The sequence below is a fragment of the Amycolatopsis anabasis genome (genome assembly GCF_009765355.1).
GTDB lineage: Bacteria > Actinomycetota > Actinomycetes > Mycobacteriales > Pseudonocardiaceae > Amycolatopsis > Amycolatopsis anabasis.
Genome location: NZ_VTHK01000003.1, coordinates 1 through 224,938 on the forward strand (window position 1 = coordinate 1; position 224,938 = coordinate 224,938).

Annotated in this window: 219 protein-coding genes and 5 pseudogenes (1 of these 224 cut by a window edge); 82 read left to right on the forward strand and 142 right to left on the reverse strand. The window is 70.7% G+C overall.

The genetic code is table 11. The features are described from left to right. Positions 1-78: 78 nt before the first annotated feature. Positions 79-1,371, reverse strand: a complete 1,293-nt coding sequence (locus FXO23_RS04065) for a thymidine phosphorylase (RefSeq protein ID WP_425484836.1) — start codon at positions 1,369-1,371, stop codon at positions 79-81. Between the two features lie 17 nt (positions 1,372-1,388). On the opposite strand from FXO23_RS04065, the gene FXO23_RS04070 reads away from it, so the two are divergent. Continuing rightward, the gene (locus FXO23_RS04070) at positions 1,389-2,507 is read left to right on the forward strand and encodes an acyl-CoA dehydrogenase family protein (protein WP_179956677.1); all 1,119 of its coding nucleotides are present in this window, start codon (positions 1,389-1,391) and stop codon (positions 2,505-2,507) included. Here FXO23_RS04070 and FXO23_RS04075 read toward each other — a convergent pair. The 7 genes from FXO23_RS04075 to FXO23_RS04105 form a co-directional block, all read right to left on the reverse strand. Continuing rightward, complete coding sequence (locus FXO23_RS04075; protein ID WP_158880927.1) at positions 2,504-2,893, reverse strand: cytidine deaminase; 390 nt, start codon at positions 2,891-2,893, stop codon at positions 2,504-2,506. The two genes, FXO23_RS04070 and FXO23_RS04075, sit on opposite strands and share 4 nt — an antisense overlap. Further along, positions 2,893-4,152 carry an ABC transporter permease gene (locus FXO23_RS04080; RefSeq protein ID WP_158881565.1) on the reverse strand — a complete coding sequence of 420 codons (1,260 nt, stop codon included), beginning with the start codon at positions 4,150-4,152 and terminating at the stop codon, positions 2,893-2,895. Before FXO23_RS04080 ends, FXO23_RS04075 begins: the two co-directional genes overlap by 1 nt. 11 nt (positions 4,153-4,163) lie before the next feature. Beyond that, complete coding sequence (locus FXO23_RS04085; protein ID WP_158880929.1) at positions 4,164-5,267, reverse strand: ABC transporter permease; 1,104 nt, start codon at positions 5,265-5,267, stop codon at positions 4,164-4,166. Further along, positions 5,264-6,820 (reverse strand): ABC transporter ATP-binding protein, encoded by a 1,557-nt coding sequence (locus FXO23_RS04090; RefSeq protein WP_158880931.1) that lies wholly within the window; start codon positions 6,818-6,820, stop codon positions 5,264-5,266. Before FXO23_RS04090 ends, FXO23_RS04085 begins: the two co-directional genes overlap by 4 nt. A 72-nt stretch (positions 6,821-6,892) precedes the next feature. Then, positions 6,893-7,999 carry a BMP family lipoprotein gene (locus FXO23_RS04095; RefSeq protein WP_158881567.1) on the reverse strand — a complete coding sequence of 369 codons (1,107 nt, stop codon included), beginning with the start codon at positions 7,997-7,999 and terminating at the stop codon, positions 6,893-6,895. A 248-nt stretch (positions 8,000-8,247) separates the two neighbouring features. Then, the gene (locus tag FXO23_RS04100) at positions 8,248-10,131 is read right to left on the reverse strand and encodes a glycoside hydrolase family 97 protein (RefSeq protein ID WP_158880933.1); all 1,884 of its coding nucleotides are present in this window, start codon (positions 10,129-10,131) and stop codon (positions 8,248-8,250) included. A 95-nt stretch (positions 10,132-10,226) separates the two neighbouring features. Continuing rightward, positions 10,227-11,012 carry a hypothetical protein gene (locus FXO23_RS04105; RefSeq protein WP_158880935.1) on the reverse strand — a complete coding sequence of 262 codons (786 nt, stop codon included), beginning with the start codon at positions 11,010-11,012 and terminating at the stop codon, positions 10,227-10,229. A gap of 778 nt (positions 11,013-11,790) precedes the next feature. On the opposite strand from FXO23_RS04105, the gene sdhC reads away from it, so the two are divergent. From sdhC to FXO23_RS04125, 4 genes are all read left to right on the forward strand, one after another. Continuing rightward, positions 11,791-12,231 (forward strand): succinate dehydrogenase, cytochrome b556 subunit, encoded by a 441-nt coding sequence (gene sdhC, locus FXO23_RS04110; protein ID WP_158880937.1) that lies wholly within the window; start codon positions 11,791-11,793, stop codon positions 12,229-12,231. Between the two features lie 9 nt (positions 12,232-12,240). Further along, positions 12,241-12,660, forward strand: a complete 420-nt coding sequence (locus FXO23_RS04115) for a succinate dehydrogenase hydrophobic membrane anchor subunit (RefSeq protein ID WP_158880939.1) — start codon at positions 12,241-12,243, stop codon at positions 12,658-12,660. A 26-nt stretch (positions 12,661-12,686) separates the two neighbouring features. Further along, the gene (gene sdhA, locus FXO23_RS04120) at positions 12,687-14,474 is read left to right on the forward strand and encodes a succinate dehydrogenase flavoprotein subunit (protein WP_158880941.1); all 1,788 of its coding nucleotides are present in this window, start codon (positions 12,687-12,689) and stop codon (positions 14,472-14,474) included. Positions 14,475-14,643: 169 nt separating this feature from the next. Continuing rightward, positions 14,644-15,423, forward strand: a complete 780-nt coding sequence (locus tag FXO23_RS04125) for a succinate dehydrogenase iron-sulfur subunit (protein WP_158880943.1) — start codon at positions 14,644-14,646, stop codon at positions 15,421-15,423. 276 nt (positions 15,424-15,699) lie between these two features. On the opposite strand, the gene FXO23_RS04130 is transcribed toward FXO23_RS04125, so the two are convergent. Then, on the reverse strand, positions 15,700-16,392 hold the full coding sequence (locus FXO23_RS04130) for a B3/B4 domain-containing protein (RefSeq protein WP_158880945.1): 693 nt from the start codon (positions 16,390-16,392) through the stop codon (positions 15,700-15,702). A gap of 3 nt (positions 16,393-16,395) precedes the next feature. Then, positions 16,396-17,349, reverse strand: coding sequence for a DMT family transporter (locus FXO23_RS04135; protein ID WP_218951894.1), 954 nt, complete (start codon positions 17,347-17,349; stop codon positions 16,396-16,398). 67 nt (positions 17,350-17,416) lie between these two features. Here FXO23_RS04135 and pdxR point away from each other — a divergent pair, with 67 nt between their 5' ends. Beyond that, a complete protein-coding gene (gene pdxR / locus FXO23_RS04140; RefSeq protein WP_158881572.1) occupies positions 17,417-18,817 on the forward strand; it encodes a MocR-like pyridoxine biosynthesis transcription factor PdxR in 1,401 nt (466 codons plus the stop codon). Positions 18,818-18,865: 48 nt separating this feature from the next. On the opposite strand, the gene FXO23_RS04145 is transcribed toward pdxR, so the two are convergent. The 3 genes from FXO23_RS04145 to FXO23_RS04155 form a co-directional block, all read right to left on the reverse strand. Further along, entirely contained in the window at positions 18,866-19,132 is a 267-nt protein-coding gene (locus tag FXO23_RS04145; RefSeq protein ID WP_158880947.1) for a type II toxin-antitoxin system RelE family toxin, read from the reverse strand. Then, entirely contained in the window at positions 19,129-19,428 is a 300-nt protein-coding gene (locus FXO23_RS04150; RefSeq protein WP_158880949.1) for a type II toxin-antitoxin system Phd/YefM family antitoxin, read from the reverse strand. The genes FXO23_RS04145 and FXO23_RS04150 overlap by 4 nt, the downstream gene beginning before the upstream one ends. Before the next feature lie 92 nt (positions 19,429-19,520). Continuing rightward, positions 19,521-19,769 carry an SCO4848 family membrane protein gene (locus FXO23_RS04155; protein ID WP_158880951.1) on the reverse strand — a complete coding sequence of 83 codons (249 nt, stop codon included), beginning with the start codon at positions 19,767-19,769 and terminating at the stop codon, positions 19,521-19,523. Between the two features lie 42 nt (positions 19,770-19,811). On the opposite strand from FXO23_RS04155, the gene FXO23_RS04160 reads away from it, so the two are divergent. Beyond that, a complete protein-coding gene (locus FXO23_RS04160) occupies positions 19,812-21,056 on the forward strand; it encodes a D-alanyl-D-alanine carboxypeptidase family protein (protein WP_158880953.1) in 1,245 nt (414 codons plus the stop codon). On the opposite strand, the gene FXO23_RS04165 is transcribed toward FXO23_RS04160, so the two are convergent. The 4 genes from FXO23_RS04165 to FXO23_RS04180 are packed head-to-tail and all read right to left on the reverse strand — an operon-like array spanning position 21,053 to position 24,480. Continuing rightward, positions 21,053-22,327 (reverse strand): MFS transporter, encoded by a 1,275-nt coding sequence (locus tag FXO23_RS04165; RefSeq protein ID WP_158880955.1) that lies wholly within the window; start codon positions 22,325-22,327, stop codon positions 21,053-21,055. The genes FXO23_RS04160 and FXO23_RS04165 overlap by 4 nt on opposite strands. 48 nt (positions 22,328-22,375) lie before the next feature. Beyond that, positions 22,376-23,380 (reverse strand): inner membrane protein YhjD, encoded by a 1,005-nt coding sequence (yhjD, locus tag FXO23_RS04170; RefSeq protein ID WP_158880957.1) that lies wholly within the window; start codon positions 23,378-23,380, stop codon positions 22,376-22,378. Positions 23,381-23,435: 55 nt separating this feature from the next. Next, complete coding sequence (locus FXO23_RS04175; RefSeq protein WP_158880959.1) at positions 23,436-23,615, reverse strand: DUF397 domain-containing protein; 180 nt, start codon at positions 23,613-23,615, stop codon at positions 23,436-23,438. Beyond that, complete coding sequence (locus FXO23_RS04180) at positions 23,590-24,480, reverse strand: helix-turn-helix domain-containing protein (protein WP_158880961.1); 891 nt, start codon at positions 24,478-24,480, stop codon at positions 23,590-23,592. The genes FXO23_RS04175 and FXO23_RS04180 overlap by 26 nt, the downstream gene beginning before the upstream one ends. A gap of 152 nt (positions 24,481-24,632) precedes the next feature. Here FXO23_RS04180 and FXO23_RS04185 point away from each other — a divergent pair, with 152 nt between their 5' ends. Then, positions 24,633-24,821, forward strand: a complete 189-nt coding sequence (locus FXO23_RS04185) for a hypothetical protein (protein ID WP_158880963.1) — start codon at positions 24,633-24,635, stop codon at positions 24,819-24,821. Next, positions 24,793-25,002 (forward strand): hypothetical protein, encoded by a 210-nt coding sequence (locus tag FXO23_RS04190; RefSeq protein ID WP_158880965.1) that lies wholly within the window; start codon positions 24,793-24,795, stop codon positions 25,000-25,002. The genes FXO23_RS04185 and FXO23_RS04190 overlap by 29 nt, the downstream gene beginning before the upstream one ends. 1 nt (position 25,003) lies before the next feature. Here FXO23_RS04190 and trpS read toward each other — a convergent pair whose 3' ends face one another. After that, positions 25,004-26,032: a tryptophan--tRNA ligase gene (gene trpS, locus FXO23_RS04195; protein ID WP_158880967.1), complete on the reverse strand. Its 1,029-nt coding sequence runs from the start codon at positions 26,030-26,032 to the stop codon at positions 25,004-25,006. A gap of 188 nt (positions 26,033-26,220) precedes the next feature. Between trpS and FXO23_RS04200 the strand changes: the two genes are divergently transcribed. Then, on the forward strand, positions 26,221-26,964 hold the full coding sequence (locus tag FXO23_RS04200; RefSeq protein WP_158880969.1) for a S1 family peptidase: 744 nt from the start codon (positions 26,221-26,223) through the stop codon (positions 26,962-26,964). Between the two features lie 450 nt (positions 26,965-27,414). Here the strand turns inward: FXO23_RS04200 and FXO23_RS04205 are convergent, their stop codons facing one another. Then, the gene (locus tag FXO23_RS04205; RefSeq protein WP_158880971.1) at positions 27,415-27,762 is read right to left on the reverse strand and encodes a hypothetical protein; all 348 of its coding nucleotides are present in this window, start codon (positions 27,760-27,762) and stop codon (positions 27,415-27,417) included. Positions 27,763-27,937: 175 nt separating this feature from the next. Then, the gene (locus tag FXO23_RS04210; protein WP_158880973.1) at positions 27,938-28,513 is read right to left on the reverse strand and encodes a TetR/AcrR family transcriptional regulator; all 576 of its coding nucleotides are present in this window, start codon (positions 28,511-28,513) and stop codon (positions 27,938-27,940) included. 81 nt (positions 28,514-28,594) lie between these two features. On the opposite strand from FXO23_RS04210, the gene FXO23_RS04215 reads away from it, so the two are divergent. Continuing rightward, on the forward strand, positions 28,595-29,179 hold the full coding sequence (locus FXO23_RS04215; RefSeq protein WP_158880975.1) for a dihydrofolate reductase family protein: 585 nt from the start codon (positions 28,595-28,597) through the stop codon (positions 29,177-29,179). 10 nt (positions 29,180-29,189) lie between these two features. On the opposite strand, the gene FXO23_RS04220 is transcribed toward FXO23_RS04215, so the two are convergent. Then, positions 29,190-30,008 carry an exodeoxyribonuclease III gene (locus FXO23_RS04220; RefSeq protein WP_158881574.1) on the reverse strand — a complete coding sequence of 273 codons (819 nt, stop codon included), beginning with the start codon at positions 30,006-30,008 and terminating at the stop codon, positions 29,190-29,192. A gap of 53 nt (positions 30,009-30,061) precedes the next feature. Here FXO23_RS04220 and FXO23_RS04225 point away from each other — a divergent pair. Beyond that, positions 30,062-30,671, forward strand: a pseudogene (locus FXO23_RS04225) (MBL fold metallo-hydrolase). Positions 30,672-30,812: 141 nt separating this feature from the next. Here FXO23_RS04225 and FXO23_RS04230 read toward each other — a convergent pair. From FXO23_RS04230 to FXO23_RS04270, 9 genes are all read right to left on the reverse strand, one after another. After that, positions 30,813-31,142, reverse strand: coding sequence for an SH3 domain-containing protein (locus tag FXO23_RS04230; RefSeq protein WP_158880977.1), 330 nt, complete (start codon positions 31,140-31,142; stop codon positions 30,813-30,815). Between the two features lie 119 nt (positions 31,143-31,261). After that, on the reverse strand, positions 31,262-32,689 hold the full coding sequence (locus FXO23_RS04235; RefSeq protein ID WP_158880979.1) for an amino acid permease: 1,428 nt from the start codon (positions 32,687-32,689) through the stop codon (positions 31,262-31,264). Positions 32,690-32,759: 70 nt separating this feature from the next. Then, entirely contained in the window at positions 32,760-34,103 is a 1,344-nt protein-coding gene (locus FXO23_RS04240; protein ID WP_158880981.1) for an aldehyde dehydrogenase family protein, read from the reverse strand. Further along, a complete protein-coding gene (locus FXO23_RS04245) occupies positions 34,100-35,101 on the reverse strand; it encodes a proline racemase family protein (RefSeq protein ID WP_158880983.1) in 1,002 nt (333 codons plus the stop codon). The genes FXO23_RS04240 and FXO23_RS04245 overlap by 4 nt, the downstream gene beginning before the upstream one ends. 1 nt (position 35,102) lies before the next feature. Beyond that, complete coding sequence (locus tag FXO23_RS04250) at positions 35,103-36,026, reverse strand: dihydrodipicolinate synthase family protein (RefSeq protein ID WP_158880985.1); 924 nt, start codon at positions 36,024-36,026, stop codon at positions 35,103-35,105. Then, positions 36,023-37,357 carry an FAD/NAD(P)-dependent oxidoreductase gene (locus FXO23_RS04255; RefSeq protein WP_158880987.1) on the reverse strand — a complete coding sequence of 445 codons (1,335 nt, stop codon included), beginning with the start codon at positions 37,355-37,357 and terminating at the stop codon, positions 36,023-36,025. The genes FXO23_RS04250 and FXO23_RS04255 overlap by 4 nt, the downstream gene beginning before the upstream one ends. Continuing rightward, the gene (locus FXO23_RS04260; protein ID WP_158880989.1) at positions 37,354-37,611 is read right to left on the reverse strand and encodes a (2Fe-2S)-binding protein; all 258 of its coding nucleotides are present in this window, start codon (positions 37,609-37,611) and stop codon (positions 37,354-37,356) included. Before FXO23_RS04260 ends, FXO23_RS04255 begins: the two co-directional genes overlap by 4 nt. After that, a complete protein-coding gene (locus FXO23_RS04265; RefSeq protein ID WP_158881578.1) occupies positions 37,608-38,780 on the reverse strand; it encodes an NAD(P)/FAD-dependent oxidoreductase in 1,173 nt (390 codons plus the stop codon). The genes FXO23_RS04260 and FXO23_RS04265 overlap by 4 nt, the downstream gene beginning before the upstream one ends. Positions 38,781-38,843: 63 nt before the next feature. Next, positions 38,844-39,458, reverse strand: a complete 615-nt coding sequence (locus tag FXO23_RS04270; RefSeq protein ID WP_158880991.1) for a helix-turn-helix domain-containing protein — start codon at positions 39,456-39,458, stop codon at positions 38,844-38,846. 293 nt (positions 39,459-39,751) lie between these two features. Between FXO23_RS04270 and FXO23_RS04275 the strand changes: the two genes are divergently transcribed. Continuing rightward, positions 39,752-40,015 carry a hypothetical protein gene (locus FXO23_RS04275; protein ID WP_158880993.1) on the forward strand — a complete coding sequence of 88 codons (264 nt, stop codon included), beginning with the start codon at positions 39,752-39,754 and terminating at the stop codon, positions 40,013-40,015. Positions 40,016-40,062: 47 nt separating this feature from the next. On the opposite strand, the gene FXO23_RS04280 is transcribed toward FXO23_RS04275, so the two are convergent. After that, positions 40,063-41,286, reverse strand: coding sequence for an NADP-dependent isocitrate dehydrogenase (locus tag FXO23_RS04280; protein WP_158880995.1), 1,224 nt, complete (start codon positions 41,284-41,286; stop codon positions 40,063-40,065). Between the two features lie 199 nt (positions 41,287-41,485). Here FXO23_RS04280 and FXO23_RS04285 point away from each other — a divergent pair, with 199 nt between their 5' ends. The 5 genes from FXO23_RS04285 (at position 41,486) to FXO23_RS04305 (ending at position 46,120) form a co-directional block, all read left to right on the forward strand. Next, complete coding sequence (locus FXO23_RS04285) at positions 41,486-41,719, forward strand: ribbon-helix-helix protein, CopG family (RefSeq protein ID WP_158880997.1); 234 nt, start codon at positions 41,486-41,488, stop codon at positions 41,717-41,719. Beyond that, on the forward strand, positions 41,709-42,029 hold the full coding sequence (locus FXO23_RS04290) for a type II toxin-antitoxin system PemK/MazF family toxin (RefSeq protein ID WP_158880999.1): 321 nt from the start codon (positions 41,709-41,711) through the stop codon (positions 42,027-42,029). Before FXO23_RS04285 ends, FXO23_RS04290 begins: the two co-directional genes overlap by 11 nt. 73 nt (positions 42,030-42,102) lie before the next feature. After that, positions 42,103-43,530 (forward strand): pyridoxal phosphate-dependent decarboxylase family protein, encoded by a 1,428-nt coding sequence (locus FXO23_RS04295; protein ID WP_158881001.1) that lies wholly within the window; start codon positions 42,103-42,105, stop codon positions 43,528-43,530. A 33-nt stretch (positions 43,531-43,563) separates the two neighbouring features. Continuing rightward, a complete protein-coding gene (locus FXO23_RS04300; protein WP_158881003.1) occupies positions 43,564-44,001 on the forward strand; it encodes a DUF6196 family protein in 438 nt (145 codons plus the stop codon). Positions 44,002-44,101: 100 nt separating this feature from the next. Next, positions 44,102-46,120 carry a bifunctional MFS transporter/dTMP kinase gene (locus FXO23_RS04305; protein WP_158881005.1) on the forward strand — a complete coding sequence of 673 codons (2,019 nt, stop codon included), beginning with the start codon at positions 44,102-44,104 and terminating at the stop codon, positions 46,118-46,120. 7 nt (positions 46,121-46,127) lie between these two features. Here FXO23_RS04305 and FXO23_RS04310 read toward each other — a convergent pair whose 3' ends face one another. The 4 genes from FXO23_RS04310 to FXO23_RS04325 all read right to left on the reverse strand — a co-directional run bounded on the left by FXO23_RS04310 (position 46,128) and on the right by FXO23_RS04325 (position 52,178). Beyond that, on the reverse strand, positions 46,128-47,243 hold the full coding sequence (locus tag FXO23_RS04310; RefSeq protein WP_158881007.1) for a peptidoglycan-binding protein: 1,116 nt from the start codon (positions 47,241-47,243) through the stop codon (positions 46,128-46,130). A 285-nt stretch (positions 47,244-47,528) separates the two neighbouring features. Then, positions 47,529-50,468 (reverse strand): ATP-binding protein, encoded by a 2,940-nt coding sequence (locus tag FXO23_RS04315; RefSeq protein WP_158881009.1) that lies wholly within the window; start codon positions 50,466-50,468, stop codon positions 47,529-47,531. A 73-nt stretch (positions 50,469-50,541) separates the two neighbouring features. Further along, a complete protein-coding gene (locus FXO23_RS04320) occupies positions 50,542-51,729 on the reverse strand; it encodes a phospholipase D-like domain-containing protein (RefSeq protein WP_246256897.1) in 1,188 nt (395 codons plus the stop codon). A gap of 71 nt (positions 51,730-51,800) precedes the next feature. Further along, entirely contained in the window at positions 51,801-52,178 is a 378-nt protein-coding gene (locus FXO23_RS04325) for a hypothetical protein (RefSeq protein WP_158881011.1), read from the reverse strand. Positions 52,179-52,280: 102 nt separating this feature from the next. Between FXO23_RS04325 and FXO23_RS04330 the strand changes: the two genes are divergently transcribed. Together FXO23_RS04330 and FXO23_RS04335 are read left to right on the forward strand one after the other, a co-directional pair. Then, a complete protein-coding gene (locus FXO23_RS04330) occupies positions 52,281-52,898 on the forward strand; it encodes a class I SAM-dependent methyltransferase (RefSeq protein WP_246256899.1) in 618 nt (205 codons plus the stop codon). Between the two features lie 17 nt (positions 52,899-52,915). Then, positions 52,916-53,491 carry an HhH-GPD-type base excision DNA repair protein gene (locus tag FXO23_RS04335; protein ID WP_158881013.1) on the forward strand — a complete coding sequence of 192 codons (576 nt, stop codon included), beginning with the start codon at positions 52,916-52,918 and terminating at the stop codon, positions 53,489-53,491. Here FXO23_RS04335 and FXO23_RS04340 read toward each other — a convergent pair. Then, positions 53,478-54,827, reverse strand: coding sequence for a cobyrinic acid a,c-diamide synthase CobB (locus FXO23_RS04340; protein WP_158881015.1), 1,350 nt, complete (start codon positions 54,825-54,827; stop codon positions 53,478-53,480). The two genes, FXO23_RS04335 and FXO23_RS04340, sit on opposite strands and share 14 nt — an antisense overlap. Then, the gene (gene cobA, locus FXO23_RS04345) at positions 54,820-55,926 is read right to left on the reverse strand and encodes a uroporphyrinogen-III C-methyltransferase (protein ID WP_158881017.1); all 1,107 of its coding nucleotides are present in this window, start codon (positions 55,924-55,926) and stop codon (positions 54,820-54,822) included. The genes FXO23_RS04340 and cobA overlap by 8 nt, the downstream gene beginning before the upstream one ends. 142 nt (positions 55,927-56,068) lie before the next feature. On the opposite strand from cobA, the gene FXO23_RS04350 reads away from it, so the two are divergent. The 7 genes from FXO23_RS04350 to FXO23_RS04380 all read left to right on the forward strand — a co-directional run bounded on the left by FXO23_RS04350 (position 56,069) and on the right by FXO23_RS04380 (position 63,125). Beyond that, a complete protein-coding gene (locus FXO23_RS04350) occupies positions 56,069-57,292 on the forward strand; it encodes a precorrin-3B synthase (RefSeq protein WP_158881019.1) in 1,224 nt (407 codons plus the stop codon). Then, a complete protein-coding gene (locus FXO23_RS04355) occupies positions 57,289-57,915 on the forward strand; it encodes a precorrin-8X methylmutase (RefSeq protein ID WP_158881021.1) in 627 nt (208 codons plus the stop codon). Before FXO23_RS04350 ends, FXO23_RS04355 begins: the two co-directional genes overlap by 4 nt. A gap of 94 nt (positions 57,916-58,009) precedes the next feature. Continuing rightward, positions 58,010-59,524 (forward strand): precorrin-2 C(20)-methyltransferase, encoded by a 1,515-nt coding sequence (locus tag FXO23_RS04360; RefSeq protein WP_158881023.1) that lies wholly within the window; start codon positions 58,010-58,012, stop codon positions 59,522-59,524. 24 nt (positions 59,525-59,548) lie between these two features. Further along, positions 59,549-61,606 (forward strand): cobyric acid synthase, encoded by a 2,058-nt coding sequence (locus FXO23_RS04365; RefSeq protein WP_218951895.1) that lies wholly within the window; start codon positions 59,549-59,551, stop codon positions 61,604-61,606. Between the two features lie 111 nt (positions 61,607-61,717). Beyond that, positions 61,718-62,560, forward strand: coding sequence for a helix-turn-helix domain-containing protein (locus FXO23_RS04370; protein ID WP_246256901.1), 843 nt, complete (start codon positions 61,718-61,720; stop codon positions 62,558-62,560). Positions 62,561-62,579: 19 nt separating this feature from the next. Beyond that, positions 62,580-62,780: a DUF397 domain-containing protein gene (locus FXO23_RS04375; RefSeq protein ID WP_158881027.1), complete on the forward strand. Its 201-nt coding sequence runs from the start codon at positions 62,580-62,582 to the stop codon at positions 62,778-62,780. A gap of 144 nt (positions 62,781-62,924) precedes the next feature. After that, positions 62,925-63,125: a DUF397 domain-containing protein gene (locus tag FXO23_RS04380; protein ID WP_158881029.1), complete on the forward strand. Its 201-nt coding sequence runs from the start codon at positions 62,925-62,927 to the stop codon at positions 63,123-63,125. A 2-nt stretch (positions 63,126-63,127) separates the two neighbouring features. Here the strand turns inward: FXO23_RS04380 and FXO23_RS04385 are convergent, their stop codons facing one another. Next, a complete protein-coding gene (locus tag FXO23_RS04385; RefSeq protein ID WP_158881031.1) occupies positions 63,128-63,685 on the reverse strand; it encodes a cob(I)yrinic acid a,c-diamide adenosyltransferase in 558 nt (185 codons plus the stop codon). Then, complete coding sequence (locus FXO23_RS04390; RefSeq protein ID WP_343034449.1) at positions 63,682-64,467, reverse strand: helical backbone metal receptor; 786 nt, start codon at positions 64,465-64,467, stop codon at positions 63,682-63,684. Before FXO23_RS04390 ends, FXO23_RS04385 begins: the two co-directional genes overlap by 4 nt. 48 nt (positions 64,468-64,515) lie before the next feature. Here FXO23_RS04390 and cbiE point away from each other — a divergent pair, with 48 nt between their 5' ends. Genes cbiE through cobF form a run of 3 tightly spaced genes read left to right on the forward strand, consistent with a single transcriptional unit; the run spans position 64,516 to position 67,275 of the window. Further along, entirely contained in the window at positions 64,516-65,733 is a 1,218-nt protein-coding gene (gene cbiE / locus FXO23_RS04395) for a precorrin-6y C5,15-methyltransferase (decarboxylating) subunit CbiE (protein ID WP_158881033.1), read from the forward strand. Between the two features lie 12 nt (positions 65,734-65,745). Then, positions 65,746-66,489, forward strand: a complete 744-nt coding sequence (gene cobM / locus FXO23_RS04400) for a precorrin-4 C(11)-methyltransferase (protein ID WP_158881035.1) — start codon at positions 65,746-65,748, stop codon at positions 66,487-66,489. A 21-nt stretch (positions 66,490-66,510) separates the two neighbouring features. Next, positions 66,511-67,275 carry a precorrin-6A synthase (deacetylating) gene (gene cobF / locus FXO23_RS04405; RefSeq protein WP_158881037.1) on the forward strand — a complete coding sequence of 255 codons (765 nt, stop codon included), beginning with the start codon at positions 66,511-66,513 and terminating at the stop codon, positions 67,273-67,275. Positions 67,276-67,314: 39 nt separating this feature from the next. On the opposite strand, the gene FXO23_RS04410 is transcribed toward cobF, so the two are convergent. From FXO23_RS04410 to asnB, 5 genes are all read right to left on the reverse strand, one after another. Next, positions 67,315-68,499, reverse strand: a complete 1,185-nt coding sequence (locus FXO23_RS04410; protein ID WP_246256903.1) for an aminotransferase-like domain-containing protein — start codon at positions 68,497-68,499, stop codon at positions 67,315-67,317. Positions 68,500-68,608: 109 nt separating this feature from the next. Beyond that, positions 68,609-69,622 carry an rRNA adenine N-6-methyltransferase family protein gene (locus FXO23_RS04415; RefSeq protein ID WP_218951896.1) on the reverse strand — a complete coding sequence of 338 codons (1,014 nt, stop codon included), beginning with the start codon at positions 69,620-69,622 and terminating at the stop codon, positions 68,609-68,611. A gap of 126 nt (positions 69,623-69,748) precedes the next feature. Then, positions 69,749-70,009, reverse strand: a complete 261-nt coding sequence (locus FXO23_RS04420; protein ID WP_158881039.1) for a Prokaryotic metallothionein — start codon at positions 70,007-70,009, stop codon at positions 69,749-69,751. Between the two features lie 83 nt (positions 70,010-70,092). Beyond that, positions 70,093-70,737, reverse strand: coding sequence for a spermine/spermidine synthase domain-containing protein (locus FXO23_RS04425; protein ID WP_158881041.1), 645 nt, complete (start codon positions 70,735-70,737; stop codon positions 70,093-70,095). A gap of 85 nt (positions 70,738-70,822) precedes the next feature. Further along, positions 70,823-72,331: an asparagine synthase (glutamine-hydrolyzing) gene (asnB, locus tag FXO23_RS04430; protein WP_158881043.1), complete on the reverse strand. Its 1,509-nt coding sequence runs from the start codon at positions 72,329-72,331 to the stop codon at positions 70,823-70,825. A 155-nt stretch (positions 72,332-72,486) separates the two neighbouring features. Between asnB and FXO23_RS04435 the strand changes: the two genes are divergently transcribed. Then, positions 72,487-72,675 (forward strand): DUF1918 domain-containing protein, encoded by a 189-nt coding sequence (locus tag FXO23_RS04435; protein WP_158881044.1) that lies wholly within the window; start codon positions 72,487-72,489, stop codon positions 72,673-72,675. Positions 72,676-72,683: 8 nt separating this feature from the next. On the opposite strand, the gene FXO23_RS04440 is transcribed toward FXO23_RS04435, so the two are convergent. Next, positions 72,684-73,202, reverse strand: coding sequence for a TrmH family RNA methyltransferase (locus tag FXO23_RS04440; protein ID WP_158881046.1), 519 nt, complete (start codon positions 73,200-73,202; stop codon positions 72,684-72,686). A gap of 90 nt (positions 73,203-73,292) precedes the next feature. Then, a complete protein-coding gene (locus FXO23_RS04445) occupies positions 73,293-74,486 on the reverse strand; it encodes an MFS transporter (protein ID WP_158881048.1) in 1,194 nt (397 codons plus the stop codon). A gap of 81 nt (positions 74,487-74,567) precedes the next feature. Here FXO23_RS04445 and FXO23_RS04450 point away from each other — a divergent pair, with 81 nt between their 5' ends. Together FXO23_RS04450 and FXO23_RS04455 are read left to right on the forward strand one after the other, a co-directional pair. Beyond that, on the forward strand, positions 74,568-74,906 hold the full coding sequence (locus tag FXO23_RS04450; RefSeq protein WP_158881590.1) for an ArsR/SmtB family transcription factor: 339 nt from the start codon (positions 74,568-74,570) through the stop codon (positions 74,904-74,906). A 192-nt stretch (positions 74,907-75,098) separates the two neighbouring features. Beyond that, a complete protein-coding gene (locus FXO23_RS04455) occupies positions 75,099-76,277 on the forward strand; it encodes an MFS transporter (RefSeq protein ID WP_158881050.1) in 1,179 nt (392 codons plus the stop codon). A 14-nt stretch (positions 76,278-76,291) separates the two neighbouring features. Here the strand turns inward: FXO23_RS04455 and FXO23_RS04460 are convergent, their stop codons facing one another. The 4 genes from FXO23_RS04460 to FXO23_RS04475 are packed head-to-tail and all read right to left on the reverse strand — an operon-like array spanning position 76,292 to position 80,005. After that, entirely contained in the window at positions 76,292-77,890 is a 1,599-nt protein-coding gene (locus tag FXO23_RS04460) for an alpha/beta hydrolase (RefSeq protein WP_158881052.1), read from the reverse strand. A 60-nt stretch (positions 77,891-77,950) separates the two neighbouring features. Further along, positions 77,951-78,244: a DUF3017 domain-containing protein gene (locus tag FXO23_RS04465; protein WP_158881054.1), complete on the reverse strand. Its 294-nt coding sequence runs from the start codon at positions 78,242-78,244 to the stop codon at positions 77,951-77,953. 2 nt (positions 78,245-78,246) lie between these two features. Beyond that, on the reverse strand, positions 78,247-79,098 hold the full coding sequence (locus tag FXO23_RS04470; RefSeq protein ID WP_158881056.1) for a bifunctional methylenetetrahydrofolate dehydrogenase/methenyltetrahydrofolate cyclohydrolase: 852 nt from the start codon (positions 79,096-79,098) through the stop codon (positions 78,247-78,249). Between the two features lie 25 nt (positions 79,099-79,123). Continuing rightward, positions 79,124-80,005: a DMT family transporter gene (locus FXO23_RS04475; protein WP_246256950.1), complete on the reverse strand. Its 882-nt coding sequence runs from the start codon at positions 80,003-80,005 to the stop codon at positions 79,124-79,126. Between the two features lie 256 nt (positions 80,006-80,261). Here FXO23_RS04475 and FXO23_RS04480 point away from each other — a divergent pair, with 256 nt between their 5' ends. Next, positions 80,262-82,457: a TNT domain-containing protein gene (locus tag FXO23_RS04480; RefSeq protein ID WP_158881593.1), complete on the forward strand. Its 2,196-nt coding sequence runs from the start codon at positions 80,262-80,264 to the stop codon at positions 82,455-82,457. A 15-nt stretch (positions 82,458-82,472) separates the two neighbouring features. Here the strand turns inward: FXO23_RS04480 and FXO23_RS04485 are convergent, their stop codons facing one another. The 3 genes from FXO23_RS04485 to FXO23_RS04495 all read right to left on the reverse strand — a co-directional run bounded on the left by FXO23_RS04485 (position 82,473) and on the right by FXO23_RS04495 (position 85,565). Continuing rightward, a complete protein-coding gene (locus FXO23_RS04485; protein ID WP_158881059.1) occupies positions 82,473-83,066 on the reverse strand; it encodes a pentapeptide repeat-containing protein in 594 nt (197 codons plus the stop codon). A gap of 26 nt (positions 83,067-83,092) precedes the next feature. Continuing rightward, the gene (locus FXO23_RS04490) at positions 83,093-84,433 is read right to left on the reverse strand and encodes a reverse transcriptase family protein (protein ID WP_218951897.1); all 1,341 of its coding nucleotides are present in this window, start codon (positions 84,431-84,433) and stop codon (positions 83,093-83,095) included. A gap of 226 nt (positions 84,434-84,659) precedes the next feature. Further along, entirely contained in the window at positions 84,660-85,565 is a 906-nt protein-coding gene (locus FXO23_RS04495) for a LysR family transcriptional regulator (RefSeq protein ID WP_158881061.1), read from the reverse strand. Between the two features lie 72 nt (positions 85,566-85,637). On the opposite strand from FXO23_RS04495, the gene FXO23_RS04500 reads away from it, so the two are divergent. Together FXO23_RS04500 and dapA are read left to right on the forward strand one after the other, a co-directional pair. Next, positions 85,638-86,621: a DMT family transporter gene (locus FXO23_RS04500; protein WP_158881063.1), complete on the forward strand. Its 984-nt coding sequence runs from the start codon at positions 85,638-85,640 to the stop codon at positions 86,619-86,621. Beyond that, on the forward strand, positions 86,558-87,430 hold the full coding sequence (dapA, locus tag FXO23_RS04505) for a 4-hydroxy-tetrahydrodipicolinate synthase (protein ID WP_158881065.1): 873 nt from the start codon (positions 86,558-86,560) through the stop codon (positions 87,428-87,430). Before FXO23_RS04500 ends, dapA begins: the two co-directional genes overlap by 64 nt. Here dapA and FXO23_RS04510 read toward each other — a convergent pair. From FXO23_RS04510 to FXO23_RS04530, 5 genes are all read right to left on the reverse strand, one after another. Then, positions 87,402-90,746: an error-prone DNA polymerase gene (locus tag FXO23_RS04510; RefSeq protein ID WP_158881067.1), complete on the reverse strand. Its 3,345-nt coding sequence runs from the start codon at positions 90,744-90,746 to the stop codon at positions 87,402-87,404. The two genes, dapA and FXO23_RS04510, sit on opposite strands and share 29 nt — an antisense overlap. Before the next feature lie 5 nt (positions 90,747-90,751). Beyond that, positions 90,752-90,925 carry a hypothetical protein gene (locus FXO23_RS04515; protein ID WP_158881069.1) on the reverse strand — a complete coding sequence of 58 codons (174 nt, stop codon included), beginning with the start codon at positions 90,923-90,925 and terminating at the stop codon, positions 90,752-90,754. Next, positions 90,925-92,583 carry a DNA polymerase Y family protein gene (locus FXO23_RS04520; protein ID WP_179956679.1) on the reverse strand — a complete coding sequence of 553 codons (1,659 nt, stop codon included), beginning with the start codon at positions 92,581-92,583 and terminating at the stop codon, positions 90,925-90,927. The genes FXO23_RS04515 and FXO23_RS04520 overlap by 1 nt, the downstream gene beginning before the upstream one ends. Then, the gene (locus FXO23_RS04525) at positions 92,580-93,320 is read right to left on the reverse strand and encodes a hypothetical protein (RefSeq protein ID WP_179956680.1); all 741 of its coding nucleotides are present in this window, start codon (positions 93,318-93,320) and stop codon (positions 92,580-92,582) included. Before FXO23_RS04525 ends, FXO23_RS04520 begins: the two co-directional genes overlap by 4 nt. Before the next feature lie 147 nt (positions 93,321-93,467). Further along, complete coding sequence (locus FXO23_RS04530; protein ID WP_158881071.1) at positions 93,468-93,812, reverse strand: hypothetical protein; 345 nt, start codon at positions 93,810-93,812, stop codon at positions 93,468-93,470. Between the two features lie 65 nt (positions 93,813-93,877). Between FXO23_RS04530 and FXO23_RS04535 the strand changes: the two genes are divergently transcribed. Continuing rightward, on the forward strand, positions 93,878-94,330 hold the full coding sequence (locus tag FXO23_RS04535; protein WP_158881073.1) for a MarR family winged helix-turn-helix transcriptional regulator: 453 nt from the start codon (positions 93,878-93,880) through the stop codon (positions 94,328-94,330). Positions 94,331-94,429: 99 nt separating this feature from the next. After that, on the forward strand, positions 94,430-94,714 hold the full coding sequence (locus tag FXO23_RS04540; protein ID WP_158881075.1) for a putative quinol monooxygenase: 285 nt from the start codon (positions 94,430-94,432) through the stop codon (positions 94,712-94,714). A 1-nt stretch (position 94,715) separates the two neighbouring features. Here the strand turns inward: FXO23_RS04540 and FXO23_RS04545 are convergent, their stop codons facing one another. From FXO23_RS04545 to FXO23_RS04585, 9 genes are all read right to left on the reverse strand, one after another. After that, positions 94,716-95,954, reverse strand: coding sequence for an MFS transporter (locus tag FXO23_RS04545; RefSeq protein WP_158881077.1), 1,239 nt, complete (start codon positions 95,952-95,954; stop codon positions 94,716-94,718). 245 nt (positions 95,955-96,199) lie between these two features. Beyond that, complete coding sequence (gene purH / locus FXO23_RS04550; RefSeq protein ID WP_158881079.1) at positions 96,200-97,768, reverse strand: bifunctional phosphoribosylaminoimidazolecarboxamide formyltransferase/IMP cyclohydrolase; 1,569 nt, start codon at positions 97,766-97,768, stop codon at positions 96,200-96,202. Then, positions 97,765-98,382, reverse strand: coding sequence for a phosphoribosylglycinamide formyltransferase (gene purN, locus FXO23_RS04555; RefSeq protein ID WP_158881081.1), 618 nt, complete (start codon positions 98,380-98,382; stop codon positions 97,765-97,767). The genes purH and purN overlap by 4 nt, the downstream gene beginning before the upstream one ends. 66 nt (positions 98,383-98,448) lie before the next feature. Next, complete coding sequence (locus tag FXO23_RS04560) at positions 98,449-99,897, reverse strand: cell division protein PerM (RefSeq protein ID WP_179956681.1); 1,449 nt, start codon at positions 99,895-99,897, stop codon at positions 98,449-98,451. A gap of 117 nt (positions 99,898-100,014) precedes the next feature. Next, positions 100,015-100,797, reverse strand: a complete 783-nt coding sequence (locus FXO23_RS04565; protein WP_158881083.1) for a DUF5336 domain-containing protein — start codon at positions 100,795-100,797, stop codon at positions 100,015-100,017. Positions 100,798-101,006: 209 nt separating this feature from the next. Further along, positions 101,007-101,897, reverse strand: a complete 891-nt coding sequence (gene sucD, locus FXO23_RS04570) for a succinate--CoA ligase subunit alpha (RefSeq protein ID WP_158881085.1) — start codon at positions 101,895-101,897, stop codon at positions 101,007-101,009. A 3-nt stretch (positions 101,898-101,900) separates the two neighbouring features. Then, positions 101,901-103,070, reverse strand: coding sequence for an ADP-forming succinate--CoA ligase subunit beta (sucC, locus tag FXO23_RS04575; protein WP_158881087.1), 1,170 nt, complete (start codon positions 103,068-103,070; stop codon positions 101,901-101,903). Between the two features lie 120 nt (positions 103,071-103,190). After that, positions 103,191-103,556 carry a hypothetical protein gene (locus FXO23_RS04580; protein WP_158881089.1) on the reverse strand — a complete coding sequence of 122 codons (366 nt, stop codon included), beginning with the start codon at positions 103,554-103,556 and terminating at the stop codon, positions 103,191-103,193. Next, a complete protein-coding gene (locus FXO23_RS04585) occupies positions 103,553-105,307 on the reverse strand; it encodes a hypothetical protein (RefSeq protein ID WP_158881091.1) in 1,755 nt (584 codons plus the stop codon). The genes FXO23_RS04580 and FXO23_RS04585 overlap by 4 nt, the downstream gene beginning before the upstream one ends. Positions 105,308-105,742: 435 nt before the next feature. Between FXO23_RS04585 and FXO23_RS04590 the strand changes: the two genes are divergently transcribed. Further along, positions 105,743-106,516: a M23 family metallopeptidase gene (locus FXO23_RS04590; RefSeq protein WP_158881093.1), complete on the forward strand. Its 774-nt coding sequence runs from the start codon at positions 105,743-105,745 to the stop codon at positions 106,514-106,516. 43 nt (positions 106,517-106,559) lie between these two features. On the opposite strand, the gene FXO23_RS04595 is transcribed toward FXO23_RS04590, so the two are convergent. After that, complete coding sequence (locus FXO23_RS04595; protein ID WP_246256907.1) at positions 106,560-106,868, reverse strand: hypothetical protein; 309 nt, start codon at positions 106,866-106,868, stop codon at positions 106,560-106,562. Positions 106,869-106,953: 85 nt separating this feature from the next. Next, positions 106,954-109,350 (reverse strand): DNA helicase PcrA, encoded by a 2,397-nt coding sequence (gene pcrA, locus FXO23_RS04600; RefSeq protein WP_158881095.1) that lies wholly within the window; start codon positions 109,348-109,350, stop codon positions 106,954-106,956. A 109-nt stretch (positions 109,351-109,459) separates the two neighbouring features. On the opposite strand from pcrA, the gene FXO23_RS04605 reads away from it, so the two are divergent. The 7 genes from FXO23_RS04605 to FXO23_RS04635 all read left to right on the forward strand — a co-directional run bounded on the left by FXO23_RS04605 (position 109,460) and on the right by FXO23_RS04635 (position 116,126). Beyond that, positions 109,460-109,864 carry a DUF1707 SHOCT-like domain-containing protein gene (locus FXO23_RS04605; RefSeq protein WP_158881097.1) on the forward strand — a complete coding sequence of 135 codons (405 nt, stop codon included), beginning with the start codon at positions 109,460-109,462 and terminating at the stop codon, positions 109,862-109,864. Between the two features lie 165 nt (positions 109,865-110,029). After that, positions 110,030-110,332, forward strand: a complete 303-nt coding sequence (locus FXO23_RS04610) for a chorismate mutase (protein ID WP_158881099.1) — start codon at positions 110,030-110,032, stop codon at positions 110,330-110,332. Positions 110,333-110,408: 76 nt separating this feature from the next. Further along, complete coding sequence (locus tag FXO23_RS04615) at positions 110,409-110,723, forward strand: hypothetical protein (protein ID WP_158881101.1); 315 nt, start codon at positions 110,409-110,411, stop codon at positions 110,721-110,723. 273 nt (positions 110,724-110,996) lie between these two features. Beyond that, positions 110,997-112,244 (forward strand): hypothetical protein, encoded by a 1,248-nt coding sequence (locus FXO23_RS04620; protein WP_246256908.1) that lies wholly within the window; start codon positions 110,997-110,999, stop codon positions 112,242-112,244. Between the two features lie 222 nt (positions 112,245-112,466). Continuing rightward, positions 112,467-113,315: a hypothetical protein gene (locus FXO23_RS04625; protein WP_158881103.1), complete on the forward strand. Its 849-nt coding sequence runs from the start codon at positions 112,467-112,469 to the stop codon at positions 113,313-113,315. A 188-nt stretch (positions 113,316-113,503) separates the two neighbouring features. Then, complete coding sequence (locus FXO23_RS04630; protein WP_158881105.1) at positions 113,504-115,078, forward strand: serine/threonine-protein kinase; 1,575 nt, start codon at positions 113,504-113,506, stop codon at positions 115,076-115,078. Positions 115,079-115,160: 82 nt separating this feature from the next. After that, entirely contained in the window at positions 115,161-116,126 is a 966-nt protein-coding gene (locus tag FXO23_RS04635) for a serine/threonine-protein kinase (RefSeq protein ID WP_158881107.1), read from the forward strand. Here FXO23_RS04635 and FXO23_RS04640 read toward each other — a convergent pair. Further along, on the reverse strand, positions 116,113-117,030 hold the full coding sequence (locus FXO23_RS04640; protein WP_158881109.1) for a LysR family transcriptional regulator: 918 nt from the start codon (positions 117,028-117,030) through the stop codon (positions 116,113-116,115). The two genes, FXO23_RS04635 and FXO23_RS04640, sit on opposite strands and share 14 nt — an antisense overlap. Positions 117,031-117,185: 155 nt before the next feature. Here FXO23_RS04640 and FXO23_RS04645 point away from each other — a divergent pair, with 155 nt between their 5' ends. Then, complete coding sequence (locus tag FXO23_RS04645) at positions 117,186-118,100, forward strand: DMT family transporter (RefSeq protein WP_158881605.1); 915 nt, start codon at positions 117,186-117,188, stop codon at positions 118,098-118,100. Here the strand turns inward: FXO23_RS04645 and FXO23_RS04650 are convergent. The 3 genes from FXO23_RS04650 to FXO23_RS04660 form a co-directional block, all read right to left on the reverse strand. After that, the gene (locus FXO23_RS04650) at positions 118,040-118,414 is read right to left on the reverse strand and encodes a DUF4345 family protein (RefSeq protein ID WP_158881111.1); all 375 of its coding nucleotides are present in this window, start codon (positions 118,412-118,414) and stop codon (positions 118,040-118,042) included. The genes FXO23_RS04645 and FXO23_RS04650 overlap by 61 nt on opposite strands. Before the next feature lie 117 nt (positions 118,415-118,531). After that, positions 118,532-119,206: a response regulator gene (locus tag FXO23_RS04655; protein WP_158881113.1), complete on the reverse strand. Its 675-nt coding sequence runs from the start codon at positions 119,204-119,206 to the stop codon at positions 118,532-118,534. Continuing rightward, positions 119,203-120,558, reverse strand: a complete 1,356-nt coding sequence (locus tag FXO23_RS04660; protein WP_158881115.1) for a PspC domain-containing protein — start codon at positions 120,556-120,558, stop codon at positions 119,203-119,205. Before FXO23_RS04660 ends, FXO23_RS04655 begins: the two co-directional genes overlap by 4 nt. 133 nt (positions 120,559-120,691) lie before the next feature. On the opposite strand from FXO23_RS04660, the gene FXO23_RS04665 reads away from it, so the two are divergent. Then, the gene (locus tag FXO23_RS04665) at positions 120,692-122,011 is read left to right on the forward strand and encodes a PspC domain-containing protein (protein ID WP_158881117.1); all 1,320 of its coding nucleotides are present in this window, start codon (positions 120,692-120,694) and stop codon (positions 122,009-122,011) included. Then, positions 122,004-122,258, forward strand: a complete 255-nt coding sequence (locus tag FXO23_RS04670; RefSeq protein ID WP_158881119.1) for a hypothetical protein — start codon at positions 122,004-122,006, stop codon at positions 122,256-122,258. Before FXO23_RS04665 ends, FXO23_RS04670 begins: the two co-directional genes overlap by 8 nt. A 32-nt stretch (positions 122,259-122,290) precedes the next feature. Here FXO23_RS04670 and FXO23_RS04675 read toward each other — a convergent pair whose 3' ends face one another. After that, a complete protein-coding gene (locus FXO23_RS04675; RefSeq protein ID WP_158881121.1) occupies positions 122,291-122,842 on the reverse strand; it encodes an RNA polymerase sigma factor in 552 nt (183 codons plus the stop codon). A gap of 125 nt (positions 122,843-122,967) precedes the next feature. On the opposite strand from FXO23_RS04675, the gene FXO23_RS04680 reads away from it, so the two are divergent. Both FXO23_RS04680 and FXO23_RS04685 read left to right on the forward strand, forming a co-directional pair. Next, the gene (locus FXO23_RS04680) at positions 122,968-123,843 is read left to right on the forward strand and encodes a helix-turn-helix domain-containing protein (protein ID WP_158881123.1); all 876 of its coding nucleotides are present in this window, start codon (positions 122,968-122,970) and stop codon (positions 123,841-123,843) included. Beyond that, the gene (locus FXO23_RS04685; RefSeq protein ID WP_158881125.1) at positions 123,840-124,037 is read left to right on the forward strand and encodes a DUF397 domain-containing protein; all 198 of its coding nucleotides are present in this window, start codon (positions 123,840-123,842) and stop codon (positions 124,035-124,037) included. Before FXO23_RS04680 ends, FXO23_RS04685 begins: the two co-directional genes overlap by 4 nt. A gap of 12 nt (positions 124,038-124,049) precedes the next feature. Here FXO23_RS04685 and FXO23_RS04690 read toward each other — a convergent pair whose 3' ends face one another. Then, a complete protein-coding gene (locus FXO23_RS04690; protein WP_425484837.1) occupies positions 124,050-124,841 on the reverse strand; it encodes an E3 ubiquitin ligase family protein in 792 nt (263 codons plus the stop codon). 22 nt (positions 124,842-124,863) lie between these two features. Continuing rightward, positions 124,864-126,429 (reverse strand): glutamine-hydrolyzing GMP synthase, encoded by a 1,566-nt coding sequence (gene guaA / locus FXO23_RS04695; RefSeq protein WP_158881127.1) that lies wholly within the window; start codon positions 126,427-126,429, stop codon positions 124,864-124,866. Positions 126,430-126,632: 203 nt separating this feature from the next. Between guaA and FXO23_RS04700 the strand changes: the two genes are divergently transcribed. Beyond that, a complete protein-coding gene (locus tag FXO23_RS04700) occupies positions 126,633-127,667 on the forward strand; it encodes a zinc-dependent alcohol dehydrogenase family protein (protein WP_158881129.1) in 1,035 nt (344 codons plus the stop codon). Between the two features lie 31 nt (positions 127,668-127,698). Further along, positions 127,699-129,144 (forward strand): aldehyde dehydrogenase family protein, encoded by a 1,446-nt coding sequence (locus FXO23_RS04705; RefSeq protein ID WP_158881131.1) that lies wholly within the window; start codon positions 127,699-127,701, stop codon positions 129,142-129,144. Here the strand turns inward: FXO23_RS04705 and FXO23_RS04710 are convergent. After that, positions 129,141-129,755: a TetR/AcrR family transcriptional regulator C-terminal domain-containing protein gene (locus tag FXO23_RS04710; protein ID WP_158881133.1), complete on the reverse strand. Its 615-nt coding sequence runs from the start codon at positions 129,753-129,755 to the stop codon at positions 129,141-129,143. The two genes, FXO23_RS04705 and FXO23_RS04710, sit on opposite strands and share 4 nt — an antisense overlap. Before the next feature lie 81 nt (positions 129,756-129,836). On the opposite strand from FXO23_RS04710, the gene FXO23_RS04715 reads away from it, so the two are divergent. Next, complete coding sequence (locus FXO23_RS04715) at positions 129,837-130,289, forward strand: ester cyclase (protein ID WP_158881135.1); 453 nt, start codon at positions 129,837-129,839, stop codon at positions 130,287-130,289. Positions 130,290-130,295: 6 nt separating this feature from the next. On the opposite strand, the gene FXO23_RS04720 is transcribed toward FXO23_RS04715, so the two are convergent. Next, positions 130,296-131,399, reverse strand: a complete 1,104-nt coding sequence (locus tag FXO23_RS04720) for an FAD-dependent monooxygenase (RefSeq protein ID WP_158881137.1) — start codon at positions 131,397-131,399, stop codon at positions 130,296-130,298. 141 nt (positions 131,400-131,540) lie between these two features. Here FXO23_RS04720 and FXO23_RS04725 point away from each other — a divergent pair, with 141 nt between their 5' ends. Beyond that, positions 131,541-132,470 (forward strand): GntR family transcriptional regulator, encoded by a 930-nt coding sequence (locus FXO23_RS04725; RefSeq protein WP_158881139.1) that lies wholly within the window; start codon positions 131,541-131,543, stop codon positions 132,468-132,470. Here FXO23_RS04725 and FXO23_RS04730 read toward each other — a convergent pair. The 3 genes from FXO23_RS04730 to guaB all read right to left on the reverse strand — a co-directional run bounded on the left by FXO23_RS04730 (position 132,457) and on the right by guaB (position 137,055). Continuing rightward, a complete protein-coding gene (locus FXO23_RS04730) occupies positions 132,457-134,169 on the reverse strand; it encodes a GMC family oxidoreductase (RefSeq protein ID WP_158881141.1) in 1,713 nt (570 codons plus the stop codon). The two genes, FXO23_RS04725 and FXO23_RS04730, sit on opposite strands and share 14 nt — an antisense overlap. A gap of 112 nt (positions 134,170-134,281) precedes the next feature. Then, positions 134,282-135,418 carry a GuaB3 family IMP dehydrogenase-related protein gene (locus tag FXO23_RS04735; protein WP_158881609.1) on the reverse strand — a complete coding sequence of 379 codons (1,137 nt, stop codon included), beginning with the start codon at positions 135,416-135,418 and terminating at the stop codon, positions 134,282-134,284. A 131-nt stretch (positions 135,419-135,549) separates the two neighbouring features. Further along, positions 135,550-137,055, reverse strand: a complete 1,506-nt coding sequence (gene guaB / locus FXO23_RS04740; RefSeq protein ID WP_158881143.1) for an IMP dehydrogenase — start codon at positions 137,053-137,055, stop codon at positions 135,550-135,552. Positions 137,056-137,156: 101 nt separating this feature from the next. Here guaB and FXO23_RS04745 point away from each other — a divergent pair, with 101 nt between their 5' ends. Continuing rightward, positions 137,157-137,552, forward strand: a complete 396-nt coding sequence (locus tag FXO23_RS04745) for a DUF5319 domain-containing protein (protein ID WP_179956683.1) — start codon at positions 137,157-137,159, stop codon at positions 137,550-137,552. Positions 137,553-137,611: 59 nt separating this feature from the next. Here the strand turns inward: FXO23_RS04745 and FXO23_RS04750 are convergent, their stop codons facing one another. The 5 genes and pseudogenes from FXO23_RS04750 to FXO23_RS04770 form a co-directional block, all read right to left on the reverse strand. Beyond that, positions 137,612-138,544: an anti-sigma-D factor RsdA gene (locus FXO23_RS04750; RefSeq protein ID WP_425484838.1), complete on the reverse strand. Its 933-nt coding sequence runs from the start codon at positions 138,542-138,544 to the stop codon at positions 137,612-137,614. Further along, positions 138,545-139,117 carry a sigma-70 family RNA polymerase sigma factor gene (locus tag FXO23_RS04755; RefSeq protein WP_158881145.1) on the reverse strand — a complete coding sequence of 191 codons (573 nt, stop codon included), beginning with the start codon at positions 139,115-139,117 and terminating at the stop codon, positions 138,545-138,547. A gap of 378 nt (positions 139,118-139,495) precedes the next feature. Next, positions 139,496-140,094, reverse strand: a pseudogene (locus tag FXO23_RS04760) (response regulator transcription factor). A gap of 140 nt (positions 140,095-140,234) precedes the next feature. After that, positions 140,235-141,080: a hypothetical protein gene (locus FXO23_RS04765; protein WP_158881149.1), complete on the reverse strand. Its 846-nt coding sequence runs from the start codon at positions 141,078-141,080 to the stop codon at positions 140,235-140,237. Positions 141,081-141,090: 10 nt separating this feature from the next. Beyond that, complete coding sequence (locus FXO23_RS04770) at positions 141,091-142,092, reverse strand: MerR family transcriptional regulator (RefSeq protein WP_246256957.1); 1,002 nt, start codon at positions 142,090-142,092, stop codon at positions 141,091-141,093. A 286-nt stretch (positions 142,093-142,378) separates the two neighbouring features. On the opposite strand from FXO23_RS04770, the gene FXO23_RS04775 reads away from it, so the two are divergent. Continuing rightward, entirely contained in the window at positions 142,379-142,681 is a 303-nt protein-coding gene (locus FXO23_RS04775) for a WhiB family transcriptional regulator (protein ID WP_179956684.1), read from the forward strand. Between the two features lie 39 nt (positions 142,682-142,720). Here FXO23_RS04775 and FXO23_RS04780 read toward each other — a convergent pair whose 3' ends face one another. Further along, positions 142,721-143,338, reverse strand: coding sequence for a TetR/AcrR family transcriptional regulator (locus FXO23_RS04780; RefSeq protein WP_158881153.1), 618 nt, complete (start codon positions 143,336-143,338; stop codon positions 142,721-142,723). Positions 143,339-143,433: 95 nt separating this feature from the next. Between FXO23_RS04780 and FXO23_RS04785 the strand changes: the two genes are divergently transcribed. Continuing rightward, entirely contained in the window at positions 143,434-144,174 is a 741-nt protein-coding gene (locus tag FXO23_RS04785; protein WP_158881155.1) for an SDR family NAD(P)-dependent oxidoreductase, read from the forward strand. Between the two features lie 120 nt (positions 144,175-144,294). Here the strand turns inward: FXO23_RS04785 and groL are convergent, their stop codons facing one another. After that, positions 144,295-145,914 carry a chaperonin GroEL gene (gene groL, locus FXO23_RS04790; RefSeq protein WP_158881157.1) on the reverse strand — a complete coding sequence of 540 codons (1,620 nt, stop codon included), beginning with the start codon at positions 145,912-145,914 and terminating at the stop codon, positions 144,295-144,297. A 77-nt stretch (positions 145,915-145,991) separates the two neighbouring features. After that, on the reverse strand, positions 145,992-146,285 hold the full coding sequence (gene groES, locus FXO23_RS04795; protein WP_026360373.1) for a co-chaperone GroES: 294 nt from the start codon (positions 146,283-146,285) through the stop codon (positions 145,992-145,994). Between the two features lie 389 nt (positions 146,286-146,674). Here groES and FXO23_RS04800 point away from each other — a divergent pair. Both FXO23_RS04800 and FXO23_RS04805 read left to right on the forward strand, forming a co-directional pair. Further along, positions 146,675-147,421 (forward strand): annotated as a pseudogene (locus tag FXO23_RS04800) (alkaline phosphatase D family protein); the annotation flags it as partial. 195 nt (positions 147,422-147,616) lie between these two features. Further along, complete coding sequence (locus tag FXO23_RS04805) at positions 147,617-149,011, forward strand: helix-turn-helix domain-containing protein (protein WP_158881159.1); 1,395 nt, start codon at positions 147,617-147,619, stop codon at positions 149,009-149,011. A 424-nt stretch (positions 149,012-149,435) separates the two neighbouring features. On the opposite strand, the gene FXO23_RS04810 is transcribed toward FXO23_RS04805, so the two are convergent. Both FXO23_RS04810 and FXO23_RS04815 read right to left on the reverse strand, forming a co-directional pair. Next, a complete protein-coding gene (locus FXO23_RS04810) occupies positions 149,436-149,690 on the reverse strand; it encodes a hypothetical protein (protein WP_246256909.1) in 255 nt (84 codons plus the stop codon). Positions 149,691-149,979: 289 nt separating this feature from the next. Beyond that, a complete protein-coding gene (locus tag FXO23_RS04815; protein WP_158881161.1) occupies positions 149,980-150,462 on the reverse strand; it encodes an Imm1 family immunity protein in 483 nt (160 codons plus the stop codon). Between the two features lie 769 nt (positions 150,463-151,231). On the opposite strand from FXO23_RS04815, the gene FXO23_RS04820 reads away from it, so the two are divergent. From FXO23_RS04820 to FXO23_RS04835, 4 genes are all read left to right on the forward strand, one after another. After that, positions 151,232-151,567: a WhiB family transcriptional regulator gene (locus FXO23_RS04820; protein WP_158881163.1), complete on the forward strand. Its 336-nt coding sequence runs from the start codon at positions 151,232-151,234 to the stop codon at positions 151,565-151,567. Beyond that, a complete protein-coding gene (locus FXO23_RS04825; RefSeq protein ID WP_158881165.1) occupies positions 151,564-151,890 on the forward strand; it encodes a hypothetical protein in 327 nt (108 codons plus the stop codon). The genes FXO23_RS04820 and FXO23_RS04825 overlap by 4 nt, the downstream gene beginning before the upstream one ends. After that, a complete protein-coding gene (locus tag FXO23_RS04830; protein WP_246256910.1) occupies positions 151,887-152,549 on the forward strand; it encodes a hypothetical protein in 663 nt (220 codons plus the stop codon). The genes FXO23_RS04825 and FXO23_RS04830 overlap by 4 nt, the downstream gene beginning before the upstream one ends. Before the next feature lie 89 nt (positions 152,550-152,638). Then, a complete protein-coding gene (locus FXO23_RS04835; RefSeq protein WP_179956685.1) occupies positions 152,639-154,912 on the forward strand; it encodes a hypothetical protein in 2,274 nt (757 codons plus the stop codon). 514 nt (positions 154,913-155,426) lie between these two features. On the opposite strand, the gene FXO23_RS04840 is transcribed toward FXO23_RS04835, so the two are convergent. Further along, entirely contained in the window at positions 155,427-157,040 is a 1,614-nt protein-coding gene (locus FXO23_RS04840; protein ID WP_158881167.1) for a recombinase family protein, read from the reverse strand. A gap of 63 nt (positions 157,041-157,103) precedes the next feature. On the opposite strand from FXO23_RS04840, the pseudogene FXO23_RS04845 reads away from it, so the two are divergent. Both FXO23_RS04845 and FXO23_RS04850 read left to right on the forward strand, forming a co-directional pair. Next, positions 157,104-157,937 (forward strand): annotated as a pseudogene (locus FXO23_RS04845) (alkaline phosphatase D family protein); the annotation flags it as partial. 130 nt (positions 157,938-158,067) lie between these two features. Then, on the forward strand, positions 158,068-159,984 hold the full coding sequence (locus FXO23_RS04850; RefSeq protein WP_158881169.1) for an N-acetylmuramoyl-L-alanine amidase: 1,917 nt from the start codon (positions 158,068-158,070) through the stop codon (positions 159,982-159,984). On the opposite strand, the gene tsaD is transcribed toward FXO23_RS04850, so the two are convergent. From tsaD to tsaB, 3 genes and pseudogenes are all read right to left on the reverse strand, one after another. Beyond that, positions 159,981-161,027: a tRNA (adenosine(37)-N6)-threonylcarbamoyltransferase complex transferase subunit TsaD gene (tsaD, locus tag FXO23_RS04855; RefSeq protein ID WP_158881171.1), complete on the reverse strand. Its 1,047-nt coding sequence runs from the start codon at positions 161,025-161,027 to the stop codon at positions 159,981-159,983. The genes FXO23_RS04850 and tsaD overlap by 4 nt on opposite strands. An 89-nt stretch (positions 161,028-161,116) precedes the next feature. Continuing rightward, positions 161,117-161,578 (reverse strand): annotated as a pseudogene (gene rimI, locus FXO23_RS04860) (ribosomal protein S18-alanine N-acetyltransferase); the annotation flags it as partial. Next, positions 161,575-162,237, reverse strand: a complete 663-nt coding sequence (tsaB, locus tag FXO23_RS04865; RefSeq protein ID WP_158881175.1) for a tRNA (adenosine(37)-N6)-threonylcarbamoyltransferase complex dimerization subunit type 1 TsaB — start codon at positions 162,235-162,237, stop codon at positions 161,575-161,577. The pseudogene rimI and the gene tsaB, both read right to left, overlap by 4 nt. Before the next feature lie 145 nt (positions 162,238-162,382). On the opposite strand from tsaB, the gene FXO23_RS04870 reads away from it, so the two are divergent. The 6 genes from FXO23_RS04870 (at position 162,383) to FXO23_RS04895 (ending at position 167,539) form a co-directional block, all read left to right on the forward strand. Then, a complete protein-coding gene (locus FXO23_RS04870; protein WP_158881177.1) occupies positions 162,383-162,781 on the forward strand; it encodes a hypothetical protein in 399 nt (132 codons plus the stop codon). 263 nt (positions 162,782-163,044) lie between these two features. Further along, positions 163,045-163,413: a MerR family transcriptional regulator gene (locus FXO23_RS04875; RefSeq protein WP_158881179.1), complete on the forward strand. Its 369-nt coding sequence runs from the start codon at positions 163,045-163,047 to the stop codon at positions 163,411-163,413. Beyond that, positions 163,410-163,742, forward strand: a complete 333-nt coding sequence (gene trxA / locus FXO23_RS04880; protein ID WP_281356472.1) for a thioredoxin — start codon at positions 163,410-163,412, stop codon at positions 163,740-163,742. Before FXO23_RS04875 ends, trxA begins: the two co-directional genes overlap by 4 nt. A 273-nt stretch (positions 163,743-164,015) precedes the next feature. Continuing rightward, positions 164,016-165,473, forward strand: a complete 1,458-nt coding sequence (locus FXO23_RS04885) for an acyl-CoA synthetase (RefSeq protein WP_179956686.1) — start codon at positions 164,016-164,018, stop codon at positions 165,471-165,473. Next, on the forward strand, positions 165,466-166,809 hold the full coding sequence (locus FXO23_RS04890) for a carboxyl transferase domain-containing protein (protein ID WP_158881183.1): 1,344 nt from the start codon (positions 165,466-165,468) through the stop codon (positions 166,807-166,809). Before FXO23_RS04885 ends, FXO23_RS04890 begins: the two co-directional genes overlap by 8 nt. A gap of 319 nt (positions 166,810-167,128) precedes the next feature. Next, positions 167,129-167,539, forward strand: coding sequence for a hypothetical protein (locus FXO23_RS04895; protein ID WP_158881185.1), 411 nt, complete (start codon positions 167,129-167,131; stop codon positions 167,537-167,539). A 15-nt stretch (positions 167,540-167,554) separates the two neighbouring features. Here the strand turns inward: FXO23_RS04895 and tsaE are convergent, their stop codons facing one another. The 13 genes from tsaE to glmS all read right to left on the reverse strand — a co-directional run bounded on the left by tsaE (position 167,555) and on the right by glmS (position 182,514). Continuing rightward, entirely contained in the window at positions 167,555-168,019 is a 465-nt protein-coding gene (gene tsaE, locus FXO23_RS04900; RefSeq protein ID WP_158881187.1) for a tRNA (adenosine(37)-N6)-threonylcarbamoyltransferase complex ATPase subunit type 1 TsaE, read from the reverse strand. After that, positions 168,016-169,101, reverse strand: coding sequence for an alpha/beta fold hydrolase (locus FXO23_RS04905; RefSeq protein WP_158881624.1), 1,086 nt, complete (start codon positions 169,099-169,101; stop codon positions 168,016-168,018). Before FXO23_RS04905 ends, tsaE begins: the two co-directional genes overlap by 4 nt. A gap of 17 nt (positions 169,102-169,118) precedes the next feature. After that, a complete protein-coding gene (gene alr / locus FXO23_RS04910; RefSeq protein WP_158881189.1) occupies positions 169,119-170,243 on the reverse strand; it encodes an alanine racemase in 1,125 nt (374 codons plus the stop codon). A 28-nt stretch (positions 170,244-170,271) separates the two neighbouring features. After that, positions 170,272-171,360, reverse strand: coding sequence for an ABC transporter ATP-binding protein (locus FXO23_RS04915; protein WP_158881191.1), 1,089 nt, complete (start codon positions 171,358-171,360; stop codon positions 170,272-170,274). Positions 171,361-171,364: 4 nt separating this feature from the next. Beyond that, positions 171,365-172,795: a xylulokinase gene (xylB, locus tag FXO23_RS04920; RefSeq protein ID WP_158881193.1), complete on the reverse strand. Its 1,431-nt coding sequence runs from the start codon at positions 172,793-172,795 to the stop codon at positions 171,365-171,367. Positions 172,796-172,797: 2 nt separating this feature from the next. Beyond that, positions 172,798-173,796, reverse strand: a complete 999-nt coding sequence (locus FXO23_RS04925; RefSeq protein WP_158881195.1) for a zinc-dependent alcohol dehydrogenase family protein — start codon at positions 173,794-173,796, stop codon at positions 172,798-172,800. A gap of 4 nt (positions 173,797-173,800) precedes the next feature. Further along, positions 173,801-174,610, reverse strand: a complete 810-nt coding sequence (locus FXO23_RS04930; protein ID WP_246256913.1) for a DeoR/GlpR family DNA-binding transcription regulator — start codon at positions 174,608-174,610, stop codon at positions 173,801-173,803. Further along, the gene (locus FXO23_RS04935) at positions 174,603-175,628 is read right to left on the reverse strand and encodes an NAD(P)-dependent alcohol dehydrogenase (protein ID WP_158881626.1); all 1,026 of its coding nucleotides are present in this window, start codon (positions 175,626-175,628) and stop codon (positions 174,603-174,605) included. Before FXO23_RS04935 ends, FXO23_RS04930 begins: the two co-directional genes overlap by 8 nt. Positions 175,629-175,641: 13 nt before the next feature. Continuing rightward, positions 175,642-176,541, reverse strand: coding sequence for a carbohydrate ABC transporter permease (locus FXO23_RS04940; protein ID WP_158881197.1), 900 nt, complete (start codon positions 176,539-176,541; stop codon positions 175,642-175,644). Further along, a complete protein-coding gene (locus tag FXO23_RS04945) occupies positions 176,538-177,470 on the reverse strand; it encodes a carbohydrate ABC transporter permease (protein ID WP_158881199.1) in 933 nt (310 codons plus the stop codon). The genes FXO23_RS04940 and FXO23_RS04945 overlap by 4 nt, the downstream gene beginning before the upstream one ends. 2 nt (positions 177,471-177,472) lie before the next feature. Then, a complete protein-coding gene (locus tag FXO23_RS04950) occupies positions 177,473-178,924 on the reverse strand; it encodes an extracellular solute-binding protein (RefSeq protein ID WP_158881201.1) in 1,452 nt (483 codons plus the stop codon). A 250-nt stretch (positions 178,925-179,174) separates the two neighbouring features. After that, positions 179,175-180,629: an NAD(P)H-hydrate dehydratase gene (locus FXO23_RS04955; RefSeq protein WP_158881203.1), complete on the reverse strand. Its 1,455-nt coding sequence runs from the start codon at positions 180,627-180,629 to the stop codon at positions 179,175-179,177. 22 nt (positions 180,630-180,651) lie between these two features. Next, a complete protein-coding gene (glmS, locus tag FXO23_RS04960; RefSeq protein ID WP_158881205.1) occupies positions 180,652-182,514 on the reverse strand; it encodes a glutamine--fructose-6-phosphate transaminase (isomerizing) in 1,863 nt (620 codons plus the stop codon). Between the two features lie 293 nt (positions 182,515-182,807). Here glmS and FXO23_RS04965 point away from each other — a divergent pair, with 293 nt between their 5' ends. Next, a complete protein-coding gene (locus FXO23_RS04965; protein WP_158881207.1) occupies positions 182,808-183,635 on the forward strand; it encodes a poly(ethylene terephthalate) hydrolase family protein in 828 nt (275 codons plus the stop codon). An 82-nt stretch (positions 183,636-183,717) separates the two neighbouring features. Here FXO23_RS04965 and FXO23_RS04970 read toward each other — a convergent pair whose 3' ends face one another. The 5 genes from FXO23_RS04970 to FXO23_RS04990 all read right to left on the reverse strand — a co-directional run bounded on the left by FXO23_RS04970 (position 183,718) and on the right by FXO23_RS04990 (position 189,256). Further along, the gene (locus tag FXO23_RS04970) at positions 183,718-184,212 is read right to left on the reverse strand and encodes a hypothetical protein (RefSeq protein WP_158881209.1); all 495 of its coding nucleotides are present in this window, start codon (positions 184,210-184,212) and stop codon (positions 183,718-183,720) included. A 29-nt stretch (positions 184,213-184,241) separates the two neighbouring features. Then, positions 184,242-186,749, reverse strand: a complete 2,508-nt coding sequence (locus FXO23_RS04975; protein WP_158881211.1) for a WXG100 family type VII secretion target — start codon at positions 186,747-186,749, stop codon at positions 184,242-184,244. Further along, positions 186,749-187,033, reverse strand: a complete 285-nt coding sequence (locus FXO23_RS04980) for a hypothetical protein (RefSeq protein ID WP_158881213.1) — start codon at positions 187,031-187,033, stop codon at positions 186,749-186,751. The genes FXO23_RS04975 and FXO23_RS04980 overlap by 1 nt, the downstream gene beginning before the upstream one ends. Before the next feature lie 188 nt (positions 187,034-187,221). After that, complete coding sequence (locus FXO23_RS04985) at positions 187,222-187,488, reverse strand: acyl carrier protein (RefSeq protein ID WP_158881215.1); 267 nt, start codon at positions 187,486-187,488, stop codon at positions 187,222-187,224. A 19-nt stretch (positions 187,489-187,507) separates the two neighbouring features. After that, positions 187,508-189,256 carry a fatty acyl-AMP ligase gene (locus tag FXO23_RS04990; protein WP_158881217.1) on the reverse strand — a complete coding sequence of 583 codons (1,749 nt, stop codon included), beginning with the start codon at positions 189,254-189,256 and terminating at the stop codon, positions 187,508-187,510. Between the two features lie 51 nt (positions 189,257-189,307). Between FXO23_RS04990 and FXO23_RS04995 the strand changes: the two genes are divergently transcribed. Then, positions 189,308-190,309 carry a cytochrome P450 gene (locus FXO23_RS04995; RefSeq protein ID WP_158881219.1) on the forward strand — a complete coding sequence of 334 codons (1,002 nt, stop codon included), beginning with the start codon at positions 189,308-189,310 and terminating at the stop codon, positions 190,307-190,309. 73 nt (positions 190,310-190,382) lie between these two features. Here the strand turns inward: FXO23_RS04995 and glmM are convergent, their stop codons facing one another. From glmM to rplM, 3 genes are all read right to left on the reverse strand, one after another. Further along, on the reverse strand, positions 190,383-191,717 hold the full coding sequence (glmM, locus tag FXO23_RS05000) for a phosphoglucosamine mutase (protein ID WP_158881221.1): 1,335 nt from the start codon (positions 191,715-191,717) through the stop codon (positions 190,383-190,385). Between the two features lie 289 nt (positions 191,718-192,006). Continuing rightward, positions 192,007-192,483, reverse strand: a complete 477-nt coding sequence (rpsI, locus tag FXO23_RS05005) for a 30S ribosomal protein S9 (protein WP_158881223.1) — start codon at positions 192,481-192,483, stop codon at positions 192,007-192,009. A 14-nt stretch (positions 192,484-192,497) separates the two neighbouring features. After that, positions 192,498-192,950 (reverse strand): 50S ribosomal protein L13, encoded by a 453-nt coding sequence (gene rplM, locus FXO23_RS05010; RefSeq protein WP_158881225.1) that lies wholly within the window; start codon positions 192,948-192,950, stop codon positions 192,498-192,500. A 198-nt stretch (positions 192,951-193,148) separates the two neighbouring features. On the opposite strand from rplM, the gene FXO23_RS05015 reads away from it, so the two are divergent. The 3 genes from FXO23_RS05015 to FXO23_RS05025 are packed head-to-tail and all read left to right on the forward strand — an operon-like array spanning position 193,149 to position 195,614. Beyond that, positions 193,149-194,060, forward strand: a complete 912-nt coding sequence (locus tag FXO23_RS05015) for a hypothetical protein (protein ID WP_246256916.1) — start codon at positions 193,149-193,151, stop codon at positions 194,058-194,060. 14 nt (positions 194,061-194,074) lie between these two features. Next, positions 194,075-194,962, forward strand: a complete 888-nt coding sequence (locus tag FXO23_RS05020; RefSeq protein WP_158881227.1) for a hypothetical protein — start codon at positions 194,075-194,077, stop codon at positions 194,960-194,962. A 43-nt stretch (positions 194,963-195,005) separates the two neighbouring features. After that, positions 195,006-195,614, forward strand: a complete 609-nt coding sequence (locus FXO23_RS05025; protein ID WP_158881229.1) for a DUF4333 domain-containing protein — start codon at positions 195,006-195,008, stop codon at positions 195,612-195,614. Between the two features lie 67 nt (positions 195,615-195,681). Here FXO23_RS05025 and FXO23_RS05030 read toward each other — a convergent pair whose 3' ends face one another. From FXO23_RS05030 to eccCa, 5 genes are all read right to left on the reverse strand, one after another. Then, positions 195,682-195,972, reverse strand: a complete 291-nt coding sequence (locus tag FXO23_RS05030; RefSeq protein WP_158881231.1) for a WXG100 family type VII secretion target — start codon at positions 195,970-195,972, stop codon at positions 195,682-195,684. A 40-nt stretch (positions 195,973-196,012) separates the two neighbouring features. After that, a complete protein-coding gene (locus FXO23_RS05035; protein ID WP_158881233.1) occupies positions 196,013-196,336 on the reverse strand; it encodes a WXG100 family type VII secretion target in 324 nt (107 codons plus the stop codon). A 249-nt stretch (positions 196,337-196,585) separates the two neighbouring features. After that, entirely contained in the window at positions 196,586-196,960 is a 375-nt protein-coding gene (locus tag FXO23_RS05040) for a hypothetical protein (RefSeq protein WP_158881235.1), read from the reverse strand. Further along, the gene (locus FXO23_RS05045) at positions 196,957-198,927 is read right to left on the reverse strand and encodes a type VII secretion-associated protein (protein ID WP_158881237.1); all 1,971 of its coding nucleotides are present in this window, start codon (positions 198,925-198,927) and stop codon (positions 196,957-196,959) included. The genes FXO23_RS05040 and FXO23_RS05045 overlap by 4 nt, the downstream gene beginning before the upstream one ends. 34 nt (positions 198,928-198,961) lie before the next feature. Continuing rightward, on the reverse strand, positions 198,962-202,978 hold the full coding sequence (gene eccCa / locus FXO23_RS05050; RefSeq protein WP_158881239.1) for a type VII secretion protein EccCa: 4,017 nt from the start codon (positions 202,976-202,978) through the stop codon (positions 198,962-198,964). Positions 202,979-203,234: 256 nt separating this feature from the next. On the opposite strand from eccCa, the gene eccD reads away from it, so the two are divergent. Continuing rightward, positions 203,235-204,629, forward strand: coding sequence for a type VII secretion integral membrane protein EccD (gene eccD, locus FXO23_RS05055; protein ID WP_158881241.1), 1,395 nt, complete (start codon positions 203,235-203,237; stop codon positions 204,627-204,629). A gap of 15 nt (positions 204,630-204,644) precedes the next feature. Next, positions 204,645-206,297, forward strand: coding sequence for a type VII secretion-associated serine protease mycosin (locus FXO23_RS05060; RefSeq protein WP_158881243.1), 1,653 nt, complete (start codon positions 204,645-204,647; stop codon positions 206,295-206,297). Positions 206,298-206,400: 103 nt separating this feature from the next. On the opposite strand, the gene FXO23_RS05065 is transcribed toward FXO23_RS05060, so the two are convergent. The 3 genes from FXO23_RS05065 to eccB all read right to left on the reverse strand — a co-directional run bounded on the left by FXO23_RS05065 (position 206,401) and on the right by eccB (position 209,570). Beyond that, complete coding sequence (locus FXO23_RS05065; protein ID WP_246256918.1) at positions 206,401-207,477, reverse strand: WXG100 family type VII secretion target; 1,077 nt, start codon at positions 207,475-207,477, stop codon at positions 206,401-206,403. 88 nt (positions 207,478-207,565) lie between these two features. Continuing rightward, complete coding sequence (locus FXO23_RS05070) at positions 207,566-207,880, reverse strand: hypothetical protein (protein ID WP_179956688.1); 315 nt, start codon at positions 207,878-207,880, stop codon at positions 207,566-207,568. A 67-nt stretch (positions 207,881-207,947) separates the two neighbouring features. Further along, positions 207,948-209,570 carry a type VII secretion protein EccB gene (eccB, locus tag FXO23_RS05075; protein ID WP_158881245.1) on the reverse strand — a complete coding sequence of 541 codons (1,623 nt, stop codon included), beginning with the start codon at positions 209,568-209,570 and terminating at the stop codon, positions 207,948-207,950. A 458-nt stretch (positions 209,571-210,028) separates the two neighbouring features. Between eccB and eccE the strand changes: the two genes are divergently transcribed. From eccE to FXO23_RS05090, 3 genes are all read left to right on the forward strand, one after another. After that, a complete protein-coding gene (gene eccE, locus FXO23_RS05080) occupies positions 210,029-211,210 on the forward strand; it encodes a type VII secretion protein EccE (RefSeq protein WP_179956697.1) in 1,182 nt (393 codons plus the stop codon). Then, positions 211,207-211,929, forward strand: a complete 723-nt coding sequence (locus tag FXO23_RS05085) for a hypothetical protein (protein ID WP_158881247.1) — start codon at positions 211,207-211,209, stop codon at positions 211,927-211,929. The genes eccE and FXO23_RS05085 overlap by 4 nt, the downstream gene beginning before the upstream one ends. A gap of 258 nt (positions 211,930-212,187) precedes the next feature. Beyond that, positions 212,188-213,111: a DUF559 domain-containing protein gene (locus tag FXO23_RS05090; RefSeq protein WP_158881638.1), complete on the forward strand. Its 924-nt coding sequence runs from the start codon at positions 212,188-212,190 to the stop codon at positions 213,109-213,111. A 97-nt stretch (positions 213,112-213,208) separates the two neighbouring features. Here the strand turns inward: FXO23_RS05090 and truA are convergent, their stop codons facing one another. The 18 genes from truA to rplF form a co-directional block, all read right to left on the reverse strand. Beyond that, complete coding sequence (truA, locus tag FXO23_RS05095) at positions 213,209-214,045, reverse strand: tRNA pseudouridine(38-40) synthase TruA (RefSeq protein WP_218951904.1); 837 nt, start codon at positions 214,043-214,045, stop codon at positions 213,209-213,211. Between the two features lie 68 nt (positions 214,046-214,113). Then, positions 214,114-214,848 carry a 50S ribosomal protein L17, sunset domain variant gene (gene rplQ, locus FXO23_RS05100; RefSeq protein ID WP_158881249.1) on the reverse strand — a complete coding sequence of 245 codons (735 nt, stop codon included), beginning with the start codon at positions 214,846-214,848 and terminating at the stop codon, positions 214,114-214,116. Between the two features lie 80 nt (positions 214,849-214,928). After that, on the reverse strand, positions 214,929-216,002 hold the full coding sequence (locus FXO23_RS05105; protein ID WP_158881251.1) for a DNA-directed RNA polymerase subunit alpha: 1,074 nt from the start codon (positions 216,000-216,002) through the stop codon (positions 214,929-214,931). A gap of 115 nt (positions 216,003-216,117) precedes the next feature. After that, the gene (rpsD, locus tag FXO23_RS05110; protein ID WP_158881253.1) at positions 216,118-216,723 is read right to left on the reverse strand and encodes a 30S ribosomal protein S4; all 606 of its coding nucleotides are present in this window, start codon (positions 216,721-216,723) and stop codon (positions 216,118-216,120) included. A 23-nt stretch (positions 216,724-216,746) separates the two neighbouring features. Further along, the gene (rpsK, locus tag FXO23_RS05115; RefSeq protein ID WP_144643263.1) at positions 216,747-217,151 is read right to left on the reverse strand and encodes a 30S ribosomal protein S11; all 405 of its coding nucleotides are present in this window, start codon (positions 217,149-217,151) and stop codon (positions 216,747-216,749) included. Positions 217,152-217,170: 19 nt separating this feature from the next. Beyond that, positions 217,171-217,359, reverse strand: a complete 189-nt coding sequence (locus FXO23_RS05120; protein WP_158881255.1) for a hypothetical protein — start codon at positions 217,357-217,359, stop codon at positions 217,171-217,173. After that, positions 217,356-217,736, reverse strand: coding sequence for a 30S ribosomal protein S13 (rpsM, locus tag FXO23_RS05125; protein ID WP_158881257.1), 381 nt, complete (start codon positions 217,734-217,736; stop codon positions 217,356-217,358). The genes FXO23_RS05120 and rpsM overlap by 4 nt, the downstream gene beginning before the upstream one ends. A gap of 204 nt (positions 217,737-217,940) precedes the next feature. After that, complete coding sequence (gene rpmJ / locus FXO23_RS05130; RefSeq protein ID WP_004558882.1) at positions 217,941-218,054, reverse strand: 50S ribosomal protein L36; 114 nt, start codon at positions 218,052-218,054, stop codon at positions 217,941-217,943. 37 nt (positions 218,055-218,091) lie between these two features. Further along, positions 218,092-218,313 (reverse strand): translation initiation factor IF-1, encoded by a 222-nt coding sequence (gene infA / locus FXO23_RS05135; RefSeq protein ID WP_005166804.1) that lies wholly within the window; start codon positions 218,311-218,313, stop codon positions 218,092-218,094. 599 nt (positions 218,314-218,912) lie between these two features. Then, entirely contained in the window at positions 218,913-219,683 is a 771-nt protein-coding gene (gene map / locus FXO23_RS05140; protein ID WP_158881259.1) for a type I methionyl aminopeptidase, read from the reverse strand. A gap of 44 nt (positions 219,684-219,727) precedes the next feature. Then, a complete protein-coding gene (locus tag FXO23_RS05145; protein WP_158881261.1) occupies positions 219,728-220,282 on the reverse strand; it encodes an adenylate kinase in 555 nt (184 codons plus the stop codon). Beyond that, positions 220,279-221,586 (reverse strand): preprotein translocase subunit SecY, encoded by a 1,308-nt coding sequence (gene secY, locus FXO23_RS05150; protein WP_158881263.1) that lies wholly within the window; start codon positions 221,584-221,586, stop codon positions 220,279-220,281. Before secY ends, FXO23_RS05145 begins: the two co-directional genes overlap by 4 nt. Before the next feature lie 276 nt (positions 221,587-221,862). Then, positions 221,863-222,489: a LysE family translocator gene (locus tag FXO23_RS05155; RefSeq protein WP_158881265.1), complete on the reverse strand. Its 627-nt coding sequence runs from the start codon at positions 222,487-222,489 to the stop codon at positions 221,863-221,865. A gap of 288 nt (positions 222,490-222,777) precedes the next feature. Then, a complete protein-coding gene (rplO, locus tag FXO23_RS05160; RefSeq protein WP_158881267.1) occupies positions 222,778-223,224 on the reverse strand; it encodes a 50S ribosomal protein L15 in 447 nt (148 codons plus the stop codon). Beyond that, complete coding sequence (gene rpmD / locus FXO23_RS05165) at positions 223,221-223,406, reverse strand: 50S ribosomal protein L30 (RefSeq protein ID WP_158881269.1); 186 nt, start codon at positions 223,404-223,406, stop codon at positions 223,221-223,223. The genes rplO and rpmD overlap by 4 nt, the downstream gene beginning before the upstream one ends. A 1-nt stretch (position 223,407) precedes the next feature. Further along, on the reverse strand, positions 223,408-224,052 hold the full coding sequence (gene rpsE / locus FXO23_RS05170; RefSeq protein WP_158881271.1) for a 30S ribosomal protein S5: 645 nt from the start codon (positions 224,050-224,052) through the stop codon (positions 223,408-223,410). Between the two features lie 31 nt (positions 224,053-224,083). Then, positions 224,084-224,500 (reverse strand): 50S ribosomal protein L18, encoded by a 417-nt coding sequence (rplR, locus tag FXO23_RS05175; RefSeq protein WP_425484839.1) that lies wholly within the window; start codon positions 224,498-224,500, stop codon positions 224,084-224,086. Beyond that, positions 224,497-224,938, reverse strand: the 3' portion of a protein-coding gene (gene rplF / locus FXO23_RS05180; protein ID WP_158881275.1) for a 50S ribosomal protein L6. The gene runs 98 nt beyond the window's last position; 442 of the gene's 540 nt are visible here — the last part of the coding sequence; the start codon falls outside the window, past its right edge; the stop codon is at positions 224,497-224,499. The genes rplR and rplF overlap by 4 nt, the downstream gene beginning before the upstream one ends.

Below are 224,938 nucleotides of genomic sequence, written 5' to 3' on the forward strand. Positions count from 1 at the left end.
CACCGGAAACCCCTGGCTACCACCAAACCCAGCACCCACCTGAACAGTTACCCGGCCGGTTAGAACCGGCCTGGCCACTCACGACCCCCGGACGGTGTCCAGGACGATCGGGCGGGTGGCCTCCGGGGCGGAGTCGGTGACCAGCACCCCGCCGTCGAGCGCGGCCAGGGCCCCGGGCACCGCGTCCGGGGTGTCGGTGTGCAGTTCGAGCAGCGGCTGCCCGGCGGCGACCCGCTCCCCCGGTTTGGCCAGGCACCGGATCCCGGCCGCGTACTGCACCGGATCCGAGCGCCGCGCGCGACCGGCCCCGAGCCGCCACGCCGCCACGCCCACCGCGTAGGCGTCCAGAGTGGACAGAACCCCGCCCCGTTCCGCCTCCACCACGTGCACGTGCTCCGGTGCCGGCAACGCGGCCTCCGGGTCGCCGCCCTGCGCGCGGATCATCCGGCACCACGTCTCGTACGCCCGGCCGGACGCCAGGACCTCCGCCGGATCCACCTCGGACAGCCCGGCGAGGGCCAGCATTTCCCGCGCCAGCGCCAGGGTCAGCTCGACCACGTCCGCCGGGCCACCACCGCGCAGCACCTCGACCGCCTCGGCGACCTCGACCGCGTTGCCCACCGCGGCGCCCAGCGGCACGCTCATCTCGGTCAGCAGCGCCGTGGTCGCCACGCCGTGCGCGGTCCCGATCTCGACCAGCGTGCGCGCCAGCTCGCGCGCGAGTTCCGGCGTCTTCATGAACGCCCCGGAACCCGCCTTCACGTCCAGCACCAGCCCCGAGGAACCCTCGGCGATCTTCTTGCTCATGATCGAGCTGGCGATCAGCGGGATGGACTCGACGGTGGCCGTCACGTCCCGCAGCGCGTACAGCTTGCGGTCGGCGGGCGCCAGCCCCTCGGTGGCCGCGCAGACGACCGCGCCCACCTCGTCGAGCTGCCGCACGATCTCGTCGGTGGACAGCTCGGCGCGCCAGCCGGGAATGGACTCCAGCTTGTCCAGCGTCCCCCCGGTGTGCCCGAGCCCGCGGCCGGACAGCTGCGGCACGGCCGCCCCGCACGCGGCGACCAGCGGCGCCAGCGGCAGCGTGATCTTGTCGCCGACCCCGCCGGTGGAGTGCTTGTCCACGGTGGGCCGGGAAACCGCCAGCGCCAGCCGCTCCCCGGAGTCGATCATCGCGCCGGTCCAGCGCGCGATCTCGGCGGCGTCCATCCCGCGCAGGAAGATCGCCATGGCCAGCGCGGACATCTGCTCCTCGGCGACCACGCCCCGGGTGTAGGCGTCGACGACCCAGGCGATCTGCTCGTCATCCAGCCGCCGCCCGTCCCGTTTGGCGCGGATGACGTCGACGGCGGCGAAGGGCTCCATGCTCATCGCCGTAGCCTATGTGCATGGAGACGGCCGGATTCCCGATCCCCGAAGCCGAGCGGCACTGGGTCGAAGCCGCCGAACGGCTCGCCCCGGAGTTCGCCGCCCGCGCCGCCGAACACGACGAGCGGGCGACCCTGCCGATCGAGAACCTGCGGGCGCTGCACGCGGCCGGGCTCGATCTGGCGGTCCTGCCGGCGGCGCACGGCGGCGCCGACCTGTCCTACCTGGCGCTCGGCGAGATCCTCGGCGTCGTCGCCAAGGCCTGCCCGTCCACCGCGTGCGTCTGGATGATGCACCTGGGCGCGGCGGCAACCCTGGTGCGGTACGGAAATCCGGCCGCGGCGGCGTTCTACGCGGCGGAACTGGCCGCGGGCCGCCGGTTCGCCAACGCGCTGTCCGAACCCTCCGGCGGCAACCTCTTCCTGTTCCCGCTGCAGGAGGCCGTCCCGGCCGGCGGCGGCCACCGGCTGGACGGGGCCAAGCGGTTCGTGTCCGGCTGCGAGATCGCCGATCACTTCCTGGTCAACGCCCAGGTCGGCGGCGAACCGGCGTTCTTCGGCGTGCCCCGCGACGACAGCGTGCGGCTGGTGCCGATCTGGGACGCGATGGGCATGCGGGCGACCCGCAGCCAGCTCGTCGAACTCGACGGCGCCCTGCTGCGCGCGGAGAACCGCTGCACCGGGATCGGCCGGACCGATCCGAACATCATCGCGCTCGGCCTGCCCTGGTTGTCCGTCGGCGTGGCCGAGGCCGCCCTGGACGCCACCGTGGCGCACGCCCGTTCCCGCACGATTCCGACCACCGGCCAGGCGATCGCCGAACTGCAGTGGGTGGAGTTCGGGGTCGCGCAGGCGCACGTCCGGGCGCTGTCGGCGCGCCTGCTCGCGCAGCGCGCGATGTGGCTCGCCGACCGGCGGGACGCGGGCGCGCTGAACGCCGCGGTGGAAGCCAAACTGCACGCCAACGAGGTCGCGAAGCAGGTCGCCGAACTCGCGCTGAAGGTCGGCGGCGGCTCCGGCTACCTGCGCACCTCGCCGCTGCAGCGGCATTTCCGCGACGCGCAGGCCGGTGCGCTGATGGCGTTCTCCGCCGAGGTGTGCCAGGGCGCGATCGGCAACCGCCTGCTGTCCGGGCCCTAGGCCGGCAGGTCCGCCGGGCCGAACGCGTCCGGGAGGACGTCGTGCATCGGCAGCACCCCGCGCGGCGTGTCCACCAGGCACGACGGCCCGCCGAGTTCGAACAGGATCTGGCGGCAGCGCCCGCACGGCATCAGCAGTTCGCCGGTGCCGCCGCGGCAGGCGACCGCGGTCAGGCGACCGCCGCCGGTCAGCCGGAGCTGTCCCGCCATGGTGCATTCGGCGCACAGCCCGAGCCCGTAGGACGCGTTCTCCACGTTGCAGCCCACCACGATCCGCCCGTCGTCGACGAGCCCGGCCACCCCGACGTGCAGCCCGGAGTACGGCGCGTAGGCGCTGCGCGCGGCACGCACGGCCGCCGCGCGCAGTGCTTCCCAGTCGGGTTCCACTAGCCGCCCTCACCCCGCCGGTACCGGGCGCCGATCGCGCGCGGCGGCCGCAGCCGTTGCGACGCCACGGCGAGCACGATGATCGTGACGAAATGCGCGGTGTACGGGATCAGATCGCTGGGCAGATCGTCGTTGGCCCAGTAGAGGTAGTACAGGATCCCGGCGCCGACCACGGCCAGCGCGGCGGCGAACCACTGCCGCCGGATGAGCTGCACCACCACGATCACGCCGAGCAGCAGCACCGCGCCGTACAGCAGCGCGAGCACCGCCGTGCCGCCGCCGGAGAGCTGGAGACCGTCGGCGTACCCGAACAGCGCGGCGCCGCCGAGCAGCCCGCCGGGCCGCCAGTTGCCGAAGATCATCGCGGCGAGGCCGATGTACCCGCGGCCGTTCGTCTGGTTCTCCAGGTAGTCCGCGCCGCCGGGCAGCAGCACCAGCGCGGCCCCGCCCATCCCGGCGAACCCGCCGGAGACCAGCATCGCCACGTACTTGTGCAGGTACACGTGGACGCCCAGGGATTCGGCCGCGACCGGGTTCTCGCCGCACGACCGCAGCCGCAGGCCGAACCGGGTCCGCCAGAGCACCAGGTAGCTCACCGGGACCAGCAGCAGCGCGATCATCGCCAGCGGCGAGACCTCGGTGATCAGCCCGCGGATGATCCCGGCCGCGTCGGACAGGCCGACCCGTTGCTGCCGCTCCAGATCGCCGAGCCAGTCGGACAGGAAGGTCGCCGAGTAGGTGTCGAACTTCGGCACCGGCGGCGACTGCTTCGGGTTCCCGGACAGCGGCTGGAAGACCAGGCTCGCCAGGAACTTCGCGACGCCGAGCCCGAGCAGGTTGATCGCGACACCGGACACGATGTGGTTGACGTTGAAGGTCACCGTGGCGATCGCGTGCAGCAGGCCGCCGAGCGCGCCGCACACGATCGCGGCCGCCAGGCCCGCCCAGACACCGCCGTAGTAGGCACCCCAGGCCGCGCCCCAGGTCCCGAGGATCATCATGCCTTCGAGCCCGATGTTGATCACGCCGGACCGTTCGGCCCAGAGCCCGCCCAGGGCGGCCAGCAGGATCGGCAGCGCGAGCCGCAGCGCGGTCTGCGCGGTGTTGGTCGAGGTGAGCGTGTTGACGCCGGTCAGGTAGGACGCGGTGGACAGCACCGCGATCGCCACGACGGCCCAGATGACGCCCTTCGCCCAGCCGGGCAGCCGCCGCTTCGGCGGCGGGGTCACCGTGAGCGGCGAGGAGGACGGGTTGTCCATCACCACGTTGCTCACACCGCACCCCCTTCGCTCACGTCGGCCGGTTTGCCGCGCCGCCCGTTCAGCGCCAGCGCGCGGCCGACGCGGCGCTGTTCGGACGCCAGTTCGGCCCGCTTGACGATCTCGTAGGCCACCACGACCGAGAGCACGATCGTGCCCTGCATGATCGTGGCGATCTCCTTCGGCACCTGGATCTGTTCCAGCGACACCGCGGATTTGTCCAGGAACGCCCACAGCAGCGCGCCCAGCCCGATCCCGGCCGGGTGGTTGCGGCCGAGCAGGGCGACGGCGATCCCGGTGAAGCCGTACATCTGGGTCGAGGTGATGCCGTAGACGTGGTCGCGGCCGAGCAGTTCGGGCATGGCGACCATCCCGGCGACCGCGCCGGAGAGCAGCATCGCGATCAGCGTCATCCGCTTGGCGTTCACGCCACCGGCCGCCGCCGCGGTGGTCGACTCGCCGCTCGCCTTGAGCTCGAAGCCGAACCGGGTGCGGTTGAGCATGAACCAGTAGGCCAGCCCGATGAGCGCCGCGATGATCACGAAGCCGAACAGCTCGCCCGCGCCGAGCGGGATGCCCGGCACGGTGCCGGATTTGTCGATCGGCTCGGTGCTGACGTTGTTGCCGGTCTGCACGCCGAACTGGTCCGGGTTCACCAGGAACGCGATGATCCCGCCGACGATCGAGTTCAGCATGATCGTGGAGATGACCTCGCTGACCCCGCGCGTCACCTTGAGGACCGCGGGGACGGCCGCGTAGGCGGCGCCCGCGAGCGCGGCGATCAGGATGATCACCAGGGTGTGCAGGACCGGCGGCAGGTGCAGCGCGCCACCGGCGATCGCGGCGACGATCGCGGCGAAGCGGTACTGCCCCTCGACGCCGATGTTGAACAGGTTCATCTGGAAGCCGATGGCCACCGCGAGCCCGGCCAGGTAGTACACCGAAGCCAGGTTGACCGTGTCGACCGCGGTGGTGCTCTTGAACAGCTGGCCGATCATCGTGCCGAACGCCCGCAGCGGGTCCGAACCGGAGATCAGCAGCGCGATCGACGAGATCAGCACCGCGAAGATGATCGCCAGCAGTGGCGGCAGCAGCTTGGAGCGCCAGGAACTCATCGCTGACCCTCCTCAGTGGACTTGTCCGAAGTGGACGCACCGGTCATCGCCGAGCCGAGTTCCTGCGGGGTGACCGTGGCCGGATCGGCCTCGCTGACCAGGCGGCCGCGCAGCATGACCCGGATCGTGTCGGACAGCCCGATCAGCTCGTCCAGATCGGCGGAGATCAGCAGCACCGCGAGGCCCTCGTGCCGGGCCTGCCGGATCTGCTCCCAGATCAGCGCCTGCGCGCCGACGTCCACGCCGCGGGTCGGATGCGAGGCGATGAGCAGCACCGGATCGCCGGACAGCTCCCGCCCGACGATCAGCTTCTGCTGGTTGCCGCCGGACAGCGCGGCCGCCGGAACGTCGATGCCGGGCGTGCGGACGTCGTAGTCGGCGACGATCCGCTCGGTGTCCGCGCGGGCGCCGGCGATGTCGAGCAGTTGCCCGTTCGCGACCGGGCGCCGCGTCTGGTAGCCGAGGATCCGGTTGGCCCACAACGGTTGCGTGAGCAGCAGGCCGTGCCGGGTGCGGTCTTCGGGGATGTAACCGATCCCCGCCTCGCGCCGCGCGAGCGTTCCGGCCCTGGTCAGATCGCGCGCGTTCCCGTCGGCGCCGACCAGCTCGACCTTGCCGCCCCCGGCCCGGCGCATGCCCATGATGGTCTCGACCAGTTCGGTCTGCCCGTTGCCCTCGACCCCGGCGATGCCGAGCACCTCGCCCGCGTGCACGGTGAACGAGATGCGGTCGAGCACCGCGCGGCCGGAGCCCTCGGCGTCCAGCCGGAGTTCGGTCACCCGCAGCACGTCCCGGGTGGTCACCGTGGACTCGCGGGTCTGGGGGCTGGGCAGTTCGCTGCCGACCATCATCTCGGCCAGCTCGCGCGAGCTGATCTTCCTCGGGTCCGCGGCGCCGACCGTGGTGCCGCGGCGGATCACGGTCACCGTGTCCGCGATCGCGCGCACCTCGTCCAGCTTGTGCGAGATGAAGATGAAGGTGAACCCCTGCCCCCGCATGGCCCGCACGGTTTCGAAGAGCGCGTCGACCTCCTGCGGCACGAGCACCGCGGTCGGCTCGTCCAGGATCACGATCTTCGCGCCGCGGTAGAGCACCTTGATGATCTCCACGCGCTGCCGGTCGGCCACGCCGAGGTGCTCCATCAGCGTGTCCGGGCGCGCCCGCAGCCCGGTCTGCTCGGCCAGCTCCGCCAGGCGGGCTTTGGCCCCGCGGCCGATGCCGTGCAGGTTCTCCGCGCCGAGCAGCACGTTCTCCGCGACCGTGAGGTTGTCGGCGAGCATGAAGTGCTGGTGCACCATGCCGATCCCGGCCCGGATCGCCTCCTGCGGCCCGCGGAAGTGGACCCGCTTCCCGTTGACGACGATCTCGCCCTCATCGGGTTGCTGCATCCCGTACAGGATCTTCATCAACGTGGACTTGCCGGCGCCGTTCTCCCCGCAGATCGCGTGCACCTCGCCGGCGTACACGGTCAGGTTGACGTCGGAATTCGCCACCACACCGGGAAAACGCTTGGTGATCCCGGTCAGCTCGACGACCGGTTCAGGATTGCTCATTTCGCGAAGACCACCCCAAGAACTTCGGGGCTCGGGAAGGGATCGCCCTCCCGAGCCCCGAGTGCATCGGTTCTATTTCTGCGGCTTGTCCGACACCGTGATGGCGCCGTTGACGATCTGCTGCTTGTAGCCCTCGAGGACGTCCTTGATGTCGTCGACCTTGCCGCCGGAGGTGGAGTAGCCGACCCCGTCGACCTTCAGATCGAACCGCTTGGGCAGCTGGCTCAGATCGCCCTTCGCGACCGCCTTGATGTAGTCGTACACCGCCACGTCGACGCGCTTGATCATGGAGGTCATGATCACGTCCTTGGCGTTCTCGACGGTCTTCTGGTGGTACTGGTCGGAGTCGACGCCGATGGCCAGCGCCTTGCCCGAGGACTTCGCCGCCTCGAACACGCCCTTACCGGAGGCGCCGGCCGCGTGGTAGATGACGTCCGCGCCCTTGGCGATCTCGGCGTTGGCCTTGACGTTGCCCTTGCCCGGGTCGTTGAAACCGGAGATGTCCCCGGCCGGGGTGAGGTACTCGTCCTCGATCTGGACCTTGTTCGACGCCGCCTTCGCGCCCTGCAGGAAGCCCGCCTCGAACTTCTGGATCAGCGGGGTGTTCACGCCGCCGACGAAGCCGATGTGGCAGGTCTTGCTCTTGTAGACCGCGGCGACCCCGGCGAGGAAGGAGCCCTGCTCCTCGGCGAAGACCAGCGGGGTGACGTTCGGCGCCTTCACCGAGTCGTCGTCGATGATCGCGAACTTGGTGTTCGGGAACTTCGGCGCGACCGCCTCGACCGATTTGGCGTAGGCGAAGCCGACCGCGATGATCGGGTTGAAGCCCTCGGTGGCCAGCTGGTTCAGCCGCTGCTGCTTGGCGTCCTCGGATTCGCTCGCGGTCGCGGTGCTCTCCTGGACCGCCTGCACGCCCATGTCCTGCTTGGCCTTGTCCGCGCCCGCGGCCGCCGCGTCGTTGAACGACGCGTCCCCGCGGCCGCCGACGTCGTAGGCGAAGCCGACGCGCAGCTTGCTGGCGTCCACCTTCTCGCCCGCCTGGCTCTGGCTGCTCGAGGCCGTCGCCGCCGCGGGCTTGGGCGCGGTCGCGCAGGTCTGGTTCCCCGAAGCGTTGTTGTTGCTGCTCCCGCTGTTGCCGGAGTCCTTGGCGCAGCCGGCCAGCGCGAGCGCACCGGCCATCGCCACCGCCGCCAGCGCGGTTCCACGCGTGCGATGCAACGTGTCTCTCCCTCCCCGCTGCTTGAGCGGACGACCCGAGAGTCGGCCCGGCCCCAGTGCCGGACTCGACTGGCGAACCGTACCCGTCCGCCATCGAACCGCCATACCGAAGGCACCGCACGTAACCTAAATGTTTGCCCAGAGTGCTTACCCGCGATCGCTTGCCTACGCTAGGTAACTATGTGCGAAATCTCGCTGACAAAGTGTGCTCAATTCGCGCCGGAACAGGTCACTTTGTCCGCTCCACCGGCCGGGCAGAAACGGACGGTGAAGCCACCGTTCCGGGCGGTCGGAACGGTGAGCCCGGTCGTGGAATTCACCCGTTGAGTGGTGAGCGCGAGCTTTCCGTCCGCCCCGTCGCCGTAGACCTCGGCGAGCCAGTCCCCGGCGGGCAGGAAACCCAGCGGCGCGGTGACGCGTCCCGGATCGCCCGCGGTGATCGCGCCCAGGTACCACTCGGTCCCGGACCGGCGCGCGAGCACGGCGAGCTTGCCGGGCTCCCCGGCGACCAGTTCCGTCTCGTCCCAGGCGGTCGGGACCGCGCGCAGCAGGCGTTCGGCGAGCGGGTACTTCGCGTAACTCGCCGGGCTGTCCGCGAAATGCTGCACACCCGATTCGTAGACCACCGACAACGCCAGCTCGGCGGCGTCGCTGTTCGGCCGCACCCCGCTGAAGGTGACCGGGGTGAAGTCCATCGAACCGGTGAGGTTCCGGGTGAACGGCAGGGTCAGGTAGTGCTCGATCGGGAACGGCGTCCGGCCCGGTTTCGGTTTGGTGCCCTCCGCGCCCTTCACCGCCTCCACGCTCATCACCTGCGGCCAGGTGCGCTCGATGCCGCGCGGGATCGGCGCGCCGTGGAAGTTGAGCATCAGGTGGTACTTCGCCGCGGCCGCCAGCACCGCGTCGTACCAGCGCATCCGGTCCTGCCCGTCGGATTCCACGAAGTCGATCTTCAGGCCGACCGCGCCCCAGTCGCGGTACTGGGCGAACAGCCGCTCCCGCTCGCTGTCGGTGTCGATGGTCTGCCAGCGCACCCAGAGCCAGGTGCCGACCCCGCGCTCGCGGGAGTACCGGACCAGCTCCGGTATCCAGTCGGCGTTCCAGCCGGAGTCGACCAGGTTGTACGCCCAGCCCTGCTTGCTCGCGTAGTCCACGTATTTCTTCTGCAGCGCGAGGTCGCCGGTGCCCTCGGCCCACCACGACCAGGCGGCGGCGCCGGGTTTGATCCACGAGGTGTCCGCGAACTTCGACGGGCTCGCCAGATCGGTCACCAGGTCGCTTTCGGTGACCGTCGCCAGGTCGCCGACGACGAGCGTGCGCCACGGGGTGGCCAGCGGCCCCCGGGCGACCTCGGCCGGATCGGGCAGGGTGAGCTTGAACCGGCTCTTGCCGTCGAGCGTCAGCCGCGAACCGCCGTACCGTCCGTCCACATCGGATTCCATAATGGACAGCCAGGAGTCGCCGACGCGGAACAGCGCGGGGTAGCCGTACTCGGCCGGGGCCTGCTCCCCCACCGGCTTGTGCACGTGCACGCTCTCGTAGTCGCCGCGGCCGTTGTCGTAGGGCAGCAGGTACGAGTCGGCGGCCCGGGGCACCGCGAACTCGGACGCCTCGCCGACCACGGTCACCCAGTTCGGCGTGGGGAAGACGTACCGGTACCCCACCCCGTCGGCGGCGACCCGGAACACCACGTCCATCGGGCGGCCGCCGGGCCCGCGCAGGTGCAGGGTCGTCTCGGCGGCGTCGAGCACGTGGTGCAGCCGCTTGCCGACCTTGGTGGTGTATTCGTCATGCACCGGTCGCTGCGAGATCCCGGCGAACCTGAGCCCGGCGGTGAAGTCCCCGTGCCCGGTCTCCACCCCGAGCGCGGACGGCTCGAGCACGGTCGTCCCGCCCCGCCGCACGGAAAGGGTGAGCCTGCCGCCGTCGAGTTCCACCCGCGCCACCGGTGCGCCACCCGCTCGCGCCGCCGCGCCGGGCGCGGTGAGCGTCCACCTCGCCGCCGGATTCGCCTGCCCGGCGGCCGCCCCGGTCCCACCCAGCACGGCCGCCACGAGCACCACCGCGGCGCCCGCCCTCGCACTTCTCCGCATGGATCATCCCTTCGGGCTCGGGGTCCTTCATGAGGGGTCCCCTCCGGACAAAATTTGTCAGGAGGGGACCCCTCATGACAGTTCGTGGTCCGGTCTCAGACGAGCTGGTGGGCCTGGTATCCGCGGATGAGCTGGTAGCAGTCCCGCAGCCCGGAACTCTCCACGCTGCGGTAGATCCCCCACTTCGGGCGGAGGTAGTTCTTGTCCCGCCACAGGTCCACGGCCGTGGTCCGGCCGTCCACAATGGTCGTTCCGCCGTCCCGCAGCACCCAGCGCAGGTAGCCGCCGCTGTTGGACGCCTTGAACTCCCATGCCACGTCGATCCACTTGTTCTGCAGCGGCACCCAGTCGGCGAGCACGTGTTCGATAGTGGCGTCGTCGTCGCGCAGGGTCAGCACGGTCAGCTTCGGCTTGTCCTTCTGCCGCGGCGTCAACGTCCACAGTGGACCACCGACGTCCTGGACCTTCATCTGCATGATGTGCGTGAACCTGGTGGTCGCGGTGAGCGCACTGGCCCAGAACGCCTGGTAGCCGATCCGCCAGGTCTGGTCCTTGCCGATCTTGAGCGGGGTGCCGTCGCCGCGCATGCCCTTGGCCTCGTTGCGCTGCCGATCGGTCGAGGTGTCCCGATCCCGCGTGTGCATGTCGAAGCGCCAGTGGTCGCCCTCGACGTAGATGTGCTTGACGCCGGGATGCGAACGCGCGCGGTCGTCTTCCAGCCCTTCGAAGGCGTTCAGCCCGTCGGTCGCCGGATTCGGATTCCACTTGAGCACCCAGGACGCCGCGGTCGCCGGTGCTGGTGTGCCCACGGCCAGCGCACCGGCCGCGCCCGCCCCGAGCGCCAGGGCCCGCCGCCGGGTGAGGCTGCTGCGGTCGTCCATCACTGCTCTCCTTTCTCCAGGGCGGCGACGAACAGGCGGGGACGGATTCCGTGGACGAAGGCACGCAGGTCGGGCCGCCCCGGTCGGCGCAGGTGGTGCCCGCAATTCCGCGTACCAAGCTCGCGGTGGCCACGGGCAGACGAGGTCCCGCCCGGCCAGAAAGCCCGCCCAGTCCGCGTCGGTCGCCATCCGGTTCGCGAGCCGGACGCCCTCCTGACCTGCGGGCTCGACCGGTTCAGTGGCGTGTGCCACTGCGCGCAGCGCGCGGCGCATCGCACCGGCGGACAACTCCGTCGGGGGAAACCACCGGTCTCGTGCATCTGCCACTCCCAGGGCCGCGCCGCTATAGATCGGATGTCTACGCCGCACACAAGATATGATGTACCTCACAACTCGTCAACGACAATCAACACTCAACAGCCAAATGGCCGACAGCCGACGAATTCCTTGCCGAGCCGTTCGCCAACTGCGCGCCGCGCGCCCCGCCCAGAGATCCGATGAACTGGCCTTGCGGGCGAGTAGGGTGAACACCCGGCGTCCGGCACCTCCCCGGACGAAGTCACCCGGAAGCATGGGCGCATGTCTCGTCCATCACAGAGACCACACCGAGGTTGAGCCGTGCGTGGCGGTCAGGTCTAGCATCCTTTTCATCCACGCTCGATGACCTTGATCTCGGCAGAGTCGCCGCCAGATGTCCCAAGTGGACGCTCAGCGATCGGCACCGGAATTACTGGTCACCCGGGCACAGTCCAGCCATGACGTTGGAGGCCGTTCACCGATGTCCACCACGGCTAGCACCGCCGAGGAGGCGGGCGCGAGCAATCGGGCGGGTGCCTCACGCCGGGCCGGGACGTTCTACCGGGGCGACCCCGGTATGTGGTCCTGGGTCCTGCACCGGATCACCGGCGTGCTCACGTTCTTCTTCCTGTTCGTGCACGTGCTCGACACCGCGCTCGTGCGGGTCTCACCGGAGACCTACAACGAGGTCATCGAGACCTACAAGACGCCGATCGTGAACCTCATGGAGGTCGGCCTGGTCGGCGCGGTGCTCTACCACGCGCTCAACGGCATCCGGGTCATGCTGGTCGACTTCTGGTCCAAGGGCCCCAAGTACCAGCGGCCGATGCTGTGGACGATCGTCGGCATCTGGCTCGTGGTGATGATTCCCGGTGCTATCGCGATGCTCTGGCGCACCGCGTCCGAAATGTTTGGCGGGTGACCTGCAGAGATGACCACCGAAACACTCACGCTGGACAAACCGCGCTCGCCCCGCCGCCCCGCCGCGCGCCGCAGCAACTTCGAGCTCTACAGCTGGCTGTTCATGCGGATCTCGGGCCTGGCGCTCATCGTGCTGGTGCTCGGCCACCTGCTCATCATGAACGTCCTCGACGGCGGCGTGCACCGCATCAACTGGGGCTTCGTCGCCGGCCGCTGGGCCTCGCCGTTCTGGCAGTTCTGGGACCTGGCGATGCTGTGGCTCGCGCAGTTGCACGGCGGCAACGGGCTGCGCACGATCATCGACGACTACGCCCGCAAGGACACCACGCGGTTCTGGCTGAAGATCGTGCTCTACGTGTCGATGGCGCTGATCCTCGCCGTCGGCACCATGGTGATCTTCACCTTCGACCCGAACATGCCGGCTGACTGAACCACCACCACACGCGGAGTTTTCCCATGCAGTTCCACAAGTACGACGTGGTGATCGTCGGAGCCGGGGGCGCCGGAATGCGCGCGGCCATCGAGGCCGGCCAGCGCACCCGGACCGCGGTGCTCACCAAGCTCTACCCGACCCGTTCGCACACCGGCGCCGCCCAGGGCGGCATGTGCGCCGCGCTCGCCAATGTCGAAGAGGACAACTGGGAGTGGCACACCTTCGACACCGTCAAGGGTGGCGACTACCTGACCGACCAGGACGCGGCCGAGATCATGGCGAAGGAAGCCATCGACGCGGTGCTCGACCTGGAGAAGATGGGGCTGCCGTTCAACCGCACCCCGGAAGGCAAGATCGACCAGCGGCGGTTCGGCGGGCACACCCGGGACCACGGCAAGGCCGCGGTGCGCCGGGCCTGCTACGCGGCCGACCGCACCGGGCACATGATCCTGCAGACGCTCTACCAGAACTGCGTCAAGCACGGCATCGAGTTCTTCAACGAGTTCTACGTCCTCGACATCGCGCTGACCGACACCCCGGACGGCCCGGTGGCCTCCGGCGCGATCGCATACGAACTGGCCACCGGTGAGATCCACGTCTTCCAGGCCAAGTCGATCGTGTTCGCGACCGGCGGCTTCGGCAAGGTGTTCAAGACGACGTCGAACGCGCACACGCTGACCGGCGACGGCATGGGCATCTACTACCGCAAGGGCCTGCCGCTGGAGGACATCGAGTTCTACCAGTTCCACCCGACCGGCCTGGCCGGGCTCGGCATCCTGCTCACCGAAGGCGCCCGCGGCGAAGGCGCGATCCTGCGCAACGCCGACGGCGAACGGTTCATGGAACGCTACGCGCCCACCATCAAGGACCTCGCGCCCCGCGACATCGTCGCCCGCTCGATGGTGCTCGAGGTGCTGGAAGGCCGCGGCGCCGGGCCGCACAAGGATTACGTCTACCTCGACTGCACCCACCTCGGCGCGGAGGTCCTGGAGACCAAGCTGCCGGACATCACCGAATTCGCGCGCACCTACCTCGGCGTGGACCCGGTGCACGAACCGGTGCCGGTGTACCCCACCGCGCACTACGCGATGGGCGGCATCCCGACCAACGTCCACGGCGAAGCCTTGCGGGACAACGAGAACGTGATCCCCGGCCTGTACGCCGCCGGTGAGGTCGCCTGCGTCTCGGTGCACGGCGCGAACCGGCTCGGCACCAACTCGCTGCTGGACATCAACGTGTTCGGCCGCCGCGCCGGCATCGCGGCCGCCGAATACGCGGGCGGGCACGAGTTCGTCGAACTGCCCGACAACCCGGCGAAACTGGTCGAGGGCATGGTCGACCACCTGCGCACCGCCCACGGCGGCGAGCGGGTCGCCGACATCCGCACCGAACTGCAGCAGACGATGGACACCAACGCCGCCGTCTACCGCACCGAGGACACCCTCAAGCAGGCGCTGACCGACGTGCAGGCGCTGAAGGAGCGTTACGGCCGGATTTCGGTGCAGGACAAGGGACTGCGGTACAACACCGACCTGCTGGAGGCGATCGAGCTGGGCTTCCTGCTCGACCTCGCCGAGGCCCTGGTGACCGCCGCCCTGGCCCGCAAGGAATCCCGCGGCGGCCACGCCCGGGAGGACTACCCGAACCGCGACGACACCAACTTCATGCGGCACTCGATGTCGTACAAGCAACTGCCGGAGAAGGAGGACCCGGACGCGCCGCTCGGCCTGACCGGTTTCCTCGCCGACATCCGGTTGGACTACAAGCCGGTGACCTTCACCCGGTACGAGCCGATGGAGCGCAAGTACTGATGTCTCTGGAAACGCGCGATCGACGAACGCGTCTACGGGCCGCTCCTTCACGACGCACGCTCAGCCTCCGCCGATCGGCGACCCGCAGCCACGTTCGCGAGGCCTTCGGCCAGGGCGCGTCTTCCACTCACCTCACGCCGCACACGGACTTCTCGATTGGGTTCACCAAATGACTGCCGCGACCACCACCCAAGGCCACGACACTTCGGAGATCCCGGCGCCGGAGGGATCCGTCACCATCACGGTGAAGATCCAGCGCTTCAACCCGGAGATCGACTCGGAGCCGCACTGGGAGTCCTACGACGTCCCGGCGCTGCCCACCGACCGGGTCCTGAACCTGCTGATGAACATCAAGAACTACGTGGACGGCACCCTGTCGTTCCGGCGATCCTGCGCCCACGGGATCTGCGGTTCGGATGCCATGCAGATCAACGGGATCAACCGGCTCGCCTGCAAGGTCCTGGTGAAGGACCTGCTGGCCAAGGACGGCAAGCAGTCCACGGTGACCATCGCGCCGATCAAGGGCCTGACCACGATGAAGGATCTCTATGTCGACATGGAGCCCTTCTTCGAGGCGTTCCGCGCGGTCAAGCCGTACCTGATCGCGTACGGCAACGAGCCCACCCGCGAACGGATCCAGTCGGTCGCCGACCGGGAGCGCTTCGACGACACCACCAAGTGCATCCTGTGCGCCTGCTGCACTTCGTCCTGCCCGGTGTACTGGAACGACGGCTCCTACTTCGGCCCGGCGGCGATCGTCAACGCGCACCGGTTCATCTTCGACTCGCGCGACGAGGGTTCCGAGGAACGGCTGGACATCCTCAACGACGCCGAGGGCGTGTGGCGCTGCCGCACCACGTTCAACTGCACCGACGCCTGCCCGCGTGGCATCCAGGTCACCAAGGCGATCCAGGAAGTGAAGCGCGCCCTGCTGTTCAAGCGCGTCTGACGAACCAACGCCACCCGGAACCCCGGGGCGCGTGCTCCCGCTGCGGAGCACGCGCCCCGGGGTTCCGTCGTTTTCAAACCTGCTGCCGTGTGCTGGTGGGCGGGTGCCGTTGCGGAAGGAAGACCCGGAGTCGCCTGTCCGGAGTGAACCTGGCCCCGGGCGTATCGGACATCCTGCGCACGTATTGGCCGTCGCGGTGCGGCGTGCGGGGCCGCTGCCGCGTGCTGGGGGTCGTGAGTGTTAAGGCCGGTTAGAACCGGTCCGAACACTCACGACTCAGAATTCGAATCGGGGTGTGGATTCGCTCAGCAGGGCGGTTTTCGGGGTTGTCGACCAGGCCGCGCCGAGTTCGTCCGCGAGGGTGGCGGTGAGTTTCCCGACGTCCTCGGGCGCCGTCTCGTGCATCCCTTCCGCGACGATCAGGACGGTGGCCGTGGTGTCCCGGACCGCGGAGAGGCCGCTCTGCCGGTTCGTCCACCGCCGGGCGTGCGCCTGCCCGGCTTGGTCCGCGAAGATCACCTCGTTCTTGTCGGGATTCTCGGTCGCGCCGGAGAACGTCACGTAGGTTTCGCCTCCCTCCGCGTACCGGACCTCGAGGTACTCCGCGACCTCGGAAACGTCGATCGCGGCCACCGGGATCGCGAAGGCGAGCGAAATCGCGTTGCAGAGGTCGACCAGGGGATGGATCCGGGGCAGGGCCCGTTCCTTCCGGAACCGCCGGAGGAGCGATTCCGAAGCGCACCGGTATTGGGTGGGCTTGAGACCCATTCTCGAAAACGTCCCCCGCCAGGCCCGGATCTCCGGCAACTCGCTTTCCGTGGTGCTCGCGAGCCGGGATTCCGCGATGGTGTTGAACCTGGCGACCTGGGGCTCGACGGAAACGTCCCGGTGGATTCCCTCCGCGTAGAGCACGGCGGGAACAAGCTCCGGGAAGTCCCGCCAGATCTCCGCCGAATGCCGAAAGTGCATCAACTACCTCGCTATCAGAACCGTACTGTCCGATTCGTTCTCGTCTCGCGGGTCCGGTTCGACCCGCCGCCGTCCGGGCCGGTCGACGAATCCCACGGCCAGCCCGAGCCCGATGATCACCATGCCGATCCACGCACCCAGGCCCGGCATCGGCCTGCCCAAGGCGGCGCCGAGGAGCGCCGCCGCCGGGGCGGCGATGCCACTCATCAACCCCGCCACCCCCGCGCCGATCCGCTCGACGCTGGTGAACCAGAGCACGAAGGCCACCGCCGTGGCCACCACACCCAGATACGCCACCGCCGCCAGGTGTTCGGCCGTGGCCAACTCGCCCAGCCGCCCGCCCTCGGTGACCAACGCCAGCAGTCCGAACGCGACGGTCGCGACCACCGCCGTCGCCAGCGAGTAGCTCCACGCACCCATCCTCGGCAACGCGGGCGTGCCCAGGAGCGTGAATCCCGCCTCGCCGACCAGCATCGACACCGCGAGCAGAATCCCGACCACGTCCGAACGCCCGCCCCCGTTGACTATGACCGCGCCCGCACTGACCACCACCGCGGCGAGGACGACCCGGCGGCGCGGGGGCTGCCGTTTCAGCACCGGGCCGACGATGGCGAGCAGGATGGGCACGCAGGCGACGGCCGCACCGAGCACCGCCGGATCCGCGTGCGCCGTCCCGGCCAGCAGGGCCACGTTGAACAGCACGAGTCCGGACAGGGCCCCGAGGAGCACCCAGAGCCACTCCGCGCCGCGCGGGACCACGAGCCGCTGACCGCACAGCTTGGCGAATCCGCAAAGCACCGCCGCCGCGAGGGCATAACGTCCCGCTTGCCCCGCGAAGAGCGGGACGTCCCGCAGGAGCGAGTTCACGGCGACGCTGCTGCCGACCAGGAACATCGCCAGCGCCCCGGGTACCGCGCCACGGACCACCCCGGCGCCGACCTTGTTCGCAGTCTTCACCAGCCCCAACCTGCCCCAGGCTTGGCGCTGTTGACAGGGCCAAGATCAAGGTGATTGATTGGGCCAAGTGAACGGCACCGACTTCCTCCAGCTCGACGCGACCACGGTGCCCCGCGGGCATCGCGCCTCGTGGCTGACCGACGCCATCAGGAAGGCGATCGCCGACGGTCACCTCTCCTCGGGAATGCGATTGCCCGCGACCCGCGCGCTGAGCCAGGACCTGGGCATCGCCCGGGGCACCGTGACCGAGGCGTTCCAGCGGCTCACCGAGGAAGGCCTCATCGTGCCCAATCGCGGCGGCGGAACCGTCGTGGCCGCTTCGGTGGCCGTCGCCGAGCCACCGGCTCGGGAAGACGACGAGCACCCGCACGTGGTGGACCTGTCGACCGGCCTTCCCGACCTCACCGCGTTCCCCCGCACCGCGTGGCTGCGCGCGGAACGCGAGGTGCTGTCCCGTTCCACCGACAAGGAACTGGGCTACGCCGATTCCCAAGGAGCGCCGGAGCTGCGCTACCAGCTGGCGAAATGGCTGGGGCGCAGCCGCGGGGTGTCCGTCGATCCGAAGCAGATCGTGGTCACCTCCGGCGTGACCCAGGCGCTCAGCCTGCTCGCACAGGTGCTGCGCGACCGCAGCAGCGACCGCGGCACGCCGACCCTCGCCGTCGAGGATCCGGGCGCGGAAGGCAATCGCCGCCTGCTCGGGTACTGGATCGATCGCGTTGTCCCGGTTCCCGTCGACGAGCACGGCCTTGTCGTGTCCGAACTCGCGAGGATCGACCCCACGGCGGTGATGACAACCCCCGCTCACCAGTTCCCGACCGGGGTCGCACTCTCGCCCGAGCGACGCCGGGAACTCGTCGCCTGGGCCGCGAACGGGGGCCTGATCATCGAGGACGACTACGACGCCGAGTACCGGTACGACCGCGCACCCATCCGCGCCCTGCACGGTCTCGCGCCGCATTCGATCGCCTACACCGCCAGCCTTTCCAAGACCCTCGCGCCGGCGCTCCGGCTCGGCTGGCTGGTCGCGCCGCCCGATCTGCACGACGCCGTCGTGACCAAGAAGTGGGCCACCGATCTGGGGTCGCCCGTCCTGCCCCAGCTCGCACTGGCCCACCTGATCCGCACCGGGACGCTGGAGAAACACCTGCGCACCATGCGAACCCGGCACCGGCAACGCCGGGACGCGGCCGCGCGGGCGGTCGCGCGGTACCTGCCGGACTGCACGGTCGAGGGCATCGCGGCGGGGCTCCACATCCTGATCGGCCTGCCGGAGCGATTCGACGACGAGGACATCGCGCGGCGGGCCGCCGAGCGCGGCATCAAGATCCACCCGCTGTCGTTGCACCGCGCGACTCCGGGAAGCCCGGGGCTGGTGATCGGCTACGGCGCCCACCCTCCGGAACGCATCGACCACGCGATCCGGCTGCTGGGGCAGATCATTACCGGGTCCCGTCAGGACCGTTAATCGCGAACGAAAAAGCCTTCAGTTTTCAAGCATCGAGAAGCATTCGCATCACCGATAAGCTTCGCTTCGGTGATCGATATCGATGACGACAACCAGCACCACGTTGTCGCGCACGGTATAGATCACCCCAAAGTCGCCAACCCTGAGCCGAAGCACACCGGCTCGTCCGGTCAGCGCCTTCGCACCTGGCGGACGTGGATTGTCCGCCAGGCTGATTAGCGCAGCCTGAATACGTCGCCGTATCGGTTTGTCCAGTTTGGCCACATGCTTCTGGGCGCGTTTCTCCAGCAGCACGCGATACCGCACCGGATTCATCGTTCGGCGTCCTGCGCCTCCCAGTCGGCGATCGCCTCGTCCAGCGGGACGAACTGCGGATCGGACGACATGACTTCATCCGCCCGCTTGCTCCAGTACTCGTCCTCCACCTTCTCCAGGTACGCCGCGGCGTCCACCGGAACGAGCGCGGCCACCCGCTTGCCGTACCTGCTCAGGTAGACGGTGCTCCCGTCGCGGACCTGATCGATCAGCTCCGGCAACGTGCTCCGCGCATTCGACACAGTCACTTCGATCTCCCCCCTCGGCCAGGTCACGTCCAGGTTGGTGCGGTCCATGTACAGAATGTACATGTTGTACAAGATGGGGGCAAGGGTGGGTAGCGAAAAGGCCGGGACCCCGAGTGGTCCCGGCCTTCGTCGAAGGGAGGTCAGCGCTGCTCGGTGTCCCGCCGGCGGGTCGCGCGCAACGCCCGCCAGCCGATCACGCCGATGATCGTGCCCAAGGCGAACGACACCACGGTCAGCACCGCGTGCACGACGAAATAGGCGGTGGGCGATCCGTCCGGCGCCCACGCCCGGTCGCTTTCCCACAGGTTCTTCGCGAATGTGATCCAGATGATCCAGGACCACACGCCGAAGGCCGTCAGAAAGAGTGAGGTGCGCCTAGACATTCGCATGCCCTGATTATCGCGCGGGCGAGAGACAGCTAGCCTGCTTGGGTGCACAGCGCTATTCGCCGATCGCTCCCGGTTCTGCTTCTTGCCGTGTTGTCCGGTTTGGTCACCCTGACCGGCCCGGCCCTCGCGGCGCCGAAGCCGCCGACGCCGAACGTGCCGCCGCCCCCGCCGGCGTGTTCGAACAAGCACACCCCGCCGCCCCCGGTGGACACCTCGGAGAAACCGGCTCCGGGCCAGCAGTCCCCGGGGCCGCTGCCGGTCCCGGAACAACCGGTCGGCGGCGAGCGCATGGGCGACTGCGCGGTGGTCCTGCCCGAGGGCGCCCCGGCGCCACCGCAGACCACCGCGGTCTCCTGGGTGCTCCAGGACCTGGACACCGGTGCGGTGCTCGCGGCCAGGGACGCGCATTCCCGGCAGCGCCCGGCGTCGCTGATCAAGACGTTGCTCGCGCTGGCCGTGGTCAAGGAACTGCGCCCGGACCAGGTCATCACGCCGACCGCGGAGGACGTCAGCCAGGAGTGCACCTGCGTCGGCCTGCGCACGGACGGGCGGTACACGGTCGACCAGCTGCTGCACGGCCTTTTGATGCATTCCGGGAACGACGCCGCCCACGCGCTCGCCACCGCGCTCGGCGGCGTGCCGGCCGCGGTGCGGAAGATGAACGCGCTGGCCGCGTCGATCGGCGCGACCGACACCAGGGCGGCGACCCCGTCCGGGTTGGACGGTCCCGGCATGTCCACCTCGGCCTACGACCTGAGCCTGATCTTCAACCACGCGATGAAGCAGCCCGAGTTCGCCAAGGCCGTCGGCACCCGGCAGTTCGAGTTCCCGGGCGCCGGGGACAAACCGCCCTTCCCGATCTACAACGACAACAAGCTGCTCAGCTCCTATCCCGGTTTTCTCGGCGGGAAGACCGGGTTCACCGACGATGCCCGGCACACCTACGTCGGCGGCGCGGCGCAGAACGGCAAGCGGCTGGCGGTCGTGCTGCTGCGGGCCGAGCAGCACCCGACGCGGGTGTCCGACCAGGCGGCCCAGCTCCTGGACTACGGTTTCGCGCTCAGCAAGTCGAATCCGAAGCCGGTCGGGCAGCTCGTCAGCCTGGGCGAGGGCCAGGACGGCGGTCCCGGCTCGGCCGTCAACGGCGGGAGCACGGGGTCGGTCAAGGGCGCCGAGGACCCGTTCGGGGTCACCGGCTGGATCGTCACCCTGGTCGTCACCCTGATCGTGATCGGCGGGTTCATCTTCGGCAACCGCCGGAAGAAGGCCGCGGCCGAGGAGGCCTAGCGGGTCGGTTCGACGGCGCAGTCGCAGGTCGCGGCGTCGCGGGCGGCGTGTTCCTCGGCGGTGCGCGCCGGGAGGGTCTCGCTCGCCACCACCCAGCACAGGAACGCCACGGCCGCGATCCCGCCCGCGACGCCGAACGCGAGCCCGAAGGACGCGTGCTCCGCGACGAACCCGGCCACCAGCGGGCCCAGGACCGCGCCCACGTCGGCGGCCATCTGGAACCCGGCGAGCACGGTTCCGCCGCGGGCCTTGCTGCCCAGGACATCGGCCACGGCCGCGTTCTGCGGCGGGTTCGCGGCCCCGCCGCCGACCCCGGCCAGCAGCGAGAACACCAGGAACAGCCACGGTTCGGAGGTCTGCCCGAGCAGCACGGTGCCGAGCGCGAGCACCGCGAGGCCGCACAGCGCGACCGGCCGCCGCCCCCAGGTGTCGGCGAGCCGCCCGGAGACGAACAGCACGGCCGCGTTGCCCGCCGCGAACACCGCCATGGCGACCCCGGTCAGCCGCGCGTCGGAGGCGAGCACGGCGGTGACGAACAACGGGATCAACGACATGCGGACGCCGAGCACGACCCAGCCGTTGGCGAAGCTCGAGACCAGCGCCGCCCGGTAGGCCGAATGCCGCAGCGCCTGGTGGAAGGTGACCGCGGGCGTGCCGGCCGGATCCGCCCGCCCGGCCAGCTCCGATCGCCGCAGCTGCGCCCAGACCACCCAGGTGACCACCAGCAGGACCGCGCCGTAGACGAGGAACGGCGCGCGCAGGGAGAAGGCGACCAGCCCGCTCCCGGCGATCGGGCCGGCGATGCTGCCGAGCAGGAAACCGGTTCCCCACAGGCCGGAGACCCGGCCGCGCAGCTCCGGCGGTGAGATCCGGATCAGCAGGCCGACCGCGGACACGGTGAACATGGTCGAACCGATCCCGCCGAGCGCGCGGAACACCACCAGTTGCCAGTACTGGGTGGCGAACGCGCAGGTCAGGTTGCTGGCGGCGACCACGAGCAGTCCCCACAGGTAGATCGGCCGTTCGCCGAACGCGGTCACCAGCCGCCCGCTCACCGGCGCGAACGCCAGCCGCATGAACGCGAACGCGCTGATCACCACGGACGCCGCGGTGACGCCCACGTCGAAGCTGGTCGCGAAGACCGGCAACGCGGGCGCGACCAGCCCGTACCCGATCGCGATCAGGAAGCTGGCCGCGACGAGCACCCAGACTTCACGTGGAAAACGGACCTTCGCAGACTTCTGCCGCGCGATCGTCGAGCTCACCGTCACCCCAGTATGTGGACTTCACAGTGAGCATATGCGTAATGCGAAGCAAATTCAGCGTCGGCGGCGCCCGAGCCACCCCAGCATCGCGCCGACGCCGAACGCGCCCGCCGCCGCGCCGAGCCCCGCGCCGCGGCGGACCTCGACGTTCGGCTGGATCACCACGGGTGGCGGCGGCGCGATCCGGCGCACGAGGTTCTCCTGCGCGGTCGCGGTCCACGCGGTGACGAACAGGAGGAAGCGGGACACCAGGTTGGCGAAGAAGAGGAGACCGAGGATCGGGCCGAACAGGACCGTGCTGGGCGAGGTGGACACGAAACCGAGGTAGATCGTGGTGACCTGCTTGAGCACCTCGAAGCCGATCGCCGCCATGATCGCGCCCTTGACCGCGCTGCGCAGGCCGACCCGTTCCCGCGGCAGGCGGGCGATCACCCAGAGGAACACCAGCACGCTGGCGCCCAGGGAAAGCAGTGTGGTGGCGACCTTCAGCACGAGCAACGCCCAGCCCTGGTCCGCCAGGCCGACGAGTTCGAGCAGGAGCTTGCCGACACCGCCGCCGACCGCGGACAGGCCGAACGAGACCACCAGCGCCACGGCGAGCCCGGCGAGGGCGAGCAGGTCCTTGAGCATGGTCGGGACGAGCGGGAGGTCCTTCTTCTCCTGCCCCCACTGCGCGGTGAGCGCGTCGCGCAGGTTGGTCATCCAGCCGATGCCGGAGTACAGGGCGAGCACCAGACCGAAGATCCCGGTGCCGGTGCCCGCCTGGAGCGCGGTTTCCACGATCTGGTTGAGGAAGTCACCCAGCCCCGCCGGGGCGTTCTTGGTGATCCCGTCCTTGAGCTGGTCGAGCGCCGCCTGGTTCCCGGCCAGCACCCTCGAGGCGACGGAGAAGCCGACCATCAGCAGCGGGAACAGCGAAAGCACGCTGAAGTAGGTGATCGCGGCGGCGTAGTGGTTGCCGTAGCGTTCGGTGAACGCGTCGTTCGCTCTGATCAGATGGTCGAACCACGGGTATTTGCGCCGCAGCCGCGGGATCAGCTTCTCTTTTTCCTCTGCCACGAAAGAACGCTAACCAGGGGGTGGTGCCCCCGCAACGCGAACGGTGGCGTGTGGGTTACCGCGCCCTGACTTCCGCGAGAAATGCGGCGAACGCCGACGCGGAGAAGGTCAGGTGCCCGCCTTCCCGGTCCTTGGTGTCCCGCACGGCGGTTTCGCGCTCGCCCACGACGAGTTCAACACAGTCGTTCTGCGGCGAGCTGTACGTGCTCTTACGCCAGGTCCTGCTTTCGGTCATCGTTCCTCAGTCCGTCCAGTGCTGCCCGGATCAGCTTCACGGACTCCTTCGGGGACAAGGCCACCTTCCGGCTCACGTGTTCGAAGGTGTCCGCGAACGCCTGTACGTCCCTCTGATTCTCCACCGTCTCGCCACCGGCCGGGTAGTCGAGGTAGGCAAGATCGGGATCGGCTTCATCCTCGAAACCGAGGATTGTCACCTGCCCGGACATGGTCCCGTAGGCGCCGACGCTGAACGGCACGACCTGGATCGTGATGTTGCGGCGAGCTGCCGCGCTCAGGAGATGCTGCAACTGCTCAGCCATGACCTCCGGGCCACCGACCACCCGTCGCAACACCGCCTCGTCAATGATCGCGTGCAGTTTGAGAGCATTGGGGCCTTCCAGCAGTCGTTGACGATTCCTTCGCTCGTCCGCGGCACGCCGTTCCCAACCTTCGGCATGAATGTGCCTGCGCGCGGCTTCCGCAGTCGCTTCCGCATATCCCGCCGTTTGCAGCGGGCCTGGCACGGCAACCGGCGCGAGAGTGCGCGCGGTGATCGCGTCGGCTTCGTCGCGGCGGAAAGCTCGGTATTTGGGCGGTAGATCCGCCGCGTTCTCCACGGTGGTGGCGCCCTGTTTCGCGTGCTCCCAAAGCTGTTCGGCGTCGGCGCGTTCCTCGTCGCTCACGCCGTAGATGCCCAGCAGCGCCTGCATCAGGGTGAAGTTCGGCAGGCTGTAACCGCCTTCCATGCGGGTGATCGTCGTGGTCACCACCCGCACCTTCGGCGCGACATCCTCCGGCCGCAGTTTCTCCGGCGCCTGCTTGCGCAACGCCTGCATGAACCTGCCGAACTTCGCTTTGCGACGCGTTCTTTCCGCAGCCATGTGGCAACCCTAACGACTCGGAGTAGTTCGTATGTTCACTCGATTGGTTCGAGCACGGTGCATCCTGCACCTGCTACCTTACCCTTGTCGGTGGGGCGGCGGCAGGCCCGGAAGCTCCGCGGCCTCACCGGCCCGCTGCGAGGGGCAGGCAGATGGACGACGTGGTCATCGGCATCGGTGCGCTCGCGGGGGCGGCGATCGTCTCGGTCGTGGTCGCCGCGTTCGTGATCGGCGTGGTGGTTCAGTGGATCGCCGAATGGCGACGGCAGCGCGCCCGCTACCGCGGGATCGCGGACGAAGCGAGGCACAAAAATGTTCACCTACAACGGAATCGCCGTTGACGCCTGGGCGCGGATCGAGGGTCGCTGCCCGATCAGCTGCGAAGTCATCGGCAACGAGGCACAGTTCGAGATCGGCACCAACGTCGCCTCACTGAACCTGGTCATCACCGAGGACGGGCTGGAGAAACTCCTCGCCGCGGCGGCGAAGGCGCTGGCCCTGCTGCGCGCGGACGAGGGGTGAGTCAGCGCATCGCGGGGAGGAAGCCCACCTTGTCGTAGACGTCGGCCAGGGTCACCGAGGCGACCGCACGAGCCCGTTCCGCGCCGCGGGCGAGCACCTTGTCCAGTTCGGCGGCATCGTCCACATAGGACTTCACGCGTTCCTGGAACGGGGTCACGAAGTCGACGAGCACCTCGGCGAGATCCTTCTTCAGATCGCCGTATCCCTTGCCCTCGTACGCCGTTTCCAGTTCGGGGATCGGCCGCTCGGTCAGCGCCGAATAGATCGTCAGCAGGTTGGCGACGCCCGCCTTGTTCTCCGGGTCGTACACCACCTCGCGGCCGGTGTCGGTGACCGCGGACCGGATCTTCTTCGCCGACCGCTTCGGCTCCTCGAGCAGTTCGATCAGGCCGTTCGCCGTGGACGCCGACTTGCTCATCTTCGCGGTCGGGTCCTGTAGGTCGTAGATCTTCGCCGTGTCCTTCACGATGTGCGGTTCCGGCACGGTGAACGCCTTGCCGAAGCGGTTGTTGAAGCGCTGCGCGAGGTTGCGCGACAGCTCCAGGTGCTGGCGCTGGTCCTCGCCCACCGGCACCGCGTTCGCCTGGTAGAGCAGGATGTCCGCGGCCTGCAGCACCGGGTAGGTGAACAGCCCGACGCTGGCGCGGTCGGTGCCCTGCTTGGCCGCCTTGTCCTTGAACTGGGTCATCCGGCCGGCCTCGCCGAACCCGGTCAGGCACTCCAGCACCCAGCTCAGCTGGGCGTGTTCGGGCACCTGGCTCTGCACGAACAGCGTGCTGCGATCGGGATCCACGCCGATCGCGAGCAGTTGCGCCGCCGACCGCCGGGTCCGCTCCCGCAGCACCTTGGGGTCCTGCTCGACCGTGATGGCGTGCAGGTCGACCACGCTGTAGAAGGTCTCGTGCGTCTCCTGCAACCGCACCCACTGGCGTAGCGCACCCAGGTAGTTGCCGAGGTGGAAGGAGTCTGCGGTCGGCTGGATGCCGGACAGCACGCGGAGCCGGCCGGTGGAGTCTTGCGCTTCGGACACGCCGGAATTCTCCCAGGCGGCGCCGGGAACGCATCGTGCGGGGGCGGAACGCCTCCGGAGCGTTACGGCGAACGCACTAAACGGTTAAAAGACCCATACTTCCGGTGGTGATGCCGGAGTTTGCGGAATCCCTAGCGTTTTTCCCTGCCCCCAGTTCCCTGCCGAGGGGGCAGTGAGGAGAAAACTCCATGAAGGCACGGTCCCTGCTCGCCGGCCTGTTCGTCGCGGCGGCCACCTCCCTGTCCGGGCTCGCGGTGCCCGCGATGGCGGCGGCTTCCGATGTCCAGCCGAACATCGTCGGCGGCCACAACGCCACCGAAACCTACTCGTGGATGGTGTCCCTGCAGTCCAGCAGCGGCAGCCACTCCTGCGGCGGCACCCTGATCAAGGCGAACTGGGTGGTCACCGCGAAGCACTGCGGCCAGCCCGCCCAGGTCCGCATCGGCACCACCAACCGCACCAGCGGCGGCACGGTCGCCCGGGTGTCCCAGCGGATCGCACACCCGTCGGCCGACCTGGCCCTGCTGCGCCTGGCCACCTCAGTCCAGCAGACCCCGGCCACGATCGCGCAGTCGTCCGGCGCGGTCGGCACCGCGACCCGGATCATCGGCTGGGGCCAGACCTGTCCGCAGCCCGGCGGCTGTGGCGCGCCGGTCCAGCTGCAGGAACTGGACACCTCGATCTTCGACGACAGCCGGTGCTCGGGCATCCGCGCCGCCAGTGAGATCTGCACCAGCAACCCCGGTGGCCGCGCGGGCGCCTGCTACGGCGACTCGGGTGGACCGCAGGTCAAGAAGGTCAACGGCGTGTGGCAGCTGATCGGCGCCACCAGCCGCGCCGGGAACAACAGCTCCACCTGCGCGACCGGTCCGTCCATCTACGTCGACGTGCCGTACTTCCAGAGCTGGATCACCCAGAACACGGGAAGCTGAGTCCCCGCTTCGCGCGTCGGATCCGGTGTGCCGTCTCCCGCCGAGGGGTGGAGGCGGCACACCGCGGCGCGTGAGCCAGCGCCCGCGGGGCCGCGGCGGGCCGAGAAGTCCGGTGAGGGAACCGGTGGGCAGGCCGAACATCTCCTCGAAAATCCGCACCGCGCGCAGCGAATCCGGCCGCTCGGGCCGACTGCGCCCACTGCGCCAGTAGCTCAGCGTCGCGATGCTCACCCGCACGCCGCGTTGCGCCAGCCGGTACCGAACCCGGTCCAGGCTGAGGCCGCTCGCTTCGATCGCGCGGGAAAGCGCACGGGGAAAGGCCATGTCCGGTCGTGCCCGCACGGGGCGTCACCACCCAACGCCAGGAAGACTTCGACTGCATCGAGACTGGCGAAGGTGTGGCAGGGAAACAATAAGTGGCCCAGTAGGTAGCGCTACGTATTTCCGGTACTAGGCGGCCGGGGTGCGCCGGGCGGATTCCACCGAGGGGCGGGTCTGCTCCTCGGCGAGCGCCGGTTCGACGATCGAGGCGACATCGGGTTCGGGCGCCTGCTGAGTGGCCTGCGCGCGGCGGCGCTGGCGGAGGGCTCCCAGGGCCATGCCCAGCACGCCGAGAACGACCGCCACCAGGCCGACCGGTCCGAGCAGGCCGAAGGTGACCGGGTCCGGCTCGGCCTGCGCCACCGTCAGCGGCTCGGCGGAGGCGACGCCCGCGCCCGCGATCAACACGGCCGGAACTGCGGCCGCGGCGGACGCACGCGCGGCGAACCGCACCAGAAGATGTTCTCGGTTGCGCACCGGAGTGCCTCCCGCGACGAGCTGTCACCCAATTGTGGGATTCCTGTCGGGTCGATCGAGAAAAAGCTACCGAGCGTGTCAAGCCCTGTGGTTTCCGATCAACTTCGGGGGCAGAGACTAGCGACCGTACGAGTAACGGCTACACCGGGTGTGTCCTAGGCGACATCGGCCGAGGTCAGCCGGGCGGGATGGCCCGCTCGACCAGGGTGGCGATCGTTTCGTCGACCGGGAACGGCGCCATCACCTCGGGCAGGGTGAGCTGTTCCACGACCAGACCGCTCATGGCCAGGTAGAGCATCAGGACCGTGTCCCGGTCCCCGGGCAGCCCGGAATCCAGGTGGAAGCGGATGTTCTCGGCCAGGTTCTCGCTGAGCGTTTTGGTCAGCGTCGCGTGCAGTTCGGGCCGCCGGGTCGCCTCCAAGCGGAGTTCCAGGAGCGCCAGGTAACCGGTGCGGTCGGCCAGGATCCGCGCCAGCAGCTCCCGCATCAGCTCGGTGACCAGCTCGCGGGACGGCTCGGCCCGCATGGTGGTGGCGAGCTCGGCCTGATCGGGCGCGAGCCGGACGTGGATGTGCAGGCCGACCTGGTGCAGCAGGTCGTCGCGGCTGGCGAAGTAGTTCGACGCGGTGCCCTTGGGCACCCCGGCTTCGGTGTCGACCGCCCGGAAGGTCAGCCCGCGCGCCCCTTCCCGCGCCAGCACCTCGATGGCCGCGTCGACCAGAGCAGTCCGTCGCGCCGGATTGCTCCGCATCACACCTCCCGAAAATCGAGCTTGACCACTCCGCCCATAGTACTATGCTTGGAGTGGTTTGAAGAGAAGGGAAGTACTCGGATGCGAAAACTCACCTATTTGGTCGCGTCGACGATCGACGGCTTCATCGCCGACCCGAGCGGCGCCAACCCCGCGGGTCCGGACGGGTTCTTCGTCCTCGAGGGCGGCCACATGCAGGCTCTCTTCTCCGACTACCCGGACATCATCCCGGCGCAGGCGCGGCAGGCACTCGGGATCGACGCGCCGAACAAGCATTTCGACACCGTGCTCGAGGGCCGGGTCTCGTACGAGATGGGCCTGCGGGAAGGGGTCACCAACGCGTATCCGCACCTGCGGCACTACGTGTTCTCGCGCAGCATGACGGCCAGTCCCGACCCCGGCGTGGAGTTGGTGTCGACGGATCCGCTGGCGAAGGTCCGCGAACTCAAGCGCGAGGACGGGATGCGGATCTGGCTGTGCGGCGGGGCGAAACTGGCGAACGCGCTGCGCCCGGAGATCGACGAACTGGTGGTCAAACTGCACCCGGTCGTCGCCGGGGCGGGAATTCCCTTGTTCGACGGGGAATTCCGGCCCGAACGGTTCACCCTGGCCGAGCACCAGGTGTTCGACAGCGGGGTCGTGCACCTGACCTACGTGCGGCTGTGAGCGCCCCCCGTCAGGCGGGGACATCCCAGTCGAACGTGGCGGTCACCGGGGCGTGGTCGGACCACCGCTGGTCGTAACTGGCCGCGCGTTCCACCACCACGGAGGTGCATTTCTCCGCGATGCCGGGCGACGCGCAGACAAGGTCGATCCGCCAGCCGCTGTCGTTGTCGAACGCCTGCCCCCGGTAGGACCACCAGGTGTACGGGCCGGGCCCGTCCGGGTCGAGGCGGCGCTGCAGATCGACGTAGCCCGCCTCGTCGAACACCCGGCCGAGCCATGCCCGCTCCTCGGGCAGGAATCCGGAGTTCTTCCGGTTTCCCTTCCAGTTCTTCAGGTCGATCTCGGCGTGCGCGATGTTCCAGTCACCGACGACGAGCACCTCGCTGCCGGACGCCTCCGCCTTGGCGCGCAGTTCGATCAGGTACGGCAGGAACGCGGCCATGAAACGTTCCTTCTCGTCCTGGCGCGGGGTGCCGACGTCGCCGCTGGGCAGGTAGAGGCTCGCCAGCACCAGGCCGGGCAGGTGCGCCTCGAGGTAGCGGCCGCTGTCCTCGAACTCGGGCTCGCCGAACCCGACGCGCACCTCTTCCGGCTCGAACCGGCTGTAGATCGACACGCCGGCGCGCCCCTTGTCCGCCGCGGGGGCGTGCAGGCCGTGCCAGCCGTCCGGCTCGCGTACCGCGGCTGGCAGTTCGGCCGGTTCGGCGCGCACCTCCTGGCAGGCGACCAGGCTCGCGTCGGTGGCGGCGAGCCATTCGACGAAGCCCTTCTTGGCGGCGGCACGCAGGCCGTTGACATTCACCGTGGAGACCGTCAGCACGAATCGCAGGCTACCCGGCGGCACCGACAATCCTGGCCGGGACGGGCTGCCAGACTGGCGCGATGAGCGAACTCGCCGTGCTGGGCATGCGGCGCCTGGCCCGAACCCGGCCGTGCCTGCAGCGGTTTCCCGCTGTCGCCCAACGGGTTCCGGATCGTGCTCGACCTCGGGTACGGGACCGCGTCGCGGTTGCTGGAGCACTGCCCGCCGGGAGTGCCGCGCGTCCTGGCAGCCCTGGAACCCCGGCCGGATCCGCGCACGATCTTCGAGATCGCCGACCTCGCCGGGCCGCTGCGGATCGGTCCCTTCGCGGTGGAGACGTTCGAACTGCCGCATTACGTGCCGAACTCCGGGGTGCGGCTCGGCAGGCCCGGCCTGACGGTCGCCTACACGGGCGACAGCGGGCCGTCGCCGGTGCTGGCGGAACTCGGCCGGGACGTGGATCTCTTCGTCACCGACGCCACCCTTCAGGGGCCTGCACCGCAAACGCGGCCACGGTATGTGATGACGGCCGGGGAAGCCGCGGGGTGGGCGGCTCGGGCGGGCGCGAAACGCCTGCTGTTGAGCCATTTCTGGCCGGGGAGTGACCGGTCGGTTTCGGTCGCCGAGGCACGCGAGGTGTTTCCGGGTGAGGTGCTCGCCGCCACCGAGGGGCTGGTCGTCCCGATCTGAGGTTTTTTCGCAAGGGACCTTTGCTCCGGTTGAACAGGAGCGAGGGACCTTTACTACAGTTGAGCCGTAGTAAAGGTCCCTCGCTGCAAGTTTCCGGGCACCCCGGGCGAGGGCGCGTTCGGTCGGTTGACTTCGTGGTTTTCAGCCGCAGGGGGCACCGTCGACCGGCTTGAGGAATTCCGAAGCCGCCCACTTGTTCTCGGCGAGTTTGCGGAACCCGTTCTCAACCACCGGTTGGGCGTCCACCTGCGCGTTCTGCTGGTACTTTCCGGCTAGTTTCGCGGTGGCGGCCGGGGCTTCCCGCACGTTCAACACGTCCGCGGTGACGGTGACCCGGCACCCGCCCGGTGCCGCGCCGCCGCCGGGGGCGCCCTCGGACGGCCGCTTCGCGGAACCCATTAAGTAGACCACCAGCACGCCGATCAACACGGCGAGCACGATGACCACCCGTTTCGGAATCCCTAGGATCACGACCGCTCCTGGTGATGCTGAAATGTGTCCTTAGCAAGGGTAGACATACAGTGGGTCCCACCGACAAGGACCAACTGCACGAACCACCCGCTGGCGCCAATGTGTGCTGTAACACTCACTCACGGTGACAAATCACCCGGTTCAGCCCTTCGGTTCAACGCCGAACGCCGGAAGCCGTAACCGGCGTAGACCAGTAGCCCGATTACCAACCAGGCACCGAACCGGGACCACGTGACCCAGGTGAGTTCGCTCACCAGCCACAGGGAAAACGCCACGCCCACCACCGGAATCACCGGCACCCACGGGCAGCGGAATCCTCGCGGCAGTTCCGGCGCCCGGCGCCGCAGCACCACCACCGCGATCGAAACCACCATGAACGCGGCCAGGATGCCGATGTTGGTCAGTTCCGCCGCCTCCCGGATCGGCAGCAGGCCCGCGATGACCGCGGACAGCACACCGACGATCCAGGTGACCCGGTGCGGCACCTTCCGCACCGGATGCGTGCGCGCGAACCACTTCGGCAGCAACCCGTCCCGGCTCATCGCGAACCACACCCGGGTCACCGCGAGCATGTTCGCGAACATCGACGTCATGATGCCCAGCACCGCGCCGATCGCGACCACGATCGCCAGCGACGGCAACCCGACCGCGGCGAGCGCGCTGGAGAACGGGCTGGCCACGTCGATGTCGCGGTAGTTCTGCATGCCCAGCAGCACCACGCACACCAGCACGTAGATCACCGTGGCGATGCCGAGCGACAGGATGATCGCGCGCGGCATCGCCTTGCGGGCGTCGGCGGTCTCCTCGGCCGCCGCGCTCATCGCGTCGTAGCCGTACACCGCGAAGAACGCCGTCGCCGCACCGGTCACCGCGCCGCCGAGCCCGTAGGGCAGGAACGGCGAGTAGTTGCCCGCCTTGAGGTGGAACGCCCCGGCGGCCACCACCACGAGCACCAGCGCGACCTTCATCACCACCAGCGCGGTCTCCACCCGCGCCGAGGACTTGGCGCCCCGGTTCAGCAACCACGCCAGCAGCAGGCACAGCACCACCGCGAACAGGTCGATCCGGTGCCCGGAACCGGTTCCCGGCGCGCCCAGCATCCACGACGGCAGCTCGACGCCGATCTGTTCGACCAAATAGGACAGATACCCGGACACGCCGATCGCCACCACCGCGACGATCGCCGTGTACTCCAGCAGCAGATCCCAGCCGATCAGCCAGCCGACCAGCTCGCCCAGCACCGCATACGCGTACGTGTAGGCCGATCCGGCCTTCGGAATGAGACTCGTGAATTCGGCGTAGCACAGCGCGGCCGCGGCGCTGGCCAGCACCGCGATCAGGAACGAGATGATCACCCCGGGCCCGGCGAGCTGGTTGGCCACCACCCCGGACAGCGAGAACACCCCGGCGCCGACCAGGCCACCCAGGCTGAGCGCGGTGAGCTGCCAGGTGCCCAGCACCCGTTTCAGCCCGGCCGGGGGTTCCTCGATGTCGTCGATCGGCTTGCGCCGGAAGACTCCGTTACCGGAGAACAGCGTCGTTGCCATCCTCTTTCCCTTCTCCAGGGCGTGTTCGTCCGCCCGGCGGGCACCGCGCCCGCCGGTTCGCGCGTGGCTCTCAGCCGAGCTGGACCGTGCGCGGCGAGGTGTAGAAGCCCACGGCCGCCTTGCCCTGTTCCCGGCCGCCGTAACCGGAGTCCTTCTCCCCGCCGAAGGGCAGGTGGAAGTCGACCCCGCTGGTCGGCGCGTTCACCTTCACCATGCCCGACGCGCATCTGTCCACAACGGACATGACGGCGTCCAGATCGTTGTCGTACAGCGCGGTGACCAATCCGTACCTGGTGCCGTCGGCCACCGCGAGCGCTGTGTCCACATCGGACACCGAGGTGAGCGTGCAGATCGGCCCGAAGACCTCCTCGCGGTTGAGCCGTGCGTCCGCGTCCAGCCCGGTGACGATCGTCGGCGGGACGTACCAGCCCTCGCCCGGCCCCGCCGCGCCGGTCAGCACGGTTTCGCCGGAGGCCGCGGCCAGCACCCGCCGCCGGGCCGCTTCGCTGATCACCGGCCCCACCGCGACCCCTTCGCGCGCCGGGTCGCCGACCACCAGGGCGCCGAGCCGTTCACGCAACGCCTCGGTGAACGGTCCGGCGTCGCCCACCACCAGGATCCGTTTGGTGGCGGTGCACTTCTGCCCGGCGTACCCCATGGCCGCGTACGCGATCTGCGCCGCCGCCCGGGAAACGTCCGCGTCCGGCAGCACGATCGACGCCGACAGCCCGCCCATCTCGCACTGCGCCGGGATTCCGCGTGCCGCCGCGGCGACCGCGACGCGGCGGCCCACCACGACCGAACCGGTGAACGACACCAGATCGGCCGCGCCGGTCAGCGCCTCGCCCGCCTCGCCGAGCCCGGGCAGCACGGTGCACACCCCGTCCGGGACGTGCGCGGCGAACAGCTCGGCCAGGCGCAGCGCGCACGCGGTCGCGTCCGGCGACGGTTTGACCACCGCCGCGTTGCCGTAGGCCAGTGCTGGCGCGGCCTTCCACACCGGGATGGCCAGCGGGAAGTTCCACGGCGTGATCAGCCCGGCCACCCCGCGCGGGCGGCGCACGGTGAAGTTGAGCCCACCGGCGCCGGGATAGGTCTCGCCGAGCGGATCGAAGCACTGCTGCGCGTAGTACCGCAGGATGGCGACGGTCCGGGCCACCTCACCGGTCGCCTCATCGATCGGCTTGCCCACCTCGCGGACGACGAGTTCGGCCAGTTCCCGGGCCCGCGCGGCCACGGAATCGGCCGTCGCGGTGAGCGCGGCGGCCCGGTCCGCGGCCGGGGCGGCGGCCCATTCCCGTTGCGCGGCACGGGCTTTCCCGACCGCGGCGATCACCTCGCTCGCCGGAGTGGCGGGCACGTCGAGCACGATGTCGGCCGGGCGCTGCGGGGACGCGGAGAGAACGCGGCTCACAGTACGAACCCCCGCGGGAACGGATCGGCCGGATCGAGCAGGTACTGCCCCATTCCGGTGATCCAGGCGCTGCCGGTGATCGTGGGTACCACCGCGGGCACCTCGCCGACCGTGGTCCGTTCGATCAACCGGCCGGTGAACCTGGTGCCCAGCAGGGATTCGTTCACGAAGTCCTGGTCCAGCGCCAGTTCCCCGCGCGCGTGCAGCTGGGCCATTCGCGCGCTGGTGCCGGTGCCGCACGGCGATCGGTCGAACCAGCCGGGATGGATCACCATCGCGTTGCGGGAGTCGCTGCCGTTCCGCCCGGGCGCGACGAGCTGGACGTGCTTGCAGCCGGAGATACCCGGATCCACCGGATGCCGCGGTCTGCGCTGCTCGTTGATGGCATCCATAATGGACAGTCCGGCGGACATCATGCGGTCCTTCTCCGCCCGGTCGAACGGGATGCCCAGGTCCGCGATCGGCAGGATGGCGTAGAAGTTGCCGCCGTAGGCCAGGTCGTAGCGGACCTCGCCGATCCCGGGCACGGCCACCACCGCGTCCCGTTCCACGGAGAACGCGGGCACGTTCTGGACGGTCACCGATTCGGCGCGGCCGTCGCGGACCGCGACCTCGGCCACGACGAGCCCGGCCGGGGCGTCGAGCCGAACCCGGGTCACCGGCTCGGTCACCTCGACCATCCCGGTCTCCACCAGGACCGTGGCCAGCCCGATGGTGCCGTGCCCGCACATCGGCAGGCAGCCGGACACCTCGATGTAGACCACTCCCCAGTCGGCGTCCGCGCGGGTCGGCGGCTGCAGGATCGCGCCGCTCATCGCGGAATGACCGCGCGGTTCGTTCATCAGCAGCTCGCGCAGGTGGTCGAGGTGCTCGATGAAGTGCAGGCGCTTCTCGGCCATGGTGGCGCCGGGGATCGCGCCGATCCCGCCGGTGATCACCCGGGTCGGATTGCCCTCGGTGTGCGAGTCGATGGCGCTGAAGTACCGGGTCGCGCGCATATCAGGCCGCCACCGGATGCGTGCGCAGGTAGTCGACCGCGCGCCGCATGTCCGCGTCGAGCGCGGCCAGTTTGTCCGCGGGCAACGGGCCGCGCGGCGGGCGGCAGGGCCCGCCGAACCGGCCGACGAGTTCCATTCCGCGCTTGATCGCCTGCACGAACTCGGTCCGCGAATCCCAGCGGAACGCGGCCACCAGCGGTTCGTACAGTGCCCGCGCTTCGGCGAGTTTCCCTTGCTGAGCCAAGGAAAACAGATACGCGGACTCGGCCGGGAACACGTTCGGGAAACCCGCGAACCAGCCGGTGGCGCCCATCAGCATGGCCTCCAGCGCCACGTCGTCGGCCCCGGCGACCACGGTCAGCTCCGGCGCGCGCTCGCGGATTTCCAGCACGCGCCGCACGTCGCCGGAGAACTCCTTGACCGCGACCACGTTGTCCAGTCCCGCGATCTCCGCGAGCACCTCGGGCGTGAGGTCGACCTTGGTGTCGATCGGGTTGTTGTAGACCATCACCGGCACGCCGACGCTCGCCACCTGCTCGTAGTGGTGCAGCACCTCGGCGGTGTTCGCGCGGTACATCGTCGGCGGCAGGCAGAGCACGCCGTGCGCGCCGTCCTCGGCGGCCCGTTCGGCCCACGCGCGGGCCTGGTGCGCGCCCACCCCGTGCACGCCGACCACCACGATGCCGTCCGAGCCCACGGCTTCGATCGCCGTGCGGGCGACGCGGCGCCGCTCGTCGTCGGTGAGCGAGGAGTACTCGCCGAGCGAACCGTTCGGCCCGATGCCGCGGCAGCCGTTGTCGATCAGCCAGCGGCAGTGCTCGGCGTACCGGTCGAAGTCGACGCGCAACCCGGCGGGGGCGCTCGCGTCCTCGGCGTACGGCAGCGCGGTGGCGACGACGACCCCGTCCAGCCTCTCCTGGGTCATTCCTTTTCCTCCCAAGGGGTTTCGGTTTCGGCCAGCTCGCCGAGCCGGAGCGGCGCGGCGATCGGGCGGCGAGCGAAAGCGGCCGCGCCTTCCGGGAGCCGGGTGAGTTCGGCGAGCGTGGCGCCGCAGATCCGGCCCTGGCACGGGCCGAGCCCGGCGCGGCCGACGAGTTTCAGCGCGCGGACGCCGAGCGCGTCCCGCCGGGCGAGGGCGCCGGTCAGTTCGCCGTAGGAGACCTCCTCGCACCGGCAGACGAGGGTGTCCTCGCGCAGCCAGGCGCGCCAGCCGTCCCGGATCGGGTACACCCGGCCCAGTCCGTCGGCGAACCGCCGCCCGGCCCGGACCCGGCGCAGTGCCCGGCGCGGGATTTCGGTTGCCACGCCGAGGAAACGCGCGGCGGCGGCACCGGCCACCTCGCCCTCGGCCGCGGCGAGGTCGGCGCCGCCGATGCCGGTGATCTCCCCCGCCGCGAACACCCCGGACGTCGAGGTCGCCTGCGCGAGGTTCACCGCGACGCAACCGTGCTCGATCGCGCACCGGGCGGAGACGGCGAGTTCCAGTTGCGGGGTGAAGCCGAAGCCCGCGCACACCGCGTCGGCCACGACCCGTTCTTCGCTGCCGGGCACCACGTTCCAGTCCGCGTCGAGGCGCGCGACGGTGGCCGATTCGACGTGCTCGCGGCCGTGCGCGGCGATTACCGCGGTGCGCGGGCGGTACGGCACCCGGTGGCGGGCCAGCAGGCGGGCGTACCCCGCCAGCTCACCGGCCTTGCGCCACCCGGCCTTGAGCGCGGAAGGTTCGGCCAGCCACCGTGCGCCGGGGCCGTTGGCCTCGAGCACACCGAGCACCCGCGCACCGGCACCGAGCAGCGACTCGGCCACCGGCAGCAGGAACGGCCCGGTCCCGGCGAGCAGGACCCGTTCGCCGACCGCGATGCCCTGCCCCTTGGCCAGCGCCTGCGCCGCGCCCGCGGTGTACACCCCGGGCAGGTCCCAGCCGGGGAACGGCAGCGCGCGATCGTAGGCGCCGGTGGCCAGCACGAGCGCGGCCGCGTCGAGGCAGGTGGCCCGGCGCCCGGGGCCGTCGGCCGGTCCGGTGCGCAGGTGCAGCCGGTGCCCGCCCTCGATCGGCTCGCAGGCCCAGACGACCGTCTCGCCGAGCTGCACGACATTGTCCGGGAAGGAGAACTTCTCGGCGCCCCAAGGGTTTTGGCGGTGGTACTGGCCACCGGCCCGGGGCGCGGAGTCGATCAGGACGACCGCTGCCCCCGCTCGCGCGGCGGTCCTCGCCGCGGCCATTCCGGCGGGTCCGGCGCCCACCACGACGATCATGACGGCAACTCCGCTCCGCGCTGGGTGCGCACCTCGTCGCCGTCCTCGACCAGCCGCTGGCAGGCCCGCACGTCGGGAATCCCGTTGACCACCACCAGGCAGTCGAAACACACTCCGATCCCGCAGAACACCCCGCGCGGGCGGCCGCCGTTCCGCGTGGTGCGCCAGGACTTCCGGCCCGCGGCGAGCAGCACTCCGGCCACCGTCTGGCCCGGCCGCGCGGCGATCGGTTCGCCGTCCACGTACACGTTCACGCGAGCACCTCCGGCCGGTCGACCCGGAACGGGTTTGCGTCCACTGTGGACTCCCGCCCGGTGTACAGCTCGGCGAGCAGTTCCCCGGTCGCCGCGGCGAGCCCGATCCCGGCGCCCTCGTGTCCGGTCGCGTGCCAGAGCCCCGGCACGCGGGGATCCGCGCCGATCACCGGCAGATGATCCGGCGCGTACGGCCGGAATCCGCCGTACGCGCGCAGCACCGGAACCGCGGCGAGCACCGGGAACAGCGCGGTGGCCTTCTGCGCGAGCTCGCGCAGCACGCGCGCGCGGATCGTCTCGTCGAACCCGATCCGCTGGCGGCTCGATCCGATCAGGACGGTCCCCGCCCGCGTCGCCTCGACCACGGTCGAGGTCTGCAGATCGGCGTCGCCGCTGGCGACCGCCCCCACGTAGTCGGCGTCGTACACCTTGTGCCGCACGGAATCCGGCGGCAGCGGCGCGGTGACCAGGACCAGCCCGCGCCGGGGCAGCACGGTGATCGGGGCGCCGCACGCGGCCGCGAACTCGCCCGCCCAGGGGCCGCAGGCGTTCACCACGGCGGCGCAGGGCAGCGGCCCGTCCCCGGTGCGGACCGCGCGGACCTTCCCGTCCGGGCCGCGTTCGACCCCGAACGCGGGCACGCCGGAGCGGATCTCGCCGCCACGCGCGCGGACCGCGGCCAGCAGCGTGGTGGCCGCGAGCACCGGTTGCAGCTGGGCATCCTCGGGGTAGTACACGGCGGCGGTGATTTCCTTGGTGAGCAACGGTTCCCGCTCGCCCGCCGCGTCGGTGCCGATGACTTCGGCGCGCACACCGGCGGCGCGTTGCCCGGCCGCGAACTCGGTCAGCGGCGCGACGGCGTCCCCGGTGGTCGCCACGACCAGCCCGCCCTTGGGATCCCATTCGGCCTCGGCCACCTCGGGGCCGAGTTCCTCGCGCAACGCGGCGAGCAGGTGCGGCCAGCGGCGCCGGGAAGCCTGGGCCAGGGCCAGTTCGGGGCCGGGTGCCTTGTCCGACACCAGGACGTTGCCCTCCCCGGCGGCGGTGGTCCCGCTCGCGGGGGCGCCCCGGTCGAGGACGGTGACCCGCAGCCCGGCGGCGCTGAGCGCCTCGGCGCACGCGGCGCCGATCACCCCGGCACCAGCCACCACCACATCCGGGTGCGCCATGGCTTCCTCACCACCGTTCATTTCATTGAACGTTCGGAGGGTAAGTCGCCCAGCGCTCCGGGGTCAAGCCTCGCGCGAAACCGCGCCCGGCCGGGCACACGAACCGCCGAGGGTGGGCGGCCCCGCGTCGGCCGGGTATTCCAGCAGGAGCACCGAGACGACCGGTCCGCCGACCGTCTCGTAGATGTGCGGGTGCCGGGCCGGGAAGCAGACGTAGTCGCCGGGACCCAGTTCGAACGGCGAGTCAGGGGGACCCACCCGGAGCAGGCCCGAGGTCACGACGACGTGCTCGCGGCCGGGGTGCCCCTCGGAGTGCTGCACCTCGCCGGGCCGGACCCGCTGGTCGTACAGCTCGAACACGGTGTCGGTGACGTCCATCCGGCGCAGCATGCGCAGGTCGACCGCGTTGCTGCTGAGCACCTCGAGCCCGCTGGACCGGACCAGCACCACGTCCGGATCGGTGCGCTCGGTCAGCAGCGACGAGACGGGAACCTCGAGAGCGTTCGACAAACTGAACACTGTCTCGATCGTGGGGTTGCCGGTGCCGGACTCCAACTGGGAGAGCGTGCCCTTGGCGATCCCGGACCGGCGCGCGAGTTCGGAAAGGGAAAGGTCGGCCTGTTCCCGCAGCGCCCGCAGGTTCGTCGCCAGCACCTGACCGGCTTGTTCCCGGACCACCCGGCCTCCTCCGCGCCACACCGGCAGCAAGGGAGATTTGCTGCCGTTCAACCGTAGTAAAGGTCCCTCGCTCCCGTTTCGCCGGAGCGAAGGTCCCTTCCTATCTCGAGGCGAGGCTACCCCGGGCGCCGCGATCACCGGTCGCGCCGTTTCGCGGCCGCGGATCGCGCGACGCCCGCGGGTTCTTACCGAGTTGTTACGCCGCCGGGAAAACGGCGATGGACCCACACGCCGCCCGGCTACTTTCGGCGAGCCAGAAATGGCGGGGACAGCACCTGATACAGGGAGGAAAAATGATTCGACGGATACTCGCGTCCGGCGCGCTCACACTGCTCGCCGCCGGGGCGTTCGGGCTCGCCACCCCGGTGGCCCAGGCCGAAACCGGGGCCGCACCGGTCGTGGCGGGCTGGGGCTGCGAGACCTACCTCGAGCAGGCGAAGAACTACCGGGAGCTGGCGGACCAGGCCCGCCGCCTGGGTGAAATCACCAAGGCACGCCACTTCGAGAAGCTGGCCAAGGAAGCCATGGACCGGTACTACCGCTGCATCAAGGGCTGACGGCCGCCCCTCCCGGTACGGGCACGAACCCGTACCGGGAGCGGGGGTCAGCCCTGGGCGACCTTCTTGCTCAGGTTCTCGTCCAGCGTGGCGAGGAATTCCTCGGTGGTCTGGTACGGCTGGTCCTTGCTGATCAGCAGCGCCAGGTCCTTGGTCATCTTGCCGCTCTCGACGCTCTCGATGACGACCTGCTCCAGCTTGTGCGCGAAGTCGACGACCTCGGGCGTGGAGTCCAGCTTGCCGCGGTGCTCGAGCCCGCGCGTCCAGGCGAAGATCGACGCGATCGGGTTGGTCGAGGTCGGCTTGCCCTGCTGGTGCTGGCGGTAGTGCCGGGTGACCGTGCCGTGCGCGGCCTCGGCCTCGACGGTCTTGCCGTCCGGCGTGCGTAGCACCGAGGTCATCAGGCCCAGCGAGCCGAAGCCCTGCGCCACCGTGTCGGACTGCACGTCACCGTCGTAGTTCTTGCAGGCCCAGACGTAACCGCCCTCCCACTTGAGCGAGGCGGCGACCATGTCGTCGATCAGCCGGTGCTCGTAGGTCAGGCCCTTGGCGTCGAAGTCCGATTTGAACTCGTTGTCGAAGATCTCCTGGAACACGTCCTTGAACATGCCGTCGTAGGCCTTGAGGATCGTGTTCTTGGTGGACATGTAGACCGGCATGCCGCGGTCGAGCCCGTACTGCAGCGAGGCGCGCGCGAAGTCCTCGATCGAGCGGCGGTAGTTGTACATGCCCATCGCGACGCCGCCGCCCTCGGGGAACTTGGCGACCTCGAACTCCATGGGCTCGGAGCCGTCTTCCGGCGTGTAGGTCATGGTGACCGTGCCCGGGCCGGGGACCTTGAAGTTGGTCGACTTGTACTGGTCGCCGTGCGCGTGCCGGCCGATGATGATCGGCTTGGTCCAGCCGGGCACCAGCCGCGGGATGTTCGAGATGACGATCGGCTCGCGGAAGATCACACCGCCGAGGATGTTGCGGATCGTGCCGTTCGGCGAGAGCCACATCTTCTTCAGGCCGAATTCCTCGACGCGCGCCTCGTCCGGCGTGATGGTGGCGCACTTGACGCCCACGCCGTGCTTCTTGATGGCGTTCGCGGAGTCGACGGTGACCTGGTCATCGGTGCGGTCCCGCTCCTCGATGCCCAGGTCGTAGTAGTCCAGGTTGATGTCCAGGTACGGATGGATCAACTTGTCCTTGATGAACTGCCAGATGATGCGGGTCATCTCATCGCCGTCGAGTTCGACGACGGTGCCCTGGACCTTGATCTTGGCCATGAGCAGCGGTGCTCCTCTCGCGGATCCTTCGCGTCTGTTCGTAGCGGTACAAGCGTACTGGTAAATGCGGGGAAATGCCGAAAGTGGTAGTGGCCTCAGTCTCGCACCACACAGGCGGCCCCCTTCGCCGGACGCCCCGAACCACTTTTCGAACCAAAGATGGTGCGCAACTCGCACCACATGTAGTACCATCGACCCCATGACCACCTTCACCGTCCGGCTCAACAGCGAAGCGGAGGCCAAATTGAGCGCCTTACTGGAAGAAGGCGGGCGCAGTCGCAACGCCGTCATCCACGACGCCATCGACCTCGCCTGGCAGCACCACCGGCTCGAGCAGGTCCGCATCGAGTCGGCCGCGCTGCTGCACGACGAGGAGGATCGCGCCGAGATCGGCGCGGCACGGTCCGCCATGGGCGCCGGCGATGCGTGGTGATGTCTATCGGTTGCGCGACAACTCCCAAGCCCAAGGTCACGAACAGAAAGGAGCACGCTATGCGGTAGTTCTGCAGTCCGACGCCCTGCTCGGGTCCACCCTGATCGCGGCGCCGACCTCCCGGAGCGCCCGGCCCGCCAGCTACCGGCCGGAAATCGTCCTCGACGGGACACCCACCCGCGTACTCGTCGAGCAGCTCCAGGCGGTCGACCCGGAGAAGCGGTTCGGCCCCCACGCCGGTCGGCTGAGCACCGAGGAGCAGCGCCAGGTCGACGAGGCGGTTCGCCTGATCCTCGGCCTGTTCGGCTGACTGATACTCCGCGCGTATCAGTCGCCGGAACGGGCCGCTCGACACCGGGCCGCGATCGTGATCTGCTCCCGGAATGGCTGATCCACTGGGGGAACGCGACCGCGCTTCGGAGGCTCTGGACCTGGTGGCCGCCGCCGCTGGGCCCTACCTGGAAACGCTCACCAGCCGTCCGGTTCACGACCCCGCCGCCGCGGGCCTGCTCGACGGGCTCGGTGGTGAGCTGCCCGAGGACGGTGAGGGCTCACCGGCGACCATCGAGGAACTGGTGCGCATCGGCACGGGCGCGGCGACGCATTCGTCGGGGCCGCGGTTCTTCCACTTCGTCGTGGGCGGTTCGACACCGGCGGCCCAGGCCGCGGACTGGGTCACGGCGCTGCTGGACCAGGTGGCCGGGCTCTGGGCGACCTCACCGCTGGCCGCCGAGGCGGAGACCGTCGCCCTGCGCTGGCTGAAGGACCTGTTCGGGCTGCCCGCGACACATGGTGGCGTGCTCACCCCGAGCGCGACCTACGCCAACCTGACCGGGCTCGCCGCCGCCCGGAGCTGGTGGGGCGAGCGCCACGGCGTCGACGTGTCGGCCGACGGGCTGGCGGGGTTGCCGGCGATGCCCGTGCTGTCCGGGGGCTACCTGCACCCGAGCAGCAGCAAGGCGCTCCAGGTGCTGGGCTGTGGCCGGGACACCGCGCGGATCCTCGCCCGGGACGACGCGGGCCGGGTCGACCTCGCGGCGATGGACCGCGCGCTGACCGAGCTCGCCGGGCCCGCGGTGCTCATCGGCAACGCGGGCGAGGTCAACACCGGCGACTTCGACCCGATCGACGAGCTGGCCGACCTCGCCGAACGGCACGGCGCCTGGCTGCACGTGGACGGGACGTTCGGGCTGTTCGCCGCGGTGTCGCCGCAGACCGCGCACCTGGTGCGAGGCGTCGACCGGGCCGACTCGGTGGCGGCGGACGGGCACAAATGGCTCAACGTGCCCTACGACAGCGGGGTCGCGTTCGTCCGCGACCCGGCGGTCCTGGGCCGGACGTTCGGCGCGTGGAACGCTCCGTACCTGCAGTCGGCCGAGGACACCCGGCTCAACTACAACAACCTGAGCGCGGGTTCCTCGCAGCGCGCCCGGGCGCTGCCGATCTGGGCGACCCTGCGCGCCTACGGCCGGCAGGGTTACCGGGCCATGGTCGAACGCCACCACGATCTGGCGCTGCGCCTCGGTGAGCTGGTCGAGGCGGCGCCGGAGCTGGAACTGCTCGCACCGGTCCGGCTGTGCGTGACGTGCTTCCGCTACCGAAAACCGGGAGCGACCGGTCCCGAACTGGACGAGCTGAACCGGCGGCTCGGGGAAGCGTTGCTCGCGGACGGCCGGGTGTATGCCGGGACGACGGTGTACCGCGGGATGACCGCGCTGCGCCCGGCGATCGTCAACTGGCGGACCACCGAGGACGACATCGAGTTGCTGGTGTCGGTCGTCCGGGAACTCGGCGCACGTCTCGCGGCGTGACGCCGTATCCACCGTAACGGCTACGCTGGTTACATGGTCAACATCAGCGTGGAAACCCCGGAACAGACCGATCGCCGCCTGCGCTCGGTCATCGCCGACGCCGAACTGGTGGTGCACGAGGGAAGCTGGCGGTTCCGGGAGACACCGCTCGACCGGCCGCCCGTGCTGGGGCCCGAGGTGCTGGCGGTGGTGCGCGACGAGAACACCTGGAGCAGCCTGGTTCCGGCCGGTGTCCCGGAGCCGGGCGTGGAGTACTTCGGGCTGGTGTCGTTCCACTTCCCGCCGGGGATCGACAACAGCGGGTTCGTCGGCTGGCTGGCCGGGCACCTCAAGGCGGAACTCGGCACCGGGGTGTTCGTGGTCTGCGGCTACAACTCCGCGCGCGGCGGGGTCTTCGATTACAACGGGTTCCCGATCGCGCTGCGCGACGAGGTGCTCGGCGTGATCCGTGCGCTGCGCGGGGAATCCTGACCGACGCGGAGAAGGCGACGGTAAGCGATCGGCTACGGTCGGTCCCGGTGAACGGAATAGAGAGTCGACCGCACACCGGCTCCACCCCCGGGGTGAGCCGATGAACTCGCCCAACAAGGGCCTGGCCGAACGGTCCCCGGAGAAGGCCGGTGCTTCCACGGTCTACCGGGCTCGCCGGGTTCTCGCGATCCGCGCGTTCCGGCGGTTGTGGGGTGTCACCTACCTGTGCAGCATCGCCGACTGGCTGGCGATCCTCGGCCTGGTCGGCTTGATCACCAAGCTCAGCCAGGGCTACACCGTGCAGGCCTTCGCTTTCAGCGGGGTCGTGCTCACCCAGCTGGTACCCGGTCTGCTCTTCGCGCCCCTCGGCGGGATCCTGGCCGACCGGTTCGACCGGCGGAAGATCATGATCGGCTGCGATCTGCTGCGGTGCGGGCTGATGCTGTCGATCGCGCTCGCCGGTTCGCCGCTGTGGCTGTTCCTCGGCTACTTCCTGGTCGGCCTGTGCTCCACGATGTGGATCCCGGCCAAGGACGCCGCGGTGCCGAACCTGCTGCGCCGCCCCGATCAGGTGGAGACCGCGAACCAGCTCGGTCTGGTGATGACCTACGGGGTCGCGGTGATCACCGGCGCGGGCCTGTACGCGCTGATCACCAGCCTGGACACCACGCTGCACCTGCCGGTCCCGTTCACCGACCTGGAACTGGCCAAGATCATCGTGGTGGTCAACGGCCTGCTCTACCTGGCCAGCGCGATCCTGGTCGCCACCCGGATCCCCGAGCTTTCGCTGCGTGACGTGCATCCGGCGCCTGGCGCGGGGACCGCCGCCGTGCGCGAGCCCGGCGCGGGGGCGCGGGGCATGGTGCGGGACGGGCTGCGGTTCGTCCGGGGCACTCCCCTGGTCCGCGGGCTGCTGATCGGCGCGGCCGGGGCCTTCGCCGCCGCCGGTGCGGTCGTCGGTTCGGCCCTGCCGTACGCGGTGAGCCTCGGCGGCGGCGACGGGACGTTCGCCATGCTGTTCGTCGCGGTCTTCCTCGGCCTGGCCGGTGGCATGGTCCTGCTGCCGAAACTGGCGCGCCGGTTGCCGCACGAACGGATCTTCGGCCTGGCGATCGTCGTCGCGGGCGCCGCGCTGGCGGTGGTGGCGATCGCCCCCGTGCTCGCGGTCGCGCTGCCCGCGGTCGCGGCGGTGGGCGCCGGAGCGGGCGGCGCGTTCCTGACCGGGGTGACGATCATCGGCACCCGGGTCGACGACGCGATCCGGGGACGGATCAACGCGCTCTACCAGTCGCTGTTGAAGGTGATCCTCGGCCTCGCGACGATCGCGGTGCCGCTGCTCGTCGGCTGGCTGCACCGGCCGGTGCTCCGGCTGGGCGGGCAGGAGATCGCCTTCGACGGCAGCCGTCCGGTGCTGCTCGGCGGCGCCCTGCTGGCGACGGTCCTCGGGCTGGTCGCCTACCGGCAGATGGATTCCCGGCGCGGGCAACCGATCCTCAGCGATCTGCGCCGCGTGCTCACCCTCCGGCCGCCCCGCACCAGCGGGCTGCTCATCGCGATCGAGGGCACCACGACCGTGGACACCGCGGGCCAGGCGACCAGGCTCGCGGAATGGCTCAGCGCGGGGCCGCGCAAGGTGGTGCTCGCGGCCGATCCGGCGCTCGACGACCCGCGGTGGCGCGGACTCTTGTCCAACCGCACGCTTTCCGGCGCGCGAGCCCGCGCGCTGGCCGCCGCGGCGGTGCGGGCGGAGACCGTGGAGCGCGCCGTCCGCCCGGCGCTGGACTCCGGCGCGATCGTGGTGATGGAACGGTTCGTGGATTCCCCGCTCGCGCAGTGGTCCGCCGCCGCGGGACTGGACCTGCGCGATCTCGAAGACCTCGCCGACTGGGCGACCAGCGTGCTGCGGCCCGACCTCACCGTGCTGCTCGACACCGCCGGGGAATCGGCGCCGCGGAACGAGCCCCGGGATTCGTGGACCGTGCCCGGCCTGCTCGCCGAACTGGCCGTCGCGAATCCGGATCGCTATATCGTGGTGGACGCCGACGGCACCGCGGACGAGGTGGCCGAGCGCGTGCGGACCGGCGTGCGCGCCGCGCTGGCGGACCTCGCGGGGAACTGAGCGCTCGTCATTTCCCGCTCTGCAACGCCTTCCACGTGTTGGCGCCCACGATGCCGTCCGCGCCGAGCCCCCGCGCGCCCTGGTAGCTCTTGACCGCCGCGGTCGTCTTCGGACCGAACTGGCCGTCCACGTTCAGGGCCGCGCCGACGGCCGCGTTGAGCGCCCGCTGCACCCGGGACACGGCCTCACCGGACGAACCGTCCTGGACCTGCGGCGTGGCGCCGCGCGACAGCAACGCGGTCCACGTGTGCGCGTCCACCACCCCGGTCGACGGCAGCCCGATCTTCGCCTGGAACTGCTTGGCGGCGCTCGTGGTCCCCGCGTCGAACGTGCCGCTCGGATCACCGGCCCCGGTGTCGTGACCGGCCGCCCGCAGCAGGCATTGCGCCGCCTTCACCTCGGGCCCGGCGGCCCCGCCGTCCAGCCGCGGGTAGGCGGCGAAGTCGAGCCGCACCCCGCCGCAGCCGCGCAGCCCGGCGACCAGATCCGCCGCGGCCCGCTGCCCCTTGGCCACCGCGTCCGCGTTGTCCTGGATCGGGGCGGCCTTGACCCCGGGGAAGACGATGTAGTCGACGACCTTGCCGGACACCCCGCCGGAGCGGGGATCGGGATTGATCCCGAGCGCCTTCGCCAGGGCGTAGGAACCTTCGCCGATCGCATCGTTCGGTCCCACGTCGCCCACCACCGCGTAGGCGACACGTCCCTGGTAGACCACCGCGGCCACGGTGCCGCCGGTGATCCCGGACCGGCTGCAGCTCCAGGTCGAACTGATGCCGGGCACCACGATGTACGGCAACTTCTCGGCGTTCAGCGGTTTCCCGTCCGACTGCGACCACGCGGTCTGGTTCTGCCAGGACGGATCGGTGGAGGCGTTGCACTTCTCGGTGCGCTGCCCGTCGCAGTCGACGGTCATCCCGGACCGCCAGTGCACGGCGTTCCCGGTGGCGCAGACCGGAATCGTGCGGGAACCACCACTGCGCTCGGCGTACTTGCCGTTCGAAACCTGCTGGGTGCAGCTCCGGACGGCACCGCTCAACTGCTCGCCGGTCGGCGGATCGGCCGCCGCGGCCCGGCCACCGACGAACAGTCCACTGAGGACGATCAGCAGCGCGGGAATGCACATTCGCCCGACAGAGCGGCTGATTACTGGAGTGGACCGCGAACTCGCTCCGGGGAACTCGCCGGCCGGAGGCCCCGCTATCGCGGCGGCAGGGCGCCCCACAGCAAGAAGTCGAGCGTGGCTCGCCAGGGAGCGCCCTGTCGACGTGATCGCGGAGCGAGTTCTCGGACGGGCACTGAAGTGCATGGCCAATCCCTACCGCAATCATCCGGCGTTGTCTGCGCCCAATAGCGAAAACGACTCGGGTCGAACGGAATGGCTCCGCGAATTTGGCGAAATGTTGGCGAATCAGCTGGCGCTGGACCAGTTCCGGGTCTGCGCCAGGGCGTGCTCCACGTCCTGGCTGAACCAGCGCATGGACAGGGCGTCGAACAGGTCCAGCGCGGCGCGGAGCGCGTGTTCCGCCTGGACCCAGCGGCCGGTACGGACGCACAGCCCGCCCAGGCTGCGCAGGGCGTACGCCTGGCCCCGGCGGTCGCCGAGCGCATCGAAGACCTCCCGGCAACGGTCCAGCGCGGCCGCCGCCTGGTCGTATTCGCGAAGCTGGGCGTGCAGGTCGGCGAGGCTGCGCAGCGAATAGGCGGCGGCGTGCCGGTGGCCGTGCTCGGTGAACAGTTCCAGCGAACGCTCCAGATTCCGCCGCGACTCGTCGAGTTCGCCGGTGTAGCGCCGCACTTCGCCGAGGCTGCGCAGCACGTGCGCCTCCCAGTGGGCGTCGCCGGTTTCGCGGGCTCCGGTCAGCGCCTCCGCCAGCAGCGCCGCCGCCCGCCCGTACCGGCCGGCCCGGCGCAGCACGTCGGCCAGGCGTTTCCGGGCGACGATCGCCCCGCGCCGGTCGCCCGAGGTGCGGTAGAGCCGCAGGGCCTCGGTGAACCGGACCTCGGCCTCGGCGAACTCGCCCGCGTCGTGCAGGATGCCGCCCAGCTGGTCCAGCGCGGCGGCCCGCACCCGGTCGTCCGCGGCGATCTCGAGCGCCTGGGCCAGCCGCTGCCGCGCTTCGCCCGCCCGGCCGGTTTCGGCGAGCACATCGGATTCGGTGATCAGGGTCCGCGCCAGCTGGTCACCGTCGCCGAGCAGGCGGAACCGGCGCACCGCCGCGTTCAGGTAACGCAGCGCGCTGGCCACCTGCGCCTGCTGCCAGCGCATCTCCCCCAGCCGCCGCAGGCTGGTCGCCTCCGCCCGCGCGTCACCCGAGCGCCGGGCCGCCCACGCGGCCAGCACGGTCACCTTGCGCGCCGACGCCGAGCCCGGCCGGACCCGCGCGACCTCGGCGAACGCGTCGGCCAGCCGCCACGCGCGGTCCCACCACCCCAGTTGGAGCGCGCCCCCGACAACGGCGAGCACGTTGTCCTCCTCGGCCGTGCACCAGAGCGCCGGGCGGCTCAGCGCCTCGGTCGCGGCACCGGTGAAGAAGTCGAGCATCCGGATCAGGGCCGGTCTCGCCTCCTCGGGCTCGGCCTTCTCCCGGGCGAACTCGGCGATCAGCTCGTGCGGCTGGTACCGGACCTCGCCGAAGTCGTCCCGCCCGCGCACCTGCAGCAACTGGGCCTCGACCAGCGCTTCGGCGACCTCGACGCCCGTCCGCGCGGGGACGTCGAGCAACCGCGCCATTCCGGTGCGGGAGATCGCGGGCAACCGCACCGCGCCCAGCAACCGCAGGGCCTGCCGGGTCTGGTCGGTGCATTCGGCGTAGCTGACCTCGATCGTCGCGCGCACGTCGAGGTCACCGGCCCGGAGTTCGGCCAGCCGGGACCGGCCCTCGCCGATCCTCGTCACGAGTTCGCCGACGGTCTCGTGCGGGCGCGCGGCGAGTTTCGCGCCGACGATCCGCACCGCGAGCGGCAGCCCCGCGCACAGCCGGAGCAGCCGCCGCGCGGCCGCGGGTTCGGCCGCCAGCCGCTCCGCCCCGCTGATCGCCGCCAGCAGCTGCCGGGCCTCGGCTTCGGCGAACGCCTCGACCGGGATGGTCCGCGCCCCGGCGAGCCCCAGCAGTCGCCGCCGCGAGGTGACCAGCACGCCGCAGCCCGCGCCGGCCGGGAGCAGGGCCCGGACCTGGGCCTCGCCGCGGGCGTCGTCGAGCAGCACCAGCACCCGGGCGTCCGCGGTGCGGGTCCGCCACAGCTGCTGGCGCTCGACGAAACCGTGCGGGATCGACTCCTCGGCCACGCCGAGGGCGAGCAGGAACCGGCGCAGCACCTCGGCGGGCTGACCGGGCTCCCCGGCGAGGTCGGCCACCACCTGACCGTCGGCGAACTCCCGCCGGACGAGGTGCGCCGCGTGCACCGCGAGGGTGCTCTTGCCGATCCCGCCGGGACCGCTGAGCGCGACCACCCGGGGCCCGGGCCCGGTCAGCGCGGCGTGCATGCGCTCGAGCAGGTCACCGCGGCCGGTGAAATCGGCGAGCCGCGCGGGCACCTGAGCGGGTCCCGCGGGCGGGAACCTGGCGGCGACGGTGAGCTCGGGCCGGATCCGGTCCCGCGCCTGGCACAGCCGGGCGCCCGGGGCGATCCCGGCCGCCTCGAGCGCGGCCCGCGTGGTCTCGAACGCGTCCCGGGCCTCCCGGTTGCGGCCCGCCTCGACGAGCGCCTCCACCAGCAGGGCCGCGAAGTTCTCCGCAGTGGCGTCCCGGTTGAGCTGTTCGGTGAGGCCGCCGATCACCTCGGTGACCTCGCCCAGCGCGAGGTCCACCTCGAACCGACGTTCCAGCGCGGCCAGCCGCCGCTGCTCGAGCATTCCGGCGTAACCGGCGAGCACCGGGCCGCGACCGGTGTCCTGCAGGGCCGCTCCCCGCCACAGCCCGAGGCCCGAGCGCAGCAGCTCGCTCGCCTCCCCCAGATCGCCCTGCGCGGCCGCGCGCTTGCCCGCGTCGGTCAGCCGGAGGAACTCGGCCGCGTCCAGTTCGCCTTCGGACAGAACCAGGGTGTAGCAGCCGTGCCGGGTGCGGACCACGTGGTCCGGGGAGCGCGCGGGCAGCTCGGGCCGGAGCAGTTTGCGCAGCGTGGAGACCCGGCCCTGGAGCACCGCGTCGCTGGTCCCGGGCGGGGTGCCGGACCACAGTTCACCGGCCAGCGTCTCGGTGGTCACCGGCTGGTTCGGCATGCTCAGCAGTGCCGCGAGCACGGTCCGGACCTGCCGTGGCCCGACCGGTGCCCCCGACACCAGCGTGGAACCGAGAATCCCGTACCGCACGTGCACCGCCGTGAGTTCGCGTTCTGTGCAGCACAGCATCGGGGCTTGTCGGCCGGAGCGCAAGCGACTCCGGCCGATTTACGCGGTTCACTCAGCTCACGGGCAAGGCCCCTCATCGGGCTTCGGACGGGTGCACTTGGCCCGGCTCCAGATCTTCGCGAAATTGTCGGCGAATCCACTGCTGAATTTCGTCATTGGTCCGCAACGCGGCGCCGGAAAGATTGTGCGAACCGCTGAACACGATCGACCGGCCCGGAGTCTCGTTGTAGTGCCCGCGGTAGCTCATGTACTTGGAGTGGATGCTGACCTTGCGGCCGTCGATGTTGTCGGCGTCGTTGTCCAGATAGCGTTTGAGCGCGATGTTCGGCTTGCCCTTGAGCTTCGCGAGGTTGTCCGGGCCCATCGCGTCGTAGACGATCCGGACCTGGCAGCCCAGCCGGGCGATCCGCACGATCTGGTCGACCACGACCGTGCGGCTGTCCGCGATGTTCGCCTGCGCGATGTCCAGCGAGCAGCCGGGTTCGGCCTTGGTGATGTACTTCAGCAACTGCGCGTAGGTGTCCGTGGCGAACTCTTCCGAGGTTCCGCCGCTGGAATCGGCACGCGGCGAAAGGTACGAGGTCACCAAACTGTCCGGCGATTTGTGGTACCCGCCGGAGTTGAAGTAGTCGTTGTTCTTGCGCTGCCCCAGCATGCGATCCATGTGCTGGTGGTAGTAGCCGTAGAGATCGGCGTCCCCGGACATGATGATCGCGTGGTTGAACAGGTTTCCCTGGGAATGCGTCAGGTTGTGCGAGGCGACCGCGACGACGTCCTTGCGCCCCTCGGTTTCGGAGAACATCCACAGCTTGTCGTGGTTGATCGAATGGGGTTTCCCGCGGTTGGCGATGCACGCGGTGTTGTCGCCACCGGGTCCGCAGAACACCAGCTTGGTGAGGTTCGCGCCCTTCAGGATCTTGGTCGGCTCGTTGGCCGGATCGTCGTCCGCGCCGCCGTCGATCGCGATGCGCACGCGCACCCCGCGCGCCTGCGCGCGTTTGACGGCTTCGGCCACCGGCGTCCGCGTCCACGTGTAGACCGAGAAGTTGATCTCGGACCCGGCCGGGGCGCCGTCGACCAGCCGCACCAGGCGGGCCTCGATGCGGTGGTCGCGGTCGCCGTTGTCCGCGGGTTCGTTGAACACCGTTTCCATGGCGACCGCCGCCACCGGCTCGGCGGCGAGCGCGGGCGTGAACGCCGAACTCGCCACCGCGGCGGTGGCGGCCAGAATCGTGAGTCTGCGGAACAATCGTCTGGTCACCCTTACCAGACAACCACATGAGCGCCGTCTACGGCCAGGGTTCGTTGCCTGCCAACGAAAACCCAAAACTGTCAAGCCTGGAAACGGATCGAACCGCGCAGCGCCGGGCCGGTCGGGCTGGTGCAGCGCTGTTCGAAGCTCGCCTCCAGCGCGGTGAGCCGGTTTTCGGCGTTCCGTTCGATCCACTCGATGGTGAACTCGGCGTAGGCGTCCCCGCAGCCGAGGCCGTTGGAGACGACCAGCACCCCCGGACTGTCCGGATGCGTCTCGCGGTTGCGCGCATCGCGGTAGACACCGGGCCGCAGCGGCACGCGTCCCGCCGCGTTCAGCTCCACCCGGACGTAGTCCCGGCCGCCGTCACGGGAACCGTCCATTTTGACGACGTTCCCGTACTCCCAGATGTCCACTTCCGCGTCGGAAGCTTCCCAGTGACCGCCGCGGTCCGTCACCGGAAACGCGCCCGGCTCCGCGACGAAGTCGAAACCCCCTTTTCAAAGCCACCCGGATAAGGCGGCACCGCCAATCCTTCCACGATCACTACAATTTCGCGGGTGACCAACGCCGCATACTTTTTCGACCGAACGGCCGAACGCTACGACGAGGACGGGTTCCACCACTTCGTCGCCGACCGGCTCGTCACCGGACTGAACGGGGTGCCTTCCCCGGAACTGGTGCTCGATGTCGCCACCGGCACCGGGGCCGCGGCGTTCGCGGCGGTGCGGCACCTGAACGCCCGGCGGGTCGTCGCCGTCGACATCGCACCGGCGATGATCGACCGCGCGGTCGCCCGGGCCGCCGAACACGATCCGGGCGGGGTGATCGCCTGGCAGGTCGCCCCGGCGGTCCCCGCACCCGTCGAACCCGCGAGCGCGGACGTCGTGCTGTGCGCCTCCTCGCTGCACTTCCTGGGCACCGCCGCGCTGGCGGACTGGTTGCGCGTCCTGCGCCCCGGCGGCCGGGCGGCCTACACCCTGCCGAACGCGGCCACTTTCGCCCCGTCCGGCGCGTTCGCCGATCTGGTCGCCCGCGACCTGACGATCCCGGCGGACACCACCGAGGCGGCCGCGACCGCGACGAACGCGGGCTTCACGAACGCCACCGCCACCCTCCTGAAAACCCCCGGCGACCACCCCCGCACCGCCTTCCTCGTCCACGCCACCGCCCCGTGACGTGCGAAGATGGCGTCATGCCCAAAGCACTGCACCTGACCGGCGACGCCGAAGCCGACAAGTTGCTCAGCAAGGACCCCTTCGCCCTGCTGACGGGGATGCTGCTCGATCAGCAGATCGCGATGGAGGTCGCGTTCATCGGCCCCCGGAAGATCGCCGACCGCATGGACGGCTTCGACGTCCGCAAGATCGCCGAAGCCGATCTCGACGAGTTCGTCGAGCTGTGCGTGACCCCTCCGGCGATCCACCGCTACGGCGGCTCCATGGCCCGGCGCGTGCACGCGCTCGCCCAGCACATCGTCGAGCACTACGACGGCAAGACCGACAAGATCTGGAAGGCGGGCAAGCCGGACGGCAACGAGGTCCTGAAACGCCTCAAGGCGTTGCCCGGCTACGGCGACCAGAAAGCCCGGATCTTCCTCGCGTTGCTCGGAAAGCAACGCGGCGTCCAGCCCGAGGGCTGGCGCGAGGCGGCCGGGGCCTACGGCGAGGAGGGGTCCCGCCGGTCGATCGCCGACGTGACCGACAAGGACACCCTGCAGGAGGTCCGCGACTTCAAGAAAGCCGCCAAGGCCGCCGCTAAGCAGGGTTGAGCGCGCGCACGAAGGCTTCGACCAGGTCCGGGTTTCCGGCCGGGTGGGTGTGCAGGTAGGACGCGTGCACGCCGTCGACCACGAAACCCTCGCCCTCGCGACCGCCGTCGCCGCGCCACCACCAGGCGGGGGTGGCACCGCAGGCCGGGGTGACCACGGTGTTGTGGAACTCGTGCCCGGTGCGCCGGGCGCCTTCGGGGCCGAGGACCGAACCGGTGGCGGCGACCGCGTCGCGGTAGTCCAGCCGCAGCGTGCCCGACATTTCCGCGTCCGCGTCCAGCACCCCGCACATCGGGCGGCCGTCGAGGCTGCGCACCAGGTACAGCAGGCCGCCGCATTCGGCGTGCACCGCGCCCCCGGACCGCGCGAACTCGGCAATCGAAGAACGCAGGGAAACGTTCGCGGACAAGGCTTCCGCGTGCTGTTCCGGGAAACCGCCGGGCAGCACCACGCCCCGGGTGCCCGGTGGGAGGGACTCGTCGCGCAGGGGATCGAACACCGCGACCCGCGCGCCGGCGGCGGCCAGCAGTTCCGAATGCTCCGCGTAGCCGAAGGTGAACGCCGGGCCCCCGGCGACGGCCACCACCGGCTCCCCCGAAACGAGCGTGACCTCCTCAACCGGGTTCCACGGCCGCACGGTCAACTCGGGGGCGCTCGCCGCGAGGCCGAGGACGGCGTCCAGGTCGACGTGCTCGGCGATCAGCGAGTGCATCGCGTCGATCGCCCCGGTCGCCTCCGGCCCGTGTTCGGCGGCGGTGACCAGGCCCAGGTGCCGGGACGGCAGCGAGACGAGCCCGGCGCGCGGCAACGCGCCGAGCAGGGGCAGCCCGGCCTGGGCGCACGCCTCGTCCAGCAGGCGCGCGTGCGCGGGTGACCCGATCCGGTTGGCGATCACCCCGGCCAGCCGGACCTCGGGGTCGAAACCCCGGAACCCGTGCAGCACCGCCGCGATGCTGCGGGCCTGCCCCCAGGCGTCCACCACCAGCACGACCGGCGCGTCCAGCAGTTTCGCCAGATGCGCGGTCGACCCGAAGTCCGCGTCGGCGCTGCGGCCGTCGAACATGCCCATCACGCCCTCGACCACGGCGATGTCGGCGCCCGCGGCCCCGTGCGCGAACAGCGGCGCGATCCGCTCCTCGCCGACCAGCACCGGATCCAGGTTCCGGCCGGGCCGCCCGGCGGCGAGCGTGTGGTAGCCGGGGTCGATGTAGTCCGGCCCCACCTTGAACGGCGCGACCACCCGGCCCCGCGCGCGCAGGGCGGCCATCAGCCCGGTGGCCACGGTCGTCTTGCCGCTCCCCGAAGCCGGGGCCGCGATCACGACCCGGTCAACCATCGGCGCCCACGGCCACCGCGACGCCCTCGGTTTCGCTCAACCCGGCCACCTCGCCGATGACGAACACCGCGGGCGGGACGATCCGCCGTTCGGCGCAGTCGGCGGCCAGGCTCGCCAGCGTCGACCGCAGCGTCCGCTGGGACGGGGTCGCGCCCTCCTGCACCACCAGCGCCGGGGTGGCCGGATCCTTGCCGCCGCGCATCAGGACGTCCGCGGTCTCGGCGATGTGCGTGACCCCCATCAGCACCACCAGCGTGCCGCGCAGCCGCGCCAGCGCCGCCCAGTCGACCAGGCTGTCCGGATGGCTCGGCGCCAGGTGCCCGGACACGATCGTCAGCTCGTGGGTCATCCGCCGGTGCGTCACCGGGACCCCGGCCAGCGCGGGCACCGCCAGCGCGCTGCTGACCCCGGGCACCACGGTCACCCGCAGCCCGGCCCGCGCGCACGCGGCGACCTCCTCGAACCCGCGGCCGAAGACGTACGGATCGCCGCCCTTGAGCCGCACCACGAACTTGCCCGCCCGCGCGCGGTCCACCAGCACCTCGTTGAGGTACTGCTGCGCCGCCGCGCGGCCGTACGGGATCTTCGCCGCGTCCACGATCTCGACCTGGTCGCCGAGTTCGGCGAGCAGTTCCAGCGGCGCCAGCCGGTCGATGACCACCACGTCCGCGGCCGCGAGCAGCCGCCGCCCGCGGACCGTGATGAGATCCGGATCGCCCGGACCGGCCCCGACCAGCGCCACGCCCGCGGCGGGCCGTTCCGCCGGGGGTGCGGAAGCCTCGGGCCAGCACGCCGAGCAGAACACGCGCCGCCGTTCGGCGGCTTCCGCGATCGCCGCGTTGGCCGCCGGATCCGGCAGCAGCGCGAACGCGAACCACACCTCGTCCAGGTCCGTCTCCCGCCATTCCCTTGGCTCCCAACGGATCCGCCCGGAGGTGGCGAGGGCCTCCACGGTCGGGCAGACCTCCGGCGCCACCACGGTGATCGCCGCCTCCGCCGCGAGCAGCCGCGCCAGTTCCCGCAGAACCCGCGCGCCACCACCGAAAACGGCCACCCGGCGGCCGGTCAGCAGGCCAGGTACGCCATTCAGCCCAGTCACACTCCCCCACTTTCGCCTCAGTGCCCGGCGGTGAACTCGATCCGGGATCGCCAGCGTCCCGCATCCGAGCCGGTCAGGCAACCTTCTTCGGTACCGCACAACGATCTTGGGGTGGCCGCGCGAAACCGGTAGGGTGGGCCGAGTGCCGACTCCCCGTCCTGCCGAAGACGTCCGACAGGACGCCTGCCCGGGCGCCCTCCGGCCGCACCAGGCGGCGGACGGCCTCCTCGTGCGGGTCCGGATTCCCGGCGGCCTGCTGCGGAGCGGGCAGCTGCGCGTGCTGGCCGGGCTCGCGGCCGAATTCGGCGACGGTGAGCTGGAACTCACCTCCCGGGCGAACGTGCAACTCCGCGCCCTGGACGAACGGTCCCTCGGCACGGTCGCGGACCGGCTGACCGGCGCCGGGCTGCTGCCCTCGGCCTCGCACGAACGCGTGCGCAACATCGTCGCCTCGCCGCTGAGCGGGCGCCGGGCGCCCGGCCGCTGGAACGTCGCGCCGGTGGTGGCCGAACTGGACCGGCGCCTGCGGGCCGAACCGGAGCTCGCCGGGCTGTCCGGCCGCTTCCTGTTCGCCCTCGACGACGGCACCGGCGACATCCTTCCCCTGCACGGAGATCTCGGTCTCTTTCCGGTCGACGCGGACACCGCCGCGCTCGTACTGTCCGGAAAGGACAGTCGGCTGCGGGTGCCGCGGACGGACGCGGTCACCGCGTTGCTCGCCGCGGCGCACGCCTTCCTGGCCGAACGGGCCGCCCAGTCCTCGGACGCGTGGCGGCTGGCCGGGCTCGAGGACGGTCCGGCGCGGGTGCGCGCCCGGCTGGAGCCCGATTTCCCGGCCGCCGACGCGGACTTCCCGGCCCCGGCGGGCGCGGACCGGCCGATCGGGCTGCTGGACGAGACCGGTGGCCGGGTTTCGCTCGGCGTGGTCGTCCCGCTCGGGCGGCTGACCGCGGCGCAGGCGAGCCTGCTGGACGAGACCGGCGAGGTCACGATCACCCCGTGGCGGTCGGTCGTGCTCGGCCACCTCGACCCCGCCGCGGCGGCGGGGCACGCGCGGGCGCTGGCCGAAGCGGGCCTGCCCGCCGATCCGGCTTCGGCGTGGGTGGGCGTGACCGCCTGCGCCGGGCGGCCGCGGTGCGCGAAATCGCTCGCCGACGTGCGCGCCGACGCGGCCCGCGTGGTCCGCGCGAGCGGCGTGGCCGGGCGGCCGGTGCACTGGGCGGGCTGCGCGCGGCGCTGCGGGAAGCCCGCGGGAGACGTGGTGGAAGTGCTGGCCACCGGGGAGGGGTACGAGGTGAACGGGCGCACGAGCGACTCGGCGGAACTGTCCGCCCTGGTCGCCCAGGCACGAGGGGCGGGCCGGTGATCGACCATCTGAAGGACGGCCCGGAGATCTACCGCCGGTCGTTCGCGACCATCCGCGCCGAGGCCGAGCTGGACCGCTTCCCGGCGGACGTGTCGCAGGTCGTGGTGCGGATGATCCACGCGTGCGGGATGGTCGACCTGGCGCCGGACGTGGCGTTCTCCCCCGGTGTGGTGGCCGCCGCGCGGGCGGCGCTGCGGGCCGGGGCCCCGGTGCTGTGCGACACGAACATGGTCGCCAGCGGGATCACCCGGCGCAGGCTCCCGGCGGACAACGAGATCCTGTGCACGCTGTCCGATCCGCGCGTGCCGGAACTGGCCGCTCGAATGGGCACCACCCGCACCGCGGCCGCGCTGGAACTGTGGCGCGACCGGCTCGGCGGCGCGGTGGTCGCCGTCGGCAACGCGCCGACCGCGCTGTTCCGGCTCCTCGAGCTGATCGAGGACGGCGCCGACCGGCCCGCCGCGGTGCTCGGCCTGCCGGTCGGGTTCATCGGCGCGGCCGAGTCCAAGCAGGCCCTCGCCGATCATCCGAGCGGTCTGGACCACCTCATCGTGCGGGGCCGCCGCGGCGGCAGCGCCATCACGGTGGCCGCCGTCAACGCGATCGCGAGCGAAGAAGAGTGAGCAAGACTGTGCCGAGTCGCGGCAACCAAAGCGACCACCACGCGCGCCCTGGCGACACGATCGCGGACGCGCGCGAAGCCGCGGAGGAGCGAGAATGACGGGGAAGCTTTCCGGTGTCGGCCTCGGGCCGGGGGACGCCGAACTGGTGACGGTGAAGGCCGCCCGCCTGATCTCCGAAGCCGACGTGGTCGCCTACCACAGCGCCCGGCACGGCCGCAGCATCGCGCGCGCGATCGCCGAACCGTACCTGCGCGAAGGCCAGATCGAAGAGGCGCTGATCTACCCGGTCACCACCGAGACCACCGACCACCCGGACGGTTACCGCGGGGCGATCGACGAGTTCTACGACGAGGCCGCCGCCCGGCTCGCCGCCCATCTGGACGCCGGGCGGAACGTGGTGGTGCTCGCCGAGGGCGATCCGTTCTTCTACGGCTCGTACATGCACATGCACAAGCGGCTCGCGCACCGGTACCCGGCCGAGGTGGTGCCCGGGGTGACCTCGGTCAGCGCCGCGTCGGCCGCCCTGGGCCGCCCGCTGGTGGAACGGGACGAGGTGCTCACCGTGCTGCCCGGCACGCTGGCGCCGGAGGAACTGGCGCGGCGGCTCGCGGACACCGACGCCGCCGCCGTGCTCAAACTCGGCCGCACGTTCCCGCCGGTGCGCGAGGCGTTCGAGGGCGCGGGCCGCCTCGGCGAGGGCTGGTACGTCGAACGCGCGACGAGCGACCGGGAGCGCACCGAACCGCTGGCCGACGTCGATCCGGACTCGGTGCCGTACTTCTCGCTGGCGCTGCTGCCCAGCCCGCTCAACGCGGACAACCCGCGCCCCGGCGCGGCGGTCGCGGCGCCGGAACGGGACCAGACCGGCGAGGTGGTCGTGGTCGGCCTCGGCCCGGCCGGCCGGGAATGGCTCACCCCGGAGGCGCAGGCCGCGCTCGCGCAGGCCGACGAGCTGGTCGGTTACAAGACCTACCTGAACCGGGTCCCGGTGAATCCGCGCCAGCGCAGGCACGCCTCGGACAACCGGGTCGAGTCCGAACGCGCCACCTTCGCCCTGGACCTGGCCCGGCGCGGCTCCCGGGTGGCCGTGGTCTCCTCCGGCGATCCGGGCGTGTTCGCGATGGCCGCCGCGGTGCTCGAGGTGGCCTGCGAACCGGAGTACCGGGCCGTTCCGGTGCGCGTGCTGCCCGGGCTGACCGCCGCGAACGCCGTGGCCAGCCGGGTCGGCGCGCCGCTCGGCCACGACTACTGCGTGCTGTCCCTTTCGGACCGGTTGAAACCGTGGGACGTCATCGAGAAACGCCTGGGCGCGGCGGCCGAGGCGGATCTGGCGATCGCGATCTACAACCCGGCCTCGCGCACCCGCACCTGGCAGGTCGAGGCGGCCCGCGACCTGCTGCTGAAGCATCGGGATCCGGACACCCCGGTGGTCATCGGCCGCGATGTCGGCGGCCCGGAGGAAACCGTGAAGGTGGTCCGGCTGGCCGATCTCCAACCGTCCGAAGTGGACATGCGGTGCCTGCTGCTGATCGGTTCGTCGATGACCCGCGCCGAGGAGCGCGACGGCGCGGGCGTGGTGTTCACGCCTCGCCGGTACCCGCCGGACTAGCCCGGCCAGAATGGGGGAATTCGCGTGGTTCTGAGGTCTCCCCGGCTGGCGGTGGCCGGGTTCGATCCCGAGGTGGTCGGCGCGGTCGTCGGCGGGCTCGCCGGTTACCTGGCGCGCTGGGACATCCAGGTGCACGTCTACGCCGCGACCGCCGAGGCGGCGGACCGGCTGCGCGGCGGGGATCCCGGGCGCGGCATCGCGGGCGCGCTCGCCGATCTGGCCGGGCAGCCCTGGCGCGCGGTGACCAACTGGGCGGCCGCGGCCAACGGCGGTGACCTGACCGTCCTGGCCCTCACCGCGTCCCCGGATCTCGGCGGGCTGTCCGCGGACGAACTGGACGTCGTGCGGGCGACCGAGACGCCGGTCGTGCTCGCGGTGTCCCCCGCCGAGCGGGCCGCGGTCGATCCGGGCACCTTCGAGTTCGTCGGTTTCCTGGTCGCGGACCACGGTTCCCTCGCGTTCGAGCCGGTGGACACGGCCCCGGTGCCCACCGACGAACTGGCCGGGGACGGGCTCGGCCCGGAGGCGGTGACCCGCGCCGGTGCGCTGCTGGTCCTGGCCCACCGCGCACCCGATCTCGAACCGGTCGCCGAAGCCGCCGAGAACCCCGATCCCGGCGTCGAGCGCCTGCGGCCGCTGCATCCCGGTGGCACGCGGCCCGCCGGGCGGACGCTGATGATCTCCGGCACGCACAGTTCCGCCGGGAAGACGTTCCTGGTCACCGCGTTCGCCCGCTACTTCGCCGATCGCGGGCTGACCGTCGCGCCCTTCAAGGGCCAGAACATGTCCAACAACGCGCGCGTGGTGGACGGCGGCGAAATCGGTGTCGCGCAGTACATCCAGGCGCTCGCGGCCCGGCAGGTCCCGGACGTGCGGATGAACCCGGTGCTGATCAAGCCGCAGGACCGGCGCAGCCACGTGCTCGTCCTCGGCCGGTACGACGCCGCCCTGTCCGCGCTCCCGTGGCGGCTGCGGAAACCGCCGTCCTGGCCCGCGGTCAGCCGCGCGCTGCGGGACCTGCGCGACGAATACGACCTGGTGGTCATGGAAGGCGCGGGCAGCCCCGCGGAACCCGGCCAGTACCACAACGACATCGTGAACATGCGGGTGGCGCGCGAAGTCGGGGCGCCGGTCCTGCTGGCCACCGACGGCGCGCGCGGCGGCGGCATCGCGCACTGCTACGGCACCTGGCAGATCCTGCCCGCCGAGGATCGCGCGCTGCTCCAGGGTTTCATCATCAACCGGTTCTTCGCCAAGGGCAATCCGGTGATGCTGCGGCCCGGCCGGAACCAGTTGGAACGGCTGACCGCGCTGCCCACTCTCGGCGTGATCCCGGAGGTGCCGTACACGCTGCCGGAAGAGGATTCCTACAGCTTGGTCCACCGCACTTCCGGCACCGGGCTCAAGGTCGCGGTCGTGGCCTACCCCAGCATGTCGAACTTCGACGAGTTCACCCCGCTCACGACCTCCGGCGCGGCCGAGGTCACCTGGGCCCGCCAACCGGCCGATCTGTCCGATGTGGACTTGCTGATCCTGCCCGGGGCCAAGGACGTCCCGGCGTCCGCGCGCTGGCTGGACGAAACCGGCCTCGACCGCGCGATCCGGGCGTACGCGCGGTCGGGCAAGCGGCTGCTGGCGATCTGCGGCGGCCTGCAGCTCGTCGGCGAGACGTTCACCGACGCCGCCGAGGTCGAGGGCACCGGCCAGGGGCTGGGCGTGCTGGCGCTGAACACGGTCTACGAGGCCGACAAGATCCAGCGGCACGGCCGGTTCACCTTCGGCCGCCTGGACGGCCCGTGGCAGGGCCTGTCTGAGTACACAGTGGACGGTTACGAGATCCGCCACGGCCGCACCGATTCGATCTCCGAACGGGAGATCGTCGAGGGCGGCGTGGGTTTCGTGCGGCACAACGTGCTCGCCGTGTACTTCCACGGCCTGTTCGAGAACGCGAACGCCCTCGAGGCGATCCTCGGCGTGCGCCTGGATCCCCGGCAGGAACTGGAACACACCTTCGACGCACTCGCCGACACCCTGGCCACCCACCTGGACATGGCCGCCATCGAACGCATCGTATTCGGCTGAAAAACACCCGAAAGTGGCAGCATTTTCGGGTTTCGGCGTGGGGGTGGAAATTCCGATTCTGTCAGGGGCGACTGCAACAATGGGCCTCCCTTGCACAGAGAGGTCCCCGCGTTGTCCGGAAAGAGCAATCCCAATCGGCAGAAGCGCCGCCTGGGGCGCAAGCTCCGCGAGATGCGCGAGCGCGCGGACATGACCCTGAACCAAGCCGCGGCCAGGCTGGACAAGACCCGCACCAGCCTACACCGCATCGAGGTCGGCGAGACGCTGGCGGATGTGCACCTGATCCGCACCATGATGGACATCTACGACCAGCGCGACGACAGCCTGCTCGACCTCTCCCGGGCGGCACGGAAGAAAGGGTGGTGGTACGCCTACCTCGGCCCCACCAACGAACCCAGCTATGTCGAAGACGAAGCCGCAGCCACTCACGTTGTCACCTTCGAGGTAATCACGATCCCCGGACTGTTGCAGACCGAGGAATACACTCGCGCTCTCTTCGCCGGTTTTCCCAGCGCCTTGCGGGAGTCGAAGGTCGACGACTTGGTGACCGTGCGACGCATTCGCCAGGAACGCCTGTCCACCACGGAAAGCCCGCTGCACTTGCACGCCGTGATCGATGAGTCGGCTCTACGCCGGATGGTGGGTGGGCGCGAAGTGATGCGGGACCAGCTACGGCGGCTCATCGCCATGGCCAGCCTGCCGACCGTGACACTCCAGGTGCTCCCGGCAAGCGTCGGCGCACATGCCGCCATAAACGGCGCGTTCACCGTGTTGAGCTTCCCCGAACCCGATGAGCCCGATGTGCGATACGTGGATCATGAAGGCGGCACCTCGCGGATCGACAAACCCGATCGGGTGAAAAAGACTAGACTGGTATTCGATCACCTATGTGCGACGGCTCTGACCCCGGAGGAGTCGATCCGCTCGCTCGAGGAGGTGATCGCCGAACTCTAAGGCCCCGAAGGGAGCGGCAATGCCAGCAGCCACCGAGCTGACCACCGCGGTATGGCGCAAGAGCAGCCGATCCGGTCCCGTCTCCGATCAGCAGAATTGCGTCGAGGTGGCGTTCGTCGAGCCCGCGGTCGCCGTCCGGGACTCCAAGCGACCCGAGTGCGGCGCGCTGGTCTGCACCGGCACGGCGTGGCGGGCGTTTCTGCGCAGCGTCGCCGAGTGACGGGGTCGTGAGCGTTCAGGCCGGTTAGAACCGGCCGCACCACGCACGACCTCAGCCGCGCGGGGTCCGCCAACCGGTTCAGGTACGCGGCCACGTCCGGGCTGACCCCCCGCGGGCTCGGGCTAGGCCCCGAAGGGAGTGGCAATGCCGACAGCCGCCGAACTGACCACCGCGGTATGGCGCAAGAGCAGCCGATCCGGCGGAGTATCCGATCAGCAGAATTGCGTCGAGGTGGCGTTCGTCGAGCCCGCGGTCGCCGTCCGGGACTCCAAGCGACCCGAGTGCGGCGCGCTGGTCTGCACCGGCACGGCGTGGCGGGCGTTTCTGCGCAGCGTCGCCGAGTGACCTCAGCCGCGCGGCGCCCACGGCACGTCCGGAACCCCGGCGACGTGGTTGACATACCGCGCCACCACGAACAGCAGGTCCGCCAACCGGTTCAGGTAGGCGGGCACGTCCGGGCTGACCCCCTCGGCCTCGGCGCGGGTCAGCGCGGCCACCCGGCGCTCGGCGCGGCGGCACACCGCCCGGGCCACGTGCAGCTGCGCCGCGGCCACCGTGCCGCCGGGCAGGATGAAGTTCTTCAGCTCCGGGTTCCGGCCGTCGAGTTCGTCGATCACGGTTTCCAGGTGGCTGGTCTCGTCACCGGTCAGCCGGGGCACCGAGGCCCCGGATCCGGTGCGCTCGGGCGCCATCAGCTCGCTGCCCACCACGAACAACGTGTTCTGCACGGTCGCGAGGACCTCGGCCACCTCCGGCGGCAGGTCGCCGGTCGCGGCGAGGCCGATCGCCGCGTTGCACTCGTCGACCGTGCCGATGGCCTCCATCCGCGCCTCGTCCTTGCCGATGCGCTTGCCACCCCAGATCCCGGTCTCCCCGGTGTCTCCCTTGCGCGTGTAGACCTTCATCGGCACCTTTCCTCAATCGGCCACAGCTGGCGGCTCAGAACTTGCCGGGCGTCGGTCAGCGACGGGCCGTACCAGGTGAGGCTGCGCCCGTTCACCAGCCGGGCGGCGGCGCCGAACTCCTCGGGGCCGTCGTCCGGGCCGAACTCGTACGGTTCGTCGGGCAGCACCACCAGATCCGGGTTCGCCGCCCGGATCTCGTCCAGCGACATGTGCGGGTACCGGCCCTCGTGTCCCGCGAAAATGTTCTCCACCCCGAGCCGCCGCAGCAGATCGGTGGTGAAGTTGTCCCGCCCGACCACCATCCACGGGTCCCGCCACACGCAGATCACCGCCCTGGCCACCGGTTCGGGCGGCGCGCCGCCCAGTTCCCGGCGCGCGGTGACCAGCCAGTCCGGCTCCGGCACCCCGAGCGCGAGCGCGAACAGCCGCTCCAGCGAACGCAGCGCGGTGTCCACGTCCTCGACCACGGTGACCCACACCGGGATCCCCGCGGCCACCAGCCGCTCGTGGTCGAGTTTGCGGTTCTCTTCCTTGTTCAGCACCACCAGATCGGGCGCCAGCTCGACGATGCGGCGCACGTTGGGATTCTTCGTGCCGCGCAGGCGTTCCACCTCGAGGCCGGGCGGGTGCGTGCACCAGGTCGTCGCGCCGATCAGGAGTTCCGGCGCGGTCGCGGCCACGGCGTCGGTGAGCGAAGGCACCAGCGACACCACCCGCCGCACCTCGCGCGGGATGCCGACGGTGTACGACATGTCGTCCACCTCGGTACGGACAGCGGCCACGCCGGTGATCGTACCCATCGGGCCGCCGGTTCGGTTAGCCTCACGATCATGGGCGAGCCGGTGGTGACCGTGACCGGGATCGGCGCGGACGGCTGGGCCGGGCTGAGTCCCGCCGCCCGCGAGGCCGTGCTCGCCGCCGAAGTGATCCTCGGCGGTCCCCGCCAGCTCGAGCTGCTGCCGGACGAGGTGCGCGGTGAGCGGGTGAGCTGGCCGTCCCCGATGCTGCCCGCACTGCCCGGGCTGCTCGCCGAACACGCCGGCCGGGAGCTGTGCGTGCTGGCCAGCGGCGACCCGATGGTCTTCGGCGTGGGCGCGACCCTGGCCCGGCTCACCGGGCCCGAACGGCTCCGCGTGCTGCCGCACCCGTCGTCGATCTCGCTGGCCTGCGCGCGGCTGGGCTGGCCGGTGGACGGGCTCGAGGTGGTCAGCGTGGTCGGGCGGCCGCTGGAGACCCTGCACGCCGCGCTCACCCCGGGCCGCCGGATCCTGGTGCTCAGCGCGGACGGGAGCACCCCGGCCGCGGTCGCCGGACTGCTGGTCGCCCGGGGTTACGGGGAAAGCGCGCTCACCGTCCTGGAACAGCTCGGCGGCCCGGCCGAACGGGTGCTCACCGGCACCGCGGCGGACTGGCCGCACGGCGAAACCGACGCGCTCAACGTGATCGCGATCGACTGCGTCGCCGCGCCCGGCACCCCGCTGCTCACCCGCACCCCCGGCCTGCCCGATGACGCCTTCGAAAGCGACGGGCAGCTCACCAAGCGCGAGGTGCGCGCGCTGACCGTGTCGGCGCTCAACCCCGCGCCCGGTCAGCTGCTGTGGGACGTGGGCGCCGGGGCCGGGAGCATCGCGATCGAATGGCTGCGCAGCCACCCCTCGTGCCGGGCGATCGCCGTCGAGCACCGCGCGGACCGCGTGGAACGGATCGAACGCAACGCGGCCGCGCTCGGCGTGCCCGCGTTGCGGATCGTGCCGGGCCGCGCGCCGGACGTGCTGTCCGGGCTCGAACCGCCGGACGCGATCTTCGTCGGCGGCGGGAGCACCACCTCCGGCGTGCTCCCGGCGTGCTGGGACGCGCTGCGGCCGGGCGGGCGGCTGGTGGTGAACGCGGTGACCGTGCAGGGTGAGGCCGTGGTCGCCGACTGGCACGCGCGGATCGGCGGCGACCTGGTCCGCATCGCGATCAGCCGGGCGGCCCCGGTGGGCGGTTTCACCGGCTGGCGGCCGATGATGCCGATCACCCAGTGGGCGATCACCAAGAAGAGCTAGGGGGAATTGCGCATGGTCGTGCATTTCATCGGGGCCGGGCCGGGAGCGGCGGACCTGATCACCGTCCGCGGGCAGGCGCTCATCGCGTCCTCGCCGGTCTGCCTGTACGCGGGCAGCCTGGTGCCGCCGGAACTGCTGGACCACTGCCCGCCCGGCGCGCGGAAGGTGGACACCGCGAACCTGAACCTGGACCAGATCGTCGCCGAACTCGTCGCCGCGCACCGGGCCGGGAAGGACGTGGCCCGGCTGCATTCCGGGGACCCGTCGGTGTACAGCGCGGTGGCCGAACAGCAGCGCAGGCTGGACGCCGAGGGCGTGCCCTACGACGTGGTCCCGGGCGTTCCGGCGTTCGCGGCCGCGGCGGCGTCGCTGCGGCGGGAGCTGACCGTGCCGGAGGTGTCCCAGTCGGTGGTGCTGACCCGGATTTCCGCGCGGGCCACCCCGATGCCGGCGAAGGAGACGCTGGACACCCTCGCGGCGAGCGAGGCGACGATGGTGCTGCACCTTGCCGTGCAACGGATCGAGCAGGTGGTCGCCGAACTCGTGCCGCGGTACGGCGCCGACTGCCCGGTGGCCGTGGTGGCCCGCGCGAGCCGCCCGGACGAGGTCGTGCTGCGCGGCACCCTGGCCGACATCGCCGGGCAGGTGGCCGAGGCGGGCATCGTGCGCACCGCGGTGATCGTGGTCGGGCGCGCGCTCGCCGCCGCGCAGTTCCCGGACAGCCACCTGTACTCCAGTTCACGCTGCCGGACCTGAATCCGTGGGAGACTGCGCGGTATGCGGAAGATCCTCATCATCGGCATCGGGGCGGGCGATCCCGAGCACCTGACCATCCAGGCGATCAACCGGCTCAACGAAGTCGACGTGTTCTTCTTGCTGGACAAGGGAGACGCGAAGAAGGATCTGGTCGACGCGCGGCGGGAGATCCTGGACCGCTACGTCGAGAAACCGGACTACCGCGTGGTGCAGGCGGTCGACGCCGACCGGGACCGCACCCCGGAGAACTACGTGGCCACCGTGGCCGAATGGCACCAGCGCCGGGCCGATCTCTACGAACGCCTGATCCGCGACGAGGTCGGCGAGGACGGCGTCGGCGGCATCCTCGCCTGGGGCGATCCGACCTTGTACGACAACACGATCGCGGTGATCGAACAGGTGCGGCAGCGCGGGAACGTGGCGTTCGAGTACGCGGTGATTCCCGGGATCAGCAGCGTTTCCGCGCTCGTCGCCGCGCACCGCACGAGCATCAACCAGATCGGCAAACCGGTGCACATCACCACCGGGCGGCGGCTCGCGGCGGACGGGTTCCCGCCGGACGTGGACGACGTGGTGGTGATGCTCGACTCGCACTGCGCGTTCACCACGCTCGAAGACACCGACCTCGACATCTACTGGGGCGCCTACGTCGGCTCGCCCGACGAGATCACCGTCGCCGGACCGCTGACCGAGGTCGGGGCGAAGATCCCGCCCCTGCGCGCGGAAGCCCGCGAACGCAAGGGCTGGGTCATGGACACCTACCTCCTCCGCCGCCGCCGGTCGTGAGTGTTCAGGCCGGTTCCAACCGGCCTGAACACTCACGACCTAAGTGCAAACGGTGAGCACCTTTCCCAGGCGCCGCATGCCTTCGGCGATCTCGTCCGGGGTGTGCGTGGTGAACGACAACCGCAGCGTCGCCGGATCGGGATCGTCGACGTAGAACGGCGTCCCCGGCACGAACGCGACGTCGTGCTCCAGCGCCGCGGGCAGCAGGCTCGCCGCGTCCGCGCCGTCCGGCAGCCGGACCCACACGAACATGCCGCCGTCCGGATCGGTCCACGTGGTTCCCGGCGGGGTGACCTCGGGCAGCGCGGCGAGCATCGCGTCCCGGCGTTCGGAGTACGCGCCGCGCAGCGTCCGGATGTGCGCGTCCAGGTCGGCGGCCGCCAGGTAGGCGGCGGCAGCGGCCTGGTCGACCGTGGAGGTGTGCAGGTCACCGGCCTGCTTGAGCACCGACAGCGCGCCGCGGATCTCCTCCGGGGCGCGCAGCCAGCCCAGCCGCATCCCCGGGGAGCCGATCTTCGAGAAACTCCCGAGGTGGAGGGTCCGGTCGGCGGCCGCGGGCCGCGCGGCGAGCGGCGCGAGCGGTTCGCCGCGGTACCGGAGTTCGCCGTACGGATCGTCCTCGACGAGCCAGAACCCGTGTGCCGCGGCCAGTTCGGCGACGGCCCGGCGCCGGGGTTCGGTGAGCGTGCGGCCGGTCGGGTTGGAGAACGTCGGCACCAGGTAGAGCAGGGTCGGCCGCTCGCGTCCGGCGATCCGGGCGAGCGCCGCCGGATCGATCCCGTCGTCGTCCCCGGGCACCGCGACCACCCGCGCCCCGGCGAGCTGGAAGCTCTGCAACGCGGAGAGGTAGACCGGTTCCTCGACGAGCACGACCGCGCCCGGATCGAGCAGGGCCCCGGCGATCAGCGTGAGCGCCTGCTGGGAGCCGGTGGTGACCAGCAGTTCGGCGGGTGAGGTCGGCAGTCCGCGGCCGGTGAGCCGCCGGGCGAGGTGCTCGCGCAGCGCGGGATTCCCCTCGGTCGGCGAGTACTGCAGGCTGCGGCTCTCGGCCAGCGCGCGGTCGAACGCCGCCCGCAGCCCGTCGAGGTCGAAGAGTTCGGGGGCGGGCAGGCCACCGGCGAACGAGATCACCCCGGGCCGCGCGGTGAGCGCGAGCAGGTCGCGCACGGGTGAGCTGGTGACCCCGGCCATCCGGCGGGCGGGCGCGGGCACGGGTGAGGACATGGCGACTCCTGGGAAAAGCGTTGCGGCAGAAGGACGGACGGCGCACGGGTGCGGCGCGGGTGCCCGCGAATGCGGCTGCACTGATCGAGGAGCCTGCCGACAGCGTAATTCACCCCATCGGCGGAACGCGACGCCTTTTCGGCGTGGTGTCGATCTCGCGCGGCACCTCATTCTCCGGCGAGTCCAGCCATACCCACTGGCGTTCCGCGGTGACGGTGATGTGAAACCGCGGCCGCACCGGGCTGCCCTGTTCCAGCCACCAGCGGTAGGCGTCCTCGGCTTCGTCCCACAACGCGCGGGTACCGGCCTGGCGCACCTCACCACCGGATACCGATGCCCAGGAGTCCGCCGCCAGCAGCCAGAGCGTTTCCCCGTCCGCGTGCTGGTCGAATATGGCGCGGCATTCGCCGAGGTGCAGTGCGACCGCCAGTTTCGCGTGGTTCCCGAGCACGGTGCGGGGATCGAGGTCGGTGCGCGACGCCACGGCGATCTGCTCGAAATCGTCGGGTTCGTCGGTGACTTTCCAGCGCTGCGAGCGCAGGCGCATGAAGTTCGCCGACTCGACAATGGTGCCGGTCGCGCTGCCCGCACCGACCTCGAACCGGACGAGGTGGCTGTTGGCCATGGGCGGCCCCCACGGGACCACGATCAGCCCGTCTGGGCGGGTCTGCTCGACCCAGCTGTACGGCACGGTGTCCAAATCGATCTCGATGCTGACCACGTTCTCGGCGCCGAGACGGTCCGCCAGCAGGGCTGCGTTCCAACCGGTGCCGGTGCCGATCTCCAGCACCCGCGTACCCGGTGACACGTCGAGCTGATCGAGCATGGTGAACACCACGGACGGCATCGAGCACGACGAGGAGGAACGGCCATCCCCATCCTCCGCGCCATCGTCGACCTGGGTGATGATCGGAATGTCGGAGTAGACCGCGCGCACCCACGCTTCCGGGTCGGCGTCCTGGTCGATCTCGGCGAGTGCGCCGGTGTCACGCACCTGCCAAGCCCGGCGAGGGACGAACAGGGCACGCGGTGTCGCGGCGAAAGCGTCGCGCCACTGCTCGGGCAGCGCGGAACCAAGCAGATCGGCCAGTTTGGCGACCGGTGTGGAGTCGGCGGTGGTCAACGCTATTTGTCCTCGTCCGACTCGGCAGCTGCGCACCGAACAGCAGAAGCAGCGCGCCCAGCAGGAGTCCGAACACGACAGTCCACATCGGACGGACAAGAGAATCCTGCCCGCCCTGCTGACGGCTCAGCGGGGATGCGCGCCCACCGCGTCCCGGATCTGCGCGCCCAACCCCGCGTCCCCTTCGCGGGCGCAGTGCGCGCAGCAGAAGAACCGGCCCTCCACCTCGACGCCGTGGCCCAGGATCCGGCACCCGCAGTGCTCGCATTCCGGGGCCAGGCGCTGCGCCGCGCATTCGATGCTGTCGAAGGTGTACACGTCACCGGTCATCGTGCGCACCTCGAACGACATCCAGTAGTCGTTGCCGCAGACCACGCAATTCGCCATCACGTCACCTCTCCAGGGGTCCTGCGGTGATCGTGCGCCGCGCCCCGGGGCCCGGCAACTCGCGAAACCCGGACGAGTGAGTGTCACACCCTCGCCAGCCACACCACGTCCGGTTCGCCACGGGGCACCGGCACGTCGAGGACCTGCACCTGGCCGAAGCGGGCCCGCAGCCGCCGGGTGAACGCGGGGCTCGCCTCGGCGCTCCACACCGCGAGCACCCCACCGGGGCACAGGTGCTCGGCGAGCATGTCCAGCCCCGCCTTCCCGTACAGCTCCGCGTTGCCCTCGGTAACAGTCCACTGTGGACCGTTGTCGATGTCGAGGCAGAGCGCGTCGAACCGTTCCTCGGTCTCCTCGAGCCAGTCCACCAGGTCCGCCTCGACCACCCGCACCCGGTCGTCGGCGAGCGCGTCGCCGTGCACGTCCCGCAGCGGCCCGGTGCGGTTCCACCCGATCACCGCGGCTTCCCGCTCGACGACCACGATCTCGCCGACCCCGGGGTGATCGAGCGCGGCGCGCAGCGAGTAGCCGACCCCGAGACCGCCGATCAGCATCCGCGCTTTCCCGGGCACGAAATCGGCGGCCACCGACACCAGCAACCGCTCGGACTCGCCGTTGCGGGTGTCCATCAGGAAGACCCCGTTGGCGATCACCTCGAAATCCGCGCCCACCCGGCGCAGCACCAGCTCGCCGCACTCCCCGTCGACCCTGTCCAACACCTCGGCCATCCGCCTACGCTATCCGGCCTGTCATGAGGGGACCCCTCCGGACAGAATTCGTCAGGAGGGGTCCCCTCATGACACCCGACGCTGGTCAGGTGGTCGCGAACAGGCCGAGCGTCCGGTCCGGGCGGATGCCGTCCAGCTCGTCCTGCCAGAGCGCGTAGAACCCGGCCTCCTCCTTGGTGCGCAGTTCGACTCCCGCGGCCCCGGCCACCGCGGGCGCGACGGACACGGCGTCCTCCAGCACGTCCTTGGCGCCCGAACCGTCGCCGAACTGCTCCTTGGTGCGGTACAGGATCTCGTCGGGCACCCAGCCCTCGAAGGCTTCGCGCAGCAGCTTCTTCTCCGGGACTCCCGGCCCGATCATCTTGTGCTCGGGCGGGATCGACAGCGCCAGCTCGATGACGTCCCGGTCCAGGAACGGCACCCGGGCCTCCATGCCGAACGCCATCGTGGTGCGGTCGCAGCGCTGCAGGTTGAGGTGGTGCAGTTCGCGGACCGTGCGCACCAGTTCGGCCTGCAGCGCGTCCGGATCGGTGAACGGTTCCTCGTGGTAGTAGGTGTACCCGGCGAACAGCTCGTCGGCGCCCTCCCCGGTGAGCACCGCGTGCACCCGTTTCGACGCGTATTCGGCGAGCAGCAGGTTCGGCACCGCGCTGCGGACCAGCGACGGGTCGTAGTGCTCGATCGCGCGCACGGCCCGGGGCAGTGCTTCGACGGCGTCCTCGCGGGTCATCACGATCTCGTGGTGCTCGGAGCCGATGTGCTCGGCGACCACCCGGGCCGCGGCGAGGTCCGAACTGCCGGGCGCGCCGACCGCGAACGTCGGCAGCGGCTGGTCGTGCCGCTTCGCGTACTCCGCGGCCACCGCGGCGACGATCGCCGAGTCGAGGCCGCCGGAGAGGAACACGCCGATGCCGACGTCGCTCATCATCCGGTTCTCCACCGCGCTGACGATCGTCTCGCGCACCGATTTGAGCAGGGCCTCGTCCCACCGGCCCGGTTCCTCGGCGCGCCGGGCCGGCCGCACCCGCGCCGGGACCGAGTCGGCGAAGCGCACCAGCCCGGCGGCGGGGCTCCAGCAGCAGCCGGGCGGGAAGCTCTCCACCAGCGGCCGGTCCGCCGGATCGAACGCGCGCAACTCGCTGGCGAACAGCGTGACGCCTTCCCGCCGCGCCCAGTAAAGGGGTTTCACCCCGAGCGAATCGCGGGCGACCAGGAATTCGCCGTCCGCGGTCATGAACGCCAGCGCGAACATCCCGCGCAACCGGGCGAGCCCCACCGGCCCGTCCACGATCAGCGCGTGCAGCGCGGCCTCGCTGTCCGAACCGGTCTCGAACAGCTCGTGGCCGAGATCTTCCCGGATGTGCCGGTGGTTGTAGATTTCCCCGTTGGCGACCAGATACGTGGTGCCGTCGGAGTTGGTCAGCGGCTGGCGGCCGTGCTCGACGTCCATGATGGACAGTCGCTGATGACCGAGCCAGACGTTGCCCCGATGAACTTCTCCGGTGTCGTCCGGGCCGCGGTGTTTGATCCGGCCCAGCATTTCCCGGCACAACTCAACATCGATATCGCCGACTGCGGCGACTATTCCGCACACGGTGCGAGCACCTCCTCGGTGTCGCCGGACAATTTTAGTTGTTTCTTCATCGATTCGAGCGGAATCGGACGACTATCACAGTTGTTCACCCGGCTGCCGGGGTCTCGACGCCGTGGCCCGCTGCTCCTAACCTGGAGTAGCGGAGGTGATTCGGCATGCGTGCGACAGTTGGTGACGAAATCCACGTGCACGGCCGCACGGTGGGTTCCGGCGATCGCCGGGGCGAGATCGTCGAAGTACGGGGCGAGGACGGCAGCCCGCCGTACCTGGTCCGCTTCGACGACGGGCACGAGCGGCTCGTGTTCCCCGGCCCCGACTGCGAAGTCGAGACCCCGGCGAAGTAGCCGCGCCCTCACACGAGTCCGGCCAGCTTGTACAGCACCAGGCTGCCCGCGACCGCCACGTTCAGGCTGGACCCGGTGCCGAGCATCGGGATCTCCACCACGGTGTCGGTCAGGTCCAGCGCGTCCGCGGGGATGCCGTGCTGCTCGTGGCCCAGCAGGGCGATCGTGCGGCGCCGGGCCATCGGCAGGTCGGCCAGGCGCACGGCCTCGTCGGCGAGTTCGACCCCGACGACCGCGCTCCCGGCCGCCCGTTCGGCGGCGAGCCAGCCGATCGGGTCGTTCACCCAGTGCACGCACGCCGGCCGTCGCAGGGTGTTACCCCGTCGCAGCGCCTCGGGAACCCACGGGAACCGGGGCACCGCGAGGCACGCGCCCGCGGCGTCGCACGTCCGCAAGAGCGTGCCCAGATTCGCGCCGTGGAGCGGCCACAAGGGGGCGGCGACGAGATGCCCCCAGCAGGGGTGCGCTCGCCGCCGCCTTGCCTTGCGGAGTTCGGCCGGGGTGCGTGCCCGGATCGCCGGGCTCACCGGGAATGAGGCTTGGCGCCTCCGGAAGGTCGAGACATGATCGGCGCACTTCGCGGCGTGCGCGGGCCATCGACGTAGGTGTCCCGGAGTCTACCCGGCGACGGCGACCTCCTCGGTGGCCTGCGCGGCGCCCGGCCTGGCGCGCAGCCGCCAGGCGAGCACCACCGCCACCAGGCCCAGCGCGGTCAGCACCGCCGCGACCTCGGGCAGCAGCGTCGGCCCGCCCGAGGACAGCACCAGGCCGCCGACCACCCCGGACAGCCCCACGCCCAGGTAGATCGCCGAGGCGTTGAGCGAGAGCAGCAGGCCCGAGGTGCGCGGCGCGAGTTCGATCAGCCGGTGCTGCACCGGCGGGTTGATCGTCCAGGTCGCCAGGCCCCAGAGGAACAGCGCGATCGCGGCCCCGGCGATCGAGGTCGCCAGCACCGGCAGCAGCGCGAGCACGACCGTGATGCCGCCGAACACCGCGAGCAGCGGCCCGCGCGAACCCCAGCGGTCGGTGGCCCGCCCGCCGAGCACGTTGCCGATCGCGCCGCCCACGCCGTAGCAGAACAGCAGCACGCTCACCGTCGTCCCGTGGATGTCCGCGGTCGCCGCCAGCACCGGCGCGATGAAGGTGTAGACGCTGAACGCGGCGAGGCAGCCGAGCACGGTCGCGGACAGCAGGGCGAGCACGCGCGGGTCCCGGGCCACGGTGAACCGGTCGGCGAACCGGACCGGTGGCGGCGCGGCGACCGAGGGCAGCAGGAGCCGCACGGCGACCGCCCCGAGCAGGGAGAACACCGCCACCAGCGCGAACACCGCCCGGTAGCCGAGAAACTGCGAGAGCAGGCTGCCCAGCGGGACACCCAGGATCGTGGCGATGGTGAGCCCGCCGAAGACCAGCGCCACCGCGCGGCCGCGGCGCTCGGGCGGGTTCAGTTCGGCGGCCACCGCGCTGGCCGCCGGGGTGAACACGGCCGCGCCGATCGCGGTGATCATGCGCGCGCCGAAGAGCAGCGCGTAGCCGGGTGCGAGCGCGGCCAGGACGTTGCCGAGCGCGGTGACGCCGAGTGCGGCGACCAGCAGCCGCCGCCGTTCCCAGCGACCGGTCAGCGCGGCGAAGAGCGGCGAGCCCACGGCGTAGGCGATGGCGAACGCGGTGACCAGCTGGGCGGCGGCCGCGGCGGACACCTTCAGCTCGCCGGTGAGGGCGGGCAGCAGGCCGGCGACCACGTAGCCGCTGGTGCCAACCGCGAACGTACCGAGCGCGAGCACCCCGGTACGGGAGGAAGAGCCAGGCATCGAATCCCCTTGTTCGACGAGTATCAAACTTCGATGATCACCGTACTACGGACCACCGACAAGTTTGAAGCCCGTCGTACTATGGACGCCATGGGCACCGAGACGCTCCCGCCGCTCACCCCGGCCTCCTTCCCGGACGTCGGCGAGATCCAGATCGTGAAGGTCCTGCAGGCCCTGGCCGATCCGGTGCGGCTGGACATGGTCCGCCAACTGGCGCCCGCGGACCGCGAGCTGTCCTGCGGCACGTTCGAGGTCTCCGTGAGCAAGTCCACACTCACCCACCACCTGCGGATCCTGCGCGAGGCGGGCGTGATCAGCTCGCGCCAGCAGGGCACCACGCGCTTCAACTCGTTGCGGCGCAACGATCTCGACGCGCTGTTCCCGGGCCTGCTGGACGGCGTGCTCGCCGCGCCTCGCTAGCGGTTTCGCGTTACGTGAACAGCCTCACGCCGATAACAGGATGACAACGGGGACCTCTTCGGTTGGACTGGTAGCAGGACAGCCCGGCGACGACGGGGACGCGCTGGCTGTCTTTCTTCATGTCTCTCGACTGGATCGATCCAGTCACTTGACGTAGTCAACAGGCTTCCTGACACTTCCGAGAGGAGAACCGTGCCCATCGCGCTGCTCGCGCTCGCCATCGGCGCCTTCGGTATCGGCACCACCGAGTTCGTCATGATGGGTGTCCTGCCGCAGGCCGCGGCCGATTTCGGGGTGTCCATCCCGACCGCGGGCCACCTGATCTCCGCCTACGCGCTCGGCGTCGTCGTCGGCGCTCCCCTGCTCACCGCGGTCGCCGTCCGGCTGCCGCGGAAAACCATGCTGCTGGCCATGATGGGCCTGTTCACCGTGGGCAACCTGCTGTTCGCGCTGTCCCCGAACCACGAGTTCGGCATCGCGTTCCGGTTCCTCGCCGGACTGCCGCACGGCGCGTTCTTCGGCGCGGGCGCGGTCGTCGCGTCCAGCCTGGTCGCCCAGAGTGACCGGGCCAAGGCGGTGTCGATGATGTTCATGGGCCTGACCCTGGCCAACGTGATCGGCGTGCCGCTGGGCACGCTGCTCGGCCAGCAGGTCGGCTGGCGCGCGACCTTCGGCGTGGTCGCGGTGATCGGCCTGATCGCGATCCTCGGCATCCAGAAGCTCGTGCCGTTCCAGGGGCGGCCCGCCGAGGCCTCGCTGCGCGGCGAACTCGGCGCGTTCCGGCGGCCGCAGGTGTGGCTCGCGCTGGCCATCGTCACCTTCGGCCTGGGCGGCGTGTTCGCGTGCCTGAGCTACGTCACCCCGATGCTGACCGACGTGGCCGGGTACGAACCGGCGACCGTGACCCTGCTGCTCTCGCTGGCCGGGGTCGGCATGACGATCGGCAACTTCCTCGGCGGCCGCCTGGCCGACCGGGCGCTGATGCCGAGCCTGTACGTCGCGCTGCTCGCGCTGGCCGCGGTGCTCGGGATCTTCACGCTCACCGCGCAGGTCAAGGTGGGGGCCGCGATCACGATCTTCGCGGTCGGCGTGGCCGGGTTCATGATCGGCCCGATGATGCAGGCCCGGATCATGGAGAAGGCGGGCGGCACCCCGTCCCTGGTGTCGGCGGCCGTGCAGTCGGCGTTCAACATCGCCAACTCGATCGGCGCCTACCTCGGCGGCCTGGTGATCGCCGGTGGCCTCGGCCTGGTCGCCCCGAACTGGGTCGGCGCCCTGCTCGCCGTCCTGGGCCTCACCCTCGCCGCGGTCTCCGGCATCCTCGACCGCCGCGAATCCCCGGCCCCCGTCCCCGCCCTCGCCGACTGCTGACCTGCGGTTCTCGTTTAGCGGGCTAAACGAGAACCGCTGGTCAGGACGCCGGGCCGGGCGCCGTCACCCCCCCCCCCCCCCCCGAACGGCGGCCGGTCCGGCGAGCAGGTGGTGCCCGGATCGGGCAGGCGCAGGTCGATCAGGTAGCGCTCGCGCAGCCGGTCGACGCAGGCACCGGTCGGGGCGTGGCCGTGGCCGTCCACCACGACCAGGCGGGCGTTGCCGAGCGCCCGCCGCGCCTTCTCCGCGTAGGTCACCGGCGTCACCGGATCGAACCGGTTGTTGATCAGCAGCGCGGGCACGTTCGTGCGCAGGGTCCACGGGCCGGTGTGCCGCTGCGGGTAACCACCCGGCGGCGACGGCCACGAGGCGCACGCCTGCAACTGGTAGAGCCAGTGCCGCCCGTAGGCAGGCGCGATCGCGTCGAACGCCTTCGCCAGCACCGGCCACACCCCCGGTGACCGGCCGAAGCTGTTGTCGGCGCACGAGATCGCGGTGTAGGAGTCCAGGAAGTCCAGCCGGAACGCGCCCGCGCCGAGCACCTCGCGCACCACGTCCGGATTTCCCGCCGCGCCGCGTTCCAGTTCGGCGAGCAGTTCCGCCAGCGCGGGCCAGCCCCGCTCCGGGTCGTACAGCATCGCGGCGTGCGTCGGCACGACATCGCCGTAGCGCACCTCGAACGCCCCCGCGCCCTGGCCGACGACGATCGGCGCCCGCTTCAGCCGGTCCAGCAGGGCCGCGTTGCGCGCCCGCACGTCCCCACCGGCGAACGCGCACCGGGGACGCCCGGCCGCCGCGCACAACCGGGCGAACTCGCCGAACACCTCCTCGGTGCCCACCGATCGCTCCGCGAGCGTGGCCACCGTGGCGTTCGTGTACCCGACCGGATCGATCATGGCGTTCAGCTGCAACGCGCGCACCCGGTCGCCGAACAGCACGCCGTAGACCTCGCCCAGGTAACTGGCGTACGAGCCGCCGAGGAAGCTCAGCTTCGCGTCCCCGACCGCGCGCCGCAGCAGATCCAGGTCCCGCGCCGCGTCGACCGTGGTGAGGTGGCCCAGCAGGTCCCCGCTGTGCCGGGCGCACCCGGCCGCGTGCGCCCGGCTGTCCGCCTCGGCCCGCCGCTCCTGTGCCGCGGTCACCGGCGGCAGCGCGACCCCCGACCAGAACCGCTCCTGCTCGGCGGGTGAGGCGAAGCACCGCACCTGCCCGCTGCGGCCGATCCCGCGCTGGTCGAAGGTGACCACGTCGAAGCGGCGGGCCAGCTCCCCGGTGACCACGCCCTCCCGCCGCATCGAGTCGATCCCGGACCCGCCCGGCCCGCCGACCGGGAGGAACAGGGTCCCGATCCGGTGCGCCGGATCGGCCGCGGGCTGCCGGAGCACCGCGAGCGGGAGTTTCTTCCCGTGCGGGCGGGAGTAGTCCAGCGGCACCGCGGCGGTCGCGCACTGGAACTTCGCCAGCCCCGGTTCGACGCAGGGCGCCCAGTCCAGGCGCGGGGTCGCCGCCGCGTCCGCCTGGGCGACCGGTCCGGTCACCGATGCGGCCGCGGCCGTGGAGATCCCGGCCAGGACGGACAGGACCGCGGCGGCGAGCACGAACACCTTGCGCATGCCGACGATCTTGCGGGGAGGCCCGATCCGTCGTCGTCCTTCTTTGGGACGAGATCGGGGTCAGTCCAACGGGCCACCGACGATGGTGAACGCCACGAAGAGGATGAGCACGCCCAGCCCGGTGTAGCTCAGCACGTCGACCGGGCGGCCGCGGATCGCCAGCAGCCCGGCCTGGGCGTCGGAGAGCACCGCCCGCAGCACCGCCGCGACCAGGAGCGCGCCACCGACAATAACCGCGCCCTGGCGCCAGTGGTACTGCCAGATGCGGAACCCGGCGACCGCGACCAGCGCCAGCACCAGCGCGAACGGCAGGTGCGCGATCAGGGGGTGGCGGTCGCGCCGCGGCGAGTGCACGCTCAGCTCGCGGCCCGCTCGGCGGCTTCGACGACGTTGCTGATCAGCATCGCCCGGGTCATCGGCCCGACCCCGCCGGGGTTCGGCGAGAGGTAGCCCGCGACCTCCTCGACGCCCGGCGCCACGTCCCCGGCGAGCTTCCCGTCCACCCGGGAGACGCCCACGTCGAGCACCGCGGCGCCCGGTTTGACCATGTCCGGGGTGATCAGCCCCGGCGATCCGGCGGCCGCGACCACGATGTCGGCGCGCCGGACCTCGGCGGCCAGATCCCGGGTGCCGGTGTGGCACAGGGTGACCGTGGCGTTCTCGCTGCGCCGGGTCAGCAGCAGGCCGAGCGTCCGGCCCACGGTGATGCCGCGGCCGACCACGGCGACCTGGGCGCCGTCGAGCGGCACGTCGTAGCGGCGCAGCAGTTCCAGGATGCCCAGCGGGGTGCACGGCAGCGGCGCGGGTTCGTTCAGCACCAGGCGGCCCAGGCTCATCGGCGCGAGTCCGTCGGCGTCCTTGGCCGGATCGATGCGCTCCAGGATCGGGCCCTGGTCGAGGTGTTTCGGCAGCGGAAGCTGGACGAGGTACCCGGTGCAGGCGGGGTCGGCGTTCAGCTCGTCGATCACCGACTCGAGCTTGTCCTGGGTGATGTCGGCGGGCAGATCGCGGCGGATCGAGTTCACCCCGACCTTGGCGCTGTCGGCGTGCTTCATCTTCACGTAGGCGTGCGAACCGGGGTCGTCGCCGACGAGCACGGTCGCGAGCCCGGGGGTCACCCCGCGCTCGGCCAGCGCCGCCACCCGCGGTTTGAGCTCCGCGAAGATGGCGTTCTTGGTTGCCTTGCCGTCCAGAACCGTCGCCGTCACGCGGACCATTCTGGCAAAGCGGCCCTCAGGCCCGTCGGCGGCCGCCCGCCCCGGCGAGGACCACGGCCACCAGCGCCACCCCGGTGCCGATCAGCGTCGCCGCGCCCGGGTGCCCGCCATGGGTCGGCAGGAAGAGGTCCAGCAGCACCGAACCGACCAGCTGCCCGGCGATCGCGGAGAGGCCGAGCAGCAGCACGCCCGTCCAGCGCACCACGAACGACGCCAGCGCGATGAACACGATGCCGACCACGCCGCCGAGGTAGAGCACGGGATTGCCGGGGAACCCGACCGGCCCGCCGCGCACGATCAGCGACACCAGCCAGCCCGCGACCAGCGCCGTGGTGCCGACCGCGAAGTTGACCAGGGTCGCGGTCATCGCGCTGCCCGAGGCCGCGTTCACCCGGCCGTTGATCGCCTGCTGCACCGCGACGGCGGCGCCCCCGGCGAGCGGGAGCACCAGCAGCCACAGCGAACCGCCGCCCTGGCCGAGCCCGCCGGACAGCGAACCGGCCACCGCGCCCAGGGTGAGCACCGCGCCGAGCACCCGCGGCCAGGTCAGCGCCTGCGGCCCGGCCGGACCGAGCCCGGCCCGGTCGACGAACAGGCTGCTCACCGTCTGCCCGGCGACCACGCCGACGGTGAACATCGCGACGCCGAGGACCGAGACGGTCACCGACTGGCCCGCGACGAACGTCGCGCCGCCGAGCCCGCCCAGGCAGTGCCACGGCCGCAACCGCCCGGCGCGCACGGCGTCCGCGAGGCGGCGGAGCCCGGCGCGGGTTTTCGGCGCCACCGGCAGCGCGAGCAGCAGGAGCACGAGCCCGCCGCCGAACGAGATCACCGCGGCGAGCATCGAGTCGCGCAGTTCGGTGCCGAGCTGGCCGTTGATCCGGCCCTGGGTCGCCATGGCGAGCCCGGAGAGCAGGGCGAGCACGACCCCGGCCACCCGTTCCGTTCTCGGTGTCCGTTCTGTCGTCTTTTCCTGAACTGGTGCGGTGGCGGTGGTACTCATCGGTTCCATTGTCGGCCCGTCCGGCCGCCCGCGCGGCGTGATGATCGTGACTCCGCACCCCCGCCCGGGCTAGCTGAAAAGGCTCGATAACCAGGGGCTACGGCCGGGATGCGGACATGCCCGTGCATTGTTCCGGCCGACAAGTCAAGATATTGAGGTGGCTCAACCGACGACCCAGCTGAATGCGACCGAGCAGGACACCCTGGTCAAGCAGATCGGCCTCGCCCTGCTGCGGGCCGCCCCGCGCGACTGGCACCGGGTGACCGCGGAGTACCGAGCCGTCGGCAGGTACCACGAGATGACCGGGGAGATCGTCACCAAGGACGGCGCCGCCCACGAGTGGGTGGCGACGCACGACATCGCGACCTTGTTCGGCCGGCTGCGCGCCGGGATGTACCGCGATGGCCGGGGGACCTGGTTCAACGCTCGTTACCAGCTCGACCACCCCTCCAGCTACAACCTGGAGTACGACCGGGAAGAACCGGTGTGGGATCTGATGCCGCCGCCGCAGGCCTACGCGGACGAGTTGCGCATGTTCCCCCGGTCCGAGGAGAACGTGCCGGAATGGCTGATGCGGCGGCTGGCCGGGCTCGGGCCCGAGCAGCCCGGCCCGCGGTTCCGGATCGCGCGGATCTTCGACGGCGCCGGTCCCGGCGGCCGTCCCGTGATCAACCGGCCCGACCTCGAGGTCGACGAGCAGGACCGGCTCCTGGAGTACCTCGACCAGGCGCCCGTGGTGGTCTCCGAACGCAGTTACGACGTCGACCTGCTCGCCCAGTCCCCGGTGGCCGCGGTGCCGGTCGCCTTCCACAGCGACGGCGTGTGGATCTGGCCCGCCGCGGTCAACTACTACCTGCGGGAATACGGCGTCTCGCCGGAGCCCGATCTGGTGCAGCACATCAGGTCCGCGGGCTTCACCGTGCCGGAGGTGCCCGAGCAGACCCGGCAGGCGGCCGGGGCCTACCTGACCCGGGGCAACGCCCCGCCCCCGCCCCGCCCGGCGACTCCGCCCCCACCGCCTCCTCCCGCGCCCGCTCCGCCCGCGCCCGAGCAGGCCGCGCCGCCGCCTCCCCCGGTCGCCCCGCCGCCGCGGGAGGAGGAGCCGCCGCGAGCCGCCTTCGAGGAGCCGGAAACCCGGTACGAGGAACCCGAGCCGCGCTACGAGGAGCACTACGACCAGGCGGACCACGCCGAACCGGAACCCGAACCGGAGCCGGAGCCCGAACCCGCCGCGCACGCCGAACCCGAGGAGCCGGAACGTCCGGCCGTGCCGGACAGCGGCCCGCCGACCCAGCTGGTCTCCCCGCAGGCCCTCGCGCAACCGGCGGCCCCCGAACCGGACGACGCCCCGGTGCTCGACCAGTTGCGCGGCAAGCTCGGCGAACTCGACATCCCGGACACCGCCTACCGGATCGGCGGCCCGGCCGAACGCGGCTGGAGCCTGGAGGAGGTCGACGACGGCTGGCGGGTCGGCTGGTACGACGGCAAGCTCACCAGCCCGGCGGTGTTCGGCGACCCCGAGGACGCGGCCGCGTTCATGCTGGGCAAGCTGCTGCTCGACCGCGACGGCCGCGCCGGTGCGGAACGGCGGGCCGCCGCCGTCCCCGAGGAGGCGCCCACCCCGCCGCCCAACAACAAACCGGCCCCGAAGACCGTGCTCGCCACGCTCCCGGGCGATATCGCGACCGGGGCCCGGACGTCCCGCGCGCCCGAGAAGGAGCCCGCCGAGGCCCCGGCCCCGCCGCCACCCTCTCGTCCCGCTCCCGAACCGGCGGCGGCCCGGGCCGCCGCCGAGGCCGGTCCGATGACCGAGCTGGTGAGCCCGGTGCCCGATCCGGTCCCCGGCTCGCTGTCCGAACGGCTCGACGACCCGGGCCCGCCGACCACCGCCGCCCGGCCGGTGACGCCGCCGCTGCCGCCGCGCCGGGACACCCCGCCGCCCCGCCGGGACGAAAGCCGCCCCTCGGCAGCGGCCCAGACCGGCGCCGGTCAGCAGTGGCCGATCCAGCCGATGCCCGGGGAACCGCCGCTGACCCTGTTCCGCGGCAAGGAGTTGCGGGAACTGCCCGCGGGCAGCGAACTGGACCGGTTCGGCGGGCCGAACGGCAACCTGACCTACGCTGCGGGGACGCCGTTCGAGGAACGGTCCCTGGTGCCGGAATGGGTCAACCGCCCATATCACGTCTACCGCGTGCAGCGCCCGCTCGAGGCGCTGGCCGGGGTGGCGATCCCGTGGTTCAACCAGCCCGGCGGCGGCGCGGCGTACCTGTTGCCCGCGTCGATCGAAGAGCTGGTGGCCGAGGGCGACCTGATCGAACTCGACCCGGGCGAGCCGCCCGTCGACTGACCTTTCGCGCCCGGGTCAGTGCACGACGAGGCCGTGGGCGGCGGCGAAGGCGACCGCGGTCTCCAGATCGACGTGGGCGCCGGTGAGATCGGCCTGTCGCAGGGCGTTCGCGTCGAGTTTGGCGCCGCGCAGGTCGGCGCCGGTCAGTTTGGTGCCTTGCAGCCGGGCCTGGCGCAGGTCCGACTCGCGGAGATCGGTGTCGGCCAGGTCCGCCTCGTTGAGGTTGGCCTCGCGGAACCGCAGGCCGGACAGGTCGACCTTGCGCAGCCGGGCGCCCCCGAGCGCGGCGAGGGACAAATCCGTTTCCCGCAAGGTGATCGGCCGCAGTCGGCAGTCCACAAAGGACGATCCGAGGAGCGAGCAGCCGCTCCACTCGGTGTCCGCGAGCACGGTCCGGTCGAAGGTGCAGGACCGGAACGCCGACGCGGTGTGCTTCGAATCGCCGAGATCGGTCCTGGTGAAATCGCATTCGTCGAACGTGCAGCCCTGGGTCACCAGACCGCGCAGGTCCGCTTCGGCGAAGTCGCAGCGGACGAATTTCCTGTTCTCCCACCGCACACCGGTCAGCACGGCGTCGCGGTAGTCCTCCCCGATCTCCGGCTCGCTCATCCCGACAGCTTGGCAGATCAGCGAATTCACCAGGCGATGCGGTCGAACAGCGCGCGCAGCCGGGCGGCGCGGCGCGGGTTCCCGGTGCCCGCCCAGCCGATCCGGCCGAGCAGGTGCGCGCGGAAATCGGGATGGCCGTCGCGGTTCTGGGCCCGCGGACCGGTTCGCACGCAGTTGTGCAGCAGGGCCCGCAGGGCGTCGTACTCGCGGCGGGAGACCGCGGGCGCGGAGTTGACCACCAGCCCGGCGACGCGCTGACGCTGGTGCGCCCCGGTGACCGAGGTCTTCGCCTCCCGGATCCGGAATCCTTCCTCGCGCGCGATGCGGCGCACGCCCGGTACGAGCCGGTGCACCGGCACCGCTGCGTCGCCGGAGAAGGCGAGGTCGTCGGCGTAGCGGGTGTAGGCCACGCCCAGCACGCGGGCGAGCCCGGCCAGCCGCACGTCGAGCCGGTGCGCCGCGGCGTTCGCGACCGCGGGCGAGGAAGGCGCGCCCTGCGGCAGATGCGGGCCCGCGAGCCCGCGCACCTGCCGCCAGCGCAGGGCCGGGTCCCGGCCCGCGGGCGCGTCGGCGAGCACGTCGGCCGGGGTGGCCGTGGTGAGCAGCCCGGCCAGGACGGCCGCGACGCGGGGCGGGTAACCCGCCGCCGCGAGCAAGGCGCGTACCCGGCGACCGGAAACGGTGGTGAAGAAGCCTTCCAAGTCCATCCGCACGACCACGTCCCGGCCGGAATGCTGCGCCGCGCAGGTCACCGGCGAACGGCCCGTCCGGAACCCGTGCACGGCCTCGTGCAAGGGAAACCGGGCGACCACGTGCCGGACGACCCGGCGCTGCAGTTCGGCGAGCCGCGGTTTCGGCGATTCCAGCAACCGGGCCCCGCCGGTGCGCGTGGGCACCCAGCGGTACCGGTAGTGCCGCAACGGCCGCCCGGCGCGCCGGTTCCAGCCACCGAGGTCGGCGAACCAGTCCAGCTCACCCGGGGTCAGGTCGAGGGCGCGGGCGCATTCGGCCGGTGTCGCCCAGCGCGGCACGCCCCAGCGCCACGGCCGCGGCGCGGGCGGTTCGGGTGGCGGGGCTGGGCGGAGCCGGGCGTGTTCCGGCAGCGGTGGCAGGTCCAGCACCAGCGCGGTGAGCTCGCGGACGCCCCCGATCGGCGGGGAGGGCGAAAGTTCCAGCAGCCTGCTCGCCAGGTCTTCGGCCGCTTCCAGCTCGAGCAGCCGCGACTCGACGAGCCGATCGGCCAGCACACCCCGTTCCCACGGACCGTCCAACGCCACCCGCGCCGTGGCCGCCGCCCGCCGCCGCGCGTACTCGGCCGCCAACTCCGGTGGCTGCCCGGAATTCCCGGTGACGAACCCGAACTTCATCCGCGCCCTCGCCGGGTGTGTGGCGACCGGAGGTGACCGTTTCTCCCCTGTTCTGCCGCGCGCACCAAGGCGTACGCGGAGCGTGCTGTCGCGCGTGGGGCGCGATGCCTGGGTTTCGTCGTGCTCCCCGGGGTTGCCCCGGAGTGGGCAGGTGACCCCGCCTGCTCACCTCCGTGTCGCCACACCCCCGCCACCTTAGAGGCAACCACCGGACAACAGCGGGCGCTCAGTCGATCGCCTGCCGGCGGCCACCCGCGATCAGCGCGTCGAGCAGGCACGCGATGGCGGGGTGCCGCCGGGCCCCGGGGCGCGTGGCGGCGAACAGCGTCCGGCGGATCTCCGGATCGATCGCGGTGAGCAGCCGCACCTCCCCGTGTTCCGGGGCGACGATCCGGGGAATGAGCGTGAACCCGTGCCCGGCGCCGACGAGGGCGGCGGCCACCGCGAAATCGTTGCAGTGCCCCACGACGTGCGGCTCGTACCCGGCGAGCGCGCAGGACCGTTCGAACAGCAGGGCACACGGCCCACCGGGCGCCGGGGCGATCCACCGGGCGTCCCGCAGCTCGGCCAGGCGCACCCGCGGACCGGGCAGCGGATGGCCGGGCGGAACGGCGACGAGCATGGGCTCGGTGAACAGGTCCGCCCGTTCGACGTTCTCGACCGGCCGCCGGGGCGCGAGCGTGTACTCGCACGCGACCACGACGTCGAGTTCGCCGCGTTCCAGGGCGGGCAGGCCGTTCTCCGGTTCGGCCTCCTCGATCCGCAGGTCCAGTTCGGGCGCCTCGACCGCCAGCCGGGCGAGGGTGTCCGGCAGCAGCGCGCGCCCCAGGGACGGCAGGACCCCGATCCGCAACACCCCGCGGACGGCGCCGTCGTCCCCGGCGAGGTCGGCCTCGGCGGCCTCCAGCGCGGCGAGCACCTCCCGCGCGTGCCCGGCCAGCCGTCCCCCGGCGGCGGTCAGGCGCGCGGTGCGCCGGCTGCGATCGACCAGGACCGTGTTGAGTTGCCGCTCCAGGGCGGCGATCTGCTGCGACACCGCCGGCGGCGTGAACGACAACGCCCGCGCCGCGGCCGCGATGCCCCCGTGCTCGGCCACGGCGAGCAGAACCCGAAGCCGCCGGACGTCCAACACGAAAGCAATCCTATATGGGTCGGCCGTGAAACGTTACTGGTGCTAACTGCTGCCCGGTGGGAACGTGACGTCGTGACCGCCGACAGCCGTGCCACCGTCGCCCTGGGGACGACGTTGGCGCTGTGGGCGTCGGCCTTCGTTTTCATCCGGGTCGCCCTGCCCGGTTTCGGTGTCGCGGGCCTGTCCGCCGGCCGGCTCCTGGTGGCGTCGGTGGCGCTGGCCGCCGCGGCCCCGCTGCTGCGCGTGCGCCGCCCCGAACGCGGTGATCTCGCGCGCATCGCCGCCTGCGGGCTGACCGGAATGACCGCCTACCAGCTGCTGCTCAACGCCGGTGAGCGCACGATCGAAGCCGGAACGGCGAGCCTGCTGGTCAACACCGGTCCGATTTTCGCCGCGCTGCTGGCTTTCGCGTTGCTGCGCGAACCACTCACCAGCCGGTCCTGGGCGGGCATCGGCCTCGGCTGCACCGGCGCCACCGTCATGGCCCTGGCTCAGGGCAACCACCTGCGCCCCAGCGCGGACGCCCTGCTCATCCTCGGGGCCGCCCTGGCGCAGGCCCTGTTCTTCGTGCTGCAGAAGCCGTTGCTGGCGCGGTACCGGCCGTTCGAGGTCACCTGTTACGCCACCTGGTCCGGCACCCTGTTCGCGCTGCCGCTGCTGCCCGACCTCGCCGGTGATCTGCCGCACGCCGGTCCGGACGCCCTCGCGGCCCTGATCTTCCTCGGCGCGGCGCCGAGCGCGATCGGGTTCGCCGCCTGGGCCTACGCGCAGGCCCGCGTCCCGGTCGCCGTCGCCGCGAACACGCTGTACCTGGTGCCCCTGCTCGCCATCGGCATCGGCTGGGCGCTCCTGGCCGAAACGGTCCATCCCGGTGCGCTCGCCGGTGGCCTGCTCGCCCTCGCCGGAGTCGCGCTCAGCCGCGGCAGGCCCCGCCCCACCGCCGTCGCGGGGTACCCGCCCCGCGAACCGTCCGAGAAGAGGAGAGGTTCATCGTGGCCAGCACGTCACTCGGCACCGTGCTCACCGCCGTCGTCACCCCGTTCGACCAGGACCTGAACGTCGACGAATCCGCATTCGTTTCCCTGTTCCATCACCTCCTTGAGAACGGATCGGACGGGGTCGTGGTGTGCGCCACGACCGGCGAGCCGTCGACCCTCACCAATGCCGAACACCTGCGGCTGGTCGAACTCGCCTGCGCGGAACGCCCCGCCGGAGCCACGGTCATCGCATCGATCGGTTCGAACAACACCGCCCAGGCCTGCGCCATGACCGAGCGCGCGACCGAACTCGGCGCGGACGCCGTGCTCTCGGTGGCCCCGTACTACAACCGGCCGAACCGCCGCGGCCTGATCCGGCACTACTCGGAGATCGCCCGGGCCACCGACAAACCCGTCATGCTCTACAACATTCCCACGCGCACCGGCATCGACCTGCCCAACGACCTGCTCGCCGAACTCGCCCAGATCGACCGCGTCGACTACGTCAAGCAGGCCAACAACGCCAACCTCGCCCCGATCGACGGGCTCGGCCTCTATGCCGGCAACGACGACATCTTCGCCCGCACCCTCGACCTCGGCGGCTGCGGCGGCGTCCTGGTCGCCAGCCACGTCGCCGGGCCGCTGCTGCGGCAGATGGCCGACGAACCCGCCCGGCGGGCCGAGATCAACGAACGGCTCCAGCCGCTGTTCGCCGCGCTCGGCGTCACCACCAACCCGATCCCGATCAAGGCCGCGCTTTCCCTGCTGGGCCACCAGGTCGGCGGTCTCCGCCTGCCCCTGGTCGAAGCGGACGAGGCCGAACTCGAGGTCATCCGTGACGCGCTGATCCGGACCGGGCTCACCGGAAGTCCCGTGACTTCGCGGTGATCCGCATCGGCAGGTGCTGAAGCCGATCGGCGCGCAAGCTCACCACCCCCTCCGCGCGTTCGACGGTGCCGCGGACCAGCAGGGCGGGGCTGGAGCGCGCGATCCGGTGGTATCGCCGCCACAGCCCGGCCGTGCAGACCACGTTCACCATGCCGGTCTCGTCCTCGATGTTGAGGAAGGTGATCCCGCCCGCGGTGGCCGGGCGCTGGCGGTGGGTCACCGCGCCGCCGATCAGCACCCGGCTGCCGTTCTCCGCTTCGAGCAGCCGTTCCGCGGTGAGCACCCCGAGCGCGTCCAGGCGTTCCCGGATGAACTGGGTCGGGAAGCTGTCCGGGGAGATCCCGGTGGCCCACACGTCCGCCACCGCGAGATCGATCCGGTCCATCCCGGGCAGGACCGGAGCGCTCGCCCCGGCCACCGCTCCGGGCAGTTTCTCCGGCCGTTCCCCGGCTACCGCGCCGGCCGCCCACAGCGCCCGGCGCCGGTCGCCGTCGAAGCAGCCGAAGGCCCCGGCCGTCGCCAGCGCCTCGACCTGCGGCGTGGTCAGCCGCACCCGCCGGGCGACGTCGGCCATGTCGCGGAACGGCCCGCCGCCCTCCCGCTCGGCGACGATCTTTTCGGCGAGCGCCTGGCCGATCATCCGCACGGGGGCGAGCCCGATCCGCACCGCGGGCTTCGCGTCCTCGGCGCCGAGGGGTTCCAGGGTGGCGTGCGGCAGGCTGGCGTTGATGTCCGGCCCGCGCACGGTGACCCCGTGCCGCCGCGCGTCGGCCACCAGGGACTGCGGCGAGTAGAAACCCATCGGCTGGGCCCGCAGCAGGGCCGCGCAGAACGCGGCCGGGTGGTAGTGCTTGAAGTAGGCACTCGCGAACACGAGGTAGGCGAAGCTCAGCGCGTGGCTCTCCGGGAAGCCGAAGTTGGCGAACGCCTGGAGTTTGGCGAAGATCCGCTCGGCCAGGTCCGCATCGACCCCGTTCGCCGCGGCCCCGCGGTGGAAGCGTTCCCGCAGCCGTTCCATTTTCTTCTCGGACCGCTTCGCGCCCATGGCGTGGCGCAGTTCGTCGGCCTCGGCCGCGGTGAAGTTCGCGACGTCCAGGGCGATCTGCATCATCTGTTCCTGGAACAGCGGCACACCCTTGGTCTTGCGCAAGGCGTTCGCCAGCAACGGATGGTCGTAGTCCCAGTCTTCCTGTCCGTTGGCCCGCCGGATGTACGGGTGCACCGAGCCGCCCTGGATCGGCCCGGGCCGGATCAGCGCGACCTCGATCGCGAGGTCGTAGAACTTCTTCGGCGCGAGCCGCGGCAGGGTGGCCAGCTGCGCACGGCTTTCCACCTGGAAAACCCCGATCGCGTCCGCCTTCCGGAGCATCGCGTAGACGTTGTCGTCGGTGAGGTCGAGCCCGGCCAGGTCGATCCGCTCGCCTTCGTGCTCGGCGACCAGATCGATCATGTAGTGCAGGGCGGAGAGCATGCCGAGGCCGAGCAGGTCGAATTTGACCAGTCCCACCGAAGCGCAGTCGTCCTTCTCCCACTGCAGGACGCTGCGGTTCTCCATCCGCGCCCATTCGATCGGGCACACCTCGCTGACCGGCCGGTTGCAGATCACCATCCCGCCAGAGTGGATGCCCAGGTGCCGCGGGAAGTCCTCCAGCGCACATGACAGTTCCAGCACCGGCTCGGGAATGTCGTGGTCGTGGTCCTCCTGGACGATCCGCAACGGGCCCCAGCGGTCGATCTGCTTGCTCCAGGCGTCCTGCTGCCCCGGCGAGTACCCGAACGCCCGGGCCGCGTCCCGCACCGCGGACTTGCCCCGGTAGGTGATCACGTTCGCGACCTGCGCGGTGCACAACCGCCCGTACTTGCGGTAGACGTACTGGATGGCCTCTTCCCGGCGATCGGATTCGATGTCCAGGTCGATGTCCGGATACCCGTCCCGGTCCGGCGCCAGGAACCGTTCGAACAGCAGTTCCCACCGCACCGAGTCGACCTTGGTGATGCCGAGGGCGAAGCACACCGCGGAATTGGCCGCCGATCCCCTTCCCTGGCAGAGGATTCCGCTCTTCCGGCAGAACTCGACGATGTCCCAGACGATGAGGAAGTAACCGGGGAAGCCGAGTTTCTCGATGATTTCCAACTCGTGGTCGAGCTGGCGGTACGCCTCGGGGTTCTCCTCGCGGGAACCGTACCGTTCAGCCGCGCCGCGGTAGGTCGTCTCGCGCAGGAAGGTCGCCTCGGTGTGCCCGTCCGGCACGTCGTACGGCGGCAGTTCCGGGGCGACCAGGTGCAGATCGAACGCGCACTGCTCGCCGAGCAGCGCGGCCCGCTGCACCGAACCCGGGTACCGGGCGAACCGGCGTGCCATTTCCGCACCGGAGCGCAGATGCGCCGTCCCGGCCGCCGGTAACCAGCCCGCCATCTCGTCGAGCCCGCGACGCGCCCGGATCGCCGCCATCGCCCCGGCGAGCCGGCCACGATCCGGGGTCGCGTAGTGCACCGCGTTGGTCGCCACGGTCGGCAACCCGAACTCGGCGGCCAGCGCGGCCAGCGCGTCGTTGTGCGCGGTATCGCCGGGCAGGCCGTGGTCGGTCAGTTCGACGAACACGTTCTCGCGGCCGAAGAGTTCGGTCAGCTCACCGAGCCGTCCTCGTGCCGCATCCGGCCCCTCGCCGTACAACGCCCGCCGCACCGCGCCCTTGCGGCACCCGGTGAGCACCGCGGCCTTCCCGGACACCTCGGCGGCGACCTCGGCGAGGTCGTACACCGGGCGCCCCTTCTCGGCTCGCCGATCGGCGGGAAGTTCCCGATCATGCCCGGCCAGCTGCCCCGCCGTGACGGCCCGGCAAAGGCTCGCGTACCCGTGCTCGTCCCGGGCGAGCAGCAGCAGATGCTCGCCCTCGGGATCGGCGATCCCGTTCTGCGGCCCGGAAAGCCCGAAGCTCAGCTCGGTGCCGAACACCGTGCGCATCCCGAGTTCCCGGGCCGCTTCGGCGAACCGCACCACCCCGTACATGCCGTCGTGATCGGTGATCGCGATCGCGTCCAGCTCCAGCCGGGCGGCTTCCGCCACCAGTTCCTCGGGATGGCTCGCCCCGTCGAGGAAGCTGAAGTTGGAGTGGCAGTGCAGTTCGGCGTAGGGCACCCGGGTGCGCGCGCCCGCGTGGTCGTCCCCGCGCCGTGCGTCGAGATCCGCCGGGCGGAGGTGACCGTCCCGCCGCCGGCCCCACGCCGGGCTGTCCCCGCCATCGGCGGGTACGGCCTCCCCGGACAGGTTCCGTTCCAGCTCCTTCCACGGAACCGGCGGGTTGTTCCAGCCCATGATCGTTACCGGCGCAGGTTCTCGACGGACTGCCTCGGCCAGGGCAGGTTCAGTTCCGGGTACACCTCCGGCTCCGCCGGGGACAGCACCGGCTCCCCGGGGACCTCGGGCAGCGGTCGCGGCGTCGGCGCGGCCGAACGCAGCCACTCGCTCACCCGGCGGAGGTACTCGTCACTCATCAGTCGTACATCCCTTCAACTGTCCACAATGGATTTCCGGTTTCCGTTCTCGTCAACAGGAGCGCCGTTCCCGGCTCACCCGCACGCCCCGCCAGCAACACCTGCACCCGGGCCCGGGCCGGCGTGCCGGAAGGGGACCACCACTGCGCGTCCACCGGCCACGGCCCCGCCCAGTCGAGGACCCGCGCCGCCGGACCGCCGTCCACCGCCACCTCGAACGGCGGCTCGGTGAGCACCCGCCGCTCGGTGATCCCCACTTCCCGCCCCGCGGAATCGGTGACCCGGGCCGGAAGCACGCGCTCGAACACGGTCGCCGGGGACGGCGCCGGCAACCGGCCGGGCCAAGGCGCACCGGGCGGGCTCGACGGGACCCGGTGATCGCCCCACGGCACCAGGCGGACCCGTTCGGCCGGGCCCCGGCCCCCGTCGAGCACCGCGGTGAAAACGCTCTCCGGACCGAGCAAACCCTGCACGCGCACCAGTGCCCGGCCGGCTCGTTCCGCCGCGAGGCCCTGCTCCTCGCCCATGGCATGCGGTTTGCCGTCCACACCGCCCTGCCACAGCCCGAGTTGCAGGGACTGCCCGGCCACGGTCTCCTCGGGCGCCAACCGCAACCGGGCCACCCCGGAAGTCGGGCGGATCCCCGGCGCGGCCCGGAGCCAGCCCTCGAACTGCCACCGGACCCGATCGGCGATTCCCTGTGGGGTCAGCGGTTCCGCGCACCGCCACACCCGGCTCAGTTCCTCCCCGCTCTCCGTCGTGGCGTAGATGCCCAGCCTGGTGCAGGCCAGCCCTCGGGCGGCGAGCCCCGCGTGGAACCGCCCGGCCAGGGTCTTCGCCATGAACGCGGCCGCGTCCACCCGGTCCAGCGCCGGCTCGAACGACTCGGTGACCGACAGTTCGGGTGGTGGCCGCCGCCGGTGCGGTGGCCGTTCGGAGTGCCCGCGCGCCAACCGGTGCGCGAGCATTCCGACGCTGCCGAACCGGGAGGCGACATCCCGCTCGGCGAGTGCGGCGAAGGCACCCAGGGTGCGCAATCCCAGGCGCTTCAGCAGATCGACGAGCTCACCGCGCTCGGCCCCCGGCTGGTCGAGCTCGAAGATCGACAGCGGTGCGAGGAACTCCGCACTCCGTCCCCGCTCGACCAGCACGGACCGGTGCGCGGCGAGCACCGCGGCGAACAACCCGTCGGCGACACCGATCTGGCACTCCACCCCGGCCCGGGCCGAGACGTGGTCGACCAGCATCTCGACGAGGGCGGACTCGCCGCCGAAGTACCCGGCCGCACCGCTCACCGGCACCGCCACCAGCCCGGGCCGGACCGCCTCGACCCCGACGACCAGTTCCTCCACCGCCGCGACCACCGGTTCGAACAGCCGCGCGTCCCGTCCCTCGTCGACGGTGAGCACCGCGAGCTCCGGACACCGGGACTGGGCCTCCCGGCGCCGCATGCCCCGGCGGACCCCGTCGGCCCGGGCGACCGCGGAGCACGACACCACCCGGTTCGCCGCGAACACCGCGACCGGCCGGTGGACCGGGATCCCCGCGCTCGCGGCGGCCGCCACCGCGGGCCAGTCCGGGACCCACACCACCAGAATCCGCACTTCCCGCGACACCGGCAGATCCCGGCCACCGTCTGATGTGGACACTCTGCTCATCCCGCCTCCTCGGCCGGGAGCGGCCCCGCGCGTTCGGCGCTCCGGACAGCCGGGGTGTCCGGGGCACCGCGGGCCACCACTCCCGCGGGCCCCGGCAGGAGCAACTCCGCCCGCACCGGCCGCGCCGCCGCTCCCCTGCCCCCGGCATGGACCGTGACCCGCCGGGTGCCCAGGTAGCCGTATCCGGATTCCAGGCCGGTCCACCGCCCGGCCGCGCAGTGCAGCTCCACCTCGGCTCCCGGCCAGGCCCCGCAGCTGAGCAGTACCGCGCCGCGATGCCGTGCCCGCGCGGACAGCCGGCGCGCGACCTGAGGCGCCAGCCGACCGGCGGGATCGACCGCGACGAGGTCCAGCCCGTCCAGCAGGGCGGCGACGACCGGAGCGAATTCGACACCGGGGTGCGGTACCAGTGCGAATCTGCCCACCTCGACGCCGAGCTCCTGCGCGGCCACCAGGCCGAGATCGGGCATGCCGACCGCGGCCGCCCAGGAGCCGTTCGCCGTCGCCTCGGCCAGCAGGGCGAGCAGCAGGGAACTCGCCCCGTGCACCGCGACCGTGCTGCCCCGCCGGAGGCCCGCCGAGGGCAGCAGGTCCCGCAACGCGGCGGCCACCGGGAGCACCCGGCCGGTGACGTGCGCGTGTTCGGCGGCCGCGGCGACACCGCTCGCCGTGCTCACCCCGGGTAGCGACGCCAGCTTCGCCACCGGAGCGCGCGTGTCGATCGCCGCACCCGTCACCGGAACCACCTCCCCACACACGTCGCCGACCGACACCCGTGCCTGAGCACGGGCTAGAGTTCACCGCGGGGAAGGCGGTTATTCGAACAGGTGTTCGACTCCTTCAGTCAACACCCCGTGCCCCCGGCTGTCAAGTCCGCTCTCGCGTCACCAGATCGCAACGGCGGTGACGGCGTGGACCAGGGCGAGAACCGCGCCACCTCCGGCCATCCCCCATTCCCGCCGGGAGACGCCGATACCCGCGTCGGCCACCTGCGCGCACGCGGCCGCGAGCAGACCGAGCACCCCCGCCGGACCCGGCGCGGCGAACGGCACGATCGCGGCGAGAAAACCCAAGGGCACGGCCCGTGCCGCATACATCCACGCGTAGAACCGCTCACCGCTCGCCGGCGTACCGGAGCGACTCAACACCGCCGGGCGCACGACCGCCACCACGGCGAACGCGACGCTCACGGCCGCGAACGCGGCATTGACAACCCCCAGTGCGACCATCCCGACACCCACTTCCACCCTAACTATTTACAAAGTTCACTGTGTATGGATGGTACAGTCTCCACGTGGCATCGGAACCCCGAAGCAAGCGCGCTCTCCACGAATCCCCGGCGTTCCGGCTCACCGTCCTCGGCACCCATCTGGCCGGTGACTTCGCCGAGCACCTCCGCGCCGCGGAACTGACCCCGAAGCATCTCGGCGTGCTCACGGTCGTCGATCAGGGATTCGCCCGGACCCAGGACGACGTGGCCCGGCTCATGCGGGTCAGCCCCAGCCTGGTCGTCCGGCTCATCGACCACCTCGAGCAACGCGATCTCATCGGGCGCCGCCGCGACCCGGGCAACCGTCGCCGGCACATCCTTTCCGTTACCGCACAAGGGAAGACAGTCATCGACAAGGCCGCGGACTTCGCGGCCACGCTCGATGCCGACCTGGCCACGCGCCTCGGCCGCGGACTCGGCCACCAGTTCGACGAAGCGCTCGCGAACCTCATGGCCCACCTCACCGAGAATCCGTAGTCAGAACCCCCACGCACCTTCGGCACGCGAAAACTGTCGGCCGTCGCGGCTATGGTCCCGAGCTGTCCGAATTTCCCGATTCAGCGGAGGGCCAGCATCATGATCATCATCTCCGGGCGCCTGCACGTCGATCCCGGTGCGCGCGACGAATACCTGGACGGCTGCCGTGCCGTGGTGGAACAGGCCCGGGCCGCGCCCGGCTGCCTCGACTTCGCGCTGTCCGCCGATCTGCTCGAACCGGACCGCATCAACGTGTACGAGCGATGGGAGTCCGACGAGCACCTGGCACGGTTCCGGGGAGCCGGACCGGACTCGGCGCAGGCCGTGCGGATCAGGGACGCCTCGGTGGCGAAGTACCGGATCTCCGCCACCGAGCCCCCTTGACCTACGAAGACACCTCGCCGGGTTCGATGTCCCGCAGGCGGCGCCACGCCAGCACGGCCAGCACCGCGACCGCGGCGAACGCGATCCAGAACGGCGCCAGCAGCCCGAAACGCTGCGCGACCACGCCGCCGAGCAACGAGCCCGCCGCCGCCCCGCCCGCCGAGGCCAGCAGGTAGACGCTGCTGACCCGGCCGAGCAGGGCGACGGGCGTCTTCTGCTGGCGCACCGTGGTGGCGACCGTTCCCCACACCAGGGCGTGCGCGCCGAACACGGCCATGGTCAGCGCCGCCACCCACACGTTCCGGGTGAGCGCGAGGACCAGGTACGTCAGCGATTCGATGGCCAGCCCGGTGCGCAGCAGGAAGGTCCGGCTCAGCCGGGATTCCAGCCATCCGTAAGCCTGGGAACCCGCGATCGCGCCGACCGCCCCCACCGCGACCAGCAGTCCGAACTGCCGCTCGGACAGGCCGAGCCACTGGCGGGCGTAGAGCACCCAGACCGCGAGCGCGGCGACCCCGGTGAGGTTCATGACCAGGATGCAGAGCGTGAGCATGCGCAGCGCCGGGTTGCGCCACAGCCAGCGCACGCCTTCGGCGATGTCCGCGCGCAGTGCCCGGCGTTCGCCCGGTTCGGCGGGCACCGGACGGGTCCGCGCGAGCAGGGCCACCGTCAGCAGGAACGCCGCCGCGTGGAAACCGAACGGGAGTGCCGCTCCCACGGCGAACAGGAAGGCGCCGATCGGCGGGCCGACGAGCTGGTTGCCCACGGTGAAGGTCAGGAAGAGGCGGGCGTTGGCCCGCCCCAGCGCGGCCGGTTCCACCAGGGAAACCACGACCGCCGCCGATGCCGTATCGGCGAGCGTCTCCCCGGCACCGAGGAGGAACAACGCGAGGTAGATCGGCCACAACTGGGTGAGCCCGAACGCGACGACGATCGCCAGGACGGCGAGGACGGTCCCGCGGACGGCGTTCACCACAAGGATCAGCGTCCGGCGCGGCAACCGGTCCGCGAGCGCGCCGCTGGACAACGCGAACAGGAGCCAGGGCAATTGCTGAGCGAACGACCCGGCCGCGACGGCCGCGGGGGAGGTGGTGAACGAGGAGATCAGCAGCGGGCCGGCGGCCAGCAGGGCGCCGTCACCGAGATTGGTGGCGGCCGCGGTCCACCACAGGCGGGTGAAATCGGGGCCCAGCCCCGGAGAGGTGCGAAGGAATCGACGCGGGAAAGGACGTCGAGGCATGACGAAACTCCCGAATGGATGCGAGGAAAACGCGGACGGGGGCGACGCCACCGCGTCGCCCCGGTTCGCCTCGCCGGGAGTTCCGGCGGTTACGAGCGGACGGGCTCCCGGTACAGGGCGAACGGTTCAGCCGGACCGGAACAGGTGTCACGCATCGCATCCGCCTTTCGTCATCGGGGTTTCCCGGAGCGTACGGCCATTTCGGGATATGCCGCGAGCGAAATCGCGCTACTGATGAACGTGCGTCAGTGCGCGAAGTGCCGGGTGCCGGTGAGGTAGAGGGTCACCCCGGCCTCCTCGGCCGCCGCGATGACCTCGGCGTCCCGCACCGAACCGCCCGGCTGGACCACCGCGCGCACACCGGCTTCGAGCAGCACCTGCAGCCCGTCCGGGAACGGGAAGAACGCGTCCGACGCGGCGACCGAACCCTTGGCCCGGTCCCCGGCGCGCCGCACGGCGAGCCGGGACGAGTCGACCCGGTTCACCTGGCCCATCCCGGCGCCGACCGTCGCGAGGTCGTGCGCGAGCAGGATCGCGTTCGACTTCACCGCACGCACCGCGCGCCAGGCGAATTCCAGGTCGGCCAGGGTGGCCTCGTCCGCGGCCTCCCCGGTGGCCAGCGTCCAGTTCGCCGGATCGTCGCCGGGGGCGTCGATGGCGTCGACGGTCTGCACGAGCATCCCGCCGGAGATCGGCCGGAACTCGATCGGGTCCGGGCTGGTCAGCGCGGGCAGCCGGAGCAGCCGGATGTTCTTCTTGCGGCGCAAGACGTCCAGCGCCTCGTCGTCGAACTCGGGGGCCAGCACGACCTCGGTGAACACGTCCGCGATCTGCTCGGCGGCCTCGCGGGTGACGGGGCGGTTCGTGGCGATCACCCCGCCGTACGCGGAAACCGGGTCGCACGCGTGGGCCTTCCGGTGCGCCTCGGCGATATCGGCGCCGACCGCGATCCCGCACGGATTGGCGTGCTTGATGATCGCGACGGCGGGCTCGCTGAAGTCGTAGGCGGCCCGGCGGGCGGCGTCGGTGTCGACGTAGTTGTTGTAGGACATGGCCTTGCCGTGCAACTGCTCGGCGTGCGCGAGCCCGTCCCGCCAGTGCTTGTACACCGCGGCTCGCTGGTGCGGGTTCTCGCCGTAGCGGAGGATCTCGCCGCGCTCCCAGGTTCCGCCGGTGAAATCGGGGAAACCGGAGTCGTCGGCGGGCGCGTAGGCGTTCGCGAACCACGCGGCCACCGCCATGTCGTAGCTCGCGGTGTGCGCGAACGCCTGCGCCGCGAGGCGTTTGCGGTCCTCCAGCGCGAACCCGCCTTCGCGGACGCGTTCGAGAACCCAGTCGTAGCGGGCAGGGTCGACCACGACCGCGACGCTGCCGTGGTTCTTGGCCGCCGCGCGCACCATCGCCGGGCCGCCGATGTCGATGTTCTCCACGCAGTCCTGGGGGCTCGCACCGGAGGCGACGGTCTGCCGGAACGGGTAGAGGTTGACCACCAGCAGGTCGAACGGCGCGATGTCGAGCTTGCGCAACTGCTCGACGTGGTCGTTCCGGTCGCGGTCGGCGAGCAGGCCCGCGTGCACCCGGGGGTGCAGCGTCTTCACCCGGCCGTCGAGCGACTCGGGAAACCCGGTGACCTCCTCGACCGGGGTGACCGGCACCCCGGCGTCGGCGATCACCCGCGCGGTGCCGCCGGTGGAGACGATCTCCACCCCGGCCGCGTGCAGGCCGGTGGCGAGCTCGAGCAGCCCCGCCTTGTCCGAGACACCGATCAGGGCGCGCCGAACGGGACGCTGTCCATCCGCACTAGACCCAGTCACCCGAAACTCACCTTTCGTCCGTCCACGGTGCAGCCACCGCGGCCCAGTCGCTCGATCACCTGTACGAGCAGCCTGCGTTCCACCGCTTTGATCCGTTCGTGCAGGCTGGCTTCGTCGTCGTCCGGTTCCACGGTGACGGCTTCCTGCTCGATGATCGGGCCGGTGTCGACCCCGGCGTCGGCGAAGTGCACGGTGGAGCCGGTGACCTTCACACCCGCCGCGAGCGCGTCGGCGACCGCGTGCATACCGGGGAACGCGGGCAGCAGCGCGGGATGCGTGTTGATCACCCGGTTGGCGAACCGGCCGAGGAAGTCGGCGCCGAGGATCTTCATGAAGCCCGCGGACACCACCAGATCCGGCTGGTACGCGGCGACCGCTTCGGTCAGCGCCTTGTCCCAGGCGGCGCGGTCGGGATGGTCGCGCAGGCGGACGGCGAACTGCGGCACCCCGGCCCGCTCGGCCCGGGCCAACGCCTCGATACCGTCGCGATCCGCGCCGACGGCCACCACCTCGGCCGGATAGCCCGGCTGCCCGGCCGCGTCGAGCACGGCCTGCAACAGCGTGCCCGAACCGGACGCGAGTACGACGACCTTCACCGGAGTGGGCAGATCCAACCGACCAGACAGAACGGTCTCCTCAGCGCCAACGCGGCCTTCACCTGGGATTACAGCGATTACAGCCTAGTCGCGGGGGTTCGCGTCCTCCGAGGCGGCCTCGGGGGGCTCGCTCGCCTCGGCTTCCTCCACCGGAACGTCGGCCGGTACCCCGGTTTCCGCCTCGGGCTCGACGGTGTCCTCGGTGTCCGATTCTGCCTCGGCGGGTTCCTCGGCAGCGGCGTCGGTGTCTTCGGCTTCGGGTTCCTCGTCGACGTCTTCCGGCGGCTCGGTTTCCGCCTCGGGAAGGGGTTCGAGCGGCTCGGCTTCGGCGGGCGGTTCTTCGGCCGGGCCGTTCGGACCCGCGAACCACGCGACCAGGCCACCGGGGAACGCGATCCAGCAGAACGCGGCCACCGAGACCAGCCCGACCGGGATGCCGACCGGATCGAAGGGGCCGTTGCCCAGCCGGCCCCCGGCGAGCGTGCCGAGTACGACGCAGCCGAATCCGACCAGCGCACCGGCCACGCCGACCGTGCGCAACCGGGCGAGCCGGTCGGAACCGGCGCGGCGCAGCGACCAGCCGACCAGCGCACCGGCCACCGCGGGCAGCGCCAGCAACGCCGGCCACCAGGCCGCGTACTGCTCGGGGATCCCGGCGAGCACCGGCAGACCGGGCACCGGCCCGCCGGTGAAACCGAACGGCCCGACCGACACCGAACCGATCGAGAATCCCGGGCCCGCGGCGAACCCCAGGCCGAAGACGATCGCGTTCGGCAGGTACCCGAGGGAGAGCAGGAACATGCCGAGCCCACTGCCGAGGCCCGGGGCGTTCCTCGTGAAGAGCCCGTGCGCGGTGGGCGCGGACCACGCCGTCGCGAACGCGGAGACGATCGCCCCGCACACGAGCAGGGCGGCCATGCCGAGCGCCCCGGCGCGCAGCCCGTGCACCGCGATCGGATCGAGCCGGTCGGCCAGCATCGACGCCAGGCCACAGCGCCCGGCCACCCCGGCCGTGGCCGCGAGCGCGGCGAGGAGGCCGGGCACCAGGAACGCGGCGAGCGGGTCGACGCTGAGCGGGCGGCCGGCGAGCAGCAGAGCGATCGTCACGCCGAGCGCGGCGTGGGCGAGGGCGATCGTGCCGATCACGGGGATCACCCCCGCCGGTTCGCGGCAGCCGAGTCGGTGCGCCGCGCCGGAGGCCGTCCGGGCGACCAGGAGAACGGCGCCGACCGTGGCGAGCAGGGGCAGCATGCCGAGCGGCCGGCCGGTGATCTCGATCGGCACCTGGTAGGCGGCGAGCCAGCCCGGACCGGCGGCCAGGAGCACGCCGGACGTGGAGAAATGTGCTTCCGAAGCGGCGGCGGTGACCAGGGCCAGCAGTGCGGCGACGACCGCGTACCCGGTGACCAGCGGCCCCACCGCCGCCGAGATCAACACCCGCACCCGGGCGATCCCGGTCAACCCCGGGGGCGGCTCGAATTCCTCGTCCAGCCGCTCCCCGCCGGGCTGAGCATGCCTGGTGAGCAGCTGCATGGCCCGACCCTCGCATCCGAGTTGGGCCATCCGGGTGAGGCACGCCGCCGGATGATCATGCCCACCTCGACATCCACCCGAGGGGGTTAGCCCTAACGTGTGTCGCCGAGGTGGGGGTCAGCTTTGCTGGCCGAACCCTCCGGGCGGGGTGCCCGGCTGTTGCTGCTGCTGACCGGATTCGGTCGACGGCTGCTGGTAGAACTGGCCCTGCTGGGGGGCGTAGGTGGTGGACTGCGAGCCCGGCGACGACACCGGCGGGCCGTACTTGGTGGGCTGGGAGAACGGGGTGGACTGCTCGTTCGGCCCCTGCTGCGGCTGCCCGAACTGGCTCGGCTGCTGCGGCTGCTGGCCGAACGGTGCCTGCTGCTGGCCGTACTGGCCACCGCCGTAGGCGGGCTGCGGCTTCGCGGCCGGGAGCGTGAGCACGCCGTACTCGAAGAGCAGCGCGGCGACCGAGACCAGCATCTGCAGGATGCCGAGGATCAGGATCACGGTGACGATCCCGGGGACTTCGCCTTCCTTCGGCACCCGGACGACCACCAGGATCGCGGTGAGCGCGGCGAGCACGTTGATCAGCGCGGCGAACGGCAGCACCCTGGGGCCCTTGGGCAGCACGTGCAGCGCGGAGAGCAGGCCACCGATCAGCAGGAACCGCAGGACGTCGTCGGCGGGTGCGGCCTCATCGGAGTAGCCGATGAAGTAGTTCACCAGGCCGAGCACGGTGACCGCGAGGGCCAGCAGGGTCGCGATGCTCAGCGTGCCGACCCCGGTGACCGGAGCGGACTGCTGCTGTTGCGGGGGCTGCTGCTGGGGAAACCCACCGGTGTTCGGCGCCTGCGGATTGGGTTGTGCGCCGCCACCCTGCTGGGGGTAGCCAGGCCCACCGCTGGGGAAGGTCATTCCGTGCTCTCCTGTCGTTCGACCGGTCTCGCGGGCGTCACCCGGGACTCCGATGGCGGCTTCATCGCGGAAAACGCTAGCGCACCGAAGCCTCCGGACCGCCCCGGGATATGGACGCCTGACCCACCCGGATGGTTTCGTTTCCGGCCCGGAAAAGCGGGAGGGCCGGGCACCGCGTGCGGTGCCCGGCCCTCCCGGCGAACTCGGCTTCAGTGCAGGTTCTTGTACAGCTCCCGCGCCAGTTCGGCCGTCTCGGTCGGGGTTTTGCCGACTTTGACGCCCGCGGCTTCGAGGGCTTCTTTCTTGGCGGCGGCGGTGCCGCTGGAGCCGGAGACGATGGCTCCGGCGTGGCCCATGGTTTTGCCTTCGGGGGCGGTGAACCCGGCGACGTAGCCGACCACGGGTTTGGTGACGTTGGCCTTGATGTAGTCGGCGGCGCGTTCCTCGGCGTCCCCGCCGATCTCGCCGATCATCACGATGACCTCGGTCTCCGGATCCGCCTGGAACGCCTCCAGCGCGTCGATGTGGGTGGTGCCGATGACCGGGTCACCCCCGATCCCGACCGCGGTCGAAAACCCGATGTCCCGCAACTCGTACATCATCTGATACGTCAAGGTCCCCGACTTGCTGACGAGGCCGATCTTGCCGGGGCCGGTGATGTTGGCCGGGATGATGCCCGCGTTCGACTGGCCCGGGGAGATCACACCCGGGCAGTTCGGCCCGATAATCCGCGTCTTGTTGCCTTTGGCCACCGCGTGGGCCCAGAAGTAGGCCGAGTCGTGCACCGGGATGCCCTCGGTGATCACCACCGCCAGCTCGATCTCCGCGTCAATCGCCTCGATCACCGCGTCCTTGGCGAACTTCGGCGGCACGAAGATCACGCTGACGTTGGCGCCGGTTTCCTTGATGGCCTCCTCGACCGTGCCGAACACCGTCAACTCGCGGCCCTCGATCGTGACGGTCTGCCCGGCCTTGCGGGCGTTGACCCCGCCCACGATGTTCGTGCCGGACTTGAGCATCTTGGTCGCGTGCTTGGTGCCCTCCGACCCGGTGATGCCCTGAACAATGACCTTCGAGTCCTGATTCAGAAAGATAGCCATGGTTCACGCACCTGCCGCCGCCAGCTCGGCGGCCTTGTCCGCCGCACTGTCCATCGTGTCCACCTGCGTCACCAGCGGATGGTTCGCCTCATCCAAAATCCGGCGACCCTCCTCCACATTGTTGCCATCCAACCGCACCACCAACGGCTTACTGGCTTCGTCACCCAGAATCTTCAACGCCTCGACAATGCCGTTCGCGACCGCGTCACACGCGGTGATCCCACCGAACACATTCACAAACACACTCTTCACCGCCGGGTCGCCGAGGATGACATCCAACCCCGCGGCCATCACCTCCGCCGACGCGCCACCGCCGATGTCGAGGAAGTTCGCCGGTTTCACCCCGCCGTGCTTCTCCCCGGCGTAGGCGACGACGTCGAGGGTGGACATCACCAGACCCGCACCATTGCCGATGATGCCGACCTCACCATCCAGCTTGACGTAGTTGAGGTCCTTCGCCTTCGCCTTCGCCTCCAGCGGGTCCTCGGCCTGCTTGTCCACCAACTCCGCATGCCCGGGCTGGCGGAACGCGGCGTTCTCGTCCAGGGTGACCTTGCCGTCCAGGGCGATGATCTTGTCCTGGGGATCGCGCACCAGCGGGTTCACCTCGACCAGCGTGGCGTCCTCGGCCACGAAGGTCTCCCACAGCTTCACCACCACATCCGCGGCCTCGTCCACCACCTCGGCGGGGAACTTGCCCGCGGTCAGGATCTCCACCGCCTTGGCCTTGTCCACCCCCGCGATCGCGTCCACCGGGATCTTCGCCAGGGCTTCGGGGCGCTCCACCGCGAGCTGCTCGATCTCCACCCCACCCTCGGCCGAGGCCATCGCCAAGAAGGTGCGGTTCGCCCGATCCAGCAGGAACGAGAAGTAATACTCCTGCGCGATATCCGAGGCCTCCGCCACCAACACCCGATGCACGACATGGCCCTTGATATCCAGCCCCAGAATCGCCTCGGCCTTCTCCCGAGCCTCCTCCGGACCCTGCGCCAGCTTCACACCACCGGCCTTACCCCGGCCCCCGGTCTTCACCTGGGCCTTCACCACAACCTGACCACCAATAGCGGCGGCCGCGGCCTTCGCTTCTTCCGGATCACTCGCCACAGAACCGGGAAGAACCGGCACTCCGTGGGAGGCGAAGAGATCCCTCGCCTGATACTCGTAGAGGTCCACTACTCCAGTCTCCTGACGACACGCCACTGTGTTGAACGCATAGCGGTGCTGCTGCTGTCGGACGCGAATGACCCTAGCGACCTGCGGAGAGGTCGGGGCCTCCGCACCCGGTGAAGTCCGTCACCGTGCGCGGTCGGACGGTGATTCCGTGATGTGAGACGCCACACGGGCGACCCAGTCGGTAGCCTCGGAAGTGGTTTCCACCACCGGGATCGCGACGTCCGGGCGCGCCGGGCCGAGCGCGAACACCGGCATTCCGGACAGCTCCGCGGCTGCCGCCGCGGTGAGCGCGGGATCGTCGCCGACGACGCCCAGCACGTCCGGATCCTCCTGTTCGACCGTGCGCACGATCTGCTCCGCCGTGTGCAACCGCCCCGCGTAGATCACTTCGACGCCCTCGTCGCGCAAGGTGCGGGCGAGTGCGGTCGCGGCGTCCTCGGCGTCGGCCAGTTCGACGACGACCACCCGGATCAACGCGCGGTTCATACCGCGCGCCGCACCGGCCGGCTCACCGCGAGCACGGCGGCGACCACCAGCGCGGCCGCGCTGCCGAGCGCGAACCACCAGCCGAGCGCCACGTGCGCCCCCACGAGCGGGGACCCGAGGAGCCACGGCTCCGCGATGCGCAGCCCGGCGACGCAGGCCGCGCCGAACAGCAGGGCCGCGGCGCGGGGCGGGCGCGAGCGCGGCGCGAGGAAGGCGGCGCCGAGCACGACGAGCAACCCGGCCAGCAACCCCCAGGACGGGGTGTCGAACCGGCCGAAGAGGCTGGCGCCGGTGTACGCGGGCGCGCCGGTCGCGGGCAGCCCGAACGCGCCGACCGCCAGGAGCCCGCCGAGCACCAGCGGCACGAGCAGGCCGGGGCCCGGTCGCGGGCCGTCGGCGTCCGCGTCCTCGGATTCATCGCGTTCGACCATCCCGGCGATCACCGAACAGCACGCCGTGGTGGCCGCGGCGAACATCGCCAGGGAGGTCCACACCATCCCGGAGCCCACGGAATAGGTTCCGAACACTTCGGTGCTCGCGAGCGCGGTGTCCACCACCGCGGTACCGGCCAGCGGAACTCCGATCCAACAAACCGAGAGCACCGGACGGATCCGGGCCGCCAGCGACGGCACGAGCATCGCCAGCCCGAGCACGCCGACCAGCAGACCGGCGGTGAGCAGGAGGAACCGTGCGGGGCTTTCCGCGCCACCGGTGGTGCCGTCGGGCTTCACGATCTGCGGGACCAGCGCGCCGGACACGGCCAGGAACGCGGTGAACATCCCGAACAGCCCGGTCGCCACCCGGAGTCCCCGTTTGCCCGGCAGGTTCGCCTCGCCGGATTCGTCCACCGTCCGCGGTCCGGCCGGGGCGAAGGCGAGCACGACCAGGATGGCCGCGCCGAGCAGCGCCACGATCGGCCCGGCGCTGGGGCGCGCCGACTGCACGGCCAATCCGGAGACCAGGTTCGGCACGGCCACCGCGGCCACGCCACCGGCCAGCCCGAAGAGGCAACCCCCGGCGACTTCGCCCGCGCCGGACCCCATCGCGAACGCTCCGGCCAGTGGCAGCGCGCAGGCCAGCAGCAGGCAGCCGCCCAGGACCAGCAACGGTCCCTCGAACGCGTTCCACGCGGGCAGGAACGCATCGCCGGACCGGTACGGCGCCATCACCAGCCCGACCCCGGCGACCAGCCCGGCCAGAACGGTTCCCGCCAGCCAGCGACGGCCACCCACTCCGGACGGCGCCGCGGAGCCCCGCAGGTCGACCTGCCGGGCGAGCAACCGTGCGGCGAGCAGCCCGGCGACCCCGAGCGCGGCCTGCCCGGCGAGCGCGAGCCAGAGCCCGGGCCCCGGGCCCGGCCAGGCCAGGCTGACCGGCCGGTACAGCTCGGGGTGCGCGGTCAGCGACGGGTCGACCAGGAACTGCAGATCGAGCACGATCCGGCCGGGGGCGAGCGCGCCGAACCCCGCGAGCACCCCGGCCGCGACGAGCGGGCGCCGGGTCAGGACGAAGGCGGCGGCCAGCACCATCGGCAGCAGGGCGAGCGCCACCAGCAGGGGTCCGCTGGCATAACCGCGGGATCCGCCGTGCACCACCGGGAGCAATGCCCCGAGCGTCAGCAACACCGCCGCGAGGCCACCGGCGGCGAAGGCGGCGGCCAGCAGTTTCGCCGACGCTTCGTCCGCGACATCCGGCGACCGTGAATCGGACCGGGAGGTCTCCCCGCGAAAGAGCCAGGTGCGCGCAGTCATTGACCACGAACGCTAGCAAGCGACCGGTGGCCGCCTTCCGTGCCCGCGCGCGAGCGGGCACGGAAAACGAAAGCCGCCAGATTTCCGCGCCCGCACGCCATCAGCAGACACGCCGACCACCACGCAAGACTGTTATGCACCTCACACCAAACGGAGTAATTGCCCCTCTACTTTGGGTCATACCCACAGATAGCGGACAGATGCGCCGACCTCGTTCGGCCGACACGCGGCCTGCATCTTGCCGACAGCGGTGCCCCTTCGTTACTGTCCCCCGGTCCCCATTACAGTCAGGTCACGAACAGGACAGCGAGCAACCACCCCCGAGGTTGCTCACCGGAATCCCCCGTCCGGTGTCCTCGATCTGGCTCCCCGAGTACGGAAGGCCCTGTCTTGGCTCGACACCGCTCCCCCGGCGGCCAAGCTCCTTCCCCGGAAATGGATGACGCACTGGACGGTGCGGTCGTCCGCGTCCGGGGCTCCCACCGGCTCCCCGCACCGCCATCCGCGCTGCGTGGCCGCGTGGTGGTCGCCGCGGTCGCTGCCGGCGCCTTTGCCGCTGCCGCTGCTGGTCAGACCCTCCAAGCTGTCGGTTCGAGTGATTCCAACACCGGTGTGACGCCGCTGGCGAGCGCGCGTGACGCGAGTGCCGCCCTCGGAGTTGGCGGCGACGCTCCCGCGGGCGCCCCCGAGATGCTGCCCGTCGCACTGAACAGCGACGCTTCGGCCGAAGTCCAGAAGCTCAACGACAGCGAGCAGATCACCCAGGCTCGGCAGGAACGCGAGGCCGCCGAGGCCCGCAAGGCCGCCGAAGAGGCTTCCCGCCCCAAGACCTTCGCCCCCGCCGAGGGCAGGTTCACCTCCGGCTTCGGTGCCCGGTGGGGCACGAGCCACCTGGGCATCGACGTCGCCGCCCCGATCGGCACCCCGATCCACGCCGTCTCCGACGGCACGGTGATCGAGGCCGGCCCGGCGAGCGGCTTCGGCCTGTGGGTGCGCATCCAGCTGCCGGACGGGACCATTCACGTCTACGGGCACATGAACAGCTTCTCCGTGCGCGCCGGCCAGAAGGTCAAGGCGGGCGAGCAGATCGCCGAGGTCGGCAACCGCGGCCAGTCCACCGGCCCGCACGTGCACTTCGAGGTCTGGACCCCGGCCGGGAAGAAGATCGACCCGCGTCCGTGGCTGGCCGCGCGCGGCGTGGACCTCTGAGACAGTCACCGAGACCGCAGACCCGCCCCGCATCCGCGACGAGCTAGCCGCTACCTCCTTCCTCGCCGGGCAACCGGCGCACGAAGTACGCGATGGCGACCTGCCATACGCTGCACACGGCTCCCGGCGACCGCGCGCGTCGACACAGCGCGCACCGGCCGCCGGGCGCCTGTTCGTGCATACGCAACAGCGCCCGCCAGGCGGCCACCAGCAAGGCCGCCTCTTCCGCCAGGGGACCCCGTTCCCCCGCGGCTTTCCCCGCGATGTCCTCCAGCCGCCGCAGTACCCCGCTGCCGACGAACCGAAACCACCACTCCTCCACACCGCGCCCCCTCCCCGGGGCGCCGGTCACGCCAGCTTACCCCATAGATCGAACGTTTGTTCGATGTTCTTTCTAGTGGAGGGGTCTGACAGTTTCGGGGGTGGCGGGGTCCCGCCTAGAGCTTCACCATCGGCACGCTGCCGATCAGCATCAACCGGACCGTCCCGGAGGCGCCGAAGTCGATGGTCGCGGTGGCCCGCGGGCCGCTGCCCTCGGCGGCCACCACGGTGCCCAGGCCGTACTTGTCGTGGCTGACGCGGTCGCCGACGTCCAGTTTCAACGCCACGGTGTCCTTCCAGCCCTTCATCGGCGAGGTCGAGGTCCGGGAGCCACCGGACGCGGAGTCGCCGAAGGACCGCCGGCCCCAGGTCGTCGCGGCCCGGGGTGAGCCCGATCCGCCGAGCCCGCCGCCGGACGGTTCCAGGCGGCGCCAGTCGAGCAGATCGGCGGGAATCTCGTCCAGGAACCGGGAAGCCGGGTTGTTCATCGGCTGCCCCCAGGCCGAACGCACCAGCGCCCGGGAGAGGTAGAGGCGCTTGCGGGCCCGGGTGATCGCCACGTATGCCAGCCGGCGTTCCTCGGCGAGTTCGGCGGGCTCCCCGAGCGCGCGCATATGCGGGAAGATCCCGTCCTCCCACCCGGTGCAGAACACCACCGGGTACTCCAGGCCCTTCGCGGTGTGCACGGTCATCAGGGTGACCACCCCGGCGTCGGACTCCTCGTCCTCGCCGTCCGGGGTCGGGATGGAATCGGCGTCGGCGACCAGGGAAACGCGTTCGAGGAAGGCGGGCAGCGAACCCGGGGCGGGCACCCCGGCCGCGTCGTCCTCCTCGGCGGGGGCGGCCGTTTCGGCGGCGAACTCGGCGAACTCCCGGGCCACGGTGACCAGTTCGGTCAGGTTCTCCACCCGGGAGGCGTCCTGCGGATCGTCGGATTCCTCGAGTTCGACCCGGTAGCCGGTGCGTTCCAGCACGGCCTCCAGGATGTCGGCCACCTCTTCGCCGCTTTCCACGAGTTCGCCGAGGCCGTCCATCAGCTCCACGAACCCGGTGATCGCCCTGGCCGAACGCGGGTTGAGCAGCGGCACGTTCCCCTTCACCGCGTCCCGCAGCGCCGCCGAGAACGAGATCCGCTCCCGTTCCGCGTGCGTGGCGATGACCGCCTCCGCGCGGTCGCCGATGCCGCGCTTGGGCACGTTCAGGATCCGGCGCAGGCTGACCGTGTCCTCGGGGTTGGCCAGCACGCGCAGGTAGGCGAGCATGTCCCGCACCTCGCGCCGTTCGTAGAAGCGCACACCGCCGACCACCCGGTACGGCAGGCCGAGGCGGATGAAGATCTCCTCGAACACCCGGGACTGGTTGTTGGTGCGGTAGAAGACGGCCACGTCCGAGTACTGCGCCTCGCCCCGGTCGGCCAGCGCGTCGATCTCCCCGGCGACGAACGCGGCCTCGTCGTGGTCATTGTCGGCGACGTAGCCGACGATCTTCTCGCCTTCGCCCGAGTCGGTCCACAGCCGCTTGTCGCGCCGGTTCGGGTTGCGCGCGATCACCGCGTTCGCCGCGGACAGGATCGTCTGCGTGGAGCGGTAGTTCTGTTCCAGCAGGATCGTCCGCGCGCTCGGGAAGTCCCGTTCGAACTCCTCGATGTTGCGGATGGTCGCGCCGCGGAAGGCGTAGATCGACTGGTCCGCGTCGCCGACCACGCACAGTTCCGCCGGTCGCACCCCGGATTCGGTGACCTCGGTGCCGACCAGCTCGCGCACCAGGGTGTACTGGGCGTGGTTGGTGTCCTGGTACTCGTCGACCATGACGTGGCGGAAGCGCCGCCGGTAGTACTCGGCGACATCCGGGAAGTTCTGCAGCAGTTCGACCGTGCGCATGATCAGGTCGTCGAAGTCCATCGCGTTGGCCAGGCCCAGCCGGCGCTGGTACTCGGCGTAGACCTCGGCGACCCGGCGCTCCAGGTCGTTGCCCGCCCGCGACGCGGCGGTCTCGGCGTCGATCAGCTCGTTCTTCAGGTTCGAGATGTGCACGGCCAGCGTGCGCGCCGGATAGCGCTTGGGGTCCAGGTCGAGGTCGCGGGCGACCAGGGTGATCAGGCGCCGGGTGTCGTCGGAGTCGTAGATGGAGAAGCTCGACGACATCTCCAGCGTCTTCGCCTCGCGGCGCAGCACCCGCACGCACATCGAGTGGAACGTCGACACCCACATCGCGTTCGAGCGGCGGCCGACCAGCTCGCTCACCCTGTCCCGCATCTCCGCGGCGGCCTTGTTCGTGAACGTGATCGCCATGATCTGGCCGGGGTGCACGTCCCGTTCGGCGAGCAGGTACGCGATCCGCCTGGTCAGCACCCGGGTCTTGCCGGAGCCCGCACCGGCGACCACCAGCAGCGGGGCGCCGAGGTGGGTCACCGCCTCGCGTTGCGCCGGGTTCAGGTCGGCGAGCAGGTCGGAATGGCGGCTCGGGGCCGGGCCGCCGGTGGGGTTCTCGGGGAGATCGAAGAGGGTGCTCATCGGGGATCCACGCTACTCGGGGGGTCTGACGGGATACGCGCCTGGACGTACCCCGAACTACCGCTTGCCGTCCGATGCCGTGCGGCCGGAGCGCGGCGAAGATCGAAGGATGACCGAGACACCTGCCGGAATCCGCGCCTCCGACGCCGAACGCGAACGGGTCGCGAAGATCGTCCAGAACGCGAGCGCCGAAGGGCGGCTGACGATCGCCGAGACCGAAGAACGGCTCGGCGCGGTGTACGCCGCGAAATACACGGGCGAGCTGAACTCGCTCACCGCCGATCTGCCGCCCCGGGCCGTCGCGCGGGCCACGCCGTTCCCGCCGCACCGCGCGCTGCGCGTGCACGCCGCGCTCGTCGTCGCGCTGTCGGTGCTCCTTGTCGTCCGCTGGATACTTTCCGACGCCCCGTTCTTCTGGCCGATCGCGCCGATGTTCTGGCTCGCGGTGAGCCTGTTCGTGCACGCCCGGATCCGCGGGCTGGGCAGGCGGCGGCGCGAGGCTGTGCCATACTGATCCCGTGCGACACCACGCGTTCCGATTTTTCTACGGGATCCGGACTCCGGCTCCCGTGATCGCGTAGTGCCTGAACCGCAATCACCCAAAGCCCCGGAGTCCACGGACCCGGGGCTTTCGTCGGCTCGGGGGCCAGGTGGGGATCGGGGCCGACCGGAGGTCCAGATGAACGCTCAGACACACGAAGCGGCCGAGAACGCCGACGCGGATTCGCAGGTCCCCGCGCCGGAGGAGATCGCCGAGCTCCGCAAGGAGATCGACTGGCTCGACGCCGAGATCCTGCGGCTGGTCAAACGCCGCGTCGAGGTGTCCAAGACGATCGGCGCGGCCCGGATGGCGGCCGGCGGCACCCGGATCGTCTACAACCGCGAGATGGACGTGCTCGCCCGCTACCGGGAACTCGGCCCGGAGGGCCGCCAGCTCGCCATGGCGCTGCTGAACCTGGGCCGCGGGCGGCTGGGCCGGTAGAACGGTTCGGGAAAACCCGCGAATCTCAGGGTGTTCCCCGAGCCGATCAAGCCCCGGGGCGGGCACACTGGACGCCATGGACTGGATCATCAATCTGATCGCTGTGGTGATCGCCATCGTCAGCGTGCTCGCCGCCCTCGCTCACGTCGGCTACCTCGCGCTGCTGAACAACGCGGCGAACAAGCGCGCCGGGGGTTCCCCGGTGGCGCAGTACGTCCGCGGCCGCTGGGCGGTCGCCGGCGGCACCACCGCGGCGTCGCTGCTCGCTTGGCTGTTCACCGCCGGGGGTACCCCGATGGACATCCTGGCGATCATCGTCGCGGCCGGCAGCGGCGCGGTGGCCACCAAGGCGCTCCAGTCCACGCAGCAGAAATACCGCAGCGGCGGATAGTCCCCGTACCAGATTATTCGGCGTGGCGCCGCCCGATTGGCGGCGCCCGTCAGAGTGATATCGCGGACCCGCGCGGCCAGTGTCGGCGAAGCCTCTTACCCTATGTCCGGTGAGGACCCTCGCGCCTCGGCCGGGCGACGGCCGGACCACACGCTCGGCAGAGCGCCGTGCGCGTGCAGCGGGGCGTGCAGATTCCCGCGAAGGTGCTCGTCCGATCGGATTAATCGGCCTCCGCCTTCCGTCAGCCGCGCCGGGGACGGGAGTCCACTGGACATGAACGGCGGGGCGGACACCTTCGGCACTTCATCTCGGTCGGGCAGGCACCGGCGGGACGCGGGCGGCGGCACCTGGACACCCACGGTCCCCCCGCGGCGCTCCGGCGGACGGCACCAGGCCGGCGAGGATCCCCTCGACCCGCCCGCCACCGGTTCGCTTCCGGCGCCACTGCTCTCGCGGATCATGGACGAGGGCGTCGACGACGGCTACCCGGCCGCCAGCGGCGAACTGCCGGCACCGCGGCCGGCCTATCCGCCCCGGAAGCACCTGGTGGGCCAGCGCCGCGCCCCGATCACCCCGCCCCCGGTGCCCAGCCAGCCCCGCCACCGGGATCCGATCGACAAGGACGCCGAGACCAAACCCGTCGCCCGGCGCACCAAGGTGACGCTCAAGCCCCTGGCGCCCCGCGAGGAAGCGGACGTCCGGGTGTACGTGGCGCCGCCGCGGGACGGGCTCAGCACGTTCGACCTCGGCACCGTGCCCGCCTCGGTCACCCCGCCGCGCAGCTGGCGCAAGGCGGCCTGGTTCGCCACCGCTTCGTCCGGCGGCGTGGTGGTCGCCCTGCTGTTCGCGGGCTCCCTGCTGGTCGGCAAGCCGGCCGACAACCAGGCCGTGGTCGGCTGGCCCGGGCTCAAGGGCGGGCAGCCCACGATGGACGGCGAGCAGCAGGTGGGCTCCACGCCGTCCCAGCCCGGCCTGTCCCACGGGGAACTCTCCGGCGCTCCCGACGACCCGCTCACGATGACCGGCCCCGGCCACTCCTCCAGCGGCCGGACCGGCGCGGGCAGCCCCCGGCCGACCGGTTCGCTGGCCAGCTCGCCCGGCCGGTCCGGCTCCTCCAGCTCGGATCCGACCACGCCGCCGACCACGAGGCCGCCGCAGAAGCCGCCGGTGACCCGCGCGCCGTACACGAGCGAACCGCCGCGCTTCGCCTGGCCACCGGCGAACGATCCGCGGATCCTCGCCGACCAGTCGCAGGACTTCCTCAACACCATCACCGAGGACCCGGCCGCCGCGCACGCCATGACCACCGGCGCGCTGCACGACAAGGGCGCCGACGGCCTGGCCCGCCGGTACGCCGACGTGGCCTACTTCGAGGTCAAGCAGGTCGACGTGCAGCAGTACAACGGCGAGGGCGTCACCGTCTGCACGGTCAGGACCGTGCACCGCGACGGCACCGCGACCACCGAGCGCCGGACGCTGACGTTCGGCGACGACGCCAAGATCTCCGACGACAGCAAGTAACGAGCGCCGGACGGCGGCCGCGTTGCTCTGGCCGGGTGACACCGGATGCCGTTCGTCGTCCCGGGGATGCCCTCCACCGATCAAGGCTGGCCGGTAACGGCTCGGGGTTGTTCCCTGATTAACAGGGGTCCGACTTTCACAGGATTGTTCACAAGACAACGCAAGTGCAGCAGGCGGCGGCCAACCCGGCCGCCGGGAGTCGACAACCGCGAAACAGAGGCGATGGCAGTCGTGGATGATGGGCGACGCGCCCGGCGCAAGCCGGGGGTGGTGCGCGCCGAGGACGTTCTCGCACCGGAACTCCTCGACGACCCCATGGTGGACCGCGAGTACCTGGCACAGGTCTTCCGGGACCCGCGCAAGTTCCTGCCGCCGCCGCGGGTGACCCCGGCGAAGACCAAGCCGGAGCCCGCCCGCGAACCGGAACACCCGGTGGCCAAGTGGACCAAGCTGGCCGGTCTCGTGCTGTCCGCCGGGCTGCTCGCCGGCGCGATCGCGGTCGCCTCGACGAAACAGCAGAACACCACCGCGCCGCGGGCCAGCTGGGCCGCCTCGCTCGACGCCTTCGCGCTCCCGGCCGACGCCACCCCGCGGCCCGGCAACGGCGCGGCGGCCGCCGCGCCACCGGCCACCAAGACCCCGGGCGCCGCCCCGACGACCGCGGCGAACCGGCCGGCCGCGCCCGCGCAGCCGACGACCTCCGCTCCGGCGACCCCGGAGGCCAAGGACGCCGCCGACAAGGTCGCCGCGGTGCGCAACTTCTACCGGGTGCTCGACGAACGGCCGCGGGACGCGCTGTCCCTGCTCGACCCGGTCCTGACCCGCACCCAGGCGGACAGCCTGGTCGCGGCCTGGTCGGGGATGGACAAGATCCGGGTCGTCGACGCCCGGCCGCAGCCGGACGGTTCCGTGCTCGCCGTGGTCACCATGGTCCAGCACGACGGCGTCCACCTGCGGATCACCCAGTCGCTGAGCATGGCCGCGGACGCGCCTGGAATGATCACCGAGGTCCGGCTGCTCTCCGCGGAACGGCTCGACTGCGCGGCTTCGGGTGATTGCTCTCACTCGTGAGCCGGAGGCAACGTTCCCGGGTCCCGATGCGTGCCAAATGTGTGTGCGCAGAGTGAGCGCCTAGCCTTGTCACGAGTCGGTCTCGGGAAAGCCGGCACGTGGACCACGAAATGTGCATACGCTCGCACCCGTGCCGCGCGTGAAGCGGGCGGCCACTGCGTGAATGACGGAGTCCCAAGGGAGGTCGCGTGAGCGACGAGGGTCGCCTGGTCGCCGGCCGGTACCGCATCGTCCAGCGGATCGGTACCGGTGCGATGGGCGCCGTCTGGCAGGCGCATGACGAGGTCCTGGCCCGCACGGTCGCGATCAAGCAGCTCCTGCTCCAGCCGGGTCTCGAGGAGCACGAAGCCGAGGACGCCAGGCAGCGCACCATGCGCGAAGGCCGGATCGCGGCCCGCCTGCACCACCCGAACGCGATCACCGTGTTCGACGTCGTGACCGACGACAACGGGCAGCCCTGCCTGATCATGGAGTACCTCGAGTCGACGAGCCTGGCGCAGGTGCTGCAGGAGCACCGGACGCTGGACCCGATCGAGGTCGCGCGGATCGGCGCGCAGGTGGCTTCGGCGCTCAAGGAGGCGCACGCGGTCGGGATCGTGCACCGCGACATCAAGCCGGGCAACATCCTGCTGGCCAGCAACGGCCTGGTGAAGATCACCGACTTCGGCATCTCGCGGGCGAAGGACGACGTCACGGTCACCAAGACCGGGATGATCGCCGGGACGCCCGCCTACCTCGCGCCGGAGGTCGCCATCGGCGGCGACCCGGGGCCCGAATCGGACGTGTTCTCGCTGGGCTCCACGTTGTACGCGGCCTGCGAAGGCCAGCCGCCGTTCGGGCTGAGCGAGAACACGCTCGGCCTGCTGCACGCGGTGGCCGCGGGCCAGATCAACCCGCCGCGCCAGTCCGGGCCGCTGGCCAGCGTGCTGGCCGTCCTGCTGCACCCGGAGACCCAGCACCGGCCGACCGCCGAGGAGTCCGAGGAACTGCTCGACGCGGTGGCCCGCGGCGAAACCCCGCTCGGCGGGTCCGAGGACGCGACCCGGATCAGCCCGGCGGGCGGCGCCATCGCGGGCGCGCTCGGTGGCGCGGCCCTCGGCGCCGCGGCGGCGGAGGGCACCCGCGCGTTCGGCGCGGACGACGTGGTTCCGGCCGGGCACTCCGGCACCCTGGCCGACCAGCCGGCCGGTGGCTTCTACGACGACGAGCCGGAGGGCTCCTACGCGGCGGCCTCGGGCTACCCCGAAGACGATTACGACCGCGGTCCCGCGCCGACCCGCGCGGTTCCGGTCCCCGGCCGCGACGACTACGACGATTTCGACGACGGCTACGACTCGCCGCCCCCGCCGCCCCGCCAACGGAGTGCGGAGGAGCCGGACGAGGAGGACCGGCCGGGCCGGTGGAAGAAGCCCGCGCTGATCGGTGGCCTGGTGCTGGTCGCCATGGTGGCCATGGGGATCTGGCTGTTCAGCCCGAAGAACGGCGGCGAGGCCAACCAGGACCAGAAACCGCCCGCCCCGCCGCCGGTGACCACGACCTCGACGACCACGCCGGAACCGTCGACGACCGTGGAGAGCCCGACCGATTCGCCTTCGTCCAGCACGAAGAACTCGTCGTCGCGGCGGACCTCGGAGCAGTCGCAGGAGAAGCCGCCGCCGAACACCGGCAGGCCGACGCAGAGCAAGCCGACTACGTCGAGTTCCAGCAAGCCCGACCCGACCACCACTACGAGCGATACACCGCCCACCTCTTCGAGCAACTGATCCTGGGCTCAGTGGGCAGCAGGCAGGTCGCCCATTAGGGTGGCTTATAACCATCCGAAACGCGTCGTGACGAGAGGCAGATTTGATCGCTGAGGGCTCGCTCGTCGCCAATCGCTACCGGCTCGATCAGCCGATCGGCCGTGGCCGCGCCGGAATCGTCTGGCTGGCGCACGACACGATGTTGAACCGGACGGTCGCGGCCAAGCGGATGTACGTCCCCGCCGGTCTGGACCAGTCACGTGCGGTGCAGACCCGGGCCCAGGCGGTCCAGGAAGGCCGGGACGCCACCAAGGTCGTGCACAACTGCGCGATCACCGTGCACGACGTGGTCCTCGACGGCGTGGATCCGTGGCTGGTGATGGAGTACGTCCCGTCCCGGAACATGTCGGATTTCCTCGGCGAGCACGGCCGGTTGACCCCGGAACAGACCGCCTTCCTCGGGATCCAGCTCGCCTCGGCGCTGAGTGCGGCGCATGGCGCCGGGATCGTGCACCGCTCGCTCAATCCGGGCAACGTGCTGCTCGCCGACGACGGCGGCGTGAAGGTCACCGACTTCGGGATCACCGGCGGCGGCTCGGATCCGGCGTACACCGCGCCCGAACTGGCCCGGGGCGAGCCCGCCACGCCCGCGGCGGACGCGTTCTCCCTGGGCGCGACGCTCTACCTGGCCGTCGAGGGCGTACCGCCGTGCAGCGAGCAGGGCACCGGTCCGGTGCGCCCGCCCGAGCAGGCCGGTCCGCTGGCCGGGGCGCTGGAGAAGCTGCTGCGCGCCGATCCGATGGCCCGCCCCACCATGGCCGACACCACGGTCTCCTTCCAGGCCATCACGCAGGGGCGGCAGACCATGTTCATCCCGCCGACCGCACCGGCGATGCCGACCGTGCCGGTCGCCTCGGCGGTCCGGCCCGCGCCCGCTCAGCTGACCCGGGCGCCCCGGGCGACGATCAAGGTGCCGTCGAACATCCGGGTGTGGATCCTGTCCATCGCCGCGATCCTGGTGGCGATCGCGGTGGGCATCGGGATCACCGAACTCCTCATGATGCTCTAGCCGTTTCGATCCCGTCCAGGCTGGCCCGCATCGCCTCGAGCAACCTGGCGACCGCGGGCTGGTCGCGGGCGTGCGCGGCGACCGCCGCGTGGATGGAGCGGAACGGCTCCGGCCGGGCCAGTTTCCGGACCACCACGCCGGGATGCGGTGTGCCCAGCCCGAGTTCCGGCACCAGGGTGACCCCGAGTCCGGCGGCCACGAACCCTTGCGCGGTCTGGTAATCCTCGGATTCCACCCCGAAGTTCGGCGAGAATCCGGCGGCCGCGCAGGCGTCCAGCATGATGTCGCGGCACGGCCCCGGTGGCCATTCGTTGCCCACCCAGGTCTCCTCGGCGAGCGCGGCGAGGTGCACCACCCGCTTGCGGGCGAGCGGATGCCCCTTGGGCAGCACCGCGCGGTACGGGTCGTCGAGCAGGTGCACCAGCGAGACGCCCTTGCCCGCCGGTTCGCGCCGGGGCAGCACCACGATCGCCACCTCGGCCCGCCCGGCTTCCACGTCGGGCAGCGGGTCGTCGGGTTCGGTGAGCTTGAGGTCGAGCTGGACGCCCGGGTACTCGCGCCGGATCGCGGCGACCGCGGGCGGCACCAGCCGGGCCCCGGCCGTGGCGAAGTAGCGGATGCCCAGCCGCCCGGTGCGGCCGTCCTTGAGCTCGGCGAGCGCCGCCTCGGCCCGGGCCAGCTGGGCGCTCATGATCTCGGCGTGCTCGGAGAGCAGGGTTCCGGCCGGGGTGGGCCGCACACCGCGGCCGACCCGTTCCAGCAGCTCGACCCCGGCCTCACGCTCCAAAGTGGACAGTTGCTGGCTGATGGCGGACGGGGTGTAGCCGAGGTTGCGGGCCGCGGCGGTGATCGATCCGCTGGTGATCACCGCGCGGAGCACCTGCAGGCGCCGCACGTCGAGCATGCCTTGATCTTACAGTTCTTCTTAAGCGTTCCTGCAGTTAATTTCGCTTGTCCTTATACCTGGTGGGAGCCAGTCTTGATCTCGGATCGAGGAGGGAACGAGTGGTCGAGACTGGGGGCGGCGCGCGGCGCGCCGAGGTGAAGGTGCTGCTGCAGATGGCGGCGCTCGCGTTGATGTGGGGGTCGAGCTTCTTCTGGATCAAGCTCGGCCTGAACGCGTTCTCGCCGGTGCAACTGGTGCTCGGGCGGCTCGTGCTCGGCGCGGCCGCGCTCCTGGTGATCTGCTTCCTCCAGCGCGACCGGCTGCCCGGGCGGCGGCGGATCTGGGGGTACCTGCTGGTCGCGGCGCTGTTCCACAACGCCCTGCCGTTTCTGCTCTTCGCCATCGGCGAGCAGACCGTCGACTCCGGGATCACCGGGGTGCTGAACTCGACGACCCCGCTCTGGGCGCTGCTGGCCGCGGTGCTGTTCGGGGTCGACCGGCGACTGTCCGGGCCCCGGCTGCTCGGGCTCGCGCTCGGGCTGGGCGGGATCGTGCTCATCTTCGCGCCGTGGCAGGCGTCCGGGCTGCTGAGCTGGGGCGCGCTCGCGTGCCTCACCGCGGCCGCGAGCTACGGGTTCGTGTTCGTCTACGAGGACCGGTACCTGTCGAACACGGGCACCCCGCCGGTGGCGCTGGCCGGGGCGCAGATGATCCTGGCCAGCGGGTTCATGCTGCTGGTGATGCCGGTGGGCGGGACGAGCCCGGTGCACCTGGACGCGGGTGCGGTGCTCGCCGTGGTGATCCTCGGGGTGTTCTCCACCGGGATCGCGTTCGCCATGAACTACCGGCTGCTCGCGACCGAGGGGGCGGTGGCGACCTCGGCGGTCGGCTACCTGCTGCCGGTGGTCTCGGTCCTGCTGGGCACGGTGTTCCTGAACGAGCAGCTCAACTTCCGGGTGATCGCCGGCATGCTCGTGGTGCTGGCCGGGGTCGCGCTGACCCGGGTGAAGCGGCGGGCCCCGGCGCCTCAGCCCGAACTCGCGGCGGCGGCGAGCAGCCCGGCGCAGACCACCTCGACCCAGAAGTAGAACCAGACCGGGTAGAAGCGGGCGGGCCGGTCGGCGAACCGGGCGACCAGCCGGCCGAAGGCCATCCCGCCCAGCGCCACGGCGACCGAAACGGCGACCCCGGTGCGCAGCCCGCCCGCGTCCGCGGCGGCGAGCGCGAGCAGGGCGCCGATCGCGACGCCGAAGCCGCCGTAGACCGCGCGCACCTCGGTGCGCGCCTCGGCGGCGGTCAGCTCGATCCCGAACGGCCGGACGAGCGCGCCCGGCGCGGCGAGCCCGAGCACCCCCATGCCGAGGAAGAACACGGCGACGATCCCGATCAGCGCGGCAGCCATGCGCCGAGCATCCCCGCCACCCGGCCACCGCGCTTCCAGGAACCTGCTACGGGTTCTCGTTTAGCCCGCTAAACGAGAACGCCCTGGCCCAGGGGCTACTCGAACACGGTCAGCCCGCTAAACGAGGCGGCGGTCGGATGCCCAGCGGGAGAGTTCGTACCGGTTGGACAGCTGGGTCTTGCGCAGCACGCTGGAGACGTGCGTCTCGACGGTCTTCACCGAGATGAACAGCTCGGACGCGATCTCCTTGTACGCGTACCCGCGCGCCAGCAGCCGCAGCACGTCCCGTTCCCGCGGGGTGAGCAGGTCCAGCTCCGGGTCGCTGATCGGCGCCGAACCGGGCCGGTCGGCGAACGCGTCCAGCACGAACCCGGCCAGCCGCGGCGAGAACACCGCGTCCCCGTCGGCCACCCGCACCACCGCGCGGACCAGTTCCTTCGACGAGATCGTCTTGGTGACGTACCCGCGCGCGCCCGCCCGGATCACCGCGATCACGTCCTCCGCGGCGTCCGACACCGACAGCGCCAGGAACACCACGTCCGGCAGTTCGGGCCGGACCCGGCGCAGCACCTCGGCGCCGCCGCCGTCCGGCATGTGCACATCCAGCAGCACCACCTGCGGCCTGGACCGCGCGATCCCCGCCACCGCTTCGGCGACCGAACCCGCCTCGCCGACCACCTGGACCTCGTCGGTGATCGAGTCCAGCTCGGTGCGCACCCCGGCGCGGAACAGCGCATGGTCGTCGACCAGGAAGACCTTGACCGGTTCCCGGGTCTGCTCGTTCTCCGTCACGCCACTCCCTTGGCCGCTTTGATCGGCATCTGCAGCTGCACCTCGGTGCCCTCACCGGGCGCCGTCCGCAGCCGGCACGTGCCACCGTTGCGCTCCATCCTGCCCCGGATCGAATCCGCCAGGCCATGCCGGTCGGCCGGAACCACCTCCGGATCGAACCCCTTCCCCCGATCGCGCACGAACACCGTCACCGAGGTGGGCTCCACCTCGGCGTAAACACTCACCTGGTCGACGCCCGCGTGCTTCGCCGCGTTGACGATCGCCTCGCGCGCGGCCTGCACCAGCGCGGTCAGCGATTCGTCCAGTTCGGCCTCCCCCACCACGACCTGCTGCACCGAGATCGCGAAGGTGTCCTCGACCTCGCCGCACGCGGTGGCCAGCGCCCCCGACAGCCGTCCGCCGTGCGCGTCCTCCGCCGACTCCGACCGGTCCTGGCCCTTGCCGTAGCCGGACGGCCCGTACAGCCAGCCGCGCAGCTCCCGCTCCTGGCCGCGCGCCAGCCGCGCCACCTCACGCGGCGATTCGGCCTGCTTCTGGATCAGCGCAAGCGTTTGCAGCACCGAGTCGTGCAGGTGCGCGGCGATCTCCGCGCGCTCCTCGGTGCGGATGCGCGCCCGGCGCTCCTCGCCCAGGTCGCGGACCAGCCGCAGCCAGAACGGGACGGTCAGCACCGCGACCCCGACCAGCGTGGCCAGCACCGCGATCAGCGCGAACTGGACCTGGTCGAGGCTGCCGCTGCGCAGCACCACGACCCCGATGCCGGTGGTCACCAGCGCCACCCCGGCCAGCACCCGCAGCGCCGCGGACCAGCCGCCGCCCCCGACCACCGCACCGGCCACGCCGCCCTTGGCCCCGGCCATCCAGCGCCGCCGCTGCGACTCGTCGGCCTCCCGCCAGACGACCGCGGCGCCGATCGACGCCACCGCCAGCGGCACCGCGACCCAGCCGCTGATCAGCCCGGACAGCGTGCCCCCGGCGACCGCCAGCCCCATGCCGAGCGCGAGCAGACCGAACGCCTGCTGGCGTTCCTTCGGCGTGCCCTGGTTGGCCGCGTCCTCGTGCGACTGCTGCTGCACGAACACCCAGAGCATGCCGTAGATGAACAGCCCCGCCCCGCCGAACGCGGCGAGGATGGCGAAGGCCGCCCGCACCCACAGCACCTTGACGCCGAGGTGGTCGGCCAGTCCCCCGGCGACCCCGGCGAGCACGCGCCCGGAGCGCCGCCGGTACATCTTGGGCGGCCCGTTCTCGGCGAGCGCGCCCGGTTCGGCGGGGGTGAGGGCGCCGCCGTCCGGCCGCTGCTCGACGGCGAGGTTCGTCTCCGCCGGGTCGGCGTGGGCCTGGTCCTGCATGAACCCCATGGTCACATGACAACCGGCGGGAATCATCAGGGAAGCCCCTGATCCGGCGGCCGTGGCCGCGGCGGAAAACCTCAGGGACCTTCCCGGATGTGCCCGCCCGTCCGGATGCCGCATCCTCGATGTCATGAGTGGCGCAGCGGATTCACAGGTGCCGAAGCAACATGGCCCCGGCTTCGAGGACACGATCAAGGACTTCTGGGCCAGCCGGCCGCGCCGCCCGATCGCCGGGCGGAAGGTCGCCGGGGTGGCGGCCGCGATCGGCAACCGGTACGGCATCGACCCGGTCGTGGTGCGCGTCGCGCTCGTCGCCGCGACCATCTTCGGCGGCGCCGGTCTGGTGGTCTACCTGCTGGGCTGGTTGTTCTTCCCGGAAGAGCGGGACGAGGTGTCCGCGTTCGAGGGCATGATCAACCAGGGGCGCAGCTCCACCTCGACCGGTTTCGCCGTGCTGCTGTGCATCCTGCTGATCCCGGGGAGCGGCTGGGCCTTCTCCGGCGGCTGGTTCGACAACGGGTTCGGGGCCGGCGGGTTCGCCGGGCTCGCCCTGTTCGCCGCGGCGCTGTACCTGCTGCACCGCCAGCGCGGGCACCTCAACCGCCCCGCCGCAGCGGTTCGGACGCCGGACCCCTACGACCCCGCGAACCCGCACACCGCGGCGTTCGCCATGACCGACAACGGGACGGACACCGTGCACACTTCGACCGCCACGGCCGGCGAGACCGATCGCCCGAACCCGCCGGGCGCCTGGGATCCGCTCGGCGCCGCGCCGCTGTCCTGGGACCTGCCCGATCCGGACCCCGCACCGCTCCCACCGCCACCGCCGCCGCCCGCGCCGCGGCCGAAGTCCAAGATCGGTGTGGCGGCCTTCGGGGTCGCGCTGCTGGTCGCCGGGGTCGGCACGGCCCTGGGGGTGACCGGCGAGGAGTGGTTCTCCCCGCAGCACATCATCGGCCTGGCGCTCGCGGTGCTCGGCGTCGGCATGGTGGCCGGATCGTTCGCCGGGGGCGGGCGCGGCCTGATCGGGCTGGCAATCCCGCTGTCGATCGCGGGCATGGTCCTGACCGCGGTGCCGTTCGACAACTTCCGCGGCGGAGTCGGCGATCTGAACGCCACCCCGCGCACCGCGGCCGAGCTGCAGCCGGTCTACCAGCACGCGGCCGGGGACATCGATCTCGACCTGACCCAGCTCCCGGTGGCCGTGCCGGTGGACGTCACGGTCCGCAACGGCGCCGGGAACAGCAAGGTGACCGTGCCGGAGAACGCGGACGTCACGTTCAACTGCCAGACCAGAGCCGGGAACGTCGAGTGCCTCGGCCACGAGTCCAACGGCGTCGGCAGCCCGCCGGTGACCGGTGTCGACAACGGCGCCGACGGCGTCGGCGGGGCGAAGATCAACCTGCGGGTGGAGAACACCGCCGGAGAGGTGGAGGTGCGCCGTGGCTGAGCCCGGGTACGACTACGACCGCGACGACACCGCGACCGAACCGGCGGCCCGCCGGCGCGGGGTGGACGTGTTCACCCTGATCGTCGGGATCGCCACCCTGCTGGTCTCGGCCTACGTCCTCTCCGACGGGGCGTCCTGGCTGCCGAGCTTCGACCTGCGCTGGGTGCTGGCCGGGGGCGCGGTGCTCGTCGGGGTGCTGATGCTGGGCGCCTCGATGCGCCCGGGCCGCAAGAAACACCACGGTTAAGCCAAATCTCGGGGGAAACACAGCGGAGCCGCTCAGCGCCGGGGGCTGAGCGGCTCCGCCAATGTTTCCCGGAGCCGCTTGCGCGCGCGGTAGGCCAGCGCGTGCACGGCATTCGGCTTCATCGCGAGCAATCGGGCCACTTCGGCGATCGGCTGCTGCTCGATGTCGATCAGCCACACGATCAGGCGCCAGCGCAGCGGCAGGCCGCGCACCGCGCGGATCAGTTCGACGTTCTCCCCCCGCGCCGCGTTCTCGCTCACCACGATCAGCATCGGATCGAGGTCGACCGCGGCCAGCTCGATGTCCTCCTCGAGCCGCTCCCGCCGCCGCTCGCGGTACCGGTCGGCCAGGACGTGGCGCAGCGTTGTCTTGCTGTAGGCCAGAAAACCCTCGTCGGTCGGCCCGCGCCCGCGCAGCAACGCGTTGAGCACCCGCTCGAAGGTCTCGGAAACCAGTTCGTCCACTTCCTGGGCGCGCACCAGGGATCCGGCGTAGTCGCGCGTCGCCTGCACGTGGTCGCGGAACAGCGGCTCGAAATCGCGGACCGATCCCGCGCGCACCCGGTCCGTCAGCTGCGCACCCATCGATCCACATCCCCGCGTCCGCGACCATGAAAACCGGCGCTACGACCCTAACGAGTGCACATGTGCATTTGCATCACACCAAATGAGTGAACCTCTGTAACAGGCCGCGCTACTAAGGTGACCGCATGGCAGCAGGCCCAGAACGAACCCGCCGCAAGGCGATCTTCGGCCGGTACATGCAGGGGCTCCGCGAACGCTGCGAACCGAAACTCACCCCGGACGCGCTCGCCCGGGAAACGCACGCGGCCCGGACCACCATCACCAGAATGGAAGGCGGGCTGACCACGCCCGGTTTTCTGCTCGTCCGGACGTTGCTCGGCATTTACGGCGCCACCGAAGAAGAACGGCACCGCGCCGAACAACTGTGGGAAGCCGCGAAAGCCGACACCACCCGAATCGTGCACGCGGACGACATGCCGGCCAAATACCGGGCATTTCGCCGCGACGAGTCGGACGCCGATTTCGAGCGCACGCTGGACACGGTGATCATCCCGGGCATGTTGCAGACCCCCGGGTACGCCGCCGAGGTCTGGCAGGGCGCGCACCGGCTCACCCGCTCCCCCGGCGGCGAGTCGATCGCGGCCGCGGAACGGCAAACCCGGCAAGAGTTGTTGCGGCGTAAGGACAAACCGCTGAAACTGCATGCCCTGATCGACGAGGCCGCGCTGCGCCGCATGCTCGGCGGCCCGCGGGTGATGGCCGAGCAGCTCGATCACCTGCTCGCGGTCGGCACCTGGGCGAACGTGACGATCCAGGTGCTGCCGTTCGCCCTAGGCGCCTATGGCCCGCTCGCCGGGCCGATGATCCTGCTCAGTTACGACAGCCCGGACGAACCGGATGTGGCCTATCTGGAGTACATCGCGGGTGGCGAATCGGTGGAGAATGAGCACGATGTCGCCGCGCTTTCCGCGGTTTTCGACGATGCCGCCCGGAAGGCACTGAATCCCCGGAAATCGGCGGCATTCATCACGGTTATACGAGACGGGATCGAGAATCGATGAGCATCAAGCGGACGTGGCGGAAGAGCAGCCGTAGCTCGGCTGAGAACGCCTGCGTCGAGCTGTCCGTCGGTCAGGCGCGGACCAGTATCAGGGACACGAAGAACCCGTGCGGCGGTGTGCTGACCGTCGACGCGGCCGCATTCGGCGCGTTCCTCGCCCTGGTCAAAACGGGGCGGCGCCGTTCGGACGCCTAGCGACTCGCCGGGCTACCTCACGATCCCGGTGACCGTGAGCGCCAGCCCGGCCACGAACGCCACGAGCACGCCCGCCGCGAGGAACTGGTGCCGCCGGGTGCGATCCCGGCGCAGTTCGTCCTCGGTGCGCCCGGAGATGATGAAGTGGCCCTTCTCCTCGGGCTTGCCGATCACCAGCGGGCCGATCTTGTCGTGCACCTCGCCGAGGATGTACAACGGACGGCCGGGGCGGATCACCCATTCTTTGTAGTGGAAGCCGATCGTGCTGTCGCGCCCGCCGGCGAGGAAGTTCGGCAGCTTGATGCCGAACAGATCGACCGCTTCGCCACCGCCCCGGTGCGGTTCGAACCGGTGGACGGTCTGCTCGACGGCCTCGGGCTGGGTGCCGTTCGGGTCGACGCCGATCGTGCGGCCCTCGTCGTCCAGGATCGCGTACCCCTCGAACGAGGTGTGCTCGGCGACCTTCTCCTTGCGCTTGGAGTAGTGCCGCTTGCCGTCCCGGTACTCCACGTGCTCGTACTCGCGGTCGATCCGGTAGCGGTACCAGACGCAGTCGATCTTGCTGATCTCCGCGGTGATCACGCCCTCCGGCCGCGGATGCGCGTGGCCGACCACCTCGGCGATCTTGCGGAACCCGCCCCGCGCGCCGAGTTCGTCGGAGATCCCGCGCAGCCGTTCGAGTTCGGGAATCGACAGCGTCTCGGTGCCGATCATCGCGTGCAGTTCGCTCTTCGTGTGCCGCATGTAGAAGAACCCCGCCACCGCGGCCAGGATCAGCAGCACCCCGAAGATGATGAGCCCCACCGTGCGCCCCCCAGGTCGTCCGTCACTCCCACTCGATCGTGCCCGGCGGCTTGCTGGTCACGTCCAGCACGACCCGGTTGATCTCGGCGACCTCGTTGGTGATGCGGGTCGAGATCCGCTCGAGGGTGTCGTAGGGCAGCCGGGTCCAGTCCGCCGTCATGGCATCCTCGCTGGAGACCGGGCGCAGCACAACCGGATGCCCGTAAGTGCGCCCGTCGCCCTGCACCCCGACGCTGCGGACGTCGGCGAGCAGCACCACCGGGCACTGCCAGATGTCGCGGTCCAGCCCGGCCCCGGTCAACTCCTCGCGCGCGATGGCGTCGGCCGCGCGCAGCGTCTCCAGCCGGTCCTGGGTCACCTCGCCGATGATCCGGATGCCCAGGCCCGGGCCGGGGAACGGCTGGCGGTGCACGATCGTCTCCGGCAGGCCCAGTTCCAGCCCGACCCGGCGCACCTCGTCCTTGAACAGCAGGCGCAGCGGTTCGACCAGCTCGAACTGGAGGTCCTCGGGCAGCCCGCCGACGTTGTGGTGGCTCTTGATGTTCGAGGTGCCCGCGCCGCCGCCGGACTCGACGACGTCCGGGTAGAGCGTGCCCTGCACCAGGAAACCGAAGTCGCCCTCGGCCTTGAGGTCCCGCTCGGCCTGTTCGAAGACCCGGATGAACTCGCGGCCGATGATCTTGCGCTTCTGCTCCGGATCGGTGACCCCGGCCAGCGCGCCGAGGAAGCGCTCGCGCGCGTCCACGGTGACCAGGTTGACCCCGGTGGCGGCGACGAAGTCACGTTCGACCTGGGTCCGCTCGCCCGCGCGCAGCAGCCCGTGGTCGACGAAGACGCAGGTGAGCCGCTCGCCGATGGCGCGTTGCACGAGCGCGGCGGCGACCGCCGAGTCGACCCCGCCGGACAGCGCGCAGATCGCGCTCCCGTCGCCGATCTGCGCGCGCACCCTGGCGACCTGATCGTCCACAATGGACGCCGTGGTCCACTGCGGGCGGATCCCGGCGATGTCGTGCAGGAACCGGCGCAGCACCTCCTGGCCGTGCGGCGAATGCCCGACCTCGGGGTGGTACTGCACCCCGGCGACGCGCAGGCCGGGGTTCTCGAACCCGGCGATCGGCGCGCCCTCGGAGGTCGCGGTGACGGTGGCCCCCTCGGGGGCCTTGGTGACGCTGTCGCCGTGGCTCATCCAGGCCGGGTGGCGGCCGGGCAGTTCGTGGTGCAGCACGCCGCCGTCGCCGGTGATCTTCACCTCGGTGCGGCCGTACTCGCGGGCCCCGGTGGCCTCGACGGCGCCGCCGAGCGCGCGGGCCAGCAGCTGGAAGCCGTAGCAGATGCCGAACACCGGCACCCCGGCCTTGACCAGTTCGGGGTCCATGCTCGGCGCGCCCGGTTCGTAGACGCTGGACGGCCCGCCGGAGAGGATGATCGCCGACGGTTCGCGGGCCAGGATCTCCTCGGTGCTCGCGGTGTGCGGGACGACCTCGGAGTACACCTGGGCCTCGCGCACGCGGCGCGCGATCAGCTGCGCGTACTGCGCGCCGAAGTCCACGACGAGAACGGGACCGGCCGTGGAAGCGGCGTCGGGCACGAGGAACCTCCTGCGGGTGGGCGCTGTGTCCCTATCGTCCCAGGTGACCCGCGCCACCCCGCGCCCTCCCTCTCGTTTGGCGGGCCGACCGGGGACGGGTGGCCGCACGGGGTGAGGCGGGCCACGTCGTATGCGCGTGGCGACATGCGTGCGTGCTTTGCTGCATCCAATGGGGGACGTGGTTCTACGACGAAAGGAGCACCATGCGCGCGACCGTCATCTACGGGGCCGGGGACGTCCGGATCGAGCAGGTCCCGGACCCGAAGGTGGCCGACCCGACCGACGCCGTGGTGCGCGTGCTCCGATCGTGCATCTGCGGCAGCGATCTCTGGCCGTACGGGGGCATGAAACCCAGTGAGCGCGGGCGCCGCATCGGGCACGAGTTCCTCGGCGTAGTCGAGGACACCGGCGCCGACGTGCACGGCCTGAAGACCGGGGACGTCGTCGTCGCGCCGTTCGTGTGGGCGGACAACACCTGCGACTTCTGCCGCGAGGGCCTGCACACCTCGTGCCGCCACGGCGGCGGCTGGGGCGCGCGCGGCGTGGACGGCGGCCAGGGCGAAGCGGTCCGCGTGCCGCAGGCCGACGGCACGCTGGTCAAGCTCCCGGTCGGCGAGGACGCCGCCCTGCTGCCCTCGCTGCTCACCCTGTCCGACGTGTTCCCCACCGGCCACCACGCCGCCGTCCGCGCTCGCGTCTCCCCGCGCACCGCGGTCACCGTGATCGGCGACGGCGCGGTCGGCCTGTGCGCGGTGCTGGCCGCGAAACGGCTCGGCGCCGAGCGGATCCTGCTGATGGGCCGCCACACCGGGCGCACCGACCTCGGGCGTGAGTTCGGCGCCACCGACGTGGTCGCCGAACGCGGCGAGGAGGGCATCGCGAAGGTCCGCGAGCTCACCGGCGGGGACGGCACGCACGCCGTGCTGGAATGCGTCGGCACCAAGCAGGCGCTGGAGACCGGGCTCGGCGTGGTGCGCGCGGGCGGCACGGTCAGCCGGGTCGGCGTCCCGCAGTACGACGAGGGCCCGGTCGGGCCGGACATGTTCATGCGCAACATCACCGTCACCGGCGGGGTCGCCCCGGCGCGGCACTACATCGAGGAACTGCTGCCGGACGTCCTCGAGGGCCGCGTCGAACCGGGCCGGGTCTTCGACCGGACCGTGGACATCGACGGGATCCCCGGCGGCTACCAGGAGATGGCCGACCGCAAGGCGCTCAAGGTGCTGGTCAAGCCGTAGCGATTTGCCCCGCTGGCCTACCGTTGTGGCCATGGACATGATCACTCCGGAACCCCGGCCCGCCTGGATCGCCGGGCAGCCCGAACAGGGCGAGAGCACGCTCGTCGTGCGCCACCCCTACGACGGCAGCGAGGTCGCCACCGTCGCGGTGCCCGGCGCCGGGCAGGTGGAGCGGGCGGTGGACGCCGCGGTCGCGGTGGCGCCCGCGCTGCGGCGGCTCCCGGCCCACCGGCGGGCCGCGGCGCTGGACCACGTTTCGCGGGCGATCGCCGCGCGGGCCGAGGAGATCGCCGAGGTGATCACCGCGGAGAACGGCAAACCGCTGAAGTGGGCCGAGGCCGAGGTCCGGCGCGCGGTGTCGGTGTTCCGGATCGCCGCCGAGGAGGCCCGCCGGTTCGACGGCGATCTGCAGCGGCTGGACACCGATCCGGCCGGGGAGGGCCGCCTGGCGATCACCCGCCGGGCGCCGCGCGGCCCGGTGCTCGGCATCGCGCCGTTCAACTTCCCGCTGAACCTGGTGGCGCACAAGGTCGCACCCGCGCTCGCGGTCGGCGCGCCGATCATCGTCAAACCGGCCCCGCGCACCCCGCTGGCCGCGCTGATCCTGGGCGAGATCCTCGCCGAGACCGACCTGCCCGAGGGTTCGTTCTCGGTGTTGCCGCTGGGCAACGCGGAAACCTCGGCGCTGGTGACCGACCCCCGGCTGCCGGTGGTGTCGTTCACCGGGTCCGGCCCGGTCGGCTGGTCGCTGGCGGACGCGGCGCCGCGCAAGCACGTGGTGCTGGAACTGGGCGGGAACGCGGCGGCCGTGGTGCTCGCCGACTGGCCGGACATCCCCGGGGCCGCCCGGCGGATCGCGACCTTCGGCAACTACCAGGCGGGCCAGTCCTGCATCGCGGTGCAGCGGGTGCTCGTCGAACGCTCGGTCGCGGACGAGTTCGTCCCGGCCCTGACCGAGGCGGTGCGCGCGCAGCGGACCGGTGACCCGTACGACACCGAGGTCGACGTCGGCCCGGTGGTCGACGAGGCCGCCGCGGAACGGATCGTCGCCTGGATCGGCGAAGCCGTCGACGCGGGCGCCCGGATCCTCACCGGGGGTTCCCGCGAAGGCGCCACGGTGGAACCGACCCTGCTGGCGGACGTCCCGGTCACCACGAAGGCCTGGGCCGAGGAGATCTTCGGCCCCGTGCTCGCGGTGTCCGTTGTGGACGATGCCGGGGCCGCGTTCGCCGCGGTGAACGATTCGGCCTACGGCCTGCAGGCCGGGGTCTTCACCCGGGACGTCTCGCTCGCCTTCCGCGCCTCGGCCGAACTCGAGGTCGGCGGCGTGATCATCGGGGACGTGCCGTCCTACCGGGCCGACCAGATGCCCTACGGCGGCGTGAAGGGCTCCGGCGTGGGCCGCGAAGGCGTGCTCGCCGCGATGCACGACCTCACCGAAGAACGCGTCACCGTCTTCACCGGTCTGGACCTCTAACCCAGCCCAGCGAGGAGTGCTTCGAGGGCCAGTTCGAAGCGCTCCTCGTGCCGGGGCCCGGTGCGCAGGGCCTCGGCGAGGATCGGGAATTCGGCGAGGTGGCCGGTACTGTCCACATCGGACTCCTCGTGTCCCGGGGTGCGGCCCGCTTCGGCGAGCGTGTGGCCCAGCACGAACGTCATCACGGCGTTGAACGTGTCCAGCGCCCGCGGCGGGTCGAATCCGGCGGCGCACAACACGCCCAGGGCGGTTTCGACGCGGGCGGTCGCCTCCCGGCCGCGCACCGGGCGGGTGGCCATGAGCGGCAGCAGCGCCGGATGCTCCAGCATGCGCGTGCGCAGGCCGCGGGCGAGTCCGCCGAGCCAGGTCCGCCAGCCGTCCCCCGGCTCGGGCACGGCCACCGGTTCGACCACCCGGTCGACCAGTGCATCGAGCAAGGCGTCCTTGTTCGGCACGTAGTGGTAGAGGGTCATCGCCTCCACGTCCAGCGCGGCGCCGAGTTTGCGCATGGACAGCGCCGCGATGCCGTGCTCGTCGACGAAGTCCAGCGCCGCGTCGAGCACCCGCTCGCGGGTGAGCCCGGCGCGCGGCCGGGCCCGGCGATCGGCCACGCACGCCTCCCTTGACTTTTCTTACAGCGTAAGAGCAGGATAGCGACCAAGCTACTCTTACGTCGTAAGAAACGAGGGAACATGTCCGAACGGGACAAGGCGGTAGTCCGCCGCTTCATCGAGGAGTTCGTCAACGCCCACGACCTGACCGGCCTGGGCGAGGTGGTCGCCGAGGACGTCACCGAATCCGGCCCGGTCGTCGTCGACGCGCCCTCCGGCGGCCTGGACGCCTTCCGCCGGGGCTGGCAGATGATGCTCGACTCGTTCCCCGACATCCACGTCACCGTCGACGATCTGGTCGCCGAACCCGGCAAGGTGGCCGCCCGGATCTCGCTGAGCGCCACCAACACCGGCTACTACCGCCGCGGCGCGGCCACCGGGAAGCACGCCGAGTGGCGCGGTTTCGTGCTGGCCCGCCTGCGCGACGGGAAGATCGCCCACGTCGACGCGATGACCGACCGGTTCGGCATGCTGCGACAGCTCGGCATCATCGGCGACGACGACGAACTGGCCGCGCCGCGGCGGGCGGGATGAGCACGCTCAGCCGTCGAGCGCGATCGCGTTCTTGGCGCGTTCGATCGATTCCTCGTTCGCCCGCTCGCCGGGGTTCTCGGTGGCCAGGGCCTGGTTGAGTTCGACGAACGGGCGCAGGCGGTCCTGGTAGCGGGCGAACGCGGCCTGGTGATCGTCGGTCCGGCCGAGTTCGTCCGCCAGCACGTAGGCGCCCACCAGCGCGAGGCTGGTGCCCTGGCCGGACAACGCCGAGGCGCAGTAGCCCGCGTCGCCCACCAGGGCCACCCGGCCCTTCCACCACTGTCGCAGGTGGATCTGGGCCATCGAGTCGAAGTAGAAGTCCGGCGCCTGGTCCAGGTACTTGAGCAGCCTCGGCACCTCCCACCGCATGCCGCCGAGCCGCTCGGCGAGCAGCGCCTTCTGCGCTTCGAGATCCCGGTGGTCGTAGTCGAAGCGGTCGGCCTCGAAGCCGAGCGTGACGCGGATTTCGCGGTTGCCGCGCACCGGGTAGATGCCGCCGCCACCGGCGTCACCCCGGAACCACACCTGCCAGTTGTCCAGGTTCAGGAAGTTCTCCGCGCTGAAGATCGCCAGGTAGGTGCCGAGGTGGCGGGCGAACTCCCGCTCCGGCCCGAACACCAGCTCGCGCACCCCCGAATGCTGCCCGTCCGCGCCGACCACCAGATCGAACGTGCGCGGCTCGCCGTGCTCGAAGCTGACCCGCACCCCGTCCACGCCGTCCTCGAGATCGGTGATGGAATCGCCGAACACGTAGTCGACCTCGCGGGTGCGCTCCAGCAGCAGCCGGGTCAGGTCCTCCCGCAGCAGCTCGAGGTCGTCGCTGTCCAGTCGCCCGGCCGACGCGGTCATCTCCGCGGAACGCCAGACCTCGTTGCCCTCACCGTCGAGCATCGTCATCCCGCGCATCCGGGTGCGCACCCGCCGTGCCTGGTCCAGCAGGCCCATCCGGTCGACGACGTCCAGGGCGGCCCCGCGGATGTCGACCGCCTGCCCACCGAGGCGCGGCGCGGGCGCCCGCTCGACCACGGTCGGCGCGAAGCCGTTGCGGCGCAGCCAGTAGGCCAGGGCGGGACCGGCGATGCTCGCGCCCGAGATGAGCACTGTCTTCATGGAAGCCTCCATATACGGTGTACGCGCTGACCGTAGGCCGCTCCCGAATACCGCTACAACTTGCTTGTAATAGGACAGATCCCCTCTCGTGCACCACCTTCGCTGCTAGCATCTGTCCTAGTACAGAAAGGAAGGGTGGCGATGGTCACAGCGCTCGATCCGCCCTACCGCCGGATCGTCACCGAGATCCGGCGGCGCATCGCCGACGGCGAACTGGCCCCCGGCGACCGGGTGCCGTCGACCCGGCAGCTCGCGAAGGAGTTCGAAGTCGCGCTCGCCACCGCCACCAAGGCCCTGGCCACCCTGCGCCAGGACGGGGTCGTGCGCGCCCGGCCCCGCGTCGGCACCGTCGTGGCCGCGCCCACCGCCGCACCGGTCCGGCGCCGCCCCGCGCCCGGCCCGGAACACGAGCTGACCCGCGAACGGATCGTGCGCGCCGCCGTCGAAATCGCCGACGCCGAAGGGCTGGCCGCGCTGTCGATGCGGGGCGTCGCGGCCCGGCTCGGGGTCGCCGCCATGTCGCCCTACCGGTACGTCAGCGGCAAGGACGAACTCGTCCTGCTGATGGCCGACACCGCGTACGGCGAACTCTCCTACCCCGCCGACGCCCCGCCCGGCTGGCGCGCCCGGCTGGAGATCGGCGCCCGCACCCTGTGGGGGCTGCACCGGCGGCATCCGTGGCTGGCTCAGGTCAGCTCCCTCACCCGCCCGCTGCCCACCCCGAACCTGATGGTGCACGCCGAATGGGCCCTGGCCGCCCTGGACGGTCACGACCTCGACGTGACCGTCCAGTTCAACCTGCACGTGCTGCTCTACAGCTACGTGCAGGGCCTCGCGGTCCACCTCGAGCGGGCGGCCCACGACGAGGCCGTCACCGGCCTCTCCGAGGAGCAGTGGATGGACCTGCAGGCTCCCGCGCTCGCCACGCTCGCGACCTCCGGCCGGTACCCGACCTTCACCAGGATCACCGGCGAGTTCCTGCGCCAGGGCTACGACCTGCACCTCGACGAGCTGTTCGAGTTCGGCCTCACCCCGCTGCTCGACGGGATCGCCAGGATCATCGAACGCTAGGCAGCTTCAGCGCGGCGGGCGCGGTCGCGGGCACCGCCGGGTTCTTCGGCGCGACCGGTTCGATCCGGCGGTACCCCTCCGCCTGGTCCGGGCGCGGATCGGCCTCGCCCTTGTTGGGCCAGAAGGAGAACGCGCGCTCGGCCTGCGCGGTGATCGTCAGCGACGGGTTCACCCCGAGGTTCGCGGTGATCGCCGTACCGTCCACAACGGACAGTCCCGGGTAGTTGAAGACCCGGTGGTACGGATCGATGACGCCCTGCTCGGCATCGGTCGCGATCGGGGCGCCGCCGATGAAGTGCGCGGTCAGCGGGATGTCGAAGACCTCGCCCCAGGTGCCGCCCGCGATGCCCTCGATGTGCTCCGCGGTGCGCTGGTTGGCCTCGAACCCGGCCTCGATGAAACTCGGGTTCGGCTCGCCGTGGCCCTGTTTCGAGGTGTACCGGCGGCGGCCGAACAGCCCGCGCTTGGTGTAGGTGGTGATCGAGTTGTCCAGGCTCTGCATCACCAGCAGGATCACCGTGCGTTCGCTCCACCGGTAGCCGTTGAGCAGCTTCGCCGACTGGATCGGGTGCCGGTACAGGAACCGCACCGCCTGCCGCCAGCGCGGCACCTCGGACCTGCCGTCGGTCGCGACGGTCTGCAGCATGCTCATCGCGTTGCTGCCCTTGCCGTAGCGCACCGGTTCGATGTGGGTGATCTCGTCGGGATGGATCGACGACGTGATCGCCACCCCGCGGCTGAAGTCGCGCTCCGGGTCGACCTTGGTGCGGCCGGAGCCGATGATCGCCTCCGAGTTGGTCCGGGTCAGCTCGCCGAGCCGGGACGACAGCCGGGGCAGCGCGCCGGTGTCCTTCATCCGGTGCAGCAGGTTCTGGGTGCCCCAGGTGCCCGCGGCGAGCACGACCTTGCCCGCGGTCAGGGTGTGCCGGAAGCGCCGCGACCGGGTGCCGGTCTTGCGCAGGTCGACCTCGAACGCGCCGTCGCCGCGCGGGCGGACCGCGGTGACCGTGGTCAGCGGGATGACCTTCGCCCCGCCCTGCTCGGCGAGGTAGAGGTAGTTCTTCACCAGGGTGTTCTTCGCGCCGACGCGGCAGCCGGTCATGCACGCGCCGCATTCGGTGCAGCCGGTGCGTTCGGGCCCGGCGCCGCCGAAGTACGGATCGGCCACGCGCTCGCCCGGCCGGCCGAAGTACACGCCGACCGGGGTCGGGTGGTACGAATCGGCCACGCCCAGATCCGCGGCGACCTTGCGCATCACGTCGTCGGACGGGGTGACCGTCGGGTTGGTCACCACGCCGAGCATCCGGCTCGCCTGGTCGTAGTGCGGGGCGAGCTCGGCTTCCCAGTCGGTGATGTGCGCCCACTGGCGATCTCGGTAGAACGGTTTGAGCGGGCGGTAGAGCGTGTTCGCGTACACCAGCGAACCGCCGCCGACCCCGGCGCCCGCGAGCACCATGACGTCGGAGAGCAGGTGGATCCGCTGGATGCCGTAGCAGCCGAGTTGCGGCGCCCACAGGTACCGGCGCAGGTCCCAGGACGTCTTCGCGAACTCGTCGTCGGCGAACCGGCGGCCTGCCTCGATGACCGCGACCCGGTAGCCCTTCTCGGTCAACCGGAGCGCGGCAACGCTGCCGCCGAAGCCAGAGCCGACCACGATGACGTCGTAGTCGTGGTCCGTGGTGGTGTTACGCGCAGTCACAGGTAAAAGCGTAACCCGCGCCACCCGACCTGACCAGAGGTAAGTTACCGCCCAGTCACCCCACCCTGGCCCCGGTGCTCTCGTTTAGCCCGCTAAACGAGAGCCGCGAAGATCATCCGCGGACGGTGAGGCCGACGCGCTGGAATTCCTTGAGGTCGGAGTAGCCGGTCTTCGCCATCGCGCGGCGCAGCGCGCCGAACAGGTTCACCGCGCCCTCGGCGTCCGCGGAGGGCCCGAACAGCAGCGTCTTCAGGTCGACCTCGTAATCCGGTCCGGCGGCGACCCGCGAACGCGGCAGCGACGGGTGCGCGGCGGCCGCGGTCCAGTACAGCCCCTGCCCCGGCGCCTCGGCGGCCGCGGCGAGCGGCGCGCCCAGCATGACCGCGTCCGCGCCGCAGGCGATCGCCTTCGCGATGTCGCCGGAGGAGGTCATCCCGCCGTCGGCGAGCACGTGCACGTACCGGCCGCCGGTCTCGTCGAGGTAGTCGCGCCGCGCGGCGGCCGCGTCGATGATCGCGGTGGCCATCGGCACGCCGATGCCGAGCACGCGGTCGGTGCTGGTCACCCCGGGCGTGTAACCGTGGCCGACGATCACCCCGGCCGCGCCGGTGCGCATCAGGTGCATCGCCGTGCGGTAGTCACCGACCCCGCCCGCGATCACCGGCACGTCCAGGCGCCCGATGAAGTCCTTGAGGTCGAGCGGCTCGCCCTCGCGGGCGACGTGCTCGGCGGAGATGATCGTGCCCTGCACGACCAGGATCTCGACCCCGGCCGCGATCAGATCCGGGGTCAGCTCGGCGGCGTGCTGCGGGCTGACCCGGGCCGCCACGGTCACTCCCGATTCGCGGACCGTGCGGATCGCCTCGGTCAGCAGGTCCACGCGGATCGGCGCGGAGTGCAGTTCCTGCAGCACCCGCACCAGCGCGGTCGGGTCCTCGGGGTGCTCCTCGGCCGCGCGCACGAGCCGGAACATCGCCTCCTCGACGTTGGCCTGCCGGGCCCAGAGGCCCTCGGCGTTGAGCACGCCGAGCCCGCCCAGCTCGCCGATGGCCACCGCGGTGCCCGGCGACACGATCGCGTCCGTCGGATGCGTCACCAGCGGCAGGTCGAACCGGTAGGCGTCGATCTGCCAGCCGGTGGACACCACCGCGGACGACCGGGTGCGCCGCGAGGGCACGATCTCGACGTCGTCGAGGTCGTATGCCCGCCGCGCGGTGCGCCCCATGCCGATCTCGACCAGATCCCGCACGTGAAGTCCCCTCTCGACAGCGATGTGCGCGCTCATTCTCGCCACCACGTTCCCCTTGCGAGCGCACGGGTCCTCATTTAGCCCGCTAAACGAGAGCGGCGGGGCGGGTTCCCTTGGGGTGGCGCGGTTTCTCAGCGGCTGGTGTAGTTCGGCGACTCGACGGTCATGGTGACGTCGTGCGGGTGGCTCTCCTTGAGCCCGGCGGCGGTGATCCGCACCAGCTGCGCCTCCTGCAGCTGCGCGATGGTCTGCGCGCCCGCGTAGCCCATGCCCGAGCGCAGGCCGCCGACGAGCTGGTGCACCACGTTGACCAGCGGCCCCCGGAACGGGATCCGGCCCTCGATGCCCTCGGGCACCAGCTTGTCCTCGGACAGCACGTCGTCCTGCGCGTACCGGTCCTTGGAGTACGACTTCGCCTCGCCGCGCGACTGCATCGCGCCGAGCGACCCCATGCCGCGGTAGGTCTTGAACTGCTTGCCGTTGTGCAGGATCAGCTCGCCCGGCGCCTCCGCGGTTCCCGCGAGCAGGCTGCCCAGCATGACCGAGGACGCCCCGGCCGCGATGGCCTTCGCGATGTCCCCGGAGTACTGGATGCCGCCGTCCCCGATCACCGGGATCCCGGCCGGGCGGCAGGCCAGATCGGCCTCGTAGATCGCCGAGATCTGCGGCACGCCGACCCCGGCGACGACCCGCGTGGTGCAGATCGAACCGGGCCCCACGCCGACCTTCACGCCGTCCGCGCCCGCGTCCACCAGGGCCTGCGCCCCGGCCCGGGTGGCGACGTTGCCGCCGACCACGTCCACGGTGTCGCCGAGTTCCTTCTTCAACGTGCTGACGGTGTCCACCACCGCGCGCGAATGCCCGTGCGCGGTGTCCACCATGAGCACGTCCACCCCGGCGTCGGCGAGCGCCATCGCGCGCTGGTGGCCGTCCGCGCCCACGCCGACCGCCGCGCCGACGAGCAGCCGGCCGTCGGGGTCCTTGGTCGCGTTCGGGTACTGCTCGGTCTTCACGAAGTCCTTGACGGTGATCAGCCCGCGCAGCTTGCCGTCGCCGTCGACGATCGGCAGCTTCTCGATCTTGTGCCGCCGCAGCAGGCCCAGCGCCGCGTCGGCGGTGACCCCGACCTGCGCGGTCACCAGCGGCGCCTTGGTCATCACCTCGCTGACCGGCCGGCTGTGGTCGACCTCGAACCGCATGTCGCGGTTGGTGATGATGCCCACCAGCGTGCCCGCGGCGTCGGTGACCGGGACCCCGGAGATCCGGAACCGCGCGCACAGCGCGTCGACCTCGGCCAGGGTGTCCTCCGGCGAGCAGGTGACCGGGTCGGTGACCATCCCGGCCTCGGACCGCTTGACCACCTCGACCGCCGCCGCCTGGTCGTCGATCGGCAGGTTCCGCTGCAGCACGCCCATCCCGCCCTGGCGGGCCATCGCGATCGCCATCCGGGCCTCGGTGACGGTGTCCATGGCGGCGGAGACCAGGGGAATGCGCAGCGTGACGTTCCGGGAGAGCCTGGTGCTGGTGTCCACGCCGCTGGGCACGACGTCCGATTCGGCGGGCAGCAGCAGGACGTCGTCGAAGGTCAGGCCGAGCATCGCGAACTTGCTCGGCACGTCGGCGGTGGTGATGCTCATAGCGGGCGGGGAGCCTTCCTTGGCTGGTGAAAGTCACGGACCGCGACATCGGGGCCTGTAAACGATGGTATCTGGCGGGCGGTGGGGACCCGCCCGGTACCGTGGCCCCCGTGCCGCACGATGTGTTGCCCCCAGACCCGTTCGCCGACGACCCGAACGACCCGGCCAAAGACATCGTCTCGCTGGACGACCACCTGGACGAGCCGATCGGCGCCGACGAACGCACGGAACTGCTCGCCGACCTCTCGGACCTGGCCGTTTACCAGGCGCTGCTGGAGCCGCGGGGGATCCGCGGCATCGTGGTGGACTGCGGCGAATGCGACCTGCCGCACTACCACGACTGGCACCTGCTGCGGGCCAGCCTCGAGCAGCTGCTGGCCGACGGCCGAATGCGCCCGCACGAGCCCGCGTTCGACCCGAACCCGGCCGACTACGTGAGCTGGGACTACTGCCGCGGGTTCGCCGACGGCGTGACGGCCACCGAGAGCGCCTACTGATCTTCGGCACGACGAAGGGCCCGTGACCGGAGATCGGTCGCGGGCCCTTGTCGTCTCGTCTAGTTGGTGGGAACGCTCGCCGCGCCGGGCGGCGGTGCCTCCGCCGGTGGGTCGCCCCGGGGCACGGTGCCCGGTTCGGTGCCCTGGCCGCCCGAACCCGACGGAATCGAGCTCGAGGTCGGCGGCGGGGTCGTGCTGCTGCTGGGCGGCGTGGGGTTGTCCGAGGTCGACGGCGGCAGCGCGGTGGACCCGGAACCGTCCGTGGGGTTCGACGGGTTCGGCGCCGGCGTCGGCAGCGGGCCCGCGGAACTGCCCTGCGCGGGCGGGTTCACCTGAGGCGGCGGCGACGGCTGCTGGCCGGGGTTCTGCAGCATCGCGCTCAGTTCGCGGTGCTGCTTCATCAGCTCGTCGAGGTTGTCCTCGGAGGCCACCTGCTTCAGCGCGGCCTGCGCGGCGTCGAGCGCCTTGCGCGCGGCTTCGAAGTCGCGTTGCCCGATCGCGAGGAGCGCGGCGTTGAGGTCGCTGCGGACCGCCGCGGCGGCCTCGACCGAACGGGCGTGATCGGCGTAGAGGACCTTGGTCAGGCCCCAGAGCGTGTCTCCCGGCTGGGCGTCCCGGGCGGCGAGCCCGGTGCCGGTGAAGGCGATGGCGAGCACCGCGGCGGCCGCGGCCACCGGCACGAGCATCCGGCGCTTGCGGCCCCGCAGACCGTGGCGGCGCGCCAGCGCGGCCGTCTTCACGGTGGTGACCGCGGTCTCGGTGTCGACCAGCTCGGCGAGCGGTTCGCTGTCGATGTCCCGGCGCCACGCGAGCAGCAGCGCGTTCAGTTCCTGGTCGCCGAGCCCGTCGGCGATCTTGGGATCGGAACCGCCCAGCGCGTCGAGCAGTGCGTCGTCGGCCTGCACGGCGGACAGGTCGGCCGCGAACGTGGCCTCGGCGTCGCCCGAGTGCTCCTCGGCGGGCGTCGGCATCCGTCTTTCGCGTTCGGTCACTCAGACCACCTCCTCAGCGGCCAGTACCTTGCGGAGCCGTGCGAGCGCACGGTGCTGGGCAACCCGGACCGCGCCCGGGGTCGAGCCGACCGCTTCGGCGGTCTCCTCCGCGGACAGCCCTACAACCACACGCAGCACCACAATCTCGCGTTGTTTGTCCGGCAACACTCGGAGCAGCTGGGACATGCGCTCGTTCAGCTCACCCTGCAGGGCGCGCTGCTCGGGACCCACTTCGGCCTCGACCTCGTCCGGAACCTCGGCGACCGGCTCGGCACGGTTGCGGGCCGCCGCGCGGTGCGCGTCGGCCACCTTGTGCTGTGCGATCCCGTAGACGAAAGCCAGGAACGGGCGTCCCTGATCACGGTACGAAGGCAATGCCGTGAGCACCGCGAGACACACCTCCTGGGCAACGTCGTCTGCCGAAGCGAACGAACGCTCCTGCCTGCCAACTCGTGCGCGGCAGTACCGCACTACCAGGGGACGGATAGCGGCCAGCAGCCGCTCGACTGCCTGGGGATCACCCTCGACAGCAGCGGCGACCGGCTCATCCAGTCCATCCCCCACATTGGCCATCGCAGACAACAGTCCCAGCGTTACGTGTAGGCGTGCAAATAGGCCGACGCGTGAACACGAATCTCCCTCACGCCGGTGATTCCTACCGTACCTTCCGACGCCGACAGCGTTCCTTCACGGTCGCCACCGGCGCGCCCCGCCGACGCGGAGCATGGGTCCACCCCTCCCTCGCATACTCGAAACTCCAACGAGCATGACTACGAAAGGGGTACGCGCGCAGCCCGAAAAGGCGGCAAGACGGGCAGGAGCTGACGACCACTGGGCCGATCGGGTGGACTCGCCCAGCGGTCAGGCGCCGGTCAGCTCACGGTGCCGGTTCGGGCAATGCCGGTTCCGACAACGCCCGCCCGGCGACGCACGTTCAGGCGCGGTGCCCGCTCAGGAAACCAGGCCGCGGCGGAAACCGTGCGCCACCGCCTGGGCGCGGTCGCGCACGCCGAGCTTGCGGAACAGCCGGCGCGCGTGCGTCTTGACCGTGTCCTCGGACAGGTACAGCTCGCGCCCGATCTGGCCGTTGCTCTTGCCCTGGCTCATCCCGCGCAGCACCTGGAGCTCGCGCTCGGTGAGCTGCACGCCCGGGTCCGAGGGCTGCCGCGGCGCGGGCACCGAGGTGCTCGCCAGCGTGTGCGCCAGCGCGGCGACCAGTTCCGGCCGCGAGGCGTCCCAGCGCAGGTAGCCGCGGGCGCCGCCGGCGATGGCCGCGGCGATGCTGCCGGCGTCGTCCGGTGCGCCGAACACGATGACATTGGCCTGCGGGTTGGCCGAGACAAGGCGCCGGGTGGCCTCGACTCCGGTCGGCACCGCGCGCTGGGTGCCGACGAGCACAACGTCGACCGGCTGGCGGGAATACCTCGCGAGCAACTCGTCACCGTGCGCTACACAGTCGATGCGACTGACGCCGGGGACGGCAGAGACATCACGCGGGTGAGCCCTTCGCGGACACTGCGTCGGTCGTCGCAGATCAAGACCGTCGTCACGGGGTTTCCTTCCTGCAGCCGGGTGACATTCCATATCCCCTATCGGACGCTTTAGGCCCAACCTTGACACGATCCGGTGGCTTTTTTTAAAAGTTCTTAGCCCGGATGTCGGTATGGGGTGCCCGACGGAGCCAACCCGGTCAGGTCGGCACCCACGGCGAGTCGTCTGCGAGCCGTCTTCCCACAGGGTCCGATCGTAGTAACACTCCGTGCAACACCCTAGACGCTCTGAATCGATACCGCTCGGCGTGTCGCGAAAACAAGTCCGCGGCCAGCAGACCGGCGGGCCAACTGAGCGAACGCAGTTGGTTATCGTCGGCCGCGGCGAGCGCGCCCGCAACCAGCTCGGCCGCACGTTTCCGCTCAGCGGAAGATCCAATCGCGGCCAAGGCCGCGGCGAGCACGAGTTCGGACTTGACGGTGTGCCGCCGCGCGCCGCGTCCGGCGGCTTCGGCCACCGCGCCTTCGGCCGGGGCCACCGCGGCCGCCGGATCGCCCGCCGCCAGTTCGATCTCCGCGCCGACCCAGCCCGCGCGCACGCGGGCGCGCCAGCCGCCCGCCGGGGCACGGGCCCGCAGCCGCCGGGCGGCCGCGATCCGGCCCAGCGCGAGGTTGTCCGCGGCGAGCCCGAGGAAAGCGTCCGCGAGGGCACCCTCGGCGTCCAGGCCGTCCGGATCCGCCGGTCCCCCGGCGCGGCTCGCCAGCGCGAGCGCGGCGCCGTCCAGGCCGCGCGCGGCGGCGTGCCCGCCGAGCTGGCGGCGGTGCGAGGCGAGCGCGGCCAGGGCGAGCGCCGCCGGGACCGGATCGGCTTCCGCGGCCAGCTCGCCGAGCAGCGTGGCCGCCGCGGCGTAGCTCCCCCGCGCGCCGAGGACGATCGCGGTCAGCAGCCGCTCGCGGGCGGAGCCGGTCGCCGCGGCGGCGAGCCGGCGCGCCGGGATCGCGGGCCGGTCGCCGAAGGCCGCTCGGCGCAGGTCTGGTTCGTGCACCGGGCCATTCTCACCGGCTGATCCGGCGCGCCCCCAGCAGCACGTACTCGACGCGCTCCACCGAGTTCCGCAGATCGCCGAGCAGTTCGACCTTGCCGGGCAGCGCGGGCTCGTCCCAGCCCGGTCCCGCGGCGAACATCCGGCTGCGCTGACGGCCCCGGGCGATCCGGTCGAACAGCCGGACGTCGGCCACGCCCGGGCGCTGCGCCCAGAGGACGACGGCGGCGGGCGCGCTGCGCCGCACGGCGACCGCGAGCACCTCGGCCGGCAGCGGGACGCCGAAGAGCTGGGTGCCGATCCGGCGTTCGGCCAGGCAGGCCGCCAGCGCGTAGAGCGGCAGGCTTTCGCGCTCCTCCGGCACGCAGCCGAGCAGCACCGGCCGGTGGTTGCGCGCCTCCGAAAGCACCGGGGTGGCCCGGATCAGCGCCGCGAAAACGCATTCGGCGAGCAGGTACTCGACCTCGGCGCCGGCGCGGTTGCCCCGCCAGCGGGCGCCGAGCGCGGTCAGCACCGGCTGGATCACGCCCTCCCAGGCGTCCAGCACCCCGGCCCGGGCGATCAGCTCGGCGAGCATGCGCTGGACCGCGCCGACGTCCATGGCCAGCGCGGCGGTGCTCAGCCGCCGCGCCTGCCGGGACGGCCCGTCCCGCTCCCCGGCGGGCAGCACCAGTTCGCCGTCCGGGGTGCCGATCCGCAGCGCGGTCTGCGCGACCGTCTCCGGGTTCAGGGCTTGTACCGCGAATCGCGGCCCCTCGGCGGGCTGCGGCGATTCCGGCGGCGGGGGCGGCCCGGATTTGGGCATCTGCTCCAGCGCGTACCGCGCGGCCTCCGCGGTCGACGCGCCCCGGAGCAGGGCGCGCTGCATCAGTTCCAGCCGGCCGATGTCCGCCGGGCCGTAGCGGCGGTGCCGCCCGTCGGTGTGCCGGCTCGGGCCCAGGCCGTAGCGGCGGTCCCAGGTGCGCAGCGTGGACGGGGCGACGCCGAGTCTTCGCGCGACCGAGGCGACCGGCATGGTGGGTTCGGCGTCGGCATCCCGCACAGTCGCCGCGTGGTCGCCGTCGACTGTGTGACCGGAGCCGGACTCGGATCCCACTCGGCCCAATATCCCGGGACGAACCGGGCGCGGCAACCGGAGCCTGAGACTCAGCTCACACATCCGGGGGATGCCTAACGGCTGAATCGACCCGAATTCCTTGAACAAGTATTGACGCGCTTCTAACGTTACGGCCGTTGCACCGAATGGAGTAGTCGGCACCAACAACTGCAGGGAAACCGACCGGATCACGGAGGCGGTCACGATGGCAGACACGCGCAGGCTCCCCGGCCCCAACGCGGATGTTTGGGACTGGCAACTGGAAGGGTCTTGCCGCGGTATGGACAGCGCGTCGTTCTTCCATCCCGATGGCGAGCGCGGGCCGGCGAGAGCGCGGCGCGAGGCGAAAGCGAAGGCGATCTGCCAGTCCTGCCCGGTGCTGGAACTGTGCCGGCAGCACGCGCTGGCGGTGCACGAGCCCTACGGCATCTGGGGCGGGCTGTCCGAATCGGAGCGGGAAAACATCATCAAGGCCGACAAACGCGCGTTGAGCCTGGCGCGCGGATGAGCTCGGTGCTGAGGGGAGTCCGGCTGTTCCGGGCTCCCCTCAGCCGTTTCCGCGGCCGACGGTGAAGCGCTCCCAGCTCGCCATCGCGCTGTCGACCACCGAGCCGAGCTCGTCGGCCGACGCGCCGTCGCGGGCCTGGAGCGAAAGCCCGTACAGGATCGCGAGGTAGTACGCGGTCATCCCGTCGACGTCGGCGCCCGGCGGCAGATCGCCGTCCTCGACACCGCGCCGCAGGCGCTCCCGCAGCGACTCCCGGGTCGACCGCCGCAGCTCGATCAGGAACTCGCAGACGGACCGGTTGCCCGGAGCCACGTTCGTCCCGGCGAGCACCACCATGCAGCCGCGCGGATGCTCCGGACTGGTGTAGGCCACCGCGTTGTCGCGCAGCATGGCCTCGACCGACTCGCGGGTGGTCGCCCCCTCGGCCAGCGCGCGCCCGGTCAGGCCGCCGACGGTCGTGCGGTAGAGCGCGACCGCCTCGCGGAACAGGGCCTCCTTGCCGCCGAACGCGGCGTACAGGCTCGGCGCGTTGATGCCCATCGCCGCGGTCAGGTCGGTCAGCGACGTGCCCTCGTAACCGCGTTCCCAGAAGACGTACATCGCGTTCTTCAGCGCCGCGTCCCGGTCGAACGCGCGCGGGCGGCCGCGTGGTGACATGGGTCTCTTTCCATATCGATCGCTACAAAATTCCTTGACGAGCCGATCGTACGCCCGCAATTATTTAGTGACCACTACAGAAGAGGAGTGAGCTGATGGGGACGCTCGAGGGCAAGGTCGCGCTGGTGACCGGGGGCAGCCGCGGGATCGGCGCGGCGATCGCGGACCGGCTGGCGGCCGGGGGCGCGAACGTGGCGCTGACCTACGTGAGCACGCGGGGCCGGGCGGACGAGGTGGTGTCGCGCATCGAGGCGCACGGGCGCAAGGGGCTCGCGATCCAGGCCGACAGCGCCGATCCGGCGGCGGTGACCGCGGCCGTGGAGGGCACGGTCGAGGCGTTCGGCGGGCTGGACATCCTGGTGAACAACGCGGGGATCTTCCCGACCGCGTCCATCGAGGACGTGACCGTGGAGGACATCGACCGGACGCTGGCGATCCACGTGCGCGCGGTGCTGGTCGCGGCGAAGGCGGCCGCGCCGCATCTGCCGCGCGGCGGGCGGATCATCACGATCGGCAGCAACCTGGCCGAGCGGGTGCCGTGGCCGGGGCTGAGCCTGTACGCGGCGAGCAAGTCCGCGGTCCTGGGTCTGACCCGCGGCCTCGCCCGGGATCTGGGGCCGAAGGGGATCAGCGCGGTGGTCGTGCAGCCGGGGTCGACGGAGACCGAGATGAACCCGGTGGACGGGCCGCATTCGGACGCGCAGCGCGAACTGTCGGCGTTCGGCGAGTACGCCTCGGCCGCCGACCTCGCCGAGACGGTCGCCTTCCTGGCCGGCGACGGCGGCCGCTTCGTCACCGGCTCCGCCGTCACCGTCGACGGCGGCTTCAACGCCTAGGCGCCCCAAGGGGTTCTCAGTTAGCCCGCTAAACGAGAACCTCGGCGCGCGATTCGGTGGGGCACAAGAAAACGGGGCGGCACTCGGGTGGAGTGCCGCCCCGTTTCGCGGGTGGGTGGGCTAGTGCGCGTGGCCGTGCCCGTGGCCCGCGGCGCCCTCGTCCTCCTCGGCCGGCTTCTCCACCACGGAGCTCTCCGTGGTGAGCACGAGCCGGGCGATGGACGCGGCGTTGGCCACCGCGGAGCGGGTGACCTTCACCGGGTCCACGATGCCGGCGGCGAGCAGGTCGGTGAGCTCGCCGGTGGCGGCGTTGAGGCCGTGCCCCCAGCCCAGCTCCTTGACCTTGGACACGATGACCGCGCCCTCGTGGCCCGCGTTCGTCGCGATCCAGTGCAGCGGCGCGGCGAGCGCGTCCCGCACGATCTTGACGCCGACCGCCTCGTCACCGGCGAGGCCGAGGTTGCCCTCGAGTTCCTTGACCGCGTGCACCAGCGCCGAACCGCCGCCGGGCACGATGCCCTCCTCGACCGCGGCCTTGGTGGAAGCCACCGCGTCCTCGATGCGGTGCTTGCGCTCGTTCAGCTCGGTCTCGGTGGCCGCGCCGACCTTGATCACCGCGACGCCGCCGCCGAGCTTCGCGAGCCGCTCCTGCAGCTTCTCGCGGTCCCAGTCGGAGTCGGTGGTCTCGATCTCCTTGCGGATCTGCGCGATCCGGGCGTCGATGTCGGCCTTGGTGCCCGCGCCGTCGACGATCGTGGTCGTGTCCTTGGTGACCTCGATGCGCCGCGCGGTGCCCAGCACGTCCAGCCCGGCCTCGGACAGCTTGAGGCCGACCTCGGCGGAGATGACCTTCGCTCCGGTGACGACCGCGAGGTCGTCCAGGAACGCCTTGCGGCGGTCGCCGAAGAACGGCGCCTTGACCGCGACCGCGCTGATCGTCTTGCGCAGCGCGTTCACCACGAGGGTGGACAGCGCTTCGCCGTCGACGTCCTCGGCGATGATCAGGACCGGCTTCTTGGCCTCGGCGACCTTCTCCAGCAGCGGCAGCAGGTCCGCGAGCGCGGAGATCTTCTCCCGGTGCAGCAGCACGTAGGCGTTCTCCAGGATCGCCCGCTGCTCCTCCGGGTTGGTGGCGAAGTGCGCCGACAGGAAGCCCTTGTCGAACTGCACGCCCTCGGTGATCTCCAGCTCGGTGGCCAGCGTGGAGGACTCCTCCACGGTGATCACGCCGTCCTCGCCGACCCGCTCCACGGCCTCGCCGAGCAGCGCGCCGATGGTGGCGTCACGCGAGGTCACGGTGCCGACCTGGGCGATGTTGTCGCGGCCCTTGACCGGGGTCGCCTTGGCCTTGAGGACTTCGACGACCTTCTCCGCGGCCGCCTCGATCCCCCGGCCGACCGCGGTCGGGTTGGCGCCCGCGGCCACGTTGCGCAGGCCGACCTTCACCAGGGACTGCGCCAGCACGGTGGCCGTGGTGGTGCCGTCCCCGGCGACGTCGTTGGTCTTGGTGGCCACGTTCTTGGCCAGCTGGGCGCCCAGGTTCTCGAACGGGTCGTCCAGCTCGATCTCGCGGGCCACGGTCACGCCGTCGAGGGTGATGGTCGGGCCGCCGAACTTCTTGTCCAGCACGACGTGCCGGCCGCGCGGGCCGAGCGTGACCTTCACCGCGTCGGCGAGCTTGTTGACGCCGCGCTCCAGCGCCCGACGAGCGTCCTCGTCGAAATTGATCTGTTTAGGCATCAATTACCTCTCTGAAAGCGAAACGCCCCGGCCCCCGGCAATGCGGGGCCCGGGGCGTTAGCCGCTGTAACCGGTCGTCAGTTGATGACGGCCAGCACGTCGCGAGCGGACAGGATCAAGTAGTCCTCACCGTTGTACTTGACCTCGGTGCCGCCGTACTTGGAGTAGATGACGACATCGCCTTCCTTGACGTCCACCGGGACGCGGTTGCCCTTGTCGTCGATCCGGCCCGGGCCCACGGCCAGAACCTTGCCCTCCTGGGGCTTTTCCTTAGCGGTGTCGGGGATGACGAGACCGGAAGCCGTCGTCTCCTCGGCCTCGCTCGTCTGGACAACGATCTTGTCCTCGAGCGGTTTGATGTTCACGCTCACCGGGTTGACCTCCACGGGTCGTCGAAAGCGTCGGTAGGTGCTTATTACATTCTTTGGATTGCCCGATTCCGGTTCGCGGCCGCGCCGCTTCCCGTCCTCGCGCAGTCGGCGCCTACCACCCCCGCCGTCGCGGGTGCCGGGGCGTGTTCGGTGCCTTGCGATTAGCACTCTAGCCACGTGAGTGCTAGCCGCGCAAGGAGGGTCCCCACCAGCCTCGATTCGGCTCCGCGCGAGTGGGGTACCTCACCCGCCGCGCACTCCGGCGAGGCCGCCCCGCCCAGGCCGAACTTGAAGGGAATTCACCTGCTGGCCACCTTTTCGGGTTTGTCCCGTTCGACGGCCGCCGGGTGCGATCGAGCGCGACTGGTCCCCACCACGAGGAGTTCATCGTGCCCGAAAACAGTCGCGTCTCCCGCCGGTCCGTGCTGCTCGGCGGGGCGGGAGCGTTCGCCGTCGCCGCCGGGACCGCCGGGCTCGCCCGGGCTTCGGCCGCGCCGGGCGCCGGGCTGGCCAAGCCGGTCGGCGAGGCCTTCACCCTCGGCGTCGCGTCCGGTGATCCGACCCCGACCGGGGTGGTCCTGTGGACCCGGCTCGCCCAGAACCCGCTCGCCGAGGACGGGCTCGGCGGGATGCCGGCCCGGGGCGTGCCGGTGCAGTGGCAGATCTCGAAGAACGAGCGGTTCACCAGGATCGTGCGCGCCGGAACCGCCTGGGCGGCGCCCGAAGCGGCGCACAGCGTGCACGTCGAGGCCGAGGGCCTGGCCCCGGGCACCGAGTACTTCTACCGCTTCCGCACCGGCAACGCGGTCTCGGCGACCGGCCGCACCCGCACCGCCCCCGCCCGCGGCCAGCTCGGCGAGCTCACCATGTGCTTCGCCTCCTGCGCGCACTACGGCGAGGGTTTCTTCACCGCCTACCGCCGCATGGCCGAGGACCACCCCGGCCTGATCCTGCACCTGGGCGACTACCAGTACGAGTACGCGTCGAAGGCCAAGGACGTGCGCAAGGTCCTCGGCCCGGAGACGGTCAAGCTCGCCGACTACCGCCTGCGCCACGCCCAGTACAAGACCGATCCCGACCTCCAGCTCGCGCACGCGACCGCGCCGTGGCTGGTGGTGTGGGACGACCACGACGTGTATCAACCAACAACACCCTAGCACGCCCCGCGCGCTGTTCAGGCTAGGTCGACTTCGACGGTGCAGCCGGTCCGATCGTTCGATGTACGCTGGTCAGAGGCGGATTGGGCTCCAACTAGCGCGGGTGGTCAGATGGTTTCTCCCGGTTCCGGTCAGCGGACTGCCGGTGGTCGCCGCTGTCAAGGTTGCGGCGGGGTGCTGGCTAAGGACAACACGGCCCAGTTGTGTGGTCGGTGTCATCGGGAGCAGCGCGACCAACTCCGCACGCCGCCCGCGCAACTCAGGAACGAGTTCTTCGAGACGGACGAGTTTCGCGCGGCATTTGAAAGTCAACATATAGGCAAGGTCTTCAAGGCTTTCAGAAATCACCCCCAGTACCTGAAGCTTTACGGCAAGGGGCTCAACCAAGAACTTCTAGGGCGCTGGCTTGGGCTCACGCAAGCACAGGTGAGCAAGCTTGAAAACGGCAAGCCTGAGCAGAACCTTGAAGTCTTGCGGAACTACGCCAGGATTCTACATCTCCCTCAGCACTTGCTTTGGTTCGATTTTCCTGGGCAGAGTCGACTATACAAGTCGCGAACGGAACGCGATGGTAACGGTCTGATCGTTCCGCAATCGCAAGATGAGATCTTGGTAGCGAACACGGGGATGGACACGCTCGAACTAATCAAGCGCGTGCGGTCATCGGCGATAGATTCTTCAACTATTGATGCGGTCAACATCACTGTTGAGCAGTTGTGTTGCGACTATCCGCACGCGGACGCTCGTGAGTTGGTGCACAGCGGCAGAGAGTGGCTCGGCAAAATGACTGAGTTGCTCGGAGGACGCCTTACACTCGCTCAACATCGCGATATCCTCAGCAATGCCGGAATGCTCGCGTTGCTCGTTGGCTGCCTTGAGAACGATCTCGGCGATGAGCGGGCCGCCGAAGCAACTCGGCGCATGGCGATGGACTTGGGTAAAGAATCTGGCGAATCCGGGATTGTGGGTTGGTCTCACGAAATGCTTGCGTGGTTCCACCTCACGGCGGGAAATTACCGCGCAGTCATCAATGCGGCTGAGGCGGGGGTACGGGCGGCTCCCTCCCACTCCGTTGCGGTACAACTCTACGGCCAGCAGGCGAAGGCGTATGCTCGCATGGGGATGCCGGAAGAGGTACACCAAGCGCTCGAAAAAGGCCGCGCCTTGCTCGACAAGCTACCTTTCCCGGAGCGGCCCGAAAACCACTTCGTTGTCGATCCGGATAAGTGGGACTTCTACGCCATGGACACCTACCGGCTTGTTGGCGAGGACAGCCTTGCGAAACGCAACGCCTTAGAGGTTATCCGACGCGGCATCAAATCCGATGGCACGGTAGCTACGCCGATGCGCAACGCGGAGGCTCAATTAACCTTGGCCGTTATCGCTGCAAGGCAGGGCGAGCTCGAGGAAGCAGCTACCCTAGGTATTGAAGCCTTGCAGAATGGCAGGAAGAGCCGACCTTCGCTTGTAATGGTCGCCGCTGAGTTGGAAAACGAATTCGACACCTACGGGCAGCGCGCCGGGGCGGACTTTCGTGAATTGTTCAACGAGGTCAAGCGCACGGACTGACCCCGCGTGCGATTTCGTCTACTGCGGACTGTTGCAGTTAGAAGTCCCGATATAAGGTGGTTTGTGGGCAGGCCCGGCAGATCCGGGGCCGGTTCACCAGCAGGCAGCCCTTACGACCACACCGGATACAGCGCCGCCACACGAACCGCCGCCGAGACCTGCCGAACATCTCCGACCAGATACCCACCACCGTCATCACCCCCTTGCAGGGTGTTCGCCCGTGTCCTGAACCGCTACGGCCCCTCGTAAACGACGGCCTTGCAGTCGTTGCACACGCGCTTGTAGATGTAGACCCCGTTCACCCTCCGCATACTCTCGGTTTGGTTGCGGTGCGAACATCCTTTGGCCAACGAAAACCCCTTGCTGTCGCTGGAAAGCGTGGGGACGGACGGGACAGGGGATCACCACCCGCCCCACGCCGGTCTTACTGCTCGGACATCTCTTCCAGTTGGGTTTGCAGGAACGCCGCCAGATCACCCGCCCCGCTTTGGATCTCGTGCAGCAGCCGGATGAACTCCGGCCATTTCGCCGGGTCCGCCGGAGGCACCAGCGCCAAACTGTCCGGATCGGCGTAGACCACCAACGCCACCAACTCCGGCGCGCCCGGAGGCCGCACGGTGTGCATGCCTGCCTGTGCTTCCGGTCCCGGCTTCCACTGGGCGTTGAACGCCACCCTCATCACTTCCTTCCTGATTGGCCGCCTTAGCCTTGTCCGCCCAGGTGCTGGCCTGAATCTCGAAAGACTGCGCCGCCGTCTCAATCGCGGCCGACTGCCACCACGGCAAAAATGTGTGCGCGCTGATCTCCCGCCACGTTTCCGCGACTTTCGACGACGCGACCGCCATATCCCAGGCCACCACCGGATCACCGAGACGAGACGTCGCCTCCCGGTCGCACGCTGACTCGTAGTCCCGGTAAGCGCGCTGCCACGCACTCACCAACTCCGCCGAGATCATGAAGTGACCTCCTTAAGGCCCATCGTTCTCACTCGCCCTCTTTCGTTCGTCAGCCCTCGCAGCTTCATACGGTCGCCACTCGATACACCTCGGGCGTTTTCTCGTTTCGAGCCATTCGAGTAGGGCCGTCCGCGCTTGCGCTATCGAGATCAACGCGGAACGCGGAAACACGGAACCGGTCGTTCCGCTGAAGATAAGATCAACCTCGGGCAGCGGTCGTTTCGGGTTGTATGAATTGGCCATTGGCATAACAGGGTCGTCATGGTCGGCGTAGTTGAGCGCGGCGAATCCGCGTGTGGTCGATACGCTGACCCGGAACTGGTGATTGGGGATCGGGCCGTCTTGTGAGCTGTGAAACTCGACGTCGCCGACGTATAGGATTGTTTCCCAGTGAACGTGATCCGTTTTTAGGATCTCGTCGATGAGCCTGACCGATTCCGGCATGCCGTGCGTGACGCGCGCGCTGCCTGTGGTCAAGACGGCGGTGACGATCATGCCGGGATCACACCGCTACGTCGGGGATGGGTCATCGGGAGGTTGCCTGCCCTTGCGGTTGAGTTTTTAGGGGTCGGTGGCAACCGTGCGTCCACAATGGAGAGGCGTCTATATCAACCTGAGCATGCGGCATGTCGGCAGCGGAATATCTCCTGGTCACAAGCACTTACGCCACGGGGAACCGATGCGATTTTCCGTCTCCCCGCTCACGCGTGCGGGCGACTCGGCGACACCGACCTTTCCCCGGGGGCGCAGCCCCCTCGCGATGCCCGGTCGCGCGGCCTAACCGGCCGTGTTTTCGCTGGTCACGAGCTTGCCGCGGGGCGTGGTCCGCAGTCGGTTCCCCTCCGTCCGCTGATCAACATTCCGGACAAGAATAAACATGCCCAAATATTCCTTCTCGGAATACCGGAACGGCCTGATATTGGCGCCAAGCTGCGGTTATTCTCGCGCCGGCATATCGGTATTCCGCTAGCGGAATAGTTGATTGTTTGGTTCCAGGGCCTACTTGGGTCATCGGCTCGCAAGAGCGGGTCGAAGTCTCAAGTAAAGGAACCAAACCGATTATGTGTAAACGCATTTCATGCACCGGTTCGTCCGGTGACTTTTCGATCCGGGAAGCCGCGTGGATTCTCGGTAAGAGTGAGTTCGAGGTGTGCCGGTTGATTCGTGTGGGCGTGTTGCCCACGGTTCGCCGCCGGTCTCGGCTGGTCGTGCCTGCGTATGCGCTGGCGCGGCTGTTGCCCGCCCCTGGCGAGGGGAGGGCGCGATGAACGAGGAGGAGTTCTACGAGGAAGTAGCCGCCCGGCTTGATCACCTGGAAGGGGTGCCGACCGGGGCGCTGTTCGACCTGGTGACCGATCGGGGCGCGTGTATGTGGGTCGCGGTCGGTGCCGATGAGCCGGACTGGACTGGTGACGACGCTACCGACCGGGAGTTGGCCGCGCGCATCTGCGCGGGCTGCCCGGTCCGGGACGAGTGTCTCGAGCTGGAGTTCCGTACGGCCGGGTTCGCCACGCTCGGTGTGTGGGGAGCGCTCGCCGAGGACGACCGGCGGGCCGCCTACCTGGCGTGGCTGCTGCGTCGGGAAGGGGGTCAGCGATGAACCTCAACCTGACCCCGATGCAGTTGCTCGCCGCGCTGGGAGTGCTGCTGGTGCTGCTGTGGGTGTGGCGCGCGTCGGCGCGCCGTGCCAAAGCGGCGGCGGATGCGGCCCGGTCGGGTGCGCGGTTGTTGTCGCTGACCGGTCGTGTGGTGGTCGGTGCGGCGGTGCTGTCTGGTGTGCAGTGGATGGCGCTGACGTATCCGGGTGCGCATTGGCTGGTGCGGGTTGCCGCGCTGGGCCTGCCCGCTCTGGTCTCGTCCTACGCGCTGACACGGGCGCTCACGGTCACGGCGGTCGAGGTCCGGCGGGGTGGTCGCCGATGACCGCACAGACGACGAAACGGGCCGGGACGGAATCGGTCGAACACGTTGCCGCGCAGGTGGACCGGTTGTGCTGGTCCGGGATCTTGCTCGGGCTGGCGTTCACGATGACCAATGTTCAGCAGTTCGCCGCGAACGGTGCCCCCGCGTGGTCACTGACGTGGTGTGCGGCCTGGCTGCTGGACCCGATGGTGTCGGTGGTGCTGCTGGCGATCCTGCGGGCCGAGCAGGTCACCGCGCGGCACGGTGTTCGGACCGGTGGATGGGTGCGGGCCGCGAAGTGGTTCACGCTCACCGCAACCTATGTGATGAACACCTGGGAGGCGTTCACGGCCGGATCACCGGCGCTGGTGGTGCTGCACTCGGTACCGCCGCTGGTGGTGTTCGTCGCCGCCGAGGCGGTGACCGACCTGCGCGACAAGCTAGGCGAGGCCATGGCGGTGGCGTTCATGAACGCCCGCCTGTCGGCAGGCGCGTCGACGCCGACCACGCGCCGGGCGGGGCGTACGTCCTTCGCGGACTACCTAGACCGGGCGCGCAAGGCGCGCACGCCGGACACCACGGTGACGCCTGCCTGGGTGCGCGAGGTAACCGGGTGCTCGAGGGGCCTGTCCTCGCGGCTGGCGGCGACCCTTGCTGCTGAGGGGGGTGGTCGTCGATGACCACTCCGGAGAATCCGCAACAGCGGGACGGCTCTGTCCGGTCGGGACGGTCGGGCGAGTTGGTGCCTAAGGTCTACGACGGAGAGTTGGTGACCGACACGGACACCACGCCCGTGGACCGTCCGGCCGGGACCGTGGTGCGGCGCGTGGCGATCGAGTGCACCGGATATGTGGTGCGCCGGGTGCGCGAGTCGGAGCAGGTTGCGCGGTGGCGTTCGGTGGTCACGTACCGGGCGCGCAAGGCACCGCGCGACCTTGCTCGGCTGGTGTGGTTCTTGCTGCGCGGGCACGGCCGGTGGATCGCCAAAGCGTGGCACTGGGCCACACACGGCGACCTGCGGGCCGACGTGCGGGCCGCCCGGCTAGCCGGGGACCCGCAAGCCCGGCGGGAAGCACAGGAAGCCATCCGCGCGGACGCTCGGGCGCGCTGGGCCAAGCTCGGCATCGCGCTCCGCCGCACCGTGATCAGCACGGCGGTCGGGCTGGTCGTGCTGATCCTGTTGCGGCTGCTGGAAATGGTGTTCGACCGGGCATCCATGCCCGGCTGGCTGATCACGCTCTACCAGGTGCGTGACTTCCTGGGCGCGGCGGTCGCGGCGGTGGTGCCGTGGGTGGTCACGCTCGGGCCGGTCGGCTGGATCGTGGCGGCGGTATGGGAAGGCAGGGACCGCACGCCGGGTGCGGGCTGGCTGACCCAACCCGACCGCGACGACGCGGACTCGTGGGTGGACGAAAGGATGATCTCCCGCGCGCTCGCCCATCTCGGGATCGCACCGCTCAACGCGTTCTTCAAGAACGGCGGCGAGCTGGTCTACCTCACCCCCGCGCGCAAGGACGGAGATGGAACGTTCGCGCGGGTGCGGTTGCCGCTCGGGGTCACCGCGGACATGGTGGCCGACCGCCGCAAAACCCTCGCGGCCAACCTGGGCCGCGCGTCGCTGGAGACGTGGCCGACCAAGGGCGACGAAGACGGCGTGCTCGATTTGTGGATCGCCGACAAGGGCAAGCTTGGCGGCGGCGCGGGTGAGTGGCCGTTGCTCCACGACGGGACCGTGGACGTGTTCGAGGGTGTCCCGTTTGGACTGACGCAACGCGGGCTGGTCATCAACGCCCCGTTGATCGAGTCCAACTGGCTGACCGGTGGACGACCGGGCCAGGGCAAAACGTCGGCCGTGCGGACACTGGTGCTCGGTGCCGCGCTCGATCCGACCACGGAGTTGTGGGTGTTTGTGATGGGCGAAAGCCCCGACTTCGAACCCCTCGCGCCCAGGTTGAGCCGCTACCGGATGGGAATGGACGACAAGGTAGCCGCCGACGCCGTACAAGCCCTGCACGATCTCACCGAGGAGATGGAACGGCGCGGCCGGACGCTGGGCGCGCAGCCCGGACAGCCACCCAAGGTGTCGCGCAAGCTCGCCGACCGGAAAGGGCTCGGGCTGCATCCGCTGGTGTGTGCGATCGACGAGTGTCACGAGTTGTTCCAGCACAAGAAGTACGGCAAGCGGGCCGAGGAGCTAGCCGTGCGGTTGATCAAGCGGGGCCGCAAGTACGGGATCATTCTGCTGCTGGCCACGCAGTCGCCGACCAAGGACAGCATCCCCAAGGAGATCACCCGCAACATCTCGTGCGGGGTGGCATTCGCGGTCGCCGACCACATCGCCAACGACGGCCTACTCGGCGCGGGCCGCTACCGCGCGGGTATCCGCGCCACCGAGCTACGGATGAAAACCGACCGGGGTACGTGTGTCGCGGTTGGACTCACCGATGAGCCCTACGAACTGGTGCGCACCTTCTACGTGCCGTTCGAGGACGGGATCGACCTGGTAACCCCGATCGTCGCCCGCGCGATGGCGCTCCTGGCCGAGCAAGGCCGCGAACTGACCGCGACCGGCGAACCCGACACGGAGGAACCGCCGGTCGACCACCTGGCCGACATCGCACACGTGCTCGGCGGGGAGAAGCGGGTCCGCACGCAAACCGTGCTCGCCCGGCTCGCCGCGCACAACCCCGATGAGTACGAGGAGTGGACCACCCGCGACTTCGTCGCCGTGCTCCGGGAGTACGGCATCGAGCCGCGCAAGTCCGACGGGAACCGAGTCATCCGCGCCGAAGACGTCGCCGACGCGCTCACCCGACGGGCCGAAACGGGCAGGGAGGCAGACAGGGACCCGTCAGGGAGTCAGGGAGTTTTCCCTCCCGGCTCCCTGACCCAAACTCCCCGCGCTGACCTGGAGAAAGGCGGGTCAGGGACCCTAGGGAGGGGTAGCCGGGAGACACCGGAAACCCCCCGGAATCGCGGTGCGCGGGGTCAGGGTCCGGGGTCCCTCCCTGACACGGGCGGGGGTGGTGGCCACGACGACTAACCAGCCACCGACCACCCCCACCCCTACCCGGAGTCAAGGAAGTAGCGATGATCAACAAGTTCACGAGCGGGGAGCAGATCCCGAGAGCCACGGCGGCAACCGGCAACGGCCGGTCTCCACCCCGGGCGAGCATGGCGGCACGGAGGACACCAGCACTCAGAGCGTCCGGGTGCCGCAGCCGCGACGGGGCGACGGACGCGACGGCACCGTAGCGCGGTCCCAGACGGCCGTAGGACGCACGAAGGGGGGTGATCCCGACTCATCCCGGTACCAACAACGGACGATCGCTCCGGCGACGCTCACGGCAAGCCCAGACGGCGCGCTGTGGGTCACCGTTGACGGCGCGGATGTCCGGCAGTTGGCCGCCAGGGTTAGCGCGGTGTGCGACGTGCTGAACCCGTCACAGCCACCCCGGTAACGACCCGTCAACCGGGTTGGTGGTTGCTCGGCTGGCCCCAACGACAGAACCCCTCCACCACGTGGTGGAGGGGTTCTGTCGTTGGGTTGACCGAGTTTAGTTCTCGTCCGCGTTCGTTGTCTGGTCGAGTAGGTCTGTGATCTCTACCGTCTCGCCAGCATCGGCGGTCCGGTCGTACCATTCGGCGACTTCCGGCATTGCTTCCCGCCAACCGTCCGGCAGACGCCAGCGAGCCGACCACGTGCCATCGGGCCGTTTCTGTACCGCGAACTGGAACCCCAATTCAATCCACCTCAAGCGCCGGTCTTCCGACGACATTCCTTCTAGCTCTTCCTGCCAGGTCCGGTCGGTCGGAACCCATTGCACACCGCCCGGGTCGGCTGGAAGCGCCCTAAGCATGTCGATATCGGCCAGAATCTTAGCCCCGTCGTCCATAATCCGCCGCCGGTCTTCCGGCAACTTAGCCCGCGCAACCCCGGCCATCAGCTTGCCGTATTCCCGTTCCAGCTTCGCGATTTCGTTCGCATGGTTGGTTGGCGGCAACACAATACGCTCCCGAACCGGAACCATCGCAAAGATCTTGTAGAAAGCCTGCTCGGCCAACGGTTCTATTTGGTCCGCCCGCATGGACGGACCGTGTTTACGTGTCGGGCAATGCCAGTAGTGATTTTCGTACCTGGCAACAGTTCCATCCTTGCGGGTTCGTTTCGAGGTCGTTAATTGGTGCCACAGGGGCTCAAGGCATTCCGGGCACACCAGGACCCCGGAGAACGGGTAAGGCTGATTGCTGCCGCGTGTCTTCCGTCGCGCCTTTTCATCCAGCCGGGCGGAGATCTCCGCCTGTTCCGCAGGTTCGAAAATTCCGAACTCCACCAGGTCCGAGTGCTCCAGCAAGCGACGGAGCGGGGTGGTTGTCCATTCGTATCCCTTGAGTTCGACCGTTGCGGAGTCTTCCCCCCGCCGTTCCGCCGCGAGCTGCAATTGCCTGTCTCGTGGGGACACGACCTTGTTTTCCGTCAACCAGTCGCACATCTCGGTAAGACTCTTTCCTGTCCGCGCCATCTTGGAAAGCTTGTGCAGAATCTTGACCGCGTACGGATCAAGACCGAGAATCCAGCCACCCCCGGGCAACTCGACCGGCATGGTTCCATAAATGTGACCTTCCCCTGCCCAACGACCCGCTTCCTTAAGTCTCGCTTTCGCGTCACGGAAACGCTCTTTCATCCGTTCGCGTTCCATACGGGCGAACGCCGCAATCAGCGTGATCATGAACTCAGCCATCGAGTTACTGGAGTCGATACCTTCCGCAATGCAGACTAGCCGCTTCCCCCGAGCCCTTAGCCATTCCAGCAAGGTAAGCGCGTCCATCACGTTGCGAACCAACCGATCTAGCTTGGAAACAACCAACGTTTTCCACGGCATCGGGGGCGCATCGGACAGCCAAACCTTGAGCCCGTCACGCTTGTGGGGTTCCAAGTCCCCGGAAACGTGCAAGTCTTCCACGGTTTCGACAATCGGAACGCCATAAGCATTTGTCCATCGGTGCGTCTCGCGCGTCTGAACCTCGCTGGACGTGCTCTCGTCCGAAAAATGCGACTGCCGGATATAGCACAACGCAGCGTCGTCGTCCGGGGTGAACGGGACGACGGGTTGCCGGTCGCTAGCTTGCTTCTTCAACCGCCGCCGTTTCCGGGGTGCAGATGCGCTCATGGTCGGTATCCTCGCTGGTAGACGCCTGTATCGAGTGTAGTTGGTTGACCCACTTGGTGGGACCACGAGACCGAGAACAACTGGGCCGACGAGATCCCGGAAGCCAAGTCCGAGACGCCGGGCGCCGCGTTCCTCGAGCGCCGCAAGGCCGCCTTCCAGGCGTACTACGAGAACATGCCGCTGCGCCGCTCCGCGAAACCGCACGGCATCGACATGCGGCTGTACCGGCGCCTGCACTGGGGCGAACTGGCCACCTTCCACATGCTCGACACCCGCCAGTACCGCGACGACCAGGCCTGCGGCGACGGCGTCAAGGCCGGCTGCGACGCCCGCCTCGACCCGGCCCGGTCGATCACCGGCGCGGAGCAGGAACGCTGGATCGTCGACGGCTTCAACTCCTCGACCGCGCGCTGGGACGTGCTCGGCCAGCAGGTGTTCTTCGCCCAGATCGACCTCACCCCGGGCGCCGCCGAGGGCTACAACATGGACGCCTGGGACGGGTACAAGGCCAACCGCGACCGGATCGCGAAGGCGATGGGCCACTCGCGGGTCCGCAACGGGGTCGTGCTCACCGGGGACGTGCACCGGCACTGGGCGGCGGAGATCAAGGAGACCTACGGGTCCCCGGATTCCCGGGGCGTGGGCACCGAGTTCATCACCACGTCGATCACCAGTGGCCAGGACGGCAACGACGATCCGAACCAGGCGGTCCTGGACGAGAACCCGCACGTGAAGTTCCACAAGAACCGGCGCGGCTACATCCGGACCCGGTTCACCGCCAACGAGCTGCGCGCCGACTACCGGACGCTGCCGTACGTCACCAAACCCGGGGCGGCCGCCGAGACCGCGGCGAGCTTCGTGGTGGAGGACCGCAAGCCGATCCTGAACCGGGTCTGATCCGCGCTCGCGGGTGCGTCCGGCGGCCCGGACGCGCCCGCGGGGTCCGGCAGACGGCCGAATCGTCACACCGGCGGTGAGTTTCTTGTTAGGTTCTGGCCAAACCGAACAAGAAACCCAGGGGGCCGACTTGTCCCGTCGCTCGTTCCTCCGCCGCACGGCCGCGTTCGCCGCGCCCGTGCTGGCCACCGGATTACTCGTCGTGGCGCCCGCGCAGGCGGTGCCCGGCGATCAGCAACGCCAGCACGACTTCGCCGCCGCGGCGGCCGAGTTCGGAGTGCCGGAAAGCGTGCTGCTCGGCGTCTCGTTCCTCGAATCGCGCTGGGACTACAACGCGGGCACGCCGAGCACCGGCGCCGGATACGGCCCGATGCACCTCACCGACGTGCGCGCCGCGGGCTCGGGCAGCCATCACGACGAGGGCGACGAGGATCCCCGCGGGGACGACGCCCGGCCCGCGAAGCATCCGCACGACCCCGGCCCGGCGACGCCCGTCCCCGGGTTGCAGACGATCGACCTCGCGTCGTCGCTGACCGGGGTGACCCCGGACGTCCTGCGCACCGATCCGGCGCAGAACATCCGCGGCGGGGCGGCCGTGCTCGCCGACTACCAGCGGCGGCTCGGCGCGCGGAGCGATTCACCGGCGGGCTGGTACGGCGCGGTCGCCCGGTACAGCGGGGCCGGGGACACCGCCGCCGCGGCCGCGTTCGCCGACGAGGTGTTCGCGACACTGGCCTCCGGCGTCGCCCGCAGGACCGACGACGGCCAGTCGCTGCGCCTGCCGCCCGCGCCGGGACTCACGCCGCACCGCGACCAGCTCGCCGCCCTCGGGCTCCGGGCGACGGATCAGTCCACTGTGGAGTGTCCGCGCGGCATCTCGTGCGAATCGGTTCCCGCGCCGTACCAGGAAATCCCCGGCGGCTACGGCAACCACGACCTGGCGAACCGCCCGGACAGCCAGAAGATCGAGTACATCGTCATCCACGACACCGAGGGCACCTGGGACGGCGTGCTCAAGGCCGTGCAGGATCCGAAGTACGTGAGCTGGCACTACACCCTGCGCTCGGCCGACGGGCACATCGCGCAGCACGTGCCGACCAAGGACGTCCCCTGGCACGCCGGGAACTGGTACGTGAACTCGAAGTCGATCGGCCTGGAGCACGAGGGGTTCGCGGCGAAGGGCACCTGGTACACCGAGGCGATGTACCGCACCTCGGCGAAACTGGTGCGTTACCTCGCCGCGAAGTACCGGATCCCGTTGGACCGCAAGCACATTCTCGGCCACGACAACGTGCCGGGCACCACGCCCGCGACGATCAAGGGCATGCACTGGGACCCGGGCCCGTACTGGGACTGGGCGCACTACTTCGACCTGCTCGGCGCGCCGCTGCCGGGCTCGGACCGGCCGATCCACGACGTGGTCACGGTGAATCCGGACTTCGCGTCGAACCGGCCCGCGTTCACCGGTTGCGAGAAGCCCGGTGAACCGTGCCCGCCGCGCGGTTCGGCGTCGGTGATCCTGCACACCGAACCGCGCGCGGACGCCCCGCTGCTGACCGACGCCGGGCTGCACCCCGACGGATCGCCCACCACGATGGCGATTTCCGATCACGGCAGCCGGGCCGAGGCGGGCCAGCAGTACGCGGTGGCCGAGGTGCGCGGCGACTGGACCGCGATCTGGTACCTGGGCCAGAAAGGCTGGTTCCACAACCCGCCCGGGGCGCGGACCGCGCGGCCGTCGTTCGGGCTGGTCGCCGAGCCGAAGCCGGGCCTGGCCACCGTCCCCGTCTACGGCCGCGCGTACCCGGAGCCGGAGGCGTACCCGCCGAACATCCCGGTGCAGCAGCTCGCGCCGCTGCCGTACCCGTTCGCGGCGGGGCAGCGCTACTCCGCGGGGACACCCGTGGCGCCCGAGTACTACTGGACGAACTTCGACGCGTCCCGGAACAAGGTGGTCCGGGGCAAGACGCGGTACGTGGAGATCCAGCTCGGGCACCGGGTCGCCTACGTCAAGGCCGACGACGTCCGGCTGGTGCCCGCGTTCTAGACGGACACCGTCGACACGGGGAGCGCCGGGTTGGCCGAGATGTCCAAACTGGACTCCGGCCGCCCGGCCGCGACCACGTGCGCGCCGAGCGCGGCGATCATCGCGCCGTTGTCCGTGCACAGGCGGGGCCGCGGAACGCGCAGTTCGACGCCCGCCGCGGCACAGCGTTCGCGGGCCAGGGCGGACAGCCGCGAGTTCGCGGCGACACCGCCGGAGATCACCAGCGTGCCGATGCCCGATTCGCGCGCGGCGCGCACGGCTTTCGCGGTGAGCACGTCGGCGACGGCCTCCTGGAACGAGGCCGCGACATCGGGCACCGGGACCGGCTCGCCCCGGCGCTGCGCGCCCTCCACCCAGCGGGCGACCGCGGTTTTCAGGCCGGAGAAGGAGAAGTCGAACTTCGCGTCGCGCGGGCCGGTCATGCCGCGGGGAAACGCGATCGCGGCCGGATCGCCGTCCGCGGCAGCCTTGTCGATCGGCGGCCCGCCGGGATAGGGCAGTTCGAGCAGCCGCGCCACCTTGTCGTACGCCTCCCCGGCCGCGTCGTCCACTGTGGACCCGAGTTCGGTGATCGAGGAAGCCAGGTCGTCCACGCGGAGCAGCTGGGTGTGCCCGCCGGAGACCAGCAGCGCGAGGCACGGTGCGGGCAGCGGGCCGTGCTGCAGGGTGTCCACGGCGATGTGCCCGGCGAGGTGGTTGACCCCGTAGAGGGGAACGCCGAGCGCGGCCGCGTAGGCCTTGGCGGCGGACACCCCGACCAGCAGGGCGCCGGCCAGTCCGGGCCCGGCGGTCACCGCGATGGCGTCCACATCGGACAGTTTCAGCGCGGCCTTCTCGAAGGCGCGCCGCGTGGTGGGCACCATCGCTTCCAGGTGCGCGCGGCTGGCGACCTCCGGCACCACGCCGCCGAACCGGGCGTGCTGCTCGACGCTGGACGCCACCTCGTCGGCGAGCAGTTCGACCGTGCCGTCGTCGTGCAGCCGGACCAGGCCGACGCCGGTCTCGTCGCAGGAACTCTCGATGCCCATGATGATCCGGGACATCAGCGTGCCGCCCCTTCGGTGCCTGTCTGAGAACGCGCGGACGCGCTCGTGCCGCCGGGGCTTGACTTGGCAGAGTCTCTCACCCTCCGCTGCTCTGGCGAGCGGGCGGGCCGCATCATCGTGTAAGCGTCCGCCCCGGAGGGCTGGTAGTAGCGCTTGCGCAGCCCGACCCTGGTGAAGCCGTGCTTGTCGTAGAGCGCCAGCGCGGGTTCGTTGTCGGTGCGCACCTCGAGGAACACCGGCGCCGCGAGTTCGTCCGCGCGCTCGAGCAGCGCACGCAGCAGCGCGGTGCCGATGCCCCGGCCCTGGTGGTCCGGGTGCACGCCGATCGTGTGCACGCTGGCCTCGAAGTCGCCGGGACGCCCGGCCACCGCGAGCCCCGCGTACCCGGCGAGCTCGTCGTCCTCGGTCCGCGCGGCGAGGTAGCAGCCGCCCGCGTCCAATTCGGACTGGAAGGCCCAGGCGTTCCACGGGGAATCCCCGGGGAACAGCAGCTTCTCGATCTCCACGCAGCGGCGGATGTCCTTGCGCCGCAAGGGTTCGATCTTCATCGCGCGGTCACCTTCTTCGGCGCGCCGGGTTCGGCGGCATCCGGGCGGCGCAGGTAGAGCGGGGTGAGCGGCGCCGGTTCGGCCTCGGCGAGCAGGTTCGGGGCGGCCGCGGCGACCAGCCCGGCGGGGGTGGGGTACCGGGGGTCGATCGCGCGGGCGCCGAGCGCTTCGGCGTACAGCCGGGCACCGTCGCCCGCGGCCCGCGGGATGGCCGAGCCGACCTCGGCGGGCGGCCGCACGTGCGGCCCGTCGACGCGGGCGCCTCCGGCGTCGTAGGAGGCCCAGTACACCTCGCGCCGCCGCGCGTCGGTCACCACGAGGAACGGCTCGCCGCGGGGCACTTCCGCGGCGATCGCGTCCAGGCTGCACACCGGATGCGCGGGGATCCCGAGCGCGTCGGCGAGCGCGGCGGCGGTCGCCATGCCCGCGCGCAGGCCGGTGAACGGCCCCGGCCCGACACCGCAGGCGATCGCGTCCAGGTCACCCATGGTCACGCCCGCTTCGCGCGCCGCGTCCAGGACGTGCGGGGTGAGCAGTTCGCCGTGCGCACGCGCGTCCAGCGTGACGCGTGCGCCGAGCACGGTGACCCCGTCGCCGGACAGCGTGGCGATACCAGCGGTCACGGCCGGTGTCGAGGTGTCGAGGGCGAGAACTAGCACCTTTCGAGATTACGACGAGTAGATGTCCTACGAACGGGCAACCCTGTTCGAGTGACTCGCGTCTTGGGTAGATGCGAGGGGTTGGCAGCGGTTTTCCTTGCTCGCCAACAATTATCCATTCAGATGGAAGGAAAGTACTCTCCTCATGATCCCCACCCGGAAGGCATTCAGCTCCCTCGCCGTGGCCGGCGCCGCCGCCGCGGCTCTCCTGGCCACCGCGCCGACCGCGTCGGCCGGTCAGCCGGCGGAGTTGCGGCTGGACCGGACAACGGTGGCGTACGGCGAGGCGTTGCACGTGCTCGCCCGCTGCGACGAGGGCGAAACCCTCAACCACGTCGGTTCGGAGGCGTTCGTACCGACCGGCGACGACGGGCCGTACGAAGGGAACGGCGGCGTGGTCAAGTTCACTCGGTTCAGCGATGCGGGGGCCGAGGGCGACACCACGATCCGTAACGACATCGCGCCCGGCACCTACCACGTCGGCCTGCGTTGCGGAGGCGGCAACGCGGGCGGTTCCGAGATCACCGTGGTCGCGGCGCGCTGACGAACACGTCCGAAAGCCGCAGGGAACCGCGGAATCGCGCCGGAACGCGCCCCCGCTATCGCGGCGGCAGGGCGCCCCACCGCGAGGGCCGAGCGTGACCTCGCCCAGGAGCGCCCTGTCGACGTGATCGCGGAGCGAGTTCTCAGACAAGCGCTGACGTCGCATTCGCCTGACGGAAACGGGCCGCCGGAATCTTCGGCGGCCCGTTTTCGCTGGACTTGACGCCGGTGTCAACTCCTACCGTCGGCGTTCGAGGAGGCGTGATGCGGATCGGTGAGGCGGCGAGGCTCGCGGGGACCAGCACCCGGGCGTTGCGGTACTACGAGGCCCAGGGGCTGCTGACCGCGCGTCGCGAGGCGAACGGGCACCGCGACTACGACGAGACCGATCTCCGGCTGGTGCGGGAGATCCGTTCGCTGCTGGCGATCGGGTTCGCGCTGGAGGACACCCGGCCGTTCGTCGAGTGCCTGCGGTCCGGGCAGCCCAGCGGCGACGCGTGCCCGGCCTCGATGGCGGTGTACCGGCGGAAGATCGCCGAGATCGACGGTTGCGTCGCGCGGCTCCTCGAAGTCCGCAACCACCTCGCCGGGCAGCTCGACCGGCTCGGCGACACCATCGAAGGAGAACCATGATCATCGACGCCACCGACGAAGCCTTCGCCGACCTGGTGCTGAACGCCGAGGGCACGGTGCTGGTGGAGTTCTGGGCGACCTGGTGCCCGCCGTGCCGGATGCTCGCGCCGGTGCTCGAGGAGATCGCGACCGAGCTGGCGGACGTGCTGCGCGTGGTCAAGGTCGACGTGGACACCGAGACCGCCACCGCCCGCGCCGCCCAGGTCCTGGCCATGCCGACCCTGCACGTCTACGTCGGCGGCGAACTGGTCAAGACGATGACCGGCGCCGCCCCCAAAGCCCGCCTCCTCCGCGAACTCACCCCGCACCTCCCCCAGTTAGCCCGCTAAACGAGAACCTCCTCGCCGATCTCCCTGCCCCGCACCGGATCCCACCCACCGCGCTCTCGTTTAGCGGGCTAAACGAGAGCACCCCCACCCCGCTCGCCGTGCGCCCCAACGTGTCCTCAGTTAGCCCGCTAAACGAGAACACGCGTGCCGGGATCGGTGTGCCGCAGGGGATCCCGGGTAGGTGGCATCCGGTGTGGGTTCGGTCACGCCAGGGCCGGGGCCGTCCGGCCTAGGCTGGGCATGATCGGCACCCGAGAACCGAGGAGGCGCGAGGTGGCAGAGCGGTTGTTCCCGGCCTTGGCGGCGAGACCGGCCAAGGAGGCCCTGCGCTTCGGCGACCGGGGCCTCACCTACTCCGAACTCGCCGAGGTCGCCGGCGCCCTGGCCGGTGACCTGCGCGCGATCCCGGTCCCGGCGGATCGGCCGCCGCGGGTCGCGGTGTGGGCCACGCCGACCCTGCACACCAGCGTCGCGGTGGTCGCCGCGCTGCTCGCCGGGATCCCGGCCGTCCCGGTCAACCCCAAGATCGGCGAACGCGAGCTGGCGCACATCGTGGCCGACAGCGCCCCGGCCCTGGTCCTCGCCGAACCCGGGGTCGCCCTGCCGGAGCCGCTGGCCGCGCTGCCCCGCCACGACGTCGGCCTCACCGGCGAAGCGGGCGGCGAGCTCCCCGCCGAACCCGGTCCCGAGGCCCCCGCCCTGATCGTCTACACCTCCGGCACCACCGGCCCGCCCAAGGGCGTGGTGCTGCCCCGCCGCGCGATCGCCAGCACGCTGGACGCGCTCGAGGACGCCTGGCAGTGGACCGCCGACGACGTGCTCGTGCACGCGCTACCGCTGTTCCACGTGCACGGCCTCATCCTCGGCATCCTCGGCCCACTCCGCCGCGGCGGCACGGTTCGTCATTTCGGGCGATTTTCGATCGACGCGGTCACCGCTGAGTTGTCCGGCGCCGGGACGATGATGTTCGGCGTCCCGACGATGTACCACCGGATCGCCGAGGAGGTCGCCGGCAACCCCGAGCTCGCGCGGGCACTCGGCGCGGCCCGGCTGCTGGTTTCCGGTTCGGCGGCGTTGCCGGTGCACGACCACCAGCGGATCTCCGCGGCTTCCGGCCAGCAGGTGGTCGAGCGGTACGGGATGACCGAGACGCTGATGAACACCAGCGTGCGCGCCGACGGCGAGCGCAAACCGGGCACGGTCGGGCTGCCGGTGCGCGGCGTCGAGGTCCGCCTGGTCGACGAGTCGGGCGCGACCGTCGAGGTCAGCGACGGGGAGACGGTCGGCGAGATCCAGGTGCGCGGCCCGAACCTGTTCACCGAGTACCTCAACCGCCCCGACGCCACGGCCGAGGTGTTCGTCGACGGCTGGTTCCGCACCGGCGACATGGCGACCCGCGACGCCGACGGCTACCTGCGGATCGTCGGGCGCAAGGCCACCGACCTGATCAAGAGCGGCGGCTACAAGATCGGCGCCGGCGAGATCGAGAACGCGTTGCTGGAACATCCCGGCGTCGCCGAAGTCGCGGTGACCGGCGAGCCCGATCCGGACCTCGGCGAGCGCATCGTCGCGTGGGTCGTGCCGTCCGGGGAGCGTCCCGGTGAGCACGAACTCGCCGAGCACGTCGCCCGGCTGCTCGCGCCGCACAAGCGGCCACGCGTGGTCCGGTACCTGGATTCGTTGCCCCGCAACGATATGGGCAAGGTCCTGAAACGGGCACTGGATGCCTGATCCGCGCCTCCCGGCCCGTGCGGTGATCGACGCGGTGACGTCCGGCTTCACCGAGTTCGTCACTCCCGGTCACGACGAGTCCACAGTAGACGGTCCGATCGGATGGTCCGGTTACGACGAAGCCCGGCGACGGGCGGCCGAGCGCACCGGTGAACCCGAGTCGGTGGTGTGCGGGACGGGCAAGTTCGGTGACGTCGAGGCGACCGTGATCGCGTTCGAGTTCGGTTTCCTCGGCGGTTCGCTCGGCGGGCGCACCGGCGACCGGATCGAGGCCGCGTTCACCCGGGCGCGCGAGGCGCGGACGCCGGTGGTGTCGCTGATCGCCACCGGCGGCAGCCGGATGTACGAGGGGATGCGGGCGTTGTCGCAGTTGCAGCGCGTCGCCCGGCAGTCCGCGCTGACCCGCGCGGCCGGGCTCCCGCAGATCTCGGTGCTGCGCGATCCGACCACCGGCGGCGGCTGGGCCACCCTCGGCAGCGGCGCCGACGTCGTCCTGGCGCTGCCCGGGGCGCAGATCGGCTTCGCCGGTTCCCGCGTCCGCCCGCCCGGGGATCCGTACGCCTACACCGCCGAGGCGCAGCTCGAAGCCGGGCACGTCGACCGGATCGTGCCGACCGGCGAACTGGCCGAATCGCTGCGGCGGTGGCTGACCCTGCTCACCCGCGCACGCCGGGAACCGGCGGATCCGCCCGCGGCGCTCGGCGCGGCGAGCACGCCCGCGACCGGCTGGGACGCGGTGCGGCGGGCCCGCTCGGCAGAGCGACCGCGCGCCGACGCCTACCTGGACGCCTACTTCGACTGGCGCGAGGACATCGGCGGTGACCGCTGCGGCGCGGTGGACGCCGGGGTGACGTGCGGGTTCGGTTCGCGCGGCGGTGAGACGGTCGCGTACGCCGCGCAGCGCGGCACGGCCACCCTGCCCGCGGGGTTCCGGACCATGGCGCGGCTCTTCCGGCTCGCCGACCGGCTCGGCATCCCGGTGCTGACCCTGGTGGACACCCCGGGCGCCGCGAACGACGCCGCCGCGGAACGCTCCGGCGCCGGTGGGGCGATCGGCGAGGTGTTCGCGGCGGTGGCCGAGGCGCGGGTACCGGTCACCACGCTGGTGGTCGGCGAAGGCGGCTCCGGCGGCGCGCTGGCCCTGGCCGCGCCGGGCCGGACCTGGGTCACCCCGGACAGCTATTTCTCGGTCACCTCCCCGGAGGCGACCGCCGCCATTCTGAAACGCGACGCGGCCGAGGTGCCCTCGATCGCGAACCAGCTGCGGTTGCGGCCGCAGGATGTCGTCGAACTCGGTGTCGCCGAAGGAATTGTCGCTCCCCACCGGAATCCCTGACCAGACCGGCGAACTGTCCCGCACCGGCCAGCACCGAAAACGTCGGTGCCGCGCGGTATGTTTGAAATAGGGGGTCCCCCTTGCGCGATGAAGGGACCATTCACACCTTCCGAACCTTCCCCATTTTTCCCGGCAGGGCGCCGTCTTTCCGAGATCTTCGCGCGTACCGATCACCGGAAACCTTGTGTCACCTCGCGTTCGCAAACTGACGCGTTCGAGACATCGGCGGAAATGGTCCCTCGTTTTCTCTTGCCCCGACAGTTGTTCAAGTACTAGGAGGTACGTGTCGAAACACCTACCTTGTGAAAGGAAAGATGGGATGCGTTTTCCCAAACGAGCCCTCACCGTGACCGCCGCCTCGTTGTCCCTGCTGTTCGCCGGTGCGGGCGCCGCGTCCGCGGCCACCGAACCGGCGGTCCAGGTCACCGAGCAGAACGGTCAGTTCACCCTCTCCGCGCCGGTCACCGCCCAGGAGACCGGGTTCCGGCACACCTTCAGCAAGGAGGAGACCCAGTTCCTCTTCGACACCGCCAAGGCGGGCGGCGAGACCGCGGTCACCGCGGGCTGTCAGGTGCTCGTTCCGGCACCGGCGAACGCGGCCTGCCCCACGGTCGCCAAATTCTTCGTCGGGCTCGTGGCGAAGCCGTTCGAGCCCAAGGGCCGCTGCCTCGCGGTGTGGGCGGTCCTCGAGGAGCAGCCGCCGATCGGCGCCAGGTACGTCACCTGCTGACCAGCGGGGGCGCGTTCAGCCCGTCGGCCGCGCCCCCGCCAACCGGTCCGTCCAAGTGCCGTGCGGTTCGAGGGTGACCAGGCGGACGTCGTCGTCGCGGCGGGTCAGGCGGACCACCAGGTAGTCCGCGGACAGCCGCTCGGCCGCCCCCTCGCCCCATTCGACGACCACCGCGGACGCCTCCAGATCGGTGTCCAGGTCCAGGTCGTCCAGTTGCGCCAGGTCCCCGCCGAGCCGGTAGGCGTCCACGTGCACCAGCGGCACGCCCCGCTCCCCCGCCGGATGCACCCGCGCCAGCACGAACGTCGGCGAGCTCACCCGCCCGGAAACCCCGAGCCCCGCCGCGATCCCCCGGGTCAGCACGGTCTTCCCGGCGCCCAGCGGCCCGGCCAGCAGCACCAGGTCACCCGCGCGCAGCGAACGCCCCAGTTCCCGGCCGAACGCGACGGTGTCGTCCTCGGTCCGCAGTTCGTAACTCATCGGCGTGGCCACCACCAGACTCGGCGCGCGGGCACGATCCCGTCCACCCCGCACGCGCGTTGCAACAGATCGATCAGATGCGAATTCACCAGTTCGGGTTGTTCCAGCTGCACCATGTGCCCCGCGCCGCGCACCCGCACCAGTTCGGCGTCGGGCAGTTCCGCCGCGATGCGTTCGGCGTGCGAATACGGGGTGAACCGGTCGGAATCCGCCCCGATCACCAGCACATGCGCGTGCTTCAACCCCGCCAGCGCGGCATACCGGTTGTGGCTGCCCAGGGTGTCCACGAAGTTCACCAGCCCCCGCACCGGCGTCACGTCCAGCATCTCCAGCATGAAGTCCACCAGCCGCGGGCTCACGTCCCGGTCCCCGAACGCCAGCCGCCGCACCGCCTGCCTGGTCAGCTGGCCACCCGCCGCGCGCACGAACTCCACCAGCCCCGGCTGCCATTCGGCCAGCCCGCCCACGCCGCGGGTCAGCGGGTTGTACTTCGACAGCAGCGAACGCGGCAACCCCCGCGCGCCGACCTCCCCGGCCGCGGTCGCGATCAGCGCCACCGCCTGCACCCGGTCCGCGAACAACTCCGGATTCCGCTCGGCCAGCTCCATGATCACCATGCCGCCCATCGAGTGTCCGATCAGGACGATCGGACCGTCCGGGGCGACCGCGCGCAGCACGGCGTCCAGGTCGCGGGCCATCTGCTCGATCGTGCTGGTTTCCTGCGTCGCCGGACCGGACAGCCCGTGCCCGCGGTGGTCGTAGTACACCTGCCGCACCCGGGGCAGCCGCAGCGCGGCCAGATCCCGCCGCTGGAAGTGCCAGCTCCGCTGGGACAACGCGAACCCGTGCACGCCGACCAGGGTCACCTCGGCCGGGCCGCCGTCCTCCGGGTCGATCTCGGACACCGCCAGCGGCGTGCCGTCGTCCGCGGCCACGGTCGACGTCCGGTCCGCGTCCAGCGTGCCGAGCGGTTCGTCGCGCAGCGGATCCTCGTGGTGCCGCCGCTGCTGGGTGGCGATCGCGATCGCCGCGGCGGCGGTCCCGGTCGCGACCGCGCCGATCCCCCCGGCGATCGCGAGCAGGCGGCGCGACGGCCCGGTCACCCGGTTTCCCCCAGGTAGCGCCGCCGCACCCGCGGCCGGTACATCCCGGTCACGATCTCGTAGTCGATGGTGCCCAGGGTGTCCGCCCATTCCCGCGCGGTCGGCCCGCCCCCGGCGCCGTTGCCGAACAGCACGACCTCGGCGCCGACCTCGGGCTCGTCGTCGCCGCAGTCGACCACCAGCTGGTCCATGCACACCCGCCCGGCCACCGGGCGGCGCTTGCCGTCCAGCCACACGCTCATCCGCCCGGACAGCGTGCGCGGCACCCCGTCGGCGTATCCGGCGGGCACCAGCGCCAGCGTGGTGTCCCGCGGCGCGGTCCAGGTGTGTCCATAGGAGACGGACTCGCCCGCCGCGATCCGTTTGGTGAGCACGACCTGCGAGCGGAACGTCATCGCCGGGCGCAGATCCTCGGCCTGCGGCACCGGGTTCAGCCCGTACATCGCGATCCCCGGGCGCACCAGGTCGAAGTGCAGATCCGGCCGGGTCAGCGTGGCGGCCGAGTTCGCCAGGTGCCGCAACGGATCCAGGCCCGCCTCCCGGGCCACGTCGTAGGCCGCGGCGAACCGCTCGGCCTGCCGGTCGATCGACGGGTGCCCCGGTTCGTCGGCGCACGCGAGGTGCGACCAGATCGCCACCACGTCCACGTCCGGCTCGGCCGCGGCTTCCTTGCACAGCGCGGCCCAGCCCGGCGGCGGGCACCCGTTGCGGCACAGCCCGGTGTCGATCTTGAGGTGCACCGCGGCCCGGGCGCCCGCCCGGCTCGCCGCCTCGGCCACCCGGGCCAGTTCCGCGGGCGAGCTGACCCCCAGGTCCACGCCCGCCGCGATCCCCGGCGCGAAGTCGACGCCCGGGGTGTCCAGCCAGCTGAACAGCCGGGCGGTGATCCCGGCCGCGCGCAGCTCGAGCGCCTCGTCCAGGGAGCACGTGCCGAGCCAGCTCGCGCCCGCCTCGACCGCGGCCCGCGCGACCGGCAACGCGCCGTGCCCGTAGGCGTCGGCCTTGACCACGGCCATGGTCGCGGCGCCGGACCCGGTCGCCCGGGCAGCGAGCAGGGCCAGGTTGTGGCGGATCGCGTGCAGGTCGATGACCGTTTCCACGCGCGGGAGATCACCATTCATAACGCAGGCGATTCTCCCACGCCGGGAATTAGGGAACCCGCTGGCCGGTTGTGGCGGAGAACACGTGCAGTTCGTCCGGGCGGATCCGCAGGTGCAGCGTGTCGCCCATGGCGGGCGGGGTGCGCGGGTCGACCCGGGCCACGATCGTGGCGCCCTCGGCCTCCCCGTCCTGGGCGAGGCGGCCGTAGCAGTACGCGTCCGAGCCCAGCTCCTCCACCAGGTCCACGGTCACCGCGATGCCCCCGGTCCCGGCCTCGATGCGCTCCAGCGACTCCGGCCGGAAACCGAGCGTCACTGAATCGCCTTCGAGCGCGGCGATCGCCTCGCGCGGCAGCGGCACCGGGGTCCCCGACAGCACCGCACCACCCTCGGTCAGCGTCGCCGGGCACAGGTTCATCGCGGGCGAGCCGATGAACCCGGCCACGAACACGTTCGCGGGCCGCTCGTACAGCGCGCGCGGGGTGTCGCACTGCTGCAGCAGACCGTCCGAGAGCACCGCGACCCGGTCGCCCATGGTCATCGCCTCGACCTGGTCGTGCGTGACGTACACCGTCGTCACCCCGAGCCGCCGCTGCAGCGCGGCGATCTGGGTCCGGGTGGACACCCGCAGCTTGGCGTCCAAATTGGACAGCGGTTCGTCCATCAGGAACACCTGCGGTTCCCGCACGATCGCCCGGCCCATCGCGACCCGCTGCCGCTGCCCGCCGGACAGCGCCTTCGGCTTGCGGTCCAGGAAGTCTTCGATGTCCAGCAGTTTCGCCGCGTCGGCGACCCGCTTCTTGATCTCCGCCTTCGGCTTGCCCGCGATCTTCAGCGCGAACCCCATGTTCTCGCCGACCGTCATATGCGGGTACAGCGCGTAGTTCTGGAACACCATCGCGATGTCCCGCGCCCGCGGCGGCAGCTCGGTGACGTCCCGGTCGCCGATCCACACCGAACCCTCGTCGATGTCCTCCAGCCCGGCGAGCATGCGCAGGCTGGTCGACTTGCCACAGCCCGACGGCCCCACCAGCACCAGGAACTCGCCATCGGAGATCTCCAGGTCGAGCGCGTCGACCGCGGGCCGCTCGGCGCCCGGGTACCGGCGCGACGCCTTGTCATAGGTGATCGTGGCCATCGGGTTATTCCTCTCCTGTGCGCACTACGCTGTGCTCTTTCTCGCGGGCCGCGAAATGCCGTTCGCGGATCCGCTCGCCCGCCGCGATCTCGCCGTCGCCGGGCCCATCCAACTCGACTCGAGTGCTTCCCTGCCAGTGCGGGGGTTCGCCGCCTCCGGAAAGCGCCCACGCCGCCTGCCGCGCCGCGCCGAGCGCGACGTGCTCGGCCGGTTCGGGCACGACCACCGGAACGCCGAAGACGATCGGCGCCGCGGCCCGCACCGCGGCCGACTGCGCGGCGCCACCGATCAGCAGCACCCGCCGGACCGTGATGCCGTGCGCTCGCACGGCGTCCATCCCGGCGGCCAGCCCGCACAGCATGCCCTCGACGGCCGCGCGCGCCACGTTCTCCGGCGTCATGTTCGCCCGCCGCAGCCCGGACAGCGATCCGCTCGCCTCCGGCAGGTTCGGCGTGCGCTCGCCGTCCAGGTAGGGCAGCAGCGTGAGCCCGCCCGCGCCGGGTTCGGCGGCCAGCGCGAGCCGGTCCAGCCCGGCGAGGTCGACACCGAGCAGCCCGGCCGTCGCGGTGAGCACCCGTGCCGCGTTCAGCGTGCACGCCAGCGGCAGGAACCGGCCGGTGGCGTCGGCGAATCCGGCGACCGTGCCGGTCGGATCGGCGGCCGCGGTCTCGGCCACCCCGAACACCGTGCCGCTGGTGCCCAGCGACACCACCACGTCCCCCGCGCCGATCTCCAGCGCCAGCGCGGCGGCCATGTTGTCGCCGGTGCCCGCGGACACCAGGACGCCGTCCGGGGTGTGCCCGGCGGCCTCGGCGGGCCCGAGCACCTTCGGCGGTTCCGGGGTCCGCCCGCCGAACGCGAGCGCCAGCAGGTCCGGCCGGTAGACCCCGTCCGCGGGCGAGTAGTAGCCGGTGCCCGACGCGTCCCCGCGGTCGGTGACCGGCTCCGCGCCGCCGCCGAGCAGCCGCCAGGTCAGCCAGTCGTGCGGCAGCAGCACCCGGGCGACCCGGTCGGCGAGCTCCGGTTCGTGCTCGGCCATCCAGCGCAGTTTGGTGACCGTGAAACTGGCGACCGGCACCGAACCGACCGCCTCGGCCCACGCCTTCGGCCCGCCCAGCTCGGCGACCAGCTCCTCGGCGGCGGCGGCCGAACGGGTGTCGTTCCACAGCAAGGCGGGCCGCACCACCGCGCCTTCGGCGTCCACGGTGACCAGGCCGTGCTGCTGGCCACCGACCCCGATCGCCGAGACGCCGTCGAGCAGGCCGTCCGCGGCTTCGGTGAACGCCCGCCACCACATCCGCGGGGCGACCTCGGTCGCGTCCGGATGCGCCGCCCGGCCGCCGCGCACGACGTCGCCGGTGCGCGCGTCGCACACGACGACCTTGGCGGACTGCGTCGACGAGTCCACCCCGGCCACGAGCACCTGGCGGTCCATGGTCACGAGCCTGGCTGGACTTGCAGCTTGCGTCCAGAGCTCGCGCGAAACATGTCCAGTGCGTCCGGGTACCGGTCAAGGCCGAACGCGTGGCTGATCATCGTGTCCGCGTCCACCACGCCCCGCCCCATCAGCTCCACCGCGCGCCCGTAGCTGTGCAGCACGGCCATGCTCCCGACGATGGTGATCTCGTCGTGGTACACCCGGAACGGCGAGAAACTCGCGGTCGCCTCGGCGGGCGCCACCCCGAACTGCTGGTAGGTGCCGCCGCGGCGGACCCGGGTGAGCGCGTCCTCGATGGCCGCGACCACCTCGGTGCAGTCGATGACCACCTCCCAGCCCTGCGGCCGGTCGAGGTCGTCGGCGCCGGTCGCCACCGCGTCGGCGCCGAGTTTCTTCGCGGTCGCCAGCCGGTCGGCGTTGAGGTCGACGACCGAGGCCGAACCGGCGCCCGCGTGGCGGGCGAGTTGCAGCATGAGCAACCCCATGGTGCCCGCGCCGTAGATCAGGTAGTGCTCGCCGAGGCGGCGCGGCAGCAGGTCGAACCCGCGCACCGCGCAGGACAGCGGTTCGATCAGCGCCGCCTGGGCCACGTCCACGCCCGCGGGCAGCGGGTAGCAGTTGGCCGCGGGCGCGAGCGCGTACCGCGCGCAGGCGCCGTCGGTGGTCACCCCGATCGCGCCCCACCGCTCGCACAGGTTGCCCCGGCCGATCTTGCAGAAGTGGCAGGCGCCGCAGAACAGGGACGGGTCGACCGCCACCAGGTCGCCCTCGGCCAGCCCGGTCACGCCCGGGCCGAGCGCGGCGACCGCCCCGGCGAACTCGTGCCCCGGCACGATCGGGTAAGGCGTCGGCGCGAACTCGCCGTCCACGATGTGCAGATCCGTGCCGCAGATCCCGCACGCCGACACCTCGACCACGACCTGCCCGGGCCCGGGCGCCGGGTCGTCCACAGTGGACACCGAGACCTTGCCCGGTTCCTCGATCACGACCGCGCGCATGACTTCACCCTTTCGGTTTCCCTTCGGCCGCCACGACCCGCGTGCCGATCTCCCGCATGGCGCCGATTTCCTCGTCCGGCGTCTCGTCGTCGGTGATCACCAGGTCGTAGGCGCCCACGTCACCGTGCCCGTAGGTCGCGGTCTTGCCGAACTTCGAATGGTCGGCCACCAGCACGTTCCGGCTCGCCACGCGCAACGCGGCGGTCTTCAGCTCGGCGTAGTCGCGCACCGGGTGGTACAGCCGCCCGCCCGCGATCGCGGTCGCCGAGACGAACCCGATGTCCGCGTGCGTCCTGTCCAGCGCGGCGATGGTGTCCGGGCCGATGCACGAGTCGAACTCGGTGTAGCGGCCGCCCAGCAGGATCACCTCGGCCGTCCCGTCCTCGCCCCCGAGGATCCGCGCGATCTCCAGCGAGTTGGTGACCACCACCAGCCCGTCGAGCCGGGAAAGCCGGTGCGCCAACGGAAACAGCGTGGTGGAATCGTCCAGGAACACGGTCTGCCCGGCCCGGACCTCGGCGGCCGCGACGGCGCCGAGCGCCTCCTTGCAGTCCCGGTTCAGCCCCTCGCGGAACCGTTTCGCGGTTTCCATGGTGAGCGCCGGATACGCCGCGACCTTGCCGCGCAGCTTGCGCAGCAGCCGCCGTTCGGCGAGGTCGTCGAGGTCGCGGTGCATGGTCATCAGGCTCACCCCGAACCGCGTGGTGAGCTCGTCGATGCGCATCTCGCCCTGTTCGATGACCTGGCGCAGCACATCCTGCCGCCGCCGCTCCACCTCGGCGTCCGACGGCCTGGTCCGGCGCGCGCTATCCAACGCGCGCCTCCTGCGGCAGCACCACGGGTTTGATGACGGTCGTGTCCCGCGCGGCGACGGTCAGCGCCCGTTCCACCTCGTCCAGGCCGAACCGGTGGGTGACCAGGCGGTCCAGGTCGATCTCGCCGCCGGCGGCCAGCGCGATCGCGGTGGGCCAGGTGTTGGCGTAGCGGAACGTGCCGGTCACCTCGAGCTCGAAACCCTGGACGTGGGCCAGCGGGAGCGGGATCTCGTCGCCGCCCATCCCTATCAACACGACCCGCCCGGCGCGGCCGACCTGGCGGATCGCCTCGGCCGCCGCTGCGCCGACACCGGAACATTCGAGCAGGACGTCGGGTTCGTAGCCGGAGTCGGCGAGCTTCCCGGCCGACACGTCCACGGTTCCGGTCGCGCCGACCTCCCGGGCGACCTTGAGCCGGTTGGCGTTCACGTCGGTCACCACGACCTCGGTCGCGCCGAACGCCCGGGACGCCTGGGCGGCGACCAGGCCGATCGGCCCGGCGCCGGTGATCAGCACGCGGCTACCCGGGCCCACCCGCGCCTTGCGGCAGGCCCACACGCCGACCGACAGGGGTTCCAGCAGCCCGGCGGCCTCGTCCGACAGTGAATCCGGCACCGGGTAGGCGAAATCCTCGCGCAGCACCACGTATTCGCAGAACGCGCCGTCGATCGGCGGGGTGCCGAAGAACCGCATGCGCGGGCAGAGGTTGTACCGGCCCTGGGAACACTGCTCGCACACCGAGCACGGCACGCCCGGTTCGAGCGCGACCCGTTGTCCCGTCTCGTGTTTCGCCGCGTTCGCGCCCCGGCCGACGACCACGCCGCTCGGTTCGTGCCCGAGCACCAGGGGCGCGCGCACCACGTGGTCGCCGATCCGGCCGTGCTCGTAGTAGTGCACGTCCGAACCGCAGGTGCCGACCGCCTGCACGCGGATGAGCACCTCGTCCGGACCGGGCACCGGCACCGGCCGCCGCTCGGTCACCACGTCGTGGATTCCGTTCAGCACCGAGACTTTCATCGTCTCCGGAAGGTCACTCACCGGTCACCGCTCCCAGGGTCAGTCCGGTCACCAGCCAGCGGCGCACCGCGAGCCCGGCGACGATCATCGGCAACACCACGATAGTGCCGATCGCGGTGAGCTGGCCCCAGTCGATCCCGGTCTGGGTGACCAGCTGATCCGCCGCGATCGGCAGCGTCTGCGAATGCGGCCCGCCGAACACGAGCGCGAACGCGTAGTCGTTCCAGGAGAACACCAGGCACAGCACGAACGTGGTCACCAGGCCGGATTTCGTCAGCGGCAGCACGACGTGCCAGAACGCCTGCCAGCGCGTGCATCCGGCGACCAGCGCCGACTCCTCGACCGACGGCGGCACCTCGGCGAAGAACGCGCTCATCAGCCAGATCGCGAACGGCAGGTTGAACGTCAGGTAGGCGAGAACCAGGCCGGGGACGCTGTCGATCAGCCCGGCGCCGCGGAAGAGCAGGAACAGCGGCAGCACCACGACCGCGATCGGCGCCATCCGGGTGGAGATGATCCAGAACGCCACGTGCTTCTTGCCGCGCATCCTGGTGCCCGCCAGCCCGTATCCGGCGAGCGCGCCGAGCACGACCGCGAGCACCGAGGAAAGCCCGGCGGCGAGCGCGCTGTGCAGGATGTAGGGCGCGAGGTTGTTGGCGCCGCTGAACAGGCGGCGGTAGTTGTCCAGCGTGGGGCCGAACAGGAACTTCGGTTCCGCCGCCGTCACGTCCAATTCGGACTTGAACGAGGACAGCACCATCCACACCAGCGGGACGAGTGTCCACAGCAGACCCAGGGTGACGATCACCCGGACCGCGACCTTGACCTTGCCGGAGCCGCGTTCCACCGGGCTGACGTCGGCGCTCTGCTTGCCCACCGGGGCGCCGCGGAGTTGTTCGGTGGCGGTGGTCATCGGGTCAGTCCCTTCTTGTCCAGCACCCGGACGAACGCCCGCGCGATCAGAACGGTCACCACCAGCATCACCAGCCCGATCGCGGCCGCGTAGCCGAGGTCGAAGAACCGGAAAGCCGTTTCGTACAACCGGATCGGCACGACCTTGGTGGCGTCGGCCGGGCCGCCGTTCGTGGTGACCGCGATGATGTCGAAGTAGCGGATCGCGTCCATCGAACGGATCAGCAGCGCGACCAGGAGCACGCTGGAGATCGACGGCAGGATGATGTGGCGCAGCATCTGGGCGCCGCTCGCGCCGTCGATCGAGGCGGCCTCGCGGACGCTCAGCGGCACCGCGGTCAGCCCGGCGAGCACGATGAGCGTGATCAGCGGCGTCCATTCCCACACGTCCATCGCGACGACCGCGGCGAACGCGGTGGTCTGACCGCCGAGGATCTCGCCGTCGTAGCCGACGAGCCGCAGCAGCCAGGTGTAGAGGCCGAACGTCGAATCGGTGAGGAAGCGGCCGAGCAGGCCGACGATGACCGGCGCGACGAACATCGGCAGCAGGAACAGGGTGAGTGCGAGGTTGCGGGCCTTGAGCAGTTTCCACAGGCACAGCGCGAACAGCAGGCCGAGTCCCATTTCCAGGCCGACGGTGAGCACGAAGAACACGATCGTGCGGACCCATTGCAGCCACAGGTCGACGTCGGAGACCAGGCGCGCCCAGTAGGTCAGCCCGGCGCCTTCGAAGGCCACCCCGCCGAGCAGCCGCACGCGGGAGAAGCTCATCACGATGACGGTGAGGAACGGGACGATCGACAGCGCGGCGAGCAGCAGCATGCCGGGCGTCATCATGGCGCCGTGGAACCCGAAGCGGCGCTTGGGTTTCCGGGGCTTCGGACGGCTCGCGGGAGGCGCTTCGCGGCCGATCTCGATGATCGCGCTCATACTCAGTTCACCCACCCTCGAGCGGTGATCCGGTCGATCCGTTTCGCGGTTTCCCGCATGGCTTCGGCGGGCGAGAGGTCACCGGCCAGCATCCGGGACAGCTGGGTGTAGATCGTCGTCTCGCATTCGTTCCACATCGGGACCTTGGGGCGCAGGCCGATGTTCTCCGGCGCCCACGCCTGCTCCATCACCGGTGCGGTGAGGATGTTCGGCATCGGCGAGGGTCGCCGCTGGGCGGCCTTGACCTCGGGGAGTTCGTAGACCGATTTGCGCGTGGGCGTCCCGCCGCCGACCGAGCTCTTCAGGTCGTCGAGCTGGGTCTGGACCGAGGTGGACCAGAGCACGAAGAGCCAGGCGGCCTTACGTTCGTTGGGCAGGGTGTTGCCGCTGATCGAGATGCCGGTGCCGCCGTAGTGGTTGGCCGAACGGACCGGGCCCCTCGGCAGCGGGGCGTAGCCCATCTTCCCGGCGAGCGCCTCCTCGTTCCCGGCGGCGTTCTCGTGCCAGTCGGGGCACATGGCGAAGCGCCCGGCGCGGAAGGCGGGGCTCAGGCCGTTCCAGTCCCAGCTGGTCGAGGACGGATCGGCGATCGAGATGAGCCGGTGGTAGAACTCGGCGGCCGCGATGGCCTGCTCGCTGCCGAGCTGGCAGGGGCCCGGGTCGCGGGCGCCGAGGCGGCCGACTACGTCCCCGTGCTCGAAGTAGTCGCCGCCGTAGGCCCAGAGCACGTTGGAGAAGTCGCACATCAGCGAGCCGTGCTGCTTGGCCTGGTGGCCGGTGCCGAACGGGGTCTCGGTGGCGTTGTCGTTGAACCACTTCGCGATCCGGAAGTACTCCTCCCAGGTCCGGTCGAGGCCGGGCGTCGGGTCGAAGCCGAGGTCCTCGCCCATCCGATCGTGGTATTTCGCGAACAGGTCGGCGCGGTACTGCCAGATGATCGTCGGGCAGTCGTAGGGGATCGCGAAGATCTCGCCGCCGGGGCCGAACTTCCCGGCGGCGTCGAGCTGGGTGTCGATGAAGTCGCCGAACCCGCCCTCGAGCGGGGGCAGGGTCGGGTCGCTGGCGAGTTCCCTGAGGTCGGCCAGGCCGTTGGCGTAGGGCGCGAGCACGTTGTACGGGTCGGCGTAGATGAGCTGGTACTGCGATTCGCCACCGGCCAGGTCGAGGGCGACCTTCTGGGTCATCGCGGACAGTTCCAGGGTCACGATGTTGACGTTGATCCCGGTGAGGTCCTGGAACGGTTTCAGGTTCGCGGCGATCGCCGCGGTCGGGGCGGTGCTCTCCGAGACGAAGTTGAGCGTGGTCCCGGCGAACTGGCGCCAGCGGTCGTCGGTGGCGAGCCGCGCCACGTCGGCACGACCGCCGCACGCGGACAGCAGGCCGCCCGCCGCGAGGGCCGCCCCGCCGGCGAGCGCGCCCCGCAACACGGACCGCCGATCGAGCCCCCGACGCATGCGTACTCCCGTCATGTCTCCTCCGAATGGCCAGGCCCCCGTTGTGACGCGGCTCATTCTTACCAGACAACCCCACCCTTGTTAACACATAACTCGATAACTTTCCTCGCTACCCTCCGCGTTCTCGTTTAGCGGGCTAAACGAGAGCCCCTGGTCAAGCAGGCATCCAGGCATGCCGAGGCACCGCTTCTCGTTTAGCGGGCTAAACGAGAGCCCCTGGTCAGGCGGGGATTCGGGTGGGTTCGGCGGGCTAGCCGCGGGTGGGGTCCAGGGAACGGACGGCCCGGATGGCGTCGGGGAGCGCGTCGACGATGCCCGAGGCGGACACCGGGGTGCCCCGTGCGGCCCGGCCGGCCGCGAGCGAGTGCACGTACGCCGCCGCGCCCGCCGCCAGCCACGGGTCGAGCCCACCGGCCAGCAGCGCGCCGATCAACCCGGACAGCACGTCGCCGGATCCGGCCGTCGCCAGCCACGACCCGTCCGGCACGTTCACCAGCGTCCGGCCGTCCGGCGCGGCGACCACCGTGCTGTGCCCCTTGAGCAGCAGCACCGCGTCGAACCGGCGAGCCGCCTCCCGCGCGGCCGCGACCCGGTCCTCCCCCGGCTCGTGCCCGGTCAACCGCGCGAACTCCCCGGCGTGCGGGGTCAGCACCACCGGCGTGTCCGGATCCCGCGCGTCGAGGATCTCCGGCGACTTCGCGATGATCGTGGTCGCGTCCGCGTCCGCGCAGACCGGCACCCCAGCCTCCAGCACGTGCCGCAGCACTTCGCGGCCCTCGTGCCCGGTGCCGATGCCCGGCCCGACCACCCAGGCCTGCACCCGGCCCGCGTCGGTCACCGAACCCGTCGCGACGACCTCCGGCCAGCGGGCCCGCACCGCGTCCGCCGCCGGCCCCGCGTACCGGACCAGACCCGACGTGGCCAGCACCGCCGACCCGGTCGCGAGCACCGCCGCCCCCGGGTAGGTCGCCGAACCGGCGGCGATCCCGGCCACGCCCTGGCTGTACTTGTCGTCCGTGCTCCGGGGCACCGGCCACGCGGCGGCGACGTCGACGGCGTCCAGCCGCCGCAGGTCCGGCTCGCCGAGTTCGGGACCGAGCCCGATGTCCACCAGGTCGACCGGGCCGCACCGCTCCGGGTTGAGCACGTGCACCGGTTTGCGCGCGCCGAAGGTCACCGTCCGGGCGGCCTGGATCGCGGGCCCGGACACGACCCCGGTGTCCGGGTCGACGCCGCTGGGCAGGTCGACGGCCAGCACCGGCGCCGCGAGGTGCTCGAGCAGTTCCGCGGCGTCCGCGCGCAACGGTCCCCGAGCGGACAACCCGACGATCCCGTCGATCACCAGATCCGCCCGCTCGATCCACTGAGGACTGTCCTTTACGGACACAATCCGGCCCCCGGCGCGGCGGAAGGCGGCGAGCCCGGCGGGATGCGCGCGGTCGGGTTTGAGCAGGACGGCGGTCACCCCGGCGCCGCGGCGGCGCAGGAAGGCGCCCGCCCACAGCGCGTCGCCGCCGTTGTTCCCGGCGCCGACCAGCAAGGTGACCCGGCGACCGGAGACCGCGCCGGTGTGCTCGGCGAGCATTTCCGCGGCCCGGACCGAAACGCCGAACGCGGCCCGATGCATCAGCGCACCCTCGGGCGTGACGGCGAGCAGCCGTTCCTCCGCGGCGCGAATCCGATCGGTGGTCCAGATCCCCTGCACGCGGCGCCTCCGGTCTGCTCTCCTACTCCACCGTCACCGACTTCGCCAGGTTACGCGGCTTGTCCACGTCGTACCCGCGGGTGCGGGCGATCTCGGCGGCCAGCACCTGCAGCGGCACCGTGGACACCAGCGGCTGCAGCAGGGTCGGCACCGCGGGAATCTCCACCAGCTCGTCGGCGAACGGACGCACGGTCTCGTCGCCCTCCTCGGCGATCACGATCGTGCGCGCACCCCGCGCCTGGATTTCGCTGATGTTGGAGACGAGCTTCGCGTGCAGCACCGCGCGCCCCTTGGGCGAAGGCATCACCACGACCACCGGCAGGCCGTTCTCGATCAGCGCGATCGGGCCGTGCTTGAGCTCGCCCGCGGCGAAGCCTTCGGCGTGCATGTAGGCGAGTTCCTTGAGCTTGAGCGCGCCCTCCAGCGCCACCGGGAAGCCCACGTGCCGGCCGAGGAACAGCACCGCCTTGGAGTCGGCGATGTCGCGCCCCAGCTCGCGCACCTTGTCCACAGTGGACAGCACCTTCTGCACGGCGGCCGGCATGGCCTCCAGCTCGGCGAACTCGCGGGCGACCTCGTCCGGGTACTTGGTGCCGCGAGCCTGCGCGAGCGCCAGGCCGACCAGGTAGTTGGCCACGATCTGGGCGAGGAACGCCTTGGTGGAGGCGACGCCGATCTCCGGGCCCGCGTGGGTGTAGAGCACCGCGTCGGACTCGCGCGGGATCTGCGCGCCGTTGGTGTTGCAGACGGCCAGCACGCGGGCCTTCTGCTCGCGGGCGTGCCGGACGGCTTCCAGGGTGTCCGCGGTCTCACCGGACTGGGACACCGCGACGACCAGGGTGTCGCGGTCGAGCACCGGGTCCCGGTACCGGAACTCGCTGGCCAGCTCGACCTCGACCGGCAACCGGCACCAGTGCTCGATCGCGTACTTGGCGACCAGCCCGGAGTGGTAGGCCGAACCGCAGGCGATGACGAAGACCTTGTCCACGTCGCGCAGGTCCTGGTCGGAGATGCGCTGCTCGTCGAGGATGATCCGGCCGGATTCGAAGTGCCCGCGCAACGTGTTCGCGAGCGCCTCCGGCTGCTCCTCGATCTCCTTGAGCATGAAGTACTCGTGGCCGCCCTTCTCGGCGGCGGAGAGGTCCCAGTCGACCTTGAACGGTTTCGCCTGGGCGGGCTCGCCGGTGAAGTCGGTCACCTCGTAACCCTCGCGGGTGATGACCACGAGCTGGTCCTGGCCGAGTTCGACGGCGTCGCGGGTGTGCTCGATGAACGCGGCGACGTCGGAGGCGACGAAGTGCTCGCCGTCGCCGACGCCGACCACGAGCGGTGAGGAGCGGCGCGCGGCGACGATCTGGTCCGGCTCGTCGGCGTGCGTGACGACCAGGGTGAACGCGCCCTCGAGGCGGCGGCAGACGGCGCGCGCGCTGGCCGCGAGGTCACCCGCGGTCGCCCCGTCGGCGTAGGCGCGCGCGATCAGGTGGGCGGTGGTCTCGGTGTCGGTGTCGCTGGTCATCTCGACGCCGTCGGCCTCGAGCTCGGCGCGCAGCGCGGCGAAGTTCTCGATGATGCCGTTGTGCACCACGGCGACCCGGTTGGCGGCGTCCCGGTGAGGGTGCGAGTTGCGGTCGATCGGAGCGCCGTGGGTCGCCCAGCGGGTGTGGCCCATTCCGGCGGTGCCGGTGAAGGCCGCCCGGCCGGTGACGTCGAGCTCGGCCTCCAGGTTCGCCAGCCGGCCCGCCTTGCGCTCCACGGTCAGCGCCCCGGCGCCGTCCAGCACCGCGACCCCGGCCGAGTCATAGCCCCGGTACTCCATCCGCCGGAGGCCACCGAGCACTACGTCGAGCGCCTGCCGGTGTCCGACATATCCCACGATTCCGCACACACCCTCCAGCGTAACGACGCCCCGGCGACGCCCTCGCCCGGCTCGCGCCTACCCCCGCACACCCACGCGCCCCTCCCCACCCAACCCCTACGACCTGCGTCGCCCCCCGGCGATGTCCTCAGTTAGCCCGCTAAACGAGAGCACTCCCCGTCACCCAACGGAAACGCGCCCGGGGGTTCTCGTTTAGCGGGCTAAACGAGAACCCCCGGTCCGGGGTCGGGGGCGGGGCACGGTTAGCCCGCTAAACGAGTTCGGCGGGCCGCGCGGGGCGGGTGGGCAGTAAGGTCACCCGCATGGCCAGCAAGCCCAAGGAGCTGCTTCAGGAGCTGTCCCACCCCGGACCGCACGACGTGCTGCGCGGCGACCTCGCCCTGGTCGGGCTGCCCGGCGTGGTGTTCACCCCGCAAAAAGGCCTGAACCTGCCGGCCATCGCCTTCGGGCACGGCTGGCTGCAACCCCCGGGCCGCTACCACGGGTTGCTGCGGCACCTGGCCAGCTGGGGCTTCGTCACCGCGGCCCCGGCCACCCAGCGCGGCCCGCTGCCCTCGCATCGCCTGTTCGCCTCGGATCTGCGCGACACGCTGTCCGTCGTCACCGGTGTCCGGCTCGGCCCGGACGGGATCAGCGTCGACCCGGACAAGCTCGCGCTCGCCGGGCACTCCACCGGTGGCGGGGCCGCCGTCCTCGCCGCGGCCGCCGAGGGCGCCCCGCGCGTCCGGGCCGTCGCCACGGTCAGCGCCGCGCAGACGTTCCCCGCGGCGACCGAGGCCGCGCGCAAGGTCACCGTGCCCGGCCTGCACCTCGCCGCCGCGGAGGACCTCGTCGCCCCAGCCGTCGGCCACGCCGCCGCGATCGCGAACGCCTGGGCCGGTCCGGTGCAGCTGCGCACCCTGGCCAAGTCGACGCATCTGGCCGTCACCGAGGGGCGGCACTGGAGCCAGCTGCTCCTGCAGGGCAAGCCCCGCTACGCCACCCAACGCCTGGTCCGGGCCTTGTTCACCGCGTTCTTCCTGACGCACCTCACCGGCAAGGACACCTACCGCCCCCTGCTGGAATGGGACACGAAGAAGGCGGCCGTCGAACTCGACACCACCGCCGACGACGCGCCCGTCCCCGCCTGACCGCATGCCCGGGCCCCGGTGCTCTCGTTTAGCCCGCTAAACGAGAGCACCGGGGCCCGGGTTTGGTGGCTGGGAAGGGGATTCAGTCCAGCCAGCTGTTGTTCGAGAAGTCGTCCTCGTCGAAGTTGTCCTCCCGGCGGGAGTGGCGTCCACGCCGGGGCGGCGGCGCGGGGGTCGACTGGGTCGTCTCCGCCTGCTCGGGCACGGGCGGTGCGGCGGGCGCCGGTGGCGGCGCGGCCCGTTCCGTCCGCGGCGAATCCCCGTAGGCCGGCGGGGCGTACCCGGTGAACTCCTCGGCCGGTTTGTCGTCGTCCTCGAAGCCGAAGCCGATGGTGTGATCCTTGTCGGCCAGCGTCTTCTCGGTCGCCCAGCCGCCCGCTTCCTTCTGCCGGCGGCCCAGCTCCCGGCGATGCTCGACGTACCGCTCCGCCGCCTGCACCTGCTTGCGCATGTACTCCTCGGACTGGGCCTTGATCTCCTCGCCCTTCCGATCGGTCAGCGCCTGCCGGTCCGCCTGCTCCCGGACCAGGCCGTCCATCGCGGCCTGCATCGCCGCCACTCGGTCCTGTACGCTCATCCGCTCTCCTCAGCCCGCGACCGCACGCCTCACCGGTCGTACCGGATCGACCGGTCGCCCTCTTCGTCCAGCGAGCCGCTGATCCTGCCCCCGGCACCGCTGGTCTCGAAAATGCCGCCGTCGACGCGGTACTGGCTGGAGCCGCGCTCCTGGTCACCACCACCGCCACCGCCGCCGCCACCCATGGCGCCCATCATCGGCATACCGCCCATCGCACCCATACCGCCCATGCCACCGGCGGCCGCGCCCTGCTGGCCCGCCATCGCGGACGGGTCGGCGCCGCCGCCCGGGGCCGCGGCGAGACCCGGCGGAGGAGCCGCCCCCGCGTGCGCGGGCTGCGGGACCGCGGAACCGGTCTGGGCACCGGCGTCCAGCGAGGACGTGTCCCCGAGCGAACCGCCGAACGCCCCCTGCGAACCACCGGAGGCGAACGGATCGGATCCGCCACCGGCACCGGCCGACACCGCGGGCTCGGTCGCCTGCCCGGGCGGAGCCGCGGCCCCGCCCTCGCCACCGGCCGCGCCCCCGTCACCACCGGCCGCCGCACCGGGATCGGTACCCGGCGCGCCGCCACCGGCGCCGTCGACGTCGATCCCGCCGGGCGCGTCGAACCCACCGTCGGCCGGGGCCGGCATGGTGGTCACGCCGTCCAGGTTCGGGTTCCCCGGGGCCGGCTGGCCCTGGAGGTCGTCGGTCTTCGGGGTGCCGACCTCGTCCTTGAGCGGGGACTTGCCGTCGGAGTCCTTGGCGTCGCCGTCCTTGCCGTCGGCGCCCTTGTCGCCCTTGTCCTCCTCGTCGAGGGTGTAAGTGGTCGGCTCGCCGGTGCCGTCGTCCACCGTGACAACCGTGGGACCGTCCGGCCCTTCCGGCCGCTCGGCGGTGATCTTCAGGTTGCCGTCCTCGATGTGGATCTTGCCGTCCGGACCGGGCTTGTAGACCTTCTCCCCGTCCGGCCCCTTGGCGGGATCCTGCGAACCCTGCGGACCGAAGTCGCCCTTGCCGTCCGCGCCCTCGGGCTTGTCCTTGTCGTCCCCGAAGTCGAGCTTGTAGTCCTTCGGGTTCCCCTTGCCATCGTCGACCGTGATGTCCATCTTGCCGTCTTTGTCCGGCTCGGTCATCGTGATCTTGTTGTCGCCCTTTTGGACGGTCATCTTGTCCTGATCGTCCCCGGCGTCCTTGATGGCTTCGCCGGTCTTCGGGTCGATCGGGTACGGCTCGCCCGTCTCCGGGTCGACCTCCAGCGGCTTCCCGGTGACCGGGTTCATCCCGTCCGCGGGCTTCGGCGGGTCGGTCGCGGCCGGGGCCGTCCCACCAGGAGGACCACCGCCGCCGGGAGGACCACCGCCGGGGCCGGGGCCAGGCCCGGGTCCGGGTCCCGGCCCAGGACCGGGGCCGGTCTCGGCGTTGGCGAAATCGTTCTCGATGTCGCTCATCACCTCGTTGAGCTTGTCGTAGGCCTTGTTGACCAGCTCGAGCGTGTCCTTGCACGTCTTGTCGAAGCTCAGGTAGTGGTTGTCCCAGAGGTCCGGGTTGAAGTGGTTCTGGATCCACTGCTTCGACAGCCGCTTGCCCTCTTCGATGATGTCGTCGTCATCGCAGCAGCCGTCGTCGTTGAGCGTCTCGACCAGGTTGGTGCCGAAGTTGACGTCCATCCACCCGGCGACCCGGCCAAGCTCGTCCTTGCCCGCGTGCTTGCCGTTGGCGATCTCGATGACGGTCTTCGCCATCGCCTTGTCCGCCTTGCCGACGTACGGGGTGTACTTCTGGGAGATCGCGTCCGCTTTGCCCTTGACCAGCCGGTAGACCGCGTCGATCGCGATCCCGTTCGCCTTCGCGGCGCCGTCGAGGTTCCCCGCCAGCTCCTCGGCGGGCTTGCTGATCTTCTCGTTGTAGTGGTCGCGGGCCGCCTCCGCGGCCTTCCCCGTCCAGCTCTGGAACAGCGTGGTCAGCTGGCCCTGGGTGTCCTTGAGCGTGTTGCGGACATTCGTCGCGCCGGCGGTGAAGTCCTTGGCGTCGTTGAAGAACTCCACGAAGCTGATGCCGCGCTGCTCGTCGAACCGCTTCTGGATGTCGGTTTCGAACGCCAGCGCCTTGGTCCGGCCCCGGCAGTCTTCGGGCACCTCGGCCAGCAGCGGGAGGAAGTCCTTGAAAAGCTTCAGCGAAGGCGCGGCGGCGTCGAGCAGTTCGTCGGACGTCTTGGTGCCGGTGCCGTCGGGCCCCGGCGGCTGCGCGTTCTTGAGCTTCTGGTTCCCGGCGTCGATGTCCTTCTTCTGCTCGCGGTCGTTGTAGCTGGCCTGATCGCCCGCTTCCTTGGCCGCCTTGTACGCGTCGTCGGTCGACTGGCCGCCGAACATCGGGTTGGCGTTGTACGCCTTGGCGTACTTCTGGAACTCGTCCTGCGGCGCCTTGTCCGGGTCGATCATCCCGAAGGCGTAGCCGTTTTCCCGCTGGAAGCTGCTCAGCAGCATCATCTTCTGCGACGCCGGCACCGCCGGGTCGTCGCAGATCGCCTTGACCTCGGCCCATGTCTTGGCCATCACTGACTCCCGGCGGTGTTCGCGGCGTTCGCCTGGGCCTGCTCGTTGTTGGCGTAGGTCTTGCCACCGGAGGCGATGTTCCCGGCGAAACCGGTCAACGCCTTGCCGAAACCCTTCACCGAGTCATCGAGCATCTTCACCCCGGCGCTGTAGTCCTTCGCGTGGTCGCCGTGCGACGGGGCCTGGCCGAACTCCTTCGCGGTGATCTTGCTCTTGCCCAGTTCCTTGCTGTCGTCCGCGAGATCCTCGGCGAAGCCGGTGATCTTCTTGGACGCGTTCGCCATCGCATCCGTGTCAGCGGTCTGCCCTGCCACCGTGAAGGCCCCCCTGTCTCGAGGTCTCGGCTGTGCGTTTCGGAGGGTTCGACGCACGCGAGCGGCATGTGGTGCCGTCGCACTTGCACACAGAATGTACTCGGCCCGCCTGGCGCCGCGCAGCAGATTCGTCCAGTTCGTGCTGCCCAGCAGCGGGTTCAGGCGCCGGGCGCGCCCTGGGCCTTACCGAGTGTGTTCGCGACCACCCGGGACACGCTGCGCGCGTCGGTGAGCAGATCGCGCTCGTCCAGGTCGATCGTGATTCCGAAGTGGACTTCGAGGGTCGCCAGCAGTTGCACCCGCCGCTTCGAGTCGATGCCCAGGTCCTCCAGCTGGGTGTCGTCGGCGACCTGCCCCGGGTCCAGGAAGAACGAGTCGCACACGATCTTCTTGATCTCGTCGACGTAGGCCAGCGGATCGTTCACTTCACCCAATGTCTTCCCCTCATTCCCGCACGTCCTGTGCGCCCGTGCCCGCGAGGAACCGTGCCCGCGCGGCGGCCCGGGAAACCTTGCCGCTCGACGTCCGCGGCACGGTACCCGGTTCGACCAGGTGGAACGCACCGAGTGCCACCTCGTGTTCCGCGGAGACCGCGCGGCGGACCAGGCGGGCGATCTCGTCGTGGTCCAGGTCGCCCGGTTCGACCCCGCGCGCGGGTTCGGCCAGGACGACGACCCGCTCGCCCTGCTCGTCGGCGACCGCGAACGCCGCCACCCGATCGGGGCGGACGGCCGGATGGGCCTTCGCGACGGTCTCCTCGACGTCCTGGGGATAGACGTTGCGCCCGTCGACGATGATCAGGTCCTTGATCCGCCCGGTCAGGTAGAGCAGGCCGTCGCAGACCACGCCGAGGTCACCGGTCCGCAGCCAGCCGCTCGCGGGCACGTCCTCGGGCGCGCCCGCGATCCGGGCGCCGAAGGTTTCCGCGGTGCGTTCGGGCTGCCGCCAGTACCCGGCGGCCACATGCGGGCCGTGCACCCAGACCTCGCCCATCTCGCCGTCCGGGCGGAGCCGGTGGCCTTCCGGATCGACGATCCGCACGAGCTGGCCCACCGGGCGGCCGACCGAAACGAGTTCGGTGGCGCCCGCGGAGCCGCGCGGTACCGCTCGCGCGCGGCCGCGGGCGAGGGCCGCCCGGTCGAAGGCGGTGACCGTGGGGCCCGCCTTGCCCGCGCTCGAGACGTAGACCGTCGCCTCGGCCAGGCCGTAGGACGGCTGGTGCGCTTCCGGGGTGAATCCGTGCGGTTCGAAGGCCGCGGCGAACGCGGCGACCGTGTCCGGGCGGACCGGCTCGCTGCCGTTGAGCGCGACCCGGACCCCGGAGAAGTCCAATGTGGACCGCTGGCGCTCCGGTACGGATTGGACCGCGAGATCGAAGGCGAAGTTCGGGGCGGCGGTGAAGACGTTCGGATAACCGGCGAGCTGTTCGAGCCAGCGCAGCGGGCGCCGGATGAACTCCAGCGGCGGCATGAAGACCGACCGCGCGCCGGTGAACACCGGCAGGCACAGCAACTGGATCAGGCCCATGTCGTGGAAGAACGGGATCCAGCCGGCGCAGGTGGTGCCGGTGTCGACCGCGTACGCCTGCGCGACCTGCCAGCAGCTGGCCAGCAGCGCGCGATGGGTGATCACCGCGCCCGCCGGGTCGCGGGTCGAACCGGACGTGTACTGCAGGTACGCCGGGTCGTCGAGGCCGACCGCGGCGGGCGTGGTGTCCGGGACGTCCTCACGCAGGAGGGCCTCCACCGTGACGATCTCGCCGGGCGGGGTGAGGCCCGCGGACTCGGCGAATTCACACGATGAGGTGAGCCGGTGGTCGGTGGTGATCCAGACGCGCGCGTCGCAGTCGGCGAGCGCGCCCTTGAGCCGGGCGCGGTGCGACCGCACTTCGGGGGCGAACAGCGGCACCGCGACCAAGCCGGCGTGGAGCGCGCCGAGGAAGGCGGTGACGTAACCGAGGTCCTGGGCGCAGAGCACGGCGACCCGGTCGCCGGGGGCGGCCAGGCGGCGCAGTCCCGCGGAGATCGAGCGCATCCGGGTGACCAGGTCGGCCCAGGTGATCGTCTCCTCGACGGCGTGGGTGCCGGAGGAGCAGTCGAGGTAGGTGAACGCGGGCGCGGTGGAGTCCCGCCGATCGGTCAGGCGACGCGTGAACGGCGTGTCGAAGACTTCGGCGGGGACGGTCGCGGTCACGAACTCATCCTGACACGCGGGCGGGACCCGCGAGTGTGGTTCGGTGTGGACATGGCGGCGACCGACCCACTGGCTGGGCAGGACATCACCGTGCTGCGCACCCGGGACGCGTGCGTGCGGGCACTGCGGGACCCGGCGCTCGGTTCGAATCCGGGCGGCCCGGCGGCGGAGTCCGGGAACCTGCTGTTCTCCGACGGCCCGGAGCACGCTCGGGTGCGCGCGGTGGTCCGGGAGGTCATCGCGCGGATCGAACCGTTGCCCGGCGAGGTGCGGCGCGCGATCGAGGACGCGGTCGGCGCGCTCTCCGGGGAGTTCGACCTGGTCGACGATTTCGCGCGGCCGGTGGCGTCCCTGGTCACGACCGCGATGCTGGGGGCCGGGCCGCTGGACGCGCGGTTCCTGCGCGATCTGGAGGCGACGACCGCGAACCTCGACGTGTGGTTCGGCGGGTCGGGCGCGGCGCGCGGGGCGGAGACGGCCGCGCTGCGGGTCGCGATGTTCTTCCTGCGGGCGGAGGCGGTGCCCGGCGGCGGGCTCGAACTCCTGCGGGCCGCGCGGGACGCGGGGCGGCTGACCGACGACGAGCTGACCCTCACCCCGGGGGTGCTCGCGCACGCGGCGTACGAGAACTCGCGGAACTTCCTCGCGGTGGCGGGGTTGCGGATGGCCGGGGAGCCGGACCTGGTGGCGGCGTTGCGCGCGGGCGGGGCCGCGGTCGTGCGGCGGCTGGCCGGGGAGATCTGCCCGACCCGGGTCGTCCTGCGGCGCGCCCTCGAGCCGGTGACCCTGCCGGATGTCGCGATCGAGGCGGGCGCGAAGGTCGCCGTGCCCCTGGGCCCGGTCGCGGAGGTGCCGGGTTCGGCGGGCGCGGCGTTCGGTTTGGGCCGGCACGCCTGCCCGGGCTCCGGGGTCGCGATCGCGGAAGCCGAGGTGGCTCTGCGCGCCCTCGCCCAAGTCTTCGCGGACGGCGCGACCCCCGGCCCACCCCAATGGCGCCCCCACCCCGCCTTCCACGGCCTAACCCACGCCCCGGTCACCACTCCTCTCGTTTAGCGGGCTAACCGAGAGACCCCACCCCAGCCCGCCACCGGTCCTCGTTTAGCCCGCTAAACGAGAGCGTTCTGGTTCAGGAGACGGCGGAGACGACACCGGCGAGGCGGTCGGCGGCGGTCTGGGCGGTGTGCTGGGCCGGGGCTTCGACCATCACGCGGATGAGCTGCTCGGTCCCGGACGGCCGCAGCAGCACGCGGCCCTCCTCGCCGAGTTCGGCCTCCACCGCGTCGACGGCCTCGCGGACCGCGTCGGAATCCGCGACCGCGGCCTTGTCCGCGACCCGCACGTTGACCAGCACCTGCGGCAACCGGCGCATCACGCCGGCCAACTCGGCGAGCGATCGGCCGCTGGAGGCGACCCGGCTCATCAGGCGCAGCGCGGTGAGCAGGCCGTCGCCGGTCGTGGCGTGCCCGGGCAGCACCACGTGCCCGGACTGCTCGCCGCCGAGCGTGTACCCGCCCGCACGCAACTCCTCCAGGACATACCGGTCACCGACCGCGGTGGTTCGAACGGTCACGCCGTGCTCGCGCATCGCGAGGTGCAGGCCCAGGTTGCTCATCACGGTGGCGACCAGGGTGTTGTCGGCCAGTTCCCCCGCGTCGGCCATGGCCAGCGCGAGGATGGCCATGATCTGGTCACCGTCGACGACCTCGCCCACGCCGTCGACCGCGAGGCAGCGGTCCGCGTCACCGTCGTGCGCGATGCCGAGATCGGCGCCGTGCTCGGCCACCGTGGCCTGGAGCTGCTCCAGGTGCGTGGAGCCGCAGCCGTCGTTGATGTTGATGCCGTCCGGTTCGGCGTGGATCGCGATGACCTCGGCGCCCGCCTTGCGGTACACCTCGGGCGCCACCACCGAGGCCGCGCCGTTGGCGCAGTCCACCACGACCCGCAGACCGGTGAGCGGATGCGGGGTGGAGCCGAGCAGGTGCCCGGCGTAGCGATCGAGGGCGTCCTCGACATCGGAAACGCGGCCGATCTCGGCACCGATCGGCCGGGTGGTCTCGGCGCCGAGGCCCGCTTCGATCTCGTCCTCGATGCCGTCCGGCAGCTTGTGCCCGCCCGCGGCGAAGAGCTTGATGCCGTTGTCCGGCATCGGGTTGTGCGAGGCGGAGATCATCACGCCGAGGTCGGCGTTCAGCTCGCCGACGAGGTAGGCGACCGCGGGCGTCGGCTGCACGCCGAGCCGGAGGACGTCGGCGCCCGCCGAGGCGAGACCGGCCACGACGGCGGCCTCGAGCATCTCCCCGCTTGCCCGCGGGTCCCGGCCGACGACCGCGACCGGCCGGTGCGAGCGGTCATGCGCGGCGAGCACCCGGGCGGCGCTGGCCGCCAGGGAGAGCGCGAGTTCGGGCGTGAGCTCGCCGTTGGCGAGGCCACGTACTCCGTCGGTGCCGAAAAGGCGAGCCATCTGTCGACCTCCTAGGGGAACAACCCGAAAACCTAGCGGCCCCGTCACCTCGCCCCGCTCCCGGACCACCTCGAACTCAGTTAGCCCGCTAAACGTGCCGGGCGGCGATCCGTCACCGGGGGCTCTCGTTTAGCCCGCTAAACGAGAGCATCGGCGGCCGGGTGGGGTGGGGGTGGGCGCCGGCACGGTTAGCCCGCTAAACGAGAACGCGGGCGGGGTGGGGCGCAACGCGCGGAAGCGCCCACCCGAATGACGGATGAGCGCTTCCGGAGGTTGCTTCTGGGTTAACTCAGCGCTTGCTGTACTGCGGGGCCTTGCGGGCCTTCTTGAGGCCGTACTTCTTCCGCTCCGTGGCACGCGCGTCACGGGTCAGGAAGCCGGCCTTCTTCAGCGCCGGGCGGTCGTCGGCGTCGACCTCGACCAGGGCACGCGCGATCGCGAGGCGCAGCGCACCGGCCTGGCCGGAGATGCCGCCGCCGTGCAGGTTGCCGAAGATGTCGAACGACTCCGGCTTCTCGACGGTCACCAGCGGCTCGCGGATGAGCTGCTGGTGCACCTTGTTCGGGAAGTACTCTTCCAGGCTCTTGCCGTTGAGCTTGAACTCGCCGGTGCCGGGCACGAGCCGCACCCGCACCACGGCCTCCTTGCGTCGGCCGACGGTCTGCGCGGTGCCGCCCGCGGCGCGGGAGGGCTTCGGCGCGGCCGGGGTCTCGCTGGTCGCCACGGCCTCGGAGGTCTCGGGAGCCTCGGTCTCGGTGCTGGTCACGAACGTTTCCTCACTCACTGGGCGACCTGCGCGATCTTGGCGATCTGGTGCGGCTGCGGCTGCTGAGCGGTGTGCGGGTGCTCCGGCCCGGCGTAGACCTTGAGCTTCTTCGCCTGCGCACGGCCCAGCTTGTTCTTCGGCAGCATGCCCTTGACGACCTTCTCGAGCAGGCGCTCGGGACGGGTGTCGAGCAGCTCGCCGAAGGAGCGCTTCCGCAGACCGCCGGGGTAGCCGCTGTGCCGGTAGGCGAACTTCTGCTCGCGCTTGTTACCGGTCAGCGCGACCTTCTCGGCGTTGACGATGATGACGAAGTCACCGGTGTCCACGTGCGGGGCGTAGGTGGGCTTGTGCTTGCCGCGCAGCAGCGTGGCGACCTCGGTCGCGAGCCGGCCGAGCACGACATCCTCGGCGTCGATCACGTGCCAGGCACGAGTGACGTCGCCGGGCTTGGGGCTGTACGTGGGCAAGGGTCTACCTCGTCGTCAACATTGCGTGTGGGTTGGAGTGCGGGCCTAGCGCCTAGTCGTAACACGGCGCCGCAGCGCACAACAGCTTATGAAGATACCCGGCCGCTTTCCGGAGGGTCGAAGCGGGGGTACTTCGCCGCGGTCATACTAGGGTCTCGACCAGCTACCGCACTTGCACTGTACCGGGGGCCCTCTCAAGTGACCGCGTCCACCACCACCCGCCCGCGGCGTCACCGGCTCGCCGCGCTGCTGGCCTGCGCCGGTCTGCTCGTCCCGGGCGTCGCGGCGTGCGGGAACGCGAAGGCGGGCACCGCCCTGCCCGACGGCGACGACGCGGCGGCCTACGTGAACGCCAAGTTCGCCGACAAGCTGAAGTCCCTCAGCGACGACTTCGTCGGCAACGAGCCCCGCAAGACCGTGCTGACCAAGTTCGCGCGGATCGACGACAAGAAGGCCAACGGCACGATCAGCGCGGTCCAGGTCGGGCGCCCGCCGGCCCGGCTGTCCAAGAACCATTCGAACACCGACTCCGGCGAGTACCTGGACGTGTTCCACCCGGCGAACAGCCCGGTAGAGTACACCCGCCTCGGCCCGGTCTACAAGAGCCTCGCGCCGACCGAGTGGGTGTCGATGCCCTACACCGGCGGCTCGCAGAGCGAATGCGTCTGGGAAGGCGCGCAGGACGTCTGCAAGATGCTGAACGCGGTCGCCTCCTCGGTGGAGAAGCGGCAGGTGGCCAAGGCCGCGAAGAGCCGGCCGGACGGGAGCGTCGAACTGACCGCCGAGGTCACCCTCGCGGAGTTCATCCAGAAACGGGTGATCGTCATCCCCGAGACGCTGCTGAGCCGGATCAGCGACAAGATGAAGAACGAGGTGCTGCCCACCCGGATCGTGCTCGATCCGCGGGGCAAGCTCACCGAGATCGAGATGAGCGGGAAGATCGCCGGCGACGGCCACGAGGTCGAGATCAAGATGCACTACCGGCTCGACGGCCAGCCGACCGAGAACGATCTGCCGAAGGTCCCCGACGCGTCCCAGGTCACCGTGCTCGCCGACGAGGCCGCGAAGCGGGACTTCTACAACCGGCTCGGCCAGCTGCAGGGCGGATGACCGGCGGGCATGGCATGAGACGGCATCTCCGGGTGATCGGGCTGCTGGGTGCGGCCCTCGCGCTCACCGCCGCCTGCGGCCAGGCCCGCGCGGGCGCCGCGCTGCCCGACGGGGAAGACGCGGCGACCTACGTCAGCGCCAAATTCGAAAGCGCACTGAACCGGCTCCAGGAATCGCTCGGCGAGCAGCGCGACACCACCGCGTCGAACGACACCTACTTCCGGTTCGACGAGAAATGGGCGCACAACACGATCGTTTCGGCGCGCCTGGGATCGCCGGAAAGCCGGGTCACGCACAACCGTTCGGAAAAGAATCCGGACGAATTCCTGGACAGCTTCAGCCCGGCCGACGGCGACCGCCAGTTCGTGTATCTCGGCCCGGTGTACAAGAACGTCGCGCCGACGGCTTGGGTGTCGTTGCCGAAAACCGACGGCCGGGCCGCGCCCGCGTGCGCGTGGGCCGGCATCCTGCCCGCTTGCAAAATGGCCAACGCGGTGGCGATCACCTTCAACACCAACAAAAAGGCGGCGACGAACGCGCGCAGCCGGCAAGGCGGGCGCACCGAACTGCGTGCCGACGTGACGCTGGACGCGTTCCTGCGGGCCCGGGTCGAGGTCCTGCCGGATTCGGTTCTCGGCCAGATCACCGACACCATGCGGAAACAGATCGTGCCCACCACGATCACCCTGGATCCGGGCGGCGCCCTCGAGCAGATCCTCATGGAGGCGAACATCTCCGCCGAGGGCCACCGCATCGAATTGCGCGAGGAGTTCCACTTCACCGGGAAGGCGAGCCCGAACGACTTTCCGAAACTGCCGGACGCCGCGCAGATCACCGTTCTTCCCGACCAGGCGGCGGTGGACGATTTCTACCGCCGGCTCGACCAGGCCCGCACCGGATGACCACTTACCGAAAACTCCTGACCAGCGCGCGAGGTGACCGCCGATGACCCAACCACCCAACCAGCAGCCTGGGTGGGGGCAGCCACCGACGGGACCGGGGGCCCAGCCCCAGTGGCAACAGCCCGGGTCCCCGGCGCAGTGGCAGCAGGGGCCCCAGTCCCAGCCGCAATGGCAACCGCAGCAACAACAGCCCGCGGCGCCGCAGGGATACCCGGGCCAGCCCGCGCCGGGCACCCCGCCGCAGGGCCAGTACTCCGGGTTCGGCGGCGGGTTCCAGCAGTCCAGTGCCTACGGCGGGCTCGGCGCGTTCGGCGGCGAGGACCAGACAAAGAAGGGGCCGCGCTCGAAGAAGCCGTGGATCATCGGCGGCGCGGTCGTGCTGGTGCTGGCGGCCGGCGGCGTGGTGGCCTGGCTGCTGGGCGCTTTCCGGGGCGAGGTGCTCGACCAGGGGTCCCTGCAGGACGGCGTGCTCAAGGTGTTGCGCGAAAGTTACGGCGAAGGCGACGTCAAGGACGCGCGCTGCCCCGACGATCAGGCCACGAAAACCGGGACGACGTTCGAATGCTCGGTCACGGTCGCGGGGCAGCAGAAGAAAGTGGCGATCCGGGTGCTGAACGACAAGCCCGAGTTCGAAGTGGGCGCCCCGAAATAACCACGCGGACGAAAAAAGCGCCGGCCCGGCGGGAGGCCGGGCCGGCGCTTGGGTCGCCGATCGAGAATCAGCGGTTGCCCATGAGCTTGGTGACGTCACCCTCGGTCTGCTGGTAACCGTCGGCGATCTGCGGCAGCGCGACCGCGATCTGGTTGAGCAGCTGGGTCAGCTCCTCGAAGCCCTTGTCCCACTCACGCTGCAGGTTTTCGTACTCGGTCTTCGCGGAACCGGTCCACGTCTCGGTCAGCGGGGTGAGCTGCTTCTTCAGGTCCCCGAAGGACTCCTTGAGGAAGTTCAGCGTCGACGTGCAGTCGCTCGCCGCCTGGTGGATGACTTCGTACTGAACCTTGATGGCCATTGATGTTTCTCCCTATCCCGAAAAAGTCTGTGTGGTCGCGTCAGCCCAGCACCGAGCTGATGCCGGCGGCCTTGGCCTTGATGAAGTCCTGCTGCTGCTGCTCCGACGCCTGGTAGGTGCTACCGGCCTGCTCGAGGAGCTCACCGATGCCGAACAGCGCGTGGTTCAGCTTCCGGCCGGCCTCGTTGAAGCGCATCATGATGTTCTGGAACGCCTGGGCGGCCTCGCCGTCCCAACCGGCCTGGGTGGCTTCGATCTCGCCACGAAGCTTCAGCAGCCGCTGGTCCATCTGGTCGCGGCAGGCGGTGACGTCCTTCTCGGCCTGGGTGAACTGAGCAACTTCTCCGGTAAAGCCTTCAGCCATTGGGAGCTACCCCCTTCGTTAGTGGTTGTCCATGCGGTGTTTGTTCGTACGGACCTACGACGAAGACCATGCCACGAGCGGTTCCGCCGTGTCGCGATTTGCGGGCAAGTAGTTGCGAGAGTGAATGCCCGAGGGTGGAACCGGCCGGGAAGCACCATTCCCGGGTGGTCGTTTTTCCGGTTCCGGGTCCGGAAAAACCGTTGTGCGCCAACAGGTTCCGGCAATCGAGGAAACCGGCGCGAGCGTCATTCAGTCGCCGCGGATCATGATTCGCTCTTGCGAAAAGTCCTCGTCGTCTTCACTCTTTGGTGTTGTCTTCGGCCGTGGACGGCGCTTCGGCGGAACCAGTTCGCCGGCCGCGGGGAGGTCCGCGACCGGGAGCCCGTTGGCCAGCCGGAACCGTTTCGCGGCGTCGCGCACGCTGGTCGGGGTCGCCTCGGTGGCGGTTCCGGCCAGGCGGCGAGCGCGGAACTCGGCGGCGAGTTCGGCGTTCTCCACCCGATGCCGATCGCCGCGGGCTCGTGCCTCCCGGCTCACGCGCCGGGTGTAGGTGATGGCGTCCCGGACTCGGGCGGCGTGCTCCTCGCCCGCGCCGCGCTCCGGGGAACCGGGGCGGGCCGTCACGTGATGATCTCCAGGGTGCGGACGATCTGCTCGCAGGAGTCGGCGACCCGGTCCCTGGGCACCGCGCCGGCGTACTGGCAGCCCACGTGCACCCGGATGGTGCGCTGAGCCAGGACGTACCAGTCGACGACGGCGGCGGGCTTGGTCTCGCGGTAGTAGATGACCTGTTTCCCGGCGTAGGTGGCGTCGGCGTTGAAGCCGGAGTACTGGGCGGCGCCCTGCTGGGTCGCCTGCTCGGTCAGCGAACGCAACTCCCCGGCGAGTTTCGCCCGGTCCGCGGTGGCGTCGTAGTCCATCGCGATCTCCTGGACGGCGACCAGGTCGTCCCCGCTCTGGGCGTCGCTGGGGCGAACCACGACGCGGCGCTCCTGCACGTTGCCGCCGGTCTGCGCCCAGTCGGAGGGGGCGAGGAACTTGTACTCGTACGCCGCGACCGTGCGGCCGGTCGGCTGGTCGCTCCCCTGGTTCAGGGTGACGATGAGGACGGCGGCCACCGCGGCGACCAGCACCACGGCGCCGGCGATCAGCCAGGGCAGCTTGCGGGCCGGCCGCTTCCCCGGCTCGGCGAGGGCCGTGGCCGGCATCCCCCGCGGCGGCGACGGCACCTGCACCGGCCCCCTGCCTGCCCCGCCACCTGGGCCGGGCCCGTTTAGCGGGCTAAATGGGGGCGGCGCGGCGGGGCGGGGTGGTGGGGCGGGGGTGTAGGCGGGCCGGGGGCGGTCGCCGGGGCGGACGACCTCGGTGCGCTGATCGCCCGGCCGGGGTGGCAGGCCGGGCCGGGGCGCCGAGGCGCCGGGCAGCGCGCCGGTGCGATCGGGGTCGACCTGGACCGCCCGGAGCGCCCCGCGGGCGACTACGGTCTCCGGCTGGTCCAGGGTGGTCGGGACGACGCCGGTGCGTTCGTGGGTCAGGCGCGAGATCATCGGGATCCGGCTCGACCCGCCGACCAGGAAGATCGCGGTGAGCTGCTTGGGGCGCAGCCCGGCCTCGTCGATCGCGGCGACGGTGAGCTCGACCGCCCGGCCGAGCGGCGCGGCGATGAGCCGTTCCAGGTCCTCCCGGGTGACGTGCGCGTCCGAGAACGGCGGCGGCATCGGCACGTCGGTGTAGGCGTGCCGGGACAGCGTCTCCTTCGCGCCGCGCACGTCCTGCCGCAGCACGCGCCGCCGACGCCGGTCGGCGAGCTCCCGGCCCTCGACCAGCTGCCGCCACGCGTCCGGGTCCGCCGCCGAAACCAGGCCGCCGACGTGCTCCAGGAGCATCTGGTCGACGTCGGCGCCCCCGAAACTCGGATCCCCCCGGGTCGCCAGCACCTGAAACCCACCCCGGCGACCGATCCTCTCGTTTAGCCCGCTAAACGAGGAGAGCTGGGCCGGAGCACGGGTGACGACGCTGACGTCGACGGTTCCGCCGCCGAGGTCGAGGACGGCGAGGGTGTCGCCCGGGCGGCCGCTGAACTCGACGGTCCGTTCCTGGTTGACCTCGGTCGGCGCGAAGGTGGCGGCGTGGAAGACCGCGGCCGCGACCGGTTCCGGGACCAGCGCGACCTCGTGCGCCAGCCGCCCCGCCGCCTGCCGCAGCAACCGGGTGCGGATCGCGCCCCAGTCCGCCGGGTGGGTCAGCACGAGCAGGTCCACCTCGGCGCCCCCGGCCAGCCGGCGCGCCTCGGTCACCGCGCGCCGCAACACCGCGTGCACGACATCGGTCACCCGCAGCACGGTGTCGCCGAGCAGCAGCTCGCCCTCGTCGATCCGCCGCTTCGGGTTCGGCTCGTAGCGCGAGGGGTCCATCGCCGCCTGGCGTTCGGCCTCCTGCCCGACGAACAACGTGCCGTCGGGCGCCGCGTACACCGCCGAGGACATCAGCGGCTGGCCGTCCACCACGACCACCTGCGGTTCCCGGCCGTTGATCGACGCCACCACGCAGGTGCTCGACGTCCCGAAGTCCACCGCCACCCGCAGGGTCACGGGCTGTCCCCGCCTCCGCCTTTCCCAGCCAGCCTCATTCCGGCTGGATCCAGGAGATCTGCATGAGCTGCTTGCTGACCTTGCGGCTGACCATGATGCCCCGGCCGGGCGGCATCGCGCTGGGCCGCACGGTGCCGAGCAGCACACCCTCGTCCCGCGAGCCGTTCATGATCAGACCCGGGGCGGCGATCTCCTTCAGCTTGCCGACGACCGGGTCGTACAGGGCCCGCGAGGCGCCACCGGTGCGCCGCGCGACGATCATGTGCAGCCCGACGTCCTTGGCCTGCGCCAGGTAGTCGGCCAGCGGCCGCAGCGGGTTGTTGGTCTGGGTGGCCACCAGGTCGTAGTCGTCGACCACCAGGAACAGTTCCGGCCCGGTCCACCAGGACCGGTTGCGCAGCTGCTCCGGGGTGACGTCCGGCCCCGGCAAGCGCCGCGACATCGAGCCCGCGATGTCGTCCACCATGGACTCCAGCTGCGCGGACGACACCGCGTACCCGAGCAGCTGCTCGCCCTCGATGAAGCCCAGCATGGTGCGCCGGTAGTCGACCAGGATGACGACCGCTTCCTTGGCCGTGTACCGCTCGGTGATCCCGCGACAGATCTGCCGGAGCAGGTTCGTCTTCCCCGATTCACCGTCGGCGAAGGCCATGAAGTGCGGGTCGGCGTCGAAGTCGAGGTAGACCGGGGCGAGGTCTTCCTCGTTGACCCCGATCGGGACAAGCTTCGTGTCCCGGCGCGTGTCCTGGGCCAGCACCTCTTCGTAGGTGATGAGCTCGGGCAGCAGCCGCACCTGGGGCGCGTGCCTGCCGCGCCACGCCGACGAGATCTTCGCCACCGCGTCGGCCACCCCGGTGCCGACCGAGTCGGGATCGCTGGAACCGTCGATCCGGGGCAGGCCGGTGAGGAAGTGCAGCTTGTCGCGGGTCAGCCCGCGGCCGGGCCGGCCCTCGGGAACGTTCGCCGCGACCCGGCGGTCGATGTCGGATTCGGTCGGGTCACCGAGCCGCAGCTCGAAACGGGTACCGAGCAGATCCTTGATCGCCGGGCGGATGTCCGCCCAGCGGTTCGCCGCGATGATCACGTGCACGCCGTAGGTGAGGCCCTGGTTGGCGAGCTTGGTGATCTGCGGTTCGAGCTCCTCGAAGTCGTCCCGCAGCGCGCGCCACCCGTCGACGATCAGGAACGCGTCGCCGAACGGGTCCTGCTCCGCGGTGATCTCGCCGCGGCGCTTGCGGTTGCGGAAGTCGTTCATCGAGTCGATGCCGAGCGCGCCGAACCGCGCCTCCCGCTCGTTGGCGAGGGTGTTGAGCTCGGCGACGATCCGGCGGGCCTTGTCCGGCTCGCGCCGGGCGACCGCGACCCCGCCGACGTGCGGCAGGTCGGAGAGCCCGGCGAGCGTCCCACCGCCGAGGTCGACGCAGTAGAACTGCGCTTCCTCCGGGGTGTGCGTGAGCGCCATCGACATGATCAGCGTGCGCAGCATGGTCGACTTGCCCGACTGCGGACCGCCGACCAGGACCCCGTGCCCGGCCGCACCGGAGAAGTCCGCCCACAGCGGGTCGCGGCGCTGCTCGTAGGGCCGGTCGACGATGCCCATCGGAACCTGCAGCCGCCCGTTGCCGAAGAACCCGACCGGCGACAGGCCGCGGTCCTCGGTGGGGTTGAGGTTCGGCAGCAGCGTGTCCAGCGAGTTCGGTTCCTTCAGCGGCGGCAGCCACACCTCGTGCGCCGGCGGGCCCTGGCCGACCAGCCGGCCGACGATGACGTCGAGCTCGCTCGGCTCGACGGCCTCGTCGGAATGGGGCTGTTCCGGCTTCTGCTGGACCGGATCCGGCTCGGGTTCGGGCTCCGGTGGCAGTTCCACGTAGTCGGGCACGAACAGCTGCGGGCGCTTGTCGGCGCGGACCACGCTGGCGACCGGGCCGGCCGTCTTGATCCCGGACGGCCGGTACGGACCGGACACGTAGGACGCCTTGAAGCGCACCATGGTCGAGGTGTCGTACTTCAGGTAGCCCGAACCCGGGATCGACGGCAGCTCGAACGCGTCCGGCACGCCGATCGCGGCGCGGGACTCCGCCGCCGAGAACGTCTTCAGGCCGATCCGGTAGGACAGGTGCGAGTCCAGGCCGCGCAGCTTGCCCTCTTCCAGCCGCTGCGACGCGAGCAGCATGTGCATCTGCAGCGACCGGCCCAGCCGGCCGATGGCGACGAACAGGTCGATGAAGTCCGGTTTGGCCGACAGCAACTCGGAGAACTCGTCGACCACGATGAACAGCGCGGGCAGCGGGTCGAGGTCGGCGCCGTTTTCGCGGGCTTTCTCGTATTCCCAGACGTTCTTGAAGTTACCGCCGTTCTTCAGCGCTTCCTGCCGCCGGTTCATCTCCCCGGCCAGCGCGTCCTTCATGCGGTCGACCAGGGTGACCTCGTCCGCGAGGTTGGTGATGACCGCGGAGACGTGCGGCGCGCTGTCCAGCCCGAGGAAGGTCGCGCCACCCTTGAAGTCGACGAGCACGAAGTTGAGCGTCGTGGACGAGTGCGTCGCGAGCATGCCGAGCACCAGGGTGCGCAGGAACTCCGACTTACCGGAACCGGTCGCCCCGATGCACAGGCCGTGCGGGCCCATGCCCTCCATCGCGGCCTCTTTGATGTCCAGTTCGACGGCCTGGCCGTACTCGCCGACGCCGAACGGGACGCGGTAGCGGTCGCGGACCGGCCGGGGCCGCCACGCCTGCTGCACGTCGAACGTCATCGGGTCGCCGGGGATGCCGAGCAGTTCCAGCAGCGTCGGGTTGGACAGCAGCGGCTCGTCCTCGCTGGCCTCCTGCGCGGCGGAGCCGACGCGGTACGGCGACAGCTTGCGGGCGAGCGCCTCGGCCTCGACCACGCTCAGCTTGTCCGGGCGGCCGAACCACTCCACGCCGCCCGCGCTGCGCGCGCCGAGCCGGTCCTCCTCGACGACCAGCCGCAGGCCGCGCCGGGCGGCCAGGTTGCCGAGCGAGTCGGACAGGTCGACCAGTGTGACGCCGACCAGGCCCTCCTCCAGGATGATCTGCTCTTCGCGGGTCACCTCGGCGTCGTCGATGATGATCACGACGTGCGGCTGGTCCGGGGCCGGTGTGGCGTTCCGGGAGAACCGCTGCCGGTCACGCAGTTCGCCGTCGAGCCACTGCTCGATCTGGGCCAGCGAACCGGCCATCATGCGCAGCTGGCCGATGCCGTCGGAAAGCTCGGGGTGCTGGGTATGCGGCAGCCACTTCGCCCACTCCCACTCCTCCTTGGCCCGCCCGGCGGAGGCGACCGCGATCAGCACGTCGTCACAGCTGTGGAAGGTGACCAGCTGGGCGACCATCGCGCGGGCCAGGCCGCGGGTCAGCTCGCGGTCGCCGGCCATGCTGACCGCCGCGAACCCGCGCAGGGTGATCTGGGTGGGCAGGTCGGGCACGATCGAATGCGCGCGCACGAACCGGCGCAGGGCCAGCGTGGCGATCGGCTCGAGCTCGTCGACCGGGCCGGTCTGCGGGGGCACCAGGCGGGTGGCCAGCCGGTGCGAGCTGCGGCCGACCCGCAGGTGCAGGAAGTCCTGGTCGCTCTGGCGGCGCTCCCACATCCGGCGGCTCGCGGCCAGCGACCACAGCATCTGCGGATCCGGGTGCACCCACTCCAGCGCGGCGCGCTGGTCGACCATCGCCTCGCGGGCCCGGTCGCGCATCTGGCCGAGGTAGCGCAGGTAATCCTTGCGGTCCTCGTTCATCTCGGCCTTCTTCTGGCCGCCGCCCCGGCCACCGCCGGCGAACATCCCGCCCATGCCCATGAGCATCATCAGCGGGAACATCAGCGTGGTCGGGTTGCGCGCGGCCGCGCCGCCGCTGGTGAACATCACCACGACCATGCCCAGCATGCCGACGACCATGACCACCGGCATCAGCTTCATGACGATGTTGCCGGGGATCGTTCTGGGGACCTCGGGCGGCGGTTCGAGGTGGACCTCGCCACCCGGCGGCCGCGGCGCAGCGAGGCGCGGCGACTTCTTGAACTGCAGCGTGCTCACCGAAGGACCCCTCTTCAACTCGGCGACGGTGGGCGGCCTGGCCCACGGCCGACCCACACGGTAGCGAACCGAACCGCGTGTCCGGGCGAATACCGCCCAACCCGGTCCGGTTCTGCCAAAGCAGCACCACGGCGAGCTCCGGTGCGTTAATACTAGGACCGCCTACCGACACTCCGGAACGGTTCGACAATGATGTGGGCGCGGGTGTTCGGGTATAAGTACCCCGCAGATTCTCTCCAGGTAGGGGGCCGAGAAAGTGGCAACGGGCACGACGGTATTCAGCAGGGTCACGGTGGTGGCGCCGCGCACCCGGATCGACGTCGCGCTGCCGGCCGATGTCGCGGTCGCGGACCTGCTGCCGATGTTGCTGGAGATGGCGAAGGAGGCCACCCCGGACGGTGGCGCCCGGCATGGCGGCTGGGCGCTGGCCAAGCTCGGCGACGCTCCGCTGGATCCCAGCCGGACGCTGGCGTCGCTCGGCATCGTCGACGGTGAGCTGCTGCAGCTCCGCAAGCGCAACGAGAACCCGCCGCCGCCGCTGTACGACGACGTGGTCGACGCGATCGCCGAGTCCGACCCGGACAGCTTCCGGCCGTGGACGCCGGAGACCGCGCGCCGCATCGGGCACATCGCGGGCGGGCTGGCGCTGATCGCGGCCGCGCTGTCGCTGTTCCTGGGCGGTTCGTTCTTCGGCGGCAGCAGCCTCACCGCGGCGATCGCCGGCGGGGTGGGCGCGATCGCCTGCGTGGCGATCGGCGCGACGCTCGCCAAGGCGTACCAGGCCGAGGCCACCGGGGTGCTGATCGCGGCGGCGGGCGGCCTGCCGTTCGCGTTCGTCTCCGGCTTCTCCATCGTGCCCGGGTTGTCGCTCCGGGCGAACCTGCTGCTGGCCAGCGGGCTCGTGGTGATCATCGCCGGGGTGTCGATCCTGGTGATCGGCTCGGGCATCACCACGTTCATCGCGGCCGCGACGGCCGGGGTGTTCGGGGTGATCGCGTTCGCGGTCGGCACGCTCATCGCGCACCCGGCGGCGGGGATCGCCGCGGGGGCCGCCGCGATCGCGCTGGCCTGCATCTCGATCCTGCCGCGCGCGACGATCTGGCTCGCGAAACTACCGTTGCCGCACGTGCCGGGCAGCGCGGAGGAACTGAAGGAGGACGCGGGCTTCCCCGACTACACGGCCATCGAACGCCGGACGAACATCGCGCACAACTACATGACCGGGCTGCTCATCGGCTGCGGTTCGGTGACCGCGATCTCGTCGATCATCGCGGCGTCCTCGCCGAGCGTGTTCGGCATCATCATGGGCGCGGTGGCGACGCTGGTGCTGCTGCTGCGCGCCCGGTCGTACGCCAACGGCAGCCAGGCGGTCGCGCTGCTGACCACGGGCATGGTGTCCGGCGGCGGGATCCTGCTGCAGTGGATGTGGACGGAGAGCACGCTGGGCCGGCTGCTGTGGGTCTTCGGGACCCTGGTGCTGGTCGCGGCGGGGTCGCTGGTGGTCGGCGTGGTATTCCCGGGCCAGCGGTTCTCGCCGCCGCTGCGGCGGACCGTCGAGATCATCGAGGCGATCTGCATCGCGACGGTCCTGCCGCTGGCGCTCGCGGTGATGGATCTCTACGCGACGCTGCGGCACATCGACTTCGGCTGATCGGACTCGAGTTTCATGGCATCTTCACGCAGCAGGTGGACGGCCCGGGTCCGCGCGCCGGGTGTCCCCGGCCGGACCGCGACCGTCCTCCTGGCCGCCACCGTCGCCTCCCTGGCGCCGGGCACGGTTAGCCCGCTAAACGAGGCGATCGCGCAGAACGACGTGCCCGCGGCGGGCGCGAACAGCTGGGCTCCGCCCCCGGTCACGGCGCCGCCGCCGGGTGACAACGGCGGCAAGCCGAAGGACCCGTACCAGCCGAGCAAGAAGTGCGTCGAGCGGGAACTCGGTCAGAACACGCTGCTGCAGAACAAGCCGTGGGCGCAGAGCTATCTGCAGATCGAGGAGCTGCACAAGCTGACGAAGTCGGCCCGGGGCAGTTCCGGGGGCGGGATCAAGGTCGCGGTGATCGACACCGGGGTGACCCAGCATCCCTACCTGCAGGACCGGGTCGAGGCAGGCGGGGACTACGTCCAGGAGAGCGACCGCGGCCTGCTCGACTGCGACGGCCACGGCACCGAAGTGGCCGGGATCATCGCCGCGAACACCCCGGGCACGATCGGCTTCAAGGGGGTCGCCCCGGACGCGCGCATCGTGTCGATCCGGCAGTCCAGCCAGAACTTCAAACCGGCGGACAAGCAGGCGACGCCGCCTCCGCAGACCGGCACGCCGGGGCAACCCGGGCAATCGGCTCCGCCGTCCTCGCCGCAGGCACCGAGTTCGGAACTGCCGCCGTCCCAGGAAGGTGGCGGGACGTCCGGCGGCACCGGACCGCAGCAGGGCGGTAAGGGCGGTCGCGAGCAGGGCCAGGAAGGCACGGCGGGGGACGTGGAGTCCCTCGCCATGGCCGTTCGGCGGGCCGCCGACTACGACGGCGTGAACGTGATCAACATGTCGGTGGACAACTGCCGGAAGGCGCTCGGCCAGATCATCACACCGGGCGAGCAGCAGTTGCAGGCCGCGATCCGGTACGCGGTCGAGAGGAACATCGTGGTGGTCGCCGCGGCCGGGAACACCTCGAACAACTGCGTGCAGAACAACGGCCCCGATCCGAACAAGCCGAACGTGCTCGTCACGCCGCCGTGGTTCGCCGACGACGTGCTCTCGGTGGGTGCCATCCAGCAGGACGGCGGCATCGCGCCGTTCAGCGTCAACGGCCCCTGGGTGAGCGTGGCCGCGCCGGGTACCGAGATCATCTCGCTGGACCCGGCGAAGGGCTCGGACCTGCTCGCCAACCAGACGATCGAAGGCGGTCAGGCGCAGCCGATCCAGGGCACCAGCTTCGCGGCGCCCTATGTGTCCGGTGTGGTCGCGCTGGTGCGGGCGATGTACCCGAAGCTGTCCGCCCGAGCGGTGATGAACCGGATCAAGGTGACCGCGCAGCATCCGGGCGCGGCGGGCGGCCGGGACAACTTCGTCGGCTACGGCGTGGTGAACCCGATGGCGGCGCTGACCTCGGTCATCCCGGGCGAGGAGAACATCCCTCCGGCGGCGCCCAAGCAGCTTCCGTCGGGGTTGCCGCCCGCGTCGAACAAGGACTGGACGCCGATGATCGTGGCGCTGTCCGGAACCGGCGGCGGCCTGGTCGCCCTGCTGGTGACCCTGTTCGTCGTGCACACCATCCGGCGCGGTCGCCCCGACCCCGATCCCCGCCCCCGCAAAGCAACCTGACCCACCGTGTTCTCGTTTAGCGGGCTAAACGAGAACACGCGGCCCCACTGCATCCCGGGTACCGGGCTCTCTCGTTTAGCCCGCTAAACGAGAGAGCCGGTGCTTAGTCCTTCCCGATGACGGGTGGGGCCACCTGATCCGGTTTGCCGAACAGGTCCACCGGCTCGGTGGGCACCCGGGCCTTGACCTTGTGCTCGCGGTCGCCCCCACTTTGACCGGCTCCCATGCCGCCCATCATCGGCACCATGCCGCCCATCGGCGCCTGCTGCGCGCCTTTACCGGGGTTCGCGTGCGCATCGGGTTCGGTCACCGCCGCGGCGACGGCTTCGGCCGGAGGTGCCGCAGCGGTCTGGTGCCCGACCTGAAGCGGCGCTTCGGTCGTCGCCGAGCCGCCGGGTGCCGCGTCGTTCGAACCGTGGTCCGCAGCCGGCGAGGTGCTCGCGGAGCTGGACGACTCCCCGGCCTCTTCCCGGGCTGGCGCGCTGGAGGGCCCCGCCGCCGAACGGTCCTCTTCCAGCTTGAACTTCTCCTCCGGATACCGGTGCGCCATCTCGATGCCCGGGGCCGTGGACGCATCGCCGTCCTCAACGCCGTCGCACAACCGGCCGAACGATTCCAGCACGTCTCGCGCGGACTCGAACAACGCCTTGGCGGACTGCCTCGCCTCCACCAGTTGGCTCCGCGCGCGCTCTTCGCCACCGACCGGGAGGGTCGCCGACTCCGAGGTCACCTCGGCGGTGTCCATCAGCAGATCCGCCAGGTCGAGCGCGATCTGGCGGATTCCCGCGGCGGTCTCGTCGAGCGCATCGGCCATGGTGTTCAGCGCTTCCTCGGCATCCCCGCCCGCGACGCCGATCTCGCGGATGTAGGCGACGAACGCGTCCGCGTCCTTGCCTTCCCAACCGGCATCCAGCCCGCCGAGCGGCTTCCCGAGCTCCTCGGACACGTGCGCCGCCGCCCGTGCGGCAGCCCGCCAGCGCTCCGCCTCCTCGTGCAGATCGGACCAGCGGCCGGCGACCGGTTCGAAATAAGCCTCGACAGGATCGATCACGCCGAGCTGCCCCGCCAGCTGGGACAGGTACGCCAGATGCGACGCGGCGTCCGCGCGAATACCCGCACCGTCCGGCCCGTCCGGAACCTCGCCCGAACGCGCCGTCCCGGCCACCGCGGACGCCCCCACCTGGGGGTTCTCATTTAACCCGCTAAACGAGAAGTTCTCGTTGTGGGGAAACAAAAGGCCTCCAGGGGTCGCCGGGTGCCGGACGGGTTCAGAGCTCGCCGGCCTTCTTGATCTGGACTGCCGCGTCGCCGTCGCCACCGGACTGGTTCGTGGTCACCTTGTGCAGTGCCTCCGACGCCGACCGCAAGGCCACCGCGCCGTGCTCCAACTGCCCGCGAAGCGCCGCCGCCGCACGGGCGTACGACTCGACGAGACCGAGCTCCTTGCCCAGTGTTCCGAACGTCTCCTCGGTCAGCGCGCCGTCCCGCAACCCGCCGACCGCGCCGCCGAGCTCCTCGGCGGCGGCGTCGACGGTCTTCGCGTACCCGCCGACGACCTCGGCGTCCATCCTGAAGCCGGCCACGACCACTCTCCCGTTTCCGCTGTCGGGAGTTGTGACGGTACGCCTCCGCCCGCGGTTCCGGCCCGCGTCACTTCCCGGGCGGCGCACTCCCGGCTGCCTGCGGCGCCTGGCTCGGGAACGTCCCGGCCTTGGGATCGATGGGCACCGAGTCGTAACTTCGGCGCACGTCGGTCGTGTTCAGCAGTGCCCCGGTCGGCAGCAGTTTGATGATCGCCTCCGGCGCCGGCCGCGGATTGTCGAGCCCGAGCGCGTTGGCGGTCGCCACGTCCGGCACGCCGTAGCGCAGCCCGCGGTCGGAGATCAGGCTGATCGGCCCGGTCGTGAAGGACGCCTTCGACGTCGCCGACCGCACCACCGCCGCGAACCCGGGCTGCATGTAGAACTTGTCGATCTGCACCCCGTCCGGGCTGGACTGTCCGATGTCGATCGGCGCCACGCCCTTGGTGTCGGGCAGCTGCGAGTTGACGAACACCGCGGTGTGACCATCTTCATTCGGTGTGCCCGCGTCCACGATGTTCCAGCCGAGGCAGGCCACCGGGCTTCGTGCCGGTTCGAGCACGGTCGGCACGTCCTGCGGGAAGGTGCCGACCTGCAACGCGCTCGGATCCGAGGCCGGCACGATGTTCGCCCGGCTGACCTTGTCCGGGCTCAGATCGGCGATCGGCCCCGGGCTGGCGTTCCGCTCGAACCGGATCATGTCGGCGACGGCCGGGGTCACCTGCTGGATCCCGTTGCGCAGGATCGCGTAGGTGTCGACCGTCCCGTCCGAGCGGGTGGTCCTGAACACCTGGCCGACCGGCAGGCTGTCCAGGTCGTACTGGCTCTTCTCGCCCGCTCCCGGGATGGTCGGCGGGGTGAGCACGCCGACGGGCGGGATCGCGTTGAGCATGCCCATCGAGATGTGCCGCGGCTGCGCCGACGACAGTTTGAGCGCCGACCACACCGAAGTCTTGGTCTTGTCCACCTCGGCCCGCACGGTGTTGGCGTTCGGCAGGTTCGGGTTGCTCTGCAGCCGGTAGATCAGATAGGTACGGCCGTCGTCGGCGTTGACCAGGATGGCTTCCTTGGTGCTGATCTCCCGGCCGGGGCTGGCGACACCGGCGAACACGGTCGTCTCGGTCTTGGCCTGCCGCAGGCCTTCCTGGCTCGGCAAGGTCGGGTCGATCTTGGTGTTGTCGCAGACCGACCAGTTGTCCGAGACGCGCTGGTCCTTGCTGGGCAGCAGCTGGGGGCCGTCGATGATGCCGGTCAGCCGGCCGCGCGGGATGTCCTTCAGCTGCTCGTCGGGGACCACGTCCGGCTGCTTGACCTCCTGCTGCGCGCCCCCGGACTGGGCGCCACCCTGCTGGCCGTTCTGCTGCTGCGCCATGAGCAGCAGCCGCGCGGACGCGAGGTTGAACGTCGGGATCAGCATCGACGGGTTCTCCGTCTTGACGTAGATCGCACCCGAGGGTTTGGCGATCACGATGCCGGACTTCGGCGCCGTCGGCGCCGGGCTGATCAGGCCGAAGATGACGAAGCCGAGCACTCCCAGGGCGGCGAGCACGAATCCCACGATCGTGGCACGGGTGTGCGTGCGCATCGGGTCGTGCAGCATGACGGCATCCCTGCGGACCAGTGCCGACTGCATGCGGCGGAGCACGAACTGGTACGCCTGGACTTGAGACTTTGTTGTCGGTGTTGACGGCATTCTCGACCTACAGCTCTCCCAGTCGCGGTACGGTTCCGCAGGATAGTCGTACGGGGACCGTCTGGTGTGGGTTTCTACCAACTCCAGCTGACGCCAGCTTTCCCGGGACCGGCTTTCTGGGTACGCAGCACGCACGAGGGGAAGAGAAAGCGCGGATGTCCGTCACCACTCCTCCACGACCGACGGGACCGCCGGGGTCCCAGCCGCCGGGACGGCCGCCGGGGCCGCCGCCCCGTCAGGGCAGACCCGGTGGGCCAGGCGGCCCGGGTGGTCCCGGCGTGCCGCGTGGACCAGGCGGCCCGGGTGGACCGGGAGGCCCCGGCGGACCTGGTGGTCCAGGAGGCCCTGGTGGCCCGGGCGGTCCCCCGGGGCCGCCCTCAGGCGCGACTCCGCCCCCGCCCGCGATCGCCGCACCGGCTCGACGGCGCACGCTCGGCGCGAGTCTGGGCCCATTGCCGGTGGTCAACCTCGTGGTGCTCGAGGTCGGTCTCGCGATCGGCCTGATCCTGCTCGCGATCAACAAGTCGCTGCTGTACGTCGGCATCGGCGTGCTCGCGGTGGCGCTGGTGATCGCGCTGCTGTGGTGGCGCGGCAAGTGGTTCACCCAATGGGTGGGTCTCACCCTCCGCTACACGTTCCGTAGTCATGGCCGGGTGGCGACGCCGCCCCCGCCGTCCAGCATCGAGTCCATTGCCACCGAGGACTCCACCGTCACCGGGCCCGACGACGCGCGGGTCAGCCTGCTCCGGCTCGTGGTTCCGGATCTGGTGGTCGCGCACGGCATCGACCACGAGCGGCAGCAGGTCGGGCTGGCCTGGCACGACGGCACCTGGACCGCCGTGCTGCTGGTCGAACCGACCCCGGCGTTGATCACCCAGGCGGGTGGCGCGCCGAGCCTGCCGCTGTCCGCGCTGGCCCCCTGTCTCGAGGACCGCGGTGTGGTCCTCGACTCGATCCAGATGATCTGGCACTGCTACCCGGGTAGCGCGGCCCTTCCGGCCGACTCCCCGGCGCTCAGCTCGTACATGGAGGTGCTCGGCCCGCTGCCCGCGGCGGCGCGGCGCACCACCTGGGTCGCGATCCGGCTGGACCCGCGCCGGTGCGCGGCCGCGGTGCGCGAACGCGGTGGCGGCGTGGTCGGCGCGCACCGCGCGCTGATCGGCGCGCTGTCCCGGGTGCGGAACGCGCTCGAATCGCGTGGGGTGCCGACCAGGCCGCTCGACCCGGACGAACTGCTGCGGGCCGGGATCTCGGCCGCGGAGCTCACCGCGGTCGCCGGTTCGGGGAACCGGGTCGGCCTGCAGGAGAACTGGACCAGCGTGACCGCGGCCGGGATCGGGCACGCCAGTTACGCGATCACCGGCTGGCCGAAGGGCCGGATCACCAACAGCTTGAACGCGCTGACCAGCGTCCGCGCGCTGTCCGCGACGGTGGCGATGTCGATCTCACCCGCGGCCGACGAAGGCCAGATCGGGCTCCGCGGCGTGGTGCGGCTGAGCGCCCGCAACCCGCGTGAACTCGGTGCCGCCGACAACCGCCTGAGCAGCATCTCCAACCGGCTCGGGGTCACGCTGACGCCGTTGCGCGGGCTGCAGGTCGACGGACTCGCGGCGACTATGCCGATGGGAGGCACGGCATGACCTCGCGTCTACGGGATGCGGGCCACAACACCGGCGTCGCACCGGAGTTCACCGTCGACCCGGCGCTGCTCGACGCGATCAGCCCGTCGGGGGACCGAGGCGGCATCGTGCTCGGTTCCGGGCTCAAGGGTGAACCGCTGACGATCTCCGCGCTGCGGTCGATGCCAACCCGGATCGTCCTGGTCGGCGGGCTGTACCTGGCGCGGCAGGTGGCTTTGCGGGCGATGGCCGTCGGCGCCTGGGTCGTCATCGCGACCGGGCGTCCGGCCGCCTGGCAGATGCTGCCGAAAGCCGCCGGAAATCAGCCGAACGGGCGACCCTCGCCGCTGGTGCAGATCCGGCGGCTGTCGCCGGTCGAGCTCCCGCGCCCATCCGAGGACGCCCCGCTGCTCGTGGTGACCGATGGTGGCCCCACGCCGCAGGACCTGTTCCCGCCGCGGTCGCCGTGGCAGACCACGGTGTACGTGCTCCCCTACCTGCACCCGCAGGCGGGCGCGACGGCGAACGCGGCCGATCTGGTGCTGATGCAGCGCCTGCCGGTGGGCCAGGCCGAGCTGGCCGCACGACTGTGGCGGCTGCCGCCGCAGATGATGCGTCAGCTCACCACGCTGAAGGACGACCAGGTCGTCGCCCTCGGCCGAAACCTGTGGCGCCCCCTCCGCCTGGTCACCACCGCCAAGGAACAACAACTCCTAGGCCCCGTCCGCCGCGGCGACTAACCCACCCACCCCCTCACCCAGGCCGGACCCGTTTAGCGGGCTAAACGAGGCCGCGCCACCCACCCGCCCGACACGGGTTCTCGTTTAGCGGGCTAACTGAGTTCGTTTCGCCTGAGGTTTGGCGACGGTTGGTTGTCTGCGGTTTTGTCAAGGTATGGGCCGCAAATTGTGGATGGCTGAGGGCGTGGTGGATAACTCGGCTGCCTGCCGCCGATGACGACCGGGATTGTCGGCGGTCACCGCGACCGTGGCAGCGTGATGAATACATTCAAACCACGCACACTTCCCGAGGTCTTCCGCGGATCGGAGGCCCGCAAAGCGGGGCTCATCACCGAGTGGGAGTTACGCGGGAACTCGGTCAGGCGACTGTTCCAGGACGTGTACGCACGTGCTGACGTAGTCGTGACGCACGAACTCCGTTGCCGGGGCGCGGCACTGCTGGCTCCACCGGAAGCGGTCCTCACCGGTCGCTCAGCCGCGACCGTTCTCGGTGTGGCGCTTGCCAATCCATACGATCCCGTCGAATTCATCGTCCCTGAGAAACACCGTTTCGGACCCATCGTGGGAATCCATATCCGACGCACGGAAGTCAAGCCGGACGAATATCGCCCTTGGCAAGGCGTCCGCATAGCCCGGCCACGGCGAATCGCCCTGGACCTCCTGCTCCGGCTGTCCCCTCGAAAGCGCGGGTGGGTCAGGCGTCTGCGGATCGGCGTCCCGGATTTGGACGCGTTTCTCCGGTCAGGCTTGGTAAGATGGCCGTCGCTCCTCCCTTTGTTCTACGGGCGCCGCAACCGTGGCATTCGCCTGGCACGCCAAGCACTGCAACTGTCCGATCCCCGCGCCGAATCGAAGCCCGAGTCAGAGCTACGAGTCGTCCTTGACGCTGGCGGAATCTACGCCACGCCACAGTTGAAGGTCCGCCGGAAACGAAGACGCTATGCGCGGCTCGATCTCGCGCTCGAGGAAGACAAGGTGGCTATCGAGTACGACGGGCGTTGGCACGAGACACCCAAGCAGAGAGCGATAGACCTGGCGCGAAGACAGTCCCTGGAAGCCAAGGGATGGATCTTCGTGATCATCACCGCGGACCAACTCGCGACGGACTACGCCGGCATCCTGAACCAAGTCCGTGTGGCCAGGCAGACCCAAGCCGCCCGCCGGGCCACCGCCACCTGCTAGCCAGCAGTCACCAAACCCGCCACATCGCTGCCGGAACCAAGAGGTTCTCGTTTAGCCCGCTAAACGAGAACGTGCTGGGCTCGGAGTGGTTGGGGGGTCAGGAGTGAGGGGTGCGGATGTTGCGGGTTTGTTCGGCGCGGGTTGCCAGTTCGGCATCGGGCGGATAGTCGACTCCGACCAGGGTGAGGCCGTGGGCGGGGGCGACCGCGCTGTCCCGGATCCCGCTGTCCAGTACGCGGGCGGGCCAGTCGGTCTCGCGACGGCCGTCGCCAACCAGCAGCAGGGCGCCGACCAGGCTGCGCACCATCGAATGGCAGAACGCGTCCGCGGAGACCGCCACCTCGACCGCGTACTCGCCGGTGCGACGCCAGGAGAGTCGCTGCAGTTCGCGAATCGTCGTCCCCCCTTCACGCTGCTTGCAGAACGCGGCGAAGTCACGCAGGCCGAGCAGCTCACTCGACGCCTTGTTCATCGCGTCCACCGAAAGCGGGCGGCCCCAAGCGAGAGTGTCGTTGCGCCGCAACGGATCCACCCCCCACGGAGCGTCCGACACCTGGTAGCGATAGTGCCTGCGAACGGCCGAGAACCGCGCATCGAACCCGGGCGGCGCGACTCGCGCATCGAGTACCCGCACGTCCGAAGGCAAGATCCGATTCCACCGATGACGCATGCGTACGAGGTCAGGGATCCCGTGCTCGTCCACTTCCAGGCGCCCTGTTCTCGTTTTGCCCGCTAAACGAGAGACGTCGACGTGGAGGACTTGGGCGGTGGCGTGGACGCCGGCATCGGTTCGGCCGGCGACGACGACGGATTTGGGGACGGCGGCGCCGGGGGGTTGTTTGGCGAGGGCGTCCTCCAGGACGCCTTGTACGGTGCGACGACCTGGTTGGCGGGCCCAGCCGGAGAAGTCGGTTCCGTCGTAGCTGACGTCCAGGCGCAGACGAACGAGCCCGCCCTCCCCAACTTCGGGAGCGACGGGCTCGTTTCGCGGGCTAACTGGGGTCAGGACTCGTCCTCGGACGGACGCTGCGACGGGGGCAGCTGGAAGCCGGCGGCCTCCGCAGCCTCGGTCGAAGCGAACCACACGTCCGCCGCGGTCTGGCCGTAGTGCGAGCTCTCCGGCGTGTGGTACAGCTTCGAGCTCTCCTTCCCCTTGATCGGGAAGCCCTCCGGCTGCGAACCGTCGTCGAGGGCGGCGTGGCTGCCCTCGCCGTACGGCGCCTCATCCGTCGAGGTGCTCTCCTCGACCTCAGCGGCGGTATCGGCGGCCTCAGTGACCTCCGCGGCCTCAGTCGAAGCGGCCTTGGTCTCCTCGCCCTTCGCCGGGGCGTCCTTGGCGAACTTCGTCTTCCGCGCGGCCTCGGCCTCGGCGGTCACCGTCTTCTCGGCCACCAGCTCGATGACCGCCATCGGGGCGTTGTCGCCCTTGCGCGGCACCGTCTTGGTGATCCGGGTGTAACCACCGTTGCGGTCGGCGAAGTGCGGGCCGATCTCGGCGATCAGCTTGTGCACGACCGACTTGCTGCGGATGACCCGCATGATCTGGCGCCGGTTGTGCAGGTCGCCCCGCTTCGCCTTGGTGATCAGCTTCTCGGCGAGCGGACGCATCCGCCTGGCCTTCGCCTCGGTGGTGGTGATCCGGCCGTGCTCGAACAGCGACGTGGCCAGGTTCGCCAGCATCAACCGCTCGTGGGCCGACGACCCGCCGAGACGGGGACCCTTGGTGGGGGTGGGCATTGCTTCTCCTCGTTCAGCTGCACAGCTTCAAGGTCTGCCGGGCTCCCCCACCGTCCACAGTGGAGGAGCCGTAGCGGGCCTTACAGCTGCTCCGTCTCTGCGTAGTCCTGGCCATCGTCGTGGCTGTTGTCCGAAATGCCGCCGGTGATCCCGTCGACGCCCTCGGACCAGCCCTCTCCGTCGTAGCTGGCCGCGGCCGCGGTCGGGTCGAACCCGGGCGGGCTGTCCTTGAGCGCCAAGCCGAGGCCGACGAGCTTGAGCTTGACCTCGTCGATCGACTTGGCACCGAAGTTGCGGATGTCGAGCAGGTCGGCTTCGCTGCGCGAGACCAGCTCGCCGACCGTGTGGATGCCTTCCCGCTTGAGGCAGTTGTAGGACCGGACGGTGAGGTCCAGGTCCTCGATCGGCATCGCGTAGGCGGCGATGGTGTCCGCCTCCTGCGGCGACGGGCCGATCTCGATGCCCTCGGCGTCGACGTTGAGCTCACGGGCCAGCCCGAACAGCTCGACCAGCGTCTTACCGGCCGACGCGACCGCGTCCCGCGGCGTGATCGACGGCTTGGTCTCCACGTCGAGGATCAGCTTGTCGAAGTCGGTGCGCTGCTCGACACGGGTCGCCTCGACCTTGTAGGTGACCTTGAGGACCGGCGAGTAGATCGAGTCGACCGGGATCCGGCCGATCTCCGCGCCGGCCTGCTTGTTCTGCAGGGCGGGCACGTAGCCGCGGCCGCGCTCGACGACCAGCTCGATCTCCAGCTTGCCCTTGCCGTTCAGCGACGCGATGTGCAGATCCGGGTTGTGCACGGTGACACCGGCCGGCGGCACGATGTCGGCCGCGGTGACCTCACCGGGGCCCTGCTTGCGCAGGTACATGGTGACCGGCTCGTCCTCCTCGGAGCTGACGACGAGCTCCTTGAGGTTCAGGATGATGTCGGTGACGTCTTCCTTCACCCCGGGGACGGTGGTGAACTCGTGCAGCACGCCGTCGATGCGGATGCTCGTCACGGCCGCGCCCGGGATGGACGACAGCAGCGTGCGCCGCAGCGAGTTGCCGAGCGTGTAACCGAAGCCGGGCTCCAACGGTTCGATGGTGAACCGGGACCGCGTCTCGTTGACCGCCTCTTCCGCGAGGGCCGGTCGCTGGGAAATCAGCACTTTCTTTCTTCCTTTCCTGCCGGCGCCCGCCATATGACGCCGAAAGGTGTGGCGTAGCGGCGGCGCGCTGTGGGCGCCGCCGCCCGATCCGCACCGGGCCGAAGCCCGGCCGGGATCACTTCGAGTAGTACTCGACGATCAGCTGTTCCTGCACCGGAACCTCGATCTGCGCACGCTCGGGCAGCTGGTGCACCAGCACGCGGAGGTTCGACTGCACGACCTGCAGCCAGGCCGGAATCGGGCGCTCACCGAAGGACTCCTTGGCCGCCACGAACGGCAGCGTGCCCAGGGACTTCGGCTTCACGTCGATGATGTCGAACTTGTCCACCTGGTAGCTGGGGATGTTGACCTTCTTGCCGTTCACCAGGAAGTGCCCGTGGCTGACCAGCTGACGGGCCTGGCGACGGGTCCGGGCGATGCCGGCGCGGTAGATCACGTTGTCCAGCCGGGACTCCAGGATCTGCAGCAGGTTCTCACCGGTCTTGCCGGTGCGGCGCGCGGCTTCCTTGTAGTAGCGGCTGAACTGCCGCTCGAGGACGCCGTAGGTGTGCCGGGCCTTCTGCTTCTCCTGCAGCTGCAGGAGAAACTCGCTCTCCTTGACCCGGCCGCGGCCGTGCTGGCCGGGCGGGTAGGGGCGACGCTCGAATGCCTGGTCGCCGCCGATGAGGTCGACCTTGAGGCGACGCGAGATACGGGTCGCGGGGCCGGTGTAACGAGCCATTTCTTCTTACTCCTCCCCGTTCCTCAGACCCGGCGCCGCTTCGGCGGGCGGCAGCCGTTGTGCGGCTGCGGGGTCACGTCCTGGATGGTGCCGACCTCGAGGCCGGCCGCCTGCAGCGAACGGATCGCGGTCTCCCGGCCGGAACCGGGGCCCTTCACGAACACGTCCACCTTCTTCATGCCGTGCTCGGCGGCCTTGCGGGCGGCGTTCTCGGCGGCCATCTGGGCGGCGAACGGGGTGGACTTACGCGAGCCCTTGAAACCGACGTGCCCGCTGGACGCCCACGCGATCACCGCACCGGTCGGGTCGGTGATCGAAACGATGGTGTTGTTGAACGTGCTCTTGATGTGCGCGTGTCCGTGCGCGATGTTCTTCTTTTCCTTCCGCCGGACCTTCTTGGTCCCGGCGGTACGAGACTTCGGTGGCATTTCTGGGTGATTCTCCTCGTTAGCGCGAGTTCTCTTGGTGGGCGGCGGCGGCCTCTCGCTGCCCGCGCCGGATCACGGAACCGGCGTCGGTGTACAGCTGGCGCAGCGCCATCGGACGGGCGTAGAGAGCCTTCGGCGATACACAGGAACTCGTGCCGCGGCGCTGGGCGCCGCCCATCTGCACGATCTTCTTGCCGCGGACGCTCACTTCTTGCCAGCCTTCTTCTTGCCGGCGACCGTCTTCTTCGGGCCCTTGCGAGTACGGGCGTTGGTCTTGGTGCGCTGCCCGCGGACGGGAAGTCCGCGGCGCCACCGGAGGCCCTCGTAGCACCCGATCTCGATCTTCCGCCGGATGTCGGCGTTCACCTCGCGGCGAAGGTCACCCTCGACCTTGAAGTTCTCTTCGATGTAGTCACGCAGCTTCACCAGGTCCTCGTCGGAGAGGTCCTTGACGCGGGTGTCCGCGCTCAGCTCCGTGGCGGCGATGAGCTGCTTGGAACGGGTACGGCCGATGCCGTAGATGTAGGTCAGCGCGATCTCCAACCGCTTCTCGCGGGGGAGGTCTACGCCAGCGAGTCGTGCCATTGGCGCTGGTGCTCCTTACTGGTTTCGTCTCTCCAGGTCTTCTCCCCGTCCGGTCCCGGGACCGACTCGCTGTCATGCCCTCCGCTTGCGCGGCTGGTGTCCCGGCCTCGGCCTGAAGTCCGAGGGTGAACCGGACCGTGGTGCGGCCCGGCAGGTGCGGGGAGGTTATTTAGCTGTCAATCCACTCTGAACGAGTGCGGGCGATCAGCCCTGCCGCTGCTTGTGCCGCAGGTTCTCGCAGATCACCATGATCCGGCCGTGCCGTCGGATCACCTTGCACTTGTCGCAGATCTTCTTGACGCTCGGCTGGACCTTCACGTCTCCTGCTCTCCTGCTTGTGCTTCGCTCGCCTTGATCACTTGTAGCGGTAGACGATGCGACCACGGGACAAGTCGTAGGGCGAGAGCTCCACGACAACCCTGTCCTCCGGCAGGATGCGGATGTAGTGCTGCCGCATCTTGCCGCTGATGTGTGCAAGGACCTTGTGGCCGTTCTCCAACTCGACTCGGAACATCGCGTTGGGAAGCGGCTCGACTACGCGGCCTTCGACCTCGATGGCCCCGTCCTTCTTGCCCATGTCCTCCGCATTTCCTGAGTTTGACCCAGCGTGATTGGTTGAGCGGTGAGTGCTTACCTCGGTGGTGCCGGCACACACGCCACCCCGACTCCAAAGCCGCAAGAATTCACGAGCACGATGGAACCGGCGCGATGAGTACGCCGACTTGATAGTGTACGCAACCCGTGGCGTGGCCCCCAAACGGGGGTTACCTATGCTACACGGCCGCGCGACGCCGCAGGCGAAACAGGGCGCTGTCCGGCGATCGTCAGCCCCACGGACCGGCGGCCCAGATGGACCATGGATACACCGCCTCGCCGCTCGCCGCCACCAGGAGTGCGCAGATCGCCAGGTTGAGCAAGGCTGGCGGCCAGCCAGGAGCCGGTCACAGCCCGGGGAGCGAGCAGTTGGCGACGAGCCCCTTCGCCCGATCGCGTGAAGGGCGAGGTGGGCGGCCTTCAGGGTCCACCCGAAGTAAGCCTGCCTCTCTCCGGCCATCCCATTCGTAACACTGTTACGACGCTGGGCAGATCCCGAGGCTCTCGTTTAGCCCGCTAAACGAGAACATGTGCAGTGCTGGGCAGGTGTTCTCGTTTAGCGGGCTAACTGAGGGCGCCGGGTCAGGCGGGGGCGGTGAGGACCCAGGGGCCGTCGTCGGTGATGGCTACCGTGTGCTCCCAGTGGGCAGCGCGGGAGCCGTCGGCGGTGACCACGGTCCAGCCGTCCTCGAGTTCGAGGGTTTCGCCGCCGCCGAGGGTGAGCATCGGTTCGATCGCGAGCGCCATCCCGGGCTTCAGCCGGGGCCCCTTGCCCGGCTTGCCGATGTTCGGCAGGAACGGGTCCATGTGCATCTGACGCCCGATGCCGTGACCACCGTATTCGACGATCTGGCCGTATTCGACGCCGTCGTCGTGTCCGGCCTGCTCGGCGGCCGTCTGCACCGCGTGCGAGATGTCGGTGAGCCGGGCTCCGGCGATCGCCGCTTCCACCCCGGCCCACATGGCCGCCTTGGTCGCTGCGGAGAGCGCGAGGTCCGCGGACGTGACCGTGCCCACCGCGATCGTGACCGCGGAGTCGCCGTGCCAGCCCTCGAGGATCGCGCCGCAGTCGACGGAGATGAGGTCGCCATCGGCGAGCACCGTCGACTTCGCCGGGATCCCGTGCACGATCTGCTCGTTCACCGAGGCGCAGATCGAAGCCGGGAAGCCGTGATAGCCCTTGAACGAGGGCACCGCCCCGGCGCCTCGGATCGTCTCCTCCGCCAGCTCGTCGAGTTCCGCGGTGCTGACGCCCGGTTTGGCCGCCTCGGTCACCAGCGCGAGGGTCTTCGACACCACCAGACCGGCGGCTCGCATGGCCTCGAGCTCGCCCCGCGACTTGATCTCGATCATGCGGCCGCGTCGGAAAAGTTGCAGCACACGTAAACCACCCAGGTTCACGTGCGGTCGCGCAGAGCGTTCAGCACTCGCGAGGACACCTCGTCGACCCCGCCGACACCGTCCACGGTGATCAGGATGTCGTTGTAGTACTGGAGCAACGGGGCGGTTTCCGAGTGGTAGATCTGCTGGCGGCGCCGGATGACCTCTTCGGTGTCGTCCGCACGACCCCGCGACATCAGGCGCTGCACCACGACGTCCTCGGGCACCTCGAGCTGGATCACCGCGTCCAGGGCCAGGTCCGACTCGGACAGGATCTGCCCGAGCACCTCGGCCTGCTTGGTGTTGCGCGGGAAGCCGTCGAGCAGGAAACCGGCCTTCGCGTCGTTTTCGGTGAGCCGCTCGCGGACCATCTCGTTGGTCACCGAGTCCGGCACGAGTTCACCGGAGTCGAGGTAGCGCTTCGCTTCCTTGCCCAGCGGGGTCTGCTCACCGACGTGGGCGCGGAACAGGTCACCGGTCGAGATGTGCGGCACCGACAGCCGCTCGGACAGGGCGGCCGCCTGGGTGCCTTTGCCCGCACCTGGTGGACCGACAAGAACCAGGCGCGTCATCGGAGGAACCCTTCATAGTTGCGCTGCATGAGCTGGCTTTCGATCTGCTTCACGGTGTCGAGGCCGACACCGACCATGATCAGCACCGCAGTGCCGCCGAACGGGAAGTTCTGGTTGTTCCCGTCACCGGTCAGCGACAGGAAGAAGTTCGGCAGGATGGCGATCAGGCCGAGGTAGATCGATCCGGGCAGGGTGATCCGGCCCAGGACGAAGCTCAGGTACTCGGCGGTCGGACGCCCCGGCCGGATGCCCGGGATGAACCCGCCGAACTTCTTCATCTCCTCTGCACGCTCGTCCACGTTGAACGTGATCGTGATGTAGAAGTACGTGAAGAAGATGATCAGCGCGAAGTAGACCAGGATGTGGACCCAGCTGGACTGGTTGACCACGTAGTTCTTCAGGAACACCTGCCAGCCGGCGGTGCCGTTCGGGTCGCCCACCAGCCGGCTGATCAGGTCCGGCAGGTACAGCAGCGAGGACGCGAAGATCACCGGGATGACACCGGCCTGGTTGACCTTGATCGGCAGGTACGTCGAGGTCCCGCCGTACATGCGACGGCCGATCATGCGCTTGGCGTACTGCACCGGGATCCGGCGCTGCCCCTGCTCGACGAAGATCACGCTGGCGATGATCACCAGGCCGAACACGCAGACCAGGGCGAACACGAGGCCGTTCTGGCTGTTCAGGATGTTCGCGCCCTCGGCGGGGATCCGGGCGGCGATGTTCAGGAAGATCAGCACGGACATGCCGTTGCCGACGCCACGCTCGGTGATCAGCTCGCCGAGCCACATCATCACCGCGGTACCGGCGGTCATGGTGACCACGATGATCGCGAGCGAGTAGATGCTGTTGTCCGGAATGACCGGCTTGTCGCAGTTCTGGAAGAGCTGGCCGCGGTCCGCGAGCGCCACCACGCCGGTCGCCTGCAGGATCGCCAGCGCGATCGTCAGGTACCGCGTGTACTGGGTGAGCTTGTTCTGGCCGGACTGGCCTTCCTTCTTCAGCTCTTCGAATCGGGGGATCACCACCGTGAGCAGTTGCACGATGATGCTGGCAGTGATGTAGGGCATGATGCCGGTCGAGAAAATCGACAGCTGCAGGAGCGCCCCACCACTGAAGAGATTCAGCAGCGAGTAGATGCCCTGCTGTTCCATCTGTCCCTGGCAAGCCTGCACGTTGGGGTAGGACACCCCGGGCGCCGGCGTGACCGCACCGATGCGGTAAACGGCCACGATCAGCAGCGTGAACAGGATCTTCTTGCGCAGGTCCGGCGTCGCGAGAGCCGAGCGGAAGGCGCTGAGCACGCGGGGGACCTCCTCGGCGTCACCGGCTGGTTCGCCGGCGATCGGCTTGGCCGGTACGGGACCGGCGGGAACACAACATCACTGGCGGACAAGCCAGGAACGCTTCGGGGCACACTCGTCCCGAAGCGTGTCGTCGACTCTAACAGCCTCGCCCAGGCGCGCCGCACCGCATGCTGGTTTTCCAGACCTACGTCGGTAGGCGGATGAGATGAGTAGCACAGCGGCGCGCGGAGCGACTCAGCCAAATCGGTCAAGTTGTGTTGGATCGGTGTTAGCTCAAGGGTTCGAGGTGGCCAGCGCGCCGGCCATGCCGAGCAGGACCACCCCGGTGCCGCGGTCCAGGTTGCGCCGGGCCCGCAGCGACATCCGGGCGGATTTCACCAGCGCTCCGGCGGCGATGTAGACGGCTCCGGCGAGGAATTCGGCGAGCAGGTAGACCGCGCCGAGCAGGGCGACCTGCCAGGGCACGGGGCCGTGCGTGGCGTCGAGGAACTGGGGCACGAAGGCGGTGAAGATCAGGACGGCCTTCGGGTTGGTGATCGCGACCAGGAACTCCTTGCGGGCGACGCCGAACACCGATCGTTCGGTCGAAGGCGGTTCGGGCCGCGCGGCGTCCCGGTGGCGCAGTGTGGACCACAGCAGGCGGCCGCCGAGCCAGACGAGGTAGGCGACCCCGGCCCATTTGATGACGGTCAGGGCGAGTTCGGAGGCGGCGAGCAGCTGGCCGAGGCCCGCCGCGACCGCGGCGATCATGAGCACGAACGCGGCCAGCCGCCCGCCGAGGCCGGCGAGGGCCTTCGCGAGGCCGTGGCGCATGCCGTGGTGCAGGCCGAGCAGGTTGTTCGCGCCGGGGGTCAGCGCGATCAGGATCGCGGCACCGAAGAACACCAGCAGCCAGGTCACGGGCGATCACCTCCAGAAGATCACACGGTAGCGCCAGATCTTCTCGTTTAGCGGGCTAAACGAGAGCACGGCGGTGGGAAGGGCTGGAAGGTGAGGGTGTGCCGCGCTGCGGGGCTGTCGAGGTCCGCCTACCCGGTGCCCTCAGTTAGCCCGCTAAACGGGGGCGCTGGGTTCTGGGGAGAGAAGTTCTCGGTTAGCCCGCTAAACGAGAAGCCGGGGGGCGGGGGTGGGTGGGGGTAAAGGAAAGCGGCCCGCCACGGGGGTGGCGGGCCGCTTTGGGGAGCGTGTTCAGTTGGTGGTGGCGGAGCCACCGGCGGCGGCGAGCTTCTCCTTGGCGGAGGCGGAGAAGGCGTCGGCGGTGACGTCCAGCTTGACGCCGTTCACGTCGCCGTTGCCGAGCACCTTCACCAGCTTGCCTTTGCGGACCAGGCCGCGGGCGGCGAGCTCCTCCGGGCCGACCTTGCCCCCGTCGGCGAACACCCGGGCGATGTCGCCCACGTTCACCGGCTGGTACTCGGTGCGGAACCGGTTCTTGAAACCGCGCAGCTTCGGCAGCCGCATGTGGATGGGCATCTGCCCACCCTCGAACCCGACCGGCACGTTCTTCCGGGCCTTGGTGCCCTTGGTACCGCGACCGGCCGTCTTGCCCTTGGAGCCTTCACCACGGCCAACCCGGATCTTCTCCGTCTTGGCGCCCGGGGCGGGCCGCAGGTGGTGGATCTTGATGGCCGTCATGCCTTGACCTCCTCGACTTCCACCAGGTGACGCACCGTGTGGATGAGGCCGCGGACCTCGGGGGTGTCCTCACGCACCACGGACTGCCGGATCTTGCGCAGCCCGAGGGTCCGCAGCGACTCCCGGTGGTTGTGCTTGGTACCGATCTTGCTACGAACCTGGGTGACCTTCAGCTGAGCCATGTCAGACCCCCTGCCCCGCACGCTGACGCAGCATCCGAGCCGGGGCGACGTCCTCGAGCGGCAGGCCGCGACGGGCCGCCACCTCCTCCGGACGCTGCAGGCTCTTCAGCGCGGCCACCGTGGCGTGCACGATGTTGATCGCGTTGTCGCTGCCGAGCGACTTGGACAGCACGTCGTGCACGCCCGCGCACTCCAGCACCGCACGCACCGGGCCACCGGCGATGACCCCGGTACCGGCGCTCGCCGGACGCAGCAGCACGACCCCGGCGGCCTCCTCACCCTGGACCGGGTGCGGGATGGTGCCGGCGATCCGAGGCACGCGGAAGAAGTTCTTCTTCGCCTCCTCGACGCCCTTGGCGATCGCCGCGGGCACCTCCTTGGCCTTGCCGTAGCCGACGCCGACCTGGCCGTCGCCGTCGCCGACGACCACCAGCGCGGTGAAGCTGAACCGGCGGCCACCCTTCACGACCTTGGCGACGCGGTTGATGGCCACCACGCGCTCGAGGTGCGGGGTCTTGTCCTGGGCCGCCCCGCCACGGCCGCCGTCGCGCCGGTCCCTGCGCTCACGACGGTCGTTGCGGTCGTTGCCGCCCTGACCGCCGGGACCGCCCTGACCGCCGCCGAATTGCCGTGTACGTCCCGGCATCAGGCTTTCCCTTCCTCATTGCTGTGCATGCTCAGAACTCCAACCCCGCCTCGCGGGCGGCGTCGGCCAGCGCGGCGATGCGGCCGTGGTAGGCGTTGCCACCACGGTCGAACACCACGCTGGTGATGCCCGCGTTCTTCGCACGGGCCGCGACCAGCTCGCCGACCTTGACGGCCTTGGCTTTCTTGTCGCCCTCCAGGGCGCGCACGTCGGCCTCCAGGCTGGACGCCGAAGCCAGGGTGTGCCCGGCGAGGTCGTCGATGACCTGAACGGTGATGTGCCGCGAGGAGCGCTTCACGACCAGCCGGGGCCGCTGCGGGGTCCCGTTGATCTTCTTGCGCAGCCGGAAGTGACGGCGCGCCTTGGCGACACGACGCCGGGTCGAGATGTCCTTGCCGACAACGCGCTTGCGCTTCGACGACACTGATGTCGTTTCGCTCATGATCACTTACCCGTCTTTCCGACCTTGCGGCGGATGCGCTCACCCTCGTAGCGCAGGCCCTTGCCCTTGTACGGGTCCGGGCGCCGCAGCTTGCGGATCACCGCAGCCGTCTGGCCGACCTTCTGCTTGTCGATGCCGGACACCGAGAACCGCGTGGGGCTCTCCACCTTGAAGGTGATGCCCTCCGGCGCCTCGATCTTCACCGGGTGGCTGTAGCCGAGGGCGAACTCGAGGTCCGAGCCCTTGGCCTGCACGCGGTAACCGACGCCGTGGATCTCGAGCTTCTTCTCGTAGCCGTCGGTGACGCCCACGACGAGGTTGTTTACCAGCGTGCGGGTCAGCCCGTGCAGCGCGCGGCTCTCCCGCTCGTCGTCCGGGCGCTTGACCTCCAGCGTGCCGTCCTCGGCGCGCTCCACGGTGATCGGCTCGGCGATGGTGTGCGAC

Bases quoted from the DNA above. Each gene is read 5' to 3' on its own strand.
- sucD (WP_158881085.1), bottom strand. From the start codon at position 101,897: ATGGCTATCTTTCTGAATCAGGACTCGAAGGTCATTGTTCAGGGCATC.
- FXO23_RS04685 (WP_158881125.1), top strand. From the start codon at position 123,840: ATGAGCATCAAGCGGACGTGGCGGAAGAGCAGCCGTAGCTCGGCTGAG.
- FXO23_RS04180 (WP_158880961.1), bottom strand. From the start codon at position 24,480: ATGGCTGCGGAAAGAACGCGTCGCAAAGCGAAGTTCGGCAGGTTCATG.
- FXO23_RS04275 (WP_158880993.1), top strand. From the start codon at position 39,752: ATGATTCGACGGATACTCGCGTCCGGCGCGCTCACACTGCTCGCCGCC.
- FXO23_RS05035 (WP_158881233.1), bottom strand. From the start codon at position 196,336: ATGGCTGAAGGCTTTACCGGAGAAGTTGCTCAGTTCACCCAGGCCGAG.
- infA (WP_005166804.1), bottom strand. From the start codon at position 218,313: ATGGGCAAGAAGGACGGGGCCATCGAGGTCGAAGGCCGCGTAGTCGAG.
- FXO23_RS04175 (WP_158880959.1), bottom strand. From the start codon at position 23,615: ATGACCGAAAGCAGGACCTGGCGTAAGAGCACGTACAGCTCGCCGCAG.
- glmM (WP_158881221.1), bottom strand. From the start codon at position 191,717: ATGGCTCGCCTTTTCGGCACCGACGGAGTACGTGGCCTCGCCAACGGC.
- FXO23_RS04095 (WP_158881567.1), bottom strand. From the start codon at position 7,999: ATGGCCGGTGCGCTCGCGCTGGCCGGCTGCGCCAAGGACTCCGGCAAC.
- FXO23_RS04450 (WP_158881590.1), top strand. From the start codon at position 74,568: ATGGACGCCATGGGCACCGAGACGCTCCCGCCGCTCACCCCGGCCTCC.
- FXO23_RS04245 (WP_158880983.1), bottom strand. From the start codon at position 35,101: ATGCGCGCGACCCGGTACTTCAGCGCCATCGACTCGCACACCGAGGGC.
- FXO23_RS04235 (WP_158880979.1), bottom strand. From the start codon at position 32,689: ATGGCAACGACGCTGTTCTCCGGTAACGGAGTCTTCCGGCGCAAGCCG.
- FXO23_RS04215 (WP_158880975.1), top strand. From the start codon at position 28,595: ATGCGAAAACTCACCTATTTGGTCGCGTCGACGATCGACGGCTTCATC.
- FXO23_RS04100 (WP_158880933.1), bottom strand. From the start codon at position 10,131: ATGCGGAGAAGTGCGAGGGCGGGCGCCGCGGTGGTGCTCGTGGCGGCC.
- FXO23_RS04915 (WP_158881191.1), bottom strand. From the start codon at position 171,360: ATGGCCACGATCACCTATGACAAGGCGTCGCGCCGGTACCCGGGCGCC.
- FXO23_RS04145 (WP_158880947.1), bottom strand. From the start codon at position 19,132: ATGAATCCGGTGCGGTATCGCGTGCTGCTGGAGAAACGCGCCCAGAAG.
- FXO23_RS04585 (WP_158881091.1), bottom strand. From the start codon at position 105,307: ATGACTGCGCGCACCTGGCTCTTTCGCGGGGAGACCTCCCGGTCCGAT.
- FXO23_RS05085 (WP_158881247.1), top strand. From the start codon at position 211,207: ATGACCTCGCGTCTACGGGATGCGGGCCACAACACCGGCGTCGCACCG.
- xylB (WP_158881193.1), bottom strand. From the start codon at position 172,795: ATGGACCGCCAGGTGCTCGTGGCCGGGGTGGACTCGTCGACGCAGTCC.
- FXO23_RS04490 (WP_218951897.1), bottom strand. From the start codon at position 84,433: ATGAAGTTCGGGTTCGTCACCGGGAATTCCGGGCAGCCACCGGAGTTG.
- FXO23_RS04410 (WP_246256903.1), bottom strand. From the start codon at position 68,499: ATGTCCTCACCCGTGCCCGCGCCCGCCCGCCGGATGGCCGGGGTCACC.
- FXO23_RS04085 (WP_158880929.1), bottom strand. From the start codon at position 5,267: ATGAGTTCCTGGCGCTCCAAGCTGCTGCCGCCACTGCTGGCGATCATC.
- FXO23_RS04435 (WP_158881044.1), top strand. From the start codon at position 72,487: ATGCGTGCGACAGTTGGTGACGAAATCCACGTGCACGGCCGCACGGTG.
- rpsD (WP_158881253.1), bottom strand. From the start codon at position 216,723: ATGGCTCGTTACACCGGCCCCGCGACCCGTATCTCGCGTCGCCTCAAG.
- FXO23_RS04870 (WP_158881177.1), top strand. From the start codon at position 162,383: ATGATCCCCACCCGGAAGGCATTCAGCTCCCTCGCCGTGGCCGGCGCC.
- eccB (WP_158881245.1), bottom strand. From the start codon at position 209,570: ATGCCGTCAACACCGACAACAAAGTCTCAAGTCCAGGCGTACCAGTTC.
- FXO23_RS04925 (WP_158881195.1), bottom strand. From the start codon at position 173,796: ATGCGCGCGGTCGTGATCGAGGAACCGGGCAAGGTCTCGGTGTCCACT.
- tsaE (WP_158881187.1), bottom strand. From the start codon at position 168,019: ATGAGTTACGAACTGCGGACCGAGGACGACACCGTCGCGTTCGGCCGG.
- FXO23_RS04295 (WP_158881001.1), top strand. From the start codon at position 42,103: ATGGCTGATCCACTGGGGGAACGCGACCGCGCTTCGGAGGCTCTGGAC.
- FXO23_RS04305 (WP_158881005.1), top strand. From the start codon at position 44,102: ATGAACTCGCCCAACAAGGGCCTGGCCGAACGGTCCCCGGAGAAGGCC.
- FXO23_RS04210 (WP_158880973.1), bottom strand. From the start codon at position 28,513: ATGCGGAGCAATCCGGCGCGACGGACTGCTCTGGTCGACGCGGCCATC.
- FXO23_RS04895 (WP_158881185.1), top strand. From the start codon at position 167,129: ATGCGTTTTCCCAAACGAGCCCTCACCGTGACCGCCGCCTCGTTGTCC.
- FXO23_RS04815 (WP_158881161.1), bottom strand. From the start codon at position 150,462: ATGATCGTCACCGCCGTCTTGACCACAGGCAGCGCGCGCGTCACGCAC.
- FXO23_RS04280 (WP_158880995.1), bottom strand. From the start codon at position 41,286: ATGGCCAAGATCAAGGTCCAGGGCACCGTCGTCGAACTCGACGGCGAT.
- FXO23_RS04830 (WP_246256910.1), top strand. From the start codon at position 151,887: ATGACCGCACAGACGACGAAACGGGCCGGGACGGAATCGGTCGAACAC.
- FXO23_RS04285 (WP_158880997.1), top strand. From the start codon at position 41,486: ATGACCACCTTCACCGTCCGGCTCAACAGCGAAGCGGAGGCCAAATTG.
- FXO23_RS04425 (WP_158881041.1), bottom strand. From the start codon at position 70,737: ATGGCCGAGGTGTTGGACAGGGTCGACGGGGAGTGCGGCGAGCTGGTG.
- FXO23_RS04300 (WP_158881003.1), top strand. From the start codon at position 43,564: ATGGTCAACATCAGCGTGGAAACCCCGGAACAGACCGATCGCCGCCTG.
- FXO23_RS04070 (WP_179956677.1), top strand. From the start codon at position 1,389: ATGGAGACGGCCGGATTCCCGATCCCCGAAGCCGAGCGGCACTGGGTC.
- FXO23_RS04715 (WP_158881135.1), top strand. From the start codon at position 129,837: ATGTCCGAACGGGACAAGGCGGTAGTCCGCCGCTTCATCGAGGAGTTC.
- rpmD (WP_158881269.1), bottom strand. From the start codon at position 223,406: ATGGCTCAGCTGAAGGTCACCCAGGTTCGTAGCAAGATCGGTACCAAG.
- FXO23_RS04360 (WP_158881023.1), top strand. From the start codon at position 58,010: ATGACGGGGAAGCTTTCCGGTGTCGGCCTCGGGCCGGGGGACGCCGAA.
- FXO23_RS04310 (WP_158881007.1), bottom strand. From the start codon at position 47,243: ATGTGCATTCCCGCGCTGCTGATCGTCCTCAGTGGACTGTTCGTCGGT.
- FXO23_RS05030 (WP_158881231.1), bottom strand. From the start codon at position 195,972: ATGGCCATCAAGGTTCAGTACGAAGTCATCCACCAGGCGGCGAGCGAC.
- FXO23_RS04090 (WP_158880931.1), bottom strand. From the start codon at position 6,820: ATGAGCAATCCTGAACCGGTCGTCGAGCTGACCGGGATCACCAAGCGT.
- FXO23_RS04540 (WP_158881075.1), top strand. From the start codon at position 94,430: ATGATCATCATCTCCGGGCGCCTGCACGTCGATCCCGGTGCGCGCGAC.
- FXO23_RS04125 (WP_158880943.1), top strand. From the start codon at position 14,644: ATGACTGCCGCGACCACCACCCAAGGCCACGACACTTCGGAGATCCCG.
- FXO23_RS04700 (WP_158881129.1), top strand. From the start codon at position 126,633: ATGCGCGCGACCGTCATCTACGGGGCCGGGGACGTCCGGATCGAGCAG.
- FXO23_RS04640 (WP_158881109.1), bottom strand. From the start codon at position 117,030: ATGCTCGACGTGCGGCGCCTGCAGGTGCTCCGCGCGGTGATCACCAGC.
- pcrA (WP_158881095.1), bottom strand. From the start codon at position 109,350: ATGAGCACCCTCTTCGATCTCCCCGAGAACCCCACCGGCGGCCCGGCC.
- FXO23_RS04380 (WP_158881029.1), top strand. From the start codon at position 62,925: ATGCCGACAGCCGCCGAACTGACCACCGCGGTATGGCGCAAGAGCAGC.
- FXO23_RS04645 (WP_158881605.1), top strand. From the start codon at position 117,186: ATGGCGGCGCTCGCGTTGATGTGGGGGTCGAGCTTCTTCTGGATCAAG.
- FXO23_RS04780 (WP_158881153.1), bottom strand. From the start codon at position 143,338: ATGTCACCACGCGGCCGCCCGCGCGCGTTCGACCGGGACGCGGCGCTG.
- groL (WP_158881157.1), bottom strand. From the start codon at position 145,914: ATGCCTAAACAGATCAATTTCGACGAGGACGCTCGTCGGGCGCTGGAG.
- FXO23_RS05145 (WP_158881261.1), bottom strand. From the start codon at position 220,282: ATGACGCGCCTGGTTCTTGTCGGTCCACCAGGTGCGGGCAAAGGCACC.
- FXO23_RS04680 (WP_158881123.1), top strand. From the start codon at position 122,968: ATGGCAGCAGGCCCAGAACGAACCCGCCGCAAGGCGATCTTCGGCCGG.
- FXO23_RS04200 (WP_158880969.1), top strand. From the start codon at position 26,221: ATGAAGGCACGGTCCCTGCTCGCCGGCCTGTTCGTCGCGGCGGCCACC.
- FXO23_RS04385 (WP_158881031.1), bottom strand. From the start codon at position 63,685: ATGAAGGTCTACACGCGCAAGGGAGACACCGGGGAGACCGGGATCTGG.
- tsaD (WP_158881171.1), bottom strand. From the start codon at position 161,027: ATGTCCCGGATCATCATGGGCATCGAGAGTTCCTGCGACGAGACCGGC.
- FXO23_RS04520 (WP_179956679.1), bottom strand. From the start codon at position 92,583: ATGAGCAGAGTGTCCACATCAGACGGTGGCCGGGATCTGCCGGTGTCG.
- FXO23_RS04510 (WP_158881067.1), bottom strand. From the start codon at position 90,746: ATGGGCTGGAACAACCCGCCGGTTCCGTGGAAGGAGCTGGAACGGAAC.
- FXO23_RS04975 (WP_158881211.1), bottom strand. From the start codon at position 186,749: ATGGCCAAGACATGGGCCGAGGTCAAGGCGATCTGCGACGACCCGGCG.
- FXO23_RS04560 (WP_179956681.1), bottom strand. From the start codon at position 99,897: ATGCAGCTGCTCACCAGGCATGCTCAGCCCGGCGGGGAGCGGCTGGAC.
- FXO23_RS04625 (WP_158881103.1), top strand. From the start codon at position 112,467: ATGGCAGTCGTGGATGATGGGCGACGCGCCCGGCGCAAGCCGGGGGTG.
- FXO23_RS04940 (WP_158881197.1), bottom strand. From the start codon at position 176,541: ATGACCACCGCCACCGAACAACTCCGCGGCGCCCCGGTGGGCAAGCAG.
- guaB (WP_158881143.1), bottom strand. From the start codon at position 137,055: ATGAGCATCACCACCGCCGACGTGCCGAGCAAGTTCGCGATGCTCGGC.
- FXO23_RS04665 (WP_158881117.1), top strand. From the start codon at position 120,692: ATGAGTGGCGCAGCGGATTCACAGGTGCCGAAGCAACATGGCCCCGGC.
- FXO23_RS04315 (WP_158881009.1), bottom strand. From the start codon at position 50,468: ATGCTGTGCTGCACAGAACGCGAACTCACGGCGGTGCACGTGCGGTAC.
- rpsK (WP_144643263.1), bottom strand. From the start codon at position 217,151: ATGCCACCGAAGTCTCGTACCGCCGGGACCAAGAAGGTCCGGCGGAAG.
- rplQ (WP_158881249.1), bottom strand. From the start codon at position 214,848: ATGCCCACCCCCACCAAGGGTCCCCGTCTCGGCGGGTCGTCGGCCCAC.
- FXO23_RS05060 (WP_158881243.1), top strand. From the start codon at position 204,645: ATGGCATCTTCACGCAGCAGGTGGACGGCCCGGGTCCGCGCGCCGGGT.
- FXO23_RS04150 (WP_158880949.1), bottom strand. From the start codon at position 19,428: ATGGACCGCACCAACCTGGACGTGACCTGGCCGAGGGGGGAGATCGAA.
- sdhC (WP_158880937.1), top strand. From the start codon at position 11,791: ATGTCCACCACGGCTAGCACCGCCGAGGAGGCGGGCGCGAGCAATCGG.
- FXO23_RS04565 (WP_158881083.1), bottom strand. From the start codon at position 100,797: ATGACCTTCCCCAGCGGTGGGCCTGGCTACCCCCAGCAGGGTGGCGGC.
- FXO23_RS04250 (WP_158880985.1), bottom strand. From the start codon at position 36,026: ATGACCCAGGAGAGGCTGGACGGGGTCGTCGTCGCCACCGCGCTGCCG.
- FXO23_RS04255 (WP_158880987.1), bottom strand. From the start codon at position 37,357: ATGATCGTCGTGGTGGGCGCCGGACCCGCCGGAATGGCCGCGGCGAGG.
- FXO23_RS05020 (WP_158881227.1), top strand. From the start codon at position 194,075: ATGAGACGGCATCTCCGGGTGATCGGGCTGCTGGGTGCGGCCCTCGCG.
- FXO23_RS05090 (WP_158881638.1), top strand. From the start codon at position 212,188: ATGAATACATTCAAACCACGCACACTTCCCGAGGTCTTCCGCGGATCG.
- alr (WP_158881189.1), bottom strand. From the start codon at position 170,243: ATGAATGGTGATCTCCCGCGCGTGGAAACGGTCATCGACCTGCACGCG.
- FXO23_RS04105 (WP_158880935.1), bottom strand. From the start codon at position 11,012: ATGGACGACCGCAGCAGCCTCACCCGGCGGCGGGCCCTGGCGCTCGGG.
- FXO23_RS04445 (WP_158881048.1), bottom strand. From the start codon at position 74,486: ATGCCTGGCTCTTCCTCCCGTACCGGGGTGCTCGCGCTCGGTACGTTC.
- FXO23_RS04545 (WP_158881077.1), bottom strand. From the start codon at position 95,954: ATGCCTCGACGTCCTTTCCCGCGTCGATTCCTTCGCACCTCTCCGGGG.
- FXO23_RS04820 (WP_158881163.1), top strand. From the start codon at position 151,232: ATGAACGAGGAGGAGTTCTACGAGGAAGTAGCCGCCCGGCTTGATCAC.
- FXO23_RS04720 (WP_158881137.1), bottom strand. From the start codon at position 131,399: ATGAAGACAGTGCTCATCTCGGGCGCGAGCATCGCCGGTCCCGCCCTG.
- cobM (WP_158881035.1), top strand. From the start codon at position 65,746: ATGGTCGTGCATTTCATCGGGGCCGGGCCGGGAGCGGCGGACCTGATC.
- FXO23_RS04530 (WP_158881071.1), bottom strand. From the start codon at position 93,812: ATGGTCGCACTGGGGGTTGTCAATGCCGCGTTCGCGGCCGTGAGCGTC.
- FXO23_RS04485 (WP_158881059.1), bottom strand. From the start codon at position 83,066: ATGAGCGAGCCGGAGATCGGGGAGGACTACCGCGACGCCGTGCTGACC.
- FXO23_RS05025 (WP_158881229.1), top strand. From the start codon at position 195,006: ATGACCCAACCACCCAACCAGCAGCCTGGGTGGGGGCAGCCACCGACG.
- FXO23_RS04115 (WP_158880939.1), top strand. From the start codon at position 12,241: ATGACCACCGAAACACTCACGCTGGACAAACCGCGCTCGCCCCGCCGC.
- FXO23_RS04375 (WP_158881027.1), top strand. From the start codon at position 62,580: ATGCCAGCAGCCACCGAGCTGACCACCGCGGTATGGCGCAAGAGCAGC.
- FXO23_RS04460 (WP_158881052.1), bottom strand. From the start codon at position 77,890: ATGCGCAAGGTGTTCGTGCTCGCCGCCGCGGTCCTGTCCGTCCTGGCC.
- FXO23_RS04065 (WP_425484836.1), bottom strand. From the start codon at position 1,371: ATGAGCATGGAGCCCTTCGCCGCCGTCGACGTCATCCGCGCCAAACGG.
- FXO23_RS04265 (WP_158881578.1), bottom strand. From the start codon at position 38,780: ATGGCGCACCCGGATGTGGTGGTGGCTGGTGCCGGGGTGATCGGCGCC.
- FXO23_RS04995 (WP_158881219.1), top strand. From the start codon at position 189,308: ATGGCGGCGACCGACCCACTGGCTGGGCAGGACATCACCGTGCTGCGC.
- FXO23_RS04420 (WP_158881039.1), bottom strand. From the start codon at position 70,009: ATGGCGAATTGCGTGGTCTGCGGCAACGACTACTGGATGTCGTTCGAG.
- FXO23_RS04970 (WP_158881209.1), bottom strand. From the start codon at position 184,212: ATGAGCGTACAGGACCGAGTGGCGGCGATGCAGGCCGCGATGGACGGC.
- FXO23_RS04875 (WP_158881179.1), top strand. From the start codon at position 163,045: ATGCGGATCGGTGAGGCGGCGAGGCTCGCGGGGACCAGCACCCGGGCG.
- FXO23_RS04840 (WP_158881167.1), bottom strand. From the start codon at position 157,040: ATGAGCGCATCTGCACCCCGGAAACGGCGGCGGTTGAAGAAGCAAGCT.
- FXO23_RS04785 (WP_158881155.1), top strand. From the start codon at position 143,434: ATGGGGACGCTCGAGGGCAAGGTCGCGCTGGTGACCGGGGGCAGCCGC.
- FXO23_RS04810 (WP_246256909.1), bottom strand. From the start codon at position 149,690: ATGAGGGTGGCGTTCAACGCCCAGTGGAAGCCGGGACCGGAAGCACAG.
- FXO23_RS04515 (WP_158881069.1), bottom strand. From the start codon at position 90,925: ATGAGTGACGAGTACCTCCGCCGGGTGAGCGAGTGGCTGCGTTCGGCC.
- FXO23_RS04475 (WP_246256950.1), bottom strand. From the start codon at position 80,005: ATGGCGACCCAGGGCCGGATCAACGGCCAGCTCGGCACCGAACTGCGC.
- FXO23_RS04290 (WP_158880999.1), top strand. From the start codon at position 41,709: ATGCGTGGTGATGTCTATCGGTTGCGCGACAACTCCCAAGCCCAAGGT.
- FXO23_RS04615 (WP_158881101.1), top strand. From the start codon at position 110,409: ATGGACTGGATCATCAATCTGATCGCTGTGGTGATCGCCATCGTCAGC.
- FXO23_RS04340 (WP_158881015.1), bottom strand. From the start codon at position 54,827: ATGGTTGACCGGGTCGTGATCGCGGCCCCGGCTTCGGGGAGCGGCAAG.
- cbiE (WP_158881033.1), top strand. From the start codon at position 64,516: ATGGGCGAGCCGGTGGTGACCGTGACCGGGATCGGCGCGGACGGCTGG.
- FXO23_RS04770 (WP_246256957.1), bottom strand. From the start codon at position 142,092: ATGCCGGTCGCCTCGGTCGCGCGAAGACTCGGCGTCGCCCCGTCCACG.
- FXO23_RS04775 (WP_179956684.1), top strand. From the start codon at position 142,379: ATGGCAGACACGCGCAGGCTCCCCGGCCCCAACGCGGATGTTTGGGAC.
- FXO23_RS04610 (WP_158881099.1), top strand. From the start codon at position 110,030: ATGAACGCTCAGACACACGAAGCGGCCGAGAACGCCGACGCGGATTCG.
- FXO23_RS04335 (WP_158881013.1), top strand. From the start codon at position 52,916: ATGCCCAAAGCACTGCACCTGACCGGCGACGCCGAAGCCGACAAGTTG.
- map (WP_158881259.1), bottom strand. From the start codon at position 219,683: ATGATCGAGATCAAGTCGCGGGGCGAGCTCGAGGCCATGCGAGCCGCC.
- FXO23_RS04155 (WP_158880951.1), bottom strand. From the start codon at position 19,769: ATGCGAATGTCTAGGCGCACCTCACTCTTTCTGACGGCCTTCGGCGTG.
- FXO23_RS04190 (WP_158880965.1), top strand. From the start codon at position 24,793: ATGTTCACCTACAACGGAATCGCCGTTGACGCCTGGGCGCGGATCGAG.
- FXO23_RS04580 (WP_158881089.1), bottom strand. From the start codon at position 103,556: ATGAACCGCGCGTTGATCCGGGTGGTCGTCGTCGAACTGGCCGACGCC.
- FXO23_RS04755 (WP_158881145.1), bottom strand. From the start codon at position 139,117: ATGGCCAATGTGGGGGATGGACTGGATGAGCCGGTCGCCGCTGCTGTC.
- rplO (WP_158881267.1), bottom strand. From the start codon at position 223,224: ATGACGGCCATCAAGATCCACCACCTGCGGCCCGCCCCGGGCGCCAAG.
- FXO23_RS04620 (WP_246256908.1), top strand. From the start codon at position 110,997: ATGAACGGCGGGGCGGACACCTTCGGCACTTCATCTCGGTCGGGCAGG.
- FXO23_RS04080 (WP_158881565.1), bottom strand. From the start codon at position 4,152: ATGGACAACCCGTCCTCCTCGCCGCTCACGGTGACCCCGCCGCCGAAG.
- FXO23_RS04825 (WP_158881165.1), top strand. From the start codon at position 151,564: ATGAACCTCAACCTGACCCCGATGCAGTTGCTCGCCGCGCTGGGAGTG.
- FXO23_RS04130 (WP_158880945.1), bottom strand. From the start codon at position 16,392: ATGCACTTTCGGCATTCGGCGGAGATCTGGCGGGACTTCCCGGAGCTT.
- FXO23_RS04980 (WP_158881213.1), bottom strand. From the start codon at position 187,033: ATGGCGAACGCGTCCAAGAAGATCACCGGCTTCGCCGAGGATCTCGCG.
- trxA (WP_281356472.1), top strand. From the start codon at position 163,410: ATGATCATCGACGCCACCGACGAAGCCTTCGCCGACCTGGTGCTGAAC.
- rpsM (WP_158881257.1), bottom strand. From the start codon at position 217,736: ATGGCACGACTCGCTGGCGTAGACCTCCCCCGCGAGAAGCGGTTGGAG.
- sdhA (WP_158880941.1), top strand. From the start codon at position 12,687: ATGCAGTTCCACAAGTACGACGTGGTGATCGTCGGAGCCGGGGGCGCC.
- FXO23_RS04675 (WP_158881121.1), bottom strand. From the start codon at position 122,842: ATGGGTGCGCAGCTGACGGACCGGGTGCGCGCGGGATCGGTCCGCGAT.
- FXO23_RS04705 (WP_158881131.1), top strand. From the start codon at position 127,699: ATGGACATGATCACTCCGGAACCCCGGCCCGCCTGGATCGCCGGGCAG.
- FXO23_RS04950 (WP_158881201.1), bottom strand. From the start codon at position 178,924: ATGCGTCGGGGGCTCGATCGGCGGTCCGTGTTGCGGGGCGCGCTCGCC.
- FXO23_RS04660 (WP_158881115.1), bottom strand. From the start codon at position 120,558: ATGCAGGACCAGGCCCACGCCGACCCGGCGGAGACGAACCTCGCCGTC.
- FXO23_RS04965 (WP_158881207.1), top strand. From the start codon at position 182,808: ATGGCCAGCAAGCCCAAGGAGCTGCTTCAGGAGCTGTCCCACCCCGGA.
- FXO23_RS04725 (WP_158881139.1), top strand. From the start codon at position 131,541: ATGGTCACAGCGCTCGATCCGCCCTACCGCCGGATCGTCACCGAGATC.
- FXO23_RS04935 (WP_158881626.1), bottom strand. From the start codon at position 175,628: ATGAAAGTCTCGGTGCTGAACGGAATCCACGACGTGGTGACCGAGCGG.
- rpsE (WP_158881271.1), bottom strand. From the start codon at position 224,052: ATGCCGGGACGTACACGGCAATTCGGCGGCGGTCAGGGCGGTCCCGGC.
- cobF (WP_158881037.1), top strand. From the start codon at position 66,511: ATGCGGAAGATCCTCATCATCGGCATCGGGGCGGGCGATCCCGAGCAC.
- FXO23_RS04650 (WP_158881111.1), bottom strand. From the start codon at position 118,414: ATGGCTGCCGCGCTGATCGGGATCGTCGCCGTGTTCTTCCTCGGCATG.
- FXO23_RS04590 (WP_158881093.1), top strand. From the start codon at position 105,743: ATGGATGACGCACTGGACGGTGCGGTCGTCCGCGTCCGGGGCTCCCAC.
- FXO23_RS04605 (WP_158881097.1), top strand. From the start codon at position 109,460: ATGACCGAGACACCTGCCGGAATCCGCGCCTCCGACGCCGAACGCGAA.
- FXO23_RS04890 (WP_158881183.1), top strand. From the start codon at position 165,466: ATGCCTGATCCGCGCCTCCCGGCCCGTGCGGTGATCGACGCGGTGACG.
- FXO23_RS04945 (WP_158881199.1), bottom strand. From the start codon at position 177,470: ATGAGCGCGATCATCGAGATCGGCCGCGAAGCGCCTCCCGCGAGCCGT.
- FXO23_RS04185 (WP_158880963.1), top strand. From the start codon at position 24,633: ATGGACGACGTGGTCATCGGCATCGGTGCGCTCGCGGGGGCGGCGATC.